This window comes from Streptomyces sp. NPDC031111, assembly GCF_055570675.1.
In genome coordinates, this window is record NZ_JBVIGS010000002.1 from 560,331 (window position 1) to 775,186 (window position 214,856).

The window sequence follows — 214,856 nt, forward strand, 5'->3', positions numbered from 1 at the left end:
CGGGAGTCGGGCCACATCTGGACCGACAAGGTCTCGAGGACGACGGCCCCCGGCGTCTACGCCGCCGGTGACGTCACCGGTGTCTTCGCGCTCGCCTCGGTGGCGGCGATGCAGGGACGTATCGCCATGTACCACTTCCTGGGCGACGCGGTGGCCCCGCTGAACCTCAAGACGGTCTCGTCGAACGTCTTCACCGACCCCGAGATCGCCACCGTCGGCTACTCCCAGGCGGATGTCGACGCCGGCAAGATCGACGCCCGTGTGGTGAAGCTGCCGCTGCTGCGCAACCCGCGCGCGAAGATGCAGGGCATCCGCGACGGCTTCGTCAAGATCTTCTGCCGTCCGGGCACCGGCATCGTGGTGGGCGGCGTGGTCGTGGCGCCGCGCGCCTCGGAACTCATCCACCCCATCTCGATCGCGGTCGACAACAATCTGACGGTGGAACAGATCGCGAACGCCTTCACGGTCTACCCCTCGCTGTCGGGCTCGATCGCCGAGGTGGCACGGCAGTTGCACACGCGCAAGGCGGGCGGGGAGGCCTGACGGCCGGAAACGGCTCCCCGTCGGTCACGGGGCGTCGCCGCCCATGCCCCCGCCCTATACCACTTGCGGTGGGCCCGTGCGAACAACTTCTGCTATTCAGCGCAAACTGCTGAAAGCAGACGGTCGCTGGCGTTACTGTCAGTTTCGTGTTCGCTGCAGAACGTCGTCAATTGATCCTCGAAATGGTGCGAGCGAATGGGGCCGTGTCGCTCCGTGAGCTCGCCCGCGTCGTCCAGACCTCCGAAGTGACCGTACGGCGGGACGTGCGCGCACTGGAGGCAGAAGGACTCCTCGACCGCCGGCACGGCGGTGCGGTACTGCCGGGCGGTTTCACGCGAGAGTCCGGTTTCCCGCAGAAGTCACATCTCGCGACCGCCGAGAAGACCGCGATCGCCGACCTCGCCGCGAACTTCGTGGAAGAGGGCGAGGCGATCGTGGTCGGGGCGGGTACCACCACGCAGGAGCTGGCCCGCCGGCTGGCCCGGGTGCCCGGCCTGACGGTCGTCACCAACTCCCTGCTGGTCGCCCAGGCGTTGGCCCATGCCAACCGGGTGGAGGTCGTGATGACCGGCGGTACGCTCCGCGGCTCCAACTACGCCCTCGTCGGCAGTGGTGCCGAGCAGTCCCTTCAGGGGCTGCGGGTGTCGCGGGCGTTCCTCTCCGGGAGCGGGCTCACCGCCGAGCGCGGGCTGTCCACGTCCAACATGCTGTCGGCGTCGGTCGACCGGGCGCTGGTGCAGGCCGCGGCGGAGGTGGTGGTCCTCGCGGACCACACCAAACTCGGGACGGACACGATGTTCCAGACGGTGCCTACGGATCTGATCACGCGGTTGGTGACGGATGAGCCGCCCTCGCATGACGATCGGGCGGGTACGGAGTTGCAGGCGCTGGCGGATCAGGGTGTGCAGATCGCTGTTGCCGGGGCGGGGGGTGAGGGGGGTTCTTCGCCTTCGGCGGGGCGTCAGCGCCGGGATGTCCCTCTTCCCGGGCCGCGGCGGCAGGGGCCGGCGCTTCGTACGGCGGCTGTGGCGCTGGGGGCGGGGGACGCGGTGCAGGGGGGTGAGCGGGCGGCTCGGGTGGCGGATCTTCGTCGCCGGTGAGCGGACGGGAACGGGGGCTTGGGCAGCCCCGGCGCCTGCGGGGTGCTCCCGCGTGGCCGTGGGCCGGGGTGGGCTCGCGCCCGGGGCGCCTCCGGCGTTCGCGGGGCCCGGCGCTGTGCGAGTGCCCCGGCGTTGGTGTGGGGCGGGGGGTGTTCGCGTGGCCCGGCGCCGTGCGGGATGCTTGCTCCGCGTGGGTGCGGGCCGGGGGTGGGTCGCGCGGCCCGGCGCTTGCGGGGTGCCGTCGCGCCCACCCGTGCCGCCCCAGCGGCACGACTGCCCGCGGAGAGCGGCGGGCGGACGCGGGGGCCGCACCCCAGGCGGCGGATTGCCGCCGACGGCGGGGAGGGGACGGGGCGGGGGTGGCCGCCCGCAGTGGCTGGCGCGTCCGCGCCCTCAGCCCCTCCAAGGAACGTGATGCGCGCCAGTCCGAGGACGGACACCCCCGACCCGGCCCCGTCCCACCCACCAACCGTGGGCGCTACACCAGCCCCCACCGAACCGAAAGTGGCGCCGCAGGCATAAAACCCAAGCCCCACCGAACCGAAAGCGGCGCCGCAGGCACAAGACCCGCACCCCCATCGGGGGCGATCAGCGGCGCCGCAGGCGTCAGACGTGTCAGTCCTTGATTTCGCAGATCGCCGCGCCGGACGTGACCGAGGCGCCGACCTCCGCGCTCAGGCCCTTGACCGTGCCCGACCGGTGCGCGTTGATGGGCTGTTCCATCTTCATGGCCTCCAGGACGACGACCAGGTCGCCCTCCTTGACCTCCTGCCCCTCCTCCACGGCGATCTTCACGATCGTGCCCTGCATCGGAGAGGCGAGCGTGTCACCCGAGGCCACCGGCCCGGACTTCTTCGCCGCCCGCCGCTTCGGCTTGGCGCCCGCCGCCAGACCCGTACGGGCCAGCGACATGCCAAGCGACGCAGGCAGGGAAACCTCCAGCCGCTTGCCGCCGACCTCGACGACGACCGTCTCGCGGTCGGCCTCCTCCTCCGCCCCCGCGTCCACAGCCGCGGCGAACGGCTTGATCTCGTTGACGAACTCCGTCTCGATCCACCGGGTGTGGACCGTGAACGGATCGGCCGAACCGGTGAGTTCGGGAGCGAACGCCGGATCCCGCACCACCGCGCGGTGGAACGGGATCGCGGTGGCCATGCCCTCCACCTGGAACTCCTCCAGGGCGCGCGCGGCGCGCTGGAGGGCCTCGGCGCGGGTGCGCCCGGTGACGATCAGCTTGGCCAGCAGGGAGTCCCAGGCCGGGCCGATCACGCTGCCGGACTCCACGCCCGCGTCCAGCCGCACGCCCGGCCCCGACGGCGCGTCGAAGCGGGTGACGGTACCGGGAGCCGGCAGGAAGTTCCGCCCCGGGTCCTCACCGTTGATACGGAACTCGAACGAGTGACCCCGCAGCACCGGGTCGTCGTACCCCAGCTCCTCACCGTCCGCGATGCGGAACATCTCCCGCACCAGGTCGATACCGGCGACCTCCTCGGTCACCGGGTGCTCCACCTGGAGACGCGTGTTGACCTCGAGGAAGGAGATCGTCCCGTCGAGCCCGACGAGGAACTCCACGGTGCCCGCACCGACGTACCCGGCCTCCTTCAGGATCGCCTTCGACGCCGAGTACAGCTCGGCGACCTGCTCCTCGGACAGGAACGGCGCCGGAGCCTCCTCCACCAGCTTCTGGTGCCGCCGCTGGAGCGAGCAGTCACGGGTGGACACCACGACCACGTTGCCGTACTTGTCGGCCAGGCACTGCGTCTCCACGTGCCGCGGCTTGTCCAGGTAACGCTCGACGAAGCACTCACCCCGGCCGAACGCGGCAACGGCCTCACGCACGGCCGAGTCGTACAGCTCGGGAACCTCTTCCAGCGTCCGCGCGACCTTCAGACCACGCCCGCCACCACCGAACGCGGCCTTGATCGCGATCGGCAGCCCGTGTTCCTCCGCGAAGGCGACGACCTCCTCGGCACCGCTCACCGGATCGGGCGTACCCGCCACCAGCGGAGCGCCCGCGCGCTGGGCGATGTGACGGGCGGCGACCTTGTCGCCGAGGTCGCGGATGGCCTGCGGCGGCGGGCCGATCCAGATCAGGTCCGCGTCCAGCACAGCCTGGGCGAAGTCGGCGTTCTCGGAGAGGAAGCCGTAGCCGGGGTGGATGGCGTCGGCGCCCGACTCCCGCGCGGCCTTCAGCACCTTGTCGATGTCGAGGTAACTGGTGGCCGGAGTGTCACCGCCCAGGGCGAACGCCTCATCCGCGGCGCGGACATGCAGAGCGTCCCGGTCCGGGTCGGCATAGACGGCAACGCTCGCGATTCCGGCATCCCGGCAGGCCCGGGCCACGCGGACAGCGATTTCGCCACGGTTGGCGATGAGCACCTTGCGCACGATTGAGGCTCCCTCCTTGAAACAAGCCGAGTTTAGGGACAGCCGACACGGCGCATCGACCCGTCCCCAGTGGTGAGCTTGCCCACACGGAGCGTGATACGAGGCTCGCTCGACCCGCGAAATCCCTTGTCGCACCTCGCCTACGCAGGACTCCTCCCCGAAACCCTAGCCGTCCTGTGTGGTCAAGGTCTCTGTGAGAGCGTGCTGCGGCCCACTGGGTTTCTTTGTGGAGTCCCTACGAATGGCCCAATGATTCTTTGCCATCCGCAGAACCCTTGTACCGAGGTTTACCCGTTAGTAGCCTTCGCGTCGGCCCGAACATACTCGGGGTAACCACAGTCGTGCTCGAAAGTGGGTGGGGGCCGGTGGTGCGCAGACCGGTGGCGTGGGTCGTGGCGCTCGTACTGTTCGCGGAGGCGTTCGGCATCGCGGCGCTGAACTGGTTCCTCGGCGTCGTCGTCGACCGGCAGGACATGTCCCTGGCCGGTCTCGACCCGCACATGATGTCCACGTCGGCGAAGGCCGGCGGCGTCGTCTTCGGTCTCTACTTCGCGCTGTGCGGCCTGGTGGCCCTGCTGGTGGCGCTGCGCGACCGGGCGCCCGCCGGGCTCGGCCGGGTGGTGCTGATCAGCGCCGCGGTCGTGCACGCGCTGCTGGGCGCGTTCACTTGGGGGCTGGTCGGCTGGGCCGCGTTCCTCTACATGGTGGGCGTGTTCGGGCTCGTCGTACTGCTGCTGATGACGTACGACGGCCGTCCGGAGCAGCCGGCCGATGCCGCGTCCGGCGCCGCTCCCGAGGGCGGCGCCGGTGGTGACGGCTCCCCGGTCACGCCTCCGGCGGCGCCCACAGCTCCGTGATGCCGACGCCGAGGTCGGCGAGGAGACGCCGCACCAGGGGCAGGCTGATGCCGATCACATTGCCGTGGTCGCCGTCGATGCCGTCGATGAACGGGGCCGAGAGGCCGTCCAGGGTGAACGCCCCGGCGACGTGGAGCGGTTCGCCGGAGGCGACGTAGGCGGCGACCTCCTCGTCGGTGGGTTCGCCGAAGCGGACGACGGTGGAGGCGGTGGCGGAGGCGTAACGGCCGCTGATGGTGTCGTAGACGCAGTGGCCCGTCTGGAGCGTGCCCGCGCGGCCCCGCATGGTCTTCCAGCGCGCCGTGGCCTCCTCGGCGTCCGCGGGCTTGCCGAGGGCCTGGCCGTCCAGTTCCAGGACCGAGTCGCAGCCGATCACCAGCGCGCCCTTGACCTCGGGTTTCGCGGCGACGACGGACGCCTTGGCCTCGGCCAGGGCGAGCGCCAGATCGGCGGGGGTGGGGGCGTGGACGGCGTCCTCGTCGACCCCGCTGACGATCACCTCGGGGTCCAGCCCGGCCTGCCGGAGCAGTCCGAGCCGGGCGGGGGACTGGGAGGCGAGTACGAGTCGGCGGCGCGGCTGATCTGTCATGCGGTCAGCGTATCCACGCCGCCCGGATGCCTCACCTCACGCCGATCACGAGCATGGCGAGCACCATGGCCAGCGCCATGAGAACGCTCAGCCGCCGCAGCATGTTCTGCGTGTCCCGCAGTTCCTTGGGCGGCTCGTTCTCGGGGTCGGACCACAGCATGCCACTAGCGTGCGGCTGAGCCGGGAGGGGGCGCCTGAGTACGGGTACTCAAGTTGGGGCGCGGGGTGCGGGCCGCAGGTGTCGTGCGCGGTTCCCCGCGCCCCCTGGGCGGGTCGTCGCCGTCAGCTCGGCCAGTAGGTGCGTGTCCAGGACGCCGGGCCCGGGTGGGGCAGGTGGTGGGCGGCGATGCGGGACGGGTCGGACCACGAGTCGCGGGGAGTGGGCGCGCCGGGCGGCACGGCGGACGCCGCCGCGGCGCGCGCCCGGACCACCGCCAGTGCGGCGGCCAGCTCCTCGGGGGTGGGGTTGCCCCGTACGACCTTGATCACGTCGGCTCCTTACAGGACAGGGCTCAGAGGGGGATGTTGCCGTGCTTCTTCGGGGGCAGGGATTCCCGCTTCGTACGCAGTTGACGCAGGCCCCGGACGATGTGCCGGCGGGTCTCGGAGGGCATGATCACCGCGTCGACGTAGCCGCGCTCGGCCGCGACGTAGGGGTTGAGGAGGGCGTCCTCGTACTCCTGCATCAGGCGGGCGCGGGTCGCCTCGGCGTCGTCCGCGTCGGCGATGGTGCGGCGGTGCAGGATGTTGACGGCGCCCTGCGCGCCCATGACGGCGATCTGGGCGGTGGGCCAGGCCAGGTTGAGGTCGGCGCCCAGGTGCTTGGAGCCCATGACGTCGTACGCGCCGCCGAACGCCTTGCGGGTGATCACGGTGATCAGCGGGACCGTGGCCTCGGCGTAGGCGAAGATCAGCTTGGCGCCGCGGCGGATGATGCCGTCGTGCTCCTGGTCGACGCCGGGCAGGAAGCCGGGGACGTCGACGAAGGTGATCACCGGGATGTTGAAGGCGTCGCAGGTCCGCACGAAGCGGGCGGCCTTCTCGGAGGCGGTGATGTCCAGGCAGCCGGCGAACTGCATCGGCTGGTTGGCGACGATGCCCACGGGACGGCCCTCGACGCGGCCGTAGCCGGTGAGGATGTTCGGCGCGAACAGCGGCTGCGTCTCGAAGAACTCGGCGTCGTCGAGGACGTGCTCGATGACGGTGTGCATGTCGTACGGCTGGTTCGCCGAGTCCGGGACGATCGTGTCGAGCTCCAGGTCCTCGTCGGTGACCGTCAGGTCCGCCTCCTCGGGGAAGGACGGGGGCTCGGAGAGGTTGTTGGAGGGGAGGTAGGACAGCAGCTGCTTGACGTACTCGATCGCGTCCTTCTCGTCGCCGGCCATGTGGTGGGCCACGCCGGAGGTCGCGTTGTGGGTGCGGGCGCCGCCGAGCTCCTCGAAGCCGACGTCCTCGCCGGTGACGGTCTTGATGACGTCCGGACCGGTGATGAACATGTGGGACGTCTGGTCGACCATGATCGTGAAGTCGGTGATCGCGGGGGAGTAGACCGCGCCGCCCGCGCAGGGGCCGACGACCAGGCTGATCTGGGGGATCACGCCGGAGGCGTGGGTGTTGCGGCGGAAGATCTCGCCGTACGCGCCGAGGGAGGCCACGCCCTCCTGGATGCGGGCGCCGCCGGAGTCGTTGATGCCGATGACGGGGCAGCCGGTCTTGAGCGCGAAGTCCATGACCTTGACGATCTTCTGGCCGTAGACCTCGCCGAGGGCGCCGCCGAAGACGGTGAAGTCCTGGGAGAAGACGGCGACCGGGCGGCCGTCGACGGTGCCGTAGCCCGTGACGACGCCGTCGCCGTAGGGGCGGTTGGCGTCGAGGCCGAAGTTGGTGGAGCGGTGCCGGGCGAACTCGTCCAGTTCGACGAAGGAGCCCTCGTCGAGCAGGAGACCGATCCGTTCACGGGCCGTCAGCTTGCCCTTGGCGTGCTGCTTTTCGACGGCGCGTGCGGAGCCGGCGTGCGTCGCCTCTTCGATACGACGCTGGAGATCCGCGAGCTTGCCCGCGGTCGTGTGAATGTCAGGCTGCTGGTCTTCCGGCTCGGACATCGGGATGCGGCTCCCTGCCTGCTCAAAAGGGGGGACGGTTACTCATCCGTAGCGTAGTGGGGGGCCTCCGTATCGGCAGTGCGGTGTTTCCCACACCTAGTGTGGGTTGCATGACGCCCCGAGATGCCTCTGAATTCCCCGACAACCGGTGGTCCGACCTGGACCGTCCGCCGCTGAACGCCACCGCCCTGCGGCGGGGGCTGGTGCGGTCGGGCGGGCTGTGGCGGCAGATCGACGTGGTGCAGCGCACCGGGTCCACCAACTCCGACCTTGTCGCTCGCGCCGGTGAGGGGAGGCTGGAGGAGGGGGCCGTGCTCGTCGCGGAGGAGCAGACCGCCGCCCGGGGGCGGCTCGACCGGCGGTGGACGGCGCCGGCCCGGTCGGGGCTGTTCTTCTCCGTACTGCTGCGGCCCGCCGAGGTGCCGGTGGCGCGGTGGGGGTGGCTGCCGCTGCTCACGGGGGTCGCGGTGGCGACCGGGTTGTCCCGGGCCGCCGGGGTCGATACGGCGCTGAAGTGGCCGAACGACCTGCTGGTCACCGTCGGGGGCGAGGAGCGCAAGGCGGGCGGGATCCTGGCGGAGCGGGCCGGTGAGGACGGGGTGGTGATCGGTGTGGGCATCAACGTCACCCTGCGGGCGGACGAGCTGCCGGTACCGACTGCGGGGTCGCTGGCGCTGGCCGGGGCGGTGAGCACGGATCGGGATCCGTTGTTGCGGGGGGTGCTGCGGGCGCTGGAGGAGTGGTACGGGCGGTGGCGTGCGGCGGGAGGTGACGCCGGGGCGTGCGGTCTCCAGGAGACCTATGCGGCGGGGTGCGCGACGCTCGGGCGGGTGGTGCGGGCGGAGTTGCCGGGGGATCGGGCGCTGGTGGGCGAGGCGGTCGCGGTGGACGGGGACGGGCGGCTGGTGCTGGCCACGGGGGAGGGCGTGCAGGAGCCGGTGGGCGCGGGGGACATCGTTCACTTGCGCGCGGGGTGATGCGCGTTGCGCTCCGGTGGGTGGGTCGGGGCCGGGCCGGGGGTGTCCGTCCTCGGACTGGCGCGAGGGGGTGCGCGTCTGAACGCCGCCGGCCCCGGTGGGTGGGTCGGGGCCGCGCCGGGGGTGTCCGTCCTCGGACTGGCGCGAATCACGTTTCTTGGAAGGCGCGCGGCGCGGACGCGCCAGCCACTGCGGGCGGCCACCCCCGCCCCGTCCCCTCCGCGCCGTACGCGGCTACCCGTCTCCGCCGGTTGCGGACAGCCGCCTGACCGCCATCCGCGGGCACTCGTGCCGCTGGGGCGGCACGGGTGGGCGCGACGGCACCCCGCAAGCGCCGGGCCGCGCGAACACCTCCCGGCCCACACCAGTGCAGGGCACCCGTACGGCGCCGGGCCGCGTGGCCAACCCGGCCCACACCAACGCCGGGGCACCCGCACCGCGCCGGACAGCGCGACCAACCCCCGGCCCACACAAGGGCAACCCAGATCACCGCACCCCCCGGCCCAACCTAACGGAGTGAGCTGGCGCACACCTGCCGTAGAGTTGAGCCCGGTCGATACCTGGCCATGGCAGATCGGAAGGGCACGCGTGACCGTCGACGACTCGGGCTCCACGGACGCGCAGGGCGCCGGCGAGGATCCGCTTGCTCTGCGCCTCGAACAGCTCATCCTGGGCGCCGAACGCCGTTACACACCGTTCCAGGCGGCCCGCAGCGCCGGCGTCACCATGGAACTGGCCACCCGCTTCTGGCGGGCGATGGGTTTCGCCGACGTCGGCCAGGCCAAGGCCCTCACCGAGGCGGACGTACTCGCACTGCGCCGCCTCGCCGGTCTCGTGGAGGCGGGCCTGCTCAGCGAGGCCATGGCGGTCCAGGTCGCCCGGTCCACCGGACAGACCACCGCACGGCTGGCCGAGTGGCAGATCGACTCGTTCCTGGAGGGGCTGACCGAGCCGCCCGAGCCGGGCATGACCCGTACCGAGGTCACGTATCCGATCGTCGAGCTGCTCCTGCCCGAGCTGGAGGAGTTCCTCGTGTACGTCTGGCGGCGGCAGCTCGCCGCCTCCGCCGGTCGGGTCGTACAGGGCGCCGACGACGAGGAGATGGTCGACCGGCGGCTGGCCGTCGCCTTCGCGGACCTCGTGGGGTTCACCCGGCTGACCCGGCGGATGGAGGAGGAGGAGCTCGGCGAGCTCGTCGAGGCCTTCGAGACCACCGCCGCCGATCTGGTCGCCGCGCGCGGCGGGCGGCTCATCAAGACGCTGGGCGACGAGGTGCTCTACGCCGCCGACGACGCCGGCGTCGCCGCCGAGATCGCGATGCGGCTGATCGAGACCATGGCGAACGACGAGACCATGCCGGAGCTGCGGGTCGGCATGGCGTTCGGCACGGTGACCACCCGGATGGGTGATGTCTTCGGTACGACCGTGAATCTCGCCTCCCGGCTCACCTCCATAGCCCCCCGCGACGCCGTGCTCGTCGACAGCGCGTTCGCCGAGGAGCTGATCCGCACCGGTGACGCACCCGCCTCCGAGGCGGCGGCGGCCGAGGCGGTGGCCGCCGCGGAGAAGGAGGGCGAGGAGCCGCCGAGCTATCGGTTCGCGCTCCAGCCGATGTGGCAGCGGCCCGTCCGTGGTCTCGGTGTGGTGGAGCCCTGGCTGCTCACGCGCCGGAACGGGGTTTCTGCTTCCTCTTCCTCCTAGTCCCGGTCGCCGCCCACACAGAGGCCGATGATCGGTATGCACAGGCCCGGGTTCGGGGCGGGGTCGTCCGGCTGGGGTGGTGGTGCCGGGGCGCGGGTGGTCGGTGGTGGGTTCCTAGGGGCGCTTGGTGAGGTGTCCGGGGGTGGTGGGTCGGGGGTTCGGGTCGGTGGGTTCCCGGAGGGTGCCTTCGAGGGGTCTGGCGTGTCCGGGGGTGTGATGGAGGGCTGCCGTGGAGTGGTCGGGGACGACGGCTCCGGGGTGGGGAGTGGTGTCGGGTTCTTGGCGCCCAGGGCCGTGGGGGAGGACGGGCTCGCCTCGGGGGTGGGGCCGGGGGGCCTGCTCGTCGTGGGGGAGCCGGAGGGCGTGCCGGTGTCGGTGTGCGGGACGGGGCGGGGGCCGGTCTCCGCGCCGATGTCCGTGCCGCCGCCCTGGGTGGCCGCCAGACGGACCAGGGTCGCGGCGCCCGCGGCGAGCGCCAGGCTGCCGGCCGCCAGCAGGATCCTGCGGGGGCGGGGCTTGCGGTGGCGGCCCCGGAGGTGGAGTGCGCGGCCGGGCCGTGTCGGTGGCTCGTCGGTCGGTCTGCTCGGTGTCATCGCGAATCCCTCCCCTGCGTGCGCGCCCCCAACGCGCCGCGGTGTGCGCACGCTATGCGCTGCCGTGGGCGGTGGGGCCCGAGTCCGGGGGGTTGTCACTCGAACGGGTGGACGGGGGGTGACGAGGGAACCGGGCGTACGCCCTTTTCGCCGGTGGGCGTCGGCTGCCATGATCGGGGCGAGGGAAGTTAACCCGCGTTAACCGGAGGGTGTCGATGAGTGAGGAACGGTTCGGGGAGTTCGTGCTGGTGCGCCGGCATGAGCGGGGGCATGTCGCGGAGCTCGTCCTCGACCGGCCCAAGGCCATGAACGCCGTGTCGACCGAGATGGCCCGCTCCGTCGCCGGCGCCTGCGCGGCGCTGGGGGAGGACCGGGACGTGCGGGTGGTGGTGCTGAGCTCCTCGCACGAGCGGGCGTTCTGTGTGGGGGCCGATCTGAAGGAGCGGAATTCCTTCAGCGACGCCGATCTGGTGCGTCAGCGGCCGGTGGCCCGCGGGGCCTACACGGGGGTGCTCCAGCTGCCGGTGCCCACGGTGGCGGCGGTGCACGGGTTCGCGCTGGGTGGCGGGTTCGAGCTGGCGCTGTCGTGCGACGTGATCGTGGCGGACCGTACGGCGGTCATGGGGCTGCCGGAGGTGTCCGTCGGGGTGATCCCGGGCGGGGGCGGTACGCAGTTGCTGCCCCGGCGGGTGGGGGCGGCGCGGGCAGCCGAGCTGATCTTCACGGCGCGGCGGGTCGAGGCCGCCGAGGCCCGGGAGCTGGGGCTGGTCGACGAGCTGGTGGAGGAGGGGCGGGACCGGGAGGAGGCGCTGGCCATGGCGTCCCGGATCGCAGCGAACTCGCCGGTGGGGCTGCGGGCCGCCAAGCGGGCCCTGCGGTTGGGGCACGGGCTGGATCTGGCCGCCGGGCTGGAGGTCGAGGACGCCGCCTGGCGGTCGGTGGCGTTCTCGGGGGACAGGGCGGAAGGGGTGGCCGCGTTCAACGAGAAGCGCAGGCCGGAGTGGCCCGGAGAGTAGGCCCCGTTCGCTCCGTTAATGTCCCGATCGGTCCTGAATCTTCCTAACCTGGAGAGATGGGTGAGGAGAGCCGGCTGGCGGCCGTGGTGGCGCTGGCTCAGGGCATGGCCGCCGCGCACAGTTCACGGGACGCCTGGCGGGCCGCGGCCGGTGGGGCCCGCCGGGCGCTGGGCGGGAGCTTCGCGGCGCTGTCCGTGTGGGAGCGGGAGCTCGGACGGCTGCGGGTGCTGGTGAACGTCGGAGAGCTGGCCGAGGGGGAGGAGGAGTTCCCCGAGGACGAGTCCTATCCGGTGTACCAGTTCGCCGAGATCACCGAGTTCCTGCACGAGCGGTGGGCGGGGGGTGGTGAGCCCGACGCCTGGGTGGAGACGGCCCAGGGGCCGGCGGAGGGCGGCGCCGGGTACTGCCATCAGCGGGTCGCGGCGCTCCGCAGGCGTGGGCGCGGGTGCTGTGTGGTCGCCCCGATCGTGCTGCACGGGCGGGCGTGGGGCGAGCTGTATGTCGCCCGGCCGGCCGGGGTGGCGGTCTTCGGGCGCGCGGACGCCGACTTCGCCACGGTCCTGGCCGCCGTCGTGGCCGCGGGGATCGCGCAGACCGAGCGGCTGGAGGAGGCCCGGCGGCTGGCGTTCACGGACTCGCTGACCGGGCTGGCCAACCGGCGGGCGGTGGACGCCCGGCTCGACGAGGCGGTGGAGCGTCATCGGCGGGACGGGGCCGTCGTCAGCCTGGTGGTGTGCGATCTGAACGGGCTGAAGCGGGTCAACGACACACAGGGCCATGCCGTGGGGGACCGGCTCCTTGAGCGGTTCGGGAGCGTGCTGTCGCTGTGCGGGGCCATGCTGCCGGGCGCCCTGGCGGCGCGGCTCGGCGGGGACGAGTTCTGTCTGCTGGTGGTGGGCCCGCCGGCCGACGAGGTCGTCAAGGCGGCCGACGAGGTGTGCCGCCGGGCCGTGGAACTGGGGCTCGGGGACGGCGTCGCGTGCGGGGTGGCGTCCACCGAGGACCCCATCGGGCCGGTGCGCTCCGCCCGCCGGCTGTTCCGGCTGGCCGACGCCGCCCAGTACCGGGCCAAGGCGGAGCGCGCCGCCCACCCCGTCGTGGCCGGGCGGGAGGGGCCGGACGACCCCGTCGTACGGCTCGCGGACGAGCCCTCGCGGGAGCCGGACGGGGAGCGCCGCCGGTTCCGGGGGCGACACGCGCCGTAGAGAGAGGTAAGGGGTGAGGCGGGAGTCCGGTGGTGACATCTTCGAATTCACTGCGTACGCTCCTGAATATGGATATGCACACTGTGGTGGTGGGGACGTCCGGCGTGACCGGGGCCGACGTGCTCGCCGTGGCGCGCGGCGGCGCCCGCGTCGAACTGTCCGCCGAGGCGGTGGCCGCCCTCGCCGCGTCCCGCGGGATCGTGGACGCCCTGGCCGCCAAGCCCGACCCCGTGTACGGGGTGAGCACCGGCTTCGGGGCCCTGGCGACCCGGCACATCAGCCCGGAGCTGCGGGCCCAGTTGCAGCGCAACATCGTCCGCTCGCACGCCGCCGGGATGGGGCCGCGCGTGGAGCGGGAGGTCGTACGGGCGCTGATGTTCCTGCGGCTGAAGACCGTCTGCTCCGGACGCACCGGCGTCCGGCCCGAGGTGGCGCAGGCCATGGCCGACGTGCTGAACGCCGGGATCACCCCGGTCGTGCACGAGTACGGCTCCCTGGGCTGCTCCGGTGATCTGGCCCCGCTGTCCCACTGCGCCCTCACGCTGATGGGCGAGGGGGACGCGGAGGGACCCGACGGCGGCGTGCGGCCGGCCGGTGAACTGCTCGCCGAGCACGGCATCCGGCCCGTCGTCCTGCGCGAGAAGGAAGGGCTCGCCCTCCTCAACGGCACCGACGGCATGCTCGGCATGCTGATCATGGCCCTCGCCGACCTGGACACCCTCTACAAGTCCGCCGACGTCACGGCCGCCCTGAGTCTCGAGGCGCTGCTCGGCACCGACAAGGTGCTCGCGCCCGAGCTGCACGCCATCCGCCCGCACCCCGGACAGGCCGCCAGCGCCGCCAACATGCTGGCCGTGCTGAAGGGTTCGGGGCTGACGGGGCATCACCAGGACGACGCCCCCCGCGTCCAGGACGCCTACTCGGTGCGCTGCGCCCCGCAGGTCGCCGGCGCCGGACGGGACACCCTGGCCCACGCCCGGCTGGTCGCCGAGCGCGAACTCGCCGCGGCCGTCGACAATCCGGTGGTCCTGCCGGACGGGCGGGTGGAGTCCAACGGCAACTTCCACGGGGCCCCGGTCGCGTATGTGCTGGACTTCCTCGCCATCGCGGTCGCCGACCTCGCCTCCATCGCCGAGCGCCGCACCGACCGGCTGCTGGACAAGAACCGCAGCCACGGGCTGCCGCCGTTCCTCGCCGACGACGCCGGTGTCGACTCCGGCCTGATGATCGCCCAGTACACGCAGGCCGCCCTGGTCAGCGAGTTGAAGCGGCTCGCCGTACCGGCGTCGGTTGACTCCATCCCGTCCTCCGCGATGCAGGAGGACCACGTCTCCATGGGCTGGTCGGCGGCGCGCAAGCTGCGTACGGCCGTCGACAACCTCACCCGGGTCGTGGCTGTGGAGCTGTACGCGGCGACCCGTGCCGTGGAACTGCGCGAGGGGCTGACCCCCGCGCCGGCCACGCGGGCGGTCATCGAGGCCGCCCGGGAGGCGGGTGTCGGAGGCCCCGGCCCGGACCGCCACCTCGCCCCCGACCTCGCGGCGGCGGACGCGTTCGTGCGGGACGGGAGGCTGGTCGCGGCCGTGGAGACGGTCACCGGCCCGCTGAACTGAACGCCCGGGGCCCGGCGGCCGGTCCGCCGGGCCCGGCGCGGAGTCCGGGGCGGCACTGAGGACGGGCCGTCAGGGACTCAGGTGTTCCCGCCGCACCGAGTAGACGACGAAACCGGCGCCGAGGGCGAGGCAGGTCGTGCCGCCCACGATGTACGGGGTGCTGTCGAAGCTGCCGGTGTCCGCCAGGCGGACGTCCCCGCTCGCGCCGTCGACCGAGGTCGACACGACTCTCGCCTGCTGCGTGACCTGCGGCGACGGACTCGCCGAGACCGCGTCCGCCACCGGTGTGTGAGAGGTCGCGTTCGCGGACGGGACGAACCACAGGGCGCACAGCAGGGTGCCCGCGGCGGTGGCGGTCAGCAACGGACGGAGCGCGGATGACACGGAATATCGATCCCCTTGTGGCGCTGGCGAATTGGCCGTGTGGGGCGATGTTAGTGAAAGGCGCGGGTCACAGGAAAGTCACGGGAGCTCGGCACCGTACGCTCCGGGCATGAGCACTCCAGAGACATCACGGTTTGTACGGCTTCGGGTGGAACTCCTGGTCGAAGTCGACGACGAGGACGCGGTGACCAAGGCCGCGCTGAGCAGGATCGCGGACGACGGGGAGATGCCGGACGCGGAGCGGGCACACGCCGAGAGCGCTGTGACGGAGGACACCGCGGAGGCCCTCGCCCATCTCGTGGACCCGTTCGCCCTGGTGGGCGAGGTTCCGGGCGTGGAGCTGCTCCAGGCCTCCTGGAGCAGTGAGGAGATCGAGTACGACCCGGACTCGCCGGAATGGGACCTCGACGAGGATGATGACGACGAGGCCTACGACGACGAGGGCGAGTCGGACAGGGCCGGCTGACACGGCTTGGGGAAATCGTGACCCCGGGCGGCAACCGCGGCCCGGGGTCACGGCGTCTCAAGCGGCGCACGGACCGAGACCCGTACCGTCCGCACCGGCGGACGTGGTGAGCCCCACATTCGCGGGCCATGGGGAACGGGGGCACCCGGTCGTAGCGTTGAACGTTGTGGACGAGCTGTCGGCTCCGGCCGGGGGCTCGTGGGGTTGGGAAATCGGCGACGATGGAGAAGCGTGTGATGACGGACGGTAAGCGGCGCAGGGGTCTGGCGGCCGCGTCCGCTCTGCTCGGCGGAGTGCTGGTGCTCTCGGCGTGTTCGGGGGGTGACGACGAGGCCTCGGCCGGTGACAACGGCAAGGACACGTCGCAGGCCCAGGTCGACGAGGCGGCGGCCAAGAAGTCCTCCGAGGCGCAGATCAAGATCACGCCGAAGGACGGCTCGACCAACGCCTCCATCAACAACTCCGCCGCCGTGACCGTGGCCAAGGGCACGCTCACCGAGGTGAAGATGACCACCGCCGACGGCACCGCCGTCGCCGGTGAGATATCCGCCGACAAGAAGACCTGGAAGCCCAGCGCCCAGCTGGAGCGGGCCACCACCTACAAGCTGTCGGCCACCGCCGAGGACTCCGAGGGCCTCGCCGCCCACGAGAACGCGTCGTTCACCACGGTCTCCCAGGCCAACAGCTTCATCGGCAACTTCACCCCGGACGACGGCACCACCGTCGGCGTCGGCATGCCGGTGTCGATCAACTTCGACAAGGCGATCACCAACAAGGCCGCGGTGCAGAAGGGCGTCACCGTCTCCTCCAGCAGCGGCCAGGAGGTGGCCTGCCACTGGTTCAACGCCAACCGCATGGACTGCCGGCCCGACGAGTACTGGCAGGAGGGCTCCACCGTCACCCTGAAGCTCGCGCTCGACGGCGTCGAGGGCGCCGAGGGTGTCTACGGTGTCCAGCAGAAGTCGGTCACCTTCAAGATCGGCCGCAACCAGGTCACGTACGTCGACGCCAAGACCAAGCAGATGAAGGTCACGCAGGACGGCAAGACCATCCGCACCATCCCGATCTCCGCCGGGGCGCCCGAGAACAAGACGTACGAGGGCCAGATGGTGATCTCCGAGAAGTTCAAGGAGACCCGGATGAACGGCGCGACGGTCGGCTTCACCGACGACGACGGCAAGGGCGAGTACGACATCAAGGACGTGCCGCACGCCATGCGTCTGAGCACCTCCGGCACCTTCATCCACGGCAACTACTGGGGCGCCAAGTCCATCTTCGGCAGCGTCAACACCAGCCACGGCTGTGTGGGCCTCCAGGACGCCAAGGGAGCCGACGACCCGAACATGCCGGGCGCCTGGTTCTACGACAACTCGATGATCGGTGACGTGGTCGTCGTCCAGAACACCGGCGACAAGACCATCGCCCCGGACAACGGCCTCAACGGCTGGAACATGAGCTGGGAGCAGTGGAAGGCGGGCTCGGCGGTCTGACGCCGGCCGCGCACGCGCGCCGCACCCCACCACACCCGACCGATGCCGCCGTCCGCCCCTTCGGGGAGCGGGCGGCGGCATCGGCGTTCCCGGCGGCGCGGGGTGCCCCGGGGTCTTCTCATGCGGCTCTTATCCCGGGCTCAACCCTTCATCACGGACCGTGCCTAGCTTGCGGCCATGTTCTTCACCTATCTGAGGCGCGAGCTGCGCCGCCGCAGAAAGGCGGCCCTCGTCGTCGCCTCCGGCCTGGCACTCGGCATCGCGCTGGTCGTCGTGGTCAACTCCGTCTCCTCCGGCATGGGCAAGGCCCAGGAGAAGGTCCTCCAGTCCCTGTACGGGCTCGGCACGGACATGACGGTCACCAAGGCCGCCGAGTCCACCACGACCGCCGAGCGCCCCCGTTTCCGCTTCGACGCCCAGGACGACGGCTCCGGCGAGGAGCAGAGCAGCGACCGCGTCATGGTGCAGGGCTTCCAGACCCTGGCGAGCTCCACCGTGGACAAGGTCGGCGAACAGGACGGCGTCGCCGACGCGGTGGGCGGGCTGAGCCTCCAAGTCGTCAAGGTCAGCGGAGAGTTCACACGGGGTCAGTTCAAGCAGGACGGCCAGGGCGGCGGTCCCGGTGCCGCCCAGCCCTCACCGCAGGGCCGGGTCCAGGGCGGCGGCGCCGACTTCGACGTCAACAGCTACTCCGTCTACGGCACCGACGTCACCGAGCCCGCTCTCGGCCCGCTGACCTCCTCCGAGATCACCAGCGGACGCACCTTCGAGACGACGGAGACCGACGCGAAGGTCGCCGTCGCCGACTCCGCCTACGCCAAGGAGAAGAAGCTCGAAACGGGTGACACCGTCACCGTCAAGGGCACGAAGTACAAGGTCATCGGCATCGCCACCGCCTCCAGCGGGGACGCGGCGGCCAACCTGTACGTGCCGCTGAAGCAGGCGCAGACCCTCGCCGACGCCAAGGACAAGGTCACCACGATCTACGTCAAGGCGACCGACTCGCAGCAGATCGACAGCGTCAAGTCCGGTATCCAGAAGAACATTTCCGGTACGACCGTCACCACCTCCGCCGACCTCGCGGACACCGTCTCCGGCTCCCTGTCCACCGCCTCCTCGCTCGCCGCGGGCGTCGGCAAGTGGCTGTCGGTCGTGGTGCTCGTGGCCGCGTTCCTCGTCGCCGGTCTGCTCACCTCCTCGGCGGTGTCCCGCCGGGTGCGCGAGTTCGGCACGCTCAAGGCGCTGGGCTGGAAGTCCGGCCGGGTGACCCGGCAGGTGGTCGGCGAGTCCATGGTCCACGGTCTGGTCGGCGGCGCCCTCGGCATCGCGCTCGGCCTGGCGGGCGCGTACGCCGTGACCGCCGTCAGCCCCACCCTGGAGGCACAGCTCGGCGGCGGGGGCGGCGGCACGGGCGGACCCGGGGGAGGCGGCGGCCGGATGCTGGTCGGGCCCGGGCAGCAGGCCGCCGACAGGACCCTCGACGTCGCGCTCACCGCGCCCGTCAGCCTCACCACCCTCGCCCTCGCCGTCGGCCTCGCCGTGACCGGCGGTCTCGTCGCCGGCGCCTTCGGCGGCTGGCGCGCCTCCCGGCTGCGGCCGGCCGACGCGCTCCGCCGCGTCGAGTAACGCCCGCCCCGCACCGACCCCGGGGCCCGCCCGCGGCGGACGGGCCCCAACCTCGTACGCGATCCAGGAGCAGACCCATGTACGAACTCAGAGGCGTCACCCGGCGCTACACGCGCGGCAAGGAGACCGTCCACGCCCTCGACGGAGTGGACCTGACCATCCCCGACGGGGACCGGCTGGTCATCCAGGGACCCACGGGCGGCGGCAAGTCCACGCTGCTCCAGATGCTCGGCGGGCTGGACCGGCCCAGCTCCGGGGAGATCGTCCTCGACGGCACCGACCTGGCCAAGCTGCCCGAGGCCCGGCTCACCCGGGTCCGCAGCGAGAGCATCGGCTTCGTCTTCCAGTCGTTCAACCTGATCCCGACACTCACCGCGCAGGAGAACGTCGAGACCGCGCTCGTCCCCCTCGGGGTGAAGGCCAAGGAGCGGCGGGAGAAGGCCGCCGAGGCGCTGGAGTCGGTCGGCCTGGGCGAGCGGCTCGGACATCTGCCCGGCGAGATGTCCGGCGGTCAGCAGCAGCGGGTGGCCATCGCGCGGGCGCTGGTGAAGGAGCCGAAGGTGCTGCTCGCCGACGAACCCACCGGGAACCTCGACGAGTCGATGCGCGACGAGATCATGGACGTACTCATCCGCATGTGGAAGGAGCTGGGGCTGACCTTCGTCATGGTCACCCATGACTCGGCGATCGCGAGGCGGGCCCCGCGACTGGCGACCATCCGCAAGGGCCGGATCACTGTGAAGGAGAACACCCGAACCTGACCGCGAAAGCGTCAACCACGCGATTGTGTAACGGAGTTCCGGCGGAGGCGTTACAGCCGTCCGTCGACTTCGGCACCCTTTCCGGCGTCCCTTGAGGCGCTTGATCACCCCTCGGCATACTGCGTGATCCGGGGGGTGCGCGCATGCGTACGAGACCACCCCCGGCCGGGTGACACCGAGTTCGCCCGGGGACCTCGCTAGGGGGAACCTTGCGCAGACAAGTGAAAAGAGCGTGCGCGGCCACGGTCGCCACGGCGGCCGCCGTGGCGCTCGCGGCGGGCATGGCCGGCCCCGCGTCGGCGAACGGGGAGCAGGGCGCGACCACCGCCCCGGACTCGAAGGCGGCGGCCTCGCCGAAGGCCAAGCACCGGATCACACTGATCACCGGCGACCGGGTCGCGGTGGACGCCAAGGGCCGCGTGGTCGGCCTGGAGCGCGCCGAGGGCCGGGAGCACATACCCGTCCAGGTCCGCAGGGCCGGCGGACACACCCTCGTGCTGCCGGCGGACGCCGCCCGGCTGATCGCGACCGGCAAACTGGACCAGCGGCTCTTCGACGTCACCGAGCTGAACAAGGCCACGAACCGCGGCTCCCAGAAGCGGGGCCTGAAGGTCATCGTCGGCTACCAGGGCACCGCACAGGCAGCCAAGGCCGACGTGCGCGACGCCGGCACGGTCCGCCGGACCCTGAAGTCCCTGAACGCGGACGCGGTGCAGACTCCGCACGAGGAGGCGCCGGAGCTGTGGGACGCCGTCACCAACGGCGACCGCACCGCCTCCGGCGTCGCCCACGTCTGGCTCGACGGCGTCCGCAGGGCGAGCCTCGACAAGTCGGTGGCGCAGATCGGCACCCCCAAGGCGTGGGCGGCCGGCTACGACGGCAAGGGCGTCAGGATCGCCGTCCTGGACACCGGGGTCGACGCCACCCATCCGGACCTCAAGGGCCAGGTGACCGAGTCCAAGAACTTCACCTCGGCGGCCACCGCCGGCGACAAGGTCGGCCACGGCACCCACGTCGCGTCCATCGCGGCCGGCACGGGCGCCAAGTCGAAGGGCAAGTACAAGGGCGTCGCGCCCGGCGCCAAGATCCTCAACGGCAAGGTCCTCGACGACTCCGGCTTCGGTGACGACTCCGGCATCCTCGCGGGCATGGAGTGGGCGGCCGCGCAGGGCGCCGACGTCGTCAACATGAGCCTGGGCGGAGGTGACACGCCGGAGGTCGACCCGCTGGAGGCGGCGGTCAACAAGCTGTCCGCGGAGAAGGGCATCCTGTTCGCCATCGCGGCCGGCAACGAGGGCCCGCGGTCGATCGGTTCGCCCGGCAGCGCGGACGCCGCCCTCACCGTCGGCGCCGTCGACGACAAGGACAAGCTCGCCGACTTCTCCTCCACCGGCCCGCGCGTCGGCGACGGCGCCATCAAGCCGGACGTCACCGCTCCCGGCGTGGACATCACCGCCGCCTCGGCGAAGGGCAACGACATCGCCAAGGAGGTCGGCGAGAACCCGGCCGGCTACATGTCCATCTCCGGTACGTCGATGGCGACCCCGCATGTCGCGGGCGCGGCGGCGATCCTGAAGCAGCAGCACCCGGAGTGGACCTACACGGAGCTGAAGGGCGCGCTCACCGGCTCCACCAAGGACGGCAAGTACACGCCGTTCGAGCAGGGCTCGGGCCGGATCCAGGTCGACAAGGCGGTCAAGCAGACCGTGATCGCCGAACCGGTGTCGCTGAGCTTCGGTGTGCAGCAGTGGCCGCACACCGACGACAAGCCGGTCACCAAGCAGCTCACGTACCGCAACCTCGGCACCAAGGACGTCACGCTGAAGCTGACGTCGACCGCCACCGGCCCCAAGGGCAAGGCGGCCCCGGCCGGCTTCTTCACCCTGGGCGCCACGACGGTCACGGTCCCCGCGGGCGGCAAGGCCTCCGTGGACCTCACCGTCGACACCCGGCTGGGCGGCACCCTCGACGGCGCCTACTCGGCGTACGTGGTCGCGACGGGCGGCGGGCAGACCGTGCGCACGGCGGCCGCGGTGGAGCGCGAGGTCGAGTCGTACGACGTGACGCTGAAGTTCATCGACCGGGCGGGCAAGCCGGCCGGGAACTACGTCGCCAGTCTGGCCGGCCTCTCCGGACTGGGCGCCGGCCAGTGGTACCAGCCCTACGACGCCGACGGCACCGTCACCGTCCGCGTGCCCAAGGGCGGCTACGTCCTGGACACCGGGATCTTCGTCAGCGCCGACCCGGAGAAGTACGAGGGCGCCGACTGGCTCGCCCAGCCCAAGCTGAGCGTCACCAAGAAGACGACGATCACGCTGGACGCCCGCAAGGCCAAGCCGGTGAGCATCAGCGTGCCGGACAAGGCGGTCAAGCCGGAGTTCGCCTCCGCCGACTACACCGTCGAGACGGACGACTCGACCAACGGGTTCGGCTGGTGGCTGGAGTCGTACGACAACTTCCGCTCCGCGCACCTCGGTCCGGAGATCACCGACGGCTCCCTGAGCCAGCAGTGGGACGCCCACTGGAGCAAGGGCGCCAAGGAGCAGTACGACACCGTCGTCGGCGGCAAGGTCAAGAAGCTCGCCACCGGCTACACCCGGCACTACAAGGCGGGCGAGCTCGCCACGGTGAAGGTCGGCATGGGCGCGGCGGCGAGCGGCAAGAAGGGCGCCGTCAGCGCCCTGGGCCAGCTGCCCGGCAGCTCCAGCGGCTCCTCGATCGGCATTCCGCAGGGCCTGCCCGGCACCCGCACGCTGCACCTGTCCACCTCGGGCGGGGTGAAGTGGGACCTCGACTTCGAGCAGCAGGGCGGTGTCGACGCGGAGGGCTGGCCGGTCTCCGAGGCCGGCTACTTCATCGGCGCCGGCAAGGCCTACAAGGCCGGCAAGTCGTACGCGGAGACCGTGAACACGGCCGTCTTCGGGCCGCGCGTCACCTCGGACTACGGCATCTTCCGTGACGGCAACAGCATCTCCGGGCTGCTCCCGCTGTTCGCCGACGGCAAGGGCCACGTCGGCTCCTCGCTGCACACCTCGGCCACCACCAGCCTCTACCGCAACGGCAAGAAGGTCGGCTCGCACGACGACCCGCTGCTCGGCGAGAAGGAGTTCAAGGTCCCGTCCGGGGACGCCTCCTACAAGCTGACCACCTCGGTCAAGCGCAGCGCCAAGGTCGCCGCCGCGTCCACGCGGATCGACGCGACCTGGACGTTCCGCTCCAAGAAGACCACCGACATAGAGCAGCTGCCCGTCTCCACGGCCCGCTTCGACGCGGCCACCGGCCTGGACAGCAAGGTGACGGCCGGCAAGAAGGTCACCGTCCCGGTCGTCGTGGAGGGCGCCGCCAAGGGCAAGAATCTCAAGTCCCTGTCGGTGTACGTCTCCTACGACAGCGGCAAGACCTGGAAGAAGACCACGGTCAAGAGCGGGAAGATCACCGTCAAGAACCCCGCGAAGGGGAAGGCCATCTCCTTCCGCGCCAAGATCGCCGACAAGAAGGGCAACACGTCGACGATCTCGATCCACAACGCGTACTACGGCAAGTAGCCCGCTGAGCGAACGGCCCGCCGGAAGCACTGCTTCCGGCGGGCCGTTCCGCGTATCAGGCGGCGGGCGCGGAGGTCCCGGACCGCGTCGTGTCCGCGCTCCAGCTGCCCAGCAGCCGCAGCGCCTCCGCCGACGGCGTGTCCGGCTCCGCGAAGTACGTGACCAGCGACTGCCCGCAGTCGTCACCGGCCGGGCGGAACGACTCCCAGAGCAGCGTCAGTTCCCCGACCAGGGGGTGCCTGAGCCGCTTCACGCCGTGGCTCTTCTCCTTGACGTCGTGCGCCGCCCACAGCCTGCGGAACTCCTCGCTCTTGACGGAGAGCTCGCCGACCAGCGAGGACAGCTGGGGGTCGTCCGGGTGGAGGCCCGCGTCCATCCGCAGATAGGCGACCATGTCGGACGCCTTCTGGTCCCACTCCACGAACAGCTCCCGCTGGTCCGGGTGCAGGAACACCAGCCGCGCCCAGTTCCGCTCCTGCGCCGGAAGCTTCCCCCAGTCCCCGAAGACCGCCGCCGCCATCCGGTTCCAGGCGAGGATCTCCGAGCGCCGGCCCACGACGTACGCCGGGACCGTGTCCATCGACTCCAGCAGGTGCCGCAGCGCCGGGCGGGCCTGCTGGGTCCTGGCCACCGGCTTCTTCCGCCGCAGCTTCGGCTTCGCCAGATGCGTGAGGTGGGACCGCTCGGCGTCGGTGAGGCGCAGGGCCCGCGCGATCGAGTCCAGCACCTCCGCCGACACGTTCTGCCCGTTGCCCTGCTCCAGGCGCGTGTAGTACGCCACGGACACCCCGGCGAGCTGCGCCAGCTCCTCGCGGCGCAGGCCCGGCACCCGGCGGTGGCGGCCGAAGTCCGGCAGACCCACGTCCTCCGGCTTCAGCCGGGCCCGCCGGGTCCGCAGGAACTCGCTCAGTTCCGCTCGCGGGTCGAGGCCGCCGCTCGCGGGGCCGGCCGGTTGGGTGTGCTGCTCGTCCATGCCTCCAGTATTCCCCGTCGTACGCACACCATCCTGTCCCCGCCAGTGGTACGCACAGCCAACGTAGGCAAAGCCGTGGTCTGGGTGAGCCGCGGCCGTTGTCGCAGGCTGGAGGCCGTTCCCGGTCGCACTGAAGGCAGCGGCCGGGTGCACCGCCTCACGAGGAGAACCCCCGCATGACCACTGTTGCCGCGTACGCCGCACCCGCCGCCAAGGCTCCGCTGGAGCGGACGACCATCGAGCGGCGCGAGGTCGGCGAGCACGACGTACTGATCGACATCAAGTTCGCCGGCATCTGCCATTCCGACATCCACCAGGCCCGTGAGGGCTGGGGCGAGGCGATCTTCCCGATGGTCCCCGGCCACGAGATCGCCGGAGTGGTGTCCGAGGTCGGCCCCGGCGTCACCCGGTTCCGGGTCGGTGACCGCGTGGGCGTCGGCTGCATGGTCGACTCCTGCCGCGAGTGCGAGAACTGCAAGGCCGGCCGTGAGCAGTACTGCGTCAAGGGCAACGTCCCGACGTACAACGGCATCGGCAAGGACGGCGAGCCCACCTACGGCGGCTACTCGCAGAAGGTCGTCGTCGACGAGGACTTCGTCGTCCGCATCCCCGACGGCCTCTCCCTCGACGTCGCCGCGCCGCTGCTGTGCGCCGGCATCACCCTCTACTCCCCGCTGAAGCGCTTCGGTGCCGGCCCCGGCAAGAAGGTCGCGATCGTCGGCCTGGGCGGCCTCGGCCACATGGGCGTCAAGATCGCGCACGCGCTGGGCGCCGAGGTGACGGTGCTGTCGCAGTCCCTGCGCAAGAAGGACGACGGCCTGAAGCTGGGCGCCGACCACTACCACGCCACCAGCGACCCGAAGACCTTCGAGGAGCTGGCCGGCACCTTCGACCTGATCGTCTCCACGGTCTCGGCCCCGCTGGACTTCGGCGCCTACCTGTCGCTGCTGAGGACCGAGGGCACGCTGGCCAACGTCGGCGCCCCCGAGGAGCCCATCTCCCTGAACCTCTTCTCGGTGATCGGCGGCGGCAAGACCCTCGCCGGTTCCATGATCGGCGGCATCGCCGAGACACAGGAGATGCTGGACTTCTGCGCCGAGCACGGCCTCGGCGCGGAGATCGAGCTGATCGGCGCGGCCGAGATCAACGACGCCTACGAGCGGGTGCTGAACAGCGACGTCCGCTACCGCTTCGTGATCGACACGGCAACGATCTGACACCCGGCGCCGCCCTCCCGGTCACACTCCCGCGGTCCGTTCCGTCATATCGCCGAACGACACGGAACGTACGCGGTACGAGAGGAACGGGAGAAGCGGCCATGACATCACTCATCCTGGTCACCGGCGGTACGGGCACCCTGGGCGGCCATGTCGTCCCGCTGCTGCGGGCGGCGGGCCACGAGGTGCGGATCCTCACCCGGAGTGCCCGGCCGCCGGCCGACGGCGTCTCGTACGTCACCGGTGATCTGCTGACCGGCGAGGGCGTCGAGGCGGCCGTCGCCGGAGCGGGGACGGTGCTCCACCTGGCGGGCGGGCCCAAGGGCGACGACGAGGCGACCCGCACACTGGTGCGGGCCGCCTCGAAGGCCGGCACCGGTCATCTCGTCCTCATCTCCGTCGTCGGCGCGGACCGGGTCCCGCTGGCGTGGATGCGCGGCAAGCTGGAGTCCGAGCGGGCCGTCGCGGAGTCGGGCATCCCGTGGACCACCCTGCGGGCGGCGCAGTTCCACGACCTGATGCTGACCGTGGTGGAGAAGATGACCAGGCTGCCGGTCCTGCCGGTCCCGCGCGGCCTGCGCCTCCAGCCGGTCGACTCCGCCGAGGTGGCGGCCCGCCTGGCGGAACTCACCCTGGGCCGGCCCTCGGGCCTGGTCCCCGACATGACCGGCCCCCGCCTGTACGACCTCGCCTCCCTGGCCCGGCCGTACCTCGCCCTCCGGGGCAGGCGCCGTCCCACCCTTCCCGTCCCGCTTCCGGGCAAGGCGGGCCGCGCCTACCGGGCCGGCGCGAACCTGACCCTGGAAGGGGCGCGGGTGGGCGAGCGGACCTGGGAGGACTTCCTGGCGGAGCGGCAGCTCTCGGCGGCTTGAGCGGCCTCCCCGCCGGCCGGCTACCTCCCGTCGCCGAACGTCCAGACGGCGTCGTCGCCCGGGCCCACCGTGAGCACCGACCGGCCGATCCGCTCCGTGTGCCGCGCCTCCACGGGCGCGTTCAGCGACATCCGGACCTGGCGCAGACCCGCCTCGTCGCGCGGGACGACGTCGAAGCGGAGCGTGGTGCCGCCGCCCCGGGCCACGAGGCCACCGCCCGCCACGGTCCGCACGGCGAAGCCGCCGGCCCGCAGCAGCGGCACCGTGTCGGCGAGGTCGCCCTCGGTGACGGCGAGGCGGACGTACGTCACGTCACGCATCATGCGGTCGCGGTAGTCGTCGGACAGATAGCGCTCCCGGCCCACGTCACCGGGGTGGGCGGCCGGCTCGGTGTTGCTGCGCGGGTCGGCGAAGTACTCCGGCAGGTACTCCATCCCCCACGCGTTGAAGCCGTCGTACTCGGTGGTGGTGAGGACGGCGTCGAACCAGGGCACGGGCACGCCGTCGCCGAAGTCACGGGTCTGACGGAACGCGACGGGGTCCACGACGCCGAGGTCCCGCAGCCGCTCGGTCACGGCCGGCAGGTCACCGGCCCGCTCGGTGGAGACCCCCAGCCCCGCGGAGCCCAGGAGTCCGTCCGGGCCGGGCAGATCGCCGACCCCGAAGAGCTCCACATACGTCTCCCGGCCCATCAGATAGCGGCCCGTCCAGACCTGGCCGTCGGCCCCGGTCGTGGTCCGCACCTGGAAGTTGGCGAAGTCGCGCAGATAGGCGGAGTGCTCGATGGCGTCGGCGGTCTCCCGGTCGAGCACCCCGAAGGCGTGGTTGTAGTACAGCGACTGCCCGTCGGGCGGCGACTCGCCCTCCTCGGCCCCTGCCGTCCCGGTGCCGGCCCCGACGGTCCCGGCGAGGGTGATGGCGAGGACGACGACGGTCCGTAACACTCCGCGAAGCGACATGCACCGATCGTAGGACCGCGCGCCCCGAATCCGCTCAGGTTTTCGGTTTGTGCGGGTGGCCGGCCGGGGTCCGTGCCGTGGTGCTCAGTGCGGGAGGGTCGCCGGGCTGCCGCCGTTCGCCTCGTAGCCGGCCACCGCCAGGGCGCGGTAGACGGCGAACTCGGCGGCCGGGTCGGGGGAGAGGGTCCAGGGGAGGGCGCCGACATGGCCGTCGACGTGTATGAGCTGGCTCATGGCCTCCGCCCAGCGCTCGCCGCGGACCAGGAAGAAGATCAGCAGGTGCCGCACATGAGCCGACATCGGGTCGTCCGGGCGGGCCGAGTGCACCGCGTGCAGCGCGCCGTGGATCGCCTTGGTGACGACCTCGCTCTGGTAGAAGCCCGCGACCAGGTGCACCTCGGGCAGGTGCTCGAACACCGCGAACAACGGCATGGCGGCGAGGAGGGAGCCCTGGGGAGCCCGGGCCGCCGCCGCCTCGGCGAAGGAGTACGCCTGCTGCCGCGAGCCGTGCCACTTCTCGCACCAGTAGTGCAGCGCGGCCAGATGTGCCCCCATGTGCGCCGGGGCCCGGTCCAGGATCTTCAGCCAGACCTGCTCGAAGTCCTGCTGGGAGTAACCGAGTCCACGCGCCACCGACAGCTCCACGATGTACGGGACCGGGTCACCGGGGGCCAGCAGCGCCGCCTCGGCGCACGCGGCCTTCGCCTCCTCCATGATGATCCGGAACTCGTCCGTCCCCGGCGCCGCCGTCCGCCACGCCTGCTGCACCAGGAACTCGGCGTGCACCGCCGCCCCGCCCGCGTCCTTGGGCGCCTCGGTCCGCCACACCCGCAGCCACTGACCGCCCGGCGCCTCGCTCACCCCGCCGGGCCGCTGGGCCAGCTCCAGCGAGGCCGCGCCCGCGAAGGCCTGGACGCGCTGCCAGCGCAGCTCGCCCTCCGCGTCCGTACCCGCCAGCAGCTGCTGCGCCGCGCGGTAGTCCTGCGTGCGCTGCACCAGGTCCAGAACGTCCAGCAGGTCCTGGTCGGGCCCCGGCATGCGGACGTCCAACTCCTCCTCGAGGGCGAAGCCGTAGTTCGCCGGGTCCGCCGCGTCCGGGTGGCCGGCGGGGACCTGCATGATCGTCCCGCGACTGCGCCTGACGAACGGCAGCACAACGACGCCGAGCATGACGAGCGCGATCAGGACCCAGAGAATCTCCATGTCACAAGCGAACCAGACCACGACGACAATTGGCCAACCCGGTGCCGGACCCTGTGGAAAACTCCCGGAACCGGCCCGCCGGGTCCGTTCCGCCCGCTCCGCGTCCGCCATCCGCACCGTGCGCGCACTACCCTCGGTGCCCATGAGCGACAGGCACATCAGTCAGCACTTCGAGACGCTCGCGATCCACGCGGGCAACACCGCCGACCCCCTGACGGGCGCGGTCGTCCCGCCGATCTACCAGGTGTCCACCTACAAGCAGGACGGTGTCGGCGGTCTGCGCGGCGGCTACGAGTACAGCCGCAGCGCCAATCCGACCAGGACCGCCCTGGAGGAGAACCTCGCCGCCCTGGAGGGCGGCCGCCGCGGCCTCGCGTTCGCGTCCGGACTGGCGGCCGAGGACTGCCTGTTGCGTACGCTGCTCAGCCCCGGCGACCACGTGGTGATCCCGAACGACGCGTACGGCGGCACGTTCCGCCTCTTCGCCAAGGTCGTCGCCCGCTGGGGTGTGGAGTGGTCGGTGGCCGACACCTCCGACCCGGCCGCCGTCCGGGCCGCCCTCACCCCGAAGACCAAGGCCGTATGGGTCGAGACCCCCTCCAACCCGCTGCTCGGCATCACCGACATCGCCGCCGTCGCCCAGGTCGCCCGGGACGCGGGCGCCCGCCTCGTCGTCGACAACACCTTCGCCACGCCGTACCTCCAGCAGCCGCTCGCGCTCGGCGCGGACGTCGTCGTGCACTCCCTGACCAAGTACATGGGCGGCCACTCGGACGTCGTCGGCGGTGCCCTGATCACCGGCGACGCGGAGCTGGGCGAGGAGCTGGCCTTCCACCAGAACGCGATGGGCGCGGTCGCCGGCCCCTTCGACTCCTGGCTGGTGCTGCGCGGCACCAAGACCCTCTCGGTCCGCATGGACCGGCACAGCGAGAACGCCACGCGGGTCGCCGACATGCTGACCCGCCACCCGCGCGTGACGAGCGTCCTGTACCCGGGGCTGCCGGACCACCCCGGTCACGAGGTCGCCGCCAAGCAGATGCGGGCCTTCGGCGGCATGGTCTCCTTCCGTGTGGAGGGCGGCGAGCAGGCGGCCGTCGAGGTCTGCAACCGGGCCCGGGTGTTCACGCTCGGCGAGTCCCTGGGCGGCGTGGAGTCGCTGATCGAGCACCCCGGGCGGATGACGCACGCGTCCGCGGCCGGTTCCGCGCTCGAGGTCCCCGCCGACCTGGTGCGCCTGTCCGTGGGCATCGAGAACGTCGACGACCTGCTCGAGGACCTCCAGCAGGCGCTCGGCGCGTAACGGTCACCATCCCGTCAGCGGTGGAGTCGTCTCCGACGGCGGCTCCACCCAGGGACGGGCGGTCACCACCCACACCACGAACGCCACTGACACCGCCAGCAACAGCAGCCACATCGCGCGGCGGGCGAGCGTCCGGCGGCGCAGGATGCGGGCCCCGCGCCGCACGGCGTCCGCGTGGAGCTCGGGCGGCACGGGCGGCGGCGACCGCTCCAGCATCCGCCGTACGGTCGCCTCACGCTTCATCAGGGTCATGAGGGCACCGCCTTGACGCCGCCCACCGCGGGGGCCGGTCTCGGGGGCGGGCGCAGGACGGTGGCCATCGCGCGGTTGAAGAGGGTTCGTACGCGCTCCGCGGGCAGGCCGAGCAGCGCCGCGGTCTGTTCCTCGGCGATGCCCTCGTGCAGGCGCAGCACCAGGACCAGGCGTTCCTGCGGTGTGAGCCGGGCCAGCGGCCCCTCGGGGCGGCGGTCGCGGAAGTGGAGCAGTCCGCCCCAGCGGTGCCAGGTGCCGTTCGCGAAGCGGGTCGCCAGGTGCTGGCGGGTGTGGTTGTAGGGGTCCTCACCGTGCAGCCGGTCCCAGGACGCGTAGGTGTGGGCCAGGGCGAGGGTGAGCAGGCGCCGTGCGCGCGGGTTGTCGGCGCGGGGTTCGGCGGTGAGGAGTGTCGCGGTGTGCAGCAGGCGGGTGCCCGCGCCGGCGACGTACGCCGCGAATTCGCGGGCGCGGAGTTCGTTCTGGGACGTGTGCCGTGGTCGCAACCGCGCCTCCCGTCGCCCCTGAGAGCCCTGGCTCTCATATCAGGCCAGGGTGCGCCTCTTGGTCAAGAGATGTGCACGCGCGAGCGGCAGCGGATTGTTTCCGCCCCCGCCGCCCCTTCCCGTCCCGTCCCCGGGGGCGCCGCCCCCGGACCCCCGCTCCTCAAACGCCGGAGGGGCTGACACGCAGCCCGTCCGGCGTTTGAGGACGAGGCCCGGAGGGCCGAAGGGGGTCTGGGGGCGCAGCCCCCAGGGCTCAGGAGTCCACCCGTTCCTGCGTGGACATCCGAGAAGACAGCGCACCGTTGAAGCGCGTCAACAGCGCGCAGAACGCCTCGCGCTCCTCCGGCGCCCAGTCGTGTGTCAGCTCGGCCATCAACTGACGCCGTGAGGAGCGCACTTCCTCCAGGCGTGACTGCCCGCGCGGGGACAGCTGGAGAACGACCGCGCGTCCGTCCTCCGGGTGCGAGGTCCGTTTGACGAGGCCGGTGTCCACGAGCGGAGCCACCTGCCGGGTGACCGTCGAGGAGTCGATGCCCATGCTCGCGGCGAGCGCCTTGACGCCCATCGGGCCTTCCTTGTCCAGGCGGTTGAGCAGCAGGTATGCGGCGCGGTCCATCGAGTTGCGCACCTGGCCGACCCCGCCGAGCCGCGTCTGTTCGGCACGGCGGGCGAACAACGCCACCTCGTGCTGCAGCGTGTCGAGAAGACCGGTGTCACCGACGGCCGTCAGGTCCGTCCTCATGTCCGTCGACATGTCGGGTGTTGTGGGCATGGCCGGAGGCTCACTTCGTGGAGGGCTGCTAATTGGGGGACAGGGTACGCGGCCGGACGGCGGGCCGTACCGGCGCTGCGCAAAGCCGAGTCCGCGGGTTGGTCACACCGGTCGCCGCCGTCTGTGAACTGCGATGCTGGAGTCATGAGCTACAGCACGGCTGACTCCTTGCGGACCGTCACGCTCGACGATGTGCGCGGAGCCCAGAAGATGCTCTCGGGCGTGGCTCGGACGACCGCCCTGGAGGGCAGCAGGCACCTGTCCCGGCGGATCGGCGCACCGGTGCACCTGAAGTGCGAGAACCTCCAGCGGACGGGGTCGTTCAAGCTGCGCGGCGCGTATGTGCGGATCGCCGGGCTGCTGCCCGAGGAGCGGGCCGCCGGTGTGGTCGCGGCGAGCGCCGGCAACCACGCGCAGGGGGTCGCGCTGGCGTCGTCGCTGCTCGGGGTGCGGTCCACGGTGTTCATGCCGAAGGGCGCCCCGCTGCCGAAGATCAGCGCGACCCGGGAGTACGGCGCCGAGGTGCGCCTGCACGGCCAGGTGGTCGACGAGACGCTGGCCGCCGCGACGGAGTACGCGTACGAGACGGGTGCGGTGTTCATCCACCCGTTCGACCACCCGGACATCATCGCGGGCCAGGGCACGGTGGGGCTGGAGATCCTGGAGCAGTGCCCCGAGGTGCGCACGATCGTCGTCGGGGTCGGCGGGGGCGGGCTGGCCGCCGGGATCGCGGTGGCGGTGAAGGCGCTGCGGCCCGATGTGCGGATCGTCGGGGTGCAGGCGGCGGGCGCGGCGGCCTATCCGCCCTCGCTGGCGGCCGGGCGGCCGGTGTCGGTGCGCAACCCGGTGACGATGGCCGACGGGATCAAGGTCGGGCGGCCCGGTGACGTGCCGTTCGGGATCGTCGGCGAGCTGGTGGACGAGGTGTGCACGGTCACCGAGGACGAGCTGTCGGCCGCGCTGCTGCTCTGTCTGGAGCGGGCCAAGCTGGTCGTCGAGCCGGCCGGGGCGAGCCCGGTGGCGGCGCTGCTGAGCCGGCCCGGCGCGTTCGAGGGTCCGGTCGTCGCGGTGCTGTCCGGGGGCAACGTGGATCCGGTGCTGATGGAGCGGGTGCTGCGGCACGGCATGGCCGCGCAGGGCCGCTACCTGGCCGTACGGCTGCGTCTGACGGACCGGCCGGGCGCCCTCGCCTCGCTTCTCGGGGCGTTGTCAGTGGCCGACGCTAACGTCCTCGATGTGAGCCACGTACGGACCGATCCGCGGCTCGGGCTCACGGAGGCGGAGGTGGAGCTGCACCTGGAGACGAAGGGCCCGGCGCACTGCATCGAGGTCAACCAGGCCCTGCGCGAGGCGGGTTACACCGTCATGGACTGACACCGGACGCGGTGTCACTCCTTCGGGCAATCCCATTGTGAGACGCGATACATCGCGTTATGGTGTGTCGGAAATCCGAGCACGCCATTGCGCGCGAACCTAGGCTTTTCCGAAGAATCACGATGACGTGGAGACTCATATGCCAGGCGCCATCTATGCCGAAGGTCTGGTCAAGACCTTCGGGAACGTAAGGGCACTGGACGGCGTCGACCTCGAGGTCCCCGAGGGCACCGTCCTGGGCCTGCTCGGGCCGAACGGCGCGGGCAAGACCACCACCGTCCGCTGCCTGACGACCCTGCTGCGGCCCGACAGCGGAAGGGCGGTCGTCGCCGGCCTCGACGTGCTGAAGCAGCCCGACGCCGTACGCCGTTCCATCGGCCTGTCCGGCCAGTTCGCCGCCGTCGACGAGTATCTGACCGGCCGCGAGAACCTCCAGATGGTCGGACAGCTCTACCAGATGAAGGCGAAGGCCGCGAAGACCCGCGCGGACGAGCTGCTGGAGCAGTTCAACCTCGCGGACGCCGCCGACCGCACCGCCAAGACCTACTCCGGAGGCATGCGCCGCCGTCTCGACCTCGCCGCCGCGCTGGTCGTCTCGCCGCCCGTGATGTTCATGGACGAGCCGACGACCGGCCTCGACCCGCGCAACCGCCAGCAGCTCTGGGAGGTGATCAAGCAGCTCGTCTCCGGCGGTACGACACTGCTGCTCACCACCCAGTACCTGGAGGAGGCCGACCACCTGGCGCACGACATCGCGGTCGTCGACCACGGCCGGGTCATCGCCCAGGGCACCTCCGACCAGCTCAAGGCCCGTACGGGCGGTGAGCGCGTCGAGGTCGTGGTGCACGAGCGCGAGGACATCCCGTCCGCCTCCGCGCTCCTCGACAAGTACAGCCTGCGCGGCGCCGGCAAGGGCGACACCACGGTCGAGGACCACATGCGCAAGATCACCACACCGGTCTCCGGCGGCGCGAAGCTCCTCGCCGAGATCATCCGCGACCTCGACACCCACGGGATCGAGATCGACGACATCGGTCTGCGCCGCCCCACCCTCGACGACGTCTTCCTCTCCCTCACCGGGCATGTCGCGGAGGTCAAGGAAGAGAACGACGACACCGCGCGGGACGCCAAGGGACGCGGCCACCGCCAGGACAAGGAGACCGCGAAATGAGTGCCGTCACCGACACCGTCCGGGTCACGGCACCCGGCAACCCCATCGGCCAGTCGATCCGGGACTCCCTGGTCGTCGCCAAACGCAATCTGATCCGCATGGCCCGGATCCCCGAAGTGGTCATCTTCGGCCTCATCCAGCCCATCATGTTCGTGGTGCTGTTCTCGTACGTGTTCGGCGGCTCCATGGACATCGGCGGCAGCACGAGTCCGGAGGTCTACCGCGAGTTCCTGATGGCGGGCATCTTCGCGCAGACCGTCACCTTCGCCACCGCCGGAGCCGGCGCGGGCATCGCCGAGGACATGCACAAGGGGCTCATCGACCGCTTCCGCTCCCTGCCCATGGCACGCGGCGCGGTGCTCACCGGCCGCACCCTCGCCGACATGGTGCAGACGGCGCTCACCCTGCTCGTGCTCGCCGTCGTCGCCCTCCTGGTCGGCTGGCGCACCCACACCAGCATCGGCGAGGTACTCGGCGCGTTCGCCCTGCTGCTCCTCACCGGTTACGCGTTCACCTGGATCGGCGCGGTCATCGGCCTGTCGGTCCGCACGCCGGAGGCGGCCACCTCCGGCGGACTGGTCTGGCTCTTCCCGGTGACCTTCGTGTCGAACGCGTTCGTGGACTCCAGCAACATGACGCCCTGGCTGCGCCACATCGCCGACTGGAACCCGTTCAGCGCCACCGTCCAGGCCTGCCGGGAGCTCTTCGGCAACCCCGGGGTCTCCACCTCGGACGCCTGGCCCATGCAGCACCCGGTGTGGGCGTCGCTGATCTACTCGGTCCTGATCATCGTGTTCTTCCGCACCCTCGCCGTGCGCAAGTACCGCTCGGCGGCGGCATGACGAAGCCCCCGGCACCGCGTGCGGTGCCGGGGGCCCGTCGGGGACTCGCGGGGGCGGGTCAGCCGTCGTACGGCTTGGCGTCGAGGATCTTCACCGAGGCCTTCTTGCCGTTCGGCAGCTCGTACTCCGCGTCCTCGCCGACCTTGTGGCCCATGACGCCCGAGCCCAGCGGGGACTGCGGCGAGTAGGTCTCGATGTCGGAACTCGCGTACTCGCGCGAGGCCAGCAGGAAGGTCAGCGTGTCGTCCTCGTCGCCGTCGAAGGCGATGGTCACGACCATGCCGGGCGCGACGGCGCCGTCGGCCGCCGGGGCCTCGCCGACCTTGGCGTTCTCGAGGAGCTGGGTGAGCTGGCGCACACGGAGCTCCTGCTTGCCCTGCTCCTCCTTGGCCGCGTGGTACCCGCCGTTCTCCCGCAGGTCGCCCTCCTCGCGCGCGGCGGCGATCTTGGCGGCGATCTCCGTGCGCGCGGGACCAGTAAGGTGCGCAAGCTCGTCCTTGAGCTTGTTGTACGCCTCCTGGGTCAGCCAGGTGACGTTCTCGCTGGTCTGGGTCACAGGTGCTCCTCGTAGGTACTGGGAATACAAAGCATCGCCCTACCCAGAAGGATGGTCCTCCAGAGATGGGCGAAACCACGAGCCTAACAATTGAGTGCCCGCAGGGGGAGGACATAAGCCACCGGACTCACGTAAGCGCAGGTCAGTGGCGAGGTATTCCCCGCGGTGTCAGGCGATGTCAGTCCGCGTGGCAGCCGACGAGCTCGGCCGTGGTGCCCGGGGAGGTCGTGCGCAGCGTGACGACCTCGTCGACGCGCGTGGCGTCCTTGTCGAAGCGGAAGTCGGCGCGGCCCACCTCGGCGCCGTCCTCGGCCTGGGAGCGGACCGTGCAGTAGCCGGAGACCCCCGCGTCCTTGTGCACCTCCAGGTGCACCTTCACGGAGTCCTCGGCGGTGTCGAAACCGATCACCTCGGCGCTGATCTCGTTCTGGGCGACGTAGTGGTAGCCGAACCAGCCGACCAGTCCGAGCAGCAGCACCGACAGCACGGCGCCGACGATCTTGAGCGTGCGGTCGGCACGCTGGTCCGAGGAGCGGCCGTAGCGGCCCTCGGGCAGCCGCGTGCTCGACGTGCTCATGATCGTCTCCTCGGCAGGAGGGGACCGGCGTCCCCTGGCGTTTCCCGGAACGGAACTCCGGAATTATTCGTCCCCCGATTCGGTCACTATAGAAGCCTGCGACTGCGCCGCCGCACTGAGGGCGCCTAACGACTTGAGGATTGAGTCTTGACTGACCAGCTGCGACTGATGGCCGTCCACGCCCACCCCGACGACGAGTCGAGCAAGGGCGCGGCCACCATGGCGAAGTACGTGTCCGAGGGGGTGGACGTGCTGGTGGTGACCTGCACGGGCGGGGAGCGCGGCTCCATCCTCAACCCGAAACTTCAGGGTGACGCGTACATCGAGGAACACATCCACGAGGTGCGCAAGAAGGAGATGGACGAGGCCCGGGAGATTCTCGGCGTGAAGCAGGAGTGGCTCGGGTTCGTCGACTCCGGGCTGCCCGAGGGCGACCCGCTGCCGCCGCTGCCGGAGGGCTGCTTCGCCCTGGAGGACGTGGACAAGGCGGCCGGCGAGCTGGTGCGCAAGATCCGTGCCTTCCGCCCCCAGGTGATCACCACCTATGACGAGAACGGCGGTTACCCGCACCCCGACCACATCATGACCCACAAGATCACGATGGTGGCGTTCGAGGGCGCGGCGGACACCGGGAAGTACCCGGAGGAGGAGTACGGCCCGGCGTACCAGCCGCTGAAGGTGTACTACAACCAGGGCTTCAACCGGCCCCGCACCGAGGCGCTGCACCAGGCGATGCTGGACCGCGGGCTGGAGTCGCCGTACGGGGACTGGCTCAAGCGCTGGAGCGAGTTCGAGCGCAAGGAGCGCACGCTCACCACGCATGTGCCCTGCGCGGACTTCTTCGAGATCCGTGACAAGGCGCTGATCGCGCACGCCACGCAGATCGACCCCGACGGGGGCTGGTTCCGGGTGCCGATGGATCTCCAGAAGGAGGTCTGGCCCACGGAGGAGTACGAGCTGGCGAAGTCTCTCGTCGATACCTCCCTCCCCGAGGACGACCTCTTCGCGGGCATCCGGGACAATGCCTGACATGAGCGCAAGCGCAAGCCTGGCAATGACCCACCTGGTGCCTCTGGCGAAGGAACTCGACGAGGACAAGGTGACCCCTGGTGTTCTCGGGTTCATCGTGTTCGCGGTGATGGCTCTGGCGGTGTGGGGGCTGATGAAGTCGATGAACCGGCACATGGGGCGGGTGGACTTCGTGGAGTCCTCGGACCCCGGGGCCCGCGAGTCCGCGGAGAAGCAGGGCTGAGCCCTGCCGCTCACTGCGGCCGCCGCGCCGCCCCACTGCGGGCAGTCGTGCCGCTGGGGCGGCACGGGTGGGCGCAGCGGCACCCCGTAAGCGCCGGGCTGCGCGAATCCCCCGGTCCGCAGCGACGCCGGGTGCCGGCTGCAGGGTGGTTGTGCCCACCCGTTCCGCCCCAGCGGAACGACTGCCCACAACCACCCGGCCCGCTGGAACGGCTGACCGCAACCACCGGGCCGTTGGAACGGCTGGCTGGGACCACCGGGCCGTTGGGACGGCTGGTCGGGACCACCCTGGCCGTTGGGACGGCTGGTCGGGACCACCCTGGCCGTTGGGACGGCTGGTCGGGACCACCCTGGCCGTTGGCACCGCTGGCTGGGACCGGCGCGGGTTACGGTTTTTCGGTTATCTGTACGCCCATTACCTCGCGGGCGTGGCGGCTGGGGACCATGCCCAGGTGCCAGGCCTGCCAGCCCGCCTCCAGGCTCACGCCCCGCTCCAGGAGGAGCTGGTACGCCTCCACGCAGTCGGCCAGCTTCCCGTCGCGCAGGTCGTGCCGGGCCCGGCCCAGCTGGGACAGCTCCTCCTGGGCCACCGCCGTACCGACCTCCGTGCCGCCCGGCGCCGCGTACGGCAGCAGCGTGCAGCGCAGGAAGCGCGCCCAGTCCTCGCCGCGCCGGTCGCCGTAGGACACGAACAGGGTCACCGCCTCGTCGCACAGCGCGAGCGCCTGCTGCGTGCGCGCGTTGCCCGCGTCGACGACCGCCAGCTCCAGACAGGTCCACGCCTCCCCGTGCGCGACCCCGATGCGCTGGAAGTCGGCGTGGGCGTCCACCAGCAGCTGGCGGGCGAAGCCCGAGTTGCGCAGCGACCCCGTCTGGGCCGCCCGCTGGTCCCGGGTCACTCGCGCCGAGTGGTGCCGGGCACAGGCCAGGCCGTACACGTCCCGCATCCGGGAGAACATCGTGCGGGCGCGTTCCAGCTCGCGCACCGCCCGGTCCAGGTCCCCGGTCTCCTCCAGCGCCTGGCCCAGGTAGTACAGCGTCCACGCCTCGCCCCGCGCGTCCTCGTTGTCCCGGTGCCGGGCGGCGGCCCGGCGCAGGTCCTCCACCGCCGGCGAGGCGTCCCCGTCCACCAGCCGGGCCCGCGCCAGCTCGGTCAGCGCCCACGCCTCCCCGCGGGCGTCGCGGGTACGGCCGTACAGCTCCAGGGCGGTGCGCAGCTCGGTCTCCGCGCGCGGGACGTCGCCCCTGCGCAGGTTCAGCTGGCCCAGCTGGAAGTGCGCCCACGCCTGCCCGTGCACGGACTCGCCCGCGCGGTGCAGCACCAGTGACTCGGTGAGCAGGTCCAGCGCCTCGGACAGCCTGGCCCGGTCCCGTTCGACCGCCGCCAGCGCGTGCATCGTCCAGGCGCGGTCGGTGGCCAGTTCGGGCGCGGCCTGGAGATCCAGGGCCTCCCGCAGCTTCGCCGACGCCTCCGTCAGGTTGCCCTGGTGGTGCAGTGTGATGCCGAGCGAGGTCAGGGCGCGGGCCGCGCCCGCGTTGTGCTGCGCCTCCCGGTACAGGTCCACCACCGAGGTCAGCGTCGTCCGCGCCTTGTCCAGCTCGCCCAGCTGACGTGCCGCGATACCCGTGCGCCACTGCACCGAGCGCACCAGCAGCCCCTCGTCCACGGCCTGCGCCAGCTCGTTGATCTCCCCGAGCCGGTAGAGGTCGCCGCGCAGCAGGCAGTAGTCGCACAGCGCGCCGAGCAGGTTCAGCACCGCCCGCTGGTCGACGCCCTCCGCGTGCCGCAGCGCCGCCGTGATGAAGCTGGACTCGTCGTCGAGCCAGCGCAGCGCCTCGTCCAGCGAGGTGAAGCCGTACGGGCTGAAGCGGTCCGAGCGGGTCGACATGTTGCCGTCGACCAGCCGCAGCACCGAGTCGGCCAGCTCGGCGTAGTTCACGATCAGCCGCTCCTGCGCCGCCGTGCGCTCGGCCGGGTCCTCCTCGTCGAGGAGCCGGGCCAGGGCGAAGGCGCGGACGAGGTCGTGCAGCCGGTAACGGCTGTGCCGTACGCGGTCGATCAGGCCGGCGCGATTCAGCGCGGTCAGGTGCCGGGTGGCCTCCGCCTCGTCGGTGGCGAGGAGGGCCGCCGCGGCGGCGGCGCCCAGCGAGGCCCGGCCGGCCAGGGCCAGCCGGCGCAGCAGCCGCCGTCCGGTCTCCGGCTGGTCGGTGTAGCGCAGCCACAGGGCGCGCTCGACCGGCTCGACGGGTCCGTAGGCGCCCAGGTCCGTGGCGAGGGCCAGCGGCGAGCGCGGGCCCAGGGCGGCACCGGCGACGCGCAGCGCCAGCGGCAGGCCCCCGCACAGCTCACGGACCCGCTCGGCGGACTCGGCGTCGTACGGGCCCGAGGAGTCCTGCGCGGCGGCCGTCAGGAGTTCCTCCGCACCGGCGGGGTCCAGCGGCTCCACGGGCAGCTGGTACACCCGGGCGGGCAGATCGTCGGGCAGGCCCAGGGGCGCCCGGGAGGTGACCAGGACCAGGCTGTCGGACCGCTCCGGGATCAGGGTGCGGACCTGCTGCGGGTCGGAGGCGTCGTCCAGGACGATCGTGACCGGCATGCCGGTCAGATGCTGGTGGTACAGCTCGCTCAGCCGCTTGAGCTGCTGGTCGGGGGAGGAGCGCTCACGGAACAGCAGCTGCTCGCGGGGCGCCCCGAGCCGGTTCAGCAGGTGCAGCAGCGCGTCCCGGGTGGACAGCGGGGGCTCGCCCGGGCTGTCGCCGCGCAGGTCGACGACGCAGGCCCCGCGGAAGTGGTCCTTCAGGTCGTGTGTGGCGCGCACCGCGAGGGTCGTGCGGCCGCTGCCGGACGTGCCGTGCAGCACGACCACGGTCGGCTGGGTCTCCGTACTCGCGCGGGCCGCCTGCACCCACTGCCGGATCCGCGCCATCTCCTGCCGTCGGCCCGCGAACGGGCCGAGCGGTTCGGGGAGTTGGCCGAAGGACTGCTCCAGCACGTTGCGGCCGCGGGCCGCCGCGCTCTTGTCCGCGCCGCGCAGCCGCGGTCCCGCCTGCTTCGGCCCGGTGGACGCGGCCAGTACCCGCTGCTGGTCCAGGAAGGGGCGGATCCCCCGTACCTCCAGGGCGGTCAGCCACTGGAGCCGCAACTGTTCGGGCCCGCCCGGCTGGCTGACCGCGCCCGCCCGGTGATGGGCGGCGGGCACATGGGAGCCGGCCACCTTCACCACGGTGGTCGCCGCACCGACGACCCCGACGGTCACGCCCGCGCCCAGCGCCGTCCCGGTCCCGGTGCCGAGCGCCATGTCGGCGACGACGGCGGCCACTCCGGCCACTCCCGCGACGAGCAGCGGGGTCCCGGCGCCCTCGCGGGCGTAGCGCTGCCGGAAGGTGAGCTGCCCGGCCTCGGCCTCGTCCAGGGCGCGGGTGTACGCCGCGTACTCCTCGGCCGACGTCTCCGCCATCGCGTCCAGCGCGCCGCGCGCCCGCGCGAGCAGCACCTTGCCGTCCGTGCGCCCGCCCGACCGGCGCACCTCCTCCTCCACGGCCCGCGCCAACAGCCGCTCGGCGTCCGACCGATGACTGTCCCGCATGTCATGTCCCCCTCCGGCGGCAACTCCTTTGCCCACGAGTGTCCTTCGTACGGGCCGTCAGCGCGAGGGGGCGACGATCAACGGTCGCGTCGGCACTATCTCTTCACACGCCCGCGGACCGCGAGGGCAGCGAGCCCGAGCAGGGCCGGCTCGACGACACGCGAGGTCATCTCGATGTAGGTGCCCGCGGTGGTCAGGTCCTGCCCGGAGGAGCGGAAGACCACCGAGTTGATGACGACCCGCAGCGACTTCTCGAAGCGCTCGGTCGACAGCCGACTGCCGTACGACCCCCGGGGGTTCGCCGGATCCGGCTTCTCGGTGGTCAGGGTGACGCTGTCGCCGGTGACCCGGCCGGTGCTCACCGGCTCGGGGTCGTCCTGGGGCAGACCCCACAGCATCATCGCCAGCACGGTGCCGACGACGGCCAGCAGCAGCCACCCGAGGGCCCGTGCCGCCCGCAGGCCGTACCCGGAGACCGCCCAGTACAGGGCGAGGAGGGTCCGCTCGCCCGGGGGTGTCTCGGTGTCGTGGCGGCGCATCTCCATCTCGCCGTAGTAGAAGTCGGCCGCGCCCGGCTCGTTCTTGCCGTCCTCGAGCGCCTTGCGCAGCTGCCGGTACACCGGAGCCAGCACCGCCGGTTCCCATACGTCCGTGCCGTCCGGCGCGCTCGTCCAGCCCTCCGCGCCCTGCCGTCCGGCGCGCCAGTGGTGCTCCTCGGCCAGGGTCCGTCGGCGGGTCCAGCGGACCGGCCGCCGGCCGACCCGGCGCAGCCCCGGGGGCGGCAGCGCGAGCGGGCACCGTCCGTCGAGCTTCAGCTGGTCGAGATGGACGGTCTCCACGAACAGGCAGCCGGTCAGGTCCACATCGGTCAGGACCAGGTACGCGGCGTCCGCGCCCCGCAGGGAGGTGACGCGCACGCGGGGATCGGACAGACCCGGTTCGGGTATCTCCTCGCCGTCCACGACGAACGGGCGGGACCGGCCGGCGATGCCCACCGGGAACTGGAGCACGGCATCACTGCCGTCGACCTCGGCGTGGCGGAGCCGCAGCGCCGCGGTCGATCCCCAACGCGTCCGCCGGCAGCGCACGGACTCCGCCGCCGCCTCGATCGTCACGGCGGAGTGGAACTCCGCGTCGGACAGGTCCAGCAGTCCGGGGAGCACCAGCGGACCCAGCACCGCCGTACGCTGGAACGTCGCCTTCCGGAAGGTGATGTCGCCGCCGATCCCGTTCCCGCCGAACTCGGCGTCACCGCCGATCGTCGCCCCGGAGAACCCGGCGCCCTCGGTGAAGCGCGTGCCGATGAACGAGACGTCCTCGCCCAGGGTCGCCGACTCGAAGCGCGCCTGCCGTTCGAACTCGGCGCCGTCGAACCAGGCCGTGCGCGCGAGCCGGGCCTTGTCGAACAGGGCGTCGTGCCGGAACACGGCCCCGTCGAACCAGGCCCGCCCCGCCACGTCCGCCTCGCCGAAGAGCGCCGGCCCGTGGAATTCGGCCCTGCCGAACGTGACGTCCCCGCCGACGACCAGCCCCCGGAACACGGCACTCCCGCCGATCGTCACGGCCGTGCACCCGAGGTCGCCGTCGATTCTGGCCTGGAGGAACCAGGCCTCGCCGCGGACGACCACGTCGTCGAACCGGGCGTCGCGGCCGACGGTCGCCTCGCCGAACCTGAGGTCCCGCTCGAACACGGACCCGTCGAAGGAGACGCCGCCGCCGAACCGTGCTCCGCCGAGGGAGCAGTCGCCCGTGAAGTCCACCTCGTGGAACCGCGCGTCACCGCCGAACTCCGCCTCGTCGAGCAGGACGCGCCCCAAGCGGTGCCGTCCGGTCGCGGGATCGGTGAGGGCGGCGAGCAGCTCGTCCAGCAGGTCCTGTGCGAACCGCGTTCCCCGGTGGTCGAGATCGGCACCGGGCTCCAGGCCGGCCAGGTACGCGGCGCGGCTCTCCTCGGTGAGATGGGCGAGGCAGAGTCCGTACGGTTCGACCCGCCGGCCACGGCAACCGGGGCCGCACCGCGGCCAGTCGGGGGCTTCGAAGGGTGGCGAGGTGATGGTCGTACTCCTGTGGCAGCCGGGGGACGTCGTCGCGGACGGGATTCACATGGTGTAGAGGGTGACGACCTTGCGGTCCGTGCCGTTCGGGCGGTCGACCCTCGCCTCCAGCAGCCATCTCCCGGGCCCGCCTCTCAGCTCCGCCCGGAACCGGCCCGTCGGGTCGGGGGCGAAGACGACCTGCTCCTCGGCCCGGTTCCCGATGCGCCGCATGACGGCCCGCGGATTGCGCTCCGCCAGATTGACGCCCAGGACGGCGGCCTCGAACGGCCGGCCGGCGACGGCCTCCGAGGGGGCGTGCAGGGCGATCCTTTCGTCACCGGCGAGCATGCCGGTCACGGCGGTGCCCTTCCTGATGGCGGCGAGTTTTCCGCCCAGCGCCTCGGCGCCGGCCATGGCGGCGTGCCGGGCGTCGGTCCACAGCATGTGGTCCGGATCGTCCAGGGCCCACTCGGCGACGGCGGAATCCCGGGGCACCGTACCGTCGCCGGGCCCGAGCACGTCGCCGTCCTCGGCGAGGCGCAGCCCGTCCGGTGAGAGCCCGACGGCGTGGACGGTCGGGTGAGCGGTGCTCCCCACGGAGTACACCTCGTACGGGAGCCGGCCGCCGGCGTCGGTGCGCCGGTGGGCCTCGCGCGCCGCGTGGAACCGCCCGTGGAAGGAGAAGGCGTCCGCGACGAGTTCGCCGGGCAGGCCGGGCACGGGGTACCGGCGGTCGGTGAGGGTCCGTGGACGGCTCTTCCCCGAGACGCGGACGGCTTCGTGGACCGGCAGCATCTGGGCCACGGACGGCAGGCCGAGGGCGAGGTCGCGGAGGGCCTCGTTCAGGGGGCTCGCGTCGTCCCCGGTCGCGTGGCCGGTCAGCAGCCGGACGGTCCGGGCGAAGCCCTGGTGGGGTGTGCCCAGGGTGACCAGTGTCCTGGCCGTCTCCCGGCCGCCCAGGCACTCCAGGTAGTAACGGCCGGCCAGACCGCCCGTGGAGTGGCAGACGAGGACGACCCCCGGGTCGTCCGGGCGGTCCGGGAAGAACCTGTCGACCTGCTCGCTCCACCGGGTGAGTTCCCGCTCCACCCGCGCCTTCAGCCGCTCGGCGACGAGCCGGTGGGACAGCCGCCAGTCGTAGGCGAAGGGAACGAACTGACCCGGGACCGGATCACCGAGCGCCGCGCGGATGTCGGGGTGACCCATGCAGGAGAGCAGACCCGGCATCGAGTCCGGTGCCATGATCAACTCCTCGGCCGCCAGCCGGAACCGCTCCTCGGGCGGCTCGTCACCGAGACCCGGCGGAAGGGCGATCTCCGCCAGCGCCCGGGAGGAGGGCCGGGACCGGAGCAGGGCGTCGCTGCACCCGGCCCACACGTCCCTGCCGTCCCGGGTCAGCCGGCTGCCGAGAAAACCGGGTACGAAGACCACGAGGTCGTGCTCCACTGCCTTGCTCCTCCTGCCTGGTTGTCGTCCGGCCGTACGGGCTTCCCGCGGGCGTCACCCGGACGCGGCGGGGCCCGGCTCGAAGAAGGAGTGCGGCAGCCGGATCAGATCACACCGGTCATTGCCCTGGAGCGCCACCACCAGGCCCTCCGGGTCCGGTGCGGCGTCCGCCGCGTGCACGGCGTACCCGCGCCACGGGACACCCTCCCCGTGCAGCCACGCCCTGGCCCGCACGTCCCACACCCGCGGTGCCGTCCACTCGCCGCAGACCAGCAGCACGGGCCGCTCCGGGGGGCCCGCGAACACCAGCGACGTCACCGCGGGGAGCTCGCCCGGCAGCCGCTCCGGCGGTTTGCCGTACCCGGCCGAGCAGTCCTTCACATGGACCCCGCCGTCCACCCAGGCCAGCAGGGGGAAGGACTCCTCGTCCTCGGGGTCGTACAGCTCTCCCAGCGCCAGATGGGAGGGGAACACGTCGGGGACGCGGTGCGCGTGTCTCGGGCGCTCCCCGTCGTGCTCCCACAGCCGGATCTCGTCACCGAGGTCGGCGGCCAGCCAGTACGTCCCGTCCCGCATGGACCGGGCGTCGAGGTCGCAGCAGCGCAGCCCGGCCGGTGTCGGCTCGCCCGTGCGCCAGCCGCGGGAAGCGTCGACGGGCATGTCCCCGTGGACGACGCGCCCTTCGTCCGGCACATAGATCCGCAGCCGGGTCCCGGCACCGTCGACGACCAGGCCCAGGGACGGGACCTCCTCCCCGGCGTCCCCGCCGAGCGTGAGGTCGTGCCGCGCCTCGACGGTCAGGTCCTCGGACAGGCGCCACATCCGTACGGTGCGTTCCGCCGCCGCGACCACGATCCAGGCGCCCGCCGCGTACACCGCGTCGACGGCGGTCACCAGCTTCAGATGGGTGAGCTCGGTGGCCGGGCGGGTCGCCGGGTCGCCGGGGCCGGGCCGGGACACCCGGATCCGGTCGTCCCAGGTGCGGCAGAGCAGCGGCGGTCCGTCCGGTGCCGCGGCCAGGGCGACGGCGGGTCTCTGGTTGCTCGGGCGCCGCTGTGTGCCGCGCCCGGCCGCGAGCGCGGGACCCACGTCGAGCATGCGGATGTCGGGGCCGTCGGCCACGGCGAGCAGTCCCTGGCCGTGGGGCTCGAAGGCCATCGCCTGGTCCCGGGGCGCGGTCATCCGGAACGCCGCCTCCCGTTCCTCGTCCTCCACCGCCCACACCCGGACCGTGACCTCCTCGTAGCCGGCGAGGAGCAGGTCGTCGCCGTGGCGGCCGAAGACGAGCCCGCGCGCCGAGGAGTCGAATTGACGTACGAGCTCCACGGTGGGCGGGGCGACGGGGGCGGCGTCGTCCGTCCCGCAGCGCCAGACCCGCACCCGGCTCCCGTCGGCGACCGCGATCCAGCCGTACCGCCGGCCCCCGGGCGCGGACACCGGCGCGGCGGTCGCCGCGGCGGCGAGCGCGGGAGCCCCGAGTCCGCCCAGGTCCAGGACCTCCGCGAGCAGCCCGCCGGATCCGGCCGTGCCGCGGTCGACCTCGAGCAGCGCCGCCCGGTCCCCGGCGACCAGGGCGAACAGGCGGGGCCCCATGGGGAGCGCGGCGAGCCGTTCGACGTCGATCATGCGGATGTCCGTCAGCGGTGTGCCGAGCCGGCGCATGCCGCCCTTCCAGGACCACATCCACATCCGCTGCCCGTCGGCCGCCAGGACGACCGTCTCCGACGCCCGCTCGGCGGCGGCCAGGGCGCCCACGGCGCCGCCCCAGCGGTAGACGTGGTCGGGCAGCCGGGAGGCGGAGCGCCAGAAGTGGACGGCCCGGTCGTCGCGGGCGATCGTGGTCCAGTGGGGTCCGGCGCCCACCTCCCGCACCTCGGTGAGGGCGGTCCCGCGCTCGCCGGACGTCTCCCCGGTCCGACGGGTCAGCAGCCGTTTGCCCGACTCCGGGTGCAGGACGAGGATCTCGCCGCGCCCGCCCGCGGTCAGCGTGTCGTCGGCCACCAGTTCCGCCGCCCCCGTACCGGCCCGCCAGCTCAGCGTTCTCGCCCCGCCCAGCGGGGCGGCACGACGCCACTCCAGGGGATCGGGCGGCATGTCGGTCCAGTACTCCTGCCAGGGCAGGAACCCGTCGACGGCCGCCAGCGCCCGGTAGGTGGCGTCCCGGTGGCTGACGAACGCGGTCGCCCGCAGCAGGGCCTTGCGGGCCCGGGGCGAGGCCGAGTCGCGGAAGGCGCCCCCGACGCGCCCGTAGAGCGCCGCCCCGTCGCAGTCCCGGGCCAGGGTGGAGGCCAGCGGCAGCATCACGTCCGGGTCGGTGCGCAGCAGGAAGTCCGTGTCCTCGAAGAGCGCCCGCAGTTCCTCCGGCCCGACCTGGGCGGCATGGGCGCCGAGATAGGCGAGGGTGTAGGCGTCCGCCCCGGACCAGTCGGCGCCCGCCCGCGCGCGGAGCGCCGTCACCACTCTCCGGTGGGCGTCCTGGGTGTCGAGTCCGGCGCCGGTGAGGAAGAACTCGCCGTAGCTGGGATGGGCCAGCTGGTAGGTCGTCCCGTCGCCGTGCGGAGCGGTCTGGGAGGCGACGATGCCGCCGTTGGCGCTCCGGCACACATACTGGAGATCGCCCAGCGTGAGCTCTTCGCTGTCCGGATTCCGCAGGGCGTTGGCGAGGGACAGCCAGGTCCTGCCCGGTGCCGCCCCACGCCCCTGGACCACGGCCAGCGGGCGCAGCACCTCGTGGGCGCGCTCCGCGCCCCGCTGGGCGGTGAGGTGGTCGACCTCCTCGGCGAGCCGCCGGTGCAGGTCCATGCCGCCGGACGTCATCCAGGACGACAGCTCCGCCTCGGTGACGGTCCGGGGGCGGCGGGCGAGTTCCGTCGCGGCGAGACGGGCCACCAGGAACGAGCCGTGGCTGCCCGACGCGACGAGCCGGGCGGTCCAGTCACGGTCGGCGTCCCTCTCCCGGCCCCGGTACGGGGAGCCCTCCGTGTCGAGCACGGACAGCGCCATGGCCGCGATGCCGGCCCGCGCCTCCTCGTCGTCGCCCAGCACCAGGGGATCGACGGTCCGGTCCAGGGTGTCCAGCAGCGACTCCTCCTCGGCGGGTGCCGCGGTGCGTCTGCGGGGCTGCGGCCGCGTGCCCACGACCACCCGCACCCCCTCCAGTTCGGACAGGGGATTCAGCAGATGGCGCGCGATGTCGTGGGCCTGGTCCGGAAGCGCCTCGTCCAGGGCGTCGAAGATCAGGTTCAGGGAGCCCGCCCGGGTGACCAGGGCGTCGACGGCCGTGCGGCACTGCTCCGGGGTGACCGGTCCCCCGGGCAGCGGGGCCATGCCCTCGAACGGGGACAGCACGGTCCACAGAGCCGTGACCAGCGAGTGCACCGACTGCCCCTTGCAGCTCAGGGCGGCGTGCACGGTGCCGGGGCGCGGCAGCGTCGACGGGTCGAGTTCCGGGCCGAAGGTCTCCCGCCATTCCGGGAGCGAGGTCAGGGCCAGACGGCCGAGCAGGGCCGTCTTCCCCGTTCCCGCGAGGCCCGTCACCGCGAGGAGCCCCTTCGGATGGGTGTCCATCCAGCGCACCACCCTGCTCAGGGCCCGCTGCCGGCCGGCGAAGTGGCGGCTGAGGTGACTGCCCTCCTCGAGACCGAACTGAGCGGCGGCGTCCCACGGCGCGCGTCCCGTCAGCACGGCGGGTGTGTGCACCCGCCGCTCACTGTCCCGGAAGTGGGGGTTGTCCAGGAAGCTGTTGGGCAGCGACCGGACCTCGGTGCGGCCGGGGCGCTGCGCGGGCTCGTCGAGTCCGGAGGCCGCGGCCGCCGCGTCGATGCCGTCCAGCAGGTACGGCAGGGGCAGGTAGAGGACGGACGGCTCGAAGGGGCGGGCGTGGTCGGGCGCCACGAAGTCCGGATCGGCCAGGGCCTCCTCCAGCCATCTCACCCAACGGCCCTCGGGAACCTCCGCGTCGATCCCCGACGTCCCGATGACGACGAAGCCCGACTGCCGGTTTTGCCGCGCCCTGGACACGCTGTCCCGCTCCAGGTGCAGGGCCCGGCGCAGGGCCGCGGCGAGGTGGCTGTGCGAGGAGCAGGCGTCGACGATCAGCAGGGTGTCGGTCTCGCACCCGGGGTCCAGCAGCCGGTCCACGAGATCCGTCAGGGCGAGGGCGCGCTCCGGGGCGAAATCGCCGTCCTCCCAGGAGTCGGCGCAGGCGAGGAAGTAGCCGTCGTCCCCCCGGTGGATCCCGTGCCCGGTCCAGTAGAGGATCTTCCGCTCGGCGTCGTGGGCCAGGAAGTTCTCCAGCCCCTCCCACAGCTGCCGCCGCCCGGCTCCCGCGTCGTCGATGCGGACGCTCTCCCCGAACCCCAGCGAGCCGCGCGCCACCCGGGTGAACCGGTCGCGTACGTCCGCCACGTTCCTCAGCCGGAGCTGCTGCCGCGTGTCCGCGTCGGGGTGCGCGTAGTCGGACACGGCCACGGTGCCCACCAGGGACGAGGAGCGCCGTTCGGACTTGACCAACGCCAGGTGAACGCCCACATCACTCCGTATCATGACGAGGTCTCGCAGCTCTATGGCTTCAACGAAGCTTACTGAACGGGGTGTTGATAATGCGCCGGGACAGGTTCACCGTGATCGGCAGGGAGACCGGCTGTCACATCTTCGAGGGCGACGGGACCCGTCCCATCCGCGAGGACGACGTCCGCGTCAAGTACCGGGCGAAGCGCGTGGAGTTCCCCGAGGAGATCGGCGGCTGGCGGCACGCCATCCAGGCGGAGGAGCGGCGCAAGGAGGCCCTCGGTCTGCCGCACCGCTGGAACAACGACCGCTTCGCCGTGGAGCGGGTCGTCGTGACCCGCACCCATCTGGCCGAGGACCCCGTCGTCACCCTCACCCTCCAGGACGCCGACTACTTCGACTTCCTCACCACATCCCTCAATCTCGAACGCAAGCAGCAGAACGGTCTCACCCTGCGCAAGCAGTACCTGGAGAGCGAGGACCCGGTCCACGCCCCGGTGTGGATGAACTGCAGCTTCGGCGTCAACGTGGCGCTGGAGACCGGCAAGGACGGCAAGATGCTGTTCTCGCGGCGCAGCGCCCACGTGGCCGGCCCGAACAGCTCCCGGTGGAACTCCTCCGCCAACGAGGGCATGGCCCGCATGCACGACCTCCCCGAGGACGGCAGCCCGATCAGCCTGCACGCGGTGGCCCGGCGCGCCCTGTTCGAGGAGCTCGCCGTCCACGCCTCCGACGAGCTCGACCTGGAGCTCCTCGGCTTCGGCCTGGACCTGGACAACCACCAGTGGGCGGCCTTCTTCCGCGCGGTGCTGCCCGATCTCGACGAGGAGACCCTGCGGCTGCGCTGGACCCGGGGCGTCGCCGACAAGTGGGAGCACGACCGCTTCGAGTTCGTGCCCGCCGACCCCGTCTCCGTGCTCGGCTTCATGGCCGACGAGCCGGCGGAGCGGTGGACCCCGTGCGCCCCGGCCCTCTTCTACCTCGCCCTGGTGCGCGGCGCCGTCCGACGGGCCGACGGCGACCCCGCCGCACGCTTCGCGGTCGAGACGGCCGAGCAACAGGTCATGGAGGCCCGGGGGCTCTAGCGGGTCGGAGGACACGCGGGGGGTCGGGGCCCCGTCCGTTCCGCGGGGCGCGGCCGGGTGCGCGAGGATGGACGCATGGCGAACCGACTTGCGCAGGCCACGTCCCCCTACCTCCTCCAGCACGCCGACAATCCCGTCGACTGGTGGTCCTGGTCCGAGGAGGCCTTCGCCGAGGCGCGGCGGCGCGATGTGCCGGTGCTGCTGAGCGTCGGCTACTCGAGCTGCCACTGGTGCCATGTGATGGCGCACGAGTCCTTCGAGGACCAGGCCACCGCCGACGACATGAACGCGCACTTCGTCAGCGTCAAGGTGGACCGGGAGGAGCGCCCCGACGTCGACGCCGTCTACATGGAGGCGGTGCAGGCGGCGACCGGGCAGGGCGGCTGGCCGATGACCGTGTTCCTCACCCCCGACGCCGAGCCGTTCTACTTCGGTACGTACTTCCCGCCCGCCCCCCGGCACGGCATGCCGTCCTTCCGGCAGGTCCTCCAGGGCGTCCACCAGGCGTGGGCCGAGCGGCGCGGCGAGGTCGACGAGGTGGCGGGGAAGATCGCCCGGGACCTGGCGGGCCGGGAGCTCTCCTACGGTGACGACCGGGTGCCCGGCGAGCCCGAGCTGGCGCAGGCGCTGCTCGGGCTGACCAGGGAGTACGACCCGCAGCGCGGCGGATTCGGCGGGGCACCGAAGTTCCCGCCGTCCATGGTGATCGAGTTCCTGCTGCGGCACCACGCCCGCACCGGCGCCGAGGGCGCCCTCCAGATGGCGGCGGACACCTGCGAGCGCATGGCGCGCGGCGGGATGTACGACCAGCTCGGCGGCGGCTTCGCGCGGTACTCCGTCGACCGCGACTGGGTCGTGCCGCACTTCGAGAAGATGCTCTACGACAACGCGCTGCTGTGCCGGGCCTACGCCCACCTCTGGCGGTCCACCGGCTCCGAACTCGCCCGCCGGGTGGCGCTGGAGACCGCCGACTTCATGGTCCGCGAACTGCGCACCCCCGAGGGCGGTTTCGCCTCGGCGCTGGACGCCGACAGCGACGACGGCACGGGGCGGCACGTCGAGGGCGCGTACTACGTGTGGACGCCCGCGCAGCTGCGCGAGGTCCTCGGGGACGACGACGCGGAACTCGCCGCGCGGTACTTCGGGGTGACCGAGGAGGGCACCTTCGAGGAGGGCGCCTCGGTGCTGCAACTGCCGCAGCGGGACGAGGTGTTCGACGCCGGACGGATCGACGGCATCAAGGAGCGGCTGCTCGCGGCCCGTTCCGCGCGGCCGGCTCCCGGCCGGGACGACAAGGTGGTCGCCGCCTGGAACGGCCTCGCGATCGCCGCGCTCGCCGAGACCGGGGCCTACTTCGACCGGCCGGACCTGACGGAGGCCGCCGTCGCCGCCGGTGACCTGCTGGTACGGCTGCACCTGGACGACCAGGCCCGTATCGCCCGCACCAGCAAGGACGGCCGGGTCGGCGCCAACGCGGGGGTGCTGGAGGACTACGCCGACGTCGCCGAGGGCTTCCTGGCGCTGGCCTCGGTGACCGGCGAGGGCGTCTGGCTGGACTTCGCCGGACTGCTGCTCGACCACGTCCTGGCCCGCTTCACCGACCCCGAGTCGGGCGCGCTGTACGACACGGCGTCCGATGCGGAGCGGCTCATCCGGCGTCCCCAGGACCCGACCGACAACGCCGCCCCGTCCGGCTGGACCGCCGCCGCGGGCGCCCTGCTGAGCTATGCCGCGCACACCGGCAGCGAGCCGCATCGCACCGCCGCCGAACGGGCGCTGGGCGTGGTGAAGGCGCTGGGCCCGCGTGTCCCGAGGTTCGTCGGCTGGGGGCTCGCGGTCGCCGAGGCCCTGCTGGACGGTCCGCGGGAGATCGCGGTGGTCGGCCCGGCGCTGGACGACCCGGCCACGACCACCCTGCACCGCACGGCCCTCCTCGGTCCCGCCCCCGGCGCGGTGGTCGCCGTCGGTATCCCCGACAGCGACGAGTTCCCCCTACTCGCCGACCGCCCGTTGGTCCAGAACCAACCGGCCGCCTACGTCTGCCGCAACTTCACCTGCGACGCCCCCACAACAGACCCGGACCAACTTCAGACAACACTGGCCAACTGAAACCCCCTAGGGGCGCGGGGCTGTGTCGATATGCGGCTCCGCCGCGTGGGCGCGACCAGCCACAACGGCGCCGCAGTTCCCCACCACCGCACCCCTACGGCGCTCCAAAGTCAACGCCGCCCCGCGCGCAAAGCCAGCGCACGCTCAACAATCGCAACAAGTTGCTCATGATGCGCCCCCTTCCAGTACGCCCGCCCGCACGCCTCACACCGCGCGAACACGTCGTACGTGCGATGCGTCCCACCCTTCAACTGGTCCGCGACCTCCTCCTTCGTGGCCTGGCGCAACAGCCCGTTGCAGGCGGTGCACCGGCTCCACGGCCGCAGCTCGGGGTCGAACCGCTCCAGTACGTACGTGAGTTGCTCCTCGGGCCGGGTGCTGTAGACGAACGCCCCCGCCCACAGCTCACGCCGCCGCAGCAGCCCCCGGTCCCGGCTGAGCATCACCCGCTTCTCCGCCGCCGACCGCGCGGCCAGCGCCGGATCGCCGATGTCCGTCGACTCGTACGCCGTGTCGACGCCCAGCAGCCGCAGCCGGCGGGCCAGCGTGCCCAGGTGCACGTCGAGCAGGAAGCGCAGGGGAGCGCCGGGCACCCGCTGGGGGTGGGCGACGGCGCGTACGGTCACCGACTCGCCCGCGGCCGGGACATGCCCGGTCGGCACCTCGCGGCCGTCCACGAGCATCGCGCCCACCTCGGTCAGCGGGACTCCTAGGGACTCGACGACATGGCCGAGGCTGGAGACGCCGTCGGTGGCGGTCTTCGTGGCGCCGGTGGGGCGTGCCTGGGGGACGAAGAGCAGCAGTTCGGGGTCGAACTCGACGTGGATCTCGGGACCGTTCACCCGGCCAAGGATGTCATGTCCGGCGTCCGCCGCCTCAGGATTTCGCGGTGGGCAGGCCGTGCTCGAAGACGCCGAGGGCCCGGTCGACGATGTCGGCGAAGTCGTCCCGGTGGCTGTGCTCGGCCCAGTACTTCGTGGCCTCCAGCAGGCCGCCCATCAGGGACATCGTGTACACCCGCACCTCCAGGCCCTCCGGGTCGAGGCCGGTGCGCAGGGCGATCGCGTCGGCGAGCAGCCCTCCCGTGGCCGACAGGCCGTCCATGATCCGGGAGCGCACCGCGGGCACCTCGAGCATGAGCCGCGCCCGCAGCAGCGTCTCCTCGGGCTGCTCGGCCATCGCGAGAGCGATGGCGCGGCGCATCACGTACCGGATGGAGTCCAGCCACGGTTCGTCGGCGGGCCGGGAGGCGAGTTCGGCGAGCAGCGGCTCGTCGTACTCGTCGGTGAGGACGATGTCCTCCTTGGTGGGGAAGTAGCGGAAGACGGTCGACGGCGACACGTCGGCGCGTTCGGCGATCTGCTCGACCGTCGTGGCCTCGTACCCCTGCTCCCGGATCAGCGAGTAGGTCGCGGTGCGGATCGCCTCGCGGGTCTTGATCTTCTTCCGCTCGCGCAGCCCGGGGCGGGGCGGACCGGCGGGGGTGAGGGAGGATCGTGCGGCCGTCATGCTGGTCATTGTCGGGCATCCGCCTCCGCGGCGGCCATGTCACCCGGGCTGTCCTCCGGGGCCCGGCCCGCCGCGGTGTCCGGCAGGAACACGGCCGTGAGCAGCGCCGTCACCAGCGACGCGATGCCGCACACCACGAGCACCGTGCCCATCCCCTCCAGGTACGCGGCGTCGGCGGAGCGGGCGAGGGCGGGCAGATCCAGTTGCCCGGCGACGGCGTGCCCCCCGCTGAGCGACTCCCGGGCGGCCTCGGCGGCGGGCGCCGGCAGTCCACCGGTGTCGAGACGGTCGGCGTAGGTGTCGGCGACGAGGCTGCCGAGGAGGGCGATGCCGACGGCGCCGCCCACCTGGCGCAGCGTCATCAGCAGGGCGGAGCCGCTGCCGGCCGCGTCGGCGGGGATGCCGCCGAGCGCCGCGTCCATCGCGGGCACCATCGCCAGGCCGAAGCCGAGGCCGGCGATCGTCAGCCACAGCGCGGTGAACCCGTAGCCCGTGCTGGTCGAGGTCAGGGAGCCGAGGAGGGCGGCGAAGCACAGCACCACCAGCCCGGTGGAGACCACCGGGCGCGGGCCGAGCCGCCGTACCAAGGGGGTGCTCGCGCGTGCGGAGACCAGCAGGCCGCCCATCATCGGCAGCAGCCGCAGCCCGGTGCCGAAGGCGTCGCTGCCGCCGATCTCCTGGAGATACGTCGGCAGCAGGAACAGCAGCCCGGCGAAGACGAACGTGCCGAGCGTCGCGGACAGGACGTTGAAGAGGAAGACGCGCCGCCCCAGCAGGGCCAGGTCGAGCATGGGCCGTACGGCGCGCCGCTCGCGCACCACGAGCCCGGCCAGCAGCAGCGCCGACAGGGCGAACGAGCCGAGCACCCAGGCGCCGGTCCAGCCGCGCACCGGCCCCTCGATGATGCCGAAGACCAGCGCGCCGAGGCCGAGCGCGCTGAACGCCGTGGACAGCGCGTCGACCCTGGGGGAGGAGGGGTCCCGGGACTCGGGCAGCAGGAACAGGCAGGCGGCGATGCCGGCGGCGGCCATCGGGATGTTGATCAGGAAGATCGAGCCCCACCAGTAGTGGTCGAGCAGCAGCCCGCCGACGAGCGGGCCGAGCGGCATCCCGGCGGCCATGGAGGCGGTGACCGCGGCGACCGCCTTGCCGCGCTCCTCCTCGCCGAACATCGACGGCAGCACGGACAGTCCCAGCGGAATGACCAGCGCGGCCCCGAGACCCATCGCCGAGCGGGCCGCGACGACGAGTCCCGGCGCGTCGGTGAGGGCACCGGCCAGGGACCCGAGGAGGAACACGCAGAGCCCCACCACCAGCATGCGGCGCCGTCCGAACCGGTCGCCGAGCAGACCGGCGGGCAGCATCAGCGCCGCGAACACCACGATGTACGAGTCCACGATCCACTGGAGCTCACCGGTGCTCGCCTCCAACTGCGCGGCCATGGTCGGCAGCGCGACGTTGAGGATCGTCAGGTCGAAGCCGAGGGTGAGCATGCTCGCGACCAGGGCGCCCAGGGCCCACCAGCGGCGGGGGTCGGCGTGCGTGGAGTGCGGCGTGGTGACAGTGGCCATAAAATGAGAGTAACTCTCAAAAGAGTTGGACTGTCAATCCGCCGAAGGCATGAAAAAGGCCGCGGCGTCGAAGCCGCGGCCGGTCGGGACGGGGGAGCGCCTACGCGTGCTGGTACGCCACCAGCGAGATCCCGACGTAGTGCGCGATGAAGGCGGCCAGGGTGAACGAGTGGAAGACCTCGTGGAAGCCGAACCAGCGCGGGGACGGGTTGGGCTTCTTGATGCCGTAGATCACCCCGCCCGCGCTGTAGAGCAGCCCGCCGACGACCACCAGGACGAGTACCGCGATGCCGCCGGTGCGCATGAAGTCCGGCAGGAAGAAGACGGCCGCCCAGCCCATCGCGATGTAGCAGGGCGTGTAGAGCCAGCGCGGGGCGCCGACCCAGAAGACCCGGAAGACGATTCCCGCGGCCGCCGCCGCCCAGATGCCCCACAGCAGCCACCGGCCCTTGGAGTCGGGCAGCAGCAGGATGGTCAGCGGGGTGTAGGTGCCCGCGATGATCAGGAAGATGTTGGCGTGGTCGAGGCGGCGCAGCACCCCGTCCATCCGGGGGCTCCAGTTGCCCCGGTGGTAGAGCGCGCTCACGCCGAACAGCAGGCAGGCCGTGAGGGCGTAGACGCCGCACGCGAGGCGTCCGCGGGGCGAGTCGGCGAAGGCGGTGAGCGCCAGTCCGGCGACCAGGGCAGCGGGGAACATGCCGAGGTGCAGCCAGCCGCGGAGCTTGGGCTTGACGGGGTGCGGCAGGGAGGTCGCCACCGGGCCGGGGCCGTCGGCCGGCGGTTCCGTCGGGGCGTCGGGGGCGAACGCAGTCATGTCCCGCATCGTACCTACGGAACCGTAAGTTACGGCTCCCCGTGACGAATTGGGCCCCCCGAAGTGGCCATCATCTCACGCCGCCCCGCTGGGAAGTCACGCAAAGAAATCGTCACGTCCACCCAACGTGTGCGTAAAGGCGCACGAAAAACCGTGGTCATCGTCACGTTGCTCACCTGTGCGGCCCTCTGGACAGATGGGCGCTCACGTCGGATGATCAAATGAGTGCGGTCGACACCGGATGAGCGCCAAGCTCCCACCGTGAAGCATCCGGGTCGCAGCCCCCACGGGGCCTCCAAACAAAAAATCCCTCATTTAGGAGCAATCGTGGCGCGCGACATCGCGGCTCCCAGCGTCCCCACCACCCACCAGGGACTGATCTCCTGGGTCAACGAGATCGCAGACCTGACGCAGCCGGACCAGGTGGTCTGGTGCGACGGCTCAGAGGCCGAGTACGAGCGCCTGTGCGGGGAGCTCGTCGCCAAGGGCACCTTCCGGAAGCTCGACCCGATCAAGCGCCCCAACTCCTACTACGCGGCCTCCGACCCCACCGACGTCGCCCGCGTCGAGGACCGGACGTTCATCTGCTCCGAGAAGGAGGAGGACGCGGGTCCCACCAACCACTGGAAGGCCCCCGCCGAGATGCGGGACATCTTCCAGGGCGAGAAGGGCGTCTTCCGCGGCTCGATGAAGGGCCGCACCATGTACGTCGTGCCCTTCTGCATGGGCCCCCTCGGCTCGCCGCTGTCCGCCATCGGCGTCGAGATCACCGACTCCGCGTACGTCGCGGTCTCCATGCGCACCATGACCCGCATGGGCCGTCCGGTCCTGGACGAGCTCGGCTCCGACGGCTTCTTCGTCAAGGCCGTCCACTCGGTCGGCGCCCCGCTGGAGCCCGGCCAGGAGGACGTCCCCTGGCCCTGCAACCGGACCAAGTACATCTCCCACTTCCCCGAGGACCGCGAGATCTGGTCCTACGGCTCGGGCTACGGCGGCAACGCCCTGCTCGGCAAGAAGTGCTACGCCCTGCGCATCGCCTCCGTCATGGCCCGCGACGAGGGCTGGCTCGCCGAGCACATGCTCATCCTCAAGCTGACCCCGCCGCAGGGGGAGTCCAAGTACGTCGCCGCCGCCTTCCCGTCGGCCTGCGGCAAGACCAACCTCGCCATGCTGGAGCCCACCATCTCCGGCTGGACGGTCGAGACGATCGGCGACGACATCGCCTGGATGCGCTTCGGCGAGGACGGCCGCCTCTACGCCATCAACCCCGAGGCCGGCTTCTTCGGCGTCGCCCCCGGCACCGGTGAGCACACCAACGCCAACGCCATGAAGACCCTCTGGGGCAACTCGGTCTTCACCAACGTCGCCCTCACCGACGACGGCGACGTCTGGTGGGAGGGCATGACCGAGGAGACCCCGGCCCACCTCACCGACTGGAAGGGCAACGACTGGACCCCCGAGTCCGGCACGCCCGCCGCCCACCCCAACGCCCGCTTCACCACCCCCGCCGCGCAGTGCCCGATCATCGCGCCGGAGTGGGAGGACCCCAAGGGCGTGCCGATCTCCGCGATCCTCTTCGGCGGGCGCCGCGCCAGCGCCGTACCGCTGGTGACGGAGTCCTTCGACTGGAACCACGGCGTCTTCCTCGGCGCCAACGTGGCCAGTGAGAAGACCGCCGCCGCCGAGGGCAAGGTCGGCGAGCTGCGCCGCGACCCCTTCGCCATGCTGCCGTTCTGCGGCTACAACATGGGCGACTACATGGCGCACTGGATCGACGTGGCCAAGGACAAGGACCAGTCCAAGCTGCCGAAGATCTACTACGTCAACTGGTTCCGCAAGAACGACGAGGGCAAGTTCGTCTGGCCCGGCTTCGGAGAGAACTCCCGCGTCCTGAAGTGGATCGTGGAGCGCCTGGAGGGCAGGGCGGAGGGCGTCGAGACCCCGATCGGCGTGCTCCCGGCCAAGGCCGCGCTGGACACCGACGGCCTGGACCTGTCCGACGCCGACCTGGACTTCCTGCTCACCGTCGACAAGGAGGTGTGGCGCGAGGAGGCCGCCCTGGTCCCCGAGCACCTCAACACCTTCGGCGAGCACACGCCCAAGGAGCTGTGGGACGAGTACCGCGCCCTGGTGGAGCGCCTGGGCTGACGCCCGCACAGACTCCGCGGCCGGTCGCCACTCGGTTTGAGGATGCCCTGACCAGCGATCGTCACGCCACGACCGGCCGCGGAACACACCGGCGAGGCCCGCACAACGGCGTGCGGGACCCCGGGCCTGCCGTCGTCGCCTCCGCCCGCCCCGGCGGAATGGGCGACGGCAGGCCCTCGCCCATTCCCACCCACGGCGTGTCCCCCTTGCCCAAGTGATCTTCACGCCTGTTTCATGCTCTTCACGGGTGTCTCACCTCCCGCGTGAGACCCTCAAACACAGCCTGTGGGGGGCACAGTTGAATACAGCACACCGTCCCAGACGTCTGGCGGCCACCGTCCTCGCCGCCGCACTCGCCGGGACCGGACTCACCGTCGCCGTCGCGCCCGCGGCGCACGCGGCGGCTTCCGACAGCGTGGCCAAGCTGCCGTTCACCTCGTACTCGGCGCTGGCCGTCGACAACGTCCACCAGCGCGTCTTCCTCGCCGACGCCGCCGTGGGCTCGAGCTCCAACTACGGCCAGATCGCCGTCTACACCTTCCAGGGCGAGCGGATCTCCACCATCAACACCTCGTACCACGTCTCCGGACTGGCGCTCAGCGCCGACGCGAGCACGCTCTACGTCGGTGAGCGCTTCCGGATCTCCGCATACGACACGACCACGCTGGCCCTCAAGAGCGCGCCCAACGCGCCCACCGACAACTGCGGCCGCGAGGTCGTCGTCGCGGGTGGCAAGCCGTACTACACCTCGCAGTACACCAACTACCTGTCCGAGTGCGCCACGGCGACGAGCTACGTGGACAACATCACCAACGGCGGCTGGCAGCGCACCGGTTGGAACGACTCCGGCAAGCTCCTGCTGGAGGGCGGCCCGAACGGCACGTTCGTGATGGGCCAGGCGCTCAACTCCTCGGCGCCCAACCCGTTCGTCAGCGTCTTCGACGGCAGCGGCGAGACCCCCGTACGGAACGCCACCCGCCGGTTCGCCGACGACAGCGGCGCCAGCGCGCTGAACCTGAAGGACGTCGCCGTCTCCCCGGACGGCGCGAAGGTCGCTCTCGCCGACGCCTCCGCCGGCACCCGGCTGCTGAACGCCGGTGACCTGTCGGACGCGGCCCACGGCTACCGGCCCCTGCCCGCGGGCGCCACCGCCAGCTCGGTCGCCTTCAGCGGCGACGGCAAGTACGTCGCACGCGGCGCCTCGGCCACCGGCGCCACCCCCGACCTCCTGGTCCAGCCCGCCGACCCGAGGGACTCGACCGCCCCGCTGGAGTTCGTCTTCGAGGGCAGCCAGGACGGCGACCGGGTCGCGCCGCGCGGCACGGAGTGGTCCGCCGACGGCTCCCGGCTCTTCACGGTCACCACCAACGCGACCGGCACCCAGTACTGGCTGCACATCATCCAGCCCCCGGCCGTCCAGTACGACGTCCGCCTCGGCGAAACGTTCACCCACAGCCCCGCCCAGGCCGTCGCGGGCGAGCCGCTGTCGGTGCGGGGCCGGCTGGAGTACGACGGCCCCGCGCCCGCCGAGCCGCTGAAGGTCAAGGCGACCCGCACGGACGCGAACGGCACCCACGACCTGGGCACCTTCACCGTCAAGGAGGACGGCTCCTACACCGTCCTCGACGAGCCCGGCCTGGTCGGCGACGCCACCTACACCGTGTCCTACCTCGGTGACCTCACCCACCGCCCGGCCACCGACGTCACCCACACCGTGTCCGTCGGCAAGGCCCCCACCTCGATCGCGCTGACCGCCCCGGCGGAGGCATCGATGAGCTCCGGCGTCCGGATCACCGGCACCTTCACCGCGCAGGGCAGGGCCCTGCCGGACCGGGCGGTGCTGAAGGTGGAGCGCACCGACCGGCTCGGCACCGGCACCCTGTCGTCGGTGACGGTCGCCGCGGACGGCACCTTCACCATCGACGACATCCCGCGCACCCGGCGGGACACGACGTACACGGTGAGCTGGCCGGGCGACGACCTGCACCACGGCTCGACGGCCTCGGCGACGGTCCACGTCACACGCTGATCCGTCAGCTCCCGCCCCGGTCCTCCAGGTACCGGGTGTGGGTCTCCTGGCGGCGGGCCTCCGTGTCCCGGAGGGCCGCCGCCAGGACCTCGGCCTCCTGCCGCAGCAGACCGAGCTGCCGCTCCAGATGCCGCTCCGGCGGCTCCTGGCCCGGCGTCAGCCGCGTCCACCACCGCGCCCGTACATAACTGTCCACGGCCTCGGGCAGGTCCTGCCGCACCGCCCGGGACAGGGTGTGCAGACCCTCCGGGTTCTCGGCGAGCAGCTCGGTGGCCCAGCCCGGGTCCAGCAGCGCCGTCAGCAGGTCCGTCAGCTCGGTGAGCGGGCCCTCGACCGCCGGGGACAGCTCCACCTCCGCCAGATATCCGGTCAGCTTCTCGTAGTCGGCGCGCAGCTCGTCCAGTTGGGCCGACGGGTCGGGGAAGTCCGGCAGCGCGGGCCGCTCCGGCGGGGCGATCAGCGCGCCCGCGCCGTACAGCCCCACCACCACGACCGGCCAGTACGGGCCCGCCACCCCCGTGAAGGTCAGCGCGAGCCCGGCGAGCCCGCAGGCGCTGCCGGTGATGTTCTTCCGGGACTCCAGGTATCTACTGATAGCCACGGATCTCCTCGAAGGCACCGTCCAGCGAACCCTTCTGGGCGTCGAAGAGGCGGCCGCCGGTCAGGTCGGCGATGTGTTCCAGCTCGGACCGGTCGGAGTCGCCGAAGAGGATGGGGAAGACCGGCGTCCGGCGCCGCTCGCCGTCGAGCCCCGCGTAGAAGGCGTCGAACTCCTCCGCCTCGGCGCCCGCGGTGTTCTCGCCGTCCGTCATCAGCACGATCGACGTGAACGTGTCCTGCTCCGCCCCCAGATGGTCGTACGCCTTCTCCAGCGAGGTGTAGATGGCCGTGTCGCCCTCGGCGGTCAGCGCCTGGGTGTCCTTCCTGATCGCGGCCGGACCGGACCCCGGGTCGGCGGGGTCCACGACATGCGTCCGCACGCTCTTCACCTCCGAGCCGAACGGCATCAGCGTCACCTCCTCGCGCTCACGGAAGTCGCTGGTCAGGCCGGTGAGGGCGGACTTCAGACCGGCCAGGCGGTCACCCTCCATCGAGCCCGAGGTGTCCAGCACGTACACCGTCCGCGACGGGCGGCGCAGCTCGTTCTCGTAGGAGTCGAGCAGCCCGTCGGCGACGGAACGGCTGCCGGGGAACGGCAGCTCGCGCCGCCGGCCCGTGTCCAGGCCGGCCGCCGGAGGCACCGAGGCGACGACCGGCCGGCGCAGCGTGCGGTCGGTGATCAGCCGCTGGACGGCGTCCGAGCGCAGCGCCTCGGTCACCCGGCGCACGTCCTCGCGGGTGGCCGCGTCGGTCGAGGCGAGGGAGGACAGCGGATAGTCGGCGGTGACCACCCCGTCCTTCGGACGGATCACGGTCAGGCCCTTGAACCCCTTGAGTACGGACTCGTAGTTGAGGAGCGCGTCCACGTCACCGCGGCGGTTGTACGCGCTCGCCAGCCAGCCCGACGAACCCGAGGTCAGCTTCTGACCCTGGAAGAACTCCTTGAGCCGCGGCGTCGCCTTGGTCACGTCCGCGTCGGTGAGCGCGGACTGTGCCCCCGAGAGCGCCGAGGCGACCGAGATCAGGGTGGAGAAACCGGAGTTGGAGCGGGTCGGGTCGGTCATGCCGTAGGTGAGCTCCCCGTCCCGGACGGCCCGCTCGATCGCGGACCAGGTGACCTCCTCCGGCTTCCAGCCCAGCCGCTCCACGGTGGCCGTCCGGACGCCGATGGCGACGGGGCTCGTCATCACCGGTGTCTCCGAGACGACCTTCTCGGCCGCCTCCGGGCGCAGTCGCAGATAGTCGTTGGAGGACAGCCACACGGCGTCGTACCTGCCGTCCGTCTTCCCCGTGGCCAGCATGTCCACGGCGTCGAGCGTGCCGATCCAGGTCGGCCGGAGGGTGACCCCGGTGTCCTTCTCGATCCGCTCGAACACCGGCGTCATGTCGCTGAGTTCGCTGGAGGCCAGGACCCGCAGAGTGCCAGGCTCGGCGGCCTGCGGGTCCGTGTCCTTCCGCGGGTCCGGGTCGCCGGTGCACGCGGTCAGCAGGGCCGCGGCGGCGACGAGCACCGCGGTCAGGGGCCGGAGTCTCATCCGAGGCCCCCTTCCAGCGCGCCCTGCGCCCGGCTGCGCTCCAGATACGTGCCGGCGTGCCGCAGCTCGGAGGTCAGGTTCTCCACCGTCACCGCCATCGCCTCGGTCGCCTGCACCTTGTAGGTGTCGATGGCGTCGAGGGTGCGGTAGATCTGCTGGAACGCCGACCGCAGGGTCTCCGCCCCCACCGCCGGGTCGGCGGCGATGCGCTGGATCTCCCCGCTCTGCGTCGCCAGCATCTCCGCGTTGCCCCGTATCAGGTCCTCCGTGGTGCCGCGCAGCGCGTTGACCTGCTCGACCACCTTCTTCTGGTTGTCCAGCGCGGACGCCAGCATCACGGAGATCCGCAGCGCCGACACGGTGGTCGTGGCCGCCCGGTCCACGCCCTTGATCAGCTCCTCGTTGTTGCGGCGCACGACGTCCATGGCGAGGTAGCCCTGTGCGCACACGGCGAGCTGGGTCAGCAGGTCCTGGTGCTTCTGCCGGACGGGGAAGAGGACGTCGGCACGGAGCGAGTCCGCCTGCACGGGGTCCGTCGCCTCGACGCCGGCGATGTGCTGCTCCACGGCCGTGTCGAGGGCCTCCGTCAGCACGACGTACTCCTGGAGCTTGCCCATGGTCTCCCACAGCCGGACCCGCTCCGTCTGCAACGCGGCGTTGTCGCGGCGCAGTTCGTCCTGTCCGCCCCGCAGGGAGCCCACGATCCGGTTCAGGGTGCCCTGCGCGGAGGCGTACTTGGCGACGTGGTCGCGCAGCTTGTTGCCGCCCGGCAGCCGGGAGAGGAACTTGCGGCCCTTGCCCGCGGGCAGGTCCCGCGGATCCAGGTCCTCCACCACGCGCCGCAGCTCGACCAGCGACCCGGCGACCTGGGACTGCGCGTCCCCTCCCTTGTCGGGCAGGCTGCGGACCGTGCGCTCCAGCATGCGGTTGGACTGCGCGGTGGCGGTACGCATCTCACCGCCGCCCAGGGCGGTGATCTCGCCCACCTTGCCCGCGAACTCGGGCGAGCGGGCGTCGAGGGCGGCCAGCCCCTCCACGTACGCGGCGGCCTTGGCCGCCATGTCGGCGCGCACGGTGTCGTCGACGGGCACGAGACCGCCGGCCTTCTCCCGCGGCACCGGCTTGACGGGCTCGGGCGGCGAGAGGATGAAATCGCCGTCTGTGCTGCTGCTCATCTGCTGCTGTCCCCCTTATCCGCGCGCCCGTCGCGCCAGCTCGTGCAGCACCGCGGAGGTGGGCACGGGCGCCTGGCGGACGCCGGTCAGTCGCTGCTTGAGGTAGGCGGTACGGCCCACGGCGGCGGCCGAGAACTCGGCCACGTCACCCTGCGGGCGGAAGCCGTGCCGGACGGCCAGCTTGCGCAACGCCGGGTCGTTGCCCAGGAGTTCGGCCAGCTTCCGGCCGTTCTCGGTGAGCGGGACGACGGTGTGGTCGCTGTTGACCGTGGTGTCCGGGTAGAGGACGACGAGGTCGTCCGCGTTCTGCTGCTCGTCGAGGAGCGCGGCCACCTGGGACTCGTAGACGAGGACGAGCGGGTTTCCGGCACCGCTGGTGAAGTCCCGGAACGCCGCGTCCGTACCGGCCTGCTGGGCGCCCTGGACGCTGACCAGCTTGCGCATCAGGGGAGCGGTGCGCTCGATGTCGGCGTCGCTCGCGACCACCTTGCCGCCGTTGGCGACATAGGAGGCGGCGGCCAAGTACAGCGCACCCGAGTTGGAGCTCTCCGGGTCGGTGCTGGAGATGAAGAGGGTGCCGGTCAGCTCCCCGTACTTCCCGGCCCCCTTGAGCTGCTGCCAGGTGCGGTCCCGCTCGGCCGCGTCGAGGTAGGCCTCCATCTTCAGCGTGCCCGGGTTCTCCTCGTCGAGCTCGGCCAGCCCGTTCGCGGCCAGGACCTCGGCGGCCCCGCGACGGGACACCACGACGAGCGGCGAGTAGAACGGGCGCGGGAGCATCCCCCGTACCCCGTACTTCTCGGCCAGCTCGGCGGCGGGCGCACGGCTGGACGGGAACGCCAGGTCGTACCCCTCGAGGTCCAGCCCCTCCATGGCCCAGGACCCGGAGGTCTCGGCCTCGACGGTGTAGCCCTTGGCGGCGAGGGCCTCCACCACGTCCGGATCGGCGAAGAACTCCGCCTTCTCCGATCCGATCACCATGCGCACGGTCTTCGTTGCCGTGCCCGTTTCCCCGCTGTCCCTGCCCGCGACGACGGCGGCCGCCACGCCACCGATGAGCAGCACCGCGAGGACGATTCCCATAATCCTTCTCACGCCCGGAGCATCCCGCCGGAATCCAACGTTCCCAGGCGGCCCCGGTGAACGGCCGGTGTCCGACCGATACCGGTACGCAACGGGAACCAGCCACTCCGCGTGGCGTACGGCGTAACGGATACGGCGAGGGGTCGTTCTTAGAGGTGTACTTCTAAGAAGTACGTCTCTAAGTCTCTAGGAGAGCCCGGAGGCATCATGGCCCGCCCCGCAGCGCGCAGTCTGCCGAGACCGCCCGACATGTTCGACCGGGAGTGGGAATGGAGCGAGCTGACCGCCTTCGCGACGAATGACGGCGCGGGACCTCGGCTCGGCGTGGTGTCGGGCCGCCGCCGGCAGGGCAAGAGCTTCCTGCTTCAGGCCCTGGCGGACGCCACCGAGGGCTTCTACTACGCGGCGGTCGAGGCATCGGCCACCGAGTCCCTGCATTTGCTGGGCGACGCGGTCGCGCGCTTCACCGGTGCCACCGTCCCGCCCAGGCCGGCCAACTGGGACCAGGCTCTGGACATGCTCTTCGGACTCGCCAAGGACCGGCCGCTGCCCGTGGTGATCGACGAGTTCCCCTACCTCGTCCGGAACGCCCCCGCTCTCCCGTCCCAGTTGCAGGCCGCCCTCGGGGTGCGCTCCGAGCGCCACCGCACGGAGCGCCCCCGGATCCTGCTGTGCGGCAGCGCGATGTCGTTCATGGGCGGACTGCTCGCCGGCGCCTCCCCGCTCTACGGCCGGGCGGGCCTCGACCTCGTGGTCCACTCACTCGGCTTCCGTGAGGCCGCCGAGTTCTGGGGCATCCAGGACCCGCGGCTGGCGGTCCTCGTCCACGCGATCGTCGGCGGAACCCCCGCGTACCGGCGGGAGTTCGTCGACGACGACGTCCCCGACGGGCCCGACGACTTCGACGCCTGGGTCTGCCGGACCGTACTCAACCCCGCACGCCCGATCCACGGCGAGGCGCCCTTCCTGCTGGCCGCCGAGCCGGACCTGCGCAACCGATCGCTCTACCACTCGGTCCTGGCCGCGGTGGCCGGCGGCGACCGCACCAGCGGCGGCATCGCGAGCGCGGTGGGCCGCAAGGCCACGGACATCTCACTGCCCCTGACCGTCCTGCGGAACTGCGGCCTGCTGACCGCCGAGCCCGACGCCTTCCGCGCCAACCGCACCACCTACCACGTCGCGGAACCGCTGATCACCTTCCACCATGCCGTCGTACGCCCCGAGACGGCCCTGCTCAGCCGTCGCCGGGGAGCGGCCACGATGTGGCAGCACAGCAGGCCCACGTTCCTCAGCAAGGTCGTCGGCCCTCACTTCGAACGACTGTGCCGCGAGTGGGTCGAGTGGCACGCGGACCCCACGACCTTCGGGGGCATGCCGATCCAGGTCGCCGCCGGCACGGTCGCCGACCCGGTGAGCCGGACATCCCTCGAGGCCGATGTCGTGGTGCACGGGGCGATCGGCCAGGACCAGGGCATCCTGCTGTCCGTCGGCGAGGCCAAGTGGCACAAGGTCATGAACCTCGGACACCTCCAGCGCCTGCGCCGCATCCTGGACCTGCTGACGTCACGGGGCGTGGACACCAGCCGCGCCCGCCCCGCCTGCTACAGCGGCGCCGGCTTCGACCCGGACCTGCGCGCGGCCGAGAAGCGGGGCGAGGTCGTCCTCGTCGACCTGGAACGGCTGTACCACGGTTCCTGACGACCCCGCCCCCAGCTCGCACCACACGGTCTTGCTGCCGGGTGCGTGCGACACGCCCCACCTCAGCGACAGTGCGTCCAGGAGCGCGAGTCCTCGCCCCGACTCCTCGTCGGCGGACACGCTCGCACGCAGGACGGGCAGCGCACGCGGGTCGGGATCGGTGACCTCCAGGCGGGTACGTCCGTCGTCGTCGCACGACACCTGGACGGTGACGGGGACTCCCTCGCCGAGGTGCTGGATCACGTTCGTGACGAGTTCGCTCGCGCAGAGCTGGACGTCGGGGCCGTGGTCGCGCAGGGCGCGGCGTACGGCGGACAGGTCGGCCGGTGTGGCGAGCAGGTCGAGGGTCAGCGCCGGTCGCATCACGCGGCCTCCTTGCGGAGGGCGGCGGTCAGGGCCTGGGCGGTGAGGAGGTTGCAGTTGCCGAGCGCGATCAGGGGCCGGGTGGGGCAGCGGGAGGCGAAGGTCGGGAGGTCGACGCCGAGGGACGGCAGGGTGATGCCGTGCGCGGCGAGCGCCGCCCGCAACTCCTCGGCGCAGGCGTCGGCTTCGGTGGGGCTGTGCATGGGTGGTTCACGCCTTTCGGTGCTCTGTGTGACGAACCGCTCACACTGTGCCGCCGCCCGGCGTAGCGTGACAGCCCTTCGGCATCCCGGTCCTGAACTGCACGTATGCGGTGCGGCAGTTGGTAGCGGGCGGGAACGGCACACCAAGGACGGTGAACGATGGGGCAGCGCAAGGACATCGACGGCTCGACGGGCGTCCCGACCTTTTATGGCAGCGAGCTGCGCTGGAAACGGGAGGAGGCCGGGCTGACGCTCCAGCAACTCGTCGAGGGCAGCTTCTACGGTCCGAGTCACCTCAGCGAGATCGAGCGGGGGACGCGGAGGATGCCGGCGGAGCTGGCCGAGCATGTGGACAAGGTGCTCGGTACGGACGGGTTCTTCCGGCGGCGTTGTGAGGATGTGCGGAGGGCTAAGCGGCGGGGGCACGCGAGCTACTTCGAGCGTGTACTGGAGGCGGAGAAGCACGCGGAGACCATTGAGGAGTGGTGCCCGACGCTGATTCCGGGGCTGTTGCAGACGGAGGCGTATGCGCGGGCGGTGACCCGGTCCGCGCATCCTCTGGCGCCCGATGAGGAGGTGGAGGAGAAGGTGTCCGCACGGCTGGCGCGGGCTCAGCTCTTCGAGGACAACCACAAGACTCCGGAATACTGGGTGATCCTGCCCGAGTCGCTGCTGCGTCAGCCGATTCTGCCGCCAGAGCAGCATGCCGAACAGTTGGAGCGTGTGACGGAACTGGCGCGGCGCCATCGGATCGTTTCCCAGATCCTTCCGTGGAACTGCGGTCCGCACCCGCTGATGCTGGGCAGCGCCATGGTTATGACCTTCTCCGACGCTCCACCTCTGATCTACACGGAGGCGCAGTACAGCGGGGACACCATCGATGATCCGGGCCTCGTGAAGCAGTACCGCAAGGCATACGATCGGCTCAGGGCCGCCGCACTACCTCCAGAGGCGTCCCTCGCCCTGATTGAGCAAGCGGCTGAGGATGGCAGAAATGGCAAGCAACGGGATTGACTTGAGCACAGCCGTCTGGCGCAAGAGCACGTACAGCAACGGCGACGGCGGCAACTGCCTCGAAGTCTGCGATGCCCACACCGCCGTAGTCCCCGTCCGTGACTCCAAGGTCCCCCACGGTCCGGTCCTCACCATCACGGCCCCGGCCTGGACGTCGTTCGTCACGTCCCTCAAGTAGCCCTGGTCCGGCGAGCCCTTCAGTGACGTTCTTGCCGTCGCGCGCGCAGAGAGAATCATGAGCGTCATGGAAGTGTTTCCCCGGGCCGACGGTCGAGCGCGAGGACGTGGCTGAGTGTTCCGTCTCTCCCTGCGTTCGTGGTTGATCCTCGCCGTGCCCGTCGTGGGTGTGTTGGTACTGACGTATTCCGCTACAGCGTCCGAGCCGCGCGCATCCACGGCTTGGCAGGCCGCCGCCGAACCACTGCGGGACCGTCCGCTCCCCGACGGCGGTACGGCCCAGCTGTCGAAGTGCGGCGTGGACAATGTGCCGCGCCCGGCGCCACGGGGGAAGGGCGAGCAGAGCAAGGCCCCGAGTCTGGTGCTCACGAGTTATGGCTTCCACGACCCGGGTCCGAAGATGCCGGGCGAACCCAGCTTCACCGTCCATGCGGCCATCCGAACAGGCGACCGCCCCCTGGTGCTCGACGCACCGCTGGCCGAAGGGCGGGTCACGCTCGATCTCTACGGCCCCCACGGTGAGGGTGTCCGCGCTTCCGCCCGCGGTCTCACCGCGACTGTGGTGGACGGCGGTTACAAGGGCAAGCCTGTGGAGGTCCCGGCTTCCGGGAGTTTCCGTGTGGAGCCGGGCAAGGAGCTGCTCCTGGACGTGGAGTTGCCTGCCGGGGCCGTGTGCCCTGGCCACACCCTGGCCGACATCATCAACTGCTCGCCCGAGCACACCAATGACGCTGCGGACTGCCCGGTGCTGACCCTCACCCTCGCCGACCCGGCGATCCGTGCGTACCGCGCCGGGACGACGGGCGACAGCGCCGCCGCCTCTTTCAGCGACCGGCTTGTCGCGGTTTCCATGGAGCTGGAGGCCTCCCAGGTGTGAGCAAGCCCGTTCAGTGCTGGTTCACCGGAAGGACGGCCGCCGGGTCGCAGCGCTTCGGGCAGGCCAGCAGATAGACCTCGTTGCCGAGGAACAGCATGTAGGCGTCGTCCCAGATGCTGTAGGGCTGCACCGGAGCCCCGGGGCGGACGCCGAAACCCCAGTTCTCCGGAACCTGGCAGACGAACGCCATCTCCGCGCCGCACGCGCACCGGTAGTACTCGGGCTCCTGCGCCCAGGCCGCCGCACCACCCACCTTGAAATACGTGTCCTTGAAGGGCCGCAGGGTCAGGGGCAGGGCGCGTACGGCCGGTTCGGGCTCCGCCTCCGGAATCCCCGGGTCACGCTGGAGCAGCACCCGCCAGAACGAGCCCGGGAACGGCGGCTGCGGAGCCTCCCAGAACCGGGGCACGAGGCGGCCGTCGGCCGTGATCGGGTCGGACGCGTCGTGGTGGTGGGCGCAGTGGAAGACCGACAGGTGTTCTCCGCCGAAGAACTCGATGTCGTCAGGAAGATCCAGCTGGAAGAACAGCGCCATGCGCTCGCCGCAGAAGCACCGCGGCCACTCCTGGCCGTCGTCGAAGTAGGGCCACCCGCCCACCGAGTTCCGGGCCGGCCGGTTCAGGGGCTCGGTACCGATCTCGATCCCGTAATGGGGCGGCACCGCCCACTCCTCGCTCACCGGTCGGTGTCCAGTCGGGCTTCCAGGACGGTCCGGCGGATGCAGGGCCGGTCCCACAGGGCGAGGAGTTCGTTCGCGAGGTCGAGAAGCGGGAGCGGGTGCCGTTCGCCCCGCACCTCGATGTGGGCCGCCGACAGGCTCCGGGGGACGGCACCGGCGTCGAGCAGGACGCGCCAGTCCTCGGGACCGAGGCTCAGATACTCCAGACCCGTCAGCCCGGCGATCTCCAGGGGATCGGCGAGCGTGCCCGCGTCGGCGGTGAGGGTCCGCAGACGGGGAAGCCCGACGACCGGGGCGAGGCTGACCGGCTCGCCCTCCCGCCGGCCGATGCGGAGCACCTCCAGCTCGGGACGGGCGGCCTCCTCCACACTGCCCGGGCGGTGGATGCCCACCCGGGCCACCACCGGCGGGCCGTCCGTGTCACGGTCCAGGCGCCAGCCGTTGGGGCGGTTGATCACCATGTCGGTGAGGGAGTCGGCGCGCAGTCCGGCGCCGATGGTCCGCTCATGGTCGATCACGATGACCTGCCCCATGTGCCCGCCCGGGCCCGGTGTCAGGTCGATGGCCAGCCGGTCGCCGCCGCCGTTGTCGCCGAAGGCGATCCAGCCGGGCGAGCCGACGAGGCCCTGCACGGCGGCGTCCGGAGCGGTGACGGCGGCGTCGTCGGCAGCGAACTGCCAAGGGCAGGGACGGGACTGGGCGTCCGCGATGTAGAGCCCGTCCAGGGGGAACAGCTCACAGCCGACCGCGTCGCTGACGCGTTGCCGCGCCTCGTAATCGCCGCCCCAGTCCTCCCACCGCGCCCGGGTGACGCGGTAGAGGGCCTTGAGTTCGTCGGGCAGCGTGACACCGAGACGTGCCTCCGCCTCGGCGATCTCCTCCTCGGTGGCACCGATGGCGTCGGGGAGCCGCTCGCGAAGGGTCCGCTCCAGCAGCGCCGGGTCCGCCGACGGGGCCGGCACCGCGCCCCGCACCTCCTCGGGCAGCCGCCGCCAGGGCTCGGGAACGGCACCCTCGACCAGGAGCAGGGCTCCCAGAAAGGGGCTGGTGATCCCGTGTTCCACCGCGGGGCCCGAGTCGACGACATGGAGCAGCAGCCTCCCGTCCGGCGCCGTCTCCACCATGTACGACACGTTGCTCGCGCCGTCGGCCCTGAGGGCGTCCTGTACCCGTTCCACGGCGGTGAACTGGTCCTGCATGTCCGCCACCAGCAGGGCTCGCCCCGGCTCTGTGGACGGCTGCGGCGCGGGCATGGTCCAACCGCCGAGACCGATCTGGCCCATGAAGTAACCACCGGGCGCGGCAAGCTGCCCCGCGTGGGCATCCCGTACCAGCCGCACCAGCGGCTCCCAGGTCGCGAAGTCACGTATCGAGGACAACGGCGCTCACCCACTCGGTCGGTCATTGAAGGCGCTGCGATCCTAGGACCGGCCACTGACACACGGAGACCAGGAGATGAGCGATGGGCGTTCTGACCGACTACTTCCGCGCACCGAACGCCGCGGCGGTGGTGCGGGCGCTGGAGGAGGCGGAGGGCGGATCCCCGCTCTTCGTGGAACCCCCTCCGTTCGAAGGGGTTGAGGCCAAGGGCGTGGATCCGGCCGTGGTCCTGGGGCAGCTGGTCGCCGCCATCCGTCGGACCGAGTGGCGAGTGGACCTGGTGGACGGGACGACCGTGTGGCCGACCTCCCCGGCACCGGGTCCGGAGGGCCCAGAGACCGAGGACGACCCCTGGGCGACGGGCCCGTGGGTGTCGGAACTCCCGCCCCTGGTACGGGACACACTGGCCTGCGTACCCGACTCCGAAGTCCCCGAGGTCGTCGCCAGGTGGGTGCAGGCGGAGGAACTCCAGGGAGCGAGCATCGAGAACATGCAGCCCCTGGCGGAGGAGCTCTTCCGTCTCGCCGGACGGGCTCACGAGGCCGATGAGCAGCTCTACTGCTGGATGTCCCTCTGAGGCCGCCCCGCTGATAGGAGGCTGGCTCCATGTCGAATTCGTATGCCCAACCCATCCTCAGAACGACCGATCTCGCGGCAGCGATGCGCACCGTTGGGCAGTTGCTCGCCCTCGCCGACACGCGTGAGCTGGAGGTGGACTTCGAGGCGCGAGTCTCCTCGGTGCCCACGGCGACAGCCCTGATGGCACTGCTCCCGGACGCGGACTGGTGGGCTGAAGGAGACCGGAAGGGCTCGTCGGAGGCGGGAGACGACCCCTTGGCGCATCTCCCCGTCCGGATGCGGACGTGGGCGCTGTCGCCGGCCCTGGTGGATCCGCTCATCCAAACCATGGGCGGCGCCCCTGCCACGGTGCGGTGGGACTTCTCCGGCTGGCCGGAGGCACCCGAGGTGGGCCTCGGCGTCGGCGGGTACAGGGGCGCGTTCGTGACGCTGTGCCTGAACGCGCACGACCTCGACCTGGAGGAGCCCGCCACCGACCACACGGTGTTCGTGCACGTCAAGCAAATCGAGGCCGAACGTGCCCCGTGGCTGGCGGAGCAAGTCGGGCTACAGGTGATCGGCGACCTGGTGATGGCCCCTTACTGACGCGCTCGTGCGTGGTACGTTGCCTGCCGCCGTGCACTGCTGCGAACCGAGGAGGTGAGACCGATCAACGCTTTGACAGGTCGGGCCTCCCTCTCCCGCATGGCCTAGGGAGTGCCCGCAAAGGCATCCCGAAAGGCATGAGTCGTTATGCGTTTCATCTCTGAGGCGTCGTTCGACGGCGTCCGCGAACAGCTCTTCAACCTCGGTGAGATACCTGGCGTGTTGTGGACGCCGGAAGGTTCCGTCGCCACTCGCCCGCTCGTCCTGATGGGACACGGGGGCGGTCAGCACAAGAAAACCCCCGACATCCTGTCCCGTGCACGCCGCTTCGTCACCGAATGCGGTTTCGCGGTCGTGGCGGTCGACGTCCCCGCCCATGGCGACCGGCCGAAGGTCGAGGAGTACGACAGGATCGCGACCGAGAACCAGGCACGCGTGGAGGCCGGCGAAGAGCTGGCTCCGCTGATCGCCGAATTCCAGGCGCTCGTGGCCCGCCAAACCGTGCCGGAATGGCGGGCGGTCCTGGACTCGGTCCAGCGAATCGAGCACGTCGGCGCCGGTCCGGTGGGCTACTGGGGCGTCTCGCTGGGGTGCGGACTCGGTGTTCCGTTCATCGCCGCCGAACCGCGGGTCCGCGCGGCGGTACTGGGCTTGGGCGGGGCGCTCGCATCGGCCGAGGCCGCCGCGCGGATCACCATCCCCGTGGAGTTTCTGGTGCAGTGGGACGACGAGCGCGTGCCACGCGCCCAGAGCCTGGCGCTGTTCGACGCCTTGGCCTCATCCGAGAAGACGTTGCACGCCAACCCCGGCAAGCACGGGGAGATCCCGGACTACGAGCTGGAGAGCACGCTGAGATTCTTCACCCGACACCTCGGCTGACACCCCCGCCCACGGCCGGTGACGCGCCGATCGGGACCCGGATCCTGATCGGCGCGCTCAGCGAAACCGCGTCCGCCCCCTCAAGGGCCCGACACAGCCAGAGCGTGTCCCCCGAGCACCACGGCGACGATCAGGCACGCGACGGCGACGCCGACTGAGGTGCGCCGCGCCGGAGCAAACCGGCGCGGCAGGCAGGGAACCAGTACCGCACTGATCCAGGCGGCGGACACCAACCGGGGGAGCCAGGCCTCCGCACGGTCGTTGACCAGGTAACAGTGCTCGGCCCGCGGCCCGGTGACACCGAAGTAGAAGAGACAGTCGTTCCCGAAGTTCTCGGTCAGAAGGGCGGTGAATCCCCAGCACACGGTGGTGAGGACGGCTGCGGTCACCGCGACACCGAAGACCGAACAGCCTCCGGCGCCACGCGGCACGGCTGTCTCCATACTCCGGGCCTCCTCGCCGGACCAGGGCAGGAACTTCCAGCACCTGATCAGCACAAACGGTCAGGGTGGCCCGGCGACTGATACCAAGCCGCCACCACGATCCCGAAAAGTATCACTGCGGCGAAAACCGTCAATGCCAGTGGCGCCACGGTCACCACCAACCAGACGAACGGCTGCACATGGCGACCGAAGTGGCAGCTCGCCCAGGAGTTGAGCAGCAGCACCGTGGTCACAAAACCCGATCCCAGAAAGACCAGCCAGCCGACCAACCATGCGCCGGCGCTGTACTGCGGGCGGTTGGCCGCGAGAGAAGGCCGGACTTGCTCATGACGCATGATCTCGGTGTCACCGGACTGAGGTGCCGCCGCGGGAGCCGGGCTCGACTCCTCTTCCACGGCCGCCCAGTCGACAGAAATCCCCAGCGGCTCCCAGCCAGTCAGCTCGACCACACGCTGCACCCACATGCGGCAACCCTCCAATCGTAGGTTCCGAGTCCCGGTGCGACAGATCGACGACGAGGGCACCATCTGCAGCTGAAGCGATTGACTTGCTGAGCAAGGCCCAGGATTTGCTGGACATTGCCCACCACGTGCACGATGGCTTCGGCGTCAGCCGTGCGGTCCGCCAACTCCCCAGCCCTCCTCACATCGCCCGTGGGCATGCCGCGTGCGATGCGCAGCGCTTCCCGGCTGGAACGTCGGGTCAAGGTTGTACTCCGCGATACCGAAAGGCATGAATTCCTTGTCCGCAAGGACCCGGTACAAGAATTCAGAGGTCGACATTTCATACCTGGACCACTCGTCGGCATCACCTCGCGCGAGTATGCAATACTCACCCGGACGCTGTGCGTCGAGAAGCCAGCAGTACTGATCCGCCCATTCCGATGAAGCCCAGGTGACAAAACCATGGCCACCCGGCGTATAAGCCGGGTACGGCTCACCGTCTCTGCTTACCGAAAGACTTGCCCGCCATCGAACGAGCAGATTGAACATGGGGCCTTCCATGTTCCCGAGAAAGGAGACGGAGTCGCAGAACGCACCACCGCCAAAAGCTTCGCACAGCTCTTTGTAGTCCGCCGGCAGTGGAACCTGCAGTTCCCTTTCGACCGCGTCCCAGTCGACAGACCGCGCCGACGGCTCCCAGCCAGTGAAGTCGAGTAAACGTTGCACCCACATACGGCTACCTTTCATGGTGCGGCCATTCATCAGACTTGCGCCAGACCGCGTGCAGCGCGACGGAGCTCCGATCTCTTGCAGGACCATCATGGTCAGCCTCCGGAACCCACCCCCATGCGTGCCATGACGAGGACGCGGAGCGACCGGTCCCGTCGGAGACCATCCCAGCGCCCCCATTTGCTCGTTCAGGCCGTGCAGGTCGGCAGGAAGCCGACCTTCCGCGGCTGCAGCCACGGTATTCGCTACGAGCCCCACGTCACATCCTCGATCCGTTCAAGCGGCCCGGCTGGAACGTCGGGTCAAGGTTGTACTGCGCGATTCCGAAAGGTCTGAAATCCTCATCCGCAAGGACCCGGTAGAGGAATTCAGAAGTCGACACTTCATATGTGTGCCACTCGCCGACGTCACCTCGTACGAGAACGGAATATTGGCCAGGATGTCGCGCGTCCACAAGCCAGGCGTATTCATCGGCCCATTCGGTTGCCGCCCACACGATGACACCCTTTCCGCCCGGAGGGTAAATCGGGTATGTGTCATCGTTTTCACCGGTCGAAAGGGAGGCCCGCCACTGCGCGAGAAAGTCGAAGGACGGAGCTCCCGAAGGTGCGAAAAAGTAGACGGACTCACTGAAGGTGCCGCCACCGAAAGCCTCGATGAGCTCCTTGTAGTCCGCCGGCAGCGGAGCCTGCAACTCCTCTTCCACGGCCGCCCAGTCGACAGAAACTCCCAGCGGCTCCCAGCCAGTCAGCTCGATCACACGCTGCACCCACATGCGGCGGCCTTTCAATCGCTGGTGGCCGGGGATCATCACCGGCTGGTGACGTCCGGTCCGGCACTTCGTCAGAAGAGATCCTCGGTCTGTGAAGCGTGCTGACGGTGCATGGTGTGGCCCGGGGAGTTGTCGGACTCCCCGGGCCACACCTGTTACTCAGTGTGCGCTACGCAGTCCTCCTGCGTCAGTCGAAGAGAGCTTCACCCTTCGGCCCATGAGTAGTCCCAGAACAGTGAATCGAACTGGTCCACCTTGAGCAGGACTTCGATCCCCATTTCTCGCGGCAACAGGCAACCGCGAGCCCATGTGAAGTCGTCCGCTCCCATCCGGATTTCGACCTCCTCCGTGTCGTCGGAGATCTTGAGGTTCCAGAAGGATGCATCCCGCCCCATGGTCACCACCGAGAACTCAGGCTCGACCGCGACGATGAGGCACTCCTCTTCACAGTCGTTCCATGTGAAGATGGCTGACCCGCCTTCCGGGATTTTTCGGAAAACTTCCCGCACTTCCTGGAGTTCGATCGATCTCTTACTGTGAGAAGGACTCCATATTTCCACATCCACCGTCACGGATTTCGCCTCCTTCACTGACGGATGAACTTGCCCGCCAAACGAGTGTACGTACCGACGAGCCCGTTGGGACCGTAGACCTCGAGAGAGTCCAGGTCCAACTGCTGGGCATAGCCCGCCATGGAGTTCTTGCACCAGTTGCAGGTATCGCGGTCGGTGTAGATCTTGGCGTTGCCTCCGCTGAACCCTCGTTGGAGGGCCTGCGTGACCATGTCTCCCTCGGCGTGGTCCTCGTACGACGTCTGCGTCATACGGTTGCCCTTGCCCGGGAAGGGGATGGGCCGTTCGAACTTGCCGTTCATCCCGTAGATGGAGCCGCGTCCGCCGTCGAAGTCCATCCGGCCGAGCGTATGCGCCTTGGCGTTCTTGTGGATCGCCCTTGCCGCATCCTCTTCTGCGACGGACTTCATGTTCATGTCCTTGCGCATTTGCGCCAGTTCGGCTTGGACCTTGCAGTTGTCGTCGTTGTGGACGAGAACCGCCGCCGAGCCGACCACCACGAAGTATGTGTGCTGGCCGTCGACGGTGAGGTTGTGGACGCGCTGGGTCCTGTGGGTGTCGTCGATCGCGGTGATCTGGACCCAGGTGCCGGCGGCGGTCTGGAGCCACATGCCGGGCTCGAGGTCCTGAGCGTCGACCCACCTGCCGAAGTCGGGCAGCCAGAACGGGTGTTCGTCCGTTGCCGTGATCGTCTCGGGCTTGGCGTCGCCGTCCTTGCCGTCGGGGTCGACGGTGAGGGTGATCAGGTGCTTGACACCGCTGTGGTCGCGGGTGTCGGTGATCTCGCGCGCCTGGAGGTTCCCGGTCTCCGGGTCGGAGGCCAGGACGTACTCACCCTCCTTCAGGTCCTCGATGTTCTTCGTGGACCCGTCGGCCATGAGCACCTTGGTGCCAGGGACGAAGCTGTTCTTCGGTTTGACCTTGCAACTGCCGGCCTGCTTCTTCGGAGCGGGCTTGTCGGCCGTCTTCGTCGGCTTCGGCTTCGTCGCCTTGGGTTTGGCGCTGGGCGCGCTCTTGCCGCCACCCTTGACCGCGTCCGCGGCCTTCGCACCCTTCTTGGCGTACTTGGCCGCCGTCGCCGCCATGCCGATGCCGGGGATGGCCGCGGACATCGACAGTGCCGCGTCCGTGTAGTTGCCCTCGGCCGCGTACCAGATGCCGTTGGCGACGTCCGCCGCCTCGCCGATCACCGGGACCATGCCCGCCACGTCGAGGGCCGCGTGACCCACGTCGGAGAGGGAGATGTCGATGCCGAAGAGGTGGCCGTCGAGCTCCACGAAGGAGATCGGGTTGCCGCCGGCGAAGGCGTAGCGGTTGCCGGTGTACGGGTCGGTGGCCAGGCCCATGTCGTCCAGGGCACCGCCGTACATGTCACGGGTGAGGAAGCGGTTCAGGCCCGGGTCGTAGTTCCGGAAGCCCATGTCGTAGGTGCCGGAGCCGTCGTCGTACCGCTGCGCGTTGTAGCGGTAGTCGTTGTACTGCTCCTTGTCCGGGTTTGCCGCGTCCGGCTTGTCGGCGCCGGTGAACTGCTTCTCGTCGTCCGAGCCGTAGGCCGAGTAGCCGTAGGTGGCCCGAGTGGTGCCGTCCTCCTTCGTGATCGCCTCCACGTCACCCTTGGGGTGGTAGAGGTACTGCGAGTACTCGTGCGGAGCGGTGTCCTTGTGCTTGATCTGGGTGAGCTTCTGACCCCACGGGCTGTACTGGTAGGACTTGGTCGCCTTGCCGGCGACCTCCTCCCGCAGCACCTTCGACTCCATGCCCAGGTACGTGAACAGCGTCGTCTTGCCGTTCGTGCCGGAGGTGGTCTCCTGCGCGGTGCGGTCGAAGGCGTCGTACTGGTACGTCGTGGACCTGGCCGACGTGCCCGTGCCCGCCGTGTGCTTGGCGATGCGGTCGAAGCCGTCGTAGGTGTACTTCTCCTGCACCGAACCGTTGGACGAGACCGTGTCGAGGCGGCCCAGCGGGTCGTAGTTGTACGTGGAGGCGACCCCGGCCGCCGTCGTCTTCAGCAGACGATTGCGGTCGTACATCGACGTGGAGGTGACCCCGCCCACCGTCTGCTCGACGATGTTCGAGTTGCCGTCGTACCGGTACGTCTCCGTGCCCGCCGCGTCGCCGGTCCTGGTGACCTTGGCGATGCGGTCCTGCGGGTCGTAGGTGAAGGTCGAGACGGTGTCCAGGTAGTCCGCCGCGTTGTCGGCGTTCATGACCTTCGCCGTGTCCTTGGAGCGGTTCCCGTTCGGGTCGTACTCCAGGTCGTGCGAGGCGACCAGGGTGCCGCCGGACGTCCTCTCCACCTGCGACTTGACGGCGCCGTTGAGCCAGTACGCGTAGTCGACGGTGTTGCCGTTCGGCTTCGTCTGCTTCAGGGGCTGACCGCGGTCGGTGTAGGTGAACGTGGTGATCTGCTGGTTGCCCGCCGTCGGCGAGTCGGCGTTCGTGATCTTGTTGATCAGGTCGCGGACGTCGTACTCGGCCTTCGACCACGTCACGTCGTGGGTGGTCTCCAACGGGTTGCCGTTGATGTCGTAGGTGAGCGACGTCGTGTTCTTGACCGTCGCGCCCAGCTTCTCCTCGACCTTCGTGAGCTGGTTCAGCTCGTCGTAGGCCATCGTGTAGGCGTCGGCCTTCGCGCCCGGTGAGAGATCCTTGACCTCCGCCAGGAGACCGTTGACGTCGTACCGGTAGGTGAAGTCCTTCTTCTCGTTGTCCGTCTCACCCGTGTTCGAGCGGACCAGCTTCAGACCGTCGGCGACGACCGTGCCGTTCGCGGCATCGGTCAGCGTGACCTTCTGGGAGCCGGACTCCTTGAAGGAGTACGAACCCAGCGAGACCCACTCGCCCGACCGCTGCGTCTGGTCGACCGGCTTGGTGACCTCGCCGCCCGCGTGAGTGATCTTGAACGGCGCGTTGGTGGCCGCGCCGGTCACGTCGCCGTGCCGGACGAAGACCTCGTACGTGCCGTCCTGCGGGATGTTGAGCTGCCAGGTGAAGGTGTCCGAGCCCGTGCCCGTGGCGTTGGTGCGGACGTTGTAGCCCCACTGGCCGGTCGCCTGCGAGGCGTCCCAGTTTCCCTGCGTCGCCGTGTTGTTGACGTCGGTGGAGTCGACGACCACGACCTGGCTGCCGACCGGGATGCCGTCGTCGGAGCGTGCCTTCTGGTTGCCCGACGGGTAGAAGTCCCACGTCATCGTGCGCTGCGACGAGCCGCCGGCCGAGGTCAGCGTGTTGCGCGTCTGCTGGCCGAGGGCGTTGTAGTCGTAGGACGTGGTGATCTCGAACGGGTCCTTCGCGGACTTCGTCCACCCGTTGTCGTAGTAGGTGTACTCGGTGTCGTTGCGGACGCTCTGTCCCTCGGACGGCGGCGCGGAGACACGCTCCAGCTGACCGACCGAGTCGTAGAAGTAGAACGTCTTGTCCGGAGTGCCGTAGTTGGCGTCACCGGCGTCGAACGGGCTGAGCCGCTCCTTGACCCGGTTCAGCTTGTCGTAGACCGTCTCGACGGTGAAGTCGGTCGCGTCGTCGGTGGTCTCGACACCGCGGGGAGTGATCTCCTTCGTCTGGTTGCCCACCTCGTCGTACTCGAAGCGGGTCGTCCGGTGGGTGAGGGTGCCGGAGGCGTCCTTGGAGTACGGGACCTTGATCTCCTTGACCAGGCCGCGCCGGTCGAAGACCGTCTCCGTGGTGTTGCCCTCGGCGTCGGTCGCCCTGGGGGAGCGGCCGTCGAGGTCGTACTCGACGGTGGTGAACTTGCCGGCCGCGTCCGTCGTCCTCACGACCCGGTGGTTCAGGTCGTAGCTGTACTTCGTCGTGAAGTCGGCGGTGTCCGCGGTGGCGTTCTTCTTCGGGTCGACGACGGTGACCAGGTTGCCGACGTTGTCGTACTCGCTGGAGACCTTGTGGCCCTTGGCGTTGACGACCGAGACCGGCTGGTAGATCTCGTCGTAGGTGTAGGTCGTCGTGTAGTCGCCGACGGTGGCCGTCAGATTGCCCTTGGGCTCGGTGACGGTCTTGACGTTGCCGACCTTGTCGTACGTGGTGGTGGTGCGGCGCTCGTCGTCCGTGGGCTCGTCCTTCGGGGCGAGCGAGGAGGTCACCTGGTCGGCCTCGTCGTACACCGAGGACGACTCGGCGCCGTTCGGCGCGAACACCTTCACCAGGTTGTTGTTGGCGTCGTACTCGGGCGCCGGGGTGGTGATGTACACGCCGGCGGACTGGTCCTTCGGCTGCTTCTGCGCCATCGGCCGGCCGAAGTAGTCGTACTCCTGGGTGACCTTGACGCCCTTGGCGTTGGCGACCTCCCTGGTGTTGCCGCGCTCGTCGTAGACGAACGTCGTGGAGTTCTCCAGCGCGTCGGTGATCCTGGTCGGGTAGCCGTGCGCGCCGAACCCGGCGTACTTGGTGACGTTCCCGTTGGCGTCGGTCTGCTCGGTCGGCTGGCCGTACGCGTCGTAGACGGTGGTGGCGGTGTGGTCACCCTCGGTCGCCGAGGCGACGCCCTCCGGGTCCGTCGCCGAGATCTGGTTGCCGAACTGGTCGTAGTCGAACTGCCAGACGTTGCCGAGCGGCGACGTCTTGCGCCACAGGTCGGCCGAGTAGCCGTCGGCGCGGGTCACGTAGTCGAACGCCGTGCCCTTGTCGGGGTACGAGGCGGGGTCGCAGTACTCGGTCGGATTGAACGAAGTCCAGCTCTTGGTGACCTCCGCGTCCCACGTCCGCAGCGGGTAGCCCGTCTTCTGGTCGTAGCAGAACGCGGTCTTCGCGCCGTTCGCCTGCTCCAGGTAGACGACGTTGTTGTCCGCGTCCCAGCTCAGCTCGGTCGTCCGGGACTTGGCGTTCGTCATCCGCACCGGCCGGCCGAAGTCGTCCAGGACGTGGTCCGTGGCGTGGTTCTCGGCGTCGGTGACCTTGGTCGCGGTGAACTTCGGGTTCGCCGTGTCGGGCTTGTAGGCGAAGTTCGTGGCGTAGTTGCGGCGATCGTTGATCGTCTGCGTCCACCAGTGGTACTTCGGGTCGTCACCCTCCTGCGGGTAGAAGTACGCCAGGGAGGTGGCGTTGCCGCGCGGGTCGGTCGCCTTGACCAGTTTGACGTTCTTGTTGCCCTGCGTGGCGTCGTAGGTGAGCTTGAAGACCTTCGGCTGCGAGGAGTCCTCGCCGTCGACGATCCGGCCCAGCAGACCCTTCTCCGTGTAGTAGAACGTGATCGTGCGACCCGAGACGTCCGTCATGGACTTCACGTGGTCGTAGATCTTGGAGTTGGTCAGGTTGGTGCCGGAGACCTTCGCGCCCGAGTCGTCGATGTACTCGTAGGTCGCGTCACCCTTCTCGTAGTAGTCCAGGGTGAGGGACTTCCGGCCCGCGGGGTCGGTGATGTACTTGAGGAACTTGGTCGGCTTGTTGTTGGACTTGCGCTCCTCGTAGGTGAAGGTCTGCGTGTTGCCGTCGTTGTCGACGGCGGACGTCATGTAGCCGTCGCAGCCGAAGAGGAATCGGGTGCCGTCCGGGCGCGTCAGCGTCCAGGCGTCGGGAACCGGGTCGGCGGACGGCTTGCAGTCCAGACCGAGCTTCGACTCCAGCTTGAAGTGGACGCCCGCCGGTGCCTTCCAGGTGCCATCGGCCTGCTTGCGGAAGACGTGCGTGGTGCCGTCTCCGTCCGGGAGACGGACCTCCGTCGGGTTCGGGTTGGGGTGGAAGTCCAGCGGCGCGCCCAGCCGGGTGGGCCCGGAGACCTGGGCGGACCAGCCCGCGCCGAGCACCGTGTCGGAGGTGTCCAGGGTGTTGTAGCCCAGACGTGCGAAGGTGTTGAGACCGCGGCCCGGATTGTTGATCGCGTTGTACGACCACACGCTGTTGCCGGAGGCCAGGTTGTTCATCACCGTCGAGCCGGCGCCGGTGTTCTTGCCGGTGTAGGAGTAGAACTTCTCCAGACCGAGCTGGTTGGAGGTGGGGTCCTCGACCGCCACGTTCTGCTTCAGCGACGGGATACCCCCCGTGCCGGCCGACAGCCAGCTGCCGTCGGAGACCTTGCGGACGTCCCAGCCCAGTACGTACTCGCCCCGCTTGTTGCCGGAGTCCGAGTTGACCGGCGTGGAGACCTTCGCCTGGATCGTGGCCGACTTGCCCGGCAGCAGCGCCGGGATCGCCGTGGCGAGCTGGTTTCCGCCGGTGGTGACGTCCGTGCCGTCGGGGAGCTTCCAGGTGTAGGACAGCTCCCGCTCGCCCGCCGCCCACGCGGAGGCCGTGGTGTTGGTGACCGTGAACTCCACCGTGTAGGTGGTGTTCGGGGTCATCCGGGACGGCGTCTGCGGGGCGTAGTAGGTGTCCTGCGTCGTCGAGTCGACGTAGATGACCTGCATGTACGGGCGCAGCTGCGGGTCGGCCGCCTCGGCGGACAGGAACAGGGAGCGCTCCTGCGGGCCGTTGGACGACTCGTCCTTCAGCTTCACCGCGACGCCCTTGTTGCCGGCCGGGTTGTCCACCCAGCTCTGCATCAGGCTGGTGGCGTCCCACCAGTGGCGGCCGACGTCCGACATGCCGGCCACGGTGTCGGAGACGGTGGCGGACATGTCACCGCCCGCGCTGGTCCACGCCGTGGTGGAGGTGGCGTTGTTCCACGTGGCGGTGGTCTCGGAGAAGTCCCGGGTCAGGGCGTGGAGTTCGTAGATCGCGCCACTGGTGTCGGTGGTGGTCTCCGCGCCCCACATGTACATCCGGTTGTTGATCACCGTGGCGGTGGACGGGATGCCGTCGGTGGGGAACTTCAGCACCGCGCGGGTCTTGCCGTAGGTGCCGGAGTTGTTGCCGACGCTCAGCCACTTCTGGCCCACGCCCCAGGACTGGATGGTGTCCTGGTTGGTGGACGGCTGGGCGGAGGAGAGGGTGGTGTCGGTGACGCCGCCCTGGCTGCCCTGGATGATCTTCATCGTCCGGCCGGCCTTTGGGATGCCCACGACCCGGGTCGGGGACCCGAGAAGTTCCCCGCTCTGCGTCTTCACCGCGATCTGGTAGTAGTACGACTTCCCGATCTCGCTGGAGCTGGAGTCGGGGGTCGGGACCGCGGTGGTGTCCGTGTAGGTGGTGGCGGACTTGTCGATGGGCGCGATCAGCGTCGCCGCCGACGGTGTGAACGCCTGCTGCGTGGAGCGGTGCAGCTGGTACTCGACGATGTTCAGGCCGCTGTCACCGGTGGTGTTGGAGTACGCCTTCCACGACAGCTCCGGACCCGTGGAGTGCACCACGGTGGGCGAGTTCAGCTCGGTGCCGACCTTGCCGTAGGTCACCGTCAGCCGGGGGATGGTGGACGTCTCGCCGCCGTAGGCGCCGTCACCGGCCTCGTAGCGGGGGCCGCCCAGCGGGCCGGTGGACGACTCGTCCTTCGCCATCAGCACGAAGCCGTGGTTCGTCGCGGTGCCGCTGACCCACTTCTGGACGGTGTCGGCGACCGGGAACTCGTGCCACTGGTTGTACTCGCCCGTGTTCTTGACGATCTGGGCCGGGTTCACCAGGCGCACGGCGTCCGCGAGGACCGCGGTCGACGTCGACGCCGGGCCGTCACCGAGGACGATCTTCCCGACGGTGCCCTTGTTGAACGGCAGCTGCGCGCCACCGTTCAGCGACGTCCAGACGCCGTTGGTGCCGGCCGACTGGTCGACGGTGAACGTCTGGGTGCCGTCCCGGTGCGTCACCGTGTACGGGGCGTTCGTCGCCCGGTCGGTGGCCGCGACGTAGTGCACGTCGACGCGGTAGGTCGCGGTGTCGGTGACCTTCGGCTGCCAGGTGTACTTGTCCCCGGCGACCGCGTCCTTGTTGTAGCGGTAGTCCTGCCCGATCGCGTACTGCGTCAGCGTCGAGCCGGACGTCGGCCAGGAACCCGTCGCGGCCGTGGTGCCCGCGTCACCGTCGTCCACCTGGACGCTGGTGCCGGACAGCTCGCCGACCAGGCCGGAGGTGTTGGACCACGTCGCCGTCGACTCGTCCCACGCGCCGGTCGCGCGGTGCGCCTCGATGGTGACGTCGTTGCCGTTGGTGGTGTGCGACTGGTCGAAGTAGACACCCAGCCGGGCGCCGTCGATCTTCACCCCGTCCGGTATCTCGTCCAGCGGGAACTTCAGCAGCGAACGGGAGTTGGCCGTGGCCGACGTCTTGCCCGCCGACAGCTTCCAGGAGGAATTGAAGTTCACGCCCGGCTGGTCGGAGAGGACCATCGTGTCCTGCGAACCCGACGGCGACGGCGCGATCGTGATCGTCGGATCGATCACGACCGGGTACTGCCGCTCCTTCGCCGCCAGCCACTTCGCGTCCGGCGTCACCGTCAGCTTCCAGCCATCACCCGCACGGGACAGCTTCTGCGTGACAGCGGCGCTGTACTCGTACCCGTACGGCGACGACGCCGACTTCCTCGCGTCCGTCATGTACGGCGCCGGAATCACCAGCACCGGCGTGTTCGGCAGCTCACCGAAGAACGCGATCGAGCCGTCCTTGCGCGCCTTCGGCGTCAGACCCTCCGTATCGAGGGTGAACGTGTACGACACCGGACCGGTCGGGCGCTCGGCCAGGGTGATGTTCTCCTTCACCCGGCCCGGTCCGACCTCGTACGACAGATCGGCGCCGCCCACCGCGTCCTTGTAGGTGACGGTGGCGTCCTCGGCCCGCGGCTTCAGGGAGCCGCGGGCGCCCTCCAGGCCGAGGGTGACCGACTGGTCCCCGTCCGCCGTCTCGAAGCGCAGCAGCCGGTCCGGGTCGGACCCGAACCAGCTGCGGCCGGTGTTGGTCCTGTTGGCGAGATCGAAACCCTTCGCCTTCGTCCCGACGACCCGGGTGTCGATCGTCTTCCAGGACTTGGACGACGGATCCAGGTACGACGTCGGCGTGGCCGTGAGCTCCGCCTCCACCCGGCCGTCGGACAGCTGCCAGAAGCGGGCCGACGGCGTGCGGCGGGAGGTGAGCTCCTTGACCCGATTCGCCCTCGGGTCGTTCTTCCCCTTGGCCAGTTTCTGCCGGTCGGCGACTCCACGATCACCGTACGACGGGGGCTTCGGGTTTTCCTCGTCGTCATCCCCGAACCAGCCGGTGACGGTATCGAAGAACCCCTTGTCATCGCCCTTTTCGGGCTCCGACGGTGGGGCCGCATAAGCGACCTGCGGCAATAGCGTGCCCGCTATCGCCGCGACCACCAGACAGGAGAGATATCTCCTGTACGGCACCTTCACGTGCATACCTTTCGCCATCGGCGGCCCACCCCGCCGAACGCGAAACGGGCGCGCCGAACGAGCCGTTGCGGAGGGTTCCGCACGGCTTGGTGCATAGCTGTGCAGTACCTCGCGAGCAGGCGAAACGCCGCTCGTGGGGCACGGCGGCGGGATTATTAGCCAGGCGGCTGACGGCATGTCAAGCGATTGGACATTCGGGGCATTTGAAGGCGGGAAACGCTGTCGCTTCGCCCGTTTTTGTCCGCTCGCTCGCATGGCGTCCTTCGCATGGTGTATAACCGCCCGGTTCAACTTCAGTTGCATGGCGCATTGATCCGGACGATCGAAAGCTGAGCCCCGTTCATGTCAGCCAATGAATCCACGGAAAACACCGAGAACGGCGCGGAGGACGGCGCGGAGAATGGCGCAGGAAGTGGCGCGCGGAACGGTGCCGGCGAGGACGCGAGCGGCGGCGGGCGAGCCGGTGTGGTGATCGCCGCCGTCCTGCTGCTCGCCTGCGCCGGTCTCGTCGGCTACGGCCTGCTCGACACCGAGGACGAGCCCAAGCCGTCCGCGGCGCCGACCGCCGCCGTGACCTACGAGGTCACCGGCGACGGCCCGGTCGAGATCTCCTACCTGGGCCAGGACGAGAACGGCGCGGCCACCGTCGTCCGGGACGCCGAACTGCCGTGGAAGCGCACCGTCCAGGTGCCGCTCGGCAAGGCCCCCACCGTGGCCGTCGTCCTCGGCGAGCAGGGCGGACAGGCGGGCTGCACGCTCGCGATCCGCGGCAAGCACGTCCAGCGGGCCACGGCCATGGGCGAGTTCGGGCGCGCGACCTGCGCGGGCGAACTGCCCGCCGACGGCAACTGATCAAACGGCGTACGGAATTCACGAGGGGTGGGCATGAGTCCGAGGGGAACCCGCGCACGGCGTGCGCGCATACCGAGGCGCACGATCTGGCTGGCGGCCGGCGTCGTGGTGCTGGCCGGTACCGGTGTGACGGCGGTGTCCGTCACCGGAGGCTCCGGAGGCACCGGCGCCGACGACAACTCCCGGCCCGCGCGGGCGCACACGCTCGCGCTGGACGGCAAGGACCCGAAGAAGCGCGAGCTGCCGCGCACGGACACGCAACTGTTCTCCCTCGTCGGCGTCTCCTGGGAGGACAGCGCCGACGACTTCGAGGGCACCGCGCAGATCCGCACCCGCGGCGCGGAGAGCGGCACCTGGACCGACTGGCGCGACCTGGACTTCGACGTCCGGGCACCGGAGACGCAGGAGGGTGACGCGTCAGGAGTCCGCGGTGCCTCGGAGCCGCTGTGGGTGGGGCCGTCGGACGCGGTCGAGGCCCGGGTGGTGGCGGGCGGCAAGGAGACCGCCGTACCGGACGCGCTGCGGCTCGACATGATCGACCCGGGCGACAAGGCCGGCAAGGGGCAGGGCAAGGACAGCGGGAAGGGCGGCAACGGCAAGGGGAACGGTGGCGGCAAGCCCTCCGCCGAGCCCGGCAGCGGCGAGAGCGCCACCGCCACCCCCACCGCCAGTGCCCCGCCCTCCGGCGGGGACGCCGGGCCGACCACCGCGCCGGAGCAGTCGGCCGAGCCGTCGGCGGAGCCCACGGACGCCCCGGCCCCCGAGCAGCCGGCCGTCTCCGACGAGCCGACCTCTTCCGAGGAGCCGACGACGGAGCCCAGTGCCCCGGCCCCGAGCGAGGAGCCGGCCACCGAGCCCGCCGGCCCGAGCGAGGAGCCGACGACACCGGCGCCCTCGGACGAGCCGGCACAGGAGCCGACGGAAGACCCCGCCACCCCCGCGCCCAGCGAGGAGCCCGGCGAGGAGCCGCCCTCGGAGCCCACCGAGCCCCCGGTCACCGACCCCACCACGGAGCCGAGCACCCAGCCGGAGCCGACCGGGTCCACGTCACCGGCCGCCCCCGCCGCCCCCGCGATCGTCAGCCGTGCCGGCTGGGGCGCGGACGAGTCGCTCGTCGTCGACCCGCCGTCCTACCTGGACACGGTGGACGCGATGTTCGTCCACCACACGGCCGGCACGAACGACTACGACTGCGCCGAGTCGCCGGCCATCATCCGGGCCATCCTCACGTACCACGTGGAGACCAACGGCTGGAACGACATCGGCTACAACTTCTTCGTCGACAAGTGCGGCACCGTCTTCGAGGGCCGGGCGGGCGGCGTCGACAAGCCGGTGCGCGGCGCCCACACCTACGGCTTCAACGGCTACTCGGCCGGTGTGTCGCTCCTCGGCGACTACGAGAACGGCGGCACCCCGACCACCGCCGCCAAGCAGGCGATCGCCGACCTCTCGGCGTGGAAGCTCGGCCTGCACGGCGTCGACCCGGAGGCCAAGGTGACGCTGACCGCCGCCGGTGACACCGGTGTGTACGACAGTGGCGAGCAGGCCACGCTCAACACGATCTCCGGCCACCGCGACGGCTACGCCACGCTGTGCCCGGGCGCCACGCTCTACTCGGCGCTGCCGGAGATCCGCCGTACGGCGGGCGCGTCGGCGTACACGAGCTGATCAGGGAGTGTGTCTGATGGCGCCCGGTCCGCGCGTCGCTGCGGGTGCGCGCGGACCGGGGCCGTTCGGGGGGAGCCCGGAAGGGCGGGCTCAGTGGGACGCGAGTTCGCGCGGCTCGAGCGCCGCGGTGTGCGCGTCCATCCGCTCCGCGGCGAGGATCGCCGCCGCCGTGTCGGCGCGCGACGCGGCGACCACCAGGGCGCGCCCGGCCAGCGCGTGCGCCCGGCGGTGCAGGGCCGTCGCCTTCTGCTCGCGGCCCGTCGAGGTCGTCGACGCGCGGGCCGGCGTACGTCCTCCCCGTAGGCGGGCGACCTGCCCGGCGAGCCGCTCGGCCGCGGTGTCCAGATCGGCCGAGGGTGCCGCCGTGCGCAGTTCGTCGGTGACGGCGAGCAGCGCGGCGAGATGGCCCGCGAGCTGGATGTCCAGCTCTTCCTCACGGGAACGGTGGGGGAAGTCGTGGGGGGTGCCGGCCATCGTGCTGTGGACCGACTTGTCACGTATCGGCTCGTACATGGATGGCCTCCTGGGTGCTGACAGGAAACCATCCTAGCTTAGATTTCGTCTAAAGTTGAGCCGGTCGTAAAAACGGGCTCTCAGGGCTGGCCGTAGCCGTCCAGGAAGCGGGCGATCCGCCCGACCGCGTCCCGCAGATCGGTGACCGACGGCAGGGTGACGACCCGGAAGTGGTCCGGCTCCGGCCAGTTGAAGCCGGTGCCCTGGACGACCATGATCTTCTCGCGGCGCAGCAGGTCGAGGACCATTCGCCGGTCGTCCTTGATCTTGAAGACATCGGGGTCCAGGCGCGGGAAGAGGTACAGCGCGCCCTTCGGCTTCACGCAGGTCACGCCCGGGATCTGGGTCAGCAGCTCGTACGCCACGTCCCGCTGCTCGCGCAGCCGTCCGCCGGGCAGGACCAGGTCGTTGATCGTCTGGCGTCCGCTGAGCGCCGCGACCACACCGTGCTGGCCCGGCATGTTCGCGCACAGGCGCATGTTCGCCAGGATCGTCAGGCCCTCGATGTAGGAGTCGGCGTGGGCGCGCGGACCCGAGATCGACATCCAGCCCACCCGGTAGCCGGCCACCCGGTACGCCTTCGACATGCCGTTGAAGGTGAGGGTGAGCAGGTCGGGGGCGACCGAGGCGGTGGGGATGTGCTGGGCGTCGTCGTAGAGGATCTTGTCGTAGATCTCGTCGGAGCAGACCAGCAGGTTGTGGCGGCGGGCGATGTCGGTCAGGCCCTTGATGACCGCCTCGTCGTAGACGGCGCCGGTCGGGTTGTTCGGGTTGATGATGACGATCGCCTTGGTGCGGTCGGTGACCTTGCGCTCCACGTCGGCGAGGTCCGGCATCCAGTCGGACTGCTCGTCGCAGCGGTAGTGCACCGCCGTACCGCCCGAGAGCGAGACGGCCGCCGTCCACAGCGGGTAGTCGGGCGCCGGGACGAGCACCTCGTCGCCGTCGTCCAGCAGGCCCTGCATCGCCATCACGATCAGCTCGGAGACGCCGTTGCCGATGAAGACGTGCTCGACGTCGGTCTCGATGCCGAGCGTCTGGTTGTGCATGACGACCGCCCGGCGCGCGGCCAGCAGGCCCTTGGCGTCGCCGTAGCCGTGCGCCGACGACACGTTGCGGAGGATGTCCTCCAGGATCTCGGGCGGGCACTCGAAGCCGAACGCCGCCGGATTGCCGGTGTTCAGCTTGAGGATGCGGTGACCGGCAGCTTCCAGCCGCATCGCCTCCTCGAGCACCGGGCCCCGGATCTCGTAACAGACGTTGGCGAGCTTGGTCGACTGGATCACCTGCATGCTGGGAGCTTACGGCCCGGTATGGCCCTTCGGACCGTGTTTTCCGCCACGTGAGACGCGGCGGTTCGGGTGGTTATGTCCGTCGACTGTTCCGGCAACCCCTTACGTCTCTACAATGCGCCGCCATGTCCAGCCCTCCTCCGTACGCCGATGGGGGGTACGACGATCGGAACCCCCAGGGTCCTCCGAACGTGTACCTCCCGCAGACCGCCCCGGCCCCGGCGTACGACGCCTACATCGACCCCGCGGCCGCCCACGGCTGGCAGAACGCGTACGACGAGACACGCGAACTGCCGCCCGTGGCGGGCGCCGAACCGGGTCCGCCGGAAGGGGCCGCGCCCCCTGCCGGGGACGGTGGGACGGGCGTGGCGCGCGACACCGGAGCGGGTCCGTCGGGTGAGGACGGTGCGGGGAGCGCCCCCGGGCGGTCCCGCGACGGCGGTCCGCGTCACGGATCGGGCCGGGGTGGCCGGCGCAAGGCCGCCGCGCCCCGGCGCTCGCGTGGCGTCGTGATGGCCGTGGGCGCGGTGGGCGCGGTGTCGGCGGCGGCGCTGATCGCCGGGTTCGCCTTCTCGGGTTCGCCGTCCGGTGGCGCGGAGGGCGGGGACGACCGCACGGGCCGGACGGCGGGGGAGTCCGGGGCGGCGTCCTCGGATCCGGACGCGTCCGCTCCTGCCGAGGGGTCGGCCGGCACCGGTGGCTCCTCCGCCGGTCAGGGCTCCCCGAGCGCGAGCGCTTCCGGCGAGGACCGCGCGGCCGACGGGTCGTCGGCCGGTGCCTCCACCACCCCCACACCGACCCTCCCCACGGCGACCCCCACCGCCTCCACGGGCTCGGGTGAGGCTGGTCCGGGCAACGCCGGTGAAGGGCGGGGTCGGGGCCAAGGGCCGAAGAAGACCAGGTAGGAGCGGGGTTCGGGCGGGTGCCCGGACGCGGGCGGGTGGACCGGTGCCCGGTGGACCGGTCGGCCCGCCGCTCGCGCATGCCCGGCTCCGTCGGCGCGGGCCCGGACCACGGCGTCCGTTCCGCCCCGGCGAAGTTACCGGCTGGAAACAAGTCCTTGCCCCCTCGTCATTCGCATGCTGACAATGCGCATGACAACCCTGTGGGCGGCCGGAGGTTTCTCCGGTCGCCCCACGTCGCAAGAGGGGACCCCCATGAGAAAACCTCTCCTCGTCGCGCTCTGTGCCCTGGCCTTCGCCGGGGTGGGCGCGACTCCCGCGGTCGCCTCCGCGCCTTCCCCCACGGGCGCGGACACGACCTCGGGCGCGGTCCCGACCACGTTGACGGATGTCGTCGACGACACGGTCGGGACCGTGACGGACGCGCTGTCCGGGCTCACCGCGCCGAAGGCCGGCGCGGTGAACTTCGCGGGCACCGTCGCGCTCAGCAACTGCTCCGGTTCCGTCGTCCGCATGCCCGACTCGGCGGCCGACGACCCGGCGCTCGTGCTCACCAACGGCCACTGTCTGGAGAGCGGCTTCCCTGCGCCCGGCCAGGTCCTCGTCGACCGGGCGTCCAGCCGCACCTTCGGGCTGCTGAACTCGTCCGGCTCCAAGGTCGCCACCCTGCGCGCCGACCGGCTCGTGTACGCGACCATGACCGACACGGACGCCGCGATCTACCGGCTCGGCACGACGTACGCGCAGATCAAGAGCGCGTACGGCATCGACGCGCTGACCCTGAGCGACACCCGCCCGGCGGCCGGTACGGCCATCAGCGTGGTGTCCGGTTACTGGAAGCGGATCTACAACTGCTCCGTCGACGGGTTCGCGTACCGCATGAAGGAGGGCGACTGGACCTGGAAGGACTCGGTCCGTTACACCTCCGCCTGCAACACGATAGGCGGCACCTCCGGTTCACCGGTCGTCGACGACGCCACCGGAAAGGTGGTCGCCGTCAACAACACCGGCAACGTGGACGGGGAGCGCTGCACGGTCAACAACCCGTGCGAGGTCGACGAGAACGGGCAGGTCACGGTCCGCCAGGGCATCAACTACGCCCAGCAGACGTACCTGTTCACCGCCTGCTTCGGCGTGGACAACAAGCTCGACCTGAGCGCCAGCGGCTGCGCCGTTCCCAAGCCGTAGCCCGGTCGGGGGGGGGGGGGGGGGGGGGGGGGGGGGGGGGAGGAAACCCCCCCCCCCCCCCCCCCCCCCCCCCCCCCCCCGCCAGGACGTCCGTGCGCCGCCCGTCCTCGATCACGAACCGCCCGTCGACCAGCACGTGCGGGATGCCGGCCGGAAGCGTCCGGGGCTCCTCGAAGGTCGATCCCGCGGCCACCGTCCGCGGGTCGAAGAGCACCAGATCCGCCTTGTAGCCCTCGCGGACCAGCCCCCGGTCCGGCAGCCGCAGCCGCGCGGCCGGGCGCGAGGTCAGATGCGCGACGCACTCCTCCAGCGACAGCACCCCCAACTCGCGCACATAGTGCCCGAGGTAGTGCGGGAACGTGCCGTACGCGCGCGGATGCGGCTTCGCGCCCTGAAGGATGCCGTCCGAGCCGCCGGTGTGCACCCGGTGCCGCATGATCGCCCGCACGTTCTCCTCGTGGCCGACGTGCTGGAGGATCGTCGGGGCCAGCCTGTCCTTCAGCAGCAGTTCCCGCGCCACCACCCAGGGCGACTCACCGCGCACCCGGGCCGACTCCAGGACCGTACGGCCCACGTACTCGCCCAGCGCCGGGTCGCCGACGCCCGAGATCTCGATGGTCTCCCACTCCACGGGCACACCGTGGCAGCCGTCCGAGCCCGTGACCTCCAGATGGTGCCGGATCCGCTCGGCCGTCCCCTCGTCGGCGAGCCGCCGCAGGATCTCCTCCGGCCCGCCCTCGCTCGCCCAGCTCGGCAGCAGCGCCACGAGCGTGGTGCAGCCTGGGGTGTAGGGGTAGGTGTCGAGGGTGATGTCGGCGCCGGCGTCCAGCGCGTCGTCGAGCAGCGCCAGCAGTTCGGGCGCGCGGCCCTTGTTCACCCCGAAGTTCATCGTGGCGTGCGCCAGGTGCAGCGGGCAGTCCGCCTCCCGGGTCAGCGCCACCATCTCCTCGTACGCCTCCAGCGCTCCCGCGCCGTAGGAGCGGTGGTGCGGGCAGTAGTAGCCCCCGTACGACGCCACCACCCGGCACAGCTCGGTCAGTTCGGCGTCCTTGGCGTACATGCCGGGCGTGTACGTCAGCCCCGACGACATGCCGACCGCGCCCTGCTCCATGCCCTCGGCGACCAACTGCCGCATCCGGTCCAGCTCTTCGGGCGTGGCGTCCCGGTCCTCCCAGCCGACGGCGAGCGCGCGCACCGTGCCCTGCGGGATCAGATAGGCGGCGTTGACCGCGATGCCCCGGTCCAGCCGGTCCAGGTACTCGCCCACCGACCGCCAGTCGAAGTCGATGTCGTCGCCGGAGCCGTTCCAGCCGGCGATCGCCCGGCGCACCTCGCCCAGCGTGCGGTCGTCGACCGGGGCGTACGACAGCCCGTCCTGGCCGAGGACTTCGAGGGTGACGCCCTGCGCGGCCTTGGCACTGTGGTCGGGGTCGCGCAGCAGCGCCAGATCGCTGTGGGCGTGCATGTCGATGAAGCCGGGGGCCAGGACCAGCCCCTCGGCGTCCAGTTCACGGCGGGCCTTCGGGCGCTGACAGCCCGCGTCCGCCGCCTCCTTCACGATCGAGACGATGCGGCCGCCGTCCACGACCACGTCCGCGCGGTACGAAGGGTCGCCGGAGCCGTCGACGACGTCCGCGTCCCGGATGACGAGCTCTTCCATCCCGGCCTCCTAGAAGAACGTACGGATGTAGTCGACCACCGTGCCGTCCGCCTCGGCCACGGGGATGAGCACCCATTTGTCGAACGACGTGCACGGGTGGGACAGCCCGAACCCCACCCAGTCGCCGACCTCCAGATCGGCCTCCTCGGTGGTGCGCAGCCAGGCGTGCTGGTCGGACAGGCCGGTCACCGAGATCCCGGTGGCCGGCCGCTCGCCGCCGTCCCGGCGCACCACCTGGGCGAACGGGAGGTCGAGGTCGTAGGCCGCGTCCCGCTTGCCCGCGTTGGTGAACGCCTGCCCGTCGGACGGGCGGGACACCACCTGCGTCCACAGCCGGAACGCCGGCTCCAACGCGCCCTCCTCCGGGACCCGGTTGAAGGGGGTCAGCTTGCGGTAGTGGCCGTCGTCGTGCGAGACGTACGCCCCCGAGCGCAGCAGCTTCAGTACGGGGGCCGAGAGCTCCGGGATCTCGGCGAACACGTCCGCCACCGCGTCGAACCAGGCGCTGCCGCCCGCGCTCACCACGATCTCGTCGAGCCCCGCGAACCGCCCCGCCTTGTCGAAGTCCACGGCGAGCGACACCAGCCGACGCAGCCAGGCGTGCACCCGGTCCGGGTCGGCCCGCGGCACCTCGCCCTCGTACCCGGCGACCCCGACCAGCCGCAGCCCGCGCGCGCGGGCCACCGCGTCGGCGACGGCAGCACACTCCGCCTCCGTCCGCACGCCGGTCCGGGCCCCCTCACCGGCGGCCAGCTCGACGACCACGTCCACGGGACGCGCGGCGCTGGAGAGGGCCGCGTCCATCAGCTCGACGCCGCGTACGGAGTCGACGTAGCAGAGGAACCGGAAGCCGGGGTCGGCGTCCAGCTCGCCTGAGATCCACTTCAGGGCCGCCGCGTCGACCAGCTCGTTGGCGAGGAAGACCCGCTGGATCCCGTACGCCCTCGCCACCCGCACCTGATGCGGAACGGCCAGGGTGATGCCCCACGCCCCGTGCTCGACCTGCCGCTGGAAGAGCTGCGGGGCCATGGACGTCTTGCCGTGCGGCGCGAAGGCGAGCCCGTGCCGCGCCGCGTACGTCTCCATCAGCCTCAGGTTGTGCTCCAGCCGCTCGGCGGAGAGCGCGAGCACGGGGGTGGTGAAACCGCCGGTGAAGAGATTGCGGCGCTGCGCGGCCAGCTCGCCGACGGTCAGCCCCTCGGCGTCCGGCGGGAGGCCCTTGAAACGGTGGTCGACACGTTCCTCGGTGAGGCGGGCAAGAGCGTCGAGGACCATCGGAACCTCCCTGATCAGCTGTGTTGCATGTCTTGCAACACTCATTGCGTATAACGCTTACCGCTGTCTAACATCTCGGCCACGCGTGGTCAACGGACACCGCGCCCCCTCCACCCGACGAGGAGCCCCGCCATCGTGACCGCCACCGGAACCGGTAACGCCCCCGACGTCGTGGACGTCGTCGCGCTCGGCGAGTCCATGGTGACGTTCCTGCCCTCCCGGCCGGGCCGCCTCGCCGACGTGCCGTCCTTCGACCGGGGCATCGGCGGCGCGGAGTCCAACGTGGCGTGCGTGCTCGCGGCGGCGGGCCACTCCACCCGGTGGGTCAGCCGGGTGGGCGCCGACGGCTTCGGCGACCACCTCGTCGAGGCGATCGGCGGCTACGGCGTCGACGTGTCGTACGTCCGCCGCGACGCGGCCCGCCCGACCGGCATCTACTTCCGCACGGCCGGCGACCGCTCCACCGACGCGCACGAGGTCGCGTACTACCGCGCGGGCTCGGCGGCCTCCGCGATGACGGTCGCCGACGTCGACCTGGACGCGGTGCGCGCCGCCCGCGTCCTTCACTTGTCCGGCATCACTGCGGCGCTCTCCCCCGACTGCCTCGACCTGCTCCGGACCCTGACGGCTCCGAGCCCCGACCGCCCCCTGATCTCCTTCGACGTCAACCACCGCCCGGGCCTGTGGCGCGACGGCCACGGCCCGGAGGTACTGCTGGAACTGGCGCGGCGGGCGGACATCGTCTTCGTCGGCGAGGACGAGGCGGAGGAGGCCTGGGGCATCAAGGGAGGCCCGTCCCAGATCCGAGAGGCGTTGCCCGAACCGGCAACCCTGGTGGTCAAGCAGGGCGCACGGGGAGCAGTCGCCTTCTGCGAACCCGCGGGCAGCCATGCCGCCCCACCCGCGGGCAGTCGTGCCGCTGGGGCGATGGGGGTCCCCCCGCTCGAGCGAAGCCGAGAGTGGGGGAGGGTGGGCGCGGACGGCACCCCGCAAGCGCCGGGCCGCGCGACCCACCCCCGCCCAGCCACACACGCCCCCGCCCTAAAAGTCGACGTAGTCGCACCAACCGGCGCCGGCGACGCCTTCGCCGCAGGCTTCCTCTCCGCCACCCTCCGAAACCTCCCGGTACGGGAAAGACTCCGCCACGGCCACCTCACCGCCGCAGCCACCCTCACCACCCCCGGCGACCTCGCCCCACCCCCCACCCGCGCCCACGCCGACCGCCTCGCCGCCCTCGACGACACCGCGTGGGGGAGACTGCGACTCGGCCCCGGCTGGACCCAAGCCGAGACAGCGGCCGACGAGGAGGTACGCACCCCATGAGCCAGACCGTAGACCGCGCCCTGAGCATCCTCCCGCTGCTCGCGGAGGGCCCCGCCGACCTGGGACAGGTCGCCGACCGCCTCGGCGTGCACAAGTCCACCGCCCTGCGCCTCCTCCGCACCCTCCACGAGCACGGCCTGGTCTACCGCCAGTCCGACCAGCGGTACCGCCTCGGCGCCCGCCTCTTCGCCCTCGCCCAGGAGGCGATGGAGAACCTCGACATCCGCGAGATCGCCCACACCCACCTCGTAGGCCTCAACGAGAAGTGCGGCCACACCGTCCACCTCGCCGTGTACGAGGAGAACGAGGTCCTCTACATCGACAAGGTGGAGAGCCGCTACCCGGTACGCATGTACTCGCGGATCGGCAAGCCCGTCGCCATCACCGTCGCGGCCGTGGCCAAGCTCCTCCTCGCCGACCTGCCCGAGCACGAGCGCCGCGCCCTCGCGGAGAAGCTCGACTACCCCATGTACACGTCCCGTTCGACACCCCACGCCACCGCGTTCCTCCAGGAACTGGCCAAGGTGCGCGAACAGGGCTGGGCCACCGACCTCGGCGGCCACGAGGAGTCCATCAACTGCGTCGCCGCACCGATCCGCGGCGCCGACGGCCGGGTGGTCGCCGCGATGTCGGTCTCCGCGCCGAACGTCGTCGTCACCGCCGACGAACTCCTCACCCTGCTCCCGCTGGTGCGCCGTACGGCGGACGCGATCAGCGGCGAGTACTCCGGCAGAACCCCAGTGAAGGACAGCTCCGCATGACCGAGAAGATCGCGCTCACTCCCACCACCCACACCACCCCGCCCGCGAAGTTCTCCCACGGCGTCCGCAAGGGCAACATCCTCCAGGTCGCCGGCCAGGTCGGTTTCCTGCCCGCCGAGGAGGGCAAGCCGCCCACGCCCGCCGGTCCAACCCTGCGCGAGCAGACCCTCCAGACCCTCGCCAACGTCAAGGCGATCCTCGAAGAGGGCGGCGCGGGCTGGGACGACGTGATGATGATCCGCGTCTACCTCACCGACGTGGACCACTTCGCGGAGATGAACGAGATCTACAACGCCTACTTCGAGGAGCAGGGCCTCACCCAGCCGCCCGCCGCCCGCACGACCGTCTACGTCGGTCTGCCCGCCGGACTCCTCATCGAGATCGACGCGCTCGCCGTCCTCGGCTGACCCGCGCCCTTCCCCCACCGCCGTACGCCGTCACGGCACGGTGTCCCGCACCCCCTGGGACGCCGTGCCGCGATCCCCCCTGCCCGAAAGCCCCATGCACTTAGCCAGAGGACCCCCGCATGTTCCAACCGTCCCTCCCGCTCGCCGCCTCCGCACCGGCGGAGACACCACCGCACACCGGAGGACTGCTCCTCCTCCTCGACGGCACCGCGGGTCTGCTGACCGTCGCCGCCATCGGCATCGCGCTCCTCCTCTTCCTGATCATCAAGGTCCGGCTCCAGCCCTTCGTCGCGCTGCTCGGCGTCTCCATAGCCGTCGGCCTGATGGCGGGTCTCTCGGTCACCGAACTCTTCGGCACGGTCCAGCGTTCGGACGCGGTGTCGACCATCGAGTCCGGGATGGGCGGCATCCTCGGCCATGTCGCGATCATCATCGGCCTGGGCACCATGCTGGGCGCGATCCTCGAGGTCAGCGGCGGCGCGGAGGTGCTGGCGGGCCGGCTGCTCGGCCTGTTCGGCGAGAAGCGGGCCCCGCTCGCCATGGGCCTCACCGGTCTGATCTTCGGTATCCCGGTCTTCTTCGACGTCGGCATCTTCGTCCTCGCGCCGATCGTCTACGCGGCCGCCAAGCGCTCCGGCAAGTCGATCCTGCTCTACTGCCTCCCGCTGCTCGCCGGCCTCTCGGTCACCCACGCCTTCCTGCCGCCGCACCCGGGCCCGGTGGCCGCCGCCGGACTGCTCCACGTCGACCTGGGCTGGGTCATCCTCATGGGCGTCGTCTGCGGTCTTCCGGCCGTCGTCGCCGCCTGGGTCTTCTCCGCCTGGATCGGCAAGCGGATCTTCGTCGCCGTACCGCAGGACATGGTCGAGGCGGCCGAGGAGGCCAAGCAGGCCGTCGTCGCCGAGCAGCGCGCCTCCGGGGTCGAGCCGCGCGAGGCGCCGGTGCCGCTCGGCACGGTCCTCGGCATCATCGGTACGCCGCTCCTGCTGATCCTCGCGGCGACCTTCTCCTCGATCGCGCTGGACCCCTCCACCCTCCGTTCGGTGATCGAGTTCTTCGGCCACCCGTTCGTGGCGCTCACCCTCGCCCTGTTCCTCGCCTACTACCTGCTGGGCATCCGGCGCGGCTGGTCCCGAAAGTCCCTGGAGACCGTCTCCACGTCCTCCCTGAAGCCGGTCGGCAACATCCTGCTGGTGGTGGGCGCGGGCGGGGTCTTCGGCGCCGTCCTCAAGGCCAGCGGTGTCGCCCAGGCGCTGTCCGACACGTTCAACGACGTCGGCCTGCCGGTGATCGTCCTCTCCTACCTGATCTCCGTGGTGCTGCGGGTCGCGCAGGGCTCGGCGACGGTGGCGATCGTGACGACGGCGGGCATCGTGGCCCCGCTGCTGGCCGAGGGGGACCACTCGCAGGCGTTCGTCGCGCTGGTCATCATGGCCATCTCGGCGGGTTCGATCTTCGCCTCGCACGTCAACGACGGCGGTTTCTGGATGGTCGCCAAGTACTTCGGCATCAGCGAGCGGGACACGCTGAAGACGTGGACGGTGCTGGAGAGCGTGCTGTCCGTGGCCGGATTCGTGGTCGCCGCCGCGCTCAGTCTCGTCGTGTGAGCCGTGGTGCCCGTGTAGGCGTCTGATAACGAAGTTGGGGCTGGCTGTGCCCGGCACAGGTTTGTCGACCATACTCCTGCGGTGTGGAGCAGCGCATAGGTTCGAGCAGCCAGCCCCTGGAAGGCGCCGGATTCGACCCGGCATTCATCCCCGGGCTCACCTCACCCGCGTCCGGCCGGGAGGAGGACGCGAAGGCGGAGCCGGAGGACACGGCCCCGGAGGAGGACGCCAGCACGCCGGAGCCGGAGCCGGAGTCCAAGCCGGACCCGGAGCCGGAGTCGACGCCGGAGGCCGAGGAGGAGTCCGCCCCCGAAGCGGAGGCGGCCCCCGACGGCCCGGTCTTCGAGGCGTCCGACCGCCGCGCCCGGGTGGTCGCCGACCACAGCGGTGTACGACTGCGCCTGGACGACCAGGAGTGCGAGTTCCGCTGGGACGAGATCGGCGCGGTGGAGACGGAGACCGCCCGCTTCGGCAAGCGGTACACGATCACCGTCCACACCCCCGACAGCCGCTGGTACCCCCTGGAGATCGAGGCCCCGTCCCGCAGCCGTTTCGCGGAATGGGACACCGCCCTGGACGCGGTCCTGGACACGTACTTCGAGGACGACGGCGACAAGTCCCCGGAGCCGGCCGAGGACACGGCCGACTCCGGGGAGGACACCGAGTAGCGCGCCCTAACGGCAGTACTGCGCCTCCTTGCCGATGGAGCGGTACATGCAGTCCGCGTTCTCCAGCAGTTGCAGGACGGCGTCCCGGTTACGGGACGTCTCCCGCTCGATGACCTCGTCGGGCGGGTAGAAGCCGCCTCCGGAGCTGGAACGCGGGTACATCTCGAAGGTGTAGCCGAAGATCTTGTGCGTGCCCCACAGGTAGTCGTCGATCGATCCGTCGGTGATGTACAGGTCGCTGGACTGCTGGGCCGTGTAGCCGTTGCTGGCCGCCATCTTCTGGCCGACCGTCCTGAACGCGGCCTGGTCGTCGGCTGTCATGCCGGTCGTGGTGTCGGAGTAGGTGTAGCCGAACGGCCACAGCACCAGCTCGCTGTAGGTGTGGAAGTCCACGCCGGCCTTGATCTGCTGCACCCCGCCGACGACCCGGCTGCGCACGAAGTTCGCCACGACCTTCACCTCGGTCGCGGACTCGGGGGCCGAGCCGCGGTACGTCTCGGAGGACGGGGAGCCCGAGGAGCCGCCGCAGCAGCCCCAGCGGTAGTTCCAGTTGCGGTTCAGGTCGGTCCCGACGTACGACGAACCGGAGTTCGGCTGGCGGTTCTTGCGCCAGGAGCGGTAGGAGCCGGAGGCGATGTCGTACTCGCCGCCGTCCGGGTTGAGGTCCGGGATGATCCAGATCTCCCGGCCGTTGACCATGTTGGTCACGCGGGAGTCGCTGCCGTAGCCGGCGCCCAGCTCGCGCAGCAGGTACAGCGCCATCTCCACCGTCAGGTGCTCACGGGCGTGCTGGTGGTGCGTGAACAGGACCTCGGGCTCGCTCTCGTCGGTCGCCACGTTGTCGCTGACCTTGATGGCGACGATGTCCCGGCCCTGGTGGGACTTGCCGATCACCCGCTTGCTCATGATGCTGGGGTACGCCGACAGCCGCTGGTCGATCTCCGCGTTCATCTCGGCGTAGTTGTGGTAGCGGGAGTCGGCCGAGGGGAAGTCGAACAGCCGGAGGTCGTCGGCGGCGGACGAGCGGTCGGGCGCGGAGCCCAACGGCGTGACCTCGTAACCCTGTTGCCGCAGGGTCCGGATCTGGTCCGCCCGTCCGGAGACCACGACCGTCTCCTCGTCGGCCTCGTCCACGGTGACGCCGGAGCGCTGGATCGCCGTGCGGGTCACGGGAGTCGTGTGCTGGTGGATCTCGTACTGGTGGATGTCCTCGGCCGAGGGCGCGGGGCGGTCGGCGCTGTCCGCGCCGGCCTGTGTCGCCGTCAGCGACAGCGGTGCCGCGAGGGCGAGGGCGAGGAGGGTGGCGAGAGCGGCGGACCGCCGTCTGCCACGGATGCGGAGTCGCATGAAGTCTCCTTGTGGGAGGTGGGGTTGTTCATGGCGACGTGCGTGGTGCGGTGCGGACATCCTCGATCAGTGACATGATCGCGTCAAGGCGGGTTCCGGTCGATCACTCGACCAGGTGCATCCCGTGAAGATCCCCGCACGCCCTCTTGTCCCGCCGGCGGCCATGGGCTTTCTTGACCCCCATGGCGGACACCACGGGCAACATCAGAGGCACCGGCGCACCACACGAGGGCGACTCGGCCCCCCGTAAGTCCAGTTGGCGCTACATCGGTCCCGGCATCGTCGTCGCCGCGACCGGCGTCGGCGCCGGCGACCTCGTGGCCACACTCATCGCGGGCAGCAACTTCGGCTACACCCTGCTGTGGGCCGCGATCATCGGCTGCCTGGTGAAGATCTCCCTCGCGGAGGCGTGCGGACGCTGGCACCTGTCCACCGGCCGCACGCTCTTCGACGGCTGGGCGAGCCTCGGCCCCTGGACGACGTGGTTCTTCGCGATCTACGCCGTCATCTGGGGCTTCGTCTACGGCGCGGCGGCGATGTCGTCGAGCGCGCTGCCGCTCCAGGCCCTCTTCCCGGACGTGATGGACCTCGAATGGTGGGGCATCGCCTGTGGGCTGGTGGGCCTGGTCTTCGTCTGGTTCAACAAGTACAACGTCTTCGAGAAGGTCATGACGGTCCTGGTGGGCGTCATGTTCGTCGTGACCGTCTACCTGGCGGTCCGCGTCACCCCCAACCTCGGTGACGCCTTCGCCGGGCTCCTCCCGGTCCTCCCGGACGAGAAGGACTCGGTCCTCAACACCCTCGGCCTGATCGGAGGCGTCGGCGGCACCATCACGCTGGCCGCCTACGGCTACTGGGTCAACGCCAAGGGCTGGACGAACACCGGCTGGATGAAGGTGATGCGCCTGGACAACCGGGTCGCCTACGCCACCACGGGCATCTTCGTCATCGCGATGCTCCTCGTCGGCGCCGAGCTGCTGCACTCGGCGAACATCGCGATCGCGAGCGGCGACAAGGGCCTGATCCAGCTCGGCGACATCCTGGAGGAGGAGTACGGCACGGCGACCGGCAAGCTCTTCCTGATCGGCTTCTTCGCCACCTCCTTCACCTCCCTGATCGGTGTCTGGCACGGCGTGAGTCTGATGTTCGCCGACTTCCTGGCCCGGCAGCGGGGCGAGCGCGAGGCCCGCGGCGACGAGCTGGCCTCCGGCCGCCGCGAGCGCTCCTGGGCGTTCCGCGCCTATCTGCTCTGGCTCACCTTCCCGCCCATCGTCCTGCTCTTCCAGGACGAGCCCTTCCGCCTGATCATCATCTACGGGGTGCTGGGCGCCGCCTTCATGCCCTTCCTGGCCCTCACCCTGATGTGGCTCCTCAACTCCTCCCGCACCCCGAGGGAATGGCGCAACGGCCCGCTCAGCAACTCCATGCTCGCCCTCGCCGGCCTGCTGTTCCTGATCCTGTGCGTCAAGCAGATCTGGGACCAGCCGTGGTCGGAGTTCTTCTGACCGCCGTCCGACCGGTCCGCACCACCCTTCAGCGCAGCCGCTCCCACTTCGGGCTGAGCGCGATCTCCTTCAGCTGCTCCATGGTCAGCGCCGGGGCGTCACGGGTGGCGTCCTGGTGCTGGGCGCCGGTGTTGAAGGCGCTGACCACGACCCGGAAGCCGTCGGGCCGCATGGTGTCGGCGGTCCACATGACGACGCCCTCCCCGCCCTTCTCGCCGGGCCCCTGCCGGGTGGTGACCAGGGTGCCGTCGGGGAGGGTGTCGGCGTCGCCGTAGAGCTGGTGGGCGACGTCGGACATGTCGGGCTGCACATTGATCTGAACCATGCTCCTGCCCTTGCCGTCGTCGACGACGAGGTAGGCGAACTCGCTGTCCTGGCCGCCCCGCTCGACCACGGTGAGCCCGTCGGGGAGCAGTCCGGCGAGCGTCTTGCCGATCGATGCCCCCGTGATCTGCGGCGGGGTGCTCGGCGCGGCGGTGGCCGACGGCTTCCCGGTCTCCGGCATGGCGTCCACGACCCGCCGCCAGACGTCGGCGGTGACGACCTCCTTCAGCTTCTCGGCGGAGAGGGGAGGCTCCGGGCGGGTCACCGCGGCGTCCTTCTCCGCCGGGGCGTTCCACTCGCTCAGCGACACGTGCTGCCCCTCGGCCGTGACGAGCGAGGCCGACCACCACTTGGTGTCCGCGCGCCGGTCGGGATACTCGTAGCCGCGGTACACCATGAGCAGGGAGCCGTCGGGCAGCCGGCTGGAGGTGCAGCCGTCGTACTCGACGAACGTCCTGTCCGGGCACCGGGTCAGCTCCCGGACCTCCGGGCTGCCGGGTTCCACGCGGTTGAAGCCGATGCCGATGGCCGCCGGGCCGTCGCCGTCGTCGTACACGAGGTGGGCGGACGGGGACATGCCCTCGTCCGTGCCCCGGGCCGCCTCCTGGCTGAACTCACCCGCGGGAAGGAGGTCCTTGAGCGTACGGAGGAGGTCGTCCCCGGAGAAGGAGCCGGCGGGGGCGGGGCTCGCGGACGCGGCCGGCGTCACGGGCCCGGAGGCGGCCGCCGGCTGATGCCCGGAGGGCTCACCGCCCGGCACGAGCAGGGCCGCGCCCACGCCGACCAGGGCGATCCCCGCGGCGCTCCCCAGCACGGCCGTCCGGCGGAGCAGCTGGGCCCGCCGGCCGCGGGCCGCACCGCCGGCGGTGAGGGCCGTCCGGTCCGTGTCGAAGCTGTCGCCGGTGTCGCGCAGGACGGCGGTGAGCCGGTCCTCGAAGGGGTCCTGGTACTGGTTCTCGGGCATGACGAAGCGTCCTTTCGGCAAGGCGTGGAAGGTGTGAGGCCGCAGGAGGGCGGGGCGGTCGGCGTCAGGGTCTGGCGTACTCGGAGAGGTCCTCGCCGAGCAGCTCGCGCAGCCGGCCGAGCGCACGCACACACCGCGTCCGCACGGCCGCCGAGCTGACGTTCAGCACGTCGGCGGTCTGCTCGATCGAGCGGTCCTCCCAGTACCGCAGGACGATGACGGCCCGGTCCTTGGCGGGCAGCCGGGCGAGCGCGTCCAGCAGGGTCAGCCGCAGCGGCGCGTCCCCGTCGCCGGAGCCGGGCAGATCGGGGAGGACGTCCGTCGGCCGCTCGTGGCTGCCGCGCCGCCGCTGGTGGGCGAGGAAGGTGCGGGTGAGGACCGTCTGCGCGTACCCGGCCGGGTTCCCGACCCGGGAGACGCGTCCCCAGCGGACGTACAGCCGCCCGAGGGTCTCCTGCACGAGATCCTCGGCCAGATGCGTGTTCCCGGCGGTGAGCAGACACGCGGACCGGTACAGATGGCCGGCCCGTGCCGCCGCGAACTCGGCGTACTCGTCCGCTCGTTCCTGTCTCATGTACCGCGTCCCCCCGTGTGTGCCCGCGCCGTGCCCGCCGCCCTCACCTCATTGATGCGATGGGGGCGGGGAAATGTTTCACCCGGACTTCCGGATCCGCTTCACGGCGCAACGACAGGCGCCCCCGCCCACGGAGTCGTGGGCGGGGGCGGGGCTGTTCCGGGGTTTGCGGTTACGGCAGTGCGTGGACGTGCGGGCCGACCGCGTTGGACCAGGCGTTGCCCGCCGTGGCGTCCCAGTTGGTGGACCAGGTCATCGCGCCCCGCAGGGTCGGGTACGTCCTGGACGGCTTGAAGGTGCCGCAGTTGGTGCCCTTGGTGAGGCAGTCCAGGGCGTTGTTGACGATCGTCGGGGAGACGTAGCCGCTGCCCGCGCCCCGCGTAGAGGCCGGCAGGCCCAGGCCGACCTGGGACGGGTCGAGGCCGCCCTCCAGCTGGATGCAGGCCAGCGCGGTCAGGAAGTCGACCGAGCCCTGGCTGTAGACCTTGCCGTCACAGCCGAGCATGGAACCGCTGTTGTAGTACTGCATGTTGACGACCGTGAGGATGTCCTTCACGTTCAGCGCGGTCTGGAAGTACGAGCCGGACGTCGACTGCATGTCGATGGTCTGCGGGGCCATGGTGAGGATCATCGACGGGCCCGCCTTCGCGGACAGGGACCGCAGCGCCTGCGTCATGTACGTGGCGTTGAGCCCGTTCTCCAGGTCGATGTCGACGCCGTCGAAGCCGTACTCCTGCATCAGCGCGTACACGGAGTTGGCGAAGTTCGTCGCGGAGGCCGAGTTGTTCACCGAGACGGTGCCCTTCTCGCCGCCGACCGAGATGATGACCTTCTTCCCGGCCGCCTGCTTGGCCCGGACGTCCGCCTTGAACTGGTCGACGGTGTAGCCGTTCAGGCCCGCCGAGTCCAGGTTGAAGGTGACCGCGCCGGGCGTGGCGGTGGCGTCCGCGAAGGCGACCGCGATGATGTCGTACTGGGCGGGCACGTCCGAGATCTTCTGGACCGCCGCGCCGTTGTTGAAGTTCTGCCAGTACCCGGTCACCGCGTGCTTGGGCAGGTCACCGCCGCTGCCCCCGTCGTTCTCCTTCGTGCGCGCGGACACCGCGGTGGACTTCGGCGACTCGCCCGCCGCGTTGGTGGCGGCGACCTGGAAGGAGTACGACGTCGCGGCGGCGAGCCCGGTCACGGTCGCCGACGTGCCCGACACGGCCGTCACCTTGGTGCCGTCGCGGTAGATCGTGTACCCGGTCGCCCCGGACACCGCGTTCCAGGCCAGCGACACCGACGACGACGTCGTACCGGAGACGGAGAGACCGCCCGGGGTGCCCGGGACCGTCGGCTCCGTGTCACCGCCGCCGCCCCCGTCGGGGCCGAAGACCGACAGGTCGTCGACGTAGTAGGCGGACTGGCCGTACCAGCCGTGGGTGTAGACCGTGACCGAGGTGGTGGAGGAGCCCGTGGAGAAGCTCGTCGACAGCTGCTTCCAGCTGCCGGAGTCCGGGGTCCAGGTGGACACGTCGGTCGTGCCGGTGCCGGTCACGCCCAGGTAGGCGTAGCCGCCCTGCACCCAGCCGCTCAGCTTGTAGGTCGAGTTGGGCTTCACCGCGACGGTCTGGGTGCAGCGGGCGTTGTCCTGCCCGGACGGCGTGGCCTTCAGCGCGGCCGTACCGGCGTGCACCGGGGAGGAGACGGTCGTGCCGCTGTTCGCCGAACAGGTCCAGTTGCTCAGGCCCGCCTCGAAACCGGCGTTCTTGGCGTTGTTGACGTCCGCCGCGGACGCCTGGCCCGCGCCGGCGAGGGGAAGGGCGAGGGCGAGGGCGGAGACGACGGCTCCGGCCCAGAGGCGTCTGCTGCGGCCGGGCGTTCCTGGTGCGCGGTTCACTGGGGCCTCCGGTGGGGGAGAAGGGGAGGAGGGAGGAGGGAGCGACGGTGGCCACCGTTCGCGACGTTCGCAGCACAAGGTGGTCCAGACCAATCCCGTTGTCAATAGGTCCAGACCAAAATCGACCAGTGAACCGACCCACCGACCCCAAGGACCCGCCCGGCGTCAAGGCGATGCACAGGACCCACACCTCCGGGGCCCGACCGAGACCGGCGAGATGCTCAACGTGCCCCGTTTTGGAGCACCTTGTGCATCAGACGTTGCCGTTCGGCTACTCAAACGCTGTTCTCCGCCCACAGGCCCGCGGATACAGTGCTGACGTAGTCACGCAGTGAAGTCGCCAGGGTGCACCGGAGTGACGTCGGTGGGCCGAGGGGCCTGGGGAGAACGGGGAGCCGCGCGTGCCAACTGCCATTGCCGTGACCGGCGCCGACATGGCGCTGCCGGCCCAGGACGAACGGACCCTGCCCGCCGTGGTGCTGCGGGACATCGACACCCGCCCGCTCGAACAGGTCCTGACCGAACTCCAACTGCTCATCGAGCACCACGGGCACGTCATCGTGGTCTGCTCCCGGGCCACCCCCACCGCCGTCCAGCGGCGCCTGCACACCCTGCGCTCCCTGCTGGAGAGCGACCGGATAGCCCTCTTCCGCCCCGATCTGCCACCCCTCGGTCTCGCCGTCCTGGCCCGCCAGTTACGGCAGCTCGCCTCCTGCGACCTCAGCCCCGGCGTCCTCGCCTCGGCCGGCCGGCTGCTGATCCACTACATCCACTCCGGGGCACTGCTGGGCTCCGTCGCCCGCCTCGACCGCGTCCCCGTCGACCTCAAGCAGCACGCCAAGTCCTGGATGCCCGGCAGCCAGTTCGCCGTCCTCGCCCACCCGCAGCCCCAGCTCGTCCGCCTCGGCCCCGAAGCCTCCCTCGCGGGGCCCGAGTTCGGCACCTGGATGCTCGTCGCCAAGGGACAGCTCCAGTCCGACTGGGTCACCGCCACGCTCGCGCCGTCCTGGAAGGTGCAGGGCCTGCACGAGACACCACTGCCCGCCGAGTCCCCGGGCTGGTGGGGGACCGGCAGACTCGTAGAGTTCTGCACCTATCTGCCCGACCTGTCCGTGCTGTACCAGCTGGTCACCTCCGTACGGCGCGGCACCTGCCACTGGTGCGGCATCGACGTCATCGGCGACCGGTGCGTGTTCTGCTCCGCCGTACCACCCGCACCCGAGGGCACCCCGGCCCTCACCCAGCGCACCTGACCCCGTTCGTCCACCGCACGACCCCGCCCCGATTCCGCTCGACCGATATCCCCGATGAGGTTGCACGGTTCATGAACTCCCGTCAGCGCCGCGGCGTGATACTCCTGCTTCTGTCGGTCCTGTGCGCCCTCGGCGCGTTCGCCGGCGTGCTCTCCGTCATCAGCGACGTGAACTCCAAGGTCGGCCCCGAGGTCACCGCGTACCGGCTGAAGACGAACGTGGCGCCCTACACCGCCCTCAGCACGGGCCAGTTCGAGAAGATCAAGATGCCCGAGCGGTGGCTGTCGAAGAACGCCGTCACCGACCTGGACGAGATCCGGGACAAGATCGCCGTGACCGATCTGCGCGAGGGCTCCCTGCTCCAGAGCGACATGATCGTCGACCGGCCCGCCCTGGAGCCGGGACAGCAGGAGGTCGCCATCATGATCGACGCGGCCACCGGCGTCGCCGGCAAGATCACTCCGGGCGCCACGGTCAACGTGTACGCCACCTTCGAGGGCGAGCGCGAGGGCGACCCCGACCAGTCCAGGGTCATCGTGACCAACGCCCAGGTCCTGGACGTCGGCAAGCTCACCGCCCTCCGGCCCGAGGAGAGCGACCGCGGCCGGGAACCCACCGACGCCGTCCCGATCACCTTCGCGCTGTCCGCCATCGACGCCCAGCGCATCACCTACGCCGAGTCGTTCGCCCAGCGGGTCCGCCTCGCCCTGGTCGCCCCCGGAACCGACTCCACCGTCCCGGACTCGCAGCGGACGTACGAACTCGCGAAGGACAAGTGAGAGGCCCGCATGCCCACGAGGATCCTCCCGGCAGTCGGCGACGCGGACGCGGTCCGGTCCATCACCACACTGCTCAGCCAGCTCCCGGACGCCGAGCCGGTGGCCCCGGTGGTCGACTCCACCCAGCTCGTCGACACCCTCGCGCGCCTGGCCGCCGAGTCCGTCGACGAACTGCCGGAGGTCGTGGTCGTGCACGAACGCATCGGCCCCGTCCCCGCCCTGGAGCTGATCCGAGAAGTCGCCCTGCGCTTCCCCTCCGTCGGCGTCATCCTCGTCACCTCCGACGCGAGCCCCGGCCTCTTCCAGGCCGCAATGGACTACGGCGCCCGCGGCCTGGTCGCCCTCCCGCTCAGCTACGAGGAACTCGCCAGCCGCGTTCAGGCCGTCGCCCAGTGGTCCGTCGGCGTACGCCGCCACCTCGGCTCCGGCGGCGACGTGTTCACCGGCGTCGGCGGCACCGTCGTCACCGTCAGCGGCGCCAAGGGCGGCGTCGGCGCGACCCTCACCGCCGTCCAGCTCGCCCTCGCCGCCCAGGCGTCCGGCCGCTCCACCGCCCTCGTCGACATGGACCTCCAGACCGGCGACATCGCCTCCTACCTCGACGTCCAGTTCCGCCGCTCCGTCGTCGACCTCGCCGCCATCACCGACATCTCCCCGCGCGTCCTCGCCGACGCCGTCTTCCGCCACGACACCGGCCTCGCCCTGCTGCTCGCCCCCGCCGAGGGCGAACGCGGCGAGGAGGTCACCGACCGCGCCGCCCGCCAGATCGTCAGCGCCCTGCGCTCCCGCTACGAGGTCGTCGTCATCGACTGCGGCGCCCAGCTCGGCGGCGCCGGCGCGGCCGCCGTGGAGATGGCCGACACGGCCCTGCTGGTCACCACCCCCGACGTGATCGCCGTACGCGGCGCCAAACGGGCGGTGCGCATGTGGGACCGGCTCCAGATCCGCAAGGCCGAGGAGACCACGGTGGTCGTCAACCGCCACACCCGGTCCACCGAGATCCAGCCCCCGCTCATCCGGAAGATCACCGGCACGGCCGTCGCGGCCACCGCGATCCCCGCCCACTTCAAGGAACTCCAGGCCGTCGTGGACGCCGGCCGCGTCCACGAACTGGAGAACAAGAGCACGGTGAAGCAGGCCCTGTGGGGCCTGGCCGGCGAACTCGGCCTCATCAAGGCCGCCGAGGGGACGCACAGGACGGGCCGGCTGCGCGGCGACCGGGGCTCGGTGAGCTTCCGGCGGCGCAGGGACGGAGGGGGATGAGCATGAAGGCGTTACGGGGACCCCGCGACCGGGGCCAGGTGACCATCGAGTTCCTCGGCATGACCCCGACGATCCTCGTGACGCTGGTGGTGCTGTGGCAGCTCGTACTGGTGGGGTACACGTTCATCCTCGCGGGGAATGCTGCCGACGAGGCCGCGCGGGCGGGCACCGCGGCGCCACCGGGCGCACGCCAGGGCGCCTGCCGGGAGGCCGGCCTGGACAAGCTGTCGGGAGCGTGGGCGGGGGGAGCGAGCGTGAACTGCACCACCTCCGGCGGCTTCGTCACCGCCGACGTGAAGCTGAGCGTCCCCATCCTCTTCCCTGGCACCGTCTCCTTCCCCTTCGACGTCAAGGGGCACGCGGGCGCGGTCGAGGAGGAGACGGACTGACATGCCGTACACACCGTGCTCACGCAGACTCCGCGACCGCGGCCAGGTCGCCCTCGAATACCTGGGCTTCCTGCCCGTGCTGCTCGTCGTCGCCATGGCCGCCGTACAGCTCGGCCTGATCGCCTACACCGCCCAGCAGGCCGGGACGGCGGCCCGCGCCGGGGCGCGCAGCGCGTCCCTGGACCAGGGGTACGGATCCGCCTGCACCGCCGCGGTCAGCGACTGGCTCGCCGACGGCACCTCCTGCGAGGGCTCTCCCGGAGGGGACGAGATCACCGTCACCGCCACGGTCGACATCCCGTCGATCGTGCCGGGCTGGGACTTCTCCCCGGCCCGGAAGAGCGCCACGATGCCACGCGACCACTGACCACTGACCACTGACGACTGACCACTGACCACTGACGACCGACCACTGACCGATGACGAGGACCGGAAACCAGGAACGAGGAGCACGCGACTCATGAGCCTGCGGGCACGCATCAACTCCCCCGAGGAGACGGCCGGACGGGGCGAGGACGGCCACCTCGTCGCCTCCTACCGCGCCAAACTCCTGGAGGAGATCGACCTCGCGGAGATGAGTTCGCTGGCGGCGGCCGAGCGCCGGGTCCGGCTGGAACGCGTACTCGGCCACATCATCAGCCGCGAGGGCCCGGTCCTGTCGACCGTCGAACGCTCCCAGCTGATCCGCAGGGTCGTCGACGAGGCACTCGGCCTCGGCATCCTGGAACCCCTCCTGGAGGACGCGTCCATCACCGAGATCATGGTGAACGGCCCCGACGCGATCTTCGTCGAGCGCGGCGGCCGCGTGGAACAACTCCCGCTGCGCTTCGCCTCCAACGACCAGCTGATGCAGACGATCGAACGCATCGTCTCCACCGTCAACCGCCGCGTCGACGAGTCGAACCCCATGGTCGACGCCCGCCTCCCCTCCGGCGAACGCGTCAACGTCATCATCCCGCCGCTCTCCCTGACCGGCGCCATCCTCACCATCCGCCGCTTCCCCCGCTCCTTCACCCTCCAGGAGCTGATCGGCCTCGGTTCCCTCGACGAGCACATGCTGTACCTGCTCGCCGGACTGGTGCAGGCACGCTTCAACGTCATCGTGTCCGGCGCCACGGGCACCGGGAAGACCACGCTCCTCAACGCCCTCTCCGGACTGATCCCCGAAGGCGAACGCATCATCACCATCGAGGACTCCGCCGAACTCCAGCTCCAGCAGCCGCACGTCATCCGCCTGGAGTCCCGCCCGCCGAACGTCGAGGGCAAGGGCAGGATCACCATCCGCGACCTCGTCCGCAACTCGCTCCGTATGCGCCCCGACCGCATTGTCGTCGGTGAGGTCCGCGGCGGCGAGTCCCTGGACATGCTCCAGGCCATGTCCACCGGCCACGACGGCTCCCTCGCCACCGTCCACGCCAACAGCGCCGAGGACGCGCTGATGCGTCTCCAGACCCTCGCCTCCATGTCCGACGTGGAGATCCCCTTCGTCGCCCTGCACGACCAGATCAACAGCGCCGTCGACGTCATCGTCCAGCTCACCCGCTTCGCCGACGGCGCCCGCCGCGTCACCGAGATCGCCCTGCTGGAGAGCCACGGCGGAGAGCCGTACCGGCTGGCCACGGCCGCCCGCTTCCACGCCCGGCCGATGACCGCCGACGGCCGGGTCCACGGCACCTACGAGCACTACCCCCTCCCGCGCCGCACCGCCGACCGCCTCTACATGGCGAGCCAGCCCGTCCCCCAGGCGTTCGGCATCGCCCAGTCCTACGACCAGCTCGCCACCCGAGAAGCCAGGTAGGAACCCGTCCCCATGGATCTGCAGAACCTGACCACGCTGACCACCGGCATCACGCTGCTGACCTGTGTCCTCGCGGTCGTCGGCGTGCACTCCTACGCCACCGGCAAGGCACAGCGGCAGGCGCTGGTGGACCGGCTGTCGGCCACCGGCCAGATCCCCGTCACCGGCCGCCGGCGCCCCTTCCCCACCCTGGACCGCCGCCTGCGCCGCACCGCATTCGGCAAGAAGCTCGAACTGCGCCTGATGGCGACCGGCCTGGACATCACCCCCGGCGAGTTCTTCGTCGCCATGCTCGCCACGGTCGCCGGCCTCTGGCTCATCGGCCAGGCGACCCTGGCCCCCTTCTTCGGCCCGATCGCCGGGCTCCTCGGCATCTGGGCGGCGGTGCAGTTCCTCAACTGGCAGCGCCAGAAACGCATCGAGAAGTTCATCAACCAGCTCCCGGAACTGGCCCGCATCCTCGCCAACGCCACCCAGGCCGGCCTCGCCCTCCGTACGGCCATCGGCATGGCGGCGGAGGAGCTGGAGGCTCCGGCGGGCGAGGAACTGTCCAAAGTGGCCAACCAGTTGGCGGTCGGGGCGTCGTTGGACGACGCACTGGGCGAACTCGGCGATCGCCTCCCCTCCCGCGAACTGGTCGTCCTGGTCACCACGCTGGTGCTCTCCAACCGGGCGGGCGGCCAGGTGGTGAGCGCGTTGCGGAACCTGACGGAGACGCTGGAGGAGCGCAAGGAGACGCGGCGAGAGGTCCGTACCCAGCTCTCCCAGGTGAGCATGACGTCGTACGCCGTCCCCGTCCTCGGCGTCGGCTCCCTCTTCCTGATGAACGGGGTGAAGGACGGCGCCCTGGAGCGGATGACCGGCTCCGCGGCGGGTCAGGCCGCGGTGATCATCGCGTTCGGACTGTACGCGGTCGGATTCGTCCTCATCCGCCGACTGTCCCGCATCGACGTCTGAGCGGCGAGGAGGACCGACGACATGGGACTTCTGCTCGCCCTCCTGATGGGCCTCGGCGTCTACGGCGTCTTCGCCGGCATCCGCATGTACCGGGCGGAGACCAAACTCCCCAGCGACCTGGCCCTCGCCCTGGAGGTCGGCTCCACCCGCACGGGCGCCGTCGACTCCCTCGTCGACCGCCTCGGCATGCGGTACGCGCCTGCCGTGCTCCGGGTCATGGGGCCCAAGCTGGTCGCCAAGTACCGGCGCAGGATCGACCTGGCGGGCAACCCGGGCGGCCTCACCATCGACCGCTACGCCGCCCGCCGCGCGGTGTACGGGTTCCTGGGCGTCCTCGGCTTCCTGGTCTTCCTGATGCGCGACCAGCTCTTCATGGCGCTGCTGCTGCTCGCGTTCGGCGCGTTCTGGACGGAGGTCGGCATCTGGTCGGCGATCCGCATCCGCAAGGACATGATCGAACGGACCCTGCCGGACTTCCTGGACGTGCTCGCGGTGGTGGTGAGCGCGGGGCTGGGCTTCAGACAGGCCCTGGACCGGGTGTCGTCGCAGTACGAGGGCCCGTGGGCGGACGAACTCCGCATCACGCTCCGACAGATGGACCTGGGCATGAGCCGCCGCCAGGCCTTCGCGGAGCTGCGGCGCCGGAACGACTCGGAGCAGGTGGCGATGTTCGTCAGCGCGCTCCAGCAGGGCGAGGAACTGGGCGCGCCGATCGTCGACACGCTGGTGTCCCTGGCCAAGGAAATGCGCCGCACGGACGCGCAGAACGCCCGCCGCAAGGCGGCTCGCGCGGTCCCCAAGGCCACCATGATGATCACCACCTTCATGGTTCCGGCCACGATGATCCTCCTCGGCGCCGGCCTGCTGCTCGGTTCCGGCATCGACTTCGGCGCGGTCACGGGCGAGTAGGGGCAGGGGGCAGGTGCGATGACGACGACCGGGGAACGCACGCGGCTGTTCCGCCGCCCTGCGAAGCCGTCGGAGATCACCACACCGCCGGTGGGCACGGTCCTCCCCGACTACGCCCGCACCGGCGCCCCGGACGTCCCGGTGACGTCGGTGACGCCGGCGCTGCCACCGGGGTGGGAACCGGCGGGACCCGGTGAGGGGCGGCAGGGCGATCCGCCCTACGTCGCGGAGGCCGCCGACGGTGGTCCGCCCCCACAGGGGCCACCCGCACCCGACAACGAAACCCGCACGGGCGGTGCGGGTGGGAACCCACATCCGGCCGAAGGCCGGATGCACCCCCAACGCCCCGCACCGGACGTGCAAATCCAGGTCAACGCCTTGCAAGCCCTGTGCCGGCAGGCATTCGGCTTCCGCCTGGCGATGATCGCCCTCGCCGCCCCCTCCGCCCTCCTCAACGCCGGCCCCGGCTGGGGCACCCGCCTGGTCGGCAGCGCGGTCGTCGTCACCTTCATGGCGTCCTACGTCCTCTTCCGCGACTGGGAACGCTTCGGCCCCCTCCTCCTGCGCCACCCCACCCTCCTCGCGGCGGACACACTCTTCGGAGCCCTGCTCCTCATCTCGGCGGGCCCCGACACCACCCTCGCCTACGTCAGCGTCTGCACCCCGCTCCTCGCGGGCCTGATCTACGGCTGGCGCGGAGCAGCGGTCTTCGCCTCCCTCCAGGGCGTGATCCTCCTGCTGGTCCACGCGGCACTCGACAATCCACGGACGGACCCGGCGGAAACACTGCTCCTGCCCGGCCTCTGCGTGATCGCGGGCGCGGTGGGCTCCAGCCTCCGCAATCTCATGCTCCACCTGGGCCGGGCGACCCAGGCCCTCACCACGGTCCAGGCCCGTCTGGCGGTCACGGAGGCGGTCAGCGCCGAACGGGCCCGCCTGGCCAGGGACATGCACGACTCGGTGGCGAAGACCCTCCACGGAGTGGCCCTCGCGGCAGACGGCCTGGCCGGCACCGCGGGCGCACCCCACCTGGACCCGGCCCTGGTGAAACAGCAGGCGGAGTTGGTGGCCCGCTCGGCCCGCCGAGCCGCGGCCGAGTCCCGTGAACTGCTGGCCGACCTGCGCAGGGAGTCGGACCCGGGCCAGGGCACCGACGTACTGGTGGAACTCGCCGCCCGGACACAGGACTTCAGCAAGCGCACCGGCGTACCGGCCTCCTACGGCCCCACCGGCGCGGACACGGTCCCTCCGGTCCCGCCGGCGGTGGCCCGCCAACTGCTCACCATCGCCTCGGAGGCCATGGAGAACGCCCACCGCCACGCGAAACCGACCCGGGTCGACGTTCACGCCGGCGTCCACGGCGACCTGCTCCGCATCAGCGTCTACGACGACGGCACCGGCCTCCCGCTCGGCACCAACCTCGAACAACTCCGCAGAGCCGGTCACTTCGGCCTGGTCGGCATGGTCGAGCGGGCGGCCTCGGTCGGCGCCCGCATCCGCATAGGCCGGGGCGCACACCCGCGAGGCACCGAAGTCCGCCTGGAACTCCCGCTGGCGGCCGTGACGACACCCACGGAGGCCACCCCATGAAGACGCCGCCGAACCCCTTCGCGTACACCCCGCCGCCGCCCGACCCCCTCCGGATCGTGGTGGCCGACGACAACCCGGTGGTCCGCGCCGGACTGACCGCACTCCTCACCGGCCGCGGGGACATCACGGTCGTGGCGGAGGCGGCGGACGGCCGTGAGGCCTACGAGGCGGCACACGCCCACCGTCCCGACGTGGTCCTCCTGGACGTCCGCATGCCGGGCGTGGACGGCATCTCGGCACTCCCGTACCTGGTACGCATCGCCCCGGTCATGATGCTGACGTACAGCAGGGAGTCGGAGATCGTCCAGGAGGCCCTGCGCAGGGGAGCGGGCGGTTACCTGGTCCACGGCGAGTTCACGGCGGACCAGCTGGTGTCGGCGATCCGCGACATCAAGGAGGGCAGGCCCCACTTCACCGCCACGGCGGCCGGGGCGTTGCTCTCGCAACTACGTCAGGTTCCCGGACCCGGGGTGGCGTTGCCGGAAGGGCTGGGCGCCACGTACCCAACTCACCACAACACAACCGGAGTCGCCCAGCCCCACATCTCGCCGTCGTCTACTTCTGCGGAAAACCTTTCGCGAATGCAACCGGATATGGCACAGTCTTCGTCTGGGTGGACGGGCGGCCGTCCGGCCGCTCCCGAAAGGTCGACGTTCCAACTCAGCACGAGGGAGGCGGAGATCATGGACCTCATCGCGTCCGGCATGAACAACCAGCAGATCGCCGCCACGTGCTTCATCAGCGAGAAGACGGTCAAGAACCACATCAACCGCATCTTCGCCAAGCTCCACAGCACCAGCCGCTCCGAGGCCGCGGCGAAGTGGCTCGGCACGGCACCGGGTCCGGGCCGAGGGGAGGGGTGACCTCCGGTGACGGCAGGGGGGAAGAGGAACTGGGCCCGCCTTTGGGCCCGGGATTGGGCCCTGGGGCCCTCTGAAGGGCAGATCGTCCGCCCCTACGTTGCTCATGTCGAAAGCGGCACCACGAAGGAGGCCGCTACCGCGTCAGCCGGAGGGGTACACCATGAGCGACCTGATGCTGAAGACCGCCGTCGCGACCAAGGTCCGCGTCAACGGCTGGAAGAACACGACGGTCGAGGCCATGCGGCGCCGCGAGGCCGACAAGGGACAGACCGCGGTCGAGTACCTGGGCATCATCGCGGTGGTCGTGCTGATCGTGCTGGCGATCACCGGAACGAGCATCGGGCAGACCATCCTCGGCAAGATCAACGCGCAGATCGCCAAGGTCGCTCCTTGAGGCGATTCCGCCGGTACGACGACGCAGGGCAGGCCTTCCCCATCTACCTCACGGTGGTGGGGGGCCTGCTCTTTCTCGCGTTCGCGTACTTTGCGGTCGGCCAGGCCGCGGCAAACCGGAACGACGCCCAGACCGCCGCTGACGCGGCCGCCCTCGCGGCGGCTCAGGACAGGCGGGACCAGCTCGCCGGTGCGTGGGTGCAGAACCTCCTCGATCCGGCGAAGTGGGAGGACATCTTCAACGGCAACGCGGAAGGCCTCTCCGCATCGTGCTGGCGGGCGGACCAGCTCGCGGCGCAGAACGATGCCGAGGTCCGGAGCTGCGGTCCCGACGGATTTCTGGGCTACACCGTCGAGGTCGAGACCAACAAGTCCGTGGGCGAGTCCATCGTCCCCGGCACGGAGGAGCGCAGGTCCAACGCGTCGGCGACCGCGGTGATCGAACCTCGCTGCGGGTTCGAGCCCCCGGCCGAGGACGCCGAGGACGACGTGCTGCCCGCCCTCGACTGCGACGGCGGCACGACGTGGGACCTGGATCCGAAGGGTCCCGTTGAGCTCCTTCCGAAACCCGAGGACCTGTTCGAAGTCCATCTGGCCGACTGACACAGCGAACGACGAGTGATGAGGGAAGCAGAGAGATGAGCATTCGGATCACTGCCAAGGCCCGTAGGGGGATGGTCGTGTTGACCGCCGTGGCCGGTCTGGCGCTCGGCATGGCCGGTTGCGGCGGCGGCGGTGATGACGACAAGCCGAAGCCTTCGTCATCCACGGCGAAGGAGGGTGGATCCCAGCCGAGTGCTCAGGAGGAACAGGCCGAGACTCCATTGGCCGAGCTGCGCGGCACGGATGGACTGCTCCTCCAGATCACCTCGGCCGAGCGTGATTCCGGTGGATTCGTCACGGTGAACGGGACCGTGAAGAACGACGGTGACGAATCAGTGGTGATTCCGCCCCAGACCAGCGGTGACGAGACCGAGGTCATCAAGCACGGGCCGTCGCTCGGTGGTGCCACCCTGGTGGATTCCAAGGGGAAGAAGCGCTACTACGTGCTGCGGGACACGGATGGCCGCCCTCTGACCACAACCGGTCTGGGGAACCTGGAAGCGGGGCAGACCCTGCCGGTCTTCATGCAGTTCCCCGCGCCGCCGGCGAGCACGGCCGAGGTGGACCTTCAGGTACCGACGTTCGCCAGCGGCACGATCAAGATCTCCGGGTGAGGCCGGCCATGACTCGTACTCCCACCCGTTTGGCGCCACCGCGCCTGGCGCTGGTCCTGTCGGCCGCCACCGTCATGGTCGCCACGAACCTCTACGGCGCGGTCGGGGCGCACGCGGACGACGGCCCCAGCGTTCCCCCGGGCACCGAGGCGTCCGCGTCCGCACCCATCGAGGTCGACCCGAACGACCCCGACCTCAAGCTCCCGGAGGGGGCCACCCTCACCGAGCCCAAGGTCCTGGACATCAAGCAGATCGTGGAGGACAAGAGCGGCGACGAGCGCCGCGAGGACACCAACACCGAGGTCACCTTCGCGCTCCAGGCCGAGGTGCTGTTCGGCAAGGACAGCGCGAAGCTCGGCGCGGCGGCGAAGGCTCGTATCGCCACGATCGCGGACGAGATCCAGACCCAGAACGCGACGAAGATCCGAGTCTTCGGCTTCACCGACAACCTGGGCTCCTCCGCCCACGGCGACGTCCTGTCCCGCCGACGCGCCAACGCCGTACACGCCGTCCTCGTCCAGGAGCTGACCGACTCCAACATCACGTACGAGGTGCGCGGATACGGCGAGCAGTACCCCATCGCCGACAACTCCACGGAAGCCGGCCGCAAGAAGAACCGCCGGGTGGAGATCACCTTCCCGCGTACGGCGAGCTGACCGCGGCGGGGGAGCGTCGCCGAACCCCGTCACGCCCCCTCCCGCACCACTTCCACCCGCGCTCCGACCCGCAGCCCCCACCCCTCCATCGCCCCCGCCTCGGCCTCGAGCACATGACGTGCCCGGAGCCGGGGCAGACCGAGCCGCCCCGGTGGCATGGTGCGTACGGCGATGACGCGGAGGTGACGGTCGAGGTAGGCGACGTCGATGGGCATGCGCATACGGAAGGTGTGCACGCTGTTGGCGGGGGAGAGCAGCAGAGCCCCGTCGAGGGAGTTCCGCCCCAGCAGCCCTTTGGTGCGGGCCCGGTAGGAGGTGGCCATCTCCAGCGGAATCCGCACGGGCGCCGTCCCCTCGCCGTCCCCGCTCACGGTGAGTTCCCCCTGCCCGTCCCGCCAACGCGCCATCCCGACCACCCCTCCGGCACCCGCCGACCCACCGTCGTCGTCCGTCATCCGTAGCGAAGGTAGCGCCGACGGGTGCCCGGAGGTCAGTGCTTGCGGAGTTGCTCCGCAAGGGCGGCGAGGGTCTGGGCCGTCTCGGACAGGCTGGCGACGGCGGCCTGGAGCTCCGAGGCGACGAGGGGAGCGGTGGGAAGGGCGGCGGACGCGGCGGCGACCGGCGTGCCGCGGTAGCCGATGGGGCCCTCGTTGTAGCGCTGGTAGTAGCCGGTGAACGCCAGCCCGGCGGGCGACTCCGCGAACCGGACCTGGCAGAGCTGGACCTCGGACCCGCCGGCGTTGCGCCTGATGTCGACACGGTAGTGACGGAAGGCCCGGATGCGGGAGCGCAGGCGGAACTCCCTCGTCTGGAACCGCTCGGTGAACCGTTCGCCGCTGCGCGTGTCCAGCGGCGTCCACGTGTGGCCGTCGTGCGAGCCGAGAAGGGTCCAGTCGCGGGGGTCGCGCTCGGGGAAGTCGTTCGCCGACATCAGGGAGTACGAGGCGACGGCGGTGGGGCGGGCCAGGGTGAAGTCCAGGTGGGCGGTGTCGTCGAAGGTCAGCCACTTGGAGCGCTGGTCCTCGAGGAGGTTGTCGGCCCCCTCGCCCCCGTCGTCGAACTCGTCGCTCGCCTCGACACCGGTCACCTCGACCTCGGTGGCGGCGGCGTGCAGCACGGCCACGCCCGAGTTGCCCCGCTGATCGCGCCAGGTCACCCGCTCGAGGGGCGTTCCGCCGTCGTCCAGCAGCAGCCGCAGCTCGTGGGAGGTGTGCCAGCGACCGCCCCACCCCTCCTCCGTGTGGAAGCGGTGCAGAGGGGACGCCGAGAGGTTCTCGGCGTCGTCCGAGAACGGCCGACGGTCGGTGAGGCGCCCGCGGTACTCGTACGCCGTACCGTCCGCCGCGCGGTAGCAGCCGTGGAAGTCGGACATGTTGGACTGGAAGCTGATGGCGGCCTCGGTGCCGTCCTCACCACGCCAGCCGAGCTGGGCGGGCAGGGAGTGCTCGTCCCGGTCGATGTGGAAGAGCAGCCGCGGGGCCGCCTGCCAGGAGGCGGAGGAGGAGTGGGCGGGGCGGAGCTCCGTACCGTAGGTGAAGACCGAGTCCCGCGCGGCCTCGGCGACCCGCGCACGCTCGGAGCGGCCACGCTCCCAGACGGGGTCCAGGGTGATCCGGTACAGCCAGAGCATGCTGCCGGACTTGGCCGAGGAGCGTATCTCCAGGGTGTTGGTGCCGGGCTTGAGCAGCCGCCCCGGCACGGCGAAGACATTGTCCTGCGGGAGGTCGCCGCCGCCGGGCACGGTGAGGTCCTCGGCCACCACCTCCCCCTGGATCAGCACGTCCATCGGCGCGTAACCGAGGTCCGAGCCGAGCTTGGAGACGAGCGCCGTGACGGTGAGCGTCACCTGGGGGACGTCCTCCGGGTCCTCCACCTCGAAGTCCAGCGCCACGCTCCCGCCCGCGCTCAACGCCACGTGCGACCCGGCGAACCGGGCCCCCTGATACCTGACATCGGCGTTCGCCAGCCGAGCCAGATCGACGGAAAAATCGGCGTAAGTGACGTCAAATCCCATGATGCGCAGTGCTCCTGGTGGTCAGTCAGCGAAGTCGGCCGTCCACGTGACGGCGACTGTGCGAGGACCCTAGTGGCAGGGTCTGACAGTCCCCGGCAGCGCGGCTTCGGGCCGGGCCAACTCGTCGTCGCCGTACGCGCGGTGACGCTTGGGTGCTGATTTGGGTCCACGGGCCCATGCCCCGACCACCCGCCCCTTCCTACCCTCGGGGCCTGCCGTGAACCAAACACGGTTGCGAACCGGGGGACTTGAGGAGGGGCGGCCATGGCCTCGAACGGGGGAGGGGCGGAGTCGGGGGTGGCCAGGGGTGCGCCCGGGTACGGGGGAGGGCGGCAGGACATGCCCCGGCCCCTGTCCCGCGCCCTGCTGCTCGTGCACGCGCTGTTCGCGCTCACGGCGCTCGGAGGCCTGGGGCTCCTCCTCACGGCGGCGTCGCTCGACGCCGTGGACGGCGCACTGCTCGCCCAAGTGGCGTACGCCGCCGCCCCCGGTGTGCTCGGCTGGTGGCTGGCCCGCGGCTCCTGGCGGGGCGGAGGCAGGACCTGGCTCGGGCTCGTCGCCGTACAGGCATGGCTGGTCCTCGGGTCGATATCCAACCTCGCCGACGGATCCGCCCGCGGCATCACCCAGCTCCTCCTGCCTCTCCTGATCCTCTTCCTCCTGACCCGCCCGGAGAGCCGCGACTGGTACCGCCTCGCCGAACCCGACCGGCGGGAGCGCCGCCCCTTCTCCCTGCCCCGGATGATCCGCTGGCGCCGGGACGACGGTCAGACGGCGGTGGAGTACGCGGGCCTCCTCGCGGTCGTCGCGGCGATCGTCACCGCGCTCGTCGTCAGCGGCCTCGGCACCCAGATCCTCACCGGCATCCAGGCCCAGGTGTGCCGAGTCATCGGTGCGGCATGCCCGGCACCCGGCGGGGGCGACGACGGCGAGGTCACGGCCGAGGGCGGCGACGAGGGCGAGGCGACCGGCGACACGGGGAACCCCGGCGGTGACTCGGACGGCACGGGCGAGACCGGCGAAACGGGTGATACGGGCCCCGGCACCCCCGACTCCGGCGACACCTCCACCGAGCCCGAGGGCGACCCGGCCCTCGTGGACCCCGTGTCGGCCGAGGACGAGATCGACGAGCCGCCGTACGAGGACCCGACCGCCACGGACGACGAAGGCGACGCCGGGGACGAGGGCGAAGGCAACGACGAGGGCGGCGGGGACGACGAAGGCTGCTTCTCCGGCGTCGGCGCCTTCTTCGGCTGCGCCGGCGACCAGCTGGGCCAGGTGGGCGGAGGCCTCTTCGTCGACGGCATCTGGGGCGACGTCACCGGCATCTGGGACGTGGTCACCAGCCCCGTCGACACCTGGAACGGCCTGATGGACTACGGCGGTTCCCTGGGCAGCGCCTGGTGGGACGACACCGCCGACGCCCGCGAGATGTGGGACGACGGCGACTACTTCGGCGCCGTCCTGGACTGGGGCGGAGCCTCGCTCGGCACCGGCGGCACGGTCCTGTTCGACTCGTTCGTCGGCGACGACGTCGTGGAGCAATGGGACAGCGGCAACGAGACCCGGGCCGTCACCACCGTCATCTGGAACATCGGCTCGCTGTTCATCCCCGGCTACGGCGAGGCGAAGATCGCCGAGAAGGTCGGCTCGCTCGGCAGGCTGAGCCGAGTCGTCGACGACGCCACCGAGGCCGCCCAGGACGCGCGCCGGGCTGCCGAGGCCGGTGACCTCGACGCCCTGGAGGACGCCGCCCGGCGCGCCGACGAGGCGGCGGACGAGGCCGAGGACACGGCACGCCGCACCGGCTGCACGATCTCCGCACCCGCCCGCAGGACCCCGTACGGCGAGGGACCCCATCCCGGCCCGCACGGCGGCCCCGGCACCGGCACCACCGTGCTCGCGGCCGGCCCCGCCGCCGACAGCCCCTACGTCGTCCTGGCGGAGGGCGGCTGCGACGAGGAAGCCCGGGAACAGGCGGAGGAGGCCCGCGCGGCGGAGCGCCAGGCCTACCTGGAACGCAAACGCGCCGAGGAACCGGAACGCGCCCGGCAGGCCCTGGAGAACAAGAAGCAGTGGCCGGACCCCGAACGCAACGACGCCCGCGACCCGCGCAACTACAACCCGCCGGACTGGGCCGACGACCTCGACAGCCGCACCTACGGCGACGCCGACGGCGGCGACGGCTTCTGGGCGAGCCGCGACCGCAACCCGAGCCCCAACTGGCGCAACGAGTCATGGCTGCGCTACCAGGAGCAGATCACCGGTACGCAGCGCGGTTACGAGTACGTCGTCCCGCACACCGACGCCGACGTACCGGACGTCGAGTTCGACGGCTGGGACTCCTCGCGCCAGACCTATCTGGAGGCCAAGAACGGCTACGACAGCTTCCTGGGCGCCGACCGCACGGAACTCACCCCCTCAGGCCGGGAACGGCTGCTGACCGAGGCCCGCAGACAGGTCGCGGCGGCGGGCGGCAAGGACATCGAGTGGCACTTCTCCAACGAGGAGGTCGCCGACGCGGCCCGCGACGCCTTCGAGGACGCGGGCCTGGACATCGAGGTCGTCCACACGTCACCCGAGCCGATCGCCGGCGAGCGGCGCCCCGAGGCCTTCGACTGACGGGGCGGCGGGCCGCGTACGGCCTATGGTGAGGGAGAAGAGAGGGAAGGGTACGGAGCATGCGACGCGTGGTGCGGGGCTTCTGGGGCCCTCGGCAGGAGTCGGCGGAGCAACTCGCCGCACGGTGGAGCACGACGCTGGACCGGTTCTCCCGGTTGCTGCCGGAGGCGGTGTCGGAGACGTGGCGCACCGTGCCGGCCTCCGGTCCCGGCGAGACGCTTCGGCCGGACGCGGCGGCCCTGCTCGGCGCGGTGCGCGCGGCCCAGGCGGCCGACGACTGGTCGGCGGTGAACGGCACCTCGCTGCGACTGCTCGCCGACGGCGCCGCCCCCGGCTGGAAGGTCGAGATCGCCGCACTGGCGGGCGGGACGCCGGAGTTCCTGCTCCAGTCCCTGGTCGCCACGATCGTGTCCCCCGACGAGGCGCGCCTCCCGGACGCCGAACTCCTCACGGTCGTGGCGGAGTCCTGGCACCCGGACCACGGCGACGTGAGCGACCGCGGCGTGACGTCCGCGCTGAAGAAGGAGGCGGGCTTCAAGATCGGTACGCCGTCGATCGGCTGGGCCGGCTTCCTCTCTCCGGGCCGTGCGGCCCGCATCCCGTCCGAACTGGCGGCCCCGCGCAAGGAACTCGTCGACGTCGGCGTGCTCCTGGACATCGCGGCGCCGGGCGACACCGCCGAAGTGGTCCGGTCCTACGACCTGCTCAAAAGGGCCGGGGCGCTGGACCCGCTGCCCCAGCCGATGACCAGGCCCACACTGTGACGGCCCGCGCGGGCGAACCCTTCTCCGCGTCCCACGCCGTGTCCGCCCTGGAAGCCGCGCTCCCCACCGCGCTCCCGGCAACGGGCCCCGTCACGGACGAGGGCGATCCGCTCACCGGCGAATGGACGGCGACCCGGGGCGAGGGTTTCCTGCTCTTCCCCCTCTGGGAGAGCGAACCCCTCACGGGCGTGTACGGCCGCGAATGGAACGACGCGGAGGCGACGGCGGAGTCCCACCTGGCCACGCTGGTCTCGACACTGGACGCCCGCTGGGGCCCCCACCGCACGGTGAGCATGCGCGTTCCCCTGCTGCGACGCGGGTCCGGCGCCCCTCTCCCCGAACCCTTCCGCACCCTGTCCGCCAAGGACTGCCACGGCGACCTGACCGTCTGGGCACGGCCTCCCCGTTGGGCCGCCGTCTCCCTCAACCAGTCCGACGGCGACGCCCCGCTGATCCTCACGGCCCTGATCACCGACCACCCGCTGTCGGAACCGTCCGAACACGAGTGACGTCCCACCAGTACCGGAGAGTTGACCCCAATCACTCTGGTGCCTGGACTTGCGCACCGGATAGCTTTGGGTTCGCTGAAGAGAAGCCTCGCCCCACCGGGAGCCGACTGTGAACCGCCGCCCCACCCTGCTCGCAGCGCTCGCGCTGACCGCCACCGCGGCGTTGACGCTGTCCGCATGCGGAAGCGACGACGAGAGCCCCACAAAGGACAGCGACAAGATCGCGGGCGCCGACACGGGTGCCGAGAAGTCGGCATCGCCGACCCCGAGCGAGTCCGACTCCGGCGGGCGACCGAAGATCACGTTCCCTTCTGACGCGAAGAACGTCTTCGAGTACGAGAAGACGGGCAACGCCGCGAAGGATGCGGCGCTCGCGGACAGTACGTTGAGTGTCAACTCCGTTGATGAGGCGATTTTCGAGGGCAGTACGGATACCAAGGCTCTCGGCTTCTACAACACCGAATCGGCCCTGAGCGGCTCGATCACCTATGTGCTCGGGTACATCAACAAGAAGCACACGTGGGTCGGCGAGACCCGGTACTTCGACTACAAAGTGAACCTCTCCGGGGCCGACGAGGCCTACGTCACTTATTGCTCGGACGAGAGCAAGTCGTTCATCAAGGACAAGAAGACGGGCAAGGTCAAGAACACGCCGACGACGGCGGATGCCTACGTCCTCTACAACACAAAGCTTGCGAAGAACGCTGAGGGTGTCTGGCAGACCACCGACATCGCGTCGAACCGGGGGAGCAAGGCGTGCCAGCCGTAAGGAAGTACCTAAGGGTCGCGACACTGGTGACAATCCTCAGCGTGCCGCTGGTAACGGCCCCCACGGCGTTCGCTGGCGGACGTGGAGAGGACGGCACCCGCAGTTCGACGGACCAACAGGCCGAAGCCGGCGGTGACGGTACCGTCTCCGTCACCGTCGGCGGTGTTGTCTTCGATCGTTCGAAGAACGGTAGTGGCGACTCCGCCGGAGCGCTCACCTCGTCCACGTCGTGGAGCCCGCCGCCCTGTTGGTACGCCCCCAAGTACACCCCGGAGCAGTTGCAGAACTACCTGGAGCCGATCTGGGAAGCCGGGTCGACGGGGTACGAGTGGGACGCCAAGCAGCGGGAGAAGTACAACGCCGACGACGAGAAGAAGGGCTTCAACAAGGACAAGTCCGGCGAGGGGTATTGGTGGGGCTCGTACGTCGACGAGAGCTACCCGCCCGGCTGGGACTCCTGCGACAAGGACTATTTCTGGGTGGACACGGGCGACGCCCCGCCCGCGGACATCGAGAACGCCGTCACCCCTGAAATCCTCGCCGAACTCGCCTACGCCGAGATCCGTGTCCCGGGCACCGAGGTGACCCTGGCCCCCGCGCAGGCGACCAAGGTCAACCTGCCGACGTGGGCGTGGCTGGACGGTGCCGAGTTCAAGCCGGTCTCGGTCACCGCGTCCGTCGAGGCGATCGGTATCGAGGCGACGGCCACGGCGGAGCCGGTCTCGCTGGAGATCAAGCCGGGAACCCCGGACGCGGAGACGTACCCGGCGTCGGGCGTCTGCGAGATCAACGACGGTCGTATCGGCGAGCCGTACGAGAAGGGCAAGGCGGACAGCACGCCGCCGTGCGGCGTGAAGTACCTGCGCTCCTCGGGCGACGGCACGTTCCCGCTCCAGGCGACGGTCACGTGGGAGATCAACTGGACCGGCAGCGGCGGCGCGGGCGGAGACCTCCCCGACGGTGAGTTCGGAGCAACGCAGGACGTCGTGGTCCAGGAAATCCAGGCGATCAACCGCTGATCCGCGTTTGCCCGCACGCCCACCGGTGGGTAGGAACACCCCCATGACCACACTCGGTGCAGTATTTCGTCCTCAGCTTGCGCCCGAGCGGCTTCGTGCCGTCGCCGGGATCGCCGATGCGGCCGGGCTCGAGGAGCTCTGGTTGTGGGAGGACTGTTTCAGGGAGGGCGGGATCTCGACCGCCGCTGCCGCGTTGGCGTGGACCGAGCGGGTGCGGGTCGGGGTCGGGCTGCTTCCCGTGCCCTTGCGGAACGTCGCCATCACCGCGATGGAGGCCGCCGGACTGCACCGGATGTTCCCGGGGCGCGCGATCCTCGGTGTCGGGCACGGGGTGCAGGACTGGATGGGGCAGGTCGGGGCGCGGGTCGAGTCGCCGGTGACGTTGCTGCGGGAGCATCTCGTCGCGCTGCGGGCGCTGTTGCGCGGGGAGCGGGTCACCACCGAGGGGCGGTACGTCATGCTCGACGACGTCGCCCTCGACTGGCCGCCGCAGGGGCCGGTGGAGGTGCTCGCCGGCGCCACCGGGCCCCGTACCGTACGGCTCACCGGTGAGGCAGCCGACGGGACGGTCCTCACCGCGAACACCTCGCCCGAGGGGGTGCGCCAGGCACGTCGGCTCATCGACGAGGGGCGGGCCGCGGCGGGGCGTACCGGCGAATCCCACAAGGTCGTCGTCTATCTGCTCGCTGCCACGGGGGCCGGGGCCGACGAACGGCTGCGGGCCGAGCTGATCGCCGAGGGCGTCGGCGAGGAAGCGGATCTCGGGGTCGCCGGGGACGCGGAGGCCGTCGCCAAGGCCGTGCGGCGGCTGGCCGAGGCCGGGGCTGACTCCGTCGTACTCCAGCCGACCGGCGACGAACCGGACCCGGAGGGATTCGTGCGGTTCGTGGCGGAGGAAGTGCGGCCGCTGGTGCCGTAAACCGGAGGAGACGAGAGGGCTCCTCCGTGCATGATCGGGGCATGACGGACGACGAGCGGACCCGGCGGTTCGAGGACCTCATCGCCGAGGGTGCCTCCGTGCCCACCGAGGGGTGGGACTTCTCCTGGTTCGAGGGGCGGGCGAGTGAGGCCCGGCCCTCGTGGGGGTACGCCACGGCCATGGCGGAGCGGCTGGGCGGGGCCGCCGCCGTGCTGGACATCCAGACCGGGGGCGGCGAGGTGCTCGACTTCGCCCTCGCCAACGCTTCCCGGCGGCCCCCGCTCGCCGTCGCCACCGAGGGGTGGCCGCCGAACGTCGCCAAGGCCACCGCGCTGCTCCGGCCGCGCGGTGTCGCCGTCGTCGCCTCGCCCGAGGACGCGCCGCTGCCCTTCGCCGACGGGGCCTTCGATCTCGTCGTCAGCCGGCATCCCGTCGAGGCCCGGTGGGAGGAGATCGCGCGGGTTCTCGAGCCCGGCGGCGTCTACTTCGCCCAGCACGTCGGGCCCAGCAGTGTCTACGAGCTCGTCGAGTACTTCCTCGGACCGCAGCCGGAGGAGCGCCGCGACGCGCGGCATCCGGATCGTGAGCGGCGTGCGGCCGAGGCCGCCGGGCTGGAGATCGTCGACCTGCGGGCCGAGCGGCTGCGCATCGAGTTCTACGACATCGCCGCCGTCGTCCACTTCCTGCGGAAGGTGATCTGGATGGTCCCCGGCTTCACCGTCGAGGCGTACCTGCCGCGGTTGCGCGCCCTGCACGAACGGATCGAGGCCGAGGGCGCCTTCGTGGCCCACAGCACCCGGCACCTCTTCGTCGCGCGCAAGGGCGGAACCGGCCGCACCGCACGCCCATGAGTTTCCGCATCGTTATCGGGTGCGCCTCGCCAGTGGGGCACCGGATCACATAGGTTCGGACCAAGGTGATTCGCGTCAGCAAAGCTGCGCGGGGCGGTGGTACCGCGCGGTGGAGGGGGCTGCGCGGTGCCCGATTCATCCTCCCCGGGTCAATCCGTCACCGGCGTCCGGGTCACCCGTCGGAGGGATGGCCGGAAATGTGGTCACCCTGTTGGCGGGTCCTGTCACATCCGGCGCAGAGTCCCCTCACCACTCGTTTTTCGCGGTGTTTCGCCGCTTTCCGGCCACCTCGACACCCCCTGCACGGCCGTCGAGGCGTTGTCGGCCGGTTTCGGAGAGTAGTTGTGGCGCGCCAATGCACGCAGCATCACTTACGAAGGGTTATGGTGGAAACCCCCCTCGGGCCGGTCCGTCTCCCCCCCACGGACCGGCCCGTTTTTTTGGGGACGTGCGCCATGACATCCCCCGACGCCTCCTGGCTAGAGTCCAGGCATGTCGAACGAGCAGCCGACACCACCCCATCAGCCACCCGGCCAGTACGGCAGCCAGTACGGCGGGTACGGCGGCCAGTACGGCCCGCCCGCCGGCCCTTACGGTGCCCCGGCCGCGCAACCCGGCCCGTACGCCCAGCAGCCCCACCCGGGCGCCCCGGCCGCCTCGGGAGTCCCGGGCGTCCCGCCCCACAACTGGGCCGGCGTCCCCCCGTACTACGACCCGTCCCTGACCCCGCCCCCGTCCATGCCCGGCAGCGTGCGGGCGGCCCAGGTGCTCGTCTTCGTGACGTTCGGGCTCGGGGTGCTGCTCACCGGTGTGATCGCCGTCGCGGCCGGCGCCTATGCCGCCGGGCAGTTCTTCGGCGCGTATCTGGCGACCGTCGTGCTGTTCATCCTGGCGCTGCGGTACGGAAAGGCCGGCCACGGGGTGCGCGTCGCCTCCATCGTCCTGGCCTCGGTCCAGATCCTCTTCGCCCTCAGCGCGACCGCCCAGGGCATCCCGCTCGGCATCCTCCCCCTCGGCACCTCGATCGCCGTCGTCATCCTGCTGAGCCAGGGCAGCGCGGGCGCCTGGTTCCGGCGGCAGCACACGACCGGCATGCCGCCGCAGTACACGCAGTACGGCTGACAGCCGACAAACGCCGCCACCCCGGGAGGTTGGGGACCCCCGCCCCGGCAGGGGTACGCTTCGCCTTCGGGGACCGCCATACGGACAGGGGCCGCCCGCGGCCGACGCCGGGCCGCCCGCCGCGCGACGCGGCGGGGAGTGCCGCGCCTGTCCGATCCGTACGGAGGGGCTGACGATCACGTGAACCTGCGCGACAAGCTGCGTGGCCTGCTGGTCAGGCTGTACGCACGCCGGGTGGAAGGCCACCTGGACACCGCTCAGGTGCCCAAGCACATCGGCGTCATCATGGATGGCAACCGCCGCTGGGCCAAGGCCGCGGGCAACAGCACCGTCCACGGCCACCGGGCCGGCGCGGACAAGATCGAGGAGTTCCTCGGCTGGTGCAGCGAGACGGACGTCGAGGTCGTCACCCTCTGGCTGCTGTCGACCGACAACTTCGACCGGCCGAAGGAGGAGCTCGTCCCGCTCCTCGGCATCATCGAGGACGTGGTGCGCACCCTCGCCGCCGACGGCCGCTGGCGCGTCCACCACGTCGGCACCCGTGATCTGCTGCCCGCCGGGATGCAGACCACCCTCAAGGAGGCCGAGCTGGCCACCGCGGACGTCGACGGGATAGTGGTCAACGTCGCCATCGGATACGGCGGCCGCCAGGAGATCGCCGACGCCGTGCGGTCCATGCTGCTGGACGCCCAGGAGCAGGGCACGTCGATGGACGAGCTCGCCGAGTCCGTCGACATCGACATGATCGGGCGTCACCTCTACACCCGCGCCCAGCCCGACCCGGACCTCGTCATCCGCACCAGCGGGGAGCAGCGGCTGTCCGGATTCATGCTCTGGCAGACCGCGCATTCGGAGTACTACTTCTGCGACGTGTTCTGGCCGGCCTTCCGCAAGGTCGACTTCCTGCGCGCGCTGCGCGACTACGCGGCCCGCCACCGGCGCTACGGCGGCTGAACACCCCGCACTCCCACCGCAGGTCACACGGAGTTCACCGGCGCGCCGTCATATGCCGTGGCATGGCGGCGCTTGTTCGAGGGCATAAGCCAGACAGGTCGACACCCGAACCACGGGTGTCGGATCTCAGCGGGCGGCACAGAGGCCGTCCGCCCGGGAGGCCCTTTGCACCAGCCCGACCGTGCGGTCACGGCACGGAAGAAGTGGCGGAGGGCCGGTTCTCGGCCCGCTGTGCACAGCGGCCGTCGACCGGTCCAGCTCCGCCTCGTCGCTCCCCGACCTCATCCGAGGGGGTACGTCCTTCCGTGGTGACCAGCGCAAAGCGCCACAAGCCCGACCGGCGCACCTATGTTCTCGACACCAGCGTCCTGCTGGCCGACCCAGGCGCCCTGAACCGCTTCGACGAGCACGAGGTCGTGCTCCCCGTCGTCGTGGTGACGGAACTGGAGGCCAAGCGGAACCATCCCGAACTCGGCTATTTCGCCCGGCAGGCGCTGCGCCTGCTCGACGACTACCGGGTGCGGTACGGCCGTCTCGACGCCCCCATCCCGACCGGGGACCTCGGCGGAACCGTCCGGGTCGAGCTGAACCACTCGGACCCCAGCGTGCTGCCCAGCGGCTACCGCCTGGGGGACAACGACTCACGCATCCTCGCGGTCGCCCGCAACCTTCAGGCCGAGGGGTTCGACGTCACCGTCGTGTCGAAGGACCTCCCGCTGCGGATCAAGGCGTCCTCCGTGGGGCTCCTCGCCGAGGAGTACCGCGCGGAACTCGCCATCACGGACTCCTCCGGCTGGACCGGCATGTCCGAACTGACCCTGCCCGGCGAGCAGGTGGACATCCTCTTCGAGGAGGGGCACGTGTACGTGCCCGAGGCCGCCCACCTTCCGGTGCACACCGGTCTGACCCTCCAGTCCGAGCGCGGCAAGGCGCTGGGACGGGTCACGGCCGACGGCAACGTCCGTCTGGTGCGCGGCGACCGGGAGGCGTTCGGCATCAAGGGCCGCAGCGCCGAGCAGCGGATCGCGCTCGACCTGCTGCTCGACCCGGACGTCGGGATCGTGTCGATGGGCGGCCGGGCCGGCACCGGCAAGTCGGCGCTGGCGCTCTGCGCGGGTCTCGAGGCGGTCCTGGAGCGTCGGCAGCACCAGAAGGTGATGGTCTTCCGTCCGCTGTACGCGGTGGGCGGGCAGGAGCTCGGCTATCTGCCCGGTACCGAGGCGGAGAAGATGAGCCCCTGGGCGCAGGCCGTGTTCGACACGCTGTCGGCGGTCACCAGCCGGGAGGTCATCGAGGAGGTCACCGCGCGCGGCATGCTCGAGGTCCTGCCGCTCACCCACATCCGGGGCCGCTCGCTCCACGACGCGTTCGTGATCGTCGACGAGGCGCAGTCCCTGGAGCGGAACGTCCTGCTGACCGTTCTGTCCCGGATCGGGGCCAATTCACGGGTCGTTCTGACCCATGACGTCGCCCAGCGCGACAATCTGAGGGTCGGCCGGTACGACGGTGTGGTCGCCGTCGTCGAGAAGCTGAAGGGGCATCCGCTGTTCGCGCACGTCACCCTGACGCGGTCCGAGAGGTCCCAGATCGCCGCCCTTGTGACCGAAATGCTCGAAGACGGGCAGATCTGACCCGCGCCGTCCAACAAGGATCGGTTACTCAGTAGTTGGCGCCGTTCGGAAAGGCGTAGAGCCTAGCCGGGCGGCGTCGGCGCGTGTGCGGATTTCCGGGATTCCCCGGGGCCAAACGGGATGTGAGCTTTCACACGCAACGGAGAATTGCCTTGCCCCGTCGGGTTACGGCAGAGTCTCACTCCTGTCAGGCCCCGCATACGACACAGCTGTACCCCCAGCGGTACGGCGCCACAGGAACAGCAGTTTCAACTCCATAGCGTCGTCGTATGCCGCCCGAGCATCATGCGGCGCTCCCCTCGTGGGAGTTGCCCACCGGGCCCGCGCCTCCCGTGACCCGTAGTTGGGGAGGCCAGTGCCAGGGGCACGATTGCGTCCGCGAGGGTCACCGAAGCGGGCGATGCTGGAAGGAAACCGTGTGAGCCGGATCTCGGTCCGGGGATTCGCAGTGGCCTCGGCCACGGCGGTCACCGCTGTCGGAAGCGTCGTCGGTGTTGCCTCGGGGAGCACCGCGCAGAACAACGACGCCGAAGCGACGGCAAGCGGCACCACGCTGCTCGCGGACATCCCCGCGGGCCAGCAGGCCCAGGTGCAGACCGCGTCCCTGACGCAGCAGGCCGAAACGATGGCCATCGCCGCGGACGCGAGCGCGAAGAAGGACGCGGAGGAGGCAGCCCGCAAGGCCGCCGCCGAGACCGCGGTCGCGAAGAAGCAGGAAGCGGCCGAGAAGGCGGAGCGCGAGGCCAAGGAGCGCGCGGAGGCCAAGGCCGCCGCCAGCCGTTCCGCGGTCCGGGACGCCTCCGACATCGCCGTCCAGAGCTCGTACACGGTGGCCGAGGTCCAGGCGATCGCGCGCCAGCTGGTGCCCGCCGACCAGTTCCAGTGCTTCAGCAACATCGTGGACCACGAGTCCAGCTGGAACTACACGGCCGACAACCCCACCTCCGACGCCTACGGGCTCGTGCAGGCGCTCCCGGGTTCCAAGATGGCGTCCGCCGGAGCCGACTGGGCCACCAACCCGGCCACCCAGATCAAGTGGGGCCTCGGCTACATGAACGACCGCTACGGCAGCCCCTGCGGCGCCTGGAACTTCTGGCAGGCCAACAACTGGTACTAGCGGTACCGGGAGCGTTCGCTCCCCACCTCGCTCAACCCCGGCACAGCCCCACACCGTCCTACGGTGCGGGGCTTTCGCCATGTACGGTCTGAGCGACGACTCCAGGGGGGAGTGGTGGGGAGAAACGGGGGAAGAGGACGGATCATGTCGCGAGTGCCAGGGTGGCTCGGCCGGGTCGGAGCCCGGCTGACCGAGGTCAGCAAGCGGCTGGAGGAGCGCCGCGCCGAGGTGGAGCGGGACCGCCGGCCGGACCCGGATCCCGATCGCGATCCCGAAGAGAAGAGCACCCCGCGCCCCGACCACGAGCCGCCGCCCGCCGAGTACGCGGGTGCCGGTGCCGCCGCCGTCGTCCCGGCCCGCCCCGACCCGGCGCAGGCCGTGCCGTGGGGCGTACGGGTCGCGGCCGAGGCGGGGTGGCGGCTGCTGGTGCTGGCCGGCACGGTCTGGGTGCTGATGCGGGTCATCAGCGCCGTACAGCTGGTGGTGCTGGCGTTCGTGGCCTCGCTGCTGCTCACCGCGCTGCTCCAGCCGACGGTGTCACGGCTGAGGCGGCTCGGGGTGCCGCGCGGGCCGGCCACCGCGCTGACGGCCCTGTTCGGGTTCGTCGTGATCGGCCTCATAGGCTGGTTCGTGACCTGGCAGGTCATGGAGAACATCGACCACCTCTCCGACCAGATCCAGGACGGCATCGACGAGCTGCGCAACTGGCTGCTCAACAGCCCGTTCCACGTCACCGACAAGCAGATCAACGAGATCGCCAAGAACCTGCGGGAGGCGGTCGGCGCCAACACCGAGCAGATCACCTCGGCCGGTCTGGAGGGCGTGACCGTCGTGGTCGAGGCGCTCACCGGCATGCTGCTGGCGGCGTTCTCGACGCTGTTCCTGCTCTACGACGGCAAGCGGATCTGGCAGTGGTCGCTGAAGCTCGTTCCGGCGGCGGCCCGTCCGGGTGTCGCCGGGGCGGGTCCGGCGGCGTGGCGGACGCTGACGGCGTATGTGCGCGGCACGGTGATAGTGGCGCTGATCGACGCGATCTTCATCGGCCTCGGCATCTACTTCCTCGATGTGCCGATGGCGGTGCCGCTGGCCGTCTTCATCTTCCTGTTCTCGTTCATCCCGCTCGTGGGTGCGGTGGTGTCGGGAGCGCTCGCGGTGGTCGTCGCGCTCGTCACCCAGGGGGTGTTCACGGGTGTGATGACGCTGGTGGTGGTGCTGGCGGTGCAGCAGATCGAGGGGCACATCCTCCAGCCGTTCATCCTGGGCCGGGCGGTGCGGGTGCATCCGCTGGCGGTGGTGCTGGCGGTTGCCTCCGGCGGCATGGTGGCGGGGATCGGGGGTGCGGTGGTCGCCGTGCCGCTGGTCGCGGTCACCAACACGGTGGTCGGGTATCTCCGCGCGTATGCCCACGAGACGGCTCTGGCGCAGGCGCCTCGGCCGCGGGGGGCGACGGCGATGTCCGCCCCGGACGCCCCGTCGCCTCCGGCTCCGGACGACACCGGCGAGTGAACTACGCAGCTGCGGGCAGTCGTGCCGCTGGGGCGGCACGGGTGGGCGCAGCGGCACCCGGCAAACGCCGGCGGAGCAACCCACGCCCGGGCAGCGCAACGGGTGCTGGTGCCTGGCGGGGGGAGGTCGCGCAGCCCGGCGCTTACGGGGTGCCGTCGCGCCCACCCGTGCCGCCCTGCGGCACGACTGCCCGCGGAGAGCGGAGAGCGGAGGGCGGCGCAGCTGCTGCGGAGGGCGACGAGGCCTCGCGAGGAGGGCGGCGGAGCTGCCGCCGGATGCGGCGGGGGTGGCGTCGGAGAGCGGTGGGGCTGCCCGCGGCTAGCGGTGGGTGTGTGCGTAGGGCCCGGCCACCTGGGTAGGTGGGCGGGCCCTATTTGGGGGCGGAGTTACTCCGCCAGGGACGCTTCCGCGTCCAGGGTCGCGGCAACCGCCTGGATCACCGCTGCGATCTTGAACGCCTCCTGGACGGTCTCACGCTCCACGCCCGCCTTGCGCAGCACCTGCTCGTGCGAGTCGAGGCACATGCCGCAGCCGTTGATCGCGGACACCGCGAAGGACCAGAACTCGAAGTCGACCTTGTCGACACCCGGGTTGCCGATGACGTTCATCCGCAGACCGGCGCGCAGGTTGCCGTACTCGTGGTCCGACAGCAGGTGACGGGTGCGGTAGAAGACGTTGTTCATCGCCATCACCGCGGCGGCGGCCTTGGCGGCCGTGTACGCCTCCGGCGACAGGTTCGCCTTCGCCTCCGGCTCCAGCTCGCGCAGCACGATGGCCGAGCGCGAGGCGATCGCCGTCGACAGCACCGTGCCCCACAGCTGCTGGGCCGGCAGGTCGGAGTTGCCGATGACCGAGCCCAGGTTGAGCTTCAGGTCCTTGGCGTAGTCCGGTATGCGGGACTTGAGGGAGTCGAGCGACATGTCAGCTCACTCCCCGGCCAGCAGCGCGACCGGGTCCAGGGTCTCGTCGCCCTTGCTCCAGTTGCACGGGCAGAGCTCGTCGGTCTGGAGGGCGTCCAGAACCCGCAGGACCTCCTTGGGGTTACGGCCGACGGAGCCGGCGGTCACCATGGAGAACTGGATCTCGTTGTTCTGGTCCACGATGAACACGGCGCGCTTGGCGAAGCCGTCCTCGCCCTCGATGCCGAGGTCGCGCATCAGCTCGTGCTTGGAGTCCGCCATCATCGGGAACGGCAGGTCGCGCAGGTCGTCGTGGTCCTTGCGCCAGGCGTGGTGGACGAACTCCGAGTCACCGGAGAAGCCGAGGACCTGGGCGTCGCGGTCGGCGAACTCGTCGTTCAGCTTGCCGAAGGCGGCGATCTCGGTCGGGCACACGAAGGTGAAGTCCTTGGGCCACGCGAACACGATCTTCCACTTGCCCTCGTAGGTCTTGTGGTTGATCGTCTCGAACTCCTTGCCCTTCTCCAGCGAGACACAGGCGGTCAGTTCGAACTCGGGGAACTTGTCACCGACAGTGAGCACAGGCTCTCCTTGCAGCGAAGAAACACCCGGATTGCGGGCGTTTCCCATGGGTTGGACCTGAATGATGTTGGCACAGGGTGCATTGATTAGTGAAATAGCTACACTTGGTCGCGTTGATCGGAGGTAGCTATCAGTGACCGTGGGTAAGAGGCGTCGGCAGCCCAGCCTCGCGCAGCTGCGGGCGTTCGCCGCGGTGGCCGAGCATCTGCACTTCCGGGACGCCGCCGCGGCGATCGGGATGAGCCAGCCGGCGCTCTCGGGCGCCGTGTCGGCGCTGGAGGAGACGCTCGGGGTGACCCTCCTGGAGCGTACGACGCGCAAGGTGCTGCTCTCGCCCGCCGGTGAGCGGCTCGCGGTCCGCGCCAAGGCCGTACTGGAGGAGGTCGGGGCGCTGATGGAGGAGTCGGACGCGCTGCGGGCGCCGTTCACCGGGGCGCTGCGGCTCGGTGTCATCCCGACGGTCGCCCCCTATCTGCTGCCCACGGTTCTGCGGCTGGTCCACGACCGCTATCCGCACCTCGACCTCCAGGTGCACGAGGAGCAGACCGCGAACCTGCTGGACGGGCTGGCCGGTGGCCGGCTCGACCTGCTGCTGCTCGCTGTTCCGCTGGGCGTGCCCGGGGTCACCGAACTTCCCTTGTTCGATGAGGACTTCGTGCTGGTCACCCCGCTCGGTCATCCGCTCGGCGGGCGGGAGGGCGTGCCCCGTGCGGCGTTGCGGGAGCTGAATCTGCTGCTGCTCGACGAGGGGCACTGTCTGCGGGACCAGGCGCTGGACATCTGCCGGGAGGCGGGGCGGGCGGGGGTGCCGGCCACCACTACGGCGGCCGGGCTGTCCACGCTTGTTCAGTTGGTCGCGGGGGGTCTTGGGGTGACTCTGTTGCCGCGTACGGCGGTTCGGGTGGAGACGGCCCGGTCCGCGCAGTTGCTGACTGCCTCGTTCGCCGAGCCGGCGCCGAGTCGGCGGATCGCGCTCGCTATGCGGACGGGGGCGGCGCGGGGTGGTGAGTACGAGGAGCTGGCGGGTGCGTTGCGGGGGTCGATGCGGGGGTTGCCGGTGCGGACCGTGGGGTGAGGTCGCCCCCGCCGCCCCTTCCCGTTCCCGACCTTTCCGGGGGCGCCGCCCCCGGACCCCCGCTCCTCAAACGCCGGAGGGGCTGAGTTGGGGGTGCTGCCCCCGCGCCCCCGCTCCTCAAGCGCCGGAGGGGCTGATTGAGCGTCCGAGGGGCTGAGGTGAGCGGGGGCGGTCACGCCCCTACTCCGTGCGGAGGCCGTCCGGGCGCATCATGCGTAGGAGGGGTGGGAGGCTGAGCAGGGTTACCGCCAGGACCACGCCCGCGCCGATGCCCGTCATCTGGAGCACGCTCGCCCAGTCCACGCGGACCGGTGTGCTCGTCATCCGCAGCAGTACCGTGCCCAGGGTCATGCCCACCGCCGCCGCCAGCAGCAGGCCCAGGCCGATCGGGATCGCCGTCTGCCACAGCACCGACAGGCTCAGCGTGCGCCGCCGGGTGCCGAACGCGACCAGGGACGACAACAGCTTGCGGCGTTCCCGCAGTTGCTCCAGCTGGGAGACGAGCAGGCTCGCCCCGATCAGCGCGAGCACGGCCACCGCGCCGGCGAACAGGCCCGTGCGGATGGTGTCGTAGCGGTCGGAGCGCTCGGTGGCGTACCACGTCATCGGCTCGGCGAGCGGGTCGATCGCGGCCGCCGTGTTGCGCACGTGGTCGCGGGCGTACGGCACGGAGTCGTCGACCGACAGGTACAGCTCGCCGCTGACCGCGTCCGCCATGTCCGCGGGCATCGCGCCCCGGGTGATCAGGAAGCCGCCGCGCCTGGTGCCCGTCGGGTCCTCGATGGAGTCGGCCTGCTTCAGCGTCCCGGGGACGCTCCACACGACGTCCTCGGGGGTGCCGTCCGCGGTGGACCTCTCCAGGTACAGCTTCTGGCCCGGCTTGCTCAGTGAGGGGGTGTCCGTGTCGTACTCGCCGCCCCGGACCGCGAACGCGTCGCCGTCCGCGCACGAGGGCAGCTTCGCGATCTCGCGCAGGGTCGCGCAGTCACCGATGGTCAGCTCGGCGCTGCGCTGCGGCTCCTCCTTCCAGGGCCGGTCGCCGAAGTACCCCTCGGACAGGGCGTAGACCTTGCGGACGCCCTCGGTCTCCTCGAGCCTCGTCGTGGCGGTGGCGAGTTCCGTGCCCTCCGGCACGCGGACCTGCATCTGCGCCCGCGACACGTCGTAGCCGGTCTCCTCGGTGTAGTCGCCCTCGACTCCGGCGAACAGCATCTGGAGCGCGATCGCGCCGGCCACGGCCACCGCGATGCCGTTGACCATGCGGGCCGCCGTGCCGCTGCTCAACTGGAGGCGACGCACCGCCAGTTGCCAGGAGACGCTGCCCGAGCCGAGCCGGGCGACGACCGTCTCCACGATCCACGGCAGCAGCGCGGTGACGCCGATGAGCAGGCAGAGGACACCGCCGGTGACCAGGTACTGGTTGAAGTCCCCGTTCTCCCGGCCCTGGCCGAGCATGGGGAGCAGCATGCCGATCCCGGCCAGCGGCAGCAGCAGCCGCCACCACAGCCGGCGGCGCGCGGGCCGGGCCGTGCGCACCACGCCCAGCGGCTCGATGACCACCCCGCGCAGCGCCAGCAGGGTCACCAGCACCGCGGCCCCCGGAACCGCCACCGCGACCAGCAGCGCCAGCAGCGGCGAGGGGTTCAGATAGCTCGGGAAGACGCTGATGTGGAACACCTCGAAGGACGCCGCGAATTCGCGTCCCGCCAGGAAGAACCCGGTGCCGAAGACCAGCCCGAGGAGCGCCCCGCCGACGCCTCGCCCGCGGCGATCCGCCGGGTCATGCCGCCGTCGGAGCCGACCAGCCGCAGCGCGGCAAGCCGGCGGTCGCGCCGCTCGCCGCCGAACCGCACGGCCGCGGCGATGAACACGGCGACCGGCGTCAGCAGCACCACGAAGACGACCAGGACCAGCAGGACGAGGACCGGATCCGCCTCCTGCACCGTGGGGTCGGGGTTCCCGAACGAGTCCAGGCGGACCGCCGGCGAGCTGCCGATCCGCTGCGCGAGGTCCTTGCCGCCCGCGTAGTAGGCGAGTTCCTGCGAACCGATCAGCCCCGGCTCGCCGATCGTTCCCACGATGTCGTACGGCAGCCGCTCGCGCAGCAGCGCGGCGCCGTCGGAGTCGAGCAGTTCCCTGAGCGCGGGGGAGACCACCATGTCACCCGCCGCCGGGAACTCCCGCAGTCCCGGCGGCAGCGGAGCCTTGTCGCCCTCCGGCTCCAGCAGCCGGCCGCGGACGTCCCGGCCGTCGAACTCGGTGTCGGTCCGCGCGATGACGAGGGTGTTGTCGGCCTTCTTCTCGATCTCCTGGCCGAAGGTGTAGTCGAGGCGCGCCTCCTCCCGCCGGTCGCGCTCCGCCAGGGCACCGGGCAGGGCGGTGGTGAGCAGCAGCAGCGCCACACCGAGCCCGACTCCGACGGCGGTGAGCAGCGCCCGGATCCACCCCTCGCGTCCGCCGGCGAAGGCGAACCGGAGCCCCATGCCGAGGTCCCGCCCCCACTGTCGCGCACTCATACGACGCGCTCCATGTCCCGGGACTTCCCGTCGCGCACGACGATCTCGCGGTCGGAGTACGCGGCCACCCGCGCCTCGTGCGTGACGAGGACGACGGCGGCGTTCGCGGACCGGGCGGCGTCGGTGAGCAGCTCCATCACGCGCTCGCCGTTGAGCGAGTCCAGCGCGCCGGTCGGCTCGTCGGCGAACAGCACCCGGGGGCCGGTGACCAGGGCACGGGCCACCGCCACCCGCTGGCCCTGACCGCCGGACACCTCGCCGGGCCGCTTCCGGCCGACGTCGTCGACCTCCAGCCGCTCCATCCAGGTCAGCGCGGCCCGCTCGGCCTCCTTGCGGGGAGTGCCGTTCAGCCGCAGCGGCAGGGCGACGTTCTCCACGCAGGTGAGCTCCGGGACGAGCTGCCCGAACTGGAAGACGAAGCCGAACTCCGAGCGGCGCAGCGCGCTGCGCTCGGCGTCGTTCATGGTGGTCAGCTCACGCCCGTTGTACATGATCGACCCGGAGTCCGGGGTGACGATGCCGGCGAGACAGTGCAGCAGCGTCGACTTGCCCGATCCGGAGGGCCCCATCACGGCGACGACCTCGCCGGGGTGGATGGAGAACGCGGCGCCGTCGAGCGCGGTGGTCGGGCCGTAGGCCTTGCGCAGGTCCTGGGCGGTCAGCAGGGAACCGGCGGGTACGGAGGTCATCGGGCCACCGCCTCACGGAGCTTGTCGAGACGCGCCGCGGTCAGCTCCAGCCAGCGCAGATCGGCCTCGAGGTGGAACAGGGCGTGGTCGCAGATGAGCTGGTCGGCGAGATCGCCGTTGCGCTTGCGGTCGGTGAGGATCCGCATGCCGCGCAGATGCTCCGAGCGCTGCGTGTCGAGGATGTCGGCGGCGTCCCGGCTGGTGAGCAGGGCGAGGACGACCTTGGTGTAGAGGGTCGACTGGAGGTACGGCTCCGGCTTCTCCGGGGTGGCGAGCCAGCGCTCGACATCGGTGATGCCGGCCTCGGTGATCGCGTACCGCTTCCGCTCGGGGCCGCCGCCGGCCTCGATGCCGTCGACTTCGACGAGCCCGTTCTTCAGCAGACGGGACATCGTCGAGTAGACCTGGCCGTAGTGCAGCGGCCGGTCGTGACCGAACTTCTCGTCGAAGGCCCGCTTCAGGTCGTAACCGTGACGCGGGCCGGACTCCAGGAGCCCCAGGAGGGTGTGACCGATGGACATGCGAGCACTCTACACACGGTGTATACGCCGTATGTATACGCGGAGTGTGTAGCTCGTGGCGGGGCGTACGGCGGCCCAGGTGGGGGCCGATTGTCACGGTTCTGCTACTGAGCCCCCGGGTGGCCTCCCCCGGCGGGGAAGGGGCCCGGCGTCACCCGGCAGCCTCCCCGCCTCCGCGAGCGCGCGCCGCAGCAGGAACTCGATCTGCGCGTTGGCGGACCGGAACTCGTCGTTGGCCCAGCGGGCCAGCGCCTCGTACACCGACGGGTCGAGCCGCAGCAGGACCTGCTTGCGCTGCGGCCGACCCTGGGGGGCCGAGCCCCCGGACGGAGTCGTCACTGGTAGAGCGTCCCGGTGTTGAGGACCGGCTGCGCGGAGCGGTCCCCGCACAGCACCACCATCAGGTTGGACACCATCGCCGCCTTCCGCTCCGGGTCCAGCTCCACGATGTCCTGCTCGGCGATCCGGGCCAGGGCCGACTCGACCATGCCGACGGCGCCCTCCACGATCTTCTGGCGCGCCGCCACGACGGCCCCCGCCTGCTGCCGCTGGAGCATCGCCGAGGCGATCTCGGGGGCGTAGGCGAGGTGGGTGAAGCGGGACTCGATGATCTGCACACCGGCCGCCTCCACGCGCGCGTGGAGCTCGACGGCGAGCTTCTCGGTGATCTCCTCCGCGTTGCCGCGCAGCGAGAGGCCGTCCTCGTCGTGGGCGTCGTAGGGGTACTCGATCGCGATGTGGCGCACGGCCGCCTCGGTCTGGGTGGAGACGAACTCGATGTAGTCGTCCACCTCGAAGGTGGCCTGGGCGGTGTCCTCGACCCGCCACACCACGACCGCGGCCAGCTCGATCGGGTTGCCGTAGGCGTCGTTCACCTTCAGGACCGCTGTCTCGTGGTTGCGCACCCGCGTCGAGATCTTCCTGCGCGAGGTCAGCGGGTTCACCCAGCGCAGCCCGTCCTGCCGGATCGTGCCCCGGTAGCGGCCGAAGAGCTGCACCACGCGCGCCTCGCCCGGCGCCACCATGTTCAGCCCGCACATGGCGAGGAACGCGGCTATGGCGACCAGGATGCCGAGGATGATCAGCAGCGCCTTGGCGCCGGCCCCGTCGACCGCCGTGGCGCCGACGACCATCGCCGCGCCGATCAGCAGGCCGACGAGGCCGAGCAGCAGCGCCAGCCCGCCGCCGATGCTGTGCGCCGCGAACTCCCGTACGCGTGGGGCCGGCATCTCGGGCACGTCGGCCGTGACCTGCGTGTCGTGTGTGGACATGGGTGATCCCCCGTTCTTTCGGGCGCTCGCCGAGCGGCTAGCGCCTGTCTATCTAAGTGATATCACTTTACCCTGCCTCGGCAACCTTGAACCAGGTTCGAACGTCGGTTCCGTTGGGACGGGTGCTGATTGTCACGCCCGTAAAGACCGGATCGGCGGCCCTTTGTCATAGCTCCCGGTGTTAGCTTTCTGAGCTGACCTGAGCGGCGAACTGGTGTGGCTGCCGAGCACACACGAACGAAGCGGAGCGGAACGGACGCATGGGACGAGCGGAAGAAAGACGCGCACGACAGCGCGGTGGGCGCCGTGCGGCACCCAAGGGCCGCCGCTCGTCGGGCGCGGCCGGGCGCACCGGCATACGCCGCCTCTTCACCTGGAAGAAGATCCTCGGCACCTTCTTCGGCCTCTGTCTGCTCGGCATGGGCGCCTTCATCGTGCTGTACATGGTGATCGACATTCCCGAGGGGAACGCCGACGCCGAGCTCCAGAGCAACGTGTACAAGTACAGCGACGGCAGCATCATGGCCCGCACGGGCGATCGCAACCGTGAGATCGTCGACCTGGCGAAGGTACCCAAGGACGTCCAGCGCACCTTCGTCGCCGCCGAGAACAAGACCTTCTACAAGGACTCCGGCGTCGACATCAAGGGCACCGCGCGCGGCCTGCTCAACACCGTCTCCGGCAAGGGCGCGCAGGGCGGTTCGACGATCACCCAGCAGTACGTCAAGAACTACTACCTGACGCAGGAACAGACCGTCAGCCGCAAGCTGAAGGAACTGGTCATCTCGCTGAAGCTGGACCGGGAGAAGTCCAAGGACTACATCCTCGCCGGCTACATCAACACCAGCTACTACGGCCGCGGCGCCTACGGCATCCAGGCCGCCGCGCAGGCCTACTACCGCGTCGACGCCGAGGACCTCACCGTCGAGCAGGGCGCCTACCTCGCCGCGCTGCTCCAGGCGCCGAACCAGTACGACTGGGCCATCGCCAGTGACACCGGCAAGAAGCTGGTCCAGGAGCGCTGGAACTACGTCCTGGACAACATGGTCGAGCAGAAGTGGCTGGACTCCGCCGACCGGCAGGCCCTGAAGTTCCCGGTCCCCAAGGAGCCCAAGGCCGCCCCCGGCATGGAGGGCCAGACCGGGTACCTGGTCGAGGCCGCCAACACCGCGCTCAAGCAGCAGCTCGTCGCCCAAGGGGCCGCGGCGGACATGGAGCAGGCCGAGGCCATGCTGGACCTCGGCGGCTACACCGTCACGCTCAACATCGACAAGAAGAAGCAGAAGGCGCTGGAGGAGGCGGTCAAGGCCAAGCTCACCAGCAGGCTCGACCCCGACAAGCGCGAGGTCGACGCCGACGTCCAGGCCGGTGCCGTCTCCGTGGACCCGAAGACGGGCGAGGTCCTGGCGATGTACGGCGGTGTGGACTACGTGAAGCACTACCGGAACAACGCCACCCGCGACGACTACCAGGCCGCCTCCACCTTCAAGCCGCTGATCCTCGCCGCGGCCGTGGACCAGGACGCCGAGACCCAGGACGGCGTGCCGATCACGGCGAACACGATCTACGACGGCACGAGCGAGCGCCCCGTGGTGGACGGCGGCAAGAAGGTCGGCTTCGCGCCCCCCAACGAGGACGACCGGAGTTACGGCGACATCACCGTCCAGGAGGCGATGAACAAGTCCGTCAACTCCGTCTTCGCGCAGATGGGCATCGACGTCGGCATGCCCGAGGTGGTCGAGACGGCGGGCGAGCTCGGCATGGAGACCGAGGGCATGGAGGCCGTGCCGGCCCAGACCCTGGGCAGTATGGGCGCCAGCCCGCTGGAGATGGCCGGTGTCTACGCCACCCTCGACAACCACGGCAAGAAGGTCACCCCGGCCCTCGTGAAGTCCGTCGAGCACAAGGACCGCGCGATCGAGTTCCCCGACCCGATCGGTGAGCAGGTCATCAGCCGCGAGGCCGCCGACACGGTGACCTCCGTGCTGACCGGCGTGGTCGACGACGGTACGGCCAGGGTGTCGGTGCGCGACAACCCCTTGCGCGACGGCCAGGTGGTCGCCGGCAAGACCGGTACCTCCGACAACAACAAGTCGGCCTGGTTCACCGGCTTCACCCCCGAACTGGTCACCTCTGTCGGCCTGTTCGGTGAGGACGCCAAGACCGGCAAGCAGGTCCCGATGTACCGGGCGGCCGGGGTCGACTACCGCGTCAACGGCGGTGGCCCCCCGGCGGAGATCTGGGCCGCCTACACCTTCGGCGTCATGGACGAGGTCACTGAGTTCGACCTGGACACCAAGCAGGGCGCCGCGGTGAAGCCGTCCGACACGCCCACGGTCTCCCAGTCGCCCTCGGACACACCGAGCCAGGAGCCGACGACCGAGGAGCCGACCACCCAGGAGCCGTCCGACACGCCGTCGCAGACGCCGACGTCGGAGCCGCCCACCCAGACGCCGACGTCGGAGCCGCCGACGAGGACGCCCTCCGTACCGCCCACGTTCGGCCTGCCGGGCGGCGACCCGGACGACCCGGAGGACGACCTGGAGCAGTAGACGGGACAGACGAGGGGCGCCCGGTGACCGCACCGGGCGCCCCTCACCGTCGTACGGCTCAGCCGCTGTTCAGCTCGAACCACACCACCTTGCCCGTGCTCAGCCGGGTCGCGCCCCAGCGCCGGGCCAGCCGGTTCACCAGATACAGCCCGCGCCCGCCCTCGTCCGTGGCCCGCGCCTGCCGCAGCCGCGGCAGCTGCGGCACGTCGTCACCGACCTCGCAGCGCAGCACGTCGGTGCGCAGCAGCCGCAGCGTGACCGGCCGCGTCGCGTACCGCACGGCATTGGTCACCACCTCGCTGACCAGCAGCTCCACCGAGTCGCTCAGCTCCTCCATGCCCCAGCGGGACAGCGCCCGCCGGGCCAGCCGGCGGGCCCGGCCGGGGGCCGCGTCCTCCGGCTCCAGGAACCAGTACGCCACGTCGCTCGGCGCGATCCCGTCGAAACGGGCGGCGAGCAGCGCGATGTCGTCGTCCCGGTCGCCCGGACCGAGCATGTCCAGCACCTCGTCGCACAGCGCCTCAAGGGGCGGCGGATGATCCGGCCCGGTCAGCTGCGCGGTCGCGGCCAGCTTCTCCCGCAACTGCTCGATACCGGTCCACACGTCCCGCAGCCGGGACTCCACCAGACCGTCGGTGTACAGCAGCAGCGTCGCCCCGGCGGGCGCGTCCAGCTCCACGGCCTCGAAGTCCACCCCGCCCACACCGATCGGCGCGCCCGCCGGCACCCGCAGCACCTCGGCGCGCCCGCCCAGCTCCAGCAGCACCGGCGGCGGATGACCGGCGTTGGCGATGGTGATGCGGTGCGATACCGGGTCGTACACCGCGTACAGGCAGGTCGCCATGCGGTCCACGCCGAGCCGCTGCGCCTGCTCGTCGAGGTGGTGCAGCACCTCCTGCGGGGGCAGGTCGAGACCGGCCAGGGTCTGCGCGGTGGTGCGCAGCTGGCCCATGATCGCCGCCGACGTCATGGAGTGCCCCATCACGTCACCGACGACCAGCGCGACCCGGCTGCCGGGCAGCGGGATGGCGTCGTACCAGTCGCCGCCGACCCGCGCGGTCTCCGCGGCCGGCAGATAGCGCGACGCCAGCCGCACGCCGGTGCAGCGCGGCAGGTGCTCCGGCAGCATGGTGCGCTGCAACTCGTCCGCGATGTACGCCTCCCGCCCGTACAGCACCGCCTTGTCGATGCCGAGGGCGCTGTGCGTGGCGAGCTGCGCGGCCACCAGCAGGTCGTCGGCCTCGAACGGGATGCGCTCCGGACGGCGCAGGAACAGCGCCGCGCCGATCACCCGCCGCCGGCCGCGCAGCGGCGCGAGGATCGCCCGCTGCCCGTCCGGAACGGCCGACGCGCCCTCCTCGCCGAGGAGTTCGGGCAGCGCGGCACGGGCCGCCGGCGCGTCCGTGAACACCGGCCGCACACCGCGCAGCACCTCGGCGAGCGCGCTGCCGGGCCGTACGGTGCACAGCTCGGCGCCGACCGAGTCCAGCTCGGACGGCTCCGGCGGGGCGATCGTGCTGAACCCGCCCTCGGTGTCCCGCTCGGCCGGGATGCGGTCGGTGCGGCGCAGCCGCAGCACCAGCGGGCCGGTGGGCCGCTCGTCACCGACCGGCAGCGGATCGCGCAGATACACCAGGATCGCGTCGGAGAAGGTGGGCACGGTGGCCCGGCACAGCCCCATCACGATCTCGTCCAGGTCGATGCCGCGGGCGATCCGCCGGGTCGCGGCGCCGACGAAGCGCAGCCGGTCCCCGTCCCGCCGCATCGGCGTGGGCCGGCCCGGCTGCGTGACCTGCCCGGAACGCCGCTCCTTGCCGTCGGGGCCCGCGGCCGGCTGCACCGGGATGCCCTCGGGCGCGGGGCGCGGCCGGTGCGTGTCCGGCTCCGCGCCCTGGCCGGTACCCGGCTGGGAGTGCTCGGAGCCGGGTTCGGGCGCCGGGTCCTGACCGGTGCCGCCGGGCGTGACCGTCTCCGGCGACGTGGCCCCCGACGACCCCGGGGACGCGGCCCCGGGCGCGGGAGGCTCACCGCCGGAGCGGCTCTGTACGGGTAAGGCGGCTCCGGTGCCCGGACCACGCGCCGGTGGCGGGGTACGCAGGAGCGCCCCGCGGGGATCCGCGGGGTCCACGCCCGGCTGCGGGCGTTCGAAGGAGGTCGGCTGCTCCGTCACGCGTGTCGAGTCCATCCGTCCGGCGCACGCCGTGCGCGCGGTTCGTCCCGCTGAAACTCCGATACCCGGAATACGTGCCCCCGGAACGGATTTCCCGCGTGGTCAGAGGTTGTTCCTGTGCCGCCGGCCCGCCGTCGCCGGCCGGTGCCGGTGTTTCCGTACCCCTCGCTCACGTCCTGCCGCCCCTCAGTGACGATCGGTCAAGCCCTGCGCGCGCTCCGGTGGTTGTTGTCCCGCGCCCTTGCGGAGGACGATCCTACGTTTCCCGCCCGGGGGCGCAGCAAGGGTCTCACGAGGACACATGCGCGGGAGTGCGGTCCCAGTCCTGTGGCAGTGACGGTACCGTCCAGGACGGATCCGGGCGCCAGTTCTCCCAGCCGTCCGCGAACGGCGACCCCCACGCCTCGATCGTCTCCACCGCCGCCCGCCCGGCCTCCCGCACCCTCCCGGCCAGCGCGGGGTCGACCAGACCGTCCCGCTGGGCCTGCGCGAACTCGTCCTCGTCCCGCCAGTGCCAGTCGCGGTCCGGGTGCACGGAGATGTCCAGGAAGTGGTCCTCGGAGTCCACTCCGCCCGCCCAACGGGCCAGCGGCTCCTCCAGGTTCACGTACCAGTTCTTGAACTGCCAGCCCGGTTCCCAGAACAGCCACACGGACCAGGGCTCACCGGGCCGGGCCAGCTTCAGCACGCCGGTGCCGAACCAGTGGTCGCGCCGCACCGTGCGCGGCCTGGTGTACCGGGTGCCGAGTGGCTCCTCGTGCACGGGCGTGCCGTCGGCGAGCACCGGCCGCACGCACTCGGTGCCGGGCGCCATCCACACCGCGAGCAGCTCCGGGTCGTCGCGTACGACCGTGACGGGGCGCGCGATGTGGATGTGCGCGCCACCGTTCTCCCGGTAGCGCCAGAGGATCTGGGTCCCGGGCGCCCAGAATCCCGCCGCCGTGCCGTCCGCTGTCCCTCGTGTCACCGCTCCGTCCTCCGCCATGCGCAGATATTAGGTGCCATGGCCATACGACGTTGCGGCCGCCCGTCACGGTTCACCTCCGGGCCGGGGGGTTTTACGGGCGCGTCATCCGCAGGACATCCAGCGCCTCGTCGAGCTGTTCGACGGTGAGGTCGCCGCGGTCGACGTAGCCGCTCTCCAGCACGACCTCCCGGATGGTCTTCCGCTCGGCGAGGGACTTCTTGGCGACCTTGGCGGCCTCCTCGTAGCCGATGTACTTGTTGAGCGGGGTGACCACGGACGGCGACGACTCCGCGTACTCCCGGGCCCGTTCGCGGTGGGCGACGATGCCGTCGATGGTGCGGTCGGCGAACAGGCGGGAGACGTTGGCCAGCAGCCGCACCGACTCCAGCACGTTCTTCGCGATGACCGGCAGCATCACGTTGAGCTCGAAGTTGCCCGAGGCGCCGGCGGCCGCGACGGTCGCGTCGTTGCCGGTCACCTGCGCGCAGACCATGAGCACGGCCTCCGGGATCACCGGGTTGACCTTGCCGGGCATGATCGAGGAGCCGGGCTGGAGATCGGGCAGGCCGATCTCCGCGAGGCCGGTACGGGGGCCGGACGCCATCCACCGGAGATCGTTCGCGATCTTCGTCAGTCCGACGGCGACGGTCCGCAGCTGTCCGCTGGTCTCGACGATGCCGTCCCGGGCGCCCTGTGCCTCGAAGTGGTCGCGCGCCTCGGTGAGCGGCAGCCCGGTCGCCCGGGCGACCTCCTCGATGACGGCGGCGGAGAAGCCGGGCGGGGTGTTGATGCCGGTGCCGACGGCGGTCCCGCCCAGCGGCAGCTCGGCCAGCCGCGGCAGGGAGGCGTTCAGCCGCTCGATCCCGTACCGCACCTGGGCCGCGTACCCGCCGAACTCCTGGCCCAGGGTGACGGGCGTGGCGTCCATGAGGTGGGTACGCCCGGACTTCACCACGTCCGCGAACTCCCCGGCCTTGCGCTCCAGGGCCGTGGCGAGGTGGTCGAGCGCCGGGATCAGGTCGCGGGTGACGGCGGCGGTGGCCGCGATGTGGATGGACGACGGGAAGACGTCGTTGGACGACTGCGAGGCGTTGACGTGGTCGTTGGGGTGCACGTCCCGCCCGAGCCGCTCGGTGGCGAGCGTCGCGAGGACCTCGTTGGTGTTCATGTTGGACGAGGTCCCGGACCCCGTCTGGAACACGTCCACGGGGAAGTGGTCGTCCCACCGGCCCTCGGCGACCTCACCGGCCGCCTCCTGGATCGCCTCGGCGATGTCCTTGTCGAGCACCCCGAGCCGGGCGTTCACCTTGGCCGCGGCGCCCTTGATCCGGGCCAGGGCCTCGATGTGGGCGCGCTCCAGGCGCTGTCCGGAGACCGGGAAGTTCTCCACGGCGCGCTGGGTCTGGGCGCGCCACTTGGCGTCGGCCGGTACCTTCACCTCCCCCATGGAGTCGTGCTCGATGCGGTAGTGCCGGTCGTCGTCCGTGGTCGTCATCGTCGTACCTCCGATCCTGCACAGCAGCCGTGCCGGACGAGCGTATTCCCGGACGGCCTCCGCCCCGCCGCAAGAGGCGCGGCGGGGCGGAGTACCCGTGGGGGGTGCTCAGGAACCCTGGAGGGTGACGTCGTCCAGGACGAATCCGGTCTGGAGCGAGGAGTCCTCGCTGCCGGTGAACGTCAGGGTCACGGTCTGCCCCGCGTACGCCGTCAGGTCGACCGACCGCTGCACATAGCCGCTGCCCGCGTCGGCGTTGGACAGCGTGGCGAGCGTGGTGCCGCCGGCCTTGACGGTGAAACGGTCGTACGGCGTCGAGCCGGACTCGTCGGTGTCGATGTGCAGCCAGTAGCTCAGCGCGACCGTCGAGCACCCGGCCGGAACGGTCACCGTCTGGCTGATCGACTCGGTGCGGGTGGACCCGTACCCCGAGAGCCAGGCGAAGCGGGTGCCGCTGTGGGCGGTCTGCCCGGAGTGGGCGCCGATGCTGCCGGTGTTCCCGGTCCACGGCGCGGTGCCGCTCTCGAACCCGCCGTTGCCGACGGCGCCGGCGGTGTCGCAGTCGCCGCCCGTGCCGGTGTCCACGGCCCGCTGCCACAGGGTGTGGGCGATACCGTCGGAGGCGCGGTCGAGCCCGGTGGTGTTGATGTTGGTGAGGGTGTCGCAGGACCGGTGGTAGCAGGGGTCGTACGCGGACCCGGCCGTACCGCCCCACTTCGCGGCCTGCGCGGAGGTCTTCCGGGCACTGGCGCCCATCGCGTAGCCGGAGGTGGGGATCCCGTACTGCTCGAAGGAGTAGTCGTCGCTGCGTCCGGCGCCCTCGGTGTTCTCCTCGGGCTGGAGCCCCAGCGAGTCCCAGTACGCCTTCATCGGCGCGGCGGCCGAGGAGGTGATGTGGTTGATGAAGTAGCCGCCGTTGGTGGAGGCGACCATGTCGAAGTTGTAGTACGCCTTGATCTTCGCCCGTTCGGTCGAGGGGAGCGAACGGACGTAGAAGTCGGACCCGTTGAGACCCTGCTCCTCGTCGGTCCACCAGGCGAAGCGGACCCGGTTGCGCATGGTCGGGTTCTGCTGGGCGAGCGTCAGGGCGTTCTCGAGCAGGGCGGCCGAGCCGGAGCCGTTGTCGTTCATGCCCGGCCCGGCGGAGACGCTGTCGAGGTGGGCGCCGAACATGGTCACGTTGGTGGCGTCGCCCTTGGGCCACTCGGCGATCAGGTTGGGCCCGGCGCCGCTGGTGCAGCCGGAGGTGCACGGCTGCTCGGTGACGGTGTAACCGGCGGCTTGCAGCTTGCCCTTCACATAGGCGACGGAGTCGTCGTACCCCTGGCCGGTGGACCGGCGGTTCCCGCCGTTCCGCCCGGCGATGGCGCTCAGCTCGTTGAGATGCGCCTTCACCTTGTTCACGTCGACGTTCGGTGCGGCGACGGTGACCGCGGTGGGTACGGAGCCGGCGGCCGCGGCGGGGAGTGTTCCGCAGCCGAGCACGACAGCGAGCGAGATGCCCGCCACGGCGAGTCTTCGTTTCACCTTGTCTCCTCCGGGAGGTGGCTGTGGGGTGGGCCACACAGGATTGACATGGCATGAGCATGTCGGAGTTGCTGGAGGAGTCAACGAAAAATCGGCGCCGCGCCGGAGGTTGTCCAAAAAAAGAACAGGGTGCCCGCTATCCGGACATGGGATTCGCCCCCGCCGCCCCTTCCCGTCCCGAACCTGGGGCTCCGCCCCAGACCCCGCTCCTCAAACGCCGGAGGGGCTGAGATCTAGCCCCTCCGGCGTTTGAGGAGCGGGGGTCCGGGGGCAGCGCCCCCGGGGGACGGGAATGGGAAGGGGCGGCGGGGGCGAAACAACACCCCGGCCGCCCCCAGTGGACGCGTTACGCCAGCCCAGGCCCCCGCACGGGAATCGACGTGAACGTCGGCTGCTGCGGCGAAGGATCCTGGAAGAAGTCATTCCCCTTGTCGTCGACCACGATGAACGCCGGGAAGTCCTCCACCTCGATCTTCCACACCGCCTCCATCCCGAGCTCCTCGTACTCGACGACCTCGACCTTCTTGATGCAGTCCTGCGCGAGCCGGGCCGCCGGCCCGCCGATGGACCCGAGGTAGAACCCACCGTGCGCGTCGCACGCGTCCGTGACCTGCTTGCTCCGGTTCCCCTTCGCCAGCATCACCTTGGACCCGCCCGCCGCCTGGAACTGCTCGACGTAGGAGTCCATCCGCCCGGCCGTGGTCGGCCCGAACGACCCCGACGCGTACCCCTCCGGCGTCTTCGCCGGACCGGCGTAGTACACCGGGTGGTCCTTGAGGTACTGCGGCATCTCCTCGCCCGCGTCCAGCCGCTCCTTGATCTTGGCGTGCGCGATGTCGCGCGCGACGACCAGCGGGCCGGTCAGGGACAGCCGGGTCTTGACCGGGTACTTGGTCAGCTCCGCCAGGATCTCGTCCATCGGCTGGTTGAGGTCGATCTTGACGACGTCGCCGTCCTGCGACAGCTGCTCGTCCGTCGTCTCCGGCAGGAACCGCGCCGGGTCGGTCTCCAGCTGCTCCAGGAACACGCCCTCGGCGGTGATCTTCGCGACCGCCTGCCGGTCCGCCGAGCAGGACACCGCGATCGCGACCGGGCAGGACGCCCCGTGCCGCGGCAGCCGCACCACCCGCACGTCGTGGCAGAAGTACTTGCCCCCGAACTGCGCCCCGATCCCGATCTTCTGCGTCAGCTCGAAGACCTTCTCCTCCAGCTCCTTGTCCCGGAACCCGTGCCCGAGCGGCGAGCCCTCGGTCGGGATCTCGTCCAGGTAGTGCGCGGAGGCGTACTTCGCGGTCTTCAGCGCGTACTCGGCCGACGTACCGCCGACGACGATCGCCAGGTGGTACGGCGGACAGGCGGCCGTGCCCAGCGAACGGATCTTCTCCTCCAGGAACTTCATCATGGAGGTCTCGTTCAGGACGGCCTTGGTCTCCTGGTACAGGAAGCTCTTGTTGGCCGAGCCGCCGCCCTTGGCCATGAACAGGAACTTGTAGGCGCCGCCGTCCGTCGCGTACAGCTCGATCTGCGCCGGGAGGTTGGAACCGGTGTTCTTCTCCTCCCACATGGTGAGCGGAGCCATCTGCGAGTAGCGCAGGTTCAGGTTCTTGTACGCGTCGTAGATGCCCCGGGACAGGGCCTCCTCGTCGCCGCCCGCGGTCAGCACGTTCTGCCCGCGCTTGCCCATGACGATCGCCGTACCGGTGTCCTGGCACATCGGCAGCACGCCGGCCGCCGCGATGTTCGCGTTCTTCAGCAGGTCCAGCGCGACGAACTTGTCGTTGCCCGACGCCTCGGGGTCGTCGATGATGCGGCGCAGCTGGGCCAGGTGTGCGGGGCGCAGATAGTGCTGGATGTCGTGGATGGCCTCCTCGGCGAGCTTGCGCAGCGCCTCCAGCTCCACCTTGAGGAAGGTCCGGCCGTCGGCCTCGAAGGTGGAGACACCTTCGGAGGTCACCAGCCGGTAGGGGGTGGTGTCCTCTCCCAGGGGGAGCAGATCGGCGTACTCGAACTCAGGCATCTCGCCCATTCCTCACTCGACGGAAGACCGCCCGCCTCCGTTGGCGGGCGCCGACCAGCCTAGGACGTGCTCTCCGCGGCGAACCTGTGAGGTTGTCCTCAGTTGGCCACGCCGGGGGGTAGTCGCGATCTATCGCGTTTGGGTACGCTGCTGCCGTGGACCTTCAGAAGCACGCCCAGCAGCCGGACACGGCACCGCGGACCGCAGAGCTGCGCGCCTCCGACGCCGACCGGGACCGTATCGCCGACATCCTGCGCGAGGCCCTCGCTGAGGGCCGTCTCACCGCCGACGAGCACGCCGAGCGCGTCGAGGGCGTGCTGGCCGCCAAGACGGTGGGGGAGCTGGAGGTGTTCATCCAGGACCTGCCGATAGCCCACCAGCGGCGCGCGGCACCCGCCTCCGCCCCCAACCGCCCCACCGCCGGCGCGATCCCCGTGGACCCCGACGACAACGTGGTCGCGGTGTTCAGCGCCGCCACCCGCAAGGGCCGCTGGCGCGCCGGCCGCCGCATCCACGCGTACGCGATCTTCGGCAGTGTGGAGATCGACCTCAGCGAGGCGCTGTTCGACCACCAACAGGTCGTGATCAAGGCGTTCTCCGTATTCGGCAGCGTCGAGGTCCGCGTCCCGGAGAACGTGTCGCTGCGCGGCATGGGCGGCGGTGTGCTCGGCTCCTTCGAGGTGGACACGCTCGACGCGACCGACGACGAGGCCCCCGTGATCTACGTCGACGGCTGGGCGGTGCTGGGCAGCGTCGAGGCGCGGCCCAAGCGGGGCAAGCTCGTGGCGGACATCCTCGACCGGGTGCAGCGCAAGGTGGACCGGAGCATGCGCAGGCATCTGGGCCACTGACGGGCTGCGGGACGGTTCGGAACTCAGTGCATAGGCGCGCGTACATCGGGTAAGCCTTGCTGCATCGTGTCTCGCTTGCGAAGCCGTCGTCAGGAGTAGACCGTGCTGCAACCGCCGCATTCGTCCCTGCAGATAGCCGCCGTTCCGGCCCAGCGAGCAGCAGCGCGGGACAGGGACCAGGACACCCCCTGGCACACCGAGGCGGTGTGCCGGCGGGACGAGGCGGGGCTGTTCTTCGCACCGTCGAAGGAGCCCACCGCTGCCCGGCTCTCCCGCGAGGAGGCGGCCAAGCGCGTCTGCGCCCGCTGCCCGGTGATGGTCGAGTGCCGCGAGCACGCCCTGCTCCAGCCCGAGCCCTACGGCGTCTGGGGCGGCCTCACCGCCGCCGAACGCCGCGTCGTCCTGGCCCGCCGCAGGCGCCGCGAAATGGAACTGAAGAAAAACACCCGCCCGGGCCGCATAGCGGCAGCGGGCTGACCCCACACACGCGAACAAAAAGGGGCGCCCCCTCCGCACAGGGGGCGCCCCTTGTTGCCGGGAAACACGCTTGGCTCTCAGCGCTGGGGGACTGGTCCCACCTCAGGGGCGCGGGGAACTGCGCGACCAGCCACGACGTACCCGCACTCGCCCACGCGCCGCAGGCTCACGCCAGAACCGGCGCGTTTCACTTGGCGCGATCAAAGTCAATCGCGCTGTACGCCCGCAGCTTCGACAGCCGATGCTCGGAATCAATCCTCCGCACCGTCCCCGACTTCGACCGCATCACGATCGAATCGGTCGTCGCCGTCTCCGACCGGTACCGCACACCCCGCAGCAACTCACCATCGGTGATCCCCGTCGCCACGAAGAACACGTTGTCCCCGGTGACCAGGTCCTCCGTGGTCAGGACCCGGTCCAGATCGTGCCCCGCGTCGACCGCCCGCTGCCGCTCCTCGTCGTCCTTGGGCCACAGCTTGCCCTGGATCGTGCCGCCCAGGCACTTCACCGCGCACGCCGAGATGATGCCCTCGGGGGTGCCGCCGATACCGAGCAGCAGATCGATGCCGGTGCCCTCGCGCAGCGCCAGGATCGAGCCGGCCACGTCGCCGTCGGAGATCAGCTTGATGCGCGCCCCGGTCTCCCGGATCTCCTTGATGATGCCCTCGTGCCGGGGCCGGTCGAGGATCACCACGGTGACGTCCTCGGGGGTGGCGCGCTTGGCCTTGGCGACCCGGCGGATGTTCACGCTCACCGGCGCGTTGATGTCGACGAAGTCGGCGGCCTCCGGGCCGGTGACCAGCTTGTCCATGTAGAACACGGCCGACGGGTCGAACATCGAGCCGCGCTCGGCGGCGGCCAGCACCGCGATGGCGTTCGTCATGCCCTTGGCGGTCAGGGTCGTACCGTCGATCGGGTCGACGGCGATGTCGCACTCGGGGCCGGTCCCGTCGCCCACGCGCTCCCCGTTGAAGAGCATCGGGGCCTCGTCCTTCTCGCCCTCCCCGATGACGACGACGCCGTTCATCGAGACGGTGGAGACGAGGGTGCGCATGGCGCGCACCGCGGCGCCGTCCGCGCCGTTCTTGTCGCCGCGCCCTACCCAGCGGCCCGCGGCCATCGCCGCGGCCTCGGTCACCCGTACGAGCTCCAGGGCGAGGTTGCGGTCGGGGGCCTCTGAGGGCACATCGAGCTCGGACGGCAAATGATGATGCTCGGTCATCGGAGCGCACCTTTCTGTACGACGACGGCCGGATGAGGGTGTGGGCACGACTCTATCGCCAGTCCGACAAAATGAGCAGGGCCCCCCACGGATGAGCACCCCGGGCACCTGCGACGATAGGGGGCGTGGCAGGAACGAGCAGCATGCAGAAAACGGCCCGGGACATGATCCTTTCCCTGGCTCTCATCGTGCTCGCGGCGGGAGTGGTCTGGCTGTTCATCCCGCACGAGGACGGCGAACCCGACATCAAGCGGGTCGACTACCGGGTCGACCTGCTCACGGCCCGCCGGGCCGCCTCCTACCCCGTGGCCGCGCCCGAGGGGCTCCCGGAGGCGTGGAAGCCCACCTCCGTCCGCTACCGGGGCGCCGAGTCCGAGGCCTGGCACCTCGGCTTCCACGCCCCCGACGGGGAGTACGTGGCGGTCGAGCAGTCCGCCGGCAAGCGGTCGGCGTTCATCGAGGACACGACCCAGGGCGCCACGAAGACGGAGACCACGCAGCGGATCGGCGGACAGACCTGGACGCGCTACGAGGGCGACCACTACGACGCCCTGGTGCTGGAGGGCACCGACGGCTCGACCACCCTGGTCACCGGAACGGCGTCGTTCGGCCAGCTGACGAAGATGGCGGAGGCGCTCCGCACCGAGTGAGCACGCGCGGCACGGGGCCCGCCCCGTGCCGCCCCGCACCCGGGTTCAGTCCCCGGACTCCTTCTCCGCCGCTGACTCCTCGGCGAGCGCCGCGTCCAGCCGGGCCCGTGCCCCCTCCAGCCAGCGCCGGCACACCTTGGCCAGCTCCTCGCCCCGCTCCCAGAGCGCGAGGGACTCCTCCAGCGTCGTACCGCCCGCTTCCAGTCGCCGTACGACCTCGATCAGCTCGTCCCGCGCCTGCTCGTACCCGAGCGCCGCGTCCGTCGCCGCCGCCTGCTCCGTCTTGCTGGTCATCCGCCCACCCTAAGCTTCGACTCGGACAGTGAACTCGCCCTCGGACACCCGCGCCCGCAGCGCCTCGCCGGGCTCCACCTCGTCCGGGGCGCGCACCGCGTGTCCGTCCGCGCGCTGGAGCACCGCGTACCCGCGCTTCAGGGTCGCGGCGGGGGAGAGCGCCACCACGCGCGCGTGCGTGTGCGCCAGCTCGGAGTCCGCCCGGTCCAGCTGGTGCCGCAGCGTGCGCCGGCCCCGCTCCAGCAGCGCCGTGACCTCCTCGGCCCGCGCGTCGACCATCCGGTGCGGGTCCTGTATCGAGGGCCGGGCCAGCGCCTGGGCCAGCCCCCGCTCCTCCCGGTCCAGCAGCGCCTGGACACAGCGCCGGGCGCGGTCCCGCAGCATCCGCACCCGCTCCGACTCCTCGCCCACGTCGGGCACGACCTTCTTCGCGGCGTCGGTCGGCGTGGAGGCCCGCAGATCGGCGACATGGTCCAGCAGCGGGTTGTCCGGCTCGTGCCCGATCGCGGAGACGACGGGCGTACGGCACGCCGCCACCGCCCGCACCAGCTGCTCGTCGGAGAACGGCAGCAGGTCCTCCACGCTGCCGCCGCCCCGCGCCACGATGATCACGTCCACGTCGTCGACCGCGTCCAGCTCCTTCACGGCCTGCACGACCTGCGGCACCGCGTGCACCCCCTGCACCGCCACGTTGCGCACCTCGAAACGCACGGCCGGCCAGCGGTGCCGGGCGTTCTCCAGCACGTCCCGCTCGGCCGCCGAGGCGCGCCCGCACACCAGACCGATCAGCTGCGGCAGGAACGGCAGCGGCTTCTTCCGCTCCGGCGCGAACAGGCCCTCCCGCGCGAGCGACTTCTTCAGCTGCTCCAGCCGCGCCAGCAGCTCCCCGACCCCCACCGGCCTGATCTCCGCGGCGCGCAGCGACAGCTGCCCGCGCGGCGCGTACCACTCCGGCTTGCAGTGCACCACCACCCGCGCGCCCTCGCTCACCACGTCCGCCACGGCGTCGAACACCTGCCGGTAGCAGGTCACGCCCACGGAGATGTCGTGCGAGGGGTCCCGCAGCGTCAGGAACACCACTCCGGCGCCCGGCCGCCGCGACAGCTGGGTGATCTGCCCCTCGACCCACACGGCGCCGAGCCGGTCGATCCACCTCCCGATGAGCCGCGACACCTCACCGACGGGCAGCGGTGCTTCCGCAGACGTGTTGACAGCCATGCCGCGAGGGTAGTGCGCCCCACCGACAACGCACCGTGACCGCGCTCCCGTGCGCGGCCTTACGATGGGGCGCATGACTGCTTCGACTGGCCGCCGTGTCCTGCTCGCCGCCCCCCGTGGCTACTGCGCGGGTGTGGACCGCGCCGTGATCGCCGTCGAGAAGGCCCTGGAGCAGTACGGGGCCCCCGTCTACGTCCGGCACGAGATCGTGCACAACAAGTACGTCGTGCAGACCCTGGAGCGGAAGGGCGCGATCTTCGTCGAACGGACGGAGGAGGTCCCCCCGGGCAACATCGTCATGTTCTCCGCGCACGGTGTCGCCCCCGTCGTCCACGAGGAGGCCGCGCGGGGCCGGCTCGCCACCATCGACGCCACCTGCCCGCTGGTCACCAAGGTCCACAAGGAAGCCGTCCGGTTCGCCAATGACGACTACGACATCCTCCTGATCGGCCACGAGGGCCACGAGGAGGTCATCGGAACCTCCGGCGAGGCGCCCGACCACATCCAGCTCGTCGACGGCCCCGAGGACGTCGCCAAGGTCGAGGTCCGCGACCCGTCCAAGGTCGTCTGGCTCTCCCAGACCACGTTGAGCGTGGACGAGACCATGGAGACCGTCGACGCCCTCAAGGAGAAGTTCCCCCAGCTGATCTCGCCGCCCAGCGACGACATCTGCTACGCCACGCAGAACCGTCAGCTCGCGGTCAAGCAGATGGGCGCCGAGGCGGAGCTGGTGATCGTCGTCGGCTCCCGCAACTCCTCCAACTCCAAGCGGCTGGTCGAGGTCGCCAAGCTGGCCGGCGCCCGCGCCGCGTACCTGGTGGACTTCGCCGACGAGATCGACGAGGCCTGGCTGGAGGGCGTGAGCACGGTCGGCGTCACCTCGGGCGCCTCCGTGCCGGACGTGCTGGTCGAGCAGGTGCTCGAATGGCTGTCGGGGCGCGGTTTCGCGGACGTCGAGATCGTCAAGGCCGCCGAGGAGTCCATCACCTTCTCGCTGCCCAAGGAGCTCCGCCGCGATCTGCGCGAGGAGGCGGCGGCCCTGGCGGCCGGGCGCGGCGGCACCGGTGCGGAGGACTCGGCTCAGTGACTTTCCGTCGTACGTCGTAACGTAGGGCCATGCAGATCTTCGGTGTGGACATCGGCGGTTCCGGGATCAAGGGTGCCCCGGTCGACCTGGACAGGGGGGACCTGGCGCAGGAGCGCTGCAAGGTCCTCACCCCGCACCCGTCGACCCCGGACGCGGTGGCCGACGGCGTCAAGGAGGTCGTCGACCACTTCGGCTGGACCGGACCGGTCGGGGTCACCTTCCCGGGCGTCGTCACCGACGGCACCACGATCCGTACGGCGGCCAACGTCGACAAGAGCTGGATCGACACCGACGCGCGCGTGCTGCTCGGCGACCGCCTCGGCGGCCTGCCGGTGACGGTGGTGAACGACGCGGACGCGGCCGGTGTCGCCGAGATGCACTTCGGCGCCGGACGCCACCACAGGGGCACGGTGATCCTGCTGACCTTCGGCACCGGCATCGGCAGCGCCCTGTTCGTGGACGGCGTCCTCGTCCCCAACACCGAGCTGGGCCACCTGGAGCTGCACGGCCACGAAGCGGAGAAGCGGGCCTCCAGCAAGGCCAAGGAGGACCACGACCTGTCGTGGGAGGACTGGGCGCACCGGGTGCAGAAGTACCTGGCCCACGTGGAGATGCTGTTCTCGCCCGAGCTGTTCGTCATCGGCGGCGGCGTCAGCCGCAAGTCCCACAAGTTCCTGGACCGCATCGAGGGCATCAAGGCGGAGATCGTCCCGGCCCAGCTCCAGAACAACGCGGGCATCGTGGGGGCGGCGATGCGGGCGGCCACCGGCGTCTGAGCCCGGTGGCTCAGTGGCCGGGGCGCTCGCGGGCGACGCGCCGGTTGATCCCGCGGACCCTGCGCACCCTGCGGACGATCACGATCAGACCGGCGATCAGCGTCCCGCCGTAGAGCCACCCGGCCTGTGCGGCGAGGCCGGTCACCATCCCCATCAGCCGGTCGAGGACGTCGCCGCCTCCCTCGTCGGCGACGGGGACCAGTCCCAGGGCGAAGCCGTTCGGCACGACGACGGGCGCGATGAGCAGGTCGCCCTCGCGCACCCACAGCGCGGTCAGCACGCACACCGGCAGGAAGAGCACGCCGTACACGGTCTGGGACGCCCCGAACAGCGCCTCGGTCAGCAGCCCGAGCAGCAGCATCACCAGGCCGCAGAACAGGCCCGAGCCGAGACCGGTGAGCCGCGGATTGGGCAGCCGCCGGGCCGCGGGCGGCACAGGAGCGGGCCGGCGCTGCGGCACGCGGGCGGGCCGGGCCGCCCGCGCGACCCCTCCCCCCGCCGCCCGTCCCGCCTGCGGCGGCAGCGGCGGCCGGGCCGGCCTCTCACGTCGCGGTGCGTACCGTCCGTGCTGCGTGGGTCGCGTCCTGTGTTGCTCCACCGGACCAACTTAGGTCGTTTAATGTGCCGAACGGCCCGTCAGACACGCCGGGGGCCGAAGCCTGGCCAGACGTTCGATACGTCGCCGGGGCGCGGGCGGGCACGCCGTAGACTGGTGGATCGGCCCACGCAGCCCAGTCGGCCGGTCCTCGTCCCCTCATCCTCACGTACGGGAAGTCGCAACGTGTCGCTCACGATCGGAATCGTCGGTCTGCCGAATGTCGGCAAGTCGACCCTGTTCAACGCCCTGACCAAGAACGACGTGCTGGCGGCCAACTACCCGTTCGCCACGATCGAGCCGAACGTCGGCGTCGTCGGCGTCCCCGACCCCCGGCTGACCAAGCTGGCGGAGATCTTCGGCTCCCAGCGCGTCCTCCCGGCCACCGTCGACTTCGTCGACATCGCGGGCATCGTCCGCGGCGCGTCGGAGGGCGAGGGCCTGGGCAACAAGTTCCTCGCGAACATCCGCGAGTCCGACGCGATCTGCCAGGTCATCCGCGCCTTCAAGGACGAGAACGTCGTGCACGTCGACGGCAAGGTCTCGCCGAAGGACGACATCGAGACGATCAACACCGAGCTGATCCTCGCCGACCTCCAGACCATCGAGAAGGTCCTTCCCCGCCTCCAGAAGGAGTCGCGGATCAAGAAGGACATCGCGCCCAAGGTCAAGGCGGTCGAGGAGGCCAAGGAGATCCTGGAGAAGGGCGACACGCTCTTCGCGCACGGCATCGTCCAGGGCACCGAGCGCAACGAGCTCCTGCACGACCTGCACCTCCTCACCACCAAGCCCTTCCTCTACGTCTTCAACGTCGACGAGGACGAGCTGATCGACGAGGACTTCAAGAACGAGCAGCGGGCCCTGGTCGCCCCCGCCGAGGCGATCTTCCTCAACGCCAAGCTGGAGGCGGACCTCGCCGAGCTGGACGAGGACGAGGCCCTCGAGCTCCTCCAGTCCGTCGGCCAGGACGAGCCCGGCCTCGCCACCCTCGCCCACGTCGGCTTCCGCACCCTCGGCCTGCAGACCTACCTCACGGCCGGCCCCAAGGAATCCCGCGCCTGGACCATCAAGAAGGGCGCCACCGCCCCCGAGGCCGCCGGAGTCATCCACACCGACTTCCAGAAGGGCTTCATCAAGGCGGAGGTCATCTCCTTCGAGGACCTGGTCGAAACCGGCTCGGTCACGGAGGCCCGCGCCAAGGGCAAGGCCCGCATGGAGGGCAAGGACTACGTCATGCAGGACGGCGACGTGGTGGAGTTCCGCTTCAACGTGTAGCGGCTGACGCGTCACCACGTCGCTGATCGTTCGACGTGCGGCGCGGATCTGCGGCGCCGGGCTCCGGAGAGGTCGGGCCGGCCGGGGCCGGTCGGGTTCCGTTGGGTCAGAGGCCGTCCTGGCGCCAGTGGGCCTCGGGGAGGGAGCGTTCCCGGCGCCATTGGATCAGGGTGGCCGAGATGCGCAGTGCCTGACGGGCGCCGGCCGGTGTCCGGGTCACGGGGACGTCGAAGGGGAGGTCGGCGCGGAGTGCGGCGTCGTGGTGGGCGACCGTCGCCATGCTCGTACGGGCCTCCTGCTCGCCCGCGTCCGTCGACCAGGGCAGGTCCCGCAGGGCGACCGCCGCGGGTTCCGTGCCGGTGGCCAGCGCGTACTGGAACTCCATGTCGTCCAGCGGGCCGTCGAGCCCGCGGGCCAGTCGGCGGCAGAGCAGGATCGCCCGCAGCGCCATCGCGCAGGACTCGACGCACACCTCCCAGTCCTCCTCGAGGCGGGCCGCCTCCATGTCGTCCAGCGCGGCCTGCACCGACAGGGCGTACTGCCATGCCGCCGCCGCCCCGTGGGACGTGACCCAGGTGACGTCCAGGCCGTCCCGGGTCACTTCTCCGTGATCCATGCTCCGAACACCTTCCGCAGCGCATCGTCCTCTACAACCAGGTCGAGTTCGGCGCGTCCCACGGCGTCGAGCAGCCGTGCCGCGCCCAGTTCACCGGCCCCCTCCGCGGCGGGAGCCTCGGTGGCCACCGTGTCGGAGAGCAGCCGGTCGTGCCGGTTCACCAGCCAGGACCGGCCGGCGAGGGACACCGGCGCGCTGCCCCGCGCGGGCCGTACGGCGGCCACGGCGAGCGGGTCGAACTCCGGCAGACCGGCCGTCGCCAGGTCCGCGCGCAGGCGTGCCCCGTCGTCGACCGGGGCGGCCGGCAGGCCAAGACGCCGGGCCCGTGCGGGCAGCCACTTGTCGCCGGTCGTCACGTCCCCCGCCAGCCTGCACCGCAGTTCGAGGAGTTGCCGCCCCGCCTGCCGCCACAGATGACGGCGCGTGTCGTCGGGGAGGCCGGCCCGTTCCGCGAGGTCCGCCATGCACGCCAGCCCGGCCAGGCGGCCGAAGGTGACGCGGGCCAGCATCGCCCGCACCCGCGCGGACTGCGCCGCGTCGTACAGGGGCGGGGCCGCCGGGTCCAGCCCGGTGGCGTGGAACCAGCGGGCGGCCCGGCGCTGTTCGCTGCGGCCGAGCGGCCGGCACAGCGCCACGTCCCCGGCGGCGAAGCGGAGCACGGGGACGTCCCCGGGGCCCTGCGCCAGTTCGGCCGGGGCGCTCGCCGGGAAGTGCTCGATGTCGACCGGCACCCCGTCGAGACGGTTCAGCTTGGGGCCCCTGTGCCGCTTGACGGCCTCGTCCACGACATGGATGTCCACATCGCTCGACCGGTTGCCCAGCCCGCCGGCCAGCGAGCCGACCAGATAGGCCCGTCCGCCGCCCAGTTCCGGCGCGACCAGTTCCGCCACCGCGCCCGGCGAAAGGCCCACCGTCGCGAGTGCCTCGTCGATTCGGACGCGCCATGGCGCCGCCCCGGACTTTTCGAACCCTTGCATCGCCCTCATTGCTCCGAATTCTCGTCCGAGCCGCCGACCCCCGCCGGGGACGGGTTGAAGTCCGCCGGATAGTAGCGCAGCGGTCGTTGCTCGATTGTGATGAGTGTCACGGAGCCGGCGGGTGGATCGGGATTTATTCAGGAAGGCTGTGGAAAAAGGGAGTGGTCACGCCCCAGGGGAAAAGAGAAGTCGCCGGTGGGCGGGGAGTTGAACGCCGGGTTGAACGCCCCTTGCGGGGGTCCCGCCCCTGTGATCTTCTGTCTGGCGATTCTGCTGGCCGGTAGTGCGAGAGTGTCGAGAGGCGGTGGATTGTTATTCAGTGGCGAGACTTTGTGCGATCCATGGAGAATGAGGTCGACTGGAACTCCAAGCGGTATGCGGAGTCGCAGGCGCCGATCGTGGAAGAGATCCTCAAAACCGCTTCCGACCACCGGCACATCCTCGAGGAAAGAACCGAGGAGATCATCGCGAACGAGGATCTGTTCCGGTCGCTCGCGCCGCATATGAACTATCCGCGCATCCTCATGGACAAATTCGTCCTGCACATCGACGAATCGGACCGATTCCGGGTGCGGATGCACCGTTTCAAGTCGAAGAACCAGAACGGTGGCGCCCTGGAGAAGGTGCACTCCCACAAGTGGGACTGCAGCACCGTCCTCATGAGCGGCACGTACACGGAGCGCCAGTTCGAGATCACCGACGTGGACGAGGAGCGGCGGACCTGCCGGGTCGTACCGCTGCTGGAACACACCCTGGAGGCGGGTCAGATGAACTCGCTGCCCGTGGGCCGGGCGCACCAGGTGATCAACCCCAGCGACGACGAGGCGTGCATCACGCTGTTCGTCCGGGGCCCCTCGCGTCAGCCGCACGCCCGGATCTACGAGCCCGAGGGCGGCACGTTCTACGACACCTTCGGGCCCGACCGGCAGACCAAGCTCGGGCTGCGCCACATCGGGCGCGTCGACCCCGACTTCCACTGACCGCGCACGTGACCGCGCACGCGTGGGACCGTCCCGGCCGTCTTCTGGATCCTCTGGAGTCATTGGTGTGATGACCGATTCTGTCTTCCCCGCTGTGTGCGAACTGATCCACCGGCACAGCGCCGAGCTGGCCGGCCGCGAACTGGACCCGGACGAGAAGATCGCCGACCTGGGGATCGACTCCCTGGAACGGCTCTCCCTCGTGGTGGACATCGAGAACCGCTTCGACCTGATGATCGACGACGCGGATCTGACCGATGTGCACACCGTCGGCGAGCTGGCCGGCCTCGTCCGCCTCCAGAGCGCGAAGTGAGGCGGTAGCGGCATGGCGCACGTTGTGGTCACGGGCATGGGCTGCGTCTCGCCGTTCGGCGACGGGGTCGACGCCTTCGTGGCGGGCCTGCGGACCGGCCGGGCCGCTGAGCCGCCCCGGGGCTTCGACGTGGCCGGCTACCGGATCAAGGGCGTCCACCACGCCCCGGCCGCCGACCCCGGCAGCCGTGAACTCCCGCTGGAACTGGCGGAGTCCGCCCTGTCGGAGGCGTTTCGCCAGGCGGGCGTGGCGCGGGGCGAGCAGCGGAGCTGCGGGCTGGCCCTGGCCTCGACCAGCGCCGGCTGGCACCTGCCGAACGAGACGCTGGACCCGGCGCGCCCCCCGCTGCCGCGGGACGCGGACGTGACGGCGCTGCTGAAGGAGGGCCCCGGACTCGTGCTCGCCGAGCGCTGGGGACTCGACGGCCCGCACTGCACCGTCTCCTCGGCCTGCGCCTCCTCCACCGGCGCCCTGGCCTGGGCGACCGAGCGCGTCCGCGACGGTCAGGCGCCGATGATGGCGGTCGGCGCCGTCGACGTCCTCACGGAGGTCGTCTTCGCCGGCTTCCACTCGATGCGCCTGCTCACCCCCGGGGAGACGCGGCCGTTCACCGCGGGGCGCTCCGGGTTCGTCCTCGCCGAGGGTGCGGCCTTCCTGGTTCTGGAGGACGCGGAGCACGCCCGACGGCGTGGCGCCCGCCCGCTGGCCTCGGTGACCGGCTGGGGCGGCAGCAGCGACGCCGCGCACATCACCACACCGACCGGCGAGGGCATCGCCCGCTCGCTGCGGGACGTGCTCGCGGACAGTGGCCGCGAGCCCGCCGAGGTGCGGGTCTACCACGCGCACGGCACCGCGTCCGCCGCGAGCGACACCGCCGAGGCGGAGGCCGTCACCGAGGTGCTGGCACCCGGGGACGGGACCCTGCGGGTCACGGCGACCAAGAGCGCCGTCGGCCACACCGAGGGCGCGGCGGGCCTGTTCACGGCCGTCGCCGCCGTCGCCGCGATCGGTCTGCGCCGCCTCCCTCCCGTCCTGGGCGCCGGCGACACCCAACCGGCCACGCCGGGGCTGCCGTTGCACACGGACCCGGCGGAGGACGTCCCGGCCTCGCCCGCCCTGGTGCACGCCTCGGGTTTCGGCGGCGCCAACTGCACGGTGCTCCTCGACGCACCGGACACGGCGGCCCCCGTACGGCACCGCCACACGCGCCCGGTGACCGTCCGGCTCGCTGTACGAGCCGACGCCAACGACGGCGTACGACTGATCCCGTTCGACCGGTCCGTCGGCGAGACGGAGACCGTCGCGGACGCGGTGCCGGGGGCTGGCGCGGACGTCGTGCCGGGGGTCGGCGTGGATGTGGTGCCGGAGGCCGGCGTGGATGTGGTGCCGGAGGCCGGTGCGGACGCGGAGCCGGAGGCCGGTGCGGATGTCGTGCCGGGGACCGGCGCGGATGTCGTACCGGAGGCTGGCGCGGACGCGGTACCGGTGGCCGGTGCGGATGTCGTACCGGAGACCGGCGCGGACGCGGTGCCGGACTCCGGCGCGGACGTCGCACCGGACTCCGGCGCGCACATCGCCGCCCCGGACGCCGCCCGCTCCGGCCGGGTCTCGCGGCTGCTCAGCCGGGCGGTCGGCGCGGCGCTGGACGCGGTGGGACCGCGGCGGTCGGCCGTCGTGCGCGAGGGCGGGCTGCTGACCGGCACGGCCTTCGGCGTTCAGGAGCACCACGCCCGGATGCACGGGGCGATCCGCGGCCGGGGCGGGCGCTCCGTGGACCCCCTGGACTTCGCGCGCTCCACGTTCAACGTCCCCGTCGCCGAGTGCGCGGCCGCGCACCGGGTGCGGGGCCGCACCGAGACCCATGTCGGCCCGACGGCCGGCGCCGAGGCGCTGGTCTCCGCCGTCGGCCTGGTCGCCGGCGGGCGTCACCCCGCGCTGCTGGTCGCCGGGTACGACGCGCCGGAGAACCGGCTGTGGCAGGTGGAGGGCGACGCCCCGGTCCCCGCCCGTGCCACCGTCCTGCTGGTGGAGGCGGCCGAGGACGGTCCCGGAGCCGTACGGGTGACCGGCCACCGCCGGATCGCGCCGACGTCCCGCGCCCTGACCGCGCCGGCCGTGCTGCGCGTCGTCGAGGAACTGGACGGCGACGACCCGGCCGAGGAGGTGTGGGCCGACCTCGCGGGCCTGCCCGCCCCGGAGCGGGCCGCCGTCCACGAGGCGCTGCGCGACCGCCGGCACCGGCTGGTGAGCGCCGACGCGGGCGCCGCCGCCGTCCTGGACGCCCATGTCGCGGCCCTCACCCGGCTCGCCGACGGTGGTCCGCGAAGCCTCACCGTCCTGTCCACCGCCGCCCACGCCCCCGGTGCGGCGGTCCGGTACGAGCGGGGTGGCCGTGACTGACATCTTCGTGGAGCACCTGCTGAGGCATGCGGGGGCGCGGGGCGGCGCACTCGCCGTCGCCGACCCGGGCCGGGCCCTCACCTGGCGCGAGCTGGCCGAGGCCGTACGCGACCGCGCCGCCGCCCTCCCCGGTGCCCGGGACGTCACGGTGCCGGTGGCGGTGCTGCACCGGCGCGGCGACGTGCGGTGGCTCGTCGACTTCCTGGCGCTGCGGCACAACGGGTTCACCGTCGTGTGCTTCCCCGGCGCCATCCCCGGCACGTCCGTCGAACGGCAGGCCGCCGGATACGCGGCGACGGTGCTCGTCACGGACGACGGCTGCACCGTGCACCCGCGTGAGGCGCGGGGCGAGCCCTGGTGGCGGCGGACCACGCTGGTCCATCTGACGTCCGGCACGACCGGCACGGCCTCCGGTGTGCCCCGGGGCGAGGAGAACCTGCTGCACGAGGCGGAGTCGGTGGCCGAAGGGCTCGAACTGACCCCCGAGACCCCCCTGTTGTGCGGGACGCCGACCGCGCACAGCTTCGCGGGCGGGCTCTTCCTGTCCGCGCTGGTGACCGGCGCGCCCACGCTCGTCCTGCCCGCGTTCGACGTCGCGGAGGCGGCGGAGCTGGCGGCGCGGCACCGGCCGCACGTGCTGTGCGGCACGCCGTACGTCTTCCGCGCGCTGCTGCGCACGGCGCGCTCCCGGCGGGACGTCCTGTCGGACATCCGGGTGCCGCTGACCGGCGGCGCGCCCCTGCACGCCGAACTCGCCGACGCCTGGCGGGCCGTGACAGGTGTGCCGCTGGTGCAGGAGTACGGGCTGTCGGAGGGCGGCATCGCCACGGCCAACCTGTCGCACGCCGCCGAGCGTCCCACCGCGGTGGGACGGCCGCTGCCCGGTGTCGAGGTCGTCGTGGTGCGGGGCGACGGGACGCCCGTACCGGCGGGCACCGAGGGGCACGTGTGCGTCCGGCGCAAGGACTGCCCCGACCGCTACCTCACCCCGGACGGGGACCTGGTGCCGATCGGCGGACGGGTGCCCGGCGGGGACGGCACCGTCGACACCGGCGACCTCGGCCGGCTCGACGAGGACGGGCTGCTGCACCTCACCGGCAGGGTGAAGTCCCTGATCAACGTGGCCGGCACCAAGGTGTCCCCGCGCAGCGTGGAGAGCGCGCTCATGGAACACCCGGGCGTCCACGACGCGGTGGTCGTCGGTGTCCCCGACGACGAGCACGGGGAGCGGGTCGCGGCCGTGGTCGAGGCCGACCCGGCGGAGGTCACCCCGGCGAGCCTGGGCGCCCACATGCGGCAACGGGTGAGCGCGCCCCTGGTGCCCCGGCTGTGGCGCGTGCTGCCCCGGCTGCCGCGTACCGCCTCGGGCAAGCCGAACGTACGGAAGATCCGCTCAACCATCGACGAAGGGCGCTGACCTCCCCGATGCTTCAGGACGTCTACCGCAATGCCGGTGTCGTGGACACCGGCCGGTATCTCACCACCGTGAACGAGCTGTGCGACCAGCTGCCCGCGCTGCGGCCGGAGCTGCTGTGGTACGTGACCTCGCACCTGCGCACCAGGCTGGACCTCGGCTCCGTCGACAAGATCCTGGTGGAGGAGGAGAAGGGCACCCCCATCGCCACGGCCGTCTCCCTGACGACGGGCATCCCCCTCGCGATGGCCCGCCGCTACCCGTACGACTTCCCCGGCACGCCCTACGCCTTCGCCAGCGAGTACGAGCGCGGCGCCCTCTACGTCAACGGGATCGAGCCCGGCGACCAGGTGTGCATCGTGGACGACACGCTGTCCACCGGCGGCACGGTCGAGGCGCTGGTCAACGCGGTGCGGGAGCGGGGGGCGAAGGTGACGCAGGTCGCCGTCGTCGTGGAGAAGCCCGGCAACGGCGGCCGCGCCCGGCTGGAGGACGGCCTCGGGGTGCCCGTCTGTTCGCTGCTGTCCATCGAGGTCGACACCGACGGCGTACGTGTCCTGGAAGGGATCGGCTGATCATGAGCGCTGAGCAGCACCGGCCCGTGGTGCCGGGTCTCCCCACCCTGCGTGAGCTGCCGACCCCCGGCTTCCTGCTGGTCATCGAGGGCACCGACGGCGCCGGCAAGAGCACCCTGCTCACGCAGGTGTCCGAGCGCCTGCGGGCGGCCGGCCGCGACGTCCTGACGACGTTCCAGCCGACCCCGGCGGTCCGCGCGCACGACGCGTTCAAGGGGCTGTCGGAGACCGGCGGCGACCTCGACGACCACTACCGCGCCCTGTATCTGCTGACCCTCGGCGACCGGCTGCACCACGCCCAGGCGGTGATCCTGCCGCACCTGCGACAGGGCGGCACGGTGGTCTGCGACCGGTACGTGTACACGACGATGGCCAACATCGTCGCCCGCGGCCAGGAGTTCGAGGGCTGGTTCACCGAGGCGGCCGGGTATCTGCCGCGCCCCGACCTCGGCGTGCTCGTGCACTGCCCGGTGGAGCACGCCATCGCCCGTATCCGCACCCGTCCCGAGGAAGCCGAACGGCCCATCGACACCGTCCACATGAAGAAGGTGTACGAGGCGTTCCGCGGTCTGGAGGCCGCCGGGCACCTGCGCGGCATCGACACCTCGCGCACCGGCATCGAGGAGACGGCGGAGACCGTGCTGCGGTGGGTCGGCGAGCGGACCGCGTCGTGAGCACCGCGGCGCCCGAGGGGCTGGCGGCGGCCGTCATGGCGCTGCGCCCCTTCGTGGACGGCCGGCGCGAGAACGGTGAACCGCTGGCCGACTACTTCGACGGGCACCGGGTGCTGGGCGACCCGGCGGTGCTGTCCGCGCTGGCCGACGCCCTGGCCGAGCGGATCGAGGGCCTGGACGTGGACTGCGTGGCGGGGGAGGCCGTCGCCGGCAGTTCGCTGGCCACCGCCGTGTCCCTCGCCCTGCACCGCAGGGGCGGGGGCGTGCCCGCGCGGGCGCTGCGCCGTGAGCCGAAGAACCGGGGCGTGCCGGGCGTGCTGAGCGCCCACGTCCCGCAGGGCAGCCGCTTCGCGCTGGTCGACGACGTCGCGGGCACCGGGGCCTGCCTGGAACGCGGCGTGCGCCGGCTGCGCGAGTTGCGGCACGAGATCGTGGGCGCTTGGGTGATCGTCGACCGCCAGGACGGCGCGGCCGCACGCCTCGAAGGACTCGGTGTGCGGCTCTCCGCCCTGTTCACCCTGAACGACTTCAGCACAGCGAGGACGCCCCTTCCATGACCGAACTGTCGACGCATCTCTCCGGCAACCGCTATCCCGGCCGGGGGGTGCTGTACGCCCGTGTCCGCTCCGGCGCCCACGTCGTCGCGTACTTCCTCACCGGGCGCAGCCCCGCCTCGCGTGAGCGCACCCTGCACATCGCCGGTGACGACCTCGTCGTCGCCCCGGCCGCCGCGACCGGCCACGACCCGCTGCGGCACTACACGGCCGCCGAGAACGCCGGTGACTGGCTCGTCGTCGGCAACGGCGAGCAGGTCACCCAGGTCGCCGACCGGGTGCGGACCGGAGCCCCGGCCCAACTCGCCCTCGGCGACCTGGAGTACGAGCCGGACCCGCCGATCCACACCTCCCGGATCACCGCCCTGGTGAGCCGGGACGGCGGGCGCGTCGGCGTGCTGGGCGCGGCCCGCCGCAGCCGGGGCGGCCGTCGGGAGGCCGCGGACGTGATGACGCTGACCGTGCGCGACCTCGCGCCCGGCGACGCGGTGCTGCTGACCACGTACGACTCCGACGGCGACAGCGTCGCGACGGCCGCCCCGTACGTGGAGTGCGCGGTCGCCGCGGAGCACCCCGACGGCCTGCTCGACGAGATCTGGGCCGCCCTGAACCCGAAACTGCGGATCGCCGCCGCCGTGCTGGACCCCGCCGAGGGACCGGCCGGCGCGCTGCTCCGCGCCGACTGACAGCTGTACCAGGCCACGTGTGGGTGGGACAGCGCCGACCCGAGAGGTTCCCGTGAACGTACTGCGTGCCCGTCCCCCGGCGGGGGACCGTGTGAGAGAGCTGCTCAGCCTGTGCAGCCTTCAGCCGCGCCACACCGTGGAGCAGAGCATCGCGGCCGTCCAGTTCGTCGGGGCGGACGAGGCCGCCGACATCCTGGGGCGCCAGCGCTGCCGCAGCCTGGTGGTGTCCCGGCTCACGCCGTACCGCGACCACGCCGCCGTGGCACGGGTCCTCGCGCTGCTCGAACCCCGGGCCGCCCGGATCCGGCGCATGCACGCGGTGCTGGAGGACAACCTGGCGCGCGTCGACGCCCTGGCCGCGAAGCACGGCGTGACCGTGCTGGCCTTCAAGGGGCTCGGCGCGCGCGAGGCCTACGCCGAGCCACAGTTCCGGGACTTCGGCGACCTCGACCTGTACGTGGCCGACCGGGCCCAGGCGGCGGTGCTCGCCGGGGCGCTGCGCGAGGAGGACGGCTACACGGTCAACCCGGGCGAGGTGCCCTGGCTGAAGTACGACGCCCGGGCCCGGCTCCTGTACGGGCAGATCAACCTGCTCGCGCCCGCCGGCGCGGACGACCTCATCAACGTGGACGTGCACTTCGGCGACTACTCGGTGCGGCACAGCTCCCGGCTGGGCCTGGACCGCTCCCTGTCCTTCCCGGACGGCGCGGGGCTGCACACGATGGACATCGAGCACACCCTCGCCAGCGGCGTGAACAACGCCGCCGGCGACCACTTCGTGACCGTCAAGGACACCAACGACCTGCTGTGCGCGCTGTCCCTGGAGCGGTTCGACCGGACCGTGTTCCGCGGTCTGCTGGAGGGTGCCGGGCTGACGCATTTCTTCGGCTTCGTGGTGGAGAAGCTGCGGGCCTGCTCGATCCTGACGCCCCGGCAGGAGGAGGCCCTGAGCGCCGCCTGGGCGCCGACGTCCGGCCTGGAGCCGGCGCCCCGGCTGGACCGCCCCGACTGGGGGCGCCGCTGCTGGGCCACCACCGTGCACGCCTTCGCGGCCGCCCGCCCGCGCGGGCTGGGTCCGGCGGTGCGCACCGCGGTGGACGCCTACCGCTACTACCGGGAGCCGCTGCGGCTCGCCGTGGACACGGACCCCGGGGCGGTCGAGCCGCTGGAGCGGTTCGACATGGCGACGTGCGTACGGCTGGTGCCGCTCGGCCTGGCCCGCGAACTGCCGGGCGGCCGGCACCTGGACGCCCGCCCCGGGCCGCACGTCCTGCGCCGCACCGCGCTGCGGACCGACCGGGGCGTGGTCCGCCGGGACACGGAGGCGGGCACCTTCATCGACCTGGACGGTGAGCCGTTCGTGGCGACCGTGTCGTACCGGATACCGGGCGCCATGCTCGGCGGGACGCGCGATGACCGGCGCGGCGACTGATCTGACCGGGCCCCAGCGCCCCTGGCCGGAGCGGCTGGTGGAGCGGTTCGCCGCCGCCCAGGAGGCCGCCGTGCGCAGCAGGGGTTCCTGGGGTCCGCCCGCGCCGGGAGGGGACCGGCGGCTTCTGGACCGGCTGTGCGGCGACCTCGGCGCACCGGAGGGCCGGACCTCGGTCACCGCCGGGGTGCGGGCCTTCGCCGGGGCGTGGGCCGGGGAGACGCGGCGGGTGCTGGTCGAGCGCCCGGGTTTCGCCCCGCTGCCCGGACTCCTCGGCGCGGCCGGGACGCGGGTGCGGCAGTTGCCGTGGCACGAACTGGCGGCGGAGGCGCGGGCGCCGGACGAGCCCGCCACGCTGTGGGTGACGAGTCCGGGCCGCAACCCGGACGGGCGCACCCTGTCGGCGGCGGACGCGAAGGAGCTGTCCCGGTGCGCCGGGCGGGGCCACCACGTCATGGTGAACCGGGTGTACCGGTGGTTCTCCGGGCCGGGCCCGGAGGTGCCGGGCGGCTGGTCGGTGCACTCGCTGAGCAAGCTGGCCGGCGGCGGTGCCCGGCTGGGCTGGGTGGTCGGCCCGGAGGGCGCCGCGCATCCGCCGCGGGTCCGGCTGACCGGTCCGGCCACGGTGTGGCAGCGGACCTGGGCGGAGTTCCTGACGCCGCGCACCCTGGACGCGCTGGTCCGGGAGTGCGCGGAGCCGACGGTCGAGGCCCGGCGGGTGTTCGTCGCCTCGGTGCGCTCCGCGCTGGGCTGGTACGAGCGGGACGAGGTGGGCGGTGTCGCGGTGCTGCTGGGGGTGCGCGGGCTCGACGAGGACGCGGCTCTCGCGCTGTTCGCGGAGCACGGCGCCCGGGTCTCGCCGGGCAGCGCCTTCGGGGCACCCCGCCCCGCGGTGCGGCTGGCGTTCTCCGGGGTGACCGCCCGGCAGGCCGCGGACACGGCCGGGCTGGTGGCCCGTCTGGTGACCGCCCCGGCGACGCGGGGCTGCCTCGCGCCGTTCCGGCCGTGAGGCCGTCGGCACGGGCGGGACCCGTGGCCGTACGGCATGTTCTGTTCAAGTCGAGTCTTGACAGGGGTAGTTGATCTGCGGTGGGATTTGGTCTATACCAATGCCGCTCCAAGATCCTCCCGACCGACCGTCGACCTCCCCGGCGCCACAGCCGCAGCGCCCGTCTCCCCACAGCGCGGTCGGTCCAGCCCCCCAACCCCAGTCGATCCCATGGCCTCGGTGCCAGGTGCCACCGCACATGTGAACGGAGCGCGAATACCGCCGGGCCCGGCGGTGTCGCGCCGGGGCACGTGCCGCGCGGGCACCACCACCGGGGGAACCGTGGAGAGAGGTCTGCATGCCTGCACAGAAGAGGGACGAAGGCAGTGTCCGCGGGCCCGCCGAGCCGGATCACCCGCGAGGACCGGACGGCCACGGCCGATGTCCCGGCGAACAGTCCCACGCCGACGGACTGCCCGGCGCGGCGCCGGTGTCGGCGGAGCCGGTCCTCTCCCTCGGGTCCGAGGGGCCGCCCGTCGAGACCGTGAGCCTCTCCGCGCTGCGCTCCGCCGACTCCCCCCGCACCCGCTCGGAGGACCCGGAGCACGTGCGGGCCCTCGCCGAGCTCGACGCCGCCTCGCTGCCGCCGATCGTCGTCCACCGCGCCACGATGCGGGTGGTCGACGGCACACAGCGCGTCGGCGCCGCCCTGCTGCGCGGCGACGAGGAGATCGAGGCGCGGTTCGTCGAGGGCCGTGAGGAGGACATGTTCCTGCTGGCGGTCCGGCTGAACATCGCGCACGGGCTGCCCCTGTCGCTGACCGAGCGCCGCTCGGCGGCGGAGCGGATCCTCGCCTCCCACCCGCAGTGGTCCGACCGGGCCGTCGCCGCCGCGACCGGCCTGTCCGCCGCGACCGTCGGTGAGCTGCGCAAGGGCGCTCCCGCCGCGGTGCCGGAGCCGGTGAGGATCGGCCGGGACGGCAAGCGCCGCCCCTTCAGCAGCGCGGAGGGACGCCGGTCGGCGGGCGAACTCATCCGGCAGAACCCGAAGACCCCGCTGCGCCAGATCGCGAAGCAGGCCGGCATCTCCCTGGGCACCGCGTTCGACGTACGGGCCCGCGTCCTGCGCGGGGAGGACCCGGTGCCGCCGCAGCAGCGCCGGCGCGGAGCCCTCGCGGCCGAGGCGACCGGCAAGGTCACGGTCGTCGCCTCCACGGTGGGGCCCGAGCCCCCTACCGGTGCCGGTGCGGACGGCGGCACGGCCGCGGTGCGGCCCCCCGAACCACGGCTCGCCCAGCGGGACGTGACCAAGGTGATGCGGACCCTGGTCTCCGACCCGTCGCTGCGCCTGACCGGTCACGGCCGGACGATGCTGCGCTGGCTCAGCACCAAGATGATCGACTCCAAGGAGTGGCAGCCCTTCGTCGGCGAGGTGCCCAGCCACTGCACGGAGACCCTGGCCGGGCTCGCCCGGGCGTGCAGCGAGTCCTGGGGCGAGTTCGCCCGACAACTGGAGCAGCGCGGCGACGTGCCGCACCGGCCCGCGCCCGTCGCCCGGGCCGACCACAGCTGAGGGGGAGTCCCATGGATACCGTGTCGACCCTGGTCAACGCGTGTCTGCTGCCCGCCTACGGCGGGAAGCGGCCGCCCGACTGGCTCCTGCGGGAGCTGGACGACGGCCTCGCCGGCATCGTCCTGTACGGGGCGAACCTCGGCCTGCTGGAAGGCCGGATACGGGAGATCGTCACCGAGCCGCTGCGGGCCCGGCATCCGGACATGGTCATCGCCCTCGACGAGGAGGGCGGCGACATCACCCGCGCCGAGTACCACCGGGGCAGCAACTACCCGGGCAACCTGGCCCTCGGGGTCGTGGACGACGTCGAGCTGACCGGGCAGGTCGCGCAGGCGATCGCCGCCGACCTGATCGACCTGGGCATCACGGTGAACCTCGCGCCCTGCGTCGACGTGTGCCCCGGCTTCGACATGCCGGTGCTCGGCGCCCGCTCCTTCCACTCCGACCCCGCCCGTACCGCCGCCCACTCCCGCGCCTTCGTGACCGGGCTCCAGCGCCACGGGGTCGCCGCGACCGCCAAGCACTTCCCCGGCATCGGCGCCACCCGGGTCGACTCGCACTACGAACTGCCGTCGGTGGACGCCTCCGAGGAACTGTTCCGCGCCCGCGACCTGCCCCCGTTCGCGGCCTGCGTCGAGGCGGGCGTCCAGGCCGTGATGACCGGGCACGTCCTCGTCGGCGGCGTCGACGACGTGGCGGCCACCTTCAGCCGCACGTTCGTCACCGGCATCCTCCGCGGCGAACTCGGCTTCGACGGCGTCGTGATCAGCGACGCCCTCGACATGAAGGCCGCGCAGGCCGGACTGGGCTTCGGCGGCGCCGCCGTACGGGCCTGGCAGGCGGGCGTGGACCTGATGATCCTCGGGCCCATGGACGGCGAGGACGTCTGCCGGGAGATCCACGACGCGGCGCGCCGCGCGGTGAAGGACGGCACGCTCACCCTGTCCCGGCTGGAGGAGGCCGCACAGCGGGTGGTCCGGCTGCGCGAGTGGACCGCCGCACCCCGCAGGCCCGAGCGGGACCTGAGCGGCGTCGGGCTGGCCGCCGCCCGCCGCGCCGTCGAGGTGCGCGGCGAACCGCCCGAGCCGGGCGCGCGGTACGTGGTCGAACTGCGCCCCGACCCCAGCATCTCCTGCGGCACCGTGCCCTGGGGCCTGACCGGTGCGCTGCGGCGCCTCGGCCGGCTGCTCGGCTTCTGCGAGGCCGCACCCGGCACGGCGGCCGGGGAACTGTCCGTGCCCGGGGAGGTGCCGCTCGTGGTCGTGGTGCGGGCCGAGTCGGCGGACCCGTGGCAGACGGAGACGGTCGCCGCCCTGGTGGCCGGCCGGCCGGACGCGGTCGTCGTGGACATGGGCTTCGGCGACACACCCGTACCGGCCGGCAGGACGGTGGTGAAGACGTACGGGGCCGGACTGGTCAACGCGGTCGCGGCGGCCGAACTGCTCGGCGGCCGCCGGGCCGACGGGGCCGCGCCCCGCGACTGGTGGTGAGCGTCCGGCGGTCATGAGTCCGCCGGGCGGCTCACTCCCCGGCGGCGGTGCGCCGCCACGCGTCGTGGCCCGACCGCACCACGGTCCACAGCCGGGTGCGGTCCGCCTCGTCCAGGTCGTCCAGGGCGAGCCCGAAGCGGTCGCGCAGTACGCCGAACCACGCGTCGCGGTCCGTCACTTCACGGCGCTCGTCGCCGTCCTCGGTGATCCGGGTCAGCACGCAGCCGAGGAGCAGATCGGTGCCGTGCGCGTCCCTGCGCTGCACCCGCGCCAGCCGGACGAAATCCGAGCGCGGATCGGTGGAGAGAAAGGCGTGCTGCTCCGCGAAGTCCTCGAAAACGGCGGGCCGGGCGGAAATGTCGGCGCCGGCGAAACCGCGTATCGGCCGGTGGTCCAGCCGCCATGCGTCCGGCTCGAATCCGGAAGGACCCAGCTCGTATCCGAACGGGCCCTGCCGCGTCCATCCCTTTCGCAGCGGAATGGGTTCGTGGGGGGCGAAACCAAGGCCCACGTCCACCAGCCAGTCGCCGTCCGGTGAGTCCGGCGTGGGCAGTCCGCGCACGGTCAGTGCCATGTGGTTCGCGTTGATTCCCGGCGGGGTGTCCTCGTCCACCTTCTGCACGCCCACGCGGTGCATGGCGACCTCATAGCCGAGTTCCGCGAGCAGCAGCGAGAACGCGCCGTTCAGATGGAAGCAGTAACCTCCCCGGCCCTGCCGCGCGATGCGCTCGAACGCCTCCTCCGGGGCGATGCCGGGGGCCCTTCCGAGCTGGAAGTCCAGCGTCTCGTACGGAATCCGCTCCACGTGCGCGCGGTGCAGCAGCCGCAGATTTCCGTAGGTGGGGGGCACCTTCTCCGGCAAACCGAGCCGGTCAAGGTACGCATTGACGTGACTGATGCGGGATGTCGGCACGGCGGAACTGTAGCGGCGCCCGGTGTTCAAATGCTGCCCGTGGCCGAGCGGTGCCGCCGTCAGTAGTGTCTCGGTCGATTCAGAGAGACGGCTACGAAGCCCGCCGGGAGTTCACCCTTGAGTTCTCTTCCGACACGAAAGTTCCCGACGCCGGAATCGGTGGCCGAGTACGCGGCCGAAACCGTCGCGCGGAACGTGAGAGAAGCCGTCCTGGCACGCGGCGTCTGCGTCATCGCCCTCACCGGAGGAAATACCCCGGTCCGCACCTACGAACTGCTCTCGGCACAGGACGTGCCGTGGGACTCCGTGCATGTGGTGCAGACCGACGACCGGGTGCTGCCCGAGGCGGAGACCGGCTCCAACTGGCGGATGATCCGCGAGACGCTGCTCGACCCGGCGTCCGTCCCCGAGGAGCGGCGGCACCCCATGCCGGTCGGTGCCCCCGACCCGGCCTCCGCCGCCCGGGACCACGCGCGGCTGCTGCGGTCGCTGACGCCCTCGGGCCACGCCGACCTGGTGCTGCTCCAGCTGGGCCCGGACGGCCATCTCGCCTCGCTGTTCGCGGACCGCTACGAGCCGGGGGACACCTCCGGCGTCACCCTCACCACCACCGCGGACGGCGCGCTGCGGATGACGCAGACGCTGCCCGCGCTGTGCGGCGCCGCCACCCGCGTCGTCCTGGCCACCGGCGCGGGCAAGACGGAGGCCGTGGCCAAGCTGGCCGCCGGGACCGACGACACCTTCGCGACCCGGTCCTTCCTCGGCTCCGACGGCCTGCTGCTGCTGGATGCCCAGGCAGCCGGCGCACACGCGTGACCGGCTTCTCCGCCTCCGCGGCCCGCGCCGACGAGCGGCCCGTCGCGGTGTTCGACCTCGGCGGCACCTGGTTCCGCGCCGGGGTGCTCACCGGCGACGGCACCGTGACCGGGCTGCGCCGCGTCCCGGCGGTCGGCGACCGCACCGGCTCCGCGCCCGTCGCCGACCTCCAGCGCCGCATCGTCGACTGGCTGGTGCGCACCGTGGACGAGATCCGCGAAACCCGGCCCGAGCCGGTCGACACCTGCGCGGTCTCACTGGGCGCGGCCATGGACCACCGCACCGGCGAAGTCCTCGGCGCGGCACCGCTGTTCGGTCCCGTAAGGACCTCGTGGCGGCCCGCCGACGAGCTGGCGGCCCGGCGGCCCGACGTGCGCTGGACCGTGGTCAACGACGTGTCCGCCCTCGCGTACGCGCTGCTGACGGACGACAGCCTGGGCCGCAGCGGCAGCGCGGCGGCGGTGACGATCAGCACCGGTATCGCCTACCGGACCGTCGACCTCGCCACGGGCCGCATCCCGGTGGACCGGACGTACGGCCTCCAGGGGGAGATCGGCCATCTGCCCGCCCAACTGTCCTGGGAGGGAAGGGCGCTGACGCTGCCCTGCGACTGCGGGGCGGACGACCACGTCAGCTCGTACTCCTCGGGCCGCGGCATCGAACAGCTGCTGCACCGCCTGCCCGCCGCCGCATGGGGCGGTACGGAGGCGACGGAGCGCACGGACGTGCTCGCGGCGTTCTCCGGCGCGGTCGCCTCCGGGCACCCCGGGGCGCTGCGGGTGCTCGACGCCGTGACGGAGCCCCTGGCCCGCGTCCTGCTGACGCAGGCCTGCCTGAACCCCGAGGTCGAGCGCACCGTGCTCACCGGCGGGGTGGTCGACGGCCTCGGCGACGCCTATCTGGCGAGCCTCCTGGGCCACCTGGACCGGCTGGGGCTGTACGGGATGTCGGACCAGGACCCGGCGTACTTCGCCGGACGGATCGTACGGGGCCGCTCCGACGGCCTGAACGCGCTGCGTGGAGCCGGATTCCACGCGAGGGGAATTCCCGACGGGAGGGTGCGGCCGGAATGAGTCACGGGGATTGGACGGTACGGGCCCGGCAGGACGTCGTGTACCGCGTCACCGACGTGCCGGACGTGTTCGCGCCCGGCAACGCGGCCCTGGCCCGGGCCGCACGGCTGGAGCCCGGGGCGAGCCGGCTCGTCGTCATGGACGAGAACGTCTTCGCCCACCACGGGCACGCGGTCCTCGCCTACTTCCTCGGCCACCGTGTCACCCCCCACGTCCTGCGCCTGACCGGCGGGGAGAGCGGCAAGACACTCGCGGCCGTCGAGCGGATCGCGCGGGCGGCCGACGCCGCCCGGCTGGCGCGCCGGGACCCGATCGTGGCCGTCGGCGGGGGCGTGCTGACCGACCTGGTGGGCCTCGCCGCCAGCCTCTACCGGCGCGGCACCCCGTACGTACGGGTGCCGACCACGCTCATCGGCCTGGTCGACGCGGCCGTGGGCGCCAAGACCGCCGTCAACTTCCACGGCCACAAGAACCGGCTCGGCACCTACCACCCGGCCACGGACACGCTCCTGGACCGGGGCCTGCTGCGCACCCTGGACGAGCGCCACATCGGCAACGGCATGGCCGAGATCGTCAAGATGGCCGTGATCAAGGACGCCACCCTCTTCGACCTGCTCGAAGGGCACACCGCCGACCTCGTACGGACCCGGCTGGCCGGCGAGCGGGGCCGGCAGGTGACGCACCGTGCCATCGACGGCATGCTGGAGGAGCTCGAGCCCAACCTGTGGGAGCACGAGCTGTGCCGGGCCGTCGACTTCGGGCACACCTTCAGCCCGGCCGTCGAGATGGTCACCCAGCCGGAACTCCTGCACGGCGAGGCCGTGTCCATCGACATCGCGCTGTCCTGCGCGCTGGCCGTGGACCGGGGCCTGCTGACGCCCGCCGACGCGCTGCGCACCCTCGCGCTGCTGCGCGCGGCCGGACTGCCGGTGCGGCACCCGGTGTGCGAGCCCGCCCTCCTCTGGGACGCGCTCGCCGAGTCCACCCGCCACCGGGGCGGTGAGCAGAACATCCCGCTGCCCAACGGCCTCGGCAAGTGCGTGTTCGCCGGTGACCTGACCCTCCCCGAGCTGACCCGCTCCGCCGAGCTGCTGCTCCGGCTGCTGGACGAGCCGGAGGCGGCGGCATGACGGTCCCCGTGGACGCGGTCCGCAACCCGACCTGGCGGCGCACCGCCGACGGACGCGGCCCGCACCTGGAGCACGACGAACTGCCCACCGTCGACGGCGCCCTGCGCGTCCTGCGGGCCGGGATCTGCGGCACTGACCTCCAGATCCAGCGCGGCGTGCGCCCCGACGCGGCGGCCGTCCTCGGACACGAGGGCCTCGTCGAGTACCGCGCCGGGAGCGGCGAACTGGTGCGCGGCATCCCCAACCCGGTGGACCCGCACGACCAGGACAGCATCCTCGGCCACTCCTACGACGGCCTGCTGCGCCGGTGGTACCCGGCCGGCGGCGGGGCCGAGACGGTGCGGCGGAACCTGGTGCCGGCCCGCCCCGACCTGCCCGCCGACCTGTCCGCGCTCACGGAGCCCCTGGGCGCCGTCCTGTACGGCTGGGACCTGGTCGCGGACTCCGGCGGTCCGCCCGAGTCCGCCGTCGTCTGGGGCAGCGGCACCACGGCCGTACTGACCGCGCTCGTCGCGGAGTTGCGCGGCACACCGGTCACGCTGGTGCACCCGCGCGCCGAGCGGCTGGACCATCTGCGCGGCCGCGGGGTGCTGGACACGGCCGTCCTCAGCACCGAGGCGCCCGCCCCCGGCGCGGGGGCCGCGTTCGTGTGCCTGCCGAGGGAGGCCGCCGGGCGGGCCCTGGGCGAGGCCCTGCACACCGTGCGCGAGAACGCGGCGATCGACCTGTTCGGCGGCTTCGGCTCCGGGACGGTGCACGAGCTGACCGGGGAGCTGGAGCTCAACTCGGTGCGCCGCGCCAACGTGTGCGGCACGCCCAACCCGGGGACGGTGGTGCCGGTGGCGCTGCCGTCCGGCAAGCGGGTGCGGCTCACGGGCCACCGCGGCACCTCCGCCCGGCACCTGCTGCGCGCCCAGGAGCTGCTGACCACCCACGCGCGGCGCTTCGGACCGGTGGTCAGCCATGTGATCGCGCTGGCCGACGCCGGACCGGTGCTGCGCTCCATGGCGGCCGACCGGCCCGGGTCCCGGCTGCCCGGCGAGCACCTGAAGGTGCTGATCGACCCGGACCTGCCGGCGGGCGGCCGCCGGGAGGCCGACCTCACCACGACCGTCGCCGCCCTGCCCCCGGGCTGCTGAGCACGCCCCCTGGAAGCTCGAGAGGTGCCATCATGCTGGTCCCGCGCTACGGATACCCGGCGCAGTTCGACGACCTCGACGACCTCACCCGGAGCATCACCGACCTGATGCTGTCCGGCGACTACATCCTCGGCAAGCCGGTCGAGCAGTTCGAGCACGCCTTCGCCGACTACTGCGAGGCACGGCACGCCGTCGGCCTCAACTCCGGTACGGACGCGCTGATCCTGGCCCTGCACGCGCTGGGCGTCGGCCCCGGCGACGAGGTCGTCACGGTCGCCAACACCTTCCACTCGACGGTGCTCGCCATCGCCCGGGTCGGCGCGACACCCGTCCTGGTGGACTGCACGGACACCGACTACATGATGGACCCGGACCTCTTGGAGGCGGCGGTCACGCCCCGCACCCGGGCGGTCGTCGCGGTGCACATGTTCGGCGAGGTCCTCGACATGGACCGGCTCACGGCGCTCACCGGGAAGCACGGCCTGGCACTGGTGGAGGACTGCGCGCAGGCCGTCGGCGCGCGGTGGCGCGGCAGGCCCGTCGGCACCTTCGGCGACATCGGCTGCTTCAGCTTCCACCCCTCGAAGAACCTCGCCGCCGCCGGCGACAGCGGCGCCGCCGTGACCGGGGACCCGGCGCTGGCGGAGCGGCTGCGCCGGCTGCGCGGCCTCGGCCAGCAGGGGCAGAACGACCATGTGGAGCTGGGCTTCAGCAGCCGGATGGACTCCGTGCAGGCGCTGGTCCTCAGCCACAAGCTGCCCCGGCTCGACGCGTGGAACCGCTCCCGCCGGGCACTCGCCGAGCGCTACACCGCGGCCCTCGCGGGGAGCGCCGTCACCGTCCCCGCAGCCAGCGGCGCCCATGTCTTCCACATGTTCCAGACGATCGTGCCGGAGCGGGACAGCACCCTCGCGGCACTGCGGGAGGCGGGCATCGACGCGGTGGTGCGCTATCCGGTGCCGATCCCGAGGCAGCCCGCGTTCGCGCCGTACGCCTTCGACGCGGACGCCTTCCCCCACGCGGACTTTCTCGCCCGCAACGCGCTGTGCCTGCCGCTGCGGCCCGACATGGACGACGACGACGTCGACCTCGTGGCCAGGACGCTGCGGTCGATCACCGGCTGACCGAGAAGACGAGACGAGGAGACCACCATGGACAGCGGACCGACGGCCGGCCGACGCGCCGCCATCGTGCCGGGCCTGTTCGGCGCCGACCCCCTGGAGTACGGGCGGGCCGTGGCCGAGGTCGCCCGCACGGACGCGGAGCTGATGCATCTCGACGTCATGGACGGGCAGTTCGTGCCGGACATCAGCTTCGGGCTGAAGGCGGTGCAGTCCGTCCGCAAGGCGTTCGGGCGCAGGCTGGACGCGCACCTCCAGGTGGAGCGGCCGCAGGACCACCTGGACGGGCTGATCCGGGCGGGCGTCGACCTGGTGTCGGTGCACGCCGAGAGCACCCCGCACATCGCGCGGCTGCTGCGGGACCTGGAGAGCGGCGGTGTCGCCGCCGGGATCGTGCTGAACCCCGGCACACCGGTGTCGGCCGTCGAGGAGATCGCCCACCTCGTGGAGCAGGTCGTGGTGATGGCGGTGAACCCCGGCACCAGCGACTTCCTGGACTACACGGTGGAGAAGATCCGGCGGCTGCGCGCGGACCTCGACGCCCGGGGCCTCGGCCACATCAGGATCGCGGCGGACGGCGGGGTGACGGCCGAGCGGGTGGCGCTGCTGCGGGACGCCGGCGCCGACCGGCTGATCGTGGCGTCCGCGCTGTTCAAGGACGCCGCCGGGGTGGAGCCGACGTACCGGTCGCTGTGCGCGGCCGCCTCGGGGTCCTGATGGCCCCCGGTGTCCGGCGTCCGGCCGGGGTGACGTTCCTCTTCGACATCGACGGCACCCTGGTCGACTCCCGGGAGCTCATCACCGACGTGTGGCGGCAGGTGGCGGCCGAGTACGGCGCCGACGCCGAGGCGATCCTCGCGGTCTGCCACGGGAGGCGGGACGCCGACGTGGTGCCGATGTTCTTCCGCCCGGAGGACGTGCCGGCGGTGCTCGCGCGCATCCCGCGTCTGGAGGAGGAACGGGGCGGCCTGGTCCGTCCGGTGCCCGGCGCGCCCGCCCTGCTCGGCGGCCTCGCCGACGACCAGTGGGCGGCGGTGACGTCCGGCCCGAGCGCCCTGATGGCCGGGCGGCTGCGCGCCGCGGGGCTGCCGGTGCCGAAGGTGCTGGTCGCCGCCGACCACGTCGAGCGGGGCAAGCCGCACCCGGAGGGCTATCTCGCGGCGGCCTCCGCCCTCCGCGCCGACCCGGCGCGGTGCGTCGTCGTGGAGGACGCCCCGGCGGGCGTGGCGGCGGGCCGCAGCGCGGGCATGTTCGTGGTCGCCGTCACCACCACGCACCCGGCCGGCGAACTCGGCGACGCCCACGTGATCCTGGAACGGCTGGACGAGGTCCACGGCGCCCTCCCGGGCGCCCTCCCCGGCGTGCGCCTGCCCTAGGGGGTGTCCGTCACGGCCGCCGTGACGATCACGTCCTCGACCCCCCGCAGCAGCTCCTCCGTCCGCGCCCGGGGCAGGTGCCACAGGTCGACCAGGGCGTGGTGCACGTCGACGCCGTCCACGTCCTCCACCCAGTACCAGAGCGTGACCTCCTGCCGGGGCCGGTGCCCGTCCCACGTCACCTCCGTGCGGGGCAGCAGGGCGCGGACCGCGTCGGCCGTCGCCTCGCCGGCCCCGGGCGCGGGCCGGGCGGGGCGCAGGTCGTTGAAACCGCACGGCAGCCCGATACGGGACACGCCCCGCTCGGCGCTCACCTTCGCCCGCAGCTCGTCCAGCGCCACCGGGTCGCACTGGGACCTCCGGTACGCCTGGAGCGCCGCGCGGCCGGTGTCCCGTACGACCTCGGGGAACGCCCGCCCTTCCGTGCGCACCAGCGTCACACAGCTGCCGAGCGCGATGCCCACGAGGTGCTTCAGCTCCGTCAGGCCCCGGTTGGACGCGATGAGCTTCAGCGGCACCCGGTCGCGCCCGGTGAGACGGCACAGCACGACGTTGACCGCGGCCATCACCACGGTGGTGCCGCTCACCCCGAGCCGATCCGCCACCGCACGCGTCGCCAGGGTCAGCGCGGGGGAGACCAGACCGAGCTGGCCGAACCGCTCCGGCTCGTCCAGCGGCGGCGGCGTGGGACCCGGCGGGTCGAACACGGTGACCGGTGCGTCCCGGAGAATCCGCTCCCAGTGACCGAGCGCGGCCTCCGAGCGGCGCCGGCCGGCCGGCGCCGCCTCGGCCTCCGCCTGGTCGAGCATCTGCCGCTCGACCGGCGGGAGCCCGGACGGGGTGGTGCGGCCGCTCAGCAGCTCCCTCAGCTCGCCGGTGAGCAGTTGCAGGCCGGAGAAGTCCAGCGTGACGTGCGAGACGACGATCAGCAGGTACCGGGGCGTGCCCTCGTGCTCCAGGACCGCCGCCCGCAGCGGGAGTTCCTCGGACAGCTCGAAGCGCTGCGCCCGCAGCCGCCCCTGCAACCAGTCGGCGGCCTCGTCCACTCCGGCGTCGCTCGTCCGGTAGACCCCCAGCACGAGCTCGTCGGCGGCGGAGACCTCCTGGTACGGGCCGCCCGCGCCGTCGGTCGGGTAGCGGGTGCGCAGGCTCTCGTGCCGGGCCACCACGGCGGCGAGCAGGCCGGTGACGTCGGACAGCTCCAGGCCGGGCGGGACGGCCAGCCTCCGGGCCGCGTTGAAGTAGTGGTCGTGCGGTTCCATCCACTTCGTGTCGTTCCACTGCACGCGCTGCGCCCACGTCAGCGGCGCACGGCCGGAGCGCCGCCCGGTGACGGGCACCCGCACCTCCCGCACGCGGGTCGCGGGCGCGCCCGTCACCGCCGCTCCCGCAGCGACTCCAGGGCCGTCCACAGGGAGCCGGGGGTCGCGAAGTTCTCGGGGGTCAGCATCTCGTCGGGGATCGCCACCTCGAACGCCTCCTCCAGGCTGACCAGGAGCTGCACCGACGCCAGCGAGTCCAGTCCGAGCCCGGACAGTGCCGCGTCGGGGCGCAGCGTGTGGTCGGCGTCCAGCAGCGGCAGGTGCTCCCTCAGCACCTTCTCGAACTGCGAGTCCCACTCGGTTCGCACGATGTGTCTCCGCTCTGCTTGTCAGGAGTGTGGCGCCGGCGCGGGACGCGGCGCACCGCCGATGAGGCCGACCGCGCGGTCCGCGAGGCAGAGGGTGCCCGTGGCGGTCAGCAGCCGGTCGTTGGAGTAGTTCAGGGCCGCCGAGCGCAGGTCGCGCAGATGGCGCTCCAGCGGCACGGGGGAGTCGGCCCGGTAGCCGAGTCCGAGCCCGGCCAGGGACACGCACTGGTCGGCCGCCCGGTACGTCAGCTCCGACGCCAGCACCTTCAGGGTGTTGAGGTGGATCTGCACCGACGTGCCGGTCAGGTCGTCGCCCTCGGCACGGCGGCGCGAGACCTCCTCCACGCACTGGCGCAGATAGGCGCTGACGGTCTCCAGGTCGATACGGATCCGGGCGATCCGCTCGGCCACCAGGTCCGACTTGAGGTCGGTGGACGAGGGGCGCCTGGGTGAGCGGAACACCGTGAGCAGCTCGGCCAGGGCCTGCCGGGCCGCGCCCAGCCAGCAGGCCGCCCAGCCGATGTGCCCGAGCGGGATGAACGCGCCGACGGCGACGCGGGAGAAGGCGCCCCGCTCGCCGACGACGCTGTGGGCGGGCACCGTGCCCTTGAGCCGCAGGGCGACGCTGTGCGTGCCCCGCATGCCCAGCGGGTTCCAGTCGCCGCTGACCTCCACCTCCAGCCGGTCGCGGTCCGCGTAGACGAGGGTGACCCGGCGCGCCGCGGCGTCGGGCGCGTCGCGCATGGTCAGCAGGAAGCCGTCGGCCACGGCGCCGCCGGTGACGATGGGCGCGTCCCGCTCCACCAGCAGGCCGTCCCCGTCCTCCCGCAGCGGTGCCGCGCTGGTCAGCAGATGGCCGCCGGTCTGCTTCTCGGACGTGATCGAGCCGAGGTACACCGACCCGGCGGCGATCCGGGGCAGCAGCTCCTCCCGCAGTTCCTCCGTGCCGAACCGCACCACCGCGTCGGTCTGCTGGCAGTGCATCGCCCAGATCATCGCGCTGGACAGACAGCCCGAGGCGAGGATCTGCGCGACCTCGGCCAGCTCGGCCAGGCCGCCGCCGAGGCCGCCGTAACGGGCCGGGACCAGCAGGCCCATCAGGCCGGAGGCGCGCAGCGCCGCCAGCGACTCGGTGGGGAAGCGGGCCTCGGCGTCCACCCGGCGGGCGTGCTCGGCCAGTACGGGCAGCACCGCGCGGGCCCGCTCCGCCGCGTCCACCGGCCGCACCCGCGGCCCCGCGACGGGCCCGCGCCGCAGATCGACGCGGGTCGCGGACACCACGTCACCGCCGCGCAGCGCGACCTCGCCGGGGGCGGGCCGGGACAGGAAGCCGATGAGGCTGGCGCTCAGCCCGTACGCACCGGTGTTGGGGACGGCGAGGAGGTCGCCCGGGGCGGGGAGGGGCAGCGCGGTGTCGTGGGCCAGGGTGTCGCTGGGCGTGCACAGCGGTCCGACGAGCGCGACCCGCCGCTCCTCCCGGTCGTCGCCGGTCCGTCCGGAACCGGCGGGCACCGCCTGGGCCCGTACGGGCGGCAGCCTGCGCAGCCCGGCCAGCCCGCCGAGCGTGTTCACCCCGGCGTCCAGCACGACGAAGGTGCGGCCCTTGCTCTCCTTCACATCGGTCACCGTGGTCAGCAACCGGCCGCAGGAGCCGCTGAGATAGCGGCCCGACTCGAAGGCGACCTCCACGTCGCCGTCCCGCCAGCCGGCGAAGTGCTCGTCGAGACCGCCCTCCAGCGCGTCCCGCAGCCTCGGGTAGGAGGGCCTGGCGCCCGGCACGGCGTACGGGTGGGCGAATCCGCCGCCCAGGTCGAGGACGCGTACCGGCAGGCCGTGCCGGTCGCGGAGCAGGGCGGCCGTACGGACGTTGGTGAGGAGCTCCTGGATCAGGCTGTCCTCGTCGCGGGCGTTGGTCACCGCGAACAGGTGGAGACCGACGGGCTCCACATGGCCCTCGGCCAGGGTCCCGGCGACCGCCGGCGCCCACGCGTCCACCGCGTCCAGGTCCAGCCCGAACTGGGAGGCGGTGCCGGTCATCCGCAGTCCGGCCGTGCCCTCGCCGGCGCCGCCGTTGACGCGCAGCAGACAGCGCGCGGTCACCCCCTGCCGCCGTGCGGCCCGGGCGATGCGCCGCAGGTCGGTCACCGACTCCGCCGAGAAGAACGCGACGCCGCGCTCCAGGGCGTGGGCCAGTTCCGCGTCCGTCTTGCCCGGCCCCGTGTAGAGGCACGTTCCGGGCTCGTGCCCGGCGTCCAGGGCGGACTCCAGCTCACCCGCCGAGCTGATCTCGGCGCGGCAGCCCGCGGCCCGCAGGGCCCGCACCACCTCCGGGTGCGGGTTGGCCTTCAGCGAGTAGAACAGGGTCGCGCCGGCCGGGAGCTGGGCGCGCAGTGCGGCGGCGGCCGCGTCGGCCTCGTCCAGGTCGTAGACGTACAGGGGGCTGCCGTACCGCTCGACCAGCGTGGTGGGGGTCGTCACTGCTGCTTCCTCACGATCTCGGCCAGTCCTCTCCGGTCCGTCTTCTGGTTGGGGGTGAGCGGCAGCCGGTCCAGCAGCACGCAGCGGTCGGGCAGCTTCGCCGCCTCCAGCCGCTCCACGAGGCCCTGGACCAGCGGCTCCGTCGAGGGCAGGTCGGCGACGGCGCACAGCACCAGCGCCGCCGGGTCGTGCAGGGACACGGCCGCCGCCGCCCGTACGCCCGGGACGTCCAGGGCCGCCGCCTCGATCTCCAGCAGGCTGACCCGGGTGCCCCGGTGCTTGACGATGTCGTCCCGGCGGCCGGAGAAGTACAGGTGGCCGTCCTCGTCCAGGTGCCCGAAGTCGCCGGTGTGCAGGACCACTTCGCCGGTCCGCTCGTCCCTGCGGAAGCGGCGCGCGGTCAGCTCCGGCGCGCCCCAGTAGCCGCTCATGACATGGGGTCCGCGTACGACGAACTCGCCCTGCTCGCCCGGCGGGAGCGGCGTGCCGTCCTCCCCGATCACCTCGACGGCGGTACCGGGGATCGGGGGCCCGACCGAGCCCGGCTTCGCCAGGTCGCCGTCGGGCTCCAGGACGGACACCCTCTTGCACTCGGTGATGCCGAACATGAGGGCGATCCGGGCGCCGGGAAAGCCCGCGCGCAGGTCCCGGCAGAGGGCCTCGGTCAGGGCCGCGCCGGTGTTGGTGAACAGCCGGACCCGGGTGGGGGCCGTGTCCCGCCCGGCGAGATGGGTGAGCAGCTGCGCCAGCGACGGCACCAGCGGCACGACGGTGGCGCCCGTCTCCCGGATCCGCCGCAGCAGGGTCAGATCGCGGCCCTCCTCCGCCAGATGCACGGCGGCGCCGCTGAGCGCGGCGAGGAAGAGCTGGTGGAGCCCGTAGTCGAAGGACATCGGCAGGCGCAGGAACACCACGTCGTCCGGGCGGTGGCGCAGCACCTGGTCGATCGCCCGGACGGCGAAGACGATCTGGCGGTGCGGGCAGACGACGGCCTTCGGGGCCGAGGTGCTGCCGGACGTGTAGATGAGCAGCGCCGCGTCGTGACCGGTGGCGGGGGTGGCCGGGCCGCCGTCGGGTGCGGCCGCCCGGATCTCCTCCCATGCCCCGTCCAGCTCGACGACCGGTGCGGGCGTCGCCTCCCGCAGCGCTCCGGCCGTACGGGCGTCACCGACCACCAGCGACGGATCGGCGTCCCGCAGGACGGTGGTGAGGTGGAACGGCTTCATCTGCGGGTTGACCGGCACGAGCACGGCGCCGAGGCGGGACGTGGCGTACAGCAGCGCCACCAGCTCCCTGCGGTTGGGGAGCTGGGTGAGGACGCGGTCACCACGGCGGATCCCCCGGTCGCGCAGCCAGGCGGCGGCCCGCAGGCTGGCCTCGCGCAGCTGCGCGTAGGTCCACTGCCCGGCGGTGTCCGCGACCGCGTTCGCCCGGGGCCGCCCGTGCGCGGTCGCGTCCAGCAGATCGTGGACGAACGCGGGGCCGGTCGCCGGGAACGGCTCGGAGGCGTAGGACATGTCACCTCCCACAGGTGAACTTCGGGGATCGCGCGGCAACGTCCGCGAATGACGCTCGGGGGAAGATAGCAAGACGCTCCGTGTTCAACTCGCCTTCCGAAAAAGAGCGTTCAACCGCTCAGAACGGGCCGTTGAACACGGGGTGCGCCGGCATTCCGCCGGGATACCATCGGGAATTCACCGGACGGCTCCCGGCGGATCGGCGGGGAGCATCGCGGAAAGGGCCGAGAACGTGGCCTCGGCGTGTGCGAATTCCTCGTCCTCCATGAGATTTCCGAGGAGTACCGTGCTCGCTCCGGCGTCGAGATAGCGGGACAGATAGTGCGCCACGGACGTGTAGTCCCCGACCAGTTGGGGCGCGTAGCCCTTGCCGCTGCGGTAGCCGCCGGTCCAGTACACGTCGTCGTACACGTCCCCGTCGGTGGCCAGATGGGCCAGTTTGCGGCTCCAGTCGGACTCGGAGCGGCGGCGCATCGCGGTCCTCACGTGCGCCGCCCGGTCCGTGACGTACCGCGCGCGGGCCGCCGCCCACGCCTCGTCGGCGGTCGGACGGGCGATCAGCTCGACCCGGACGGCGATGCGGGGGCCGCCCGCGAGGGCGGCGGCGTAGTCCCGGGCGAACCGCTCGACGGGCTCCGGGTGGGTGACGGCGACGTCCGCGACGGCGTGGGCGGTGGCCAGGGCCTGTTCCGACGAACCGGCGACGAAGACGCGTGGCATCAGCGCCGGGTCGAGCGGGGCGTGGGTGCTCAGGCCCGCGTAGCGGTAGTGCCCGCCCTCGTGGCGCAGCGGCTCCGCCGAGCTCAGCAGGGCCCGGACCACGGTGATGAACTCCCGTGCCCGCTCGTACCGTTCGTCGTGTCCCAGGGGGTCGCCGGCCTGGGCCAGCTCCGCCGCGGACGCCCCGGTGATCAGGTTCAGGTCGACCCGGCGGCCGTACAGCGCCGTCAGGGAGTGGATCATCTGCGCGACCGTGAACGGCGGCGCCGCGTACGGCTGCACGGCGACCAGCGGCACCAGCCGTTCGGTGCGTTCCAGCACGGCCGAGGCGACCGGCCAGGGGTTGAGGTCCCGGTTGTTGTAGAAGGACAGCAGCCCGGTGAATCCGCACTTCTCCGCGTTCTTGGCCACTTCCTCGAGCGTGGTGGCATTGTGCGCCTCGCCGGGGCGCGCGGTCGTCGCCGTCGCATAGACATCGAAGGGGTAATTCATCGTTTTCAACCTAACGACGCTCCAAATACGTGTCCACAAAGTCGAGTTCAGGAAGGTTGAACACCGTGAACGGGTTCACCGCACGGGTATGGTGATGCGCGCCAAAAATCGTCTTGCCGTGCCTTTTCAGGGCTCGTGAGGACCCTGTTCCATCGGTCCGGAACAGAGCCGGGGGAAACATGACCGTTCCGACCCGCACCGCCCCCGGGGACTCCCCGCGCGCCCGCGCCGGGCGCTGGCTCGGGATCCTGCGGCTGCTGCCGCACGCCGGCACCGGGCCCCTGGTGGCGTCGGTCCTGGTGAACGTCCTCCTGGGGCTGTTGCCGCTCGGCTTCATCGTCGCGATGAGCACGCTGCTCCACCGGCTGCCGCGGGCCGTGGACGGCGGCGGCTGGGGCACGGTAGGCCTCGCGCTGCTCGTCTCCGTCGGCTCGTTCGTCGTACAGCAACTCGTCGCTCCATTCCGGGTGTTCACCGGGGAGATCGTCACCCGCCGGGTGGACGGCTACTGTGTGCGGCGCCTGATGCGGGTCTCGCTCACGGACACACCCATCGACGTGCTGGAACGCCGCCGGACCCTGGACCTGCTCAGCGACGCCCGCGCCCCCTACGAGGGCCAGATGTCCAGCCCCGGCCAGGCCGCCGCCGGACTGCTGGCGCTGGTTTCCCGTTACACCCAGCTCGCCGGTGCCTGTGTGCTCGTGGGCATCGTGCTCACCCCCTGGGCCGGGCTGCTGGTCACCGTCACGGCGCTCGTCATCCGCTTCGGGCAGCGCGGCTCCCTGGGCCGGTTCGCCGCCCTGTGGGGCGGGCTGACGGCCGAGCGCCGTCGGCTCATGTACATCCGCAGGACCGGTACGGGCGCGGGCATCGCCAAGGAGATGCGGGTGCTGGGCCTGATCGACTGGTACCGCGCACGGCACCGCGAGGAGACCGACGCCCTGCTGAAGCCGCTGTGGGCGGGCCGCCGGCGGCTGCTGTTCGCGCCGTTCGTCCGGCTCGCCCTGGTCGGGCTGATCGGCGGTGCCCTGGCCCTGCTGGAGCTGGGCCGCGCCGCCGACAGCGGCGAGCTCACCCTGCTGGAGCTGGCCGTCGCCGTGCAGGGCGTGCTCATACCGCTCCGCTTCGGCGTCTATTTCCCCGAGAGCGATGTCGCCACCCAGTACGGCATGCAGTCGTTCGACGCGCTCCTGGAACTGGAGAGCCTCGCCGGCCGCCCGGCCGCGGAAGCACGGACGGCCGCCCGGCCCCCCGTGCCGCCGCCCGGCGAGCCGGCCCGGCTGAAGAAGGGCATCCGCTTCGAGGACGTCACCTTCGCCTACGCCCCGGACGCGCCCCCCGTGCTCGACCACCTCGACCTGGAGATCGAGGCGGGCAGGGCCACCGCGATCGTCGGGCTCAACGGCGCGGGCAAGACCACCCTGGTCAAGCTCCTCACCCGGCTCCACGACCCCGTCGGGGGAACCGTGACCGCCGACGGCCAGGACGTCACCGCCATGGACCCCGAAGCGTGGCAGCGCCGCTTCGCCGTGATCTTCCAGGACTACATCCGGTACGAGATGTCCCTGGAGGACAACATCCGCATGGGCGCCCCGGACGCGCCCGACACCCCTGCCACACGGGCCGCGCTCGGCCGGGCGATCGAACGCGCGGACGCGGCCGAGGTCGTGGCCGCGCTCCCCTCGGGCGTCCGTACCGTCCTCTCCGGCCAGTACGAGGGCGGCCAGGACCTCTCCGGCGGGCAGTGGCAGCGCGTGGCCCTGGCCCGCGCGTTCTTCGCCGCCGAGACGGGCGCGGAGATCCTCGTCCTGGACGAGCCGACGGCGCAGCTCGACGTGCGGGCGGAGGTGCGGTTCTTCGACCGGTTCCTTCAGATGACCGAGGGCCTGACCAGCGTCATCATCTCGCACCGCTTCTCCACGGTGCGCCGCGCCGACCGCATCGTCGTCCTCGAACACGGCCGGGTCGTCGAGCGCGGCACCCACGACGAACTCGTCGCCGCCGGCGGGCGGTACGCCGAACTGTTCCGGCTCCAGGCGCAGCGCTTCGACGGCCCCGGAACCGACGAGCACGAGGAGGCGGAGCGGTGAACACCGTGTGGACGGCCGTACGGCCCCTGATGGTGTCGGCGTTCCGCACCGGCCCGGCGAAGTTCGCCGGCGCGGTGACGCTGCTGCTGCTCGGCCACCTCGCCACCCCGGCCGTCGCCCTGCTCCTCAAGGGCGTCACCGACGCGGCCCTGACCGGTGCCACCGGCACCCTGTTCTGGTTGGCGCTCGCCACGGCGACGGCCCTCGTCCTGGAGCTGACGCTGGGCCACTTCGCGCACCTCCTCTACTTCGAGCTGGGCGAGCTGGGCGAGGCGGCGCTCCAGGAGGAGACCCTGAACGTCGCCAACGGCACCCCGGGCCTGGAGCACTTCGACAGCCCGCGGTTCGCCGACCTCCTCGCCCTCGTCCGCCAGGACCTGCACCGCACCCGGCAACTGCTGGAGGCCGTGCTGCAACTGGGCGGCCTGGTCGTGCAGTCCGTGGTGACGGCCGTCATCCTCGGGCTGCTCAATCCCTGGCTGATCCTGCTGCCGGTGGCGGCCGTCCCGCCCATCCTCATCGGCCGTCGCGCCCAGGCCCTCGTGGACCGGGGCAAGGAGGAGTCCGCGACGCCCGTCCGCCGCAGCCGGCATCTGCTGGGCCTGGCCACGGCGGCGAACTCGGTGAAGGAACTGCGGCTGTACCGCGCCGAACGCCCGCTGCTGCGCCGCCATCAGCGGGACTGGGACGCCGCGACCGACGTTCTCGTACGCGCCCACGCCCGCGCGGCGCTGCTGCGCGCCGCCGGCCAGCTGCTGTTCGCCCTCGCGTACGGCGCCGCCATCCTCCTCGTCGTGGACCAGGCCCTCGCGGGCCGCTCCACCGTCGGCGACCTCGTCCTCCTCATCACCCTCGCCGTGCAGGTGAGCACGCAAGTGGCCACCGCGCTCGGCCTGTTCGTCATGGTGCAGGAAGGCGGGCGCACCTTCGAACGGCTGGCGGAACTCAAGGAGACGGCGGCGGGTCGCCGCCACGAGGGCGGCACCGCCCCCGTTCCGGAGCGGATGAGCGGGGAGATCCGGCTGGAGAACGTCGGGTTCCGCTACCCCGGCGGCGACCGGTACATCCTCCGGGGCCTCGACCTCACCCTGCCCGCCGGTTCCACCGTCGCGCTCGTCGGCGAGAACGGCGCGGGCAAGAGCACCCTGGTGAAGCTGCTGTGCGGCATGTACCGGCCCACCGAGGGGCGGATCCTGGTCGACGGCACGGATCTGCGGGACTTCGAGCCGGAGGCCTGGATGGCGCGCGTCGCCCCGCTCTTCCAGGACTTCGCCCGGCTGGAGCTGCTGCTGCGGGAGAACGTGGGCATCGGCGCCGTCGGTTCCGTCGACGACGACGAGGCGGTCCGCTCCGCGCTGGCCCGCGCCCGCGCGGAGAAGGTGGTCGCCCGCGTCCCCGGCGGGCTGAACGGACTGCTGGGCCGCACCTACGGCGACGGGGCGGAACTGTCCGGCGGCCAGTGGCAGACCCTCGGGCTGGCCCGCACGCTGATGCGGGAGCGTCCGCTGCTCCAGATCCTGGACGAGCCCGCCTCGGCGCTCGACGCCGCCGCCGAGCACGCCGTCTTCGAACGGTTCGGCAGCGACGCCCGGCGCAGCCGCCGGAGCCTCGGCGCCGTCACCGTCTTCATCTCGCACCGCTTCTCCACGGTCCGGATGGCCGACCTCATCGTGGTCCTGGACGGCGGCCGGATCCATGAGGCCGGCGGCCACGACGAACTCATGGCCGCCGGCGGCACGTACAGCGAGGTCTTCGCCCTCCAGGCCGACGTGTACCAGTGAAGGACTCGGCCGGAAGCCTTCAGACGAGTTCGGGCCGCGGCTCCGGGGGCTGTGGTTCCAGTCGCTGTGCCGGCGCGGGCGCCGTCTCCCACAGGGTGGTGGTCCGCACATAGCCGTAGATCACCGAGGCCATCGCCAGGAGGATCAGGGGACCGAACGCCCACGCGTGCCGGGCCATCTCCTGCGGCAGCCAGCGGTACGACACCAGGAGCGCGGCGAAGACCGTCGAGCCGTAGGCGACCAGCCAGGTCGCCGACCGGTCCCAGCCGCGCGCGAGCGAGCGCATCGCCGCCTCGATCGTGAGCGCGAAAACCACGCCGGCGACGAGGTCGGCGCCGTAGTGGTAGCCGAAGCCCAGCGTCGCCGACAGGGTGCCGACCAGCCAGAACGTGCCCGCCCATCGCATCGCCCGCGAGCCCTTGCGGGTGTGGATGAACAGCGTGGTGGCCCACGCCGTGTGCAGGCTCGGCATGCAGTTGCGGGGAGTGATCTCGTCGAACGGGATCGGGTGCGGGGTGCCGATCGTCGGCAGCGTGTCCGGCCACAGCTGGCCCACCGCCCACTGGCCGCCGTCGGCGCCGTACGCGTAGACGGGTCCGACGACCGGGAAGATCATGTAGAAGGCGGGACCGAGCAGCCCGATGACCAGGAACGTGCGCACCAGGTGGTGCCCCGGGAAGCGACGTTCGACCGCCACACGGCGCAGCTGGTACAGCCCGACGAGCGCCGCCGCCAGCGGAAGCTGGCCGTAGACCACGTGGAGCACGAAGGGGCCGATCGGCTCGGTGGCCTCGAGGAGCCGGCCGGCCAGCCACGACGGGTCGCCCAGCGCCCGGTCGGCGGTCGCCACATACGGGTCGAGCACGGACGGGCGGGTCTTCGACGTGATGAGCAGCCAGGTGTCACCGGTCTTGTGTCCGGCCACCAGCAGCAGGCCCAGCCCCGTGCCCTTCAGCAGCAGCAGTCGCTCCGCCCCGGTACGGCGGGTGACGCCTACGACCGCGATGCCCAGAACCGCCCACAGGGCGCCGTTGCCGAAGTTCATGTCGGCGCCGACCGCCCACCGCACCAGCCAGAAGACGACGTCGACACCGATCGCGGCACCCACCGCGACGAGCCGCTGCCGCCAGGTGAGCACCACCAGCGCCAGGGCGAGGCCGGCGTACAGCAGCGGGCCCGAGTGAGGGGCGAAGATCGCCTCTCGTGCCTGGTTGGTGATCGGCCCCGGGTGGCCGTAGCGGCGTGCGGCGCATTCCAGCGCTATGAGGAATCCGAGGGTCGCGACGGCCGCCGCGACCCACAGCATCGCTCGCGGCTGAAGGGTGCGCGAGGGTATTCGGCTTGGTGTGGTTTTCAAGTTTCTGGTCTATGTGCTCGGTGGTGGACGGAGGGGTCTGGTGTGGTGCGGCAGGACACGAACTTTCGGTGAAGGTCGGGTAATCAGACAGATCATCTGAGTTCGCACATGCTAGCGGCACCCTGGGAGTTCTACGCGAGTCCCCGGACGCAGGCCCGCGCGTACCCCCGGATCAGAGGGCGGTCGCCCTCCTCCTCGCGCCAGGCCAGCACGTAACGGCTCGGGCCGAGACCGCGGACCGGGCGGGTGACGACGCCGCCCAGGGTGATCAAGGGGGCGTTGCCGGCGGCGACGAAGCAGATGCCGAGGCCCGCCACCAGCGCCTCGTACGTCTCCTCCGTGCCGGCGATCTCCGCGCCGACGCGGGGCGGGCCGCCGGGGCGTTCGTCGAGGGCGAGCCAGTGGTCGCGCAGGACGCCCGCGCTCGGGGGCAGGGCCAGGAACGGCTCGTCGGCGAGGTCCGCGAGGGTGAGGTCCGTGCGGGCGGCCAGGGGATGGGTCTCCGGGAGGGCGACCAGGCGCGGCTCCTCGGCGACCACCGTCCAGTCGTAGCGGCCGGCGTCGGGCAGCGGCAGCCAGACGAACGCCACGTCCGCGTCGCCGTCCGCGAGGCCCGCCGTCGGGTCCTCCCAGCCGACCTGCCGCAGCCGCACCACGGCGTCGGGGTGCGCGGCGGTGAAACGGGAGCGGATCGCGGGGAGCAGCCCGCCGCGGCCGGGGCTGGTGCTCATGCCCACGACCAGCGTGCTGCGCTGGGCCGCCCGCGCCCGCTCCACCGCCGTGGCGCCCTCCGCCCATACGGCCAGCACCCGACGGGCGTGCGGCAGCAGTGCCGTACCGGCGGCCGTGAGCGCCACGCCCTGCCGGTCGCGCCGGAACAGCTCGACGCCCAGCTGCCGTTCCAGCGCCCGAATCTGCTTGCTCAGCGCGGGCTGCGAGACGTAGAGGCGCTCGGCCGCACGGGTGAAGTGCAGTTCCTCCGCCACGGCCAGGAAATAGCGCAGATCCCGCAGGTGAACGTCCGTCTTCATAACCATCGGTTGTCAGCGTATGTCTTGGACGCCCAACCCGCTGTCACGGCAAGGTTGTTGACGTAACCGATGGGCAGCAGGGGCCAGAAGGAGCCGAGATGAACAAGGTGTGGCTGATCACGGGTGCGAGCAGCGGATTCGGCCGGGCGATCGCCGAGGCCGCCCTCGCCGACGGCGATGTGGTGATCGGCGCGGCCCGCCGGCCCGAGGCGCTGGAAGACCTGGTCGCCGCGCACCCGGACCAGGTGGAGGCGCTGCGCCTGGACGTCGCGGACATCGAGGGCGCCGAGGCCCTGGTGCGGGACGTGGTGGCGCGGCACGGACGGATCGACGTCCTGGTCAACAACGCGGGGCGGACCCATGTCGGGGCCTTCGAGGAGACCTCCGACCAGGAGCTGCGCGAGTTGTTCGACGTGCACGTCCTCGGTCCCGCCGCGCTGGTGAGGGCGGCGCTGCCGGGCATGCGGGAGCGGCGCTCGGGGGCGATCGTGCAGATGAGCAGCATGGGCGGGCAGATGTCCTTCGCCGGCTTCGCGGCGTACAGCGGTACCAAGTTCGCGCTGGAGGGCATGTCGGAGGCGCTCGCGGACGAGGTGCGGGAGTACGGCATCCAGGTGCTGATCGTGGAGCCGGGGTCCTTCCGGACCGGCCTGTTCGAGACGAGCAGGGCCGGGGCCAGCCGGGACAGCGGTCTCTACCCGAAGGTCGGCGAGACCCGCTCCGCCGTGGCCGGCGGCGACGGCACCCAGCCCGGTGACCCCGCCAAGGCGGCGGCCCTCATCCTGGCCGCCCTCGACGCGGAGGACGCGCCCCTGCGGCTGCCGCTGGGCGACGACGGTGTCGGGGCGGTCCTCGGCCATCTCGACCAGGTCCGCGAGGACGTCCTGGCCTGGGAGAAGCGCACCCGCGCCACGGCCTTCGAGGACTGACGACCGCCGGGGACGCCCCCGGGGCCTACGGGGTCAGGACGATCCTGCCGAATACCTCGCCGGCGTCCATCTTCCGGTGGGCCAGGACGGCTTGCTCCAGGGGCAGCACCTCGTGCACCACCGCGCGCAGTTCGCCGCGGCCCACGGCGGCGAACTGCTCGGCCGTCACCGCCCGTCGGTCCTCCTCGTCCACGGTGTCGGCGCTGAACGTGGCGAACGTCAGCGACTTCCGGAACGCCGCCATCATGCGCGTGCCGAAGTCGTCCGGCGGCGGTCCTCCGACGATGCCGACGGCCACCAGGCGGCCGTTCGGGGCGAGCCGGTCGAAGAACGACGGCATGTCCGCACCGGCGACGATGTCGATGACGACGTCGTACGCCTCGGGCGCGTCCTCGCCCGCCCCGCCGGAGCGGTCCAGTACGTGTGTCGCGCCCAGTTCGCGCAGGCGCTCACCGCGCTCGGCCGAGGAGGTCGTGACCGCCACCGCGGAGGCACCGCCACGAGCCGCGAGCTGGACCGTCATGACGCCGATGCCGCCGGCCGCGCCGCGCACCAGGACCGACTCGCCGGGGGCGAAGCGGGCGTGGGCGAGGGCGAAGTGAGCCACCGCTCCGGAGGTCCCGAGGGTCACCGCGTCCGCCACCGACAGGTGCGCGGGGAGGGGGAGGACCTCCTCGACGCGGGCGGCCACGTGTTCCACATAGCCGCCGCCGAGGCCGGTGAACGTCCATACGCGGCGGCCGATCCACGATGTGTCGACGCCGCGGCCGACCGCCGTGACGGTCCCCGCCACCTCACTGCCGGGGACATGGCCCTCCGTCAGGCCGTGGGCGGCGACGGTCCCCCGGCGGACCACGGCGTCGACCCCGCCGACGCCGATCGCCTCGGTGGTGATCAGCACCTGCCCGTCGGCGGGCACCGGGTCCGGCAGGTCGGTCACGGTCAGCCCTTCCGGGCCACCGAACGTCCGGATCGCGACTGCTTTCAAGATCGGCTCCTGGTCGTGGGAAAACGGAAGCGAGGGGAGTTGAGGGCGGGCGGGGACGAAGCCCGGCCCGACGTCTTCGGACGCTAACGGACGGCCCCGTCCACTTGGCTAAAGTGAGAGAGGTGACCGAGTCTTTGCCTCACCCGCTGCGCTCCGACGCCCTGGACAACCGTGAGCGCGTCCTCGAAGCGGCCCGCGCCCTGTTCGCCACCGAGGGCCTGGACGTTCCGATGCGCGAGATCGCCCGGCGCGCCGGGGTGGGCCCCGCCACCCTCTACCGCCGCTTCCCGACCAAGCGGACGCTGGTCGCCGAGGCGTACGCCGAAGAGGTGCGGGCGTGCCACGCCATCGTCGAGGAGGGGCTCGCCGATCCGGACGCGTGGCGGGGCTTCCGCGGCGTGCTCGAGAAGACCTGTGACCTGCACATCCACAGCCTGGGGTTCACCGAGGCCTTCATGGCGGCCTACCCCGACGCGATGGACTTCGCCGCGGACCGTGCGCGGATGCTCGGCGCGGTCGCCGAACTGGCCCGTCGCGCCCAGCGGACCGGCGAGCTGCGCCCCGACTTCGTCCCGGACGACCTGGTCCTGGTGCTCACCGCCCACCGGGGCGTCCACGCCATGTCGGCGGCCACCCGGCAGGCCGCCTCCCGGCGCTTCGCCGCCCTCATGATCCAGTCCTTCCAGACCTCGCCCACCCGCGCGCCCCTGCCCCCGGCACCCCGACGACCGGCACCGCCCCGGACCGCATGACCGGGCGGCGCCCCACCGGCGACGGAGGCGCGGCGGCGACTGTTTCGGCCGCATGACGCGGCCATGACGTTCATGCAGGCCCTCTTGTGGAATTCCTGTGGAACCCTCAATCTTTCGGCTGGCGCACGTACTCGGCCGCTGACATTTGACATGATCCTGTCAGTGGCTCGTTCTGCACGCTCCACGCGCCACAGCGCCACACGTGCGTCGCCAAGCACCAGACCCCCACAGCACACGCACCACCGACCGAGGAGGAACCCTCAGATGGCAGTGATGCGTCACCCCCGGCGAAGACTGGCCACTCTCGGCGCCGCGACCACCGCGGCCCTCGTCGCGAGCCTCGTCTCCGCTCTCCCCGCCGGCGCGGCCCCGGCCGCTCCCGAAGGCCGCGTCCAGTACGCGGGCGCCGCGGACGCCGTCGCCGGAAGCTACATCGTGACCCTGAAGGCGGACGAGGCCCGGTCCGGCTCCGCCGAGGGTCGCGCCCTGGCGAAGAAGTACGGCGCCGAGATCGAGCGGACCTACACCAAGGCCCTGAACGGCTACGAGGTCGACGCCTCCGAGACCGAGGCGAAACGCCTCGCCGCCGACCCGGCCGTCGCCTCCGTGGTGCAGAACCGCACCTTCCACGTCACCGGCACCCAGCCCAGCCCGCCCTCCTGGGGCCTGGACCGGATCGACCAGCGGAACCTCCCGCTGAACAACTCGTACACCTACCCGGACTCCGCCGGGGAGGGCGTGACCGCGTACGTCATCGACACCGGCGTCCGCATCAGCCACAGCGACTTCGGCGGCCGTGCCTCCAACGGCTACGACGCCGTCGACAACGACAACACCGCCCAGGACGGCCACGGCCACGGCACCCACGTCGCCGGCACGGTCGCGGGCAGCTCCTACGGCGTGGCGAAGAAGGCGAAGGTCGTCGGCGTCCGCGTGCTGAACAACTCCGGCTCCGGCACCACCGCCCAGGTCGTCGCGGGCATCGACTGGGTGGCGCGGAACGCGGTCAAGCCGGCCGTCGCCAACATGTCCCTCGGCGGCAGCGCCGACAGCGCGATCGACACGGCCGTCCGCAACGCCATCGCCACCGGCGTCACCTTCGTCGTCGCGGCCGGCAACGAGTCCACCAACGCCTCCACCAAGTCCCCGGCCAGGGTGACGGAGGCGATCACCGTGGGCGCCACCACGTCCGGCGACGCACGCGCCAGCTACTCCAACTACGGCTCCGTTCTGGACCTGTTCGCGCCCGGCTCCTCCATCACCTCCGCCTGGCGCACCAGCGACACGGCCACCAACACCATCTCGGGTACGTCCATGGCGAGCCCGCACGTCGCCGGCGCGGCCGCCCTCCACCTGGCCGACAACCCCTCGGCCACGCCCGCCCAGGTCTCCTCCGCGCTGACCTCCGCCGCCACCACCGGCGTCGTCGGCAGCCCGGGCACCGGATCGCCCAACCGCCTGCTGTACGTCGGTGACGGGGGCACCACCCCGCCGCCCACCGGCGACCGCTTCGAGAACACCGCCGACTACACCGTCGCCGACAACTCCACCGTCGAGTCCCCGGTGACCGTCTCCGGTGTCTCCGGCAACGCGCCCTCGAACCTGGCCGTCGAGGTCGACATCACCCACACCTACATCGGTGACCTCCAGGTCCAGCTGATCGCCCCCGACGGCACGGCGTACACGCTGAAGTCGTACGGCACCGGCGGCAGCGCGGACAACATCAGCACCACGTACACGGTCGACGCCTCCTCGGAGGCGGCGAACGGCACGTGGAAGCTGCGGGTCAGCGACAACGCGCGGTACGACACCGGGCGGCTGAACGGCTGGGCGCTTCAGTTCTAGCCCCCGGGACGCCCTGAAGGACGCGAGCGCCCTCGTCCCCGGGGAGGTCCCCCGGGGACGAAGGCCGCCGTCCCGCGCCTACGATGCGGCTCGTGTCCATACCTCCGCCCTACGGGCCCCCGCACGCTCCGGACCCGCAGGGACCCCAGGGCCCTCCGGTCCAGTACCCCGCTCCGGGGGCCCACGGCCCCTACCCGCCACCGCAGTTGCCCCACGGGGGCCGACCGGGCCTCGCGCCGTACGGGCTCTACGGCCCCTACGGTCCCCGGCCCCCGGCCGCCGTGAACGGTGTCGCCGTCGCCGCCCTGGTGTGCGGTCTGCTCTGCTTCCTGCCCGCCGTCGGTCTCGTCCTGGGGCTGGTGGCGCTGCGGCAGATCAAGCGGCGCGGGGAGCGGGGGCGGGGGATGGCGATCGCCGGAACCGTGCTGTCGTCGGCCGGGCTCGCGCTGTGGGTGGTGGCGCTGGCCACCGGTGTCGCGGCCGACGTCTGGGAGGGCGTCAAGGACGGGGCGCGCGGCAGCACGGTGCTCGCCCTGGACAAGGGCGACTGCTTCAACTCGCCCGGCGGACTGGAGGGCTGGACCGCCGACGCCGACCGGGTGCCCTGCGCGGGGGAGCACGACGGTGAGGTCTTCGCCGTCGTCACCCTCCCCGACGGCCGCTACCCGGGCGACGCACGCCTCACCGACACCGCCGACGAGCGCTGCTACGACCTCCAGGACGCCTACGCCATGGACACCTGGGCGCTGCCCGGCCACGTGGACGTCTACTACCTCATCCCGTCCCGGGCGAGCTGGCGCTACGGCGACCGGGAGATCACCTGCGTCTTCGGCAACCGGGACGGGCGGGCCACCCTCACCGGGTCGCTGCGCCGGGACGGGACGACGCTCGACGCCCACCAGCTGGCCTATCTGAAGGCCGAGGGCGTCCTCGACGCGGCGCTGGAGCAGGCCCCCGAGTCGGAGTACCCGGAGGACGACCTGCCGGGTCACAGGAGCTGGGCGGCGAAGGTCGCGGACGCCCTCGCCGAGGAGACCCGGCTGCTGCGCGATCACGAGTGGCCGGCCGGTGCGGAAGGCCCGGTGGGGGACCTCGCCGCCGAGCTGGAGAAGGCGCGGGCGGAGTGGGCGAAGGCCGCCGAGGCCGACAGCGCGGACACCTACATCGAGCACGCCGACGCCGGCTGGGACGTGACGGATCCTCACATCTCGGTCACCGCACGCGACGCCCTCGGACTGGCGTCCACCCCGCCCACGAGCGACGAGGAGGCGGAGCGCGACACCGAAGACGGCGACATGAAGGTGTGACGGCCGCCATAGCGGGGAGAAAGTGCCTGCGCAAAGCCCTCGGCCGGCAGATGTCATCACATCGAGTGATTCTCTGGCCTTTACTTGCCTGGCAGAACCTACGGTTGCCACGCTGTTGCTGTCTGTACAACCTGATGGGAGCGGCCCGTGACATTCGGTGAGCAGCCGGCGTACCTGCGTGTCGCGGGTGATCTCCGCAAGAAGATCGTCGACGGCCGGCTGCCGCCGCACACACGGCTCCCCTCCCAGGCGAGGATCCGCGAGGAGTACGGCGTCTCGGACACGGTCGCGCTGGAGGCGCGCAAGGTGCTCATGGCGGAGGGGCTCGTCGAGGGCCGCTCCGGCTCGGGGACGTATGTGCGGGAGCGGCCGGTGCCCCGGCGGGTCGCCCGCTCCGGGTTCCGTCCGGAGCGCGGGGCCACGCCCTTCCGCCAGGAGCAGGCCGACGCGGGCGTCCGGGGCACCTGGGAGTCCAGCAGCGAGCAGGCCGAGGCCTGCGCCGCCGTCGCCGAGCGGCTCGGGATCGAGCCCGGCGACCGCGTGATGCGCACCAAGTACCTGTTCCGGGAGGCCGGTGAGCCGATGATGCTCTCCACCTCCTGGGAGCCGCTCGCCCTCACCGGCCGGACCCCGGTGATGCTGCCCGAGGAGGGGCCGCTCGGCGGCATGGGCGTCGTCGAGCGCATGCGCGCCATCGACGTGATCGTGGACAACGTCACCGAGGAGGTCGGCGCCCGCCCCGGCCTCGCCGAGGAACTGGTCCTGCTGGGCGGCGTCCCCGGGCATGTCGTCCTGGTCATCCAGCGCACCTACTTCGCCTCGGGCCGCCCGGTGGAGACCGCCGACGTGGTCATCCCCGCCGACCGCTACCGGGCCGCCTACCACCTCCCGGTGAAGTAGCGAACCCGGCCGTGCCGGGGCGGGGTCTCCCGTCCCGGCGCTTCCTCGCGCTCCCCTCGGTGGAGCCGCCGCGCGCCCTCACACGCCCCCGATCCGTGCCCACTCCGGCCTGCCGCGCGTGCCCCGGCCGTCCCGGCGTGGTGCCAATCTGGCCGTTTTCGCAGGTCGCCCCCGGAGCGTGACGTATCGGGCGCCATGCCGCTGACCGGACGAGTCGGCGTTCCCGCACGGCGCATCCGCCCCCGTGCGCCCCCTGCGTTCTGGCTGGTTGCGTGCCTCTTTGTGAAAAGGCGTATTCGCTCAGTGAAGGTAAGGCGTAGGCTCGGGCATATGCGGACTGGGGTTTCCTTATCGGGCGGGGCGCGGCGCCGGCCGCGGACGGGAAGTGGAGGGGAGCGATGAACGACGGCACGGTGACTCTTCCCTGGCTCGTCGTGCGTCAGGACGACAACGGCAACCGCTACCGCGTGGGCAGATACGCGACCCGCGCCGAGGCCGAGCGGATCGCGGACAGCCTCGACGGGCGCGGACACAAACAGCTCTACTGGGTCGAGCGGATCAGCCAGAACGGCACGTCCGCCGACTGACCCGGACCGGCCGGCGGCCCCCTGTCCGGCCTCCCGCCTCACGTAGGCTCCGGCGCATGAGCGAGCGGATCGTGGTGGTCGGTGCGGCCCTGTGGCACGAGGGACGGCTGCTCGCCGCCCGTCGGAGCGCACCCGCCGACCTGGCAGGGCGCTGGGAGCTGCCCGGCGGCAAGGTCGAACCGGGAGAGGCCCCGGACGCGGCCGTCGTGCGGGAGCTGCGCGAGGAACTCGGCGTCGACGCCGAGGCAGGAGAGCGCGTCCCGGGGGAGTGGCCGCTGCGGACCCCGTACGTCCTGCGGGTGTGGACCGCGCGCCTGCGCCCCGGCTCCCCCGCACCCCGCCCGCTCGAGGACCACGACGAGCTGCGCTGGCTCACCCCCGACCGCGTCTGGGACGTCGACTGGCTCGACCAGGACGTCCCCGCCGTCCGCGACACCCTCACCCACCTCGGTCTTCAGGAGGGCGTGTGAAGCGTGACTCCGGCGTGTGGGGGCGGAGGTGACGATGCGTGGGCGCCTTCCCGCGCCGCTTGTGCCACGATGCGCCGTCGAGCGCGGTACGCCGTCCGGGATATCGGGTATGTGCCCATTAACCCCATGAAACCGGACATGAGGTGGTTTCCCTCGGCCGGGAAGTGATCCATGTGATCGACACCGACGGCGACCGCGCCGCGTGGACCTTCTCCGCGGACCCGGGAGCCGTGCGCGCCGCCCGTACCGCCGTCCGCGACCAACTGACCCTCTGGGACCTCGACAGCCTCGGCGACCTCGCGGCCCTGCTGGTCAGTGAACTGGTCACCAACGCCCTGCGGCACGCCACCGGCCCCATCGGCGTACGCGTCAGACGCCCCGCCGACCTGGGAGACGTCCTGCTCGTGGAGGTGTCCGACCCGCTCCCCGACCCCCCGCACGAACGCGCCGCCCGGCCCGAGGACGAGGGCGGGCGCGGGCTTCAGCTCCTGGCCTCCGCCTCCCGCCGCTGGGGCACCCGGCCCGGCGCCTCCGGGAAGACCGTGTGGTTCGAACTCGTGGTGCCGAGATGAGCCCTCGCACGCCCGTTCACGGTGTACGCGCCCCCCGCTTCCGTCGAGTGACCGGTTCGCTGCCGTGGAGGTTGTCGAAGAGGGGGGTTCGACGACGTGTCCGCTGGTTAGAAGACTGGAAGTGTTCTCACGGCGCGGACCGAAAAGCATCGGGACCGTGCTGTGATCGTGAACACCGTGTTGTGCGGCGCCGTAGTGCTGGATACTGCGGGCAGCCGCCCCCGGTGACCGGTGCCGGACGCGGTGAGCTGGAGGGGACGGTTCGCGTGAGCGAGATACCAGCGAAGGCCACGGAGTCCGAGGACTCGTCGGGCGGCGCGAGGCGAGGGGCCGCGGACGGCCTCGCATCCGGCGATGCCTCGTCCGGTGACGCGATGTGGCAGAGCAGTCCGCCCGGCTCCATCTACGACTACATCAAGGTCGCGTCCTTCTCCATCGGCCCCGACGGGCTGGTCGACCAGTGGAGCCTGCGCGCCGAGCAGATCTTCGGCATCCCCGCCGACCGCGCCCTGGGCATGGACCCCATCGAGGCGTTCCTCGACCCGGTCCGGCGGGAGCGGGGCCAGCGCAAGATGGCCGAGATCCTCGACGGCCGGGAGTGGACCGGAGTGGTGCCCTTCCGGCTGCCCGCCGGCTTCGTGGCGGACGAGCGCGACCGGGACGGCCTCGCCGAGGTCTACGTCATGCCGACCCGCACCGAGGAGGGCGAGAAGGCCGCCGTCTGCATCGTCGTCGACGTCCGCACCCTGCGCAGGATCGAGACCGACCTCGCCGCCTCGCAGGCCATATTCGGCCAATCCCCGTTCGGCTTCCTGCTGATCGACCCCGACCTGCGGGTACGCCGCGCCAACCAGCGGTTCGCGTCCATTTTCGGCGGCACGCCCGACGACCACCGCGGCAGGGGCGTGCACGACTATCTCCCGCGCGGCGAGGCCGAGCGGGTCGCCGCGACCCTGCGCCGGGTGCTGGAGACCGGCGACTCCATCACGGACATGCACGTCACGGGCTTCGTGCCCGGCTCCGACGAGCGCCGCCACTGGTCCGTCAACCTCTACCGCGTGCACAGCGGCAGCGGCCGTCCCATCGGCATCGCCTGGCTCGGAACCGACATCACCGCCCGCCGCGCGGCCGCCCGCGAGGCGGCCGCCGCACGGCGCAATCTCGCCCTCCTCAACGAGGCGGGCGCCCGGATCGGCAACTCCCTCGACCTGGAGACCACCGCCCGGGAGCTCCTGGACGTCGTCGTCCCGGGCTTCTGCGACCTGGCCACCGTCGACCTGTACCAGGGGCTGCTGGCCGGCGACGAGACCCCGCCGGGCCTCGCCGACGGCAGCGCCGAGGTGCGCAGGGTCGCGTTCGCCAGCGCCGTGTCGGACGGGCCGTTCAGCGGCACCGGGGAGCCGGTGAAGCTCGGCGCCCTCCACCACTACCCGTTCAACTCGCCCTGCGCCGACGCCCTGCGCACCGCCCGGCCGCAGAAGGTGCCGGGCGAGGACGGCGGACTGGTGCAGTCCACGCTCGCCGTGCCGATGGTCGCCCACGACACGGTGGTGGGCCTCGTGCAGTTCGCCCGCACCAAGGGCAGCGAGCCGTTCGGCGACCGCGACCGCGAACTCGCCGTGGAGCTGGCCGCGCGGGCCGCCGTCTGCATCGACAACGCCCGCCTGTACCGGCGCGAGCACGAACGCGCGTTGATACTCCAGCGGTCCCTGCTGCCGCCCGGCGACCCGGAGGCCTCCGGTCTCGACATCGCCTGCCGCTACCTGCCCGGCAACGTGGCCACCGGCCGGCCCAGCGAGGTCGGCGGCGACTGGTTCGACGTCATCGAACTGCCCGGCCACCGCACCGCGCTGGTCGTTGGCGACGTCATGGGGCGCGGACTGCGCGCGGCCGTCGCCATGGGCGAACTGCGCACCGCCGTACGGACCCTGGCCCAGCTGGACCTGGAACCCGCCGAGGTGCTCTCCCAGTTGGACGAGATCGCCCGGGGTCTCGGCGCCCCCGGGGGTGTCCAGCAGGCGACCCGGGCCGCCCGCCGCCCCCGCGAGGCCGACCTCTCCGAGGTCTACCTGGCGACCTGCGTCTACGCCGTCTACGACTCGGTGACCAGGCGCTGCACCTTCGCCAACGCGGGCCATCTGCCGCCCGTCCTGGTCGAACCCGGCGAGCCGGCGCTGATGCTGGACGTCCCGCCCGGCATGCCGCTCGGCGTCGGCGGCGAACCCTTCGAGGAGGTGGAGGTCGAACTGCCCGAGGGCGCCCTGCTCGCGCTCTACACGGACGGACTGGTCGAAAGCCGCGACCACCCCCTCGACGAGGGCCTCCAGGCCTTCGTGACCGCCCTGAGGGACCCCTCCGCCCCCCTGGAGGACGTCTGCGACCACGTCCTGAACACCCTCGACACCCACCACGGCGAGGACGACATCGCCCTGCTGATGGCCCGCGTCCAGGGACTGCCCGCCGAGTCCGTCGGCGACTGGACCCTGCCCCGCGAGCCCCGCAGCGTGGGCCGCGCCCGCGAGTACGCCCGCGCCCAGCTGCTCGGCTGGGACCTGGAGCCCCTGGTCGACACCACGGAGCTCCTGGTCAGCGAGCTGGTCACCAACGCCCTGCGCTACGGCGAGGGCGAGATCAGACTCCGTCTCCTCCTCGACCGCACCCTGGTCTGCGAGGTCTGGGACTCGGGCCTGGTCCAGCCGCGCCGCCGGCGCGCCCGCGACACCGACGAGGGCGGCCGCGGCCTCCAGCTGGTCGGCCTGCTCAGCGCGGCATGGGGCTCACGCCGTACCCCGAGGGGCAAGACGGTCTGGTTCGAACTCCCCCTGCCCGGCACCGACACCGCCCTCACCGACCCGGCGGAGGCCCTGCTGAGCCTGTTCTGACAGCCCGTCGGGCAGTCCGTCGGGGTGGCCGTAGGCTCACGTCATGCACACCACCCCGACCGCCCCGGCGCACCTGACGGCCGGCACCCTCGGCCTGCGGCCCTGGGCTCCGGAGGACGCGGCCGTCCTGGCCGAGCTGTACCGGGACGAGGCGATGCGCCGCTGGGCGAGCGCGCCCGTGCACGACGAGCCGAGCGCCGCGCGCTGGGTGGCCGAGCAGCGGCGCGGCTGGGAAACAGGCGCACGCCTCGCGTTCGCCGTGCGGGAGACGGAGGCGTCCGACTCCCGGCCGGTGGGCCATGTCGTCCTCAAACGCTCGGCCGTGGACCGCGCCTCGGCCGAGGTCGGCTACTGGACGGCGGCCCACGCGCGGGGCCGGGGAGTGGCCCCGCGAGCCCTGACCGCCCTGGCCGACTGGGCCTTCACCACCTTCGCCCACGAGGGCCTGACCCGCCTGGACCTGCTGCACCAGGTCGACAACACGGCCTCCTGCCGGGTCGCCGAGAAGAGCGGCTTCGCGCTGTCCGGCCTGCTTCGGGCCGCCCCGCCGGCCTTCCCCCTCGACGGCCACCGGCACATACGGCAGGCGCCCGTCCCCGGATGATCGCAACCGGAACACCTGTTCCCATCGTCCTCCTGCTCAACATCGACAACGCGGCCGCCTCCCGGGGGCCGACAGGCGAAGGGGGCCGGCGTGGACCGCGCAGAGCCGCAGGACCCGGAGACCACGGCGGACGCCCCGTCCCCGGAACCGACGCCCGCCACCGCACCGGAGACCGCCGACGCGGACGGTGGGGCCGCCCCCTCGGAACCGGCCGACGGCGCCCCTGCCACTGCCCCCGGCGGGCAGGCCGGCAAGCGCCGCAGACCCTGGGTCCGCTGGGTCGGACGCACCGCCCTCGCGCTCACCCTCCTGTTCCTCGTCCCGCTCCTCGCCGTCGAGACCGCCCTGCGGATCAACTACATGGGTGATCCGGCGGACGGCACGTACACCCGCGACCGGGACGCCATGTGGCTGGGGCACGCCTGGGTCGACGGGCGGAAGAAGGACGCCGACGTCACCGCCCTCGCCCGTCGCCTCGAGGACACCGGGATCCGCGACCTCTACGTCCACTCCGGTCCGCTGGAGCACGACGGGACCCTGCCGAAGTCGGCCTACCCGAGGGCCCGCTGGCTGATCGACGCCGTGCACCGGGAGCTGCCCGGCGTCCGTGTTCAGGCGTTCCTCGGCGACGTCCTCGCCACCGAGGGCCCCGACGGCATGCGCCTCGAACGGGCAGCCACCCGGGCCGCCGTCGTCCGCAGCGCCGGTCAGGTCCTGGACGCGGGCTACGACGGCGTCCACCTCGACCTGGAGCCACTGCACTCCGGCGACCGCGACTACCTCTCCCTCCTGGACGACCTGCGCGACGTCACCCGTGCCCGGGACGCGCGACTGTCCGTGGCCGCCCACCAGATCGACCCGCTCCCGGCCCTGCACACCGTGGCAGGCTTCTTCGCCGACCACCCCAAGTGGTGGTCGCAGGAGTTCTTCGGCCAGGTCGCCCGGCGCGTCGACCAGATCGCCGTGATGTCGTACGACACCGCCCGGCCCCTGGAGAGCACCTACGGCGGCTACGTGGCCCAGCAGACCTCCCTCGCCCTGGAGGTCACCCCGCCCACCACGCACCTGCTGATGGGGCTGCCCTTCTACTACGAGAGCAACTTCAGCCACTGGGGCCACGCCGAGACCGTCGCCGCCGCCGTCCGAGGCGTCCGCCTCGGTCTCTCCCGGACGGACGCCGACCGGGAACTCTTCGGTGTCGCGCCCTACATCGACTTCGCGGCGACGGAGACGAATTGGAAGGAGTACCGGGAGGGCTGGCTGCGTCCTAACGCCTCCTGATCTTCGAACCCAGCCACACCAACGGGTCGTACTTCCGGTCCACGGCCCGTTCCTTCAACGGGATCAGCGCGTTGTCGGTGATCTTGATGCCCTCGGGGCAGACCTCCGTGCAGCACTTGGTGATGTTGCAGTAGCCGAGGCCGTGGTCGTCCTGGGCCGTGCGCTTGCGGTCCAGGCCGGACTCCTCGGCCGCGTCCAGCGGGTGCATGTCGAGCTCCGCGACCCGCATCAGGAAGCGCGGCCCGGCGAACGCAGGCTTGTTCTCCTCGTGGTCGCGGACCACATGGCAGGTGTCCTGGCACAGGAAGCACTCGATGCACTTGCGGAACTCCTGCGACCGGTCCACGTCCTCCTGCATCATCCGGTACTCGCCCGGACCGACCCCCTCCGGCGGCACGAAGGACGGAACCTCACGGGCCTTGGTGTAGTTGAAGCCGACGTCCGTCACCAGGTCCCGGATCACCGGGAAGGCCCGCAGCGGGGTCACGGTGATCGTCTCGTCCCGCCGGAACACCGACATACGGGTCATGCACATCAGCCGGGGACGCCCGTTGATCTCCGCCGAGCAGGAACCGCACTTGCCTGCCTTGCAGTTCCAGCGCACGGCGAGATCGGGTGCCTGGGTGGCCTGGAGCCGGTGGATGATGTCGAGGACCACCTCGCCGTCGTTCACCTCGACCGCGAAGTCCTCCAGGCCGCCACCCTCGACGTCCCCCCGCCACACCTTGAAGCGGGCCTCGTAGCTGCTCACTCGTAGAGCTCCTCTTCGGCGAGGTACTTGACCAGCTCCTCCTTCTCGAAGAGGGCGAGCAGGTCGGGGCGGATGGGTTCGGTGGTCTCCCGGGTGAGGGCGATCTGGCCGCGCACCGTGTCGGTGCCCGCGAGTCCGCCCGACGGGTCGGTGAGCGAGCACAGCAGATTGACGTTGCGCCAGGTGCGTTCCATCGCCGCGTGGTCCTCACGGGTGTGGCCGCCGCGCGACTCGGTGCGCTCCAGCGCCGCCCGGGCGACGCACTCGCTGACCAGCAGCATGTTCCTGAGGTCGAGGGCGAGGTGCCAGCCCGGGTTGAACTGCCGGTGCCCCTCGACCCCGGCCCGGCGGGCCCGCACCCGCAGTTCGGCGAGCTTCTCCAGAGCCTGCTTCATCTCGTGGTCGCGCCGGATGATGCCGACCAGGTCGTTCATCGTCTGCTGGAGCTCCTGGTGCAGCGTGTACGGGTTCTCCGGCGGCCCTTCCGCGGGTTCCTCGCCCTCCGCGGAGAACGGGCGCAGGGCCTCCGCGGCGGCCGTGTCGACCTGCGCGTCGTCCACCCGGGGCCGCGCGGCCCCCGCCCCGCTCGCGTACTCGGCCGCGTGCCAGCCGGCCCGGCGCCCGAACACCAGCAGGTCGGAGAGCGAGTTGCCGCCGAGCCGGTTGGAGCCGTGCATCCCGCCGGCCACCTCACCGGCCGCGAACAGCCCCGGCACCCCCCGGGCCGCCGCCGAGTCGGAGTCGACGGCGATGCCGCCCATCACGTAGTGACAGGTCGGCCCGACCTCCATCGCCTCGGCGGTGATGTCGACGTCCGCCAGCTCCTTGAACTGGTGGTACATCGACGGCAGCCGACGTTTGATCACCTCGGCCGGCATCCGCGTGGACACGTCCAGGAAGACCCCGCCGTGCGGGGAGCCCCGGCCCGCCTTCACCTCGGCGTTGATCGCGCGGGCCACCTCGTCGCGGGGGAGCAGCTCGGGCGGGCGGCGGTTGTGGTCCGGGTCGTCGTACCAGCGGTCGCCCTCCTCCTCGGACTCCGCGTACTTCTCCTTGAAGACGTCCGGGATGTAGTCGAACATGAACCGCTTGCCCTCGGAGTTGCGCAGCACCCCGCCGTCCCCGCGCACCGACTCGGTGACGAGGATGCCCTTCACCGACGGCGGCCAGACCATCCCGGTCGGGTGGAACTGCACGAACTCCATGTTCAGCAGCGGCGCCCCGGCCAGCAGCGCCAGCGCGTGACCGTCGCCGGTGTACTCCCACGAGTTCGACGTCACCTTGAACGACTTGCCGATGCCGCCGGTCGCGATCACCACGGCGGGCGCCTCCAGCACGAAGAAGCGCCCGGACTCCCGCTCGTAGCCGAAGACCCCGCTCACCTGCTCGCCGTCCTTCAGCACGCGGGTGACCGTGCACTCCTGGAAGACCTTCAGCCGGGACTCGTAGTCCCCGGTCTCCTTGAAGTCCTCCTGCTGGAGCGCGACGATCTTCTGCTGGAGGGTGCGGATCAGCTCGAGACCTGTGCGGTCGCCGACATGGGCGAGGCGCGGGTACTCGTGGCCGCCGAAGTTGCGCTGCGAGATCCGGCCGTCCTTCGTACGGTCGAACAGCGCGCCCCAGGTCTCCAGCTCCCACACCCGCTGGGGCGCCTCCTGGGCGTGCAGCTCGGCCATCCGCCACTGGTTGAGGAACTTCCCGCCGCGCATGGTGTCGCGGAAGTGGACCTGCCAGTTGTCCCCGGGGTTGGCGTTGCCCATCGCAGCCGCGATGCCGCCCTCGGCCATCACGGTGTGCGCCTTGCCGAACAGCGACTTGCAGATCACCGCCGTACGGGCGCCCCGCTCGCGCGCCTCGATGGCGGCGCGCAGACCCGCGCCGCCGGCGCCGACCACGACGACGTCCCACTCCTGTCGGTCGACCACGGACATAGGTAAGGCCCCCAGCTAGAAGAAGCGCGGATCGTCGAAGACACCGGACGCGACGAGGTAGACGTAGAAGTCGGCGAGCGCCACGCTCAGCAGCGACGCCCAGGCGAGCTGCATGTGCCGGGCGTTCAGCCGGCCCACCCACTGCCACATCCGGTAGCGCACCGGATGTCTGGAGAAGTGCTTCAGCTTCCCGCCGACGATGTGCCGGCAGGAGTGGCAGGAAATGGTGTACGCCCAGATCAGCGCGATGTTGACCAGGAAGACCAGCGTGCCGAGGCCCATGTGACCCCAGGCGTAGTGCTCGTCGCGGAAGGCCAGCACGGTGTCGTAGGTCAGGATGCCGGCGACCAGGATGGCCGCGTAGAAGAAGTACCGGTGGATGTTCTGGAGGATCAGCGGGAAGCGGGTCTCCCCGGTGTACTTGGCGTGCGGTTCGGCCACCGCGCAGGCCGGCGGGGACGCCCAGAAGCCCCGGTAGTAGGCCTTGCGGTAGTAGTAGCAGGTCAGCCGGAAGCCGAGCGGGAAGATCAGGATGATGATCGCCGGTGAGATGCCCCACCAGCTCCCGAACAGCTCCCAGTTGGGCCCCCCCTTCATCGGTTCGCAGTTCTCCGCGAGGCACGGCGAGTAGAACGGCGAGACGTACGGCGCCGCGTAGTAGTCGGCGTTCGCGAAGGCCCGCCAGGTCGAGTAGACGATGAAGGCGAGCAGTCCGGCCGCGGTGGCGGCCGGGGCCAGCCACCAGCGGTCGGTCCGCAGGTGCGGGGCGGCGATCGCGGCGCGCGTACCGGTTCTCACACCGCCGCTTCGGGGATGGGGTTCGGTGGCAGGGGGTTCCGTGCCAGTGGCCACTTGTCCACTCCGGTAGGGGTCAGGGGGCGCCGCGATCGGCGGGGGTCAGGGAGCGTGACGGTCGCGGGCGCCGAGACCCTCGTCGTCCGTGTCCACCCACAGCGAGGGGTCGTACGGCGTGTCGGAGATGGTCACGAGATCGGGCCGCTTCTGCGGGGCCGTGGTGGTGCCGGCCGTCTCCCGCAGCAGGGCGACGCTCTCGCGCAGGTGATTGGTGTCGGCGCGGACGCGGCGCATCTCCAGGCCGCCGCTGCCCATCTGCTTCTCCAGGCGCCCCACCGACCGGATCAGGTCGTCGAGACAGCGCTGGACTGATGTCAGTTCGTCGTGCACGGACATGACTTGCCCTCACTTCCACGGGTCCTTCAGGCCCAAGGCGGCAACGTTCATGCGCCTGCGAGTGTTGCGCGTCACACCTTGCGCTGTGAAGGGATGTGCATCGATTGGCCGAGGCGTACGGGTGCACTGTGCGGTGCGTTGCGCCGCACGGGTGGCCTTGCCGCCCGTGGTCGCCGTGTCGCCCTGAGTTGCCGAACCCTTTCCTCTTCAGTGGGCCGCATACATCGGATGAGCTCCAAATACCACCAAAAGTGATCGTAACGCTCCCGGCTTTCCGGAGGTAACCAGAGATGTCCCACGACGGCGTCGGCCCGCGCGCGGCTCTGCGCTCGGTCGCCCTCCTCACCGCGGGCGTCCTCGCGGTGCCCGCGCTGGCCGGCTGCGGCTCCGACGACGACCCCGCCGGGAAGCCCCTCGCCGGACCGGACATCGCACGCGCCGACCGGGCCCGGATCGCCGACGGGGGCACCCTGCGCTGGGCCGTGGACACCGTCCCGGACACCCTGAACACCTTCCAGTCGGACGCCGACGCCACCACCACCCGGATCGCCCAGGCCGTCCTCCCGTCGATGTTCCGGACGGACAGCCGGGGGCGGCCGGTGCGCAACCCCGACTATCTGGAGTCCGCCGAGGTCGTCGACACCGAGCCGAAACAGGTCGTCCTCTACAAGCTCAACCAGCAGGCCGTCTGGAGCGACGGCCGGGAGATCGGCGCCGCCGACTTCGCCGCCCAGTGGCGCGCCCTGTCCGGCAAGGACACCGCCTACTGGACCGCCCGCAACGCCGGCTACGACCGCATCGAGAAGATCGAGCGCGGCAAGGGGAACCTGGAGGTCAAGGTCACCTTCAGCCGTTCCTACGCCGACTGGAGATCGCTGTTCACCCCGCTGTACCCCAAGGAGGTCACGGGCACCCCGGACGCCTTCAACGACGGGGCCCGCAGGAAGCTGAAGGTCACCGCCGGGCCCTTCACGGTGCAGAAGGTCGACACCGAGGAGGACGAGGTCACCCTCGCCCGCGACGCGCGCTGGTGGGGCGAACCGGCGAAGCTCTCGAAGATCGTGCTGCGGTCCGTGCCCCGCGACAAGCGGATCTCCGCGCTCAGTGCCGGCACCGTCGATCTGGCCGAGATCGATCCCGCCGCCGCCCGCCGGGTCACCGCCGCCGCGCTGCCGCGGAGTGAGAGCAGCCCTCTCATGGGGCCCGGCGCCGACCGGTCCGCCGCGGACGACCTGCGCTCCTGGGCGGTCGCCAACGGCTCCGACGAGGAGGCCGCCGACGAGGAGATCTCCGCCCGCAAGAAGCTGCGCAGGAAGATGGCGAAATACGCCCGCCAGCAGAAGGCCCTCGCCGGCTTCGAGGTGCGCAAGTCACTGGAGCCCGCCTACACCCAGCTCGCCCTCAACGGCGCCGACGGCCCCCTCACCGACGAGCGGGTCCGCCGTGCCGTGGCCCGCGCACTGGACCGCGACGAGATCGCCCGGGCGGTCCTGAAGCCGCTCGGCCTGCCCGCCGAGCCCGTCGGCAGCCACCTCGCGCTGTCCGGCCAGGCCGCCTACGCCGACAGCAGCGGCGCCCTGGGCGAGCAGGACGCCAAGGAGGCCCGGGCACTGCTCGCGGACGCCGGCTGGGTGCCGGGCGGGCCGGTCGAGAAGAAGACGGAGAAGGACGAGGAGGAGCAGGCGGCCGGCTCGGAGAGCGAGAAGGACGACGACTCCGAGGACGGCACCGACTCCGAGGGCGGCGACGACGGCACGTACATCGTCGGCGAGGACGACGAGCAGACCGAGGGGAACGGGGACGGCGGCGACGACAACAAGGCCCCGCAGGACTCCGGCACCGGCACCCGGCAGGGCGGCGCCCCCGGCGCCTACGCCCCCCGGGGCACCGCCGCCCCGGCCCGTTCCGGGACCGCGCCCGTCGCCAAGGACGGCAAGGCGCTCACCCTCCGCTTCGTCCTGCCCTCGGGCCCCGGCTCGGACACGCTGCACACCGTGGCCGACCGGATCTCGAAGATGCTGGAGCGGATCGGGATCGGCACGGAGATCTCCAAGGTCGACGACGTCAGCTACTTCAAGGACCACATCGCCTCCGGCGAGTACGACCTCGCCCTGTACTCCTGGCCCGCGACCGCCTACCCCGCCACCGACGCCCGCCCCGTCTACGCGAAGCCCGTCCCGGCCGCCGACGGCTCCCTGAACGTGGAGCAGAACTACACCCGCGTCGGCACCGACCAGGTCGACCAGCTCTTCGACCAGGCCGTCACCACGCTCGACGACTCCGAGCGCGGCGCCCTGATCCGCAAGGCCGACTCCCGCATCTGGGCGGCGGCCGGCTCCATCCCCCTCTACCAGCGCCCCCAGCTCACCGCCGCCCGCAAGAACCTGGCCAACGCCGGCGCGTTCGGTTTCCGTACGCCGGTGTACGAGGACATGGGCTTCCTGAAGAAGTCCGCACAGGGCCCGACGGGCACGCCGGGCGTGAAGAGCGCCGAGGCCTCGCCCGGGGACTGACGCGCACATACGGAAGCGGGGGGGGGGGGGGGGGGGGGGGGGGGGGGGGGGGGGGGGGGGGGGGGGGGGGGGGGGGGGGGGGGGGGGGGGGGGGGGGGGGGGGGG

184 protein-coding genes and 3 pseudogenes (1 of these 187 only partly in view) are annotated in these 214,856 nt (G+C 71.5%); 109 read left to right on the forward strand and 78 right to left on the reverse strand.

The features are described 5' to 3' along the window. Together ACZ470_RS06280 and ACZ470_RS06285 are read left to right on the forward strand one after the other, a co-directional pair. Window positions 1-543: the final stretch of an NAD(P)H-quinone dehydrogenase gene (locus tag ACZ470_RS06280; protein WP_468424872.1), read on the forward strand. Its footprint begins 1,005 nt before the window's first position; only the last 543 of its 1,548 coding nucleotides appear in the window; its start codon lies beyond the left edge, outside the window; the stop codon is at window positions 541-543. Window positions 544-689: 146 nt separating this feature from the next. After that, window positions 690-1,643 (forward strand): DeoR/GlpR family DNA-binding transcription regulator, encoded by a 954-nt coding sequence (locus tag ACZ470_RS06285; protein ID WP_468424874.1) that lies wholly within the window; start codon window positions 690-692, stop codon window positions 1,641-1,643. 615 nt (window positions 1,644-2,258) lie between these two features. On the opposite strand, the gene ACZ470_RS06290 is transcribed toward ACZ470_RS06285, so the two are convergent. Beyond that, window positions 2,259-4,031, reverse strand: a complete 1,773-nt coding sequence (locus ACZ470_RS06290; protein WP_468424876.1) for an acetyl/propionyl/methylcrotonyl-CoA carboxylase subunit alpha — start codon at window positions 4,029-4,031, stop codon at window positions 2,259-2,261. A gap of 365 nt (window positions 4,032-4,396) precedes the next feature. Here ACZ470_RS06290 and ACZ470_RS06295 point away from each other — a divergent pair, with 365 nt between their 5' ends. Further along, complete coding sequence (locus tag ACZ470_RS06295) at window positions 4,397-4,888, forward strand: hypothetical protein (RefSeq protein WP_468424878.1); 492 nt, start codon at window positions 4,397-4,399, stop codon at window positions 4,886-4,888. Here the strand turns inward: ACZ470_RS06295 and ACZ470_RS06300 are convergent. The 4 genes from ACZ470_RS06300 to ACZ470_RS06315 form a co-directional block, all read right to left on the reverse strand. After that, window positions 4,857-5,477, reverse strand: coding sequence for a Maf family protein (locus ACZ470_RS06300; RefSeq protein WP_468424880.1), 621 nt, complete (start codon window positions 5,475-5,477; stop codon window positions 4,857-4,859). The genes ACZ470_RS06295 and ACZ470_RS06300 overlap by 32 nt on opposite strands. Before the next feature lie 31 nt (window positions 5,478-5,508). After that, window positions 5,509-5,637, reverse strand: a complete 129-nt coding sequence (gene mmpB, locus ACZ470_RS06305) for a morphogenic membrane protein MmpB (protein WP_468424881.1) — start codon at window positions 5,635-5,637, stop codon at window positions 5,509-5,511. 122 nt (window positions 5,638-5,759) lie between these two features. Continuing rightward, window positions 5,760-5,966 (reverse strand): acyl-CoA carboxylase epsilon subunit, encoded by a 207-nt coding sequence (locus ACZ470_RS06310; RefSeq protein WP_468424883.1) that lies wholly within the window; start codon window positions 5,964-5,966, stop codon window positions 5,760-5,762. A gap of 23 nt (window positions 5,967-5,989) precedes the next feature. Further along, on the reverse strand, window positions 5,990-7,579 hold the full coding sequence (locus tag ACZ470_RS06315; protein WP_468424885.1) for an acyl-CoA carboxylase subunit beta: 1,590 nt from the start codon (window positions 7,577-7,579) through the stop codon (window positions 5,990-5,992). A gap of 110 nt (window positions 7,580-7,689) precedes the next feature. Between ACZ470_RS06315 and ACZ470_RS06320 the strand changes: the two genes are divergently transcribed. Both ACZ470_RS06320 and ACZ470_RS06325 read left to right on the forward strand, forming a co-directional pair. After that, window positions 7,690-8,556 carry a biotin--[acetyl-CoA-carboxylase] ligase gene (locus tag ACZ470_RS06320; RefSeq protein WP_468424887.1) on the forward strand — a complete coding sequence of 289 codons (867 nt, stop codon included), beginning with the start codon at window positions 7,690-7,692 and terminating at the stop codon, window positions 8,554-8,556. A gap of 588 nt (window positions 8,557-9,144) precedes the next feature. Then, the gene (locus ACZ470_RS06325) at window positions 9,145-10,257 is read left to right on the forward strand and encodes an adenylate/guanylate cyclase domain-containing protein (RefSeq protein ID WP_468424888.1); all 1,113 of its coding nucleotides are present in this window, start codon (window positions 9,145-9,147) and stop codon (window positions 10,255-10,257) included. Here ACZ470_RS06325 and ACZ470_RS06330 read toward each other — a convergent pair. After that, on the reverse strand, window positions 10,254-10,850 hold the full coding sequence (locus tag ACZ470_RS06330) for a hypothetical protein (protein ID WP_468424890.1): 597 nt from the start codon (window positions 10,848-10,850) through the stop codon (window positions 10,254-10,256). The two genes, ACZ470_RS06325 and ACZ470_RS06330, sit on opposite strands and share 4 nt — an antisense overlap. Window positions 10,851-11,065: 215 nt before the next feature. Between ACZ470_RS06330 and ACZ470_RS06335 the strand changes: the two genes are divergently transcribed. The 3 genes from ACZ470_RS06335 to hutH all read left to right on the forward strand — a co-directional run bounded on the left by ACZ470_RS06335 (window position 11,066) and on the right by hutH (window position 14,684). Further along, window positions 11,066-11,866: an enoyl-CoA hydratase/isomerase family protein gene (locus ACZ470_RS06335; RefSeq protein WP_468424891.1), complete on the forward strand. Its 801-nt coding sequence runs from the start codon at window positions 11,066-11,068 to the stop codon at window positions 11,864-11,866. 56 nt (window positions 11,867-11,922) lie between these two features. After that, window positions 11,923-13,071: a GGDEF domain-containing protein gene (locus ACZ470_RS06340; protein WP_468424893.1), complete on the forward strand. Its 1,149-nt coding sequence runs from the start codon at window positions 11,923-11,925 to the stop codon at window positions 13,069-13,071. 74 nt (window positions 13,072-13,145) lie between these two features. Continuing rightward, on the forward strand, window positions 13,146-14,684 hold the full coding sequence (hutH, locus tag ACZ470_RS06345; protein ID WP_468425204.1) for a histidine ammonia-lyase: 1,539 nt from the start codon (window positions 13,146-13,148) through the stop codon (window positions 14,682-14,684). Window positions 14,685-14,753: 69 nt separating this feature from the next. On the opposite strand, the gene ACZ470_RS06350 is transcribed toward hutH, so the two are convergent. Further along, window positions 14,754-15,068, reverse strand: coding sequence for a hypothetical protein (locus ACZ470_RS06350; RefSeq protein ID WP_468424895.1), 315 nt, complete (start codon window positions 15,066-15,068; stop codon window positions 14,754-14,756). Window positions 15,069-15,177: 109 nt separating this feature from the next. Here ACZ470_RS06350 and ACZ470_RS06355 point away from each other — a divergent pair, with 109 nt between their 5' ends. From ACZ470_RS06355 to ACZ470_RS06375, 5 genes are all read left to right on the forward strand, one after another. Then, a complete protein-coding gene (locus ACZ470_RS06355; protein WP_468424896.1) occupies window positions 15,178-15,534 on the forward strand; it encodes a hypothetical protein in 357 nt (118 codons plus the stop codon). Between the two features lie 236 nt (window positions 15,535-15,770). Continuing rightward, window positions 15,771-17,024, forward strand: coding sequence for a L,D-transpeptidase (locus ACZ470_RS06360; RefSeq protein WP_468424898.1), 1,254 nt, complete (start codon window positions 15,771-15,773; stop codon window positions 17,022-17,024). Between the two features lie 177 nt (window positions 17,025-17,201). Further along, window positions 17,202-18,650, forward strand: coding sequence for an ABC transporter permease (locus ACZ470_RS06365; RefSeq protein WP_468424899.1), 1,449 nt, complete (start codon window positions 17,202-17,204; stop codon window positions 18,648-18,650). Window positions 18,651-18,727: 77 nt separating this feature from the next. Beyond that, window positions 18,728-19,411, forward strand: coding sequence for an ABC transporter ATP-binding protein (locus tag ACZ470_RS06370; RefSeq protein ID WP_468424900.1), 684 nt, complete (start codon window positions 18,728-18,730; stop codon window positions 19,409-19,411). Window positions 19,412-19,620: 209 nt separating this feature from the next. Then, window positions 19,621-22,956 (forward strand): S8 family peptidase, encoded by a 3,336-nt coding sequence (locus ACZ470_RS06375; protein ID WP_468424901.1) that lies wholly within the window; start codon window positions 19,621-19,623, stop codon window positions 22,954-22,956. A gap of 55 nt (window positions 22,957-23,011) precedes the next feature. Here ACZ470_RS06375 and ACZ470_RS06380 read toward each other — a convergent pair whose 3' ends face one another. After that, window positions 23,012-23,929: a helix-turn-helix transcriptional regulator gene (locus ACZ470_RS06380; protein ID WP_468424903.1), complete on the reverse strand. Its 918-nt coding sequence runs from the start codon at window positions 23,927-23,929 to the stop codon at window positions 23,012-23,014. Window positions 23,930-24,105: 176 nt separating this feature from the next. Between ACZ470_RS06380 and ACZ470_RS06385 the strand changes: the two genes are divergently transcribed. After that, the gene (locus tag ACZ470_RS06385) at window positions 24,106-25,146 is read left to right on the forward strand and encodes an NAD(P)-dependent alcohol dehydrogenase (protein ID WP_468424905.1); all 1,041 of its coding nucleotides are present in this window, start codon (window positions 24,106-24,108) and stop codon (window positions 25,144-25,146) included. A gap of 101 nt (window positions 25,147-25,247) precedes the next feature. Further along, window positions 25,248-26,018 (forward strand): SDR family oxidoreductase, encoded by a 771-nt coding sequence (locus ACZ470_RS06390; RefSeq protein ID WP_468424906.1) that lies wholly within the window; start codon window positions 25,248-25,250, stop codon window positions 26,016-26,018. A 20-nt stretch (window positions 26,019-26,038) separates the two neighbouring features. Here the strand turns inward: ACZ470_RS06390 and ACZ470_RS06395 are convergent, their stop codons facing one another. Both ACZ470_RS06395 and ACZ470_RS06400 read right to left on the reverse strand, forming a co-directional pair. After that, on the reverse strand, window positions 26,039-26,977 hold the full coding sequence (locus tag ACZ470_RS06395; RefSeq protein WP_468424908.1) for a DUF5829 family protein: 939 nt from the start codon (window positions 26,975-26,977) through the stop codon (window positions 26,039-26,041). An 84-nt stretch (window positions 26,978-27,061) separates the two neighbouring features. Continuing rightward, entirely contained in the window at window positions 27,062-28,180 is a 1,119-nt protein-coding gene (locus tag ACZ470_RS06400) for a hypothetical protein (RefSeq protein ID WP_468424909.1), read from the reverse strand. A 142-nt stretch (window positions 28,181-28,322) separates the two neighbouring features. Between ACZ470_RS06400 and ACZ470_RS06405 the strand changes: the two genes are divergently transcribed. Then, window positions 28,323-29,480, forward strand: a complete 1,158-nt coding sequence (locus ACZ470_RS06405; protein ID WP_468424910.1) for a cystathionine gamma-synthase — start codon at window positions 28,323-28,325, stop codon at window positions 29,478-29,480. A 3-nt stretch (window positions 29,481-29,483) separates the two neighbouring features. Here the strand turns inward: ACZ470_RS06405 and ACZ470_RS06410 are convergent, their stop codons facing one another. The 3 genes from ACZ470_RS06410 to ACZ470_RS06420 all read right to left on the reverse strand — a co-directional run bounded on the left by ACZ470_RS06410 (window position 29,484) and on the right by ACZ470_RS06420 (window position 30,977). Then, entirely contained in the window at window positions 29,484-29,732 is a 249-nt protein-coding gene (locus ACZ470_RS06410) for a hypothetical protein (RefSeq protein ID WP_468424911.1), read from the reverse strand. Then, window positions 29,729-30,235 (reverse strand): sigma factor-like helix-turn-helix DNA-binding protein, encoded by a 507-nt coding sequence (locus ACZ470_RS06415; RefSeq protein ID WP_468424913.1) that lies wholly within the window; start codon window positions 30,233-30,235, stop codon window positions 29,729-29,731. The genes ACZ470_RS06410 and ACZ470_RS06415 overlap by 4 nt, the downstream gene beginning before the upstream one ends. A 253-nt stretch (window positions 30,236-30,488) precedes the next feature. After that, window positions 30,489-30,977 (reverse strand): MarR family winged helix-turn-helix transcriptional regulator, encoded by a 489-nt coding sequence (locus ACZ470_RS06420; protein ID WP_468425206.1) that lies wholly within the window; start codon window positions 30,975-30,977, stop codon window positions 30,489-30,491. A gap of 174 nt (window positions 30,978-31,151) precedes the next feature. Here ACZ470_RS06420 and ilvA point away from each other — a divergent pair, with 174 nt between their 5' ends. From ilvA to ACZ470_RS06435, 3 genes are all read left to right on the forward strand, one after another. After that, window positions 31,152-32,381, forward strand: coding sequence for a threonine ammonia-lyase (gene ilvA / locus ACZ470_RS06425; RefSeq protein WP_468424915.1), 1,230 nt, complete (start codon window positions 31,152-31,154; stop codon window positions 32,379-32,381). Window positions 32,382-32,520: 139 nt separating this feature from the next. Further along, a complete protein-coding gene (locus ACZ470_RS06430) occupies window positions 32,521-33,552 on the forward strand; it encodes an ATP-binding cassette domain-containing protein (protein WP_468424917.1) in 1,032 nt (343 codons plus the stop codon). Further along, on the forward strand, window positions 33,549-34,394 hold the full coding sequence (locus ACZ470_RS06435; protein ID WP_468424918.1) for an ABC transporter permease: 846 nt from the start codon (window positions 33,549-33,551) through the stop codon (window positions 34,392-34,394). Before ACZ470_RS06430 ends, ACZ470_RS06435 begins: the two co-directional genes overlap by 4 nt. Window positions 34,395-34,452: 58 nt before the next feature. Here ACZ470_RS06435 and greA read toward each other — a convergent pair whose 3' ends face one another. Further along, complete coding sequence (gene greA, locus ACZ470_RS06440; protein ID WP_468424919.1) at window positions 34,453-34,950, reverse strand: transcription elongation factor GreA; 498 nt, start codon at window positions 34,948-34,950, stop codon at window positions 34,453-34,455. A 178-nt stretch (window positions 34,951-35,128) separates the two neighbouring features. Continuing rightward, window positions 35,129-35,527 carry a DUF4307 domain-containing protein gene (locus ACZ470_RS06445; RefSeq protein ID WP_468424920.1) on the reverse strand — a complete coding sequence of 133 codons (399 nt, stop codon included), beginning with the start codon at window positions 35,525-35,527 and terminating at the stop codon, window positions 35,129-35,131. 147 nt (window positions 35,528-35,674) lie between these two features. On the opposite strand from ACZ470_RS06445, the gene mca reads away from it, so the two are divergent. Together mca and ACZ470_RS06455 are read left to right on the forward strand one after the other, a co-directional pair. Further along, complete coding sequence (gene mca, locus ACZ470_RS06450) at window positions 35,675-36,556, forward strand: mycothiol conjugate amidase Mca (RefSeq protein ID WP_468424922.1); 882 nt, start codon at window positions 35,675-35,677, stop codon at window positions 36,554-36,556. Next, window positions 36,549-36,779, forward strand: a complete 231-nt coding sequence (locus ACZ470_RS06455; protein WP_468424924.1) for a hypothetical protein — start codon at window positions 36,549-36,551, stop codon at window positions 36,777-36,779. Before mca ends, ACZ470_RS06455 begins: the two co-directional genes overlap by 8 nt. Window positions 36,780-37,164: 385 nt before the next feature. Here ACZ470_RS06455 and ACZ470_RS06460 read toward each other — a convergent pair whose 3' ends face one another. The 4 genes from ACZ470_RS06460 to ACZ470_RS06475 all read right to left on the reverse strand — a co-directional run bounded on the left by ACZ470_RS06460 (window position 37,165) and on the right by ACZ470_RS06475 (window position 48,377). After that, window positions 37,165-40,365: a tetratricopeptide repeat protein gene (locus ACZ470_RS06460; RefSeq protein ID WP_468424926.1), complete on the reverse strand. Its 3,201-nt coding sequence runs from the start codon at window positions 40,363-40,365 to the stop codon at window positions 37,165-37,167. Between the two features lie 95 nt (window positions 40,366-40,460). After that, window positions 40,461-42,182: a pentapeptide repeat-containing protein gene (locus ACZ470_RS06465; protein ID WP_468424928.1), complete on the reverse strand. Its 1,722-nt coding sequence runs from the start codon at window positions 42,180-42,182 to the stop codon at window positions 40,461-40,463. Window positions 42,183-42,464: 282 nt separating this feature from the next. Next, entirely contained in the window at window positions 42,465-43,847 is a 1,383-nt protein-coding gene (locus ACZ470_RS06470) for an alpha/beta hydrolase (RefSeq protein WP_468424930.1), read from the reverse strand. A gap of 54 nt (window positions 43,848-43,901) precedes the next feature. Beyond that, window positions 43,902-48,377: a peptidase C14 caspase catalytic subunit p20 gene (locus ACZ470_RS06475; protein WP_468424931.1), complete on the reverse strand. Its 4,476-nt coding sequence runs from the start codon at window positions 48,375-48,377 to the stop codon at window positions 43,902-43,904. A 71-nt stretch (window positions 48,378-48,448) separates the two neighbouring features. Here ACZ470_RS06475 and ACZ470_RS06480 point away from each other — a divergent pair, with 71 nt between their 5' ends. Next, window positions 48,449-49,441, forward strand: a complete 993-nt coding sequence (locus ACZ470_RS06480) for a translation initiation factor 2 (protein WP_468424933.1) — start codon at window positions 48,449-48,451, stop codon at window positions 49,439-49,441. A gap of 75 nt (window positions 49,442-49,516) precedes the next feature. Next, window positions 49,517-51,550 (forward strand): thioredoxin domain-containing protein, encoded by a 2,034-nt coding sequence (locus ACZ470_RS06485; RefSeq protein WP_468424935.1) that lies wholly within the window; start codon window positions 49,517-49,519, stop codon window positions 51,548-51,550. A 110-nt stretch (window positions 51,551-51,660) separates the two neighbouring features. On the opposite strand, the gene ACZ470_RS06490 is transcribed toward ACZ470_RS06485, so the two are convergent. The 4 genes from ACZ470_RS06490 to trhA all read right to left on the reverse strand — a co-directional run bounded on the left by ACZ470_RS06490 (window position 51,661) and on the right by trhA (window position 55,444). Beyond that, window positions 51,661-52,392, reverse strand: a complete 732-nt coding sequence (locus ACZ470_RS06490; RefSeq protein WP_468424936.1) for a Mut7-C RNAse domain-containing protein — start codon at window positions 52,390-52,392, stop codon at window positions 51,661-51,663. Window positions 52,393-52,426: 34 nt separating this feature from the next. Next, window positions 52,427-53,059, reverse strand: a complete 633-nt coding sequence (locus tag ACZ470_RS06495; RefSeq protein ID WP_468424938.1) for a TetR/AcrR family transcriptional regulator — start codon at window positions 53,057-53,059, stop codon at window positions 52,427-52,429. Between the two features lie 5 nt (window positions 53,060-53,064). After that, the gene (locus ACZ470_RS06500; RefSeq protein WP_468424939.1) at window positions 53,065-54,630 is read right to left on the reverse strand and encodes an MFS transporter; all 1,566 of its coding nucleotides are present in this window, start codon (window positions 54,628-54,630) and stop codon (window positions 53,065-53,067) included. Between the two features lie 100 nt (window positions 54,631-54,730). Beyond that, a complete protein-coding gene (gene trhA, locus ACZ470_RS06505) occupies window positions 54,731-55,444 on the reverse strand; it encodes a PAQR family membrane homeostasis protein TrhA (RefSeq protein ID WP_468424940.1) in 714 nt (237 codons plus the stop codon). A 327-nt stretch (window positions 55,445-55,771) separates the two neighbouring features. On the opposite strand from trhA, the gene ACZ470_RS06510 reads away from it, so the two are divergent. Both ACZ470_RS06510 and ACZ470_RS06515 read left to right on the forward strand, forming a co-directional pair. Next, window positions 55,772-57,592: a phosphoenolpyruvate carboxykinase (GTP) gene (locus ACZ470_RS06510; protein WP_468424942.1), complete on the forward strand. Its 1,821-nt coding sequence runs from the start codon at window positions 55,772-55,774 to the stop codon at window positions 57,590-57,592. A 298-nt stretch (window positions 57,593-57,890) separates the two neighbouring features. Then, complete coding sequence (locus tag ACZ470_RS06515; protein ID WP_468424943.1) at window positions 57,891-59,621, forward strand: Ig-like domain repeat protein; 1,731 nt, start codon at window positions 57,891-57,893, stop codon at window positions 59,619-59,621. A 4-nt stretch (window positions 59,622-59,625) separates the two neighbouring features. Here ACZ470_RS06515 and ACZ470_RS06520 read toward each other — a convergent pair whose 3' ends face one another. The 4 genes from ACZ470_RS06520 to ACZ470_RS06535 are packed head-to-tail and all read right to left on the reverse strand — an operon-like array spanning window position 59,626 to window position 64,023. Beyond that, window positions 59,626-60,222 carry a hypothetical protein gene (locus ACZ470_RS06520; RefSeq protein ID WP_468424944.1) on the reverse strand — a complete coding sequence of 199 codons (597 nt, stop codon included), beginning with the start codon at window positions 60,220-60,222 and terminating at the stop codon, window positions 59,626-59,628. Further along, the gene (locus ACZ470_RS06525) at window positions 60,209-61,756 is read right to left on the reverse strand and encodes a substrate-binding and vWA domain-containing protein (protein ID WP_468424946.1); all 1,548 of its coding nucleotides are present in this window, start codon (window positions 61,754-61,756) and stop codon (window positions 60,209-60,211) included. The genes ACZ470_RS06520 and ACZ470_RS06525 overlap by 14 nt, the downstream gene beginning before the upstream one ends. Then, on the reverse strand, window positions 61,753-62,931 hold the full coding sequence (locus tag ACZ470_RS06530) for a toxic anion resistance protein (protein WP_468424948.1): 1,179 nt from the start codon (window positions 62,929-62,931) through the stop codon (window positions 61,753-61,755). Before ACZ470_RS06530 ends, ACZ470_RS06525 begins: the two co-directional genes overlap by 4 nt. A gap of 15 nt (window positions 62,932-62,946) precedes the next feature. After that, window positions 62,947-64,023, reverse strand: coding sequence for a hypothetical protein (locus tag ACZ470_RS06535; protein ID WP_468424950.1), 1,077 nt, complete (start codon window positions 64,021-64,023; stop codon window positions 62,947-62,949). A 195-nt stretch (window positions 64,024-64,218) separates the two neighbouring features. Between ACZ470_RS06535 and ACZ470_RS06540 the strand changes: the two genes are divergently transcribed. Then, on the forward strand, window positions 64,219-65,709 hold the full coding sequence (locus tag ACZ470_RS06540; RefSeq protein WP_468424951.1) for an AAA family ATPase: 1,491 nt from the start codon (window positions 64,219-64,221) through the stop codon (window positions 65,707-65,709). An 84-nt stretch (window positions 65,710-65,793) separates the two neighbouring features. On the opposite strand, the pseudogene ACZ470_RS06545 reads toward ACZ470_RS06540, so the two are convergent. Together ACZ470_RS06545 and ACZ470_RS06550 are read right to left on the reverse strand one after the other, a co-directional pair. Continuing rightward, a pseudogene (locus ACZ470_RS06545) lies at window positions 65,794-66,072 on the reverse strand (ATP-binding protein); the annotation flags it as partial. Beyond that, a complete protein-coding gene (locus tag ACZ470_RS06550) occupies window positions 66,072-66,275 on the reverse strand; it encodes a hypothetical protein (protein ID WP_468424953.1) in 204 nt (67 codons plus the stop codon). The gene ACZ470_RS06550 and the pseudogene ACZ470_RS06545, both read right to left, overlap by 1 nt. 159 nt (window positions 66,276-66,434) lie before the next feature. Between ACZ470_RS06550 and ACZ470_RS06555 the strand changes: the two genes are divergently transcribed. From ACZ470_RS06555 to ACZ470_RS06565, 3 genes are all read left to right on the forward strand, one after another. Further along, a complete protein-coding gene (locus ACZ470_RS06555) occupies window positions 66,435-67,289 on the forward strand; it encodes a helix-turn-helix domain-containing protein (protein ID WP_468424954.1) in 855 nt (284 codons plus the stop codon). Beyond that, window positions 67,270-67,467, forward strand: a complete 198-nt coding sequence (locus ACZ470_RS06560; protein WP_468424956.1) for a DUF397 domain-containing protein — start codon at window positions 67,270-67,272, stop codon at window positions 67,465-67,467. Before ACZ470_RS06555 ends, ACZ470_RS06560 begins: the two co-directional genes overlap by 20 nt. Window positions 67,468-67,581: 114 nt before the next feature. Then, window positions 67,582-68,343, forward strand: coding sequence for a hypothetical protein (locus ACZ470_RS06565; protein ID WP_468424958.1), 762 nt, complete (start codon window positions 67,582-67,584; stop codon window positions 68,341-68,343). A 10-nt stretch (window positions 68,344-68,353) separates the two neighbouring features. Here the strand turns inward: ACZ470_RS06565 and ACZ470_RS06570 are convergent, their stop codons facing one another. After that, the gene (locus ACZ470_RS06570; RefSeq protein ID WP_468424959.1) at window positions 68,354-69,022 is read right to left on the reverse strand and encodes a hypothetical protein; all 669 of its coding nucleotides are present in this window, start codon (window positions 69,020-69,022) and stop codon (window positions 68,354-68,356) included. Further along, window positions 69,019-70,401, reverse strand: a complete 1,383-nt coding sequence (locus ACZ470_RS06575) for an SMI1/KNR4 family protein (RefSeq protein WP_468424961.1) — start codon at window positions 70,399-70,401, stop codon at window positions 69,019-69,021. Before ACZ470_RS06575 ends, ACZ470_RS06570 begins: the two co-directional genes overlap by 4 nt. Window positions 70,402-70,484: 83 nt before the next feature. Between ACZ470_RS06575 and ACZ470_RS06580 the strand changes: the two genes are divergently transcribed. From ACZ470_RS06580 to ACZ470_RS06590, 3 genes are all read left to right on the forward strand, one after another. Further along, on the forward strand, window positions 70,485-70,979 hold the full coding sequence (locus tag ACZ470_RS06580; protein ID WP_468424962.1) for a hypothetical protein: 495 nt from the start codon (window positions 70,485-70,487) through the stop codon (window positions 70,977-70,979). A 29-nt stretch (window positions 70,980-71,008) separates the two neighbouring features. Continuing rightward, the gene (locus ACZ470_RS06585) at window positions 71,009-71,566 is read left to right on the forward strand and encodes a hypothetical protein (RefSeq protein ID WP_468424963.1); all 558 of its coding nucleotides are present in this window, start codon (window positions 71,009-71,011) and stop codon (window positions 71,564-71,566) included. 147 nt (window positions 71,567-71,713) lie between these two features. After that, a complete protein-coding gene (locus ACZ470_RS06590) occupies window positions 71,714-72,445 on the forward strand; it encodes a dienelactone hydrolase family protein (RefSeq protein ID WP_468424964.1) in 732 nt (243 codons plus the stop codon). An 80-nt stretch (window positions 72,446-72,525) separates the two neighbouring features. Here the strand turns inward: ACZ470_RS06590 and ACZ470_RS06595 are convergent, their stop codons facing one another. The 6 genes from ACZ470_RS06595 to ACZ470_RS06620 form a co-directional block, all read right to left on the reverse strand. Continuing rightward, complete coding sequence (locus tag ACZ470_RS06595) at window positions 72,526-72,888, reverse strand: hypothetical protein (RefSeq protein WP_468424966.1); 363 nt, start codon at window positions 72,886-72,888, stop codon at window positions 72,526-72,528. 47 nt (window positions 72,889-72,935) lie between these two features. Beyond that, window positions 72,936-73,352: a hypothetical protein gene (locus ACZ470_RS06600; RefSeq protein WP_468424968.1), complete on the reverse strand. Its 417-nt coding sequence runs from the start codon at window positions 73,350-73,352 to the stop codon at window positions 72,936-72,938. A gap of 144 nt (window positions 73,353-73,496) precedes the next feature. Beyond that, window positions 73,497-74,153: an SMI1/KNR4 family protein gene (locus ACZ470_RS06605; protein WP_468424969.1), complete on the reverse strand. Its 657-nt coding sequence runs from the start codon at window positions 74,151-74,153 to the stop codon at window positions 73,497-73,499. Between the two features lie 166 nt (window positions 74,154-74,319). Further along, window positions 74,320-74,820 (reverse strand): SMI1/KNR4 family protein, encoded by a 501-nt coding sequence (locus ACZ470_RS06610; protein ID WP_468424971.1) that lies wholly within the window; start codon window positions 74,818-74,820, stop codon window positions 74,320-74,322. Between the two features lie 215 nt (window positions 74,821-75,035). Then, window positions 75,036-75,404 carry a hypothetical protein gene (locus ACZ470_RS06615; protein ID WP_468424973.1) on the reverse strand — a complete coding sequence of 123 codons (369 nt, stop codon included), beginning with the start codon at window positions 75,402-75,404 and terminating at the stop codon, window positions 75,036-75,038. Between the two features lie 14 nt (window positions 75,405-75,418). Further along, entirely contained in the window at window positions 75,419-84,631 is a 9,213-nt protein-coding gene (locus ACZ470_RS06620) for a golvesin C-terminal-like domain-containing protein (protein WP_468424975.1), read from the reverse strand. 324 nt (window positions 84,632-84,955) lie between these two features. Between ACZ470_RS06620 and ACZ470_RS06625 the strand changes: the two genes are divergently transcribed. Both ACZ470_RS06625 and ACZ470_RS06630 read left to right on the forward strand, forming a co-directional pair. Then, window positions 84,956-85,465, forward strand: a complete 510-nt coding sequence (locus ACZ470_RS06625; protein WP_468424977.1) for an MmpS family transport accessory protein — start codon at window positions 84,956-84,958, stop codon at window positions 85,463-85,465. 33 nt (window positions 85,466-85,498) lie between these two features. After that, on the forward strand, window positions 85,499-87,133 hold the full coding sequence (locus ACZ470_RS06630; RefSeq protein WP_468424979.1) for an N-acetylmuramoyl-L-alanine amidase: 1,635 nt from the start codon (window positions 85,499-85,501) through the stop codon (window positions 87,131-87,133). 90 nt (window positions 87,134-87,223) lie between these two features. Here ACZ470_RS06630 and ACZ470_RS06635 read toward each other — a convergent pair whose 3' ends face one another. Both ACZ470_RS06635 and ACZ470_RS06640 read right to left on the reverse strand, forming a co-directional pair. Then, entirely contained in the window at window positions 87,224-87,646 is a 423-nt protein-coding gene (locus ACZ470_RS06635) for an SCO4983 family protein (RefSeq protein WP_468424981.1), read from the reverse strand. Window positions 87,647-87,726: 80 nt separating this feature from the next. Further along, window positions 87,727-88,938, reverse strand: a complete 1,212-nt coding sequence (locus tag ACZ470_RS06640; protein ID WP_468424982.1) for a pyridoxal phosphate-dependent aminotransferase — start codon at window positions 88,936-88,938, stop codon at window positions 87,727-87,729. 125 nt (window positions 88,939-89,063) lie between these two features. Between ACZ470_RS06640 and ACZ470_RS06645 the strand changes: the two genes are divergently transcribed. Further along, window positions 89,064-89,843: a hypothetical protein gene (locus tag ACZ470_RS06645; protein ID WP_468424984.1), complete on the forward strand. Its 780-nt coding sequence runs from the start codon at window positions 89,064-89,066 to the stop codon at window positions 89,841-89,843. 252 nt (window positions 89,844-90,095) lie between these two features. Next, entirely contained in the window at window positions 90,096-91,028 is a 933-nt protein-coding gene (locus ACZ470_RS06650) for a S1 family peptidase (RefSeq protein ID WP_468424985.1), read from the forward strand. Window positions 91,029-91,104: 76 nt separating this feature from the next. Here the strand turns inward: ACZ470_RS06650 and ACZ470_RS06655 are convergent. Next, a pseudogene (locus ACZ470_RS06655) lies at window positions 91,105-92,688 on the reverse strand (N-acyl-D-amino-acid deacylase family protein); the annotation flags it as partial. A gap of 9 nt (window positions 92,689-92,697) precedes the next feature. Beyond that, complete coding sequence (locus ACZ470_RS06660) at window positions 92,698-93,963, reverse strand: amino acid deaminase (RefSeq protein WP_468424987.1); 1,266 nt, start codon at window positions 93,961-93,963, stop codon at window positions 92,698-92,700. A gap of 198 nt (window positions 93,964-94,161) precedes the next feature. Between ACZ470_RS06660 and ACZ470_RS06665 the strand changes: the two genes are divergently transcribed. The 5 genes from ACZ470_RS06665 (at window position 94,162) to ACZ470_RS06685 (ending at window position 98,729) form a co-directional block, all read left to right on the forward strand. Beyond that, on the forward strand, window positions 94,162-95,286 hold the full coding sequence (locus tag ACZ470_RS06665; RefSeq protein WP_468425207.1) for a sugar kinase: 1,125 nt from the start codon (window positions 94,162-94,164) through the stop codon (window positions 95,284-95,286). Then, window positions 95,283-96,047 (forward strand): IclR family transcriptional regulator, encoded by a 765-nt coding sequence (locus ACZ470_RS06670; RefSeq protein WP_468424988.1) that lies wholly within the window; start codon window positions 95,283-95,285, stop codon window positions 96,045-96,047. The genes ACZ470_RS06665 and ACZ470_RS06670 overlap by 4 nt, the downstream gene beginning before the upstream one ends. Further along, the gene (locus ACZ470_RS06675) at window positions 96,044-96,454 is read left to right on the forward strand and encodes a RidA family protein (RefSeq protein ID WP_468424990.1); all 411 of its coding nucleotides are present in this window, start codon (window positions 96,044-96,046) and stop codon (window positions 96,452-96,454) included. Before ACZ470_RS06670 ends, ACZ470_RS06675 begins: the two co-directional genes overlap by 4 nt. A gap of 119 nt (window positions 96,455-96,573) precedes the next feature. After that, window positions 96,574-98,061: a GntP family permease gene (locus ACZ470_RS06680; RefSeq protein ID WP_468424991.1), complete on the forward strand. Its 1,488-nt coding sequence runs from the start codon at window positions 96,574-96,576 to the stop codon at window positions 98,059-98,061. 83 nt (window positions 98,062-98,144) lie between these two features. Continuing rightward, window positions 98,145-98,729 carry a hypothetical protein gene (locus ACZ470_RS06685; protein WP_468424993.1) on the forward strand — a complete coding sequence of 195 codons (585 nt, stop codon included), beginning with the start codon at window positions 98,145-98,147 and terminating at the stop codon, window positions 98,727-98,729. Between the two features lie 6 nt (window positions 98,730-98,735). On the opposite strand, the gene ACZ470_RS06690 is transcribed toward ACZ470_RS06685, so the two are convergent. Continuing rightward, on the reverse strand, window positions 98,736-100,076 hold the full coding sequence (locus ACZ470_RS06690; protein ID WP_468424995.1) for a M14 family metallopeptidase: 1,341 nt from the start codon (window positions 100,074-100,076) through the stop codon (window positions 98,736-98,738). A 182-nt stretch (window positions 100,077-100,258) separates the two neighbouring features. Between ACZ470_RS06690 and ACZ470_RS06695 the strand changes: the two genes are divergently transcribed. Continuing rightward, window positions 100,259-101,581 carry an Nramp family divalent metal transporter gene (locus ACZ470_RS06695; RefSeq protein WP_468424996.1) on the forward strand — a complete coding sequence of 441 codons (1,323 nt, stop codon included), beginning with the start codon at window positions 100,259-100,261 and terminating at the stop codon, window positions 101,579-101,581. A 28-nt stretch (window positions 101,582-101,609) separates the two neighbouring features. On the opposite strand, the gene ACZ470_RS06700 is transcribed toward ACZ470_RS06695, so the two are convergent. From ACZ470_RS06700 to ACZ470_RS06710, 3 genes are all read right to left on the reverse strand, one after another. Continuing rightward, the gene (locus ACZ470_RS06700; protein WP_468424998.1) at window positions 101,610-102,869 is read right to left on the reverse strand and encodes a hypothetical protein; all 1,260 of its coding nucleotides are present in this window, start codon (window positions 102,867-102,869) and stop codon (window positions 101,610-101,612) included. Between the two features lie 64 nt (window positions 102,870-102,933). Continuing rightward, window positions 102,934-103,443 carry a SigE family RNA polymerase sigma factor gene (locus ACZ470_RS06705; protein ID WP_468424999.1) on the reverse strand — a complete coding sequence of 170 codons (510 nt, stop codon included), beginning with the start codon at window positions 103,441-103,443 and terminating at the stop codon, window positions 102,934-102,936. Between the two features lie 172 nt (window positions 103,444-103,615). Continuing rightward, window positions 103,616-105,325, reverse strand: a complete 1,710-nt coding sequence (locus tag ACZ470_RS06710) for a chitinase (RefSeq protein ID WP_468425001.1) — start codon at window positions 105,323-105,325, stop codon at window positions 103,616-103,618. A 419-nt stretch (window positions 105,326-105,744) separates the two neighbouring features. On the opposite strand from ACZ470_RS06710, the gene ACZ470_RS06715 reads away from it, so the two are divergent. The 14 genes from ACZ470_RS06715 to ACZ470_RS06780 all read left to right on the forward strand — a co-directional run bounded on the left by ACZ470_RS06715 (window position 105,745) and on the right by ACZ470_RS06780 (window position 117,392). After that, window positions 105,745-106,578 (forward strand): hypothetical protein, encoded by an 834-nt coding sequence (locus ACZ470_RS06715; protein WP_468425209.1) that lies wholly within the window; start codon window positions 105,745-105,747, stop codon window positions 106,576-106,578. Window positions 106,579-106,649: 71 nt separating this feature from the next. Further along, window positions 106,650-107,357, forward strand: coding sequence for a Flp pilus assembly protein CpaB (cpaB, locus tag ACZ470_RS06720; protein WP_468425002.1), 708 nt, complete (start codon window positions 106,650-106,652; stop codon window positions 107,355-107,357). A gap of 9 nt (window positions 107,358-107,366) precedes the next feature. Further along, the gene (locus ACZ470_RS06725; RefSeq protein WP_468425004.1) at window positions 107,367-108,620 is read left to right on the forward strand and encodes an AAA family ATPase; all 1,254 of its coding nucleotides are present in this window, start codon (window positions 107,367-107,369) and stop codon (window positions 108,618-108,620) included. A gap of 2 nt (window positions 108,621-108,622) precedes the next feature. Next, window positions 108,623-109,009, forward strand: coding sequence for a pilus assembly protein (locus ACZ470_RS06730; protein ID WP_468425006.1), 387 nt, complete (start codon window positions 108,623-108,625; stop codon window positions 109,007-109,009). Between the two features lies 1 nt (window position 109,010). Beyond that, complete coding sequence (locus ACZ470_RS06735; protein WP_468425008.1) at window positions 109,011-109,376, forward strand: TadE/TadG family type IV pilus assembly protein; 366 nt, start codon at window positions 109,011-109,013, stop codon at window positions 109,374-109,376. A 93-nt stretch (window positions 109,377-109,469) separates the two neighbouring features. Further along, the gene (locus ACZ470_RS06740; protein WP_468425010.1) at window positions 109,470-110,807 is read left to right on the forward strand and encodes a CpaF family protein; all 1,338 of its coding nucleotides are present in this window, start codon (window positions 109,470-109,472) and stop codon (window positions 110,805-110,807) included. Between the two features lie 12 nt (window positions 110,808-110,819). Further along, window positions 110,820-111,764: a type II secretion system F family protein gene (locus ACZ470_RS06745; RefSeq protein ID WP_468425012.1), complete on the forward strand. Its 945-nt coding sequence runs from the start codon at window positions 110,820-110,822 to the stop codon at window positions 111,762-111,764. A 21-nt stretch (window positions 111,765-111,785) separates the two neighbouring features. Next, the gene (locus ACZ470_RS06750) at window positions 111,786-112,673 is read left to right on the forward strand and encodes a DUF5936 domain-containing protein (protein WP_468425014.1); all 888 of its coding nucleotides are present in this window, start codon (window positions 111,786-111,788) and stop codon (window positions 112,671-112,673) included. Window positions 112,674-112,691: 18 nt separating this feature from the next. Further along, window positions 112,692-114,263 (forward strand): sensor histidine kinase, encoded by a 1,572-nt coding sequence (locus tag ACZ470_RS06755; protein WP_468425015.1) that lies wholly within the window; start codon window positions 112,692-112,694, stop codon window positions 114,261-114,263. After that, window positions 114,260-115,126, forward strand: a complete 867-nt coding sequence (locus tag ACZ470_RS06760) for a response regulator (RefSeq protein WP_468425016.1) — start codon at window positions 114,260-114,262, stop codon at window positions 115,124-115,126. The genes ACZ470_RS06755 and ACZ470_RS06760 overlap by 4 nt, the downstream gene beginning before the upstream one ends. Before the next feature lie 160 nt (window positions 115,127-115,286). Beyond that, complete coding sequence (locus ACZ470_RS06765) at window positions 115,287-115,520, forward strand: hypothetical protein (protein ID WP_468425018.1); 234 nt, start codon at window positions 115,287-115,289, stop codon at window positions 115,518-115,520. Next, complete coding sequence (locus ACZ470_RS06770; protein WP_468425020.1) at window positions 115,517-116,122, forward strand: pilus assembly protein TadG-related protein; 606 nt, start codon at window positions 115,517-115,519, stop codon at window positions 116,120-116,122. Before ACZ470_RS06765 ends, ACZ470_RS06770 begins: the two co-directional genes overlap by 4 nt. A gap of 35 nt (window positions 116,123-116,157) precedes the next feature. Next, complete coding sequence (locus tag ACZ470_RS06775; RefSeq protein ID WP_468425022.1) at window positions 116,158-116,736, forward strand: hypothetical protein; 579 nt, start codon at window positions 116,158-116,160, stop codon at window positions 116,734-116,736. Window positions 116,737-116,744: 8 nt separating this feature from the next. Next, on the forward strand, window positions 116,745-117,392 hold the full coding sequence (locus ACZ470_RS06780; RefSeq protein WP_468425024.1) for an OmpA family protein: 648 nt from the start codon (window positions 116,745-116,747) through the stop codon (window positions 117,390-117,392). 29 nt (window positions 117,393-117,421) lie between these two features. On the opposite strand, the gene ACZ470_RS06785 is transcribed toward ACZ470_RS06780, so the two are convergent. After that, entirely contained in the window at window positions 117,422-117,799 is a 378-nt protein-coding gene (locus ACZ470_RS06785; RefSeq protein WP_468425210.1) for a DUF192 domain-containing protein, read from the reverse strand. Between the two features lie 83 nt (window positions 117,800-117,882). Then, window positions 117,883-119,406, reverse strand: coding sequence for an alpha-1,2-mannosidase (locus tag ACZ470_RS06790; protein ID WP_468425025.1), 1,524 nt, complete (start codon window positions 119,404-119,406; stop codon window positions 117,883-117,885). Between the two features lie 339 nt (window positions 119,407-119,745). On the opposite strand from ACZ470_RS06790, the gene ACZ470_RS06795 reads away from it, so the two are divergent. From ACZ470_RS06795 to ACZ470_RS06850, 12 genes are all read left to right on the forward strand, one after another. Continuing rightward, window positions 119,746-122,028 carry a Tox-REase-5 domain-containing protein gene (locus ACZ470_RS06795; RefSeq protein ID WP_468425026.1) on the forward strand — a complete coding sequence of 761 codons (2,283 nt, stop codon included), beginning with the start codon at window positions 119,746-119,748 and terminating at the stop codon, window positions 122,026-122,028. A gap of 59 nt (window positions 122,029-122,087) precedes the next feature. Then, window positions 122,088-122,792, forward strand: coding sequence for a hypothetical protein (locus ACZ470_RS06800; RefSeq protein ID WP_468425027.1), 705 nt, complete (start codon window positions 122,088-122,090; stop codon window positions 122,790-122,792). Next, window positions 122,789-123,301: a hypothetical protein gene (locus tag ACZ470_RS06805; RefSeq protein WP_468425029.1), complete on the forward strand. Its 513-nt coding sequence runs from the start codon at window positions 122,789-122,791 to the stop codon at window positions 123,299-123,301. The genes ACZ470_RS06800 and ACZ470_RS06805 overlap by 4 nt, the downstream gene beginning before the upstream one ends. 109 nt (window positions 123,302-123,410) lie before the next feature. Further along, window positions 123,411-124,070: a hypothetical protein gene (locus ACZ470_RS06810; protein ID WP_468425030.1), complete on the forward strand. Its 660-nt coding sequence runs from the start codon at window positions 123,411-123,413 to the stop codon at window positions 124,068-124,070. Beyond that, on the forward strand, window positions 124,058-125,089 hold the full coding sequence (locus ACZ470_RS06815) for a hypothetical protein (protein ID WP_468425031.1): 1,032 nt from the start codon (window positions 124,058-124,060) through the stop codon (window positions 125,087-125,089). The genes ACZ470_RS06810 and ACZ470_RS06815 overlap by 13 nt, the downstream gene beginning before the upstream one ends. A 43-nt stretch (window positions 125,090-125,132) precedes the next feature. Continuing rightward, window positions 125,133-126,008 carry an LLM class flavin-dependent oxidoreductase gene (locus tag ACZ470_RS06820; protein WP_468425033.1) on the forward strand — a complete coding sequence of 292 codons (876 nt, stop codon included), beginning with the start codon at window positions 125,133-125,135 and terminating at the stop codon, window positions 126,006-126,008. Between the two features lie 41 nt (window positions 126,009-126,049). Further along, window positions 126,050-126,859, forward strand: coding sequence for a class I SAM-dependent methyltransferase (locus ACZ470_RS06825; RefSeq protein ID WP_468425035.1), 810 nt, complete (start codon window positions 126,050-126,052; stop codon window positions 126,857-126,859). Between the two features lie 492 nt (window positions 126,860-127,351). Continuing rightward, on the forward strand, window positions 127,352-127,981 hold the full coding sequence (locus ACZ470_RS06830) for a hypothetical protein (RefSeq protein WP_468425036.1): 630 nt from the start codon (window positions 127,352-127,354) through the stop codon (window positions 127,979-127,981). 180 nt (window positions 127,982-128,161) lie between these two features. Beyond that, window positions 128,162-128,935 (forward strand): isoprenyl transferase, encoded by a 774-nt coding sequence (locus ACZ470_RS06835; protein WP_468425038.1) that lies wholly within the window; start codon window positions 128,162-128,164, stop codon window positions 128,933-128,935. A 305-nt stretch (window positions 128,936-129,240) separates the two neighbouring features. Beyond that, window positions 129,241-130,566 carry a PhoH family protein gene (locus ACZ470_RS06840; RefSeq protein WP_468425040.1) on the forward strand — a complete coding sequence of 442 codons (1,326 nt, stop codon included), beginning with the start codon at window positions 129,241-129,243 and terminating at the stop codon, window positions 130,564-130,566. Between the two features lie 418 nt (window positions 130,567-130,984). Beyond that, complete coding sequence (locus ACZ470_RS06845; RefSeq protein WP_468425041.1) at window positions 130,985-131,683, forward strand: aggregation-promoting factor C-terminal-like domain-containing protein; 699 nt, start codon at window positions 130,985-130,987, stop codon at window positions 131,681-131,683. Between the two features lie 144 nt (window positions 131,684-131,827). Continuing rightward, window positions 131,828-133,189, forward strand: coding sequence for an AI-2E family transporter (locus ACZ470_RS06850; RefSeq protein ID WP_468425042.1), 1,362 nt, complete (start codon window positions 131,828-131,830; stop codon window positions 133,187-133,189). 386 nt (window positions 133,190-133,575) lie between these two features. On the opposite strand, the gene ACZ470_RS06855 is transcribed toward ACZ470_RS06850, so the two are convergent. Continuing rightward, the gene (locus ACZ470_RS06855; RefSeq protein WP_468425044.1) at window positions 133,576-134,109 is read right to left on the reverse strand and encodes an alkyl hydroperoxide reductase; all 534 of its coding nucleotides are present in this window, start codon (window positions 134,107-134,109) and stop codon (window positions 133,576-133,578) included. A 6-nt stretch (window positions 134,110-134,115) separates the two neighbouring features. Beyond that, the gene (locus ACZ470_RS06860) at window positions 134,116-134,670 is read right to left on the reverse strand and encodes a peroxiredoxin (RefSeq protein ID WP_149547415.1); all 555 of its coding nucleotides are present in this window, start codon (window positions 134,668-134,670) and stop codon (window positions 134,116-134,118) included. A 133-nt stretch (window positions 134,671-134,803) separates the two neighbouring features. On the opposite strand from ACZ470_RS06860, the gene ACZ470_RS06865 reads away from it, so the two are divergent. Continuing rightward, window positions 134,804-135,745, forward strand: coding sequence for a LysR substrate-binding domain-containing protein (locus ACZ470_RS06865; RefSeq protein WP_468425046.1), 942 nt, complete (start codon window positions 134,804-134,806; stop codon window positions 135,743-135,745). A gap of 180 nt (window positions 135,746-135,925) precedes the next feature. Here ACZ470_RS06865 and ACZ470_RS06870 read toward each other — a convergent pair. From ACZ470_RS06870 to ACZ470_RS06890, 5 genes and pseudogenes are all read right to left on the reverse strand, one after another. Then, window positions 135,926-138,261, reverse strand: a pseudogene (locus tag ACZ470_RS06870) (ABC transporter permease). After that, complete coding sequence (locus tag ACZ470_RS06875; protein WP_468425048.1) at window positions 138,258-138,950, reverse strand: ABC transporter ATP-binding protein; 693 nt, start codon at window positions 138,948-138,950, stop codon at window positions 138,258-138,260. The pseudogene ACZ470_RS06870 and the gene ACZ470_RS06875 overlap by 4 nt, the downstream one beginning before the upstream one ends. Next, entirely contained in the window at window positions 138,947-139,471 is a 525-nt protein-coding gene (locus ACZ470_RS06880) for a PadR family transcriptional regulator (protein ID WP_468425049.1), read from the reverse strand. The genes ACZ470_RS06875 and ACZ470_RS06880 overlap by 4 nt, the downstream gene beginning before the upstream one ends. Before the next feature lie 93 nt (window positions 139,472-139,564). After that, the gene (locus tag ACZ470_RS06885) at window positions 139,565-139,810 is read right to left on the reverse strand and encodes a type II toxin-antitoxin system antitoxin (protein WP_468425050.1); all 246 of its coding nucleotides are present in this window, start codon (window positions 139,808-139,810) and stop codon (window positions 139,565-139,567) included. Beyond that, complete coding sequence (locus ACZ470_RS06890; protein WP_468425051.1) at window positions 139,807-140,742, reverse strand: SPFH domain-containing protein; 936 nt, start codon at window positions 140,740-140,742, stop codon at window positions 139,807-139,809. Before ACZ470_RS06890 ends, ACZ470_RS06885 begins: the two co-directional genes overlap by 4 nt. A gap of 260 nt (window positions 140,743-141,002) precedes the next feature. Here ACZ470_RS06890 and ACZ470_RS06895 point away from each other — a divergent pair, with 260 nt between their 5' ends. Next, a complete protein-coding gene (locus ACZ470_RS06895; protein ID WP_468425052.1) occupies window positions 141,003-143,294 on the forward strand; it encodes a transglycosylase domain-containing protein in 2,292 nt (763 codons plus the stop codon). Window positions 143,295-143,352: 58 nt separating this feature from the next. On the opposite strand, the gene ACZ470_RS06900 is transcribed toward ACZ470_RS06895, so the two are convergent. From ACZ470_RS06900 to ACZ470_RS06920, 5 genes are all read right to left on the reverse strand, one after another. Further along, entirely contained in the window at window positions 143,353-145,479 is a 2,127-nt protein-coding gene (locus tag ACZ470_RS06900) for a SpoIIE family protein phosphatase (RefSeq protein WP_468425054.1), read from the reverse strand. Between the two features lie 274 nt (window positions 145,480-145,753). Continuing rightward, entirely contained in the window at window positions 145,754-146,449 is a 696-nt protein-coding gene (gene fomD / locus ACZ470_RS06905) for a cytidylyl-2-hydroxypropylphosphonate hydrolase (protein ID WP_468425056.1), read from the reverse strand. A 73-nt stretch (window positions 146,450-146,522) separates the two neighbouring features. Further along, window positions 146,523-147,926 carry a class II fumarate hydratase gene (locus ACZ470_RS06910; protein WP_468425058.1) on the reverse strand — a complete coding sequence of 468 codons (1,404 nt, stop codon included), beginning with the start codon at window positions 147,924-147,926 and terminating at the stop codon, window positions 146,523-146,525. Window positions 147,927-148,034: 108 nt separating this feature from the next. Continuing rightward, entirely contained in the window at window positions 148,035-149,453 is a 1,419-nt protein-coding gene (locus ACZ470_RS06915; RefSeq protein ID WP_468425060.1) for a M28 family metallopeptidase, read from the reverse strand. 346 nt (window positions 149,454-149,799) lie between these two features. Further along, complete coding sequence (locus ACZ470_RS06920; protein ID WP_468425062.1) at window positions 149,800-151,479, reverse strand: fumarate hydratase; 1,680 nt, start codon at window positions 151,477-151,479, stop codon at window positions 149,800-149,802. 146 nt (window positions 151,480-151,625) lie between these two features. Here ACZ470_RS06920 and ACZ470_RS06925 point away from each other — a divergent pair, with 146 nt between their 5' ends. Both ACZ470_RS06925 and ACZ470_RS06930 read left to right on the forward strand, forming a co-directional pair. Continuing rightward, window positions 151,626-152,321 (forward strand): DUF1707 SHOCT-like domain-containing protein, encoded by a 696-nt coding sequence (locus ACZ470_RS06925; RefSeq protein WP_468425063.1) that lies wholly within the window; start codon window positions 151,626-151,628, stop codon window positions 152,319-152,321. Window positions 152,322-152,423: 102 nt separating this feature from the next. Beyond that, entirely contained in the window at window positions 152,424-152,798 is a 375-nt protein-coding gene (locus ACZ470_RS06930; protein WP_468425065.1) for a WhiB family transcriptional regulator, read from the forward strand. A 187-nt stretch (window positions 152,799-152,985) separates the two neighbouring features. Here ACZ470_RS06930 and glpX read toward each other — a convergent pair whose 3' ends face one another. Then, window positions 152,986-154,020 carry a class II fructose-bisphosphatase gene (glpX, locus tag ACZ470_RS06935; RefSeq protein ID WP_030859952.1) on the reverse strand — a complete coding sequence of 345 codons (1,035 nt, stop codon included), beginning with the start codon at window positions 154,018-154,020 and terminating at the stop codon, window positions 152,986-152,988. Window positions 154,021-154,163: 143 nt separating this feature from the next. On the opposite strand from glpX, the gene ACZ470_RS06940 reads away from it, so the two are divergent. Continuing rightward, window positions 154,164-154,670 carry a DUF4245 domain-containing protein gene (locus ACZ470_RS06940; RefSeq protein ID WP_468425067.1) on the forward strand — a complete coding sequence of 169 codons (507 nt, stop codon included), beginning with the start codon at window positions 154,164-154,166 and terminating at the stop codon, window positions 154,668-154,670. A gap of 45 nt (window positions 154,671-154,715) precedes the next feature. Here the strand turns inward: ACZ470_RS06940 and ACZ470_RS06945 are convergent, their stop codons facing one another. Together ACZ470_RS06945 and xseA are read right to left on the reverse strand one after the other, a co-directional pair. Next, window positions 154,716-154,964: an exodeoxyribonuclease VII small subunit gene (locus ACZ470_RS06945; protein WP_468425069.1), complete on the reverse strand. Its 249-nt coding sequence runs from the start codon at window positions 154,962-154,964 to the stop codon at window positions 154,716-154,718. A 9-nt stretch (window positions 154,965-154,973) separates the two neighbouring features. Then, window positions 154,974-156,182, reverse strand: a complete 1,209-nt coding sequence (gene xseA / locus ACZ470_RS06950) for an exodeoxyribonuclease VII large subunit (RefSeq protein ID WP_468425071.1) — start codon at window positions 156,180-156,182, stop codon at window positions 154,974-154,976. A gap of 64 nt (window positions 156,183-156,246) precedes the next feature. Between xseA and ACZ470_RS06955 the strand changes: the two genes are divergently transcribed. After that, on the forward strand, window positions 156,247-157,269 hold the full coding sequence (locus ACZ470_RS06955; protein ID WP_468425212.1) for a 4-hydroxy-3-methylbut-2-enyl diphosphate reductase: 1,023 nt from the start codon (window positions 156,247-156,249) through the stop codon (window positions 157,267-157,269). A gap of 29 nt (window positions 157,270-157,298) precedes the next feature. Then, window positions 157,299-158,045: a polyphosphate--glucose phosphotransferase gene (gene ppgK, locus ACZ470_RS06960; protein WP_468425073.1), complete on the forward strand. Its 747-nt coding sequence runs from the start codon at window positions 157,299-157,301 to the stop codon at window positions 158,043-158,045. A 10-nt stretch (window positions 158,046-158,055) separates the two neighbouring features. On the opposite strand, the gene ACZ470_RS06965 is transcribed toward ppgK, so the two are convergent. Then, complete coding sequence (locus ACZ470_RS06965) at window positions 158,056-158,643, reverse strand: DUF6542 domain-containing protein (RefSeq protein ID WP_468425074.1); 588 nt, start codon at window positions 158,641-158,643, stop codon at window positions 158,056-158,058. 183 nt (window positions 158,644-158,826) lie between these two features. Between ACZ470_RS06965 and ychF the strand changes: the two genes are divergently transcribed. Continuing rightward, window positions 158,827-159,915 (forward strand): redox-regulated ATPase YchF, encoded by a 1,089-nt coding sequence (ychF, locus tag ACZ470_RS06970; RefSeq protein WP_468425076.1) that lies wholly within the window; start codon window positions 158,827-158,829, stop codon window positions 159,913-159,915. Between the two features lie 106 nt (window positions 159,916-160,021). On the opposite strand, the gene ACZ470_RS06975 is transcribed toward ychF, so the two are convergent. Together ACZ470_RS06975 and ACZ470_RS06980 are read right to left on the reverse strand one after the other, a co-directional pair. Continuing rightward, window positions 160,022-160,531: a hypothetical protein gene (locus ACZ470_RS06975; protein ID WP_468425077.1), complete on the reverse strand. Its 510-nt coding sequence runs from the start codon at window positions 160,529-160,531 to the stop codon at window positions 160,022-160,024. After that, on the reverse strand, window positions 160,513-161,508 hold the full coding sequence (locus ACZ470_RS06980; protein ID WP_468425079.1) for a nucleotidyltransferase family protein: 996 nt from the start codon (window positions 161,506-161,508) through the stop codon (window positions 160,513-160,515). Before ACZ470_RS06980 ends, ACZ470_RS06975 begins: the two co-directional genes overlap by 19 nt. A gap of 341 nt (window positions 161,509-161,849) precedes the next feature. On the opposite strand from ACZ470_RS06980, the gene ACZ470_RS06985 reads away from it, so the two are divergent. The 12 genes from ACZ470_RS06985 to ACZ470_RS07040 all read left to right on the forward strand — a co-directional run bounded on the left by ACZ470_RS06985 (window position 161,850) and on the right by ACZ470_RS07040 (window position 174,584). Further along, window positions 161,850-162,488 (forward strand): cupin domain-containing protein, encoded by a 639-nt coding sequence (locus tag ACZ470_RS06985; protein WP_468425081.1) that lies wholly within the window; start codon window positions 161,850-161,852, stop codon window positions 162,486-162,488. Window positions 162,489-162,558: 70 nt separating this feature from the next. Continuing rightward, window positions 162,559-162,801: an acyl carrier protein gene (locus tag ACZ470_RS06990; RefSeq protein ID WP_468425082.1), complete on the forward strand. Its 243-nt coding sequence runs from the start codon at window positions 162,559-162,561 to the stop codon at window positions 162,799-162,801. A 12-nt stretch (window positions 162,802-162,813) separates the two neighbouring features. Continuing rightward, window positions 162,814-165,201: a beta-ketoacyl synthase N-terminal-like domain-containing protein gene (locus tag ACZ470_RS06995; protein ID WP_468425083.1), complete on the forward strand. Its 2,388-nt coding sequence runs from the start codon at window positions 162,814-162,816 to the stop codon at window positions 165,199-165,201. Further along, on the forward strand, window positions 165,194-166,618 hold the full coding sequence (locus tag ACZ470_RS07000) for a class I adenylate-forming enzyme family protein (protein ID WP_468425084.1): 1,425 nt from the start codon (window positions 165,194-165,196) through the stop codon (window positions 166,616-166,618). Before ACZ470_RS06995 ends, ACZ470_RS07000 begins: the two co-directional genes overlap by 8 nt. 8 nt (window positions 166,619-166,626) lie before the next feature. Beyond that, window positions 166,627-167,190 (forward strand): phosphoribosyltransferase family protein, encoded by a 564-nt coding sequence (locus ACZ470_RS07005; RefSeq protein ID WP_468425085.1) that lies wholly within the window; start codon window positions 166,627-166,629, stop codon window positions 167,188-167,190. Between the two features lie 2 nt (window positions 167,191-167,192). Further along, window positions 167,193-167,864: a dTMP kinase gene (locus ACZ470_RS07010; RefSeq protein WP_468425086.1), complete on the forward strand. Its 672-nt coding sequence runs from the start codon at window positions 167,193-167,195 to the stop codon at window positions 167,862-167,864. Next, a complete protein-coding gene (locus ACZ470_RS07015) occupies window positions 167,861-168,421 on the forward strand; it encodes an orotate phosphoribosyltransferase (protein ID WP_468425088.1) in 561 nt (186 codons plus the stop codon). The genes ACZ470_RS07010 and ACZ470_RS07015 overlap by 4 nt, the downstream gene beginning before the upstream one ends. Continuing rightward, window positions 168,418-169,104, forward strand: a complete 687-nt coding sequence (locus tag ACZ470_RS07020; protein WP_468425089.1) for an IMP cyclohydrolase — start codon at window positions 168,418-168,420, stop codon at window positions 169,102-169,104. Before ACZ470_RS07015 ends, ACZ470_RS07020 begins: the two co-directional genes overlap by 4 nt. Window positions 169,105-169,195: 91 nt before the next feature. Then, a complete protein-coding gene (locus tag ACZ470_RS07025) occupies window positions 169,196-170,536 on the forward strand; it encodes a nucleotidyltransferase family protein (protein ID WP_468425091.1) in 1,341 nt (446 codons plus the stop codon). Then, window positions 170,517-171,542, forward strand: a complete 1,026-nt coding sequence (locus tag ACZ470_RS07030; RefSeq protein WP_468425093.1) for a pyridoxal phosphate-dependent aminotransferase — start codon at window positions 170,517-170,519, stop codon at window positions 171,540-171,542. Before ACZ470_RS07025 ends, ACZ470_RS07030 begins: the two co-directional genes overlap by 20 nt. Before the next feature lie 337 nt (window positions 171,543-171,879). Further along, window positions 171,880-173,094 carry a hypothetical protein gene (locus ACZ470_RS07035; protein ID WP_468425095.1) on the forward strand — a complete coding sequence of 405 codons (1,215 nt, stop codon included), beginning with the start codon at window positions 171,880-171,882 and terminating at the stop codon, window positions 173,092-173,094. A gap of 11 nt (window positions 173,095-173,105) precedes the next feature. Then, window positions 173,106-174,584 (forward strand): glycoside hydrolase family 3 protein, encoded by a 1,479-nt coding sequence (locus ACZ470_RS07040; protein ID WP_468425097.1) that lies wholly within the window; start codon window positions 173,106-173,108, stop codon window positions 174,582-174,584. A 31-nt stretch (window positions 174,585-174,615) separates the two neighbouring features. Here ACZ470_RS07040 and ACZ470_RS07045 read toward each other — a convergent pair whose 3' ends face one another. Further along, window positions 174,616-175,497 (reverse strand): arylamine N-acetyltransferase family protein, encoded by an 882-nt coding sequence (locus ACZ470_RS07045; RefSeq protein ID WP_468425099.1) that lies wholly within the window; start codon window positions 175,495-175,497, stop codon window positions 174,616-174,618. Between the two features lie 159 nt (window positions 175,498-175,656). On the opposite strand from ACZ470_RS07045, the gene pgl reads away from it, so the two are divergent. From pgl to ACZ470_RS07080, 7 genes are read left to right on the forward strand one after another with little or no spacing between them, the layout of a single operon-like run. Beyond that, on the forward strand, window positions 175,657-176,313 hold the full coding sequence (pgl, locus tag ACZ470_RS07050; RefSeq protein WP_468425100.1) for a 6-phosphogluconolactonase: 657 nt from the start codon (window positions 175,657-175,659) through the stop codon (window positions 176,311-176,313). Next, window positions 176,310-177,386 (forward strand): ROK family protein, encoded by a 1,077-nt coding sequence (locus ACZ470_RS07055; RefSeq protein WP_468425102.1) that lies wholly within the window; start codon window positions 176,310-176,312, stop codon window positions 177,384-177,386. Before pgl ends, ACZ470_RS07055 begins: the two co-directional genes overlap by 4 nt. Continuing rightward, window positions 177,383-178,516, forward strand: a complete 1,134-nt coding sequence (locus tag ACZ470_RS07060) for a sedoheptulose 7-phosphate cyclase (RefSeq protein WP_468425104.1) — start codon at window positions 177,383-177,385, stop codon at window positions 178,514-178,516. Before ACZ470_RS07055 ends, ACZ470_RS07060 begins: the two co-directional genes overlap by 4 nt. Further along, window positions 178,513-179,655, forward strand: a complete 1,143-nt coding sequence (locus tag ACZ470_RS07065; protein WP_468425106.1) for a dehydrogenase — start codon at window positions 178,513-178,515, stop codon at window positions 179,653-179,655. Before ACZ470_RS07060 ends, ACZ470_RS07065 begins: the two co-directional genes overlap by 4 nt. Before the next feature lie 32 nt (window positions 179,656-179,687). Next, window positions 179,688-180,779: a DegT/DnrJ/EryC1/StrS family aminotransferase gene (locus ACZ470_RS07070; protein WP_468425108.1), complete on the forward strand. Its 1,092-nt coding sequence runs from the start codon at window positions 179,688-179,690 to the stop codon at window positions 180,777-180,779. A gap of 27 nt (window positions 180,780-180,806) precedes the next feature. Continuing rightward, window positions 180,807-181,493 (forward strand): ribulose-phosphate 3-epimerase, encoded by a 687-nt coding sequence (locus ACZ470_RS07075; protein ID WP_468425110.1) that lies wholly within the window; start codon window positions 180,807-180,809, stop codon window positions 181,491-181,493. Further along, a complete protein-coding gene (locus ACZ470_RS07080; protein ID WP_468425111.1) occupies window positions 181,493-182,152 on the forward strand; it encodes an HAD-IA family hydrolase in 660 nt (219 codons plus the stop codon). Before ACZ470_RS07075 ends, ACZ470_RS07080 begins: the two co-directional genes overlap by 1 nt. On the opposite strand, the gene ACZ470_RS07085 is transcribed toward ACZ470_RS07080, so the two are convergent. The 5 genes from ACZ470_RS07085 to ACZ470_RS07105 all read right to left on the reverse strand — a co-directional run bounded on the left by ACZ470_RS07085 (window position 182,149) and on the right by ACZ470_RS07105 (window position 188,989). Further along, entirely contained in the window at window positions 182,149-183,531 is a 1,383-nt protein-coding gene (locus ACZ470_RS07085; RefSeq protein ID WP_468425113.1) for a condensation domain-containing protein, read from the reverse strand. The two genes, ACZ470_RS07080 and ACZ470_RS07085, sit on opposite strands and share 4 nt — an antisense overlap. Beyond that, window positions 183,528-183,782, reverse strand: coding sequence for a phosphopantetheine-binding protein (locus ACZ470_RS07090; protein ID WP_468425115.1), 255 nt, complete (start codon window positions 183,780-183,782; stop codon window positions 183,528-183,530). The genes ACZ470_RS07085 and ACZ470_RS07090 overlap by 4 nt, the downstream gene beginning before the upstream one ends. A 21-nt stretch (window positions 183,783-183,803) precedes the next feature. Continuing rightward, window positions 183,804-186,260 (reverse strand): acyl-CoA dehydrogenase family protein, encoded by a 2,457-nt coding sequence (locus ACZ470_RS07095; RefSeq protein ID WP_468425117.1) that lies wholly within the window; start codon window positions 186,258-186,260, stop codon window positions 183,804-183,806. Beyond that, a complete protein-coding gene (locus ACZ470_RS07100) occupies window positions 186,257-187,777 on the reverse strand; it encodes a class I adenylate-forming enzyme family protein (RefSeq protein WP_468425119.1) in 1,521 nt (506 codons plus the stop codon). Before ACZ470_RS07100 ends, ACZ470_RS07095 begins: the two co-directional genes overlap by 4 nt. A 177-nt stretch (window positions 187,778-187,954) precedes the next feature. Further along, window positions 187,955-188,989 carry an LLM class flavin-dependent oxidoreductase gene (locus tag ACZ470_RS07105; protein WP_468425121.1) on the reverse strand — a complete coding sequence of 345 codons (1,035 nt, stop codon included), beginning with the start codon at window positions 188,987-188,989 and terminating at the stop codon, window positions 187,955-187,957. A gap of 179 nt (window positions 188,990-189,168) precedes the next feature. Here ACZ470_RS07105 and ACZ470_RS07110 point away from each other — a divergent pair, with 179 nt between their 5' ends. Beyond that, the gene (locus ACZ470_RS07110) at window positions 189,169-191,079 is read left to right on the forward strand and encodes an ABC transporter ATP-binding protein (protein WP_468425122.1); all 1,911 of its coding nucleotides are present in this window, start codon (window positions 189,169-189,171) and stop codon (window positions 191,077-191,079) included. Continuing rightward, a complete protein-coding gene (locus ACZ470_RS07115; RefSeq protein WP_468425124.1) occupies window positions 191,076-192,860 on the forward strand; it encodes an ABC transporter ATP-binding protein in 1,785 nt (594 codons plus the stop codon). The genes ACZ470_RS07110 and ACZ470_RS07115 overlap by 4 nt, the downstream gene beginning before the upstream one ends. 19 nt (window positions 192,861-192,879) lie before the next feature. On the opposite strand, the gene ACZ470_RS07120 is transcribed toward ACZ470_RS07115, so the two are convergent. After that, window positions 192,880-194,166 carry a phosphatase PAP2 family protein gene (locus ACZ470_RS07120; RefSeq protein ID WP_468425126.1) on the reverse strand — a complete coding sequence of 429 codons (1,287 nt, stop codon included), beginning with the start codon at window positions 194,164-194,166 and terminating at the stop codon, window positions 192,880-192,882. 182 nt (window positions 194,167-194,348) lie between these two features. Continuing rightward, the gene (locus ACZ470_RS07125; RefSeq protein ID WP_468425128.1) at window positions 194,349-195,254 is read right to left on the reverse strand and encodes a LysR family transcriptional regulator; all 906 of its coding nucleotides are present in this window, start codon (window positions 195,252-195,254) and stop codon (window positions 194,349-194,351) included. A gap of 92 nt (window positions 195,255-195,346) precedes the next feature. On the opposite strand from ACZ470_RS07125, the gene ACZ470_RS07130 reads away from it, so the two are divergent. Continuing rightward, window positions 195,347-196,177, forward strand: coding sequence for an oxidoreductase (locus ACZ470_RS07130; RefSeq protein ID WP_468425130.1), 831 nt, complete (start codon window positions 195,347-195,349; stop codon window positions 196,175-196,177). Between the two features lie 25 nt (window positions 196,178-196,202). Here ACZ470_RS07130 and ACZ470_RS07135 read toward each other — a convergent pair whose 3' ends face one another. Beyond that, complete coding sequence (locus tag ACZ470_RS07135; RefSeq protein ID WP_468425132.1) at window positions 196,203-197,165, reverse strand: zinc-dependent alcohol dehydrogenase family protein; 963 nt, start codon at window positions 197,163-197,165, stop codon at window positions 196,203-196,205. Between the two features lie 122 nt (window positions 197,166-197,287). Between ACZ470_RS07135 and ACZ470_RS07140 the strand changes: the two genes are divergently transcribed. The 10 genes from ACZ470_RS07140 (at window position 197,288) to ACZ470_RS07185 (ending at window position 208,365) form a co-directional block, all read left to right on the forward strand. Further along, entirely contained in the window at window positions 197,288-197,917 is a 630-nt protein-coding gene (locus ACZ470_RS07140; protein WP_468425134.1) for a TetR/AcrR family transcriptional regulator, read from the forward strand. A 264-nt stretch (window positions 197,918-198,181) separates the two neighbouring features. Next, window positions 198,182-199,762 (forward strand): S8 family peptidase, encoded by a 1,581-nt coding sequence (locus ACZ470_RS07145; protein WP_468425136.1) that lies wholly within the window; start codon window positions 198,182-198,184, stop codon window positions 199,760-199,762. A 92-nt stretch (window positions 199,763-199,854) separates the two neighbouring features. After that, window positions 199,855-201,069 (forward strand): DUF4190 domain-containing protein, encoded by a 1,215-nt coding sequence (locus ACZ470_RS07150; protein WP_468425138.1) that lies wholly within the window; start codon window positions 199,855-199,857, stop codon window positions 201,067-201,069. 147 nt (window positions 201,070-201,216) lie between these two features. Next, the gene (locus tag ACZ470_RS07155; protein ID WP_468425140.1) at window positions 201,217-201,969 is read left to right on the forward strand and encodes a GntR family transcriptional regulator; all 753 of its coding nucleotides are present in this window, start codon (window positions 201,217-201,219) and stop codon (window positions 201,967-201,969) included. 398 nt (window positions 201,970-202,367) lie between these two features. Continuing rightward, window positions 202,368-202,556: an SPOR domain-containing protein gene (locus ACZ470_RS07160; protein WP_073932281.1), complete on the forward strand. Its 189-nt coding sequence runs from the start codon at window positions 202,368-202,370 to the stop codon at window positions 202,554-202,556. Between the two features lie 56 nt (window positions 202,557-202,612). Then, on the forward strand, window positions 202,613-203,026 hold the full coding sequence (locus ACZ470_RS07165) for a (deoxy)nucleoside triphosphate pyrophosphohydrolase (protein WP_468425142.1): 414 nt from the start codon (window positions 202,613-202,615) through the stop codon (window positions 203,024-203,026). A gap of 143 nt (window positions 203,027-203,169) precedes the next feature. Next, window positions 203,170-203,598: an ATP-binding protein gene (locus ACZ470_RS07170; protein ID WP_468425144.1), complete on the forward strand. Its 429-nt coding sequence runs from the start codon at window positions 203,170-203,172 to the stop codon at window positions 203,596-203,598. 266 nt (window positions 203,599-203,864) lie between these two features. Next, complete coding sequence (locus ACZ470_RS07175) at window positions 203,865-206,480, forward strand: SpoIIE family protein phosphatase (RefSeq protein WP_468425146.1); 2,616 nt, start codon at window positions 203,865-203,867, stop codon at window positions 206,478-206,480. Window positions 206,481-206,523: 43 nt separating this feature from the next. Beyond that, the gene (locus ACZ470_RS07180; RefSeq protein ID WP_468425148.1) at window positions 206,524-207,084 is read left to right on the forward strand and encodes a GNAT family N-acetyltransferase; all 561 of its coding nucleotides are present in this window, start codon (window positions 206,524-206,526) and stop codon (window positions 207,082-207,084) included. Between the two features lie 90 nt (window positions 207,085-207,174). Next, window positions 207,175-208,365 (forward strand): glycoside hydrolase family 18 protein, encoded by a 1,191-nt coding sequence (locus tag ACZ470_RS07185; protein ID WP_468425149.1) that lies wholly within the window; start codon window positions 207,175-207,177, stop codon window positions 208,363-208,365. On the opposite strand, the gene ACZ470_RS07190 is transcribed toward ACZ470_RS07185, so the two are convergent. The 4 genes from ACZ470_RS07190 to ACZ470_RS07205 are packed head-to-tail and all read right to left on the reverse strand — an operon-like array spanning window position 208,352 to window position 212,238. Then, window positions 208,352-209,116, reverse strand: a complete 765-nt coding sequence (locus ACZ470_RS07190) for a succinate dehydrogenase/fumarate reductase iron-sulfur subunit (protein ID WP_468425150.1) — start codon at window positions 209,114-209,116, stop codon at window positions 208,352-208,354. The two genes, ACZ470_RS07185 and ACZ470_RS07190, sit on opposite strands and share 14 nt — an antisense overlap. After that, window positions 209,113-211,047, reverse strand: a complete 1,935-nt coding sequence (locus ACZ470_RS07195; protein WP_468425151.1) for a fumarate reductase/succinate dehydrogenase flavoprotein subunit — start codon at window positions 211,045-211,047, stop codon at window positions 209,113-209,115. Before ACZ470_RS07195 ends, ACZ470_RS07190 begins: the two co-directional genes overlap by 4 nt. A 15-nt stretch (window positions 211,048-211,062) precedes the next feature. After that, window positions 211,063-211,899, reverse strand: coding sequence for a hypothetical protein (locus ACZ470_RS07200; protein ID WP_468425152.1), 837 nt, complete (start codon window positions 211,897-211,899; stop codon window positions 211,063-211,065). Window positions 211,900-211,944: 45 nt separating this feature from the next. After that, entirely contained in the window at window positions 211,945-212,238 is a 294-nt protein-coding gene (locus tag ACZ470_RS07205; protein ID WP_468425154.1) for a hypothetical protein, read from the reverse strand. Between the two features lie 290 nt (window positions 212,239-212,528). Between ACZ470_RS07205 and ACZ470_RS07210 the strand changes: the two genes are divergently transcribed. Continuing rightward, complete coding sequence (locus tag ACZ470_RS07210) at window positions 212,529-214,751, forward strand: ABC transporter family substrate-binding protein (protein WP_468425156.1); 2,223 nt, start codon at window positions 212,529-212,531, stop codon at window positions 214,749-214,751. Window positions 214,752-214,856: the final 105 nt, after the last annotated feature.

Excerpts from the sequence above, each read along its gene's own strand:
- ACZ470_RS06300 (WP_468424880.1), bottom strand. The coding sequence starts at position 5,477 with ATGACAGATCAGCCGCGCCGCCGACTCGTACTCGCCTCCCAGTCCCCC.
- mmpB (WP_468424881.1), bottom strand. The coding sequence starts at position 5,637 with ATGCTGTGGTCCGACCCCGAGAACGAGCCGCCCAAGGAACTGCGGGAC.
- ACZ470_RS06315 (WP_468424885.1), bottom strand. The coding sequence starts at position 7,579 with ATGTCCGAGCCGGAAGACCAGCAGCCTGACATTCACACGACCGCGGGC.
- ACZ470_RS06320 (WP_468424887.1), top strand. The coding sequence starts at position 7,690 with ATGACGCCCCGAGATGCCTCTGAATTCCCCGACAACCGGTGGTCCGAC.
- ACZ470_RS06330 (WP_468424890.1), bottom strand. The coding sequence starts at position 10,850 with ATGACACCGAGCAGACCGACCGACGAGCCACCGACACGGCCCGGCCGC.
- ACZ470_RS06335 (WP_468424891.1), top strand. The coding sequence starts at position 11,066 with ATGAGTGAGGAACGGTTCGGGGAGTTCGTGCTGGTGCGCCGGCATGAG.
- ACZ470_RS06340 (WP_468424893.1), top strand. The coding sequence starts at position 11,923 with ATGGGTGAGGAGAGCCGGCTGGCGGCCGTGGTGGCGCTGGCTCAGGGC.
- hutH (WP_468425204.1), top strand. The coding sequence starts at position 13,146 with ATGCACACTGTGGTGGTGGGGACGTCCGGCGTGACCGGGGCCGACGTG.
- ACZ470_RS06355 (WP_468424896.1), top strand. The coding sequence starts at position 15,178 with ATGAGCACTCCAGAGACATCACGGTTTGTACGGCTTCGGGTGGAACTC.
- ACZ470_RS06360 (WP_468424898.1), top strand. The coding sequence starts at position 15,771 with ATGACGGACGGTAAGCGGCGCAGGGGTCTGGCGGCCGCGTCCGCTCTG.
- ACZ470_RS06365 (WP_468424899.1), top strand. The coding sequence starts at position 17,202 with ATGTTCTTCACCTATCTGAGGCGCGAGCTGCGCCGCCGCAGAAAGGCG.
- ACZ470_RS06370 (WP_468424900.1), top strand. The coding sequence starts at position 18,728 with ATGTACGAACTCAGAGGCGTCACCCGGCGCTACACGCGCGGCAAGGAG.
- ACZ470_RS06380 (WP_468424903.1), bottom strand. The coding sequence starts at position 23,929 with ATGGACGAGCAGCACACCCAACCGGCCGGCCCCGCGAGCGGCGGCCTC.
- ACZ470_RS06385 (WP_468424905.1), top strand. The coding sequence starts at position 24,106 with ATGACCACTGTTGCCGCGTACGCCGCACCCGCCGCCAAGGCTCCGCTG.
- ACZ470_RS06390 (WP_468424906.1), top strand. The coding sequence starts at position 25,248 with ATGACATCACTCATCCTGGTCACCGGCGGTACGGGCACCCTGGGCGGC.
- ACZ470_RS06395 (WP_468424908.1), bottom strand. The coding sequence starts at position 26,977 with ATGTCGCTTCGCGGAGTGTTACGGACCGTCGTCGTCCTCGCCATCACC.
- ACZ470_RS06400 (WP_468424909.1), bottom strand. The coding sequence starts at position 28,180 with ATGGAGATTCTCTGGGTCCTGATCGCGCTCGTCATGCTCGGCGTCGTT.
- ACZ470_RS06405 (WP_468424910.1), top strand. The coding sequence starts at position 28,323 with ATGAGCGACAGGCACATCAGTCAGCACTTCGAGACGCTCGCGATCCAC.
- ACZ470_RS06410 (WP_468424911.1), bottom strand. The coding sequence starts at position 29,732 with ATGACCCTGATGAAGCGTGAGGCGACCGTACGGCGGATGCTGGAGCGG.
- ACZ470_RS06420 (WP_468425206.1), bottom strand. The coding sequence starts at position 30,977 with ATGAGGACGGACCTGACGGCCGTCGGTGACACCGGTCTTCTCGACACG.
- ilvA (WP_468424915.1), top strand. The coding sequence starts at position 31,152 with ATGAGCTACAGCACGGCTGACTCCTTGCGGACCGTCACGCTCGACGAT.
- ACZ470_RS06430 (WP_468424917.1), top strand. The coding sequence starts at position 32,521 with ATGCCAGGCGCCATCTATGCCGAAGGTCTGGTCAAGACCTTCGGGAAC.
- ACZ470_RS06435 (WP_468424918.1), top strand. The coding sequence starts at position 33,549 with ATGAGTGCCGTCACCGACACCGTCCGGGTCACGGCACCCGGCAACCCC.
- ACZ470_RS06445 (WP_468424920.1), bottom strand. The coding sequence starts at position 35,527 with ATGAGCACGTCGAGCACGCGGCTGCCCGAGGGCCGCTACGGCCGCTCC.
- ACZ470_RS06455 (WP_468424924.1), top strand. The coding sequence starts at position 36,549 with ATGCCTGACATGAGCGCAAGCGCAAGCCTGGCAATGACCCACCTGGTG.
- ACZ470_RS06460 (WP_468424926.1), bottom strand. The coding sequence starts at position 40,365 with ATGCGGGACAGTCATCGGTCGGACGCCGAGCGGCTGTTGGCGCGGGCC.
- ACZ470_RS06480 (WP_468424933.1), top strand. The coding sequence starts at position 48,449 with ATGCGCCGGGACAGGTTCACCGTGATCGGCAGGGAGACCGGCTGTCAC.
- ACZ470_RS06485 (WP_468424935.1), top strand. The coding sequence starts at position 49,517 with ATGGCGAACCGACTTGCGCAGGCCACGTCCCCCTACCTCCTCCAGCAC.
- ACZ470_RS06495 (WP_468424938.1), bottom strand. The coding sequence starts at position 53,059 with ATGACGGCCGCACGATCCTCCCTCACCCCCGCCGGTCCGCCCCGCCCC.
- ACZ470_RS06500 (WP_468424939.1), bottom strand. The coding sequence starts at position 54,630 with ATGGCCACTGTCACCACGCCGCACTCCACGCACGCCGACCCCCGCCGC.
- trhA (WP_468424940.1), bottom strand. The coding sequence starts at position 55,444 with ATGACTGCGTTCGCCCCCGACGCCCCGACGGAACCGCCGGCCGACGGC.
- ACZ470_RS06525 (WP_468424946.1), bottom strand. The coding sequence starts at position 61,756 with ATGAGACTCCGGCCCCTGACCGCGGTGCTCGTCGCCGCCGCGGCCCTG.
- ACZ470_RS06530 (WP_468424948.1), bottom strand. The coding sequence starts at position 62,931 with ATGAGCAGCAGCACAGACGGCGATTTCATCCTCTCGCCGCCCGAGCCC.
- ACZ470_RS06540 (WP_468424951.1), top strand. The coding sequence starts at position 64,219 with ATGGCCCGCCCCGCAGCGCGCAGTCTGCCGAGACCGCCCGACATGTTC.
- ACZ470_RS06550 (WP_468424953.1), bottom strand. The coding sequence starts at position 66,275 with ATGCACAGCCCCACCGAAGCCGACGCCTGCGCCGAGGAGTTGCGGGCG.
- ACZ470_RS06555 (WP_468424954.1), top strand. The coding sequence starts at position 66,435 with ATGGGGCAGCGCAAGGACATCGACGGCTCGACGGGCGTCCCGACCTTT.
- ACZ470_RS06560 (WP_468424956.1), top strand. The coding sequence starts at position 67,270 with ATGGCAAGCAACGGGATTGACTTGAGCACAGCCGTCTGGCGCAAGAGC.
- ACZ470_RS06580 (WP_468424962.1), top strand. The coding sequence starts at position 70,485 with ATGGGCGTTCTGACCGACTACTTCCGCGCACCGAACGCCGCGGCGGTG.
- ACZ470_RS06585 (WP_468424963.1), top strand. The coding sequence starts at position 71,009 with ATGTCGAATTCGTATGCCCAACCCATCCTCAGAACGACCGATCTCGCG.
- ACZ470_RS06590 (WP_468424964.1), top strand. The coding sequence starts at position 71,714 with ATGCGTTTCATCTCTGAGGCGTCGTTCGACGGCGTCCGCGAACAGCTC.
- ACZ470_RS06595 (WP_468424966.1), bottom strand. The coding sequence starts at position 72,888 with ATGGAGACAGCCGTGCCGCGTGGCGCCGGAGGCTGTTCGGTCTTCGGT.
- ACZ470_RS06600 (WP_468424968.1), bottom strand. The coding sequence starts at position 73,352 with ATGTGGGTGCAGCGTGTGGTCGAGCTGACTGGCTGGGAGCCGCTGGGG.
- ACZ470_RS06605 (WP_468424969.1), bottom strand. The coding sequence starts at position 74,153 with ATGATGGTCCTGCAAGAGATCGGAGCTCCGTCGCGCTGCACGCGGTCT.
- ACZ470_RS06620 (WP_468424975.1), bottom strand. The coding sequence starts at position 84,631 with ATGGCGAAAGGTATGCACGTGAAGGTGCCGTACAGGAGATATCTCTCC.
- ACZ470_RS06625 (WP_468424977.1), top strand. The coding sequence starts at position 84,956 with ATGTCAGCCAATGAATCCACGGAAAACACCGAGAACGGCGCGGAGGAC.
- ACZ470_RS06630 (WP_468424979.1), top strand. The coding sequence starts at position 85,499 with ATGAGTCCGAGGGGAACCCGCGCACGGCGTGCGCGCATACCGAGGCGC.
- ACZ470_RS06635 (WP_468424981.1), bottom strand. The coding sequence starts at position 87,646 with ATGTACGAGCCGATACGTGACAAGTCGGTCCACAGCACGATGGCCGGC.
- ACZ470_RS06640 (WP_468424982.1), bottom strand. The coding sequence starts at position 88,938 with ATGCAGGTGATCCAGTCGACCAAGCTCGCCAACGTCTGTTACGAGATC.
- ACZ470_RS06645 (WP_468424984.1), top strand. The coding sequence starts at position 89,064 with ATGTCCAGCCCTCCTCCGTACGCCGATGGGGGGTACGACGATCGGAAC.
- ACZ470_RS06650 (WP_468424985.1), top strand. The coding sequence starts at position 90,096 with ATGAGAAAACCTCTCCTCGTCGCGCTCTGTGCCCTGGCCTTCGCCGGG.
- ACZ470_RS06660 (WP_468424987.1), bottom strand. The coding sequence starts at position 93,963 with ATGGTCCTCGACGCTCTTGCCCGCCTCACCGAGGAACGTGTCGACCAC.
- ACZ470_RS06665 (WP_468425207.1), top strand. The coding sequence starts at position 94,162 with ATGGTGACGTTCCTGCCCTCCCGGCCGGGCCGCCTCGCCGACGTGCCG.
- ACZ470_RS06670 (WP_468424988.1), top strand. The coding sequence starts at position 95,283 with ATGAGCCAGACCGTAGACCGCGCCCTGAGCATCCTCCCGCTGCTCGCG.
- ACZ470_RS06675 (WP_468424990.1), top strand. The coding sequence starts at position 96,044 with ATGACCGAGAAGATCGCGCTCACTCCCACCACCCACACCACCCCGCCC.
- ACZ470_RS06680 (WP_468424991.1), top strand. The coding sequence starts at position 96,574 with ATGTTCCAACCGTCCCTCCCGCTCGCCGCCTCCGCACCGGCGGAGACA.
- ACZ470_RS06690 (WP_468424995.1), bottom strand. The coding sequence starts at position 100,076 with ATGCGACTCCGCATCCGTGGCAGACGGCGGTCCGCCGCTCTCGCCACC.
- ACZ470_RS06695 (WP_468424996.1), top strand. The coding sequence starts at position 100,259 with ATGGCGGACACCACGGGCAACATCAGAGGCACCGGCGCACCACACGAG.
- ACZ470_RS06700 (WP_468424998.1), bottom strand. The coding sequence starts at position 102,869 with ATGCCCGAGAACCAGTACCAGGACCCCTTCGAGGACCGGCTCACCGCC.
- ACZ470_RS06705 (WP_468424999.1), bottom strand. The coding sequence starts at position 103,443 with ATGAGACAGGAACGAGCGGACGAGTACGCCGAGTTCGCGGCGGCACGG.
- cpaB (WP_468425002.1), top strand. The coding sequence starts at position 106,650 with ATGAACTCCCGTCAGCGCCGCGGCGTGATACTCCTGCTTCTGTCGGTC.
- ACZ470_RS06725 (WP_468425004.1), top strand. The coding sequence starts at position 107,367 with ATGCCCACGAGGATCCTCCCGGCAGTCGGCGACGCGGACGCGGTCCGG.
- ACZ470_RS06730 (WP_468425006.1), top strand. The coding sequence starts at position 108,623 with ATGAAGGCGTTACGGGGACCCCGCGACCGGGGCCAGGTGACCATCGAG.
- ACZ470_RS06735 (WP_468425008.1), top strand. The coding sequence starts at position 109,011 with ATGCCGTACACACCGTGCTCACGCAGACTCCGCGACCGCGGCCAGGTC.
- ACZ470_RS06740 (WP_468425010.1), top strand. The coding sequence starts at position 109,470 with ATGAGCCTGCGGGCACGCATCAACTCCCCCGAGGAGACGGCCGGACGG.
- ACZ470_RS06745 (WP_468425012.1), top strand. The coding sequence starts at position 110,820 with ATGGATCTGCAGAACCTGACCACGCTGACCACCGGCATCACGCTGCTG.
- ACZ470_RS06750 (WP_468425014.1), top strand. The coding sequence starts at position 111,786 with ATGGGACTTCTGCTCGCCCTCCTGATGGGCCTCGGCGTCTACGGCGTC.
- ACZ470_RS06755 (WP_468425015.1), top strand. The coding sequence starts at position 112,692 with ATGACGACGACCGGGGAACGCACGCGGCTGTTCCGCCGCCCTGCGAAG.
- ACZ470_RS06760 (WP_468425016.1), top strand. The coding sequence starts at position 114,260 with ATGAAGACGCCGCCGAACCCCTTCGCGTACACCCCGCCGCCGCCCGAC.
- ACZ470_RS06765 (WP_468425018.1), top strand. The coding sequence starts at position 115,287 with ATGAGCGACCTGATGCTGAAGACCGCCGTCGCGACCAAGGTCCGCGTC.
- ACZ470_RS06775 (WP_468425022.1), top strand. The coding sequence starts at position 116,158 with ATGAGCATTCGGATCACTGCCAAGGCCCGTAGGGGGATGGTCGTGTTG.
- ACZ470_RS06780 (WP_468425024.1), top strand. The coding sequence starts at position 116,745 with ATGACTCGTACTCCCACCCGTTTGGCGCCACCGCGCCTGGCGCTGGTC.
- ACZ470_RS06785 (WP_468425210.1), bottom strand. The coding sequence starts at position 117,799 with ATGGCGCGTTGGCGGGACGGGCAGGGGGAACTCACCGTGAGCGGGGAC.
- ACZ470_RS06790 (WP_468425025.1), bottom strand. The coding sequence starts at position 119,406 with ATGGGATTTGACGTCACTTACGCCGATTTTTCCGTCGATCTGGCTCGG.
- ACZ470_RS06795 (WP_468425026.1), top strand. The coding sequence starts at position 119,746 with ATGCCCCGGCCCCTGTCCCGCGCCCTGCTGCTCGTGCACGCGCTGTTC.
- ACZ470_RS06800 (WP_468425027.1), top strand. The coding sequence starts at position 122,088 with ATGCGACGCGTGGTGCGGGGCTTCTGGGGCCCTCGGCAGGAGTCGGCG.
- ACZ470_RS06820 (WP_468425033.1), top strand. The coding sequence starts at position 125,133 with ATGACCACACTCGGTGCAGTATTTCGTCCTCAGCTTGCGCCCGAGCGG.
- ACZ470_RS06825 (WP_468425035.1), top strand. The coding sequence starts at position 126,050 with ATGACGGACGACGAGCGGACCCGGCGGTTCGAGGACCTCATCGCCGAG.
- ACZ470_RS06830 (WP_468425036.1), top strand. The coding sequence starts at position 127,352 with ATGTCGAACGAGCAGCCGACACCACCCCATCAGCCACCCGGCCAGTAC.
- ACZ470_RS06850 (WP_468425042.1), top strand. The coding sequence starts at position 131,828 with ATGTCGCGAGTGCCAGGGTGGCTCGGCCGGGTCGGAGCCCGGCTGACC.
- ACZ470_RS06855 (WP_468425044.1), bottom strand. The coding sequence starts at position 134,109 with ATGTCGCTCGACTCCCTCAAGTCCCGCATACCGGACTACGCCAAGGAC.
- ACZ470_RS06875 (WP_468425048.1), bottom strand. The coding sequence starts at position 138,950 with ATGACCTCCGTACCCGCCGGTTCCCTGCTGACCGCCCAGGACCTGCGC.
- ACZ470_RS06880 (WP_468425049.1), bottom strand. The coding sequence starts at position 139,471 with ATGTCCATCGGTCACACCCTCCTGGGGCTCCTGGAGTCCGGCCCGCGT.
- ACZ470_RS06890 (WP_468425051.1), bottom strand. The coding sequence starts at position 140,742 with ATGTCCACACACGACACGCAGGTCACGGCCGACGTGCCCGAGATGCCG.
- ACZ470_RS06895 (WP_468425052.1), top strand. The coding sequence starts at position 141,003 with ATGGGACGAGCGGAAGAAAGACGCGCACGACAGCGCGGTGGGCGCCGT.
- ACZ470_RS06900 (WP_468425054.1), bottom strand. The coding sequence starts at position 145,479 with ATGGACTCGACACGCGTGACGGAGCAGCCGACCTCCTTCGAACGCCCG.
- fomD (WP_468425056.1), bottom strand. The coding sequence starts at position 146,449 with ATGGCGGAGGACGGAGCGGTGACACGAGGGACAGCGGACGGCACGGCG.
- ACZ470_RS06910 (WP_468425058.1), bottom strand. The coding sequence starts at position 147,926 with ATGACGACCACGGACGACGACCGGCACTACCGCATCGAGCACGACTCC.
- ACZ470_RS06920 (WP_468425062.1), bottom strand. The coding sequence starts at position 151,479 with ATGGGCGAGATGCCTGAGTTCGAGTACGCCGATCTGCTCCCCCTGGGA.
- glpX (WP_030859952.1), bottom strand. The coding sequence starts at position 154,020 with ATGACCGAGCATCATCATTTGCCGTCCGAGCTCGATGTGCCCTCAGAG.
- ACZ470_RS06940 (WP_468425067.1), top strand. The coding sequence starts at position 154,164 with ATGCAGAAAACGGCCCGGGACATGATCCTTTCCCTGGCTCTCATCGTG.
- ACZ470_RS06945 (WP_468425069.1), bottom strand. The coding sequence starts at position 154,964 with ATGACCAGCAAGACGGAGCAGGCGGCGGCGACGGACGCGGCGCTCGGG.
- xseA (WP_468425071.1), bottom strand. The coding sequence starts at position 156,182 with ATGGCTGTCAACACGTCTGCGGAAGCACCGCTGCCCGTCGGTGAGGTG.
- ACZ470_RS06955 (WP_468425212.1), top strand. The coding sequence starts at position 156,247 with ATGGGGCGCATGACTGCTTCGACTGGCCGCCGTGTCCTGCTCGCCGCC.
- ppgK (WP_468425073.1), top strand. The coding sequence starts at position 157,299 with ATGCAGATCTTCGGTGTGGACATCGGCGGTTCCGGGATCAAGGGTGCC.
- ACZ470_RS06975 (WP_468425077.1), bottom strand. The coding sequence starts at position 160,531 with ATGGATCACGGAGAAGTGACCCGGGACGGCCTGGACGTCACCTGGGTC.
- ACZ470_RS06980 (WP_468425079.1), bottom strand. The coding sequence starts at position 161,508 with ATGCAAGGGTTCGAAAAGTCCGGGGCGGCGCCATGGCGCGTCCGAATC.
- ACZ470_RS06985 (WP_468425081.1), top strand. The coding sequence starts at position 161,850 with ATGGAGAATGAGGTCGACTGGAACTCCAAGCGGTATGCGGAGTCGCAG.
- ACZ470_RS06990 (WP_468425082.1), top strand. The coding sequence starts at position 162,559 with ATGACCGATTCTGTCTTCCCCGCTGTGTGCGAACTGATCCACCGGCAC.
- ACZ470_RS06995 (WP_468425083.1), top strand. The coding sequence starts at position 162,814 with ATGGCGCACGTTGTGGTCACGGGCATGGGCTGCGTCTCGCCGTTCGGC.
- ACZ470_RS07005 (WP_468425085.1), top strand. The coding sequence starts at position 166,627 with ATGCTTCAGGACGTCTACCGCAATGCCGGTGTCGTGGACACCGGCCGG.
- ACZ470_RS07010 (WP_468425086.1), top strand. The coding sequence starts at position 167,193 with ATGAGCGCTGAGCAGCACCGGCCCGTGGTGCCGGGTCTCCCCACCCTG.
- ACZ470_RS07020 (WP_468425089.1), top strand. The coding sequence starts at position 168,418 with ATGACCGAACTGTCGACGCATCTCTCCGGCAACCGCTATCCCGGCCGG.
- ACZ470_RS07030 (WP_468425093.1), top strand. The coding sequence starts at position 170,517 with ATGACCGGCGCGGCGACTGATCTGACCGGGCCCCAGCGCCCCTGGCCG.
- ACZ470_RS07035 (WP_468425095.1), top strand. The coding sequence starts at position 171,880 with ATGCCTGCACAGAAGAGGGACGAAGGCAGTGTCCGCGGGCCCGCCGAG.
- ACZ470_RS07040 (WP_468425097.1), top strand. The coding sequence starts at position 173,106 with ATGGATACCGTGTCGACCCTGGTCAACGCGTGTCTGCTGCCCGCCTAC.
- ACZ470_RS07060 (WP_468425104.1), top strand. The coding sequence starts at position 177,383 with ATGAGTCACGGGGATTGGACGGTACGGGCCCGGCAGGACGTCGTGTAC.
- ACZ470_RS07065 (WP_468425106.1), top strand. The coding sequence starts at position 178,513 with ATGACGGTCCCCGTGGACGCGGTCCGCAACCCGACCTGGCGGCGCACC.
- ACZ470_RS07070 (WP_468425108.1), top strand. The coding sequence starts at position 179,688 with ATGCTGGTCCCGCGCTACGGATACCCGGCGCAGTTCGACGACCTCGAC.
- ACZ470_RS07075 (WP_468425110.1), top strand. The coding sequence starts at position 180,807 with ATGGACAGCGGACCGACGGCCGGCCGACGCGCCGCCATCGTGCCGGGC.
- ACZ470_RS07080 (WP_468425111.1), top strand. The coding sequence starts at position 181,493 with ATGGCCCCCGGTGTCCGGCGTCCGGCCGGGGTGACGTTCCTCTTCGAC.
- ACZ470_RS07100 (WP_468425119.1), bottom strand. The coding sequence starts at position 187,777 with ATGTCCTACGCCTCCGAGCCGTTCCCGGCGACCGGCCCCGCGTTCGTC.
- ACZ470_RS07105 (WP_468425121.1), bottom strand. The coding sequence starts at position 188,989 with ATGAATTACCCCTTCGATGTCTATGCGACGGCGACGACCGCGCGCCCC.
- ACZ470_RS07110 (WP_468425122.1), top strand. The coding sequence starts at position 189,169 with ATGACCGTTCCGACCCGCACCGCCCCCGGGGACTCCCCGCGCGCCCGC.
- ACZ470_RS07120 (WP_468425126.1), bottom strand. The coding sequence starts at position 194,166 with ATGCTGTGGGTCGCGGCGGCCGTCGCGACCCTCGGATTCCTCATAGCG.
- ACZ470_RS07125 (WP_468425128.1), bottom strand. The coding sequence starts at position 195,254 with ATGGTTATGAAGACGGACGTTCACCTGCGGGATCTGCGCTATTTCCTG.
- ACZ470_RS07130 (WP_468425130.1), top strand. The coding sequence starts at position 195,347 with ATGAACAAGGTGTGGCTGATCACGGGTGCGAGCAGCGGATTCGGCCGG.
- ACZ470_RS07145 (WP_468425136.1), top strand. The coding sequence starts at position 198,182 with ATGGCAGTGATGCGTCACCCCCGGCGAAGACTGGCCACTCTCGGCGCC.
- ACZ470_RS07160 (WP_073932281.1), top strand. The coding sequence starts at position 202,368 with ATGAACGACGGCACGGTGACTCTTCCCTGGCTCGTCGTGCGTCAGGAC.
- ACZ470_RS07165 (WP_468425142.1), top strand. The coding sequence starts at position 202,613 with ATGAGCGAGCGGATCGTGGTGGTCGGTGCGGCCCTGTGGCACGAGGGA.
- ACZ470_RS07180 (WP_468425148.1), top strand. The coding sequence starts at position 206,524 with ATGCACACCACCCCGACCGCCCCGGCGCACCTGACGGCCGGCACCCTC.
- ACZ470_RS07195 (WP_468425151.1), bottom strand. The coding sequence starts at position 211,047 with ATGTCCGTGGTCGACCGACAGGAGTGGGACGTCGTCGTGGTCGGCGCC.
- ACZ470_RS07205 (WP_468425154.1), bottom strand. The coding sequence starts at position 212,238 with ATGTCCGTGCACGACGAACTGACATCAGTCCAGCGCTGTCTCGACGAC.
- ACZ470_RS07210 (WP_468425156.1), top strand. The coding sequence starts at position 212,529 with ATGTCCCACGACGGCGTCGGCCCGCGCGCGGCTCTGCGCTCGGTCGCC.